The organism is Devosia rhodophyticola, assembly GCF_028816475.1.
GTDB lineage: Bacteria > Pseudomonadota > Alphaproteobacteria > Rhizobiales > Devosiaceae > Devosia > Devosia rhodophyticola.
On record NZ_CP118247.1, the window covers coordinates 2215344 to 2446029 of the forward strand.

Genomic DNA, 230686 nt, shown 5'->3' on the forward strand with positions numbered 1-230686 from the left:
AGATTGGCCGGATACAGCAATTTTTGAGCCATTACAGCGTTTTGACGGCATGAAGGTCCGTCAAAAAAGTGATCGATAGAGCGCCGATATCGCGTTTCCTGTTAATATAGTTTAGACGGCTGGGGCGCTAGTTATGGCTGACCGAGCGCGTGTCTTGCGCATGAGTCAGTCGGGATGGAGGAGCGCCCTATAGGCCAGTTGCGACAACGGATTGCTGCCAGTTTGCGCGCACGGGTGTTGCTGCTCGTGCTGCTGGGCTTTGCTGTTGTTGCCGCACCTGCCTATCTGGCATTTGACTGGATCGTTGGCAGCACCATCGTGCAACTGGGCACTTTGTTTGCCGAAAAGCAGATATTGTACGACCGTTATCGTGGCCTTGAAGCGCTCAACCGCGAGGTGTCGTTGGCTGAAACCTTGTCGGGCGCGCAGGCAGTTCGCGACTGGGCCGTGGACGAGAATGATCCGGAGCGGCGCCGTCGTGGCCTGGGTGAGCTTGAACACTTTCGGCAGTCGTTTGCCGACAAGAGTTATTTTTTCGTCGTGGCGAGCTCGGGCAATTACTACTTCAACAATGCATCAAACAGTTTTGCCGGCGAGCAGTATCGCTATACGATCTCGCCGGATAATCCGCGCGACAAATGGTACTATACAACCGCCGCGCTGGGCGATGGATGCCATCTCAATGTGGATAATGATCGCAATCTGGGTGTCACCAAGGTCTGGATGAACTGCGTCATTCGCGAAGGGCGCAAGGTGCTGGGAATTCTCGGCACGGGTATTGATCTGACCGCGTTCGTCAAGGAGGTCGTCAATGTACCCCAATATGGTGTGACGGCGATGTTTGCCGATCGCGGTGGGGCGATTCAGGCGCATCGTGACCGCAGCCTTGTGGCCTATCAGAGCCTTGGGCATGATGTGGATGCCAAGAAGAGCGTGTTCTCGTTATTTGAACGACCTGAGGACAAGGCCAGGGTCCAGCATTTGATGAATCAGGTTGTTGCGGGCGGATCGCTGGTGCGCTCGGCATTTGTGCGGATTGATGGGCGCGATATGTTGGTGGGTGTGGGATATCTGGACAAGCTTGGCTGGTTCAATGTCACACTGATGGATATCGACAAGATCATTGACCGGCGGCTGTTCTGGCCGATCGGGCTGTTGTTGGGACTGGCGGTGCTTGGCGTAGCGCTGGTGCTGTCGATCATATTCGGTCGGCAGGTTGTGGACCGGGTGCGTCGACTTGATCGGGCGGTGCGTGCCGTGCAGCGCGGTGACTTCGGCGCCGCGGAGACACAAAGTCAGAGCCCGGACGAAATCGGGCGGTTGTCGCGCCGATTTGCCGATATGGCAAAAAGCGTGGGTGCGCATACCCAGGAGCTGGAAGAGCGGGTGCGCGAGCGCACCGCTGAGCTTGAAGAACTGGCGTTTCGCGACGGGCAGACCGGGGTGCTGAACCGCCGTGGATTTGGGTCTGTTTATGGCAAGCGCACGCCGGACCGGCAGCATGGGATGCTGCTGATTGATATCGACCGGTTCAAGCAGGCCAACGACAGTTTTGGCCATGCTGCGGGTGATGCGGTGGTGATTGAGGTGGCGCTGCGGATCAGTGCTGCAATCGGGCCGGGCAATTTTTGCGGCCGGTGGGGTGGGGACGAATTCATTGTCCTTCTGGCCGACGGCGCGCCTAACCTGCTGCGGTCCGTTGCTTATGCCGTCATGGCGGCGGTGTGCGATAGTCCGATCATCTTGCCGGATGGCAAGGCAATCAATGTTACAATCAGTGTTGGGGCATGCCTGGCAGAACCCGATGAACCGCTGGAACACGCGACCGATTTGGCTGACACAGCGCTCTACATGGCCAAGGGCGAGGGACGAAATCGGGTGGTGGTTTTTGACCCCAAGGCGTTGTCTGAAGCTGCCCCGATAAGCCGGGCATAAGTGATCGACAGGTCAGGCGCGCAGGTCGGCCCATTCTGGATGGCGCTTGAACTGGACCGCGACATAGGGGCACTGCGGCACGATACGAAAGTTTTGACGGCGCGCGTCAGCAATGGCGGCTTCGACGAGTTGAGCGGCAATACCACGGCCCTCGAATTGAGGCGGCACGCCGGTATGATCAATGAGCATGACGTCGGGCGAGGTCATGGCATAGGTTAATTCGGCCTCAAATCCCTCGTCGAGATCAATGACATAGCGGCCACGATCTGACTGGTGCTGCCGCTCAATGGTGTAGGTCTGGCTCATGAATTGCTCTTGCGTCTAGCGATACTACTGTTTGCCAACGTCGGGTTTGCGCCAGCGATTTTCAATGGAGCGACCGAAGCCGCCGAGCCAGGGGGCAAGCGCCAGCAAGATGGTACGGTGATAGTGCACCAGAATAAATAGGGCGGTCAGCACCAGCGTGCCGACGACAATGACAAGTTCCATTGAGAGGCCGATGGATTTCAGCCACGCCGTCAGGAGCATGCCGGGCAGGATATGGGCGGCGGCCCAGACGAAGGCAGATGTGACGTTGATGATGGTGAAGCGTCGATACGACATGCCCATGATGCCGGCAACGCCGGGAATGACCGCTTTAACGCCAGGAATGAACCTGCCGATAAAGACGCTCTTGCCGCCGTGCAATGCAAAGAATTTTTCACCGCGGACAATCAGTTCGCGATGATATTTGAATGGCCAGATTTCCTTGATGGTATCGCTGAGCATATGGCCAATGCCATAGGACAGGGCGTCGCCGATAATGGCGCCGACCACTGCGGCAATATAGACCTCCCAAAACGGCAGGCGTCCCTCGGCAATAATGCCGCCCACCAGCAGCAGGACCGGCGTTGACGGGACAAAAAGCCCAACTACGAACAGCGCTTCGCCAATGGCAACAGCGAAAATGAAAAAAAACGTAAGCCAGAAATTTCCCGAGATCGCCGTTAGGAATGTCTCTAGATAGGCCGAAATCTCGTGGAAAATATCAATCATGAGTTCTGGGGATACTCCGCTAGCGCTGCACCTTTAACCTGCTGGGAGGTATCGGACAATTGACTTTTCCTAAACTTGGCGGAACCTTGGGCGCTAACGCGATTGGAGTCCAGTCTTGAGCTTACCCTTACACCATATGATTGCGACAGGCCCACGACCTGTAGCCCCCTTTTCCCACGCGGTGGAAGCCGACGGTTGGGTGTTTGTCACCGGGCAAATGCCGACCGATCCCGACGCGCCCGATGCGCCTTTGCCAGAAGGCATTGAGGCGCAGACCCGGCGGGTCATGGAAAATCTAAAGCTGGTGCTAAACGGTATCGGGCTGGGGCTGGAAAATGTGATGTTTGTCCGCATTTATCTGACGCAGTTCGAACGCGACTATGCCCAGATGAACCAGACTTACCAAGGCTATTTTGAAGCGGGCAAGTTACCAGGACGCACAACCATTGGGGTGACCGCGCTGGCTGTAGGGGCACTGGTAGAGATTGACCTAGTGGTCAAGCGCCCCGAATAGCGGCCCGCATACGCCGAAGCGCTGCGGGCCGTCGGATAATCAGGCCGAGTAGGCTTTGGTCATCTGGCGCTGTTCGCCAAGGCCTTCGATACCCAGATGCATGACGTTGCCGGGCTTAAGCCAGACGGGTTCGGGCTTGATGCCCATGCCAACGCCGGGAGGTGTGCCGGTGGTGATGATGTCGCCGGGCTGCAAGCTCATGAACTGGGAGATGTAGTGGACGAGATGGCGCACACCGAAGACCATCGTCTTGGTTGAGCCGTTCTGATAGCGATGTCCGTCGACCTCGAGGAACATCGAAAGGTTCTGTGGATCGGTGATTTCGTCGGCTGTCACCATCCATGGGCCGATGGGGCCGAAAGTGTCGGCGGACTTTCCCTTGACCCACTGGCCTGAACGCTCGGTCTGGAAGTGGCGTTCGGAAACATCATTGACGACGCAATAGCCGGCGACATGATCCAAGGCGTTGGCTTCATCAACGTAACGGGCTTCCTTACCGATGATGATGCCGAGTTCGACTTCCCAGTCGGGCTTGATGGCGTTCTTGGGAATGATCACATCGTCATTGGGACCAACGATGGCACTGGTGGCCTTCATGAACAATACGGGTTCGGTTGGCACGGCCATGCCGCTTTCGGCCGCATGGTCTGCATAATTGAGGCCAACGCATATGAACTTGCCGACATTACCGACGCAGGGGCCGATGCGGCTGTTGCCGTCAAGTTTGGGCAGCATGGCGATATCGGCGGCGCGGATGTTGGCCAGGCCTTCCGGGGTGAGGGCCGTGCCCGCGATGTCGCCGACGACGCCGGACAGGTCGCGATACGTGCCATCAGCATCAAGGATTGCGGGTTTTTCAGCGCCTTTAGCGCCAACGCGGAGCAGTTTCATGGGTTTGCCTTTGAGTGGTGGGAGAGGTTAAAGTGAAAAGATGTCAGGCGCTGTTGGGCGCGCGGGGCGGACTAGTTCGGGCGTATGATACCCTTTTTGAGAATGATGTTGCCGTAGAGGCGCGCTTCGCCGGTCTGGACGATTGCATAGGCGGTTTCGACACGTTCGTAAAAGGCGAAGCGTTCTAGCGAGCCAAGGGCCCTATCGGTCTCATGACGCACAACGATGGCTTCAAATTCGTCCATGATGGGTTCGCGTTGATCGGGATTGCCCACAACCTGCATGCAGATAGCCGATTCGTCAGCGTAACTGTCAAGCGGCATCAGTGAGAGAATGGCGTCGGTTACGTCGGTGGCGCTTTGGCCATCGAGGCGAACCACCTGGGGACCCGATGATTCAGCGGGGAAATTGGCGTCGACAATGGCGATCTCATCGCCATGGCCCATGGCGCGAAGAATATAAAGTAGTTCGGGGCCAAGAATTGGCGGGATCGACTTGAGCATCAATAAGCTTTCTGGAAGTTGGGATTGAGTTGGGGATCAGCCGAAGGGGAAACTGTCGAGTTCTCCGGCCTTGCTCAGGGTTTCGCCATCGGCAAACAGGTCAGGGTTTTGGCGCGCAAAGGCGAACAGTTCGATCATCACGGCGTCGATATGGGCGCGAATAGCCTGAGTGGCGCGGGCATTATCGTTAGCCAGTATGCCATCAAAGATCGCCTGATGTTCGGCGATCGTGAGGTTGAGGCGGCGTGGCGTGATGATCAAGCGGCGGGCGCGGTCAAGATTGGCGCGGGCACCGTCGATGATGTTCTTGATGCGGGTAAAGCGCATCGAACGAAAGATGATGTCATGAAACTCGATATCGATGGCGTGAAATGCTCCGGCATCATCTTCAAGCGCGGCTTCGCGCTGGGTTGCCATGTTGGCGTGCAGATCTTCTATCAGGCTGGTATCGTGTGAACCGATCAGAACGCGCAGGGCTTCGCTTTCGAGGCCTTTGCGGATCAGCATATATTCGCGCACATCGGCAATGCGAACCAGCGACACGGTGGAGCCCCGCTGGGGCGCGATATCGACAAGGCCATCGGCCCGAAGTCGCGCCAAGGCTTCGCTCACCGGAAAACGCGACACGCCCAACTGCTGGCAAACGGCGCCCTTGTCAATGGTTTCGCCAGGGGGCATGGCCAGTGTGACAATGGCGTGACGCAGCGCATTAGTGACGTCCACAGTGACGCTGCCGCGCAACAAAGTGGTGGGACGTTGTAGAAAATGATAGTGATCGACATCCGTTCTCATGCTAACATGTTAGTAACACCAATACCGCATTACAACCTGAATGATGGGGCAAGCCGCAATTAGAGCGGAATTACCCACAGTCTGAACGCTCGTACGCTTTTGCCCAGAGCCCGCACGGAAAGCAATATTAATGTCCGAAACCATGATTCGTCCCGATATCCGAACCCTTGTGCTGCACGCCGATGACAATATCGCAGTGGCGCTGGCCAATCTTGATGCGGGCACGCAAACGCCGCAGGGCACCATTGTGGCCAAGCGAGTGCCCAAGGGGCACAAATTTGCGATGCGGCTGATCAAGGTGGGCGATGCTGTGGTCAAGTTTGGCCAGATCATCGGATTTGCCACCAGTGATATTGCGGTGGGCGAATGGGTGCATGAGCACAATTGCGGGATGGGCGAAGAGCATGGGGCGTTTGAGCGCAATTATGATTTTTGCGCCGGTGTCATTCAGCCAGATATGATCCCGGTTGCAGAGCGCGCTAGTTTCCAAGGGTTTCGGCGTGCCAATGGCAAGGTGGGGACGCGCAATTACATTGGCATTCTGACCAGTGTGAACTGCTCGGCGACCGTTGCGAAGTTCATGGCAGAAGAGATCAACCGCTCGGGTATTCTGGATGATTATCCCGAGATCGACGGGGTCGTGCCGTTCGTGCATGGCACCGGTTGCGGCATGGAGAGCCGGGGCGAGGGTTTTGATATTTTGAAGCGTACGCAGTGGGGCTATGCCTCCAACCCCAATCTGGGTGCGGCGCTGCTGGTGGGGCTGGGATGCGAGGTATTCCAGATCGGCCGGATGAAAGACACCTACAATATTGCTGACAGCGACACTTTCCAGACCATGACCATCCAGGAAAGCGGTGGCACCAAGAAGATGGTGGAATGGGGCGTTGAAAAGATCAAGGAAATGCTGCCGGTAGCGGCTGCGGCGCGACGTGAAACGGTTGATGCATCGGAATTGACGCTGGCGCTGCAATGCGGTGGATCGGATGGCTATTCCGGGATTACGGCAAATCCGGCTCTGGGTTATGCAGTGGATTTGCTGGTGCGTAATGGCGGCACGGCGATCCTTTCGGAAACACCAGAAATCTACGGTGCCGAGCACCTTCTGACGCGTCGGGCGGTCAACAGGGACGTCGGCGAAAAACTAATTGAACGCATCCATTGGTGGGAAGATTATACGGCGCGCAATCATGGCGAAATGAACAATAATCCGTCGCCCGGCAACAAGTTGGGCGGGCTGACCACTATTTTGGAAAAGTCGCTGGGGGCGACAGCCAAGGGCGGCACGATGCCGCTGACGGCGGTTTATGAATATGCCGAATTGGTGCGCGAGAAGGGATTTGTCTTCATGGACACGCCTGGATTTGATCCGGTTTCGGCGACAGGTCAGGTTGCGGGTGGGGCCAATGTCTTGACCTTTACCACCGGGCGCGGATCTGCCTATGGCTGCAAGCCGGTACCCTCGATCAAGCTGGCGACCAATTCGGATATGTTTGCCCGCATGAGCGGCGACATGGACATCAATTGCGGCGATATCATTGAGGGCGTCTCAATTGAAGACAAGGGACGTGAAATTTTCGAAACTATCCTGCGGGTTGCCTCGGGCGAGCGCACCAAGTCTGAGGATTTGGGCTATGGCGACAATGAATTCGTGCCCTGGCAGGTCGGCGCGACCATGTAGGGCGGAGAGCATCGCTAGTTGGCAATTGGCGCATTGACGCTTACCCTCGAACTGTTGGGGGGAGCCGTTCATGTGGGTAATGATTGCGGGACTGGTCATCTTTTTTGCCATTCATAGCGTTCGTATGGTGGCGCCCGGATTTCGGACAGCGCAAATCGGGGCTCAGCCGGGACGGTGGAAAGGCCTCTATGCGCTCGTTTCGCTATTGGGTTTTGCCCTGATTATCTGGGGCTGGGTGCTGTTCCGCCCAGTGGCCGAGCCGGTCTATGATCCACCCATTTGGGGACGCCACGCCGCGATGGCCCTGGTTTGGGTGGCATTTATCATGGTTGTTGCATCCAATATCAACATGCCTGCAGGGCGGATCAAACATTGGGTCAAGCATCCGCTGCTTCTCGGCGTTGGCCTGTGGTCAATCGCGCATCTGCTGGCCAATGGCGATATGGCGTCAGTGATGCTGTTTGGCAGTTTTCTTGTTTATGGGACGGTCAATGGCGTGTCCGCGATGGGACGCGGGGACCCGGCGCCGGTAGTGACCGGACCGCGCGGAGATGTTGTGGCACTGGTCGCGGGAACGGTGCTTTATGCAATATTCGTGCTGTGGCTGCACGGCCTGCTGTTCGGCGTCAGCCCGCTGGGCTGATTGCGGCATCAATGTCATAGCGTTGCTGCCAGCCAGTGACGCGGTCGCGACCGGCGGCTTTGGCATCGTAGAGGGCCTCGTCTGCGCGGGTCAGAATTTCCGAAGCGCGGCGATGCATGGCCGATGGGTCGTAGGTGGCAAGGCCGATACTCACCGTCACTACACCCTTGGTGCTGCCCGAGTGAGGGATCGACAGCGAGCGCAGGGAAAGTCGGATTTTTTCGGCGCTCTGGTAGGCTTGATCTTCGTCTACGCCGGGCAGGATTACGGCGAATTCCTCGCCACCATAGCGCGCCGCAACGTCGGTCGTGCGTGTCAATGTTGAGCGCAGGCACTGGGCAACGACGCGCAAACATTCATCGCCAGCTGGGTGCCCGTAGGTATCGTTATAGGTTTTGAAGTGATCGATATCAATCATCAGGATGCTGATGCTGGTGCGGGTGCGGGCCACACGGCCCAGTTCGATATCGATGGTTTCGTCGAACGCGCGGCGATTAACGAGGTTTGTCAGGCCGTCTGTCGTGGCAAGCTGCTGAAGTTCAACATTTAGGTCAACGAGTTTTTGTTCGGCATTCTTGATCTCGGTATAATCGGAAACCACTACAAGGGCGCTGCCATCGGGCGTTGGACGGGTGCGAATATACAGCCAGCTTCCGTCGCTGAGCCGGACTTCCTCTACGCTCTCGGATTTGAGATTGGCGACGATCTGCTCCATCCACGCGGCGCTTGAATTTTTTGGGATATTGGTCTGCTCCCCCGTTGCAATTACGGCCTTAAGAATGTCTCGCAGATGGGTGCCAGGCACCCGAATATGGGAGGTGTGCGGAAATATCGAGCGATAGCGGTCGTTGGCAAATACCAATGTGCCGGTCTTGTCGAACATGGCCAGCCCGTCCGACATTTCGGCCAAGGCATAAGAGAGCAGATTGCGGCTGTCACGTAGTTCGGTTTCCAACTGCTTGCGTGCGGTAAAATCCTGGGTAACGCCCGCCAGGCCGATGATCTTACCGTCACGATTATGCAGCGGCACCTTGGTGGTGGAATACCAATGGGCAGTACCTTGGGCGTCCGGGAGCAGTTCTTCGCGCTCGGTAATGGGGACGCCGGTGCGCATGACGACCTGTTCCTGTTCCATCAACTCGCGAGCGCGTTCCTCGGGCACCAGGTCAAAGTCGGTCTTGCCTTCCATGTCAGCGGGGTCTGCAAAGCCGTTGACGTTGGCGGTACCCTGATTGACGGCGACGAATTGGCCTTTCTCGTTCTTGATATATTGAAAATTCGGCGCCTGGGCGAGCGCAGCGCGGACGAGATATTGTTCGTGGGCGGCAGTTCGCCCGTGCAGGATTGCAGCGCCGGCCAGTACGACGGCCACAAAAATCATGACCACGGCGGGGACGGCAAATTGCGCCCACATCAAGTTAGCCGATTTGGAAGGAAGGGCATTGATGGACAAGAGAGTGGCCGCGGCGACCATCAGCGCCAATGCGACCACGTCGGTGTGTCGAATATCGCGGCGTCGGATGGCGGCCAATAATCCCAAACCCATCCCCGAGGCCAGCGCGATGGACATTGTGCCAGCTATGGCGCCGTTACCGCCAATAATCAAACGGTAGGCAATGGCAATGGAGGCGGCAACCAGTGCCGACAAGGGCCCGCCAAACAGGGCAGCTACAGCCAGAATTGAAGTGCGCAGATCTATGAACACACCGGGCAGGAGTTCGACGGAAAGGACCATGGTTGCAACGGCGCCAGCCCCCATCAGGGTGCCAAACAGGATATTGCGGAGCAAAGGCGCGTGCCTTTCCAGCCAGTACTGGGCGTGCGTCCACACCGACAGTAGCAGCGCTACAACCGCCAGATTTGCATATAGATCATGCCACGCACTATTCATTACAGCCTACTCGAACGCCAAGGTTGATAAACCCATGGCGGCCATTTTAGGGGCTGGCGAACAATCAAGGATTAACGCGGGGGGCCGAAATATACCTTTCGCGCGTATTGTGATCACAATTCCTCATTGTCCAGCCGGTTCAAGGGGTTTGGAGGCCGATTGCTTTGATTTCCAACGCATAGACCATTTCGCTGGCGGTAATGAAAAGACGCTGTCGAGTGGGGCCACCAAAGGCAAGATTGGAGGTTTTCTTGCCGGTGATAATGCGGCCAAGAAGTGTGGCAGAGGGAGAATAGACGTTGATACCCTGGCCCGTGCTGGTCCAGACATTTCCCTCTCTATCAAGCCGGAACCCATCGGCAAGGCCAACGTCAATATCGGTGAACAGGGCAGGATTAGTCAGGGTATTGGCACCGGTTACGTCGAATTTTCGAATATGGCTTGGCCAGTCGGGATCATGGCTTCGACCAGTGTCTGAAATGTAAAGCGTTGTTTCGTCAGGCGAAAAAGCCAATCCATTGGGTTTGGCGAAATCATCGGCTACGACGGTTAGGGAGCCGTCAGCGGGATCAAGCCGGAAGACGTAGCAGGCATCCTGTTCGCTGTTGGCCTGGTAGCCTTCATGGTTTGACAATATTCCATATGGCGGGTCGGTGAACCAGATGGTGCCATCGGATTTGACGACGACGTCGTTGGGTGAATTGAGACGACCGCCGCGATAGCTGTCGGCGAGGGTGGTGATGGTGCCATCTGGCTCGGTACGCAGGAGCGCGCGGCCGCCGTGCGAGCAGGAGATCAGCCGACCGGACAGATCGCGGGTGTTGCCGTTGATGAAATTGGACGGGGCGCGAAAGATCGACACACCAAGGTCTGGCACATATTGCAACATGCGATTGTTGGGAATGTCGCTCCAGAGCAGATAATTGCCGTCAGCAAACCACACCGGTCCCTCGCTCCAGATGCATTGGTCAAAAAGCGGTTCAAGTTGGGCCTGAGGCTTGATCAGGTTGGCAAATGACGGATCGACAATTTCGAAATGTGCGGCGGTTTCGGCCATGGCATCCCCCAGAATTTTGAGTTGATCCAACAGGAAGGGGCACAATTGGGCAAGTGCTGAAATTGTCGGGTCGGATGCATTGACGACTAACATGTTAGTGGTTAGAGCATGGCTATCGTTTTTGCAGGGGACTCCCGCCATGGCCGCGCTCGACAAAATGCTCACCATCGCTGATCTCAAAGAACGCGCGCGGCGGCGGGTGCCCAAGATGTTTTTCGATTATGCGGATTCGGGCAGCTACACCGAAGGTACCTACAATGCGAATGAAAGCGATTTCCAAAAGATCAAGCTGCGCCAGCGTGTAGCGGTCAATCTGGAAGGGCGCAGCATTGCATCCACCATGTTGGGCAAACCCGTTGCCATGCCGACAGCCGTTGCGCCGGTGGGAACGCTGGGCATGCAAAATGCTGATGGGGAAATCAAGACCGCCAAGGCGTGCGAAAAATTTGGCATTCCCTTCACGCTCTCGACGATGAGCGTGTGCTCGATCGAGGATGTTGCCGAAAACACCACAACCCCGTTCTGGTTCCAGCTCTATGTGATGCGGGATCGGCCCTTTGTAGAGCGGCTGATTGATCGGGCGCGGGCGGCCAATTGCAGCACGCTGGTATTGACCATGGATCTGCAAATTCTGGGGCAGCGCCACAAGGATATTCATAACGGGTTATCAACCCCGCCAAAACTGAATGCCTATAGCGTATGGCAAATGATGTTGCGACCCGAATGGTGCATGGGCATGTTGGGCACCAAGCGATGGACGTTTCGGAATATCGCAGGCCATGTCAGTGGCGTGGTCGATCTGGGGTCGTTGTCTCACTGGACGGCATCGCAGTTTGATTTGACGCTCAATTGGAAAGACGTGGCCTGGATCAAGAAGCGGTTTGGCGGCAAGGTTATCGTCAAGGGTGTGCTTGATCCCGAAGATGCCAAGCTGGCGGTTGAGCATGGTGCCGACGCGGTGATCGTTTCCAACCATGGCGGCAGACAGCTTGATGGTGCACCCTCGAGTATTCAGGTCCTGCCCGAGATTGTCGACGCGGTGGGCAATGCCACCGAAGTCTTCATGGACGGGGGCATTCGCAGTGGTCAGGATATCATCAAGGCACTGGCGCTAGGGGCCAAGGGGACGTTTCTGGGCCGCTCGATTGTCTATGGTCTGGGCGCGGGCGGACAGGCCGGCGTCACCAGGGCGCTCGATATTATCGCCAAGGAAATGGATACAACCATGGCGCTGATGGGAGAACGCGATATTCTCAATATCGGGCCCAAGAATGTCTATTCCAACGATATGGTCCGCGACTAGCCCTGCCGTTCCGGTGGTTTATTTGCCTCCTCAAGCGCAGTGAGCTGCTGATAGACCGCGCGACCAATGGTTTTCATCTGCGCGTCGGGCAAGGTGCCGACGACTGTGCAAGTGATGAAGGGATTGGTCCAGAACAGGGCTTCGGTCTGATCGAACCGGGCATTTTCATAGACATCGCCCTGTCCGCGCACGGCGGCGGTAATATAGACAGTGACGCGCTCGGCAGCGGCGTTTTCATACATGATCTGGGCAGCGCGGCCAGTTTTGGGATCACCGGGCAATAGCCGTCCGCCGACAAGGAAAAATCCTTCGCCCGTCAGGTCAGGGGTGCCAATCGGGGTGGCGAGGCGGTTGGAGAGCCAACTCACCAAATGATCCTGCTCGGCGGCGACCACTTCGACGGCGTGGCGTTTTTCAGCAACAAAAATATTGTGAGCGTAAACGGCGCTGGCCATCAACTGGTCGTTGGCGCTAGGCGAGCGGTCAAGATAGGCACGGCCAAACCAGCCCGCACCCAATCCCAATCCGACAAGAATGATAGCGGCAGCGGCCCAACGGACCCGGACATTGTGATGGCGCGATTGTTCGGCGGCGAGGCGCTGGACCCGCAAGCGGGCCGGGACGGGTTCGGCGGCGGCTGGCGCGTAAAGCGTGGCGATGGCATCGCGCTGGCGCTGCAACAAGGCGACTTCGGCGGCTGCATCGGCGTGGGTTTCGAGATAGATCCTGACGGCCGCAGAATCAGCGGGGGACAGTTGGCCATCAGCAAAGGCCATCAGCATTTCACGCGTCATCGGGGCGCTCATTTGACGGTCCTCAAACGGGGCTCGGAACTGTTGCCGTTGCTGGCGCGCAGAGTGGTACGGGCGCGGCCAAGGCGGGACATCAATGTGCCCTGGGGAATGCCGAGAATTTTGGCGGCCTCATTATAGGAAAAGCCTTCCAATGCGATCAACAGCAATGCCTCCTTTTGCTCGGGCGGCAGGGATTGGATGGCGCGAGCCAATTCGGCCAGTTCCATATGACCATGCTGGGGTGCCGGCGTTGCTGGCTCTGTGGCCAGATCATCGAGCCCAACGGCCGTGCCGTGGCGGCGTTCAGAGCGCAAACTGTTTCGGAACAGATTGAGCAGGATTGTAAAAAGCCAGGGGCGCACCGGACCGCGCGGGCGAAACAGGCTGCGGCGAGAAATGGCGCGCTCAAGGCAATCCTGAACCAGATCATCGGCCAGATCGAGGTTACGTGTCAGCGCCCGCGCATAGCGGCGCAGGGCTGGCACGGCCTGTTCGATCTGGTCGAGAAAATCACTCAAAATTCTACGCGGTCCCGGTTCTATTCGATTGCAAGATGCCAGACACCGCCGACGCCGTCGCCGGAAATATCACCAGCGGCAACATCGTCCTTCCAGTAATAGAGCGGCCAACCCTTATAGGCCCACATTGCGTTGCCATCGGTACGCTCAACAATGGAGAAGTCGCCATCGGCCGTCGCGCTGGCGTCAGCCATCAAAGGCGGCCAGTTGACGGCGCAATTATCGTAGCAATTGGTGACGCCGGGTCCGTCCTTGTCAAAAATGTACAAGGTCATGCCATTGGCATCGGTCAGGACCATCTGGCCGCCGATATCGACAGATTTGACGGCGCCGCCAAGATAGTCCTCAGCAAGTGCGGGGGTAGCGAACAGGGCAAGACTGGCTGCTGTCAGCAGCATGGACTTTATCAGCATGGGTTATCCCTCCGGTTTGGAGACGGGTTTTCCGGCTCTCACAAGGGTCAACACCGGGGGGACGATTTTAATCCTGTCGGACAAAAATAATTATCATGAAACAAAATTCACTTGCCTCGACAGCAACATGGCTGGACATATTGACGCCTTACTGGTTGTCTGGCGGCCAGCGAAATGTGCCATAGGCCGATTTGGGCCCCCGGCGCTTTCGACGCTGCAGGCAACAGTCCTGCAATTTTCGGGAGGTATTTATGAAGAGACGTGAATTTTTTAAATCCGCATCGGTTGCCACTATTGGTGCAGCCGCAGCGACAACGCTTGCCGCACCGGCAATTGCGCAGGGCAATATTAACTGGCGCATGGTCACGACATGGCCCAAGAATTTTCCGGGTCTGGGCGTTGGTGCGCAACGGCTTGCCGATCGGATCACCAAGGCCTCGGGTGGTCGGTTGACCATCGAAGTGTTTGCCGCCAACGAGATGGTGCCGCCCTTGCAGGCACTGGACGCGGTGATCGACGGTTCGGCTGAAATGAGCCACGGCGCAGCCTATTACTGGCAGAACAAGAGCCAGGGCCTGAGTTTTTTCACTGGTGTGCCTTATGGCATGACCAGCCGCGAACTGGCGGCATGGGTGCGGTATCTGGGCGGCCAGGAAATCTGGGATGAAATCTACGATCAGTTCGGCGTTCAGGGCTTCCTGTCCGGCGATACCGGTACGCAGGCTGGTGGCTGGTTCAGAAATGAGCTGACCGGTATCAAGGACATTGAAGGGCTGCGCTTCCGCACGCCGGGCCTGGGCGGTCAGGTGTGGAGCAAGCTTGGTGCCACTGTGACCAATATGGCAGCGGGCGATATCTTTGCAGCGTTGCAGTCGGGTACACTTGATGCGGCTGAATTTGTCGGCCCCTATAATGATCTGGCGCTGGGCTTTTATCAGGTTGCCAAGAACTATTATTTCCCAAGCTTTGTTGAGCCTGGGTTGGCGACTGAGCTTGCAGTCAACAAATCCAAGTTGCTGGAATTGCCCGAAGACTTGCAGGAGTTGGTCAAGGTCTGCGCGCAGGCATCCTATGACGATGTGTCCTCGGACATGTACGCCAATGACCCTCGCGCGCTTCAGGCCCTTGTGAGTGAGCATGATGTCATGGTCAGGCGCTTCCCGGACGAAATTCTGGAAGCGGGCGCCAAGGCCGCGATGGAGTTGATCGGGGAAATTCGCGACAGCGGTGATGCGCTGACCAAGAAGACCGCCGAAAGCTTCGTGACGAATCTCAATCTGTTGCGTACACGCACAGAGGGCACGGACATGCCGTTCCTTGCGGCACGCGAGAAGTATATTTCCTACAAATAATATTTCCGCGAAACGATCACGAAAGCCCGGGCCATGTGCCCGGGCTTTTTGCTGCAAGTAACAATGTCATCGACGCTATTTGTAGAGCAGATGGGGCAGCCAGGTGATGAGTTGGGGGAAGATGAACAGGATCGCCAAACCTGTCATTTGCAGGAGCACGAAAGGAATGACGCCCTTATAGATGGTGCCCGTACCAATACTGGGGGGGCCACGCCACGCAGATAAAACAGCGCAAAGCCAAAGGGTGGCGTCAGGAAACTGGTCTGCAGGTTTACCCCAACCATGACGCCGAGCCAGATAGGGTCGATACCCAATGTCAAAAGCACCGGGGCGGTGATGGGGATCACGATAAAGATGATCTCGAAGGTGTCGAGAATGAATCCCAGCAAGAACATGATAAACATGACGATTATGGTGGCACCGATGGCACCGCCCGGCATGGATGACAGGAAGGCGTGGACCAGATTGTCACCGCCCATCATGCGGAACACCACCGAAAACACAGCTGCGCCAAACAGGATGATAAAGACCATCGAGGTGATGGTTGCGGTGGAAACGACGGCCTGTCGCATGATGGAAAAGCTGAGTCGACGTCGTGCGGCAGCCAGCACCATGGCGCCAACCGACCCTACCGATGCGGCTTCGGTAGGGGTAGCGACGCCGCCCAATATCGAGCCGAGCACCGCAACGATCAGCAGGAGCGGGGGCACCAGTGCGACCATGACTTCACGTAGCAAATCCTTTTTTCGTCCTCGGGAACCGGGGTCGCCGGGCAAGACTTTGGATCAGTGATGGCTTTGAAGATGACCCAGCTGGCGTAAAGGCCAACCAGCAGGACGCCGGGCAGAATAGCCCCGGCAAATAGTGCGCCGACGGAGACGGGTTCGGGAGCGAAATTGCCCTTCTCCATCTGTACCTGGGCATTGATTCCCGAGAGCATGTCGCCCATGAAAATGAGGACGGTCGAAGGCGGTATGATCTGGCCGAGCGTGCCCGAGGCGCAGATGACACCAGAAGCAAGTTTCGGATCGTATCCGGCGCGCAGCATGGCGGGCAACGAGATAAGGCCCATAGTGACCACCGTGGCGCCGACAACACCGGTGGAGGCCGCGAGCAAGGCGCCGACGATGATGACGGAAAGGCCCAGGCCGCCGCGCAAATTGCCGAAAAGCTTGCCCATGGTGAGCAACAATTGCTCGGCAATACCGGATCGTTCCAGCATGACCCCCATGAAGACAAAGAGCGGCACGGCGACCAGTACCTCATTGCTCATCAGTCCGATATAGCGTCCAACCAGGGAGCCGAAATTGGACGGGTCATAAACGCCAAGCATCCAGCCAAACAAGGCAAAAATCAGGGCAGTACCCGCCAGTGAAAAGGCGACGGGGAAGCCAAGAAGAAGAACTCCGATGACGCCGACGAACATCAAACCGGAGAGAATTTCGCCAATGAGCACGGGATCCATTAAACAGTTTCCTCGGCGACTTCGGTTTGATAGCGCAGGTTGGCGGGCAGGAGATCACCGCGATTGGCCAGAACCAGAATTGAGCGGCAGGCCATGGCGATGCCCTGCAGCCCAACCAGCACCGCAAAAACAATGATAAAGCTCTTGAGGACAAATAGTCCCGGCATGCCGCCGATATTGCCCGAGCCTTCCCAATAGCTCCAGGAACGCGCTACGGCGGGCCAGGCATAGGCCAGCACCACATAGATATAGGGCAGCAGGAAAAAGGCGACGCCGAACAGATCGGCTTTGGCCTTGGTCCGCACCGAGGCGGGACGATAGAATATGTCGACGCGCACATGATCGTCTCGCATGAGCGCAAAACCTGCGACCCCAGTAAACATGGCGCCAGCGAGCCAAACATAAAGGTCTTGCAACCACAGAAAACTGATGTGGAAGAAGTATCGTTGCACCACGACGGTGAAGCAGACCAATACAGTTGCCAATGCCAACCAGGACAATATTTGGCCGACAATCCAGTTGACGGCGCTGATGCCCTTTACGAGCATGGCGAGAGTTTGCACGAATATCCTCCCTGCTGGCAGTTGGTCGCCAAAGCATTTGTTGGTTTTGGTGGTGACGTAAAAAAGTACCGATTTCAAGCCAAAAGCGGTTTTTGCTACGCTCATTGGCATTTGGTGAGGCATTGGTGTCGTCTTGTGCCGACATCAGCGCCGGGAACTGGTGACAATCGGGCCAAAGATGATAATTGGCGGTAGAAATTTATTTTTTGGGTTGAGGAGTGGGCATGTTTGTTGTGGGCGGCGAAAGCCTGATTGATCTAGTTTCGGCACCACGGGGGGCAGATGGCAGCATACACATGCAGGCACATCAGGGCGGTTCGCCCTATAATTGCGCCATCGCGCTATCGCGGCTGGGCAATGATACCGGCTATTTGTGCCCGATCAGCAAGGACGGCTTTGGCAGTTATCTGCTGGAGCCGCTGGAAGCAGCGGGCGTGCGTCAGTTGCTCCGGGGTCGGGTGAATGTGCCGACAACGCTGGCGGTCGTGACGCTCGATGCACAGGGCAAGGCGCAGTATGAATTTTACCGGGGGGCGGACCGGGCGATTGAGAGCGGGTTGCTCACGGCGGCGCTGCCGGATGATCTTGAACTCTATCAGATTGGCGGATTTTGCCCGATCCTGCCAGATGACGCGGAAAAATGGCTTGTTGCGGTCGAGGCGGCCATTGCAAGGGGCGCCACAATTTCGATTGATCCGAATGTGCGACCATCACTGGTTGAGGATTTTGACGGTTACAAGGAACGGTTGGGGCGGTTTCTCGATCTGGCGCATGTTATCAAGGTTTCCGAGGAAGATCTGCAAGCGCTCGATCCGTCACAATCAATCGAAGCGCATGCGCAGGACTTGTTGGCGCGACCGAACTGCGAATTAGTGGTGGTAACGCTGGGTGAGCATGGATCGCGGGCGTTTACCTCTAATGGGTGGGCCACAGCGGGTGTGTACACGCCACCGCAATTTGGTGACACCGTCGGGGCAGGCGATAGTTTGATGGCCGGCGTATTGACCCAGTTGGGTGCGCTCAAGGCGCTCAAACCGGGGGCATTGAAGCAATTGGATGATGCAGCCCTCATGACGGTATTGCGATTTGGCGCGGTGGTTGCGGGTCTTAACTGCGGCCAAAAGGGCTGTAACCCGCCAACACGAGCCCAGGTCGAGGCTTTGTTGGGTGGCGCCGAGGGCCAGATCAGCGACACCTAATGATTTGGTTAGTTGTGTCCAAGGGCGATGGTTGGTTTTATGGTGCAAACAATTTAGGGATTGGGCATGGCGAGGCGATGGATTGGCGCGGCAGCGATTGCTGCTCTAATGGGCGTTGGCGTCGGCCTTTATATGTTCAAGGCCGTGGCCGGTCCGCCGCGTGATCTGACTCTGGTCGGTGATGTGGCGCGGGGCGAGTATCTGATCAGGCTGGGCGGGTGCGTTGCCTGCCACACCGACGCCAGCACTGGGCGGGCTCCCTTGTCGGGCGGCGCGCCGCTCCAATCCGACTTTGGCAGTTTTGTGCCACCCAATATCACCTCGGACAAGTCCGCTGGCATTGGCGGTTGGTCGCTGGCGATGTTTTCGGACGCGATGAGCAATGGCATGGGGCCGCAGGGGCATCTCTATCCCGCTTTTCCCTATGAGAGCTATACGCTGATGAGCGATCAGCAGATTGCTGATCTTTATGCTGCGCTGATGGTCAGTGAATCGGTGCCGACGCCAGCGGCGGCAAGTGAGGTCAATTTTCCGTTCAATATCCGCCTGTTGATGGCGGGTTGGCAAAACATGTTCTTTGAGCCAAAACGGTTTGAACCTGACCCGGAGCGGTCGGACGAGTACAATAGGGGCAAGTTTCTGGCCTTTGGTCCGGCGCACTGCGTTGCCTGTCACACGCCGCGCAACGTTCTGGGGGCGCTGGACTGGGGCAAGGCGTTTGCCGGTAGCCCGGGTGGCACTGGTGGCAAGGCACCAGCGCTGACGCGGGCGGCGCTGATCGAGGACGGTTATGATGCGGCAACGCTGGTACAGACACTCAAGGACGGGTTTACGCCGGGGTTTGATGTGCTGGGTGGGCCGATGGGCGAAGTGATCGCCGAGGGCACATCGAAGTGGCGCGACGAAGATTTGCAGGCGGTCGCCAACTACCTGTTGGCGCAATGATCAGGCTTCTGCGCGGATAGCCAAAGCCTCTTCTAACGTCATAGTGGTATGATGGAGCCATTCGGGATTGGTAACGGGGAAATCAGTGCGGAAATGGCCCCCCCGGCTTTCGGTGCGCTTGAGCGCGGCGGCGGTTACCAGCGTCGCTGAAGTGGTCATATTGAGATAGGCACGGGTGACCTGCTGGGCGTTGGCTTCGAGATCGGCAATATTGCGCAAGGCCTGACGCAGGCCTTCGGCGTCGCGTTCAACACCGACCAGATCTGTCATGGTGGCGCGCAGATCCTTGACGGCTTTGAGATTGCGCAGAACGAATTCGGCCTGTTCGCCCGCAGCATCATCCCACCCAAGGCCCTTGAACGGCGCCAAGGCTCGAACGGGTTCCAGTCCGCCGATATCTTCGGCAATGCGCGCACCATAAACGGTTGCTTCGAGCAGGGAGTTTGAGGCCAGACGGTTGGCGCCATGCAGGCCAGTGCAGGAGGCTTCGCCACAGACCCAAAGACCGGGCAGGCTTGAGCGCCCGCGCTCATCGACCTTGACGCCGCCCATATGGAAATGGGCGGCGGGCGTGACGGGTATCATGCCATTGACCGGATCGATCCCGGCGTCTCGGCAATAGGCGGCAACTGTTGGAAAGCGGGTCAGAATGTCGGCACCGAGCACTTTGCGGGTGTCGAGAAACACTTGATGACGGGCCTGGATCTGCCGGAAATTTGCCCGGGCCACGATATCGCGCGGCGCCAGTTCGGCATCGGGATGAATGGCGGTCATAAAGCGGTCGCCCATTTCATTGACCAGAATGGCGCCTTCACCGCGCAGCGCTTCGGTGGCAAGTGGGGCTGGATCGGCGCCGGTAGCAATCGCGGTGGGGTGGAACTGGACGAATTCGGCGTCGGCAATCAGTGCACCGGCGCGAGCCGCCATGCCCATGGCATGACCGCGTACGCCGGGTGGATTTGTGGTAACGGCGTAAAGACCACCCAGTCCACCAGCGGCTAGAATTGTAGCGCGGGCGCGAATGAATACCGGTTCGGTATAGCGGTCACCCAGCTTGCGGCAGATGACGCCGACAATGCGGCCGTCTTCGCGGGCGAGATCAACTGCGGTAATGCCTTCGACAACGCGGATCGAAGGAGTTCGGCGCACCTCGGCAATGATGGCCTGCATGATGGCCCAACCGGCGCGGTCGCCCTCGACCTTGACGATGCGGTTGGCCGAGTGGGCCGCTTCTTTTCCAAGGGCGTAATTGCCAAAATCATCGCGATCAAAAGGGGTGCCCCAATGGGCCAGATCCTCGATGCGGGCGGCTGCTTCGGCAGTGACGGATTCGGCGATGCCATGGTCGACAATGCCAGCACCGGCCATTTCAGTATCTACCGCGTGGGCATGGGAGCTGTCACCATGACCGACAGCGGCAGCAACACCACCTTGGGCCCAGGCCGACGATGCGCCAGTGCCCAAGGGTTTGGGCGACAGAACCGTAACGGGCCGCGGCGCCAGTTTGAGGGCGCAGAACAGACCGGCAAGACCCGCACCGACGATCAGGGCGCCATCGGCATCAAGGGTGTTGTCGAAAATGGTCATGTATGCTCCTTCGCCCCGGTTTACCGGGGTCGTTCAACCAGTGCCTTGCCCTTGGTGAATTTGGTTGCGAGCACATGATAGACGCCTTCAGGGCAAATCAGCTTGGAAACGGCTGATGCAATCAGAGCGCTTACCATGAGCGGAAAAATCAGGGCGTGGTCGCCAGTCATTTCCGATACGATAACAAACGACGTCAACGGGGCCTGCACGACGCCCGAAAGATAAGCGGCCATGCACAGAATGACCAGTGCGGAAATCGGAATATCGGGCAGGATCGGTGCCAAATTTTGTGCGATTCCGGCGCCAACTGCCAGCGAGGGCGAGAAAATGCCACCGGGGATGCCGCTAATCGCGGTCAGCCAGGTGGTGACCAATTTGAGAATACCGAACAGGGGATGGATGGCTTCGCCAGCGAGGATGGCTTTTGACTGTTCATACCCCGTGCCGAATATCGTGCCACCAGCAGCAAGCCCGCAAAGCGCAATCAAGAGGCCGCAAAGGGCGGCAAACCAAACCGGCCAACGCTTCATCCAGACACCGGGACGACCGGGTAATCCCATTGAGAAGACGATGACCAGGCGACTGAATAGGCCTCCAAGCAGGCCACCGGCAACGCCTGCCGCCAGCACGGCCAGCCATTGCCATCCCCAAACCAGTCCCTGAGATGAAACGCCGAAATAGGTGTAATTGCCGAGCGCGGCCAGCGAGGTCAGGCCGGCAATGATGACTGTCACGATGACCAAAATGCTGGAGCGGCTTTCAAATGAGCGGCTCATTTCCTCAATGCCGAACATGATGCCGGCCAATGGGGCATTAAAGGCGGCGGCAACACCGGCCGATGCGCCCGCGAGCAGCAGTCCAGGCTGGCGATGCGGCGCGAAACGGCCAAGCGCGAACATAAGGGCTGCGCCGACTTGTACGGTTGGTCCCTCGCGACCCGCCGACGCGCCAACACCGAGGCCGAGTACCATCAGCACAATTTTGCCGAACGCCATGCGCAATGTCACAAGGCGACCTCGTTCGTCCTGATCGGCAAGTTTGCGGGCAGCCATGACTTGGGGAATGCCGCTGCCCTCGGCGCCGTCGAAGTAGGTGCGGGTGACCCAGGCGATCATGGCAAAGCCGAGGGGTGTAACCAGGAGAGGTAAATAGGGGTAACGGGTTTCAAAGCTGAAAAAGATGACCTGCGCCCAATCCGCAAGCATGGCCATCAGAACGGCGCCCAGACCGATCATGATGCCGCCAAACACAAATAGGGTTCGGCGTTGCAAACGGGGCAACATGACGCGACGCGTCCTCAAATAGAACGCTCGGCGGAAAGTTCTCTTGGTCATTGGTGGGCAGTCCGGGTGGTCAGCGAGGCCTTGCTAGCAAGTTGAGGGGGCAGATGCCACCCTTGGCCTTGATTTTTGCACCGTGCAGGGGCGCCATGCGCTGACCGGGGGCAAGTCGCCACCATGTATTTTTCGTCGACCCAACCAAAATAGGTAGTATTATGGTTGGGATGATTACGTGCTACGGGGCGACGGGTTTGGACGCTGATGATGATGAAGAGACCTGGGGTGCGCAGGAGGCGGGTGCCTGGTTTGAACAGGCACCTGAGTTGGGAACGCATCTGGCAATCTATCAGCAGGTTCTGGTTGCCTATGGTTTTAGATGTGCGCTGACGGGGGCGGCGTTCGAGCCGATCTCACAGGGCGTGCATGGGGACCTGGCAGTGGTTGCCATTCGGCCGCGTGAATTGGGCGGTCCCTTGCATGTGAGCAATTTTCTCAGCCTTTCCAATGCTGCGGCTAGCGCTTTTGCGCGGGGGCACTGGCTGATTGGTGACGATTATTCAGTGGTTACCGACCGAGATGTGATGGCGCCCGCGTTCGCCGAAAAACTGGATGCAGATGGAAAGCTGTTCCTGCCCAAGGATCGGCTTTATCATCCGGATCGGGTGCAATTGGCTTGGCATCGCACCCGAATATTGGGTCGGCCCTAGTTGCCTTTTCGGCTCATTTCTATCATGCGTTCCACCGCGCGGCGCGCGTCGGGAATGATCGCGGGATCGACAATGACTTCCTCGGTATTGGTGTGGAGCGACCACAGGATATTCTCAAGATTGATACGCTTCATATGCGGGCAGATATTGCAGCCGCGCAGGAAATCGACGCCGGTTGTTTCAGAGGCGACATTGTCGGACATAGAGCATTCGGTGACCATGACAACGCGGGGCGGCCTTTCGGTCTTGACCCAATTGATCATGGCGGCGGTGGAGCCGGAAAAATCGACAACGTCGATGACCTCTGGCGGGCATTCGGGGTGGGCGATAATTTTTGCCGTGGGATAGGCGTGGCGCAGTTCGGAAATATCATCTGCGGTAAAGGTTTCGTGGACCTCGCAGGCCCCGGCCCAAGTAATGATTTTCTTGTCAGTTTTCTTGGCAGTGTTCTGAGCCAGAAACTGGTCGGGTATCATGATGACGGTATCGCCTTCGACGGCGTTGACGATGTCGAGCGCGTTCGAGGAAGTGCAGCACACATCGGTCACGGCTTTTACGGCAGCGGAGGTGTTGACGTAGGTGACGACAGGGACGCCGGGATACATTTCACGCATTGCGGTGACGTCGGCGGCGGTGATTGAGGACGCCAGTGAGCAACCGGCACGGCTATCGGGTATCAATACCGTCTTGTCGGGATTAAGCAGTTTGCTGGTTTCCGCCATGAAATGCACGCCACACTGGACGATCACCGACTGCTTGACCTTGGTGGCTTCGACTGCCAGCTGCAAACTATCGCCAACAATGTCGGCAACGCCGTGGTAGATTTGCGGCGTCTGGTAATTGTGCGCCAGAATCACCGCGTCCTTTTCCTTCTTGAGCGCATTGATCTGGAAAATCAGCGGCGCATAAAATGGCCACTCGATTTCAGGTATCTTGTCCTTGACGCGCTCAAACACTTTTTCAGTGGAGCGCTCGACCGCCTTGGAAAAGGTCAGGTCGTAATTCTGGGCAAGAATGGCGCGGGCATCCTGCAGGGGAGTGAGCGCGTTAATGGTCTGAACCATGGGCGTAGCCTCTCGTGAGCCATTAAGGCAGGGCGGAACCTAGGGATTTTTTTGTCGGATTTCAATGAACTGCATTGCAGGAATATTTCCAAGCCACTAACCGTTTACTATCGCCCACGCCACAAAGTGAGATTTCATGCCCCAAGACGCAGCCGCCATTCGCTCCATTCTGACCATGGCTCCGGTCGTTCCTGTTATCATTCTGGACGATGTGTCCAAGGCGCAGCCTTTGGCCGAAGCATTGGTGGCGGGTGGGTTGCCCATTCTGGAAGTGACGTTGCGCACACCAAATGCGCTCAGGGTGATGACCGAGATGGCCAAAGTGTCAGGTGCCATTGTTGGTTCGGGCACGGTTCGTAATGCCCAGCACATGCAGCAGTCGGTTGATGCCGGGTGCCGGTTCATGGTGTCGCCCGGCGCATCGCCTCGCCTGCTGGATGCAGCCGACGATGTCGCCATTCCTCTGTTGCCGGGCATTGGGACACCGACTGAAGCGATGGCAGCGGCGGAACGAGGCTATTCGTTTCTCAAATTCTTTCCGGCTGAGGCACTGGGTGGTGCGCCGGTGCTCAAGGCCTTTGCCTCGCCATTGCCTGACATTACCTTTTGCCCGACGGGTGGCATCAACCCTGAGAAGGCCAAGGTTTACCTCAGTTTGCCCAATGTGATTTGCGTTGGCGGCTCCTGGATTATGCCGGCAGATGCGATCGAGGCAGGGGATTATGCGCGCATCGAGCAATTGGCGCGCGAGGCTGCGGCGCTGCGCGGCTAGAATGGCGACAGTGCCCGAGGACGGGCTAACGCACTTGCGGGTAACGCTGAGCGAAACGGCCTATATCGGGCCGGGTCGAGCCGACCTTTTGGAGCAGATCGCCAAGAGCGGCTCGATTTCGGCCGCCGGCAAGACGATGGGTATGAGCTACAAGCGGGCATGGGGGCTGGTGCAGGCGCTTAATGCCGGTTTCGGGCAGGATCTGGTGCTGACCAGTCGCGGCGGCAGTGCGCAGGGCGGGGCCCAGCTCAGTGCGTTTGGCGAGGCGGTCCTGAACCACTACCGGGCGATGCAGGACAAGACCCGATTGGCGATTGCCGACGATGTTGCGGCTCTAAGGTTGGCTATTTCCGATATGTCTGGTCGGAAATAACGTTTGCTGATCCGTCAGCGACTTGCGATAAGGATATGTTTGTAAAAACATATCGGGTATTCGATGAAAGTGATGTTGGCGCTGGTGTCGGGACTGGTGTTTTGGGGGCTGGCGGGGGCTGCCAGTGCCGGGACAGTCACTGTTGCTGTTGCTGCAAATTTTACCGCGACAGCAGAACGGCTGGCGACAGCGTTTGCGGCGCGAACGGGGGATCGGTTGGTCCTGAGTTTTGGGTCAACCGGTGGGCTTTACGCCCAGATCAGTCAGGGCGCACCATTTGAGGTTTTTCTGGCGGCCGACGATGTGCTACCCGCCAAAGCGATTGCTGAAGGTTTGGCAGTGGGGGACGCTTTTACCTATGCGGTGGGCGCATTGGCTCTTTACAGCAAAACGCTGGATCTTAGCGCAGGCGCGGGCCTGCTCGATGCAAATTTTGAGCGGTTGGCAATTGCTGATCCGGCGACGGCGCCTTATGGGCGGGCGGCGGTGGAAACGCTTATGGCGCTAAGAAAATATGAGGCGATGGTGCCAAAATTGGTGACGGGAGAAAACATCAGCCAAACGCTGCAATTTGTTGAAAGCGGCAATGCCGAACTGGGTTTTGTGGCGATGAGTCAAATGGGGGCGCAGAAAAATTTCTGGCGCGTGCCCGCGGCATTACATCAGCCAATCAGGCAGGATGCGGTGTTGCTGGAGCGGGGTGAGAATGATCCCTTCGCTCGGGCATTCATGGATTTTTTGCGTGGGAGCGAAGCGCGGGCAATCATCGGTGCTGATGGCTATGGTCTGCCAGATCCGGTGGAGCGATAGGCTGTGGGCGAGTTTGAGGCGATCTGGCCGCCGGTCATGCTGACGCTGGCGTTGGCGGGTCTGACAACGATCATCTTGCTGATGGTGGGGACGCCGGTTGCCTGGTGGTTGGCGCGCAGCAATTGGCGCGGCAAGGAAGCGATTGCCGCCGTCGTGGCGCTGCCACTGGTGCTGCCGCCAACTGTTTTGGGATTCTACCTCCTAATAACACTGGGCCCATTTGGTCCGGGTGGCTGGCTTGCCGGTTTGTGGGGTGGGCGGACGCTGGCGTTTTCGTTTCCGGGCCTTGTTATGGGATCAGTGGTCTATTCCCTGCCGTTCATGGTGCAACCACTGCGCAACGGGTTTGCCGCGATTGCGCCTGAACTGGTTGAAGCGGCGACGACGCTTGGCGCGTCGCGATGGCAGATTTTTTGGGCACTGGCCGTACCAATGGCCCGGCCAGCCTATATCGCCGGGGTGGTATTGAGCTTTGCTCACACGGTGGGAGAGTTTGGATTGGTGTTGATGATTGGCGGCAATATTCCGGGACAAACCAAGGTTTTGTCGGTGGCCATTTATGATTCGGTCGAGCGGTTGGAGTGGGGGCGGGCGCACCTGCTGTCGCTGGGGCTGGTGGGGTTCGCCTTCGTCGTTATTCTGGTGGCGATGCTAGCGGATCGCCGTACTGCCCACGGAATGCCCGCTGGGTGATTGCGTCGGCGGCCCTGCGTCAATATTGTCTGCCAAAGCGTTCGCGGGAGAATCAGCATGGGACTACTGAGTGAATTGGGGCTGGATGGCTCAGGTGTGGCGCTGTTGGCGATTGGCGTATTGGCCATTCTGGTGCTGTTTTCGGGCGCCAAACAGGTGGCACAGGGTTATAATTATACGGTGGAGCGGTTCGGCAAATATACGCGTACGCTCAAGCCTGGTTTGAACCTGATCGTGCCGTTCATAGATACTGTCGGCAAGAAAATAAACGTCATGGAGCAGGTGCTCGACGTGCCGCATCAAGAGGTTATTACCAAGGATAATGCCTCGATCACTGCCAATGGCGTAACGTTTTACCAGATTCTGGACGCGGCAGCGGCGGCCTATGAAGTCTCGGACCTACAGAACGCTATCCTAAATTTGACGATGACCAATATTCGTACGGTGATGGGGTCGATGGATCTGGATGAGTTGTTGTCCAATCGCGATGAAATCAACAAGCGGCTGCTTCACGTTGTCGATGCGGCTGTGTCGCCGTGGGGCGTAAAAATCACCCGCATTGAAATCAAGGACATTGATCCGCCCAAGGATCTGGTTGATTCAATGGGCCGGCAGATGAAGGCCGAACGTGAAAAGCGCGCGGCGATTCTGGAAGCGGAAGGGCGCCGCCAGAGCGCGATTTTGCAGGCGGAAGGCGCCAAGCAGGCGCAGGTGCTGGAGGCGGAAGGGCGCAAGGAAGCCGCGTTCCGCGATGCTGAGGCTCGGGAACGTTCTGCGGAAGCTGAAGCCAAGGCCACGTCGGCAGTGTCAGACGCCATTGCCAGTGGCAGCGTGCAGGCAATCAATTATTTTGTCGCCAATAACTACATCAAGGCCCTCGAAGGCATTGCAACCTCACCAAACCAGAAAATCCTGATGCTGCCGCTTGAGGCGGCGAGCGTCATTGGTTCAATCGGCGGTATTGCTGAAATCGCCCGCGAGACATTCGGCGGTGGAGCACCAAGTGCGCCGCGTCCAACCGGGCGTCCGCCCACCACCGGCCAATAGGCGGGCAGACATGGGCATTGTGGATTTCATTGGTCAATATGGTGCCTGGTCGTGGATCGTTGCGGGGCTCGTACTGTTCGGGCTCGAATTGCTGGTGCCGGGCGGCTTCTTGCTGTGGTTGGGCATCGCGGGGATCGCGACAGGGTTGATCGTAATGGTCCAGCCCATTGCCTGGCCCTGGCAGTGGCTAATTTTCGGCGTCCTGAGCCTTGTCAGCATTGCGCTTTGGGTGCGCTTTAACCGCAATCGTCACCAGAATAGTGACCGTCCCTATCTTAACCGACGTGCCGACCGGTTTGTGGGGCACGAGAGCGTGCTCGAAGAGCCGGTGGTGGACGGTTACGGGCGATTATCGTTGGGTGACACTGTGTGGCGCGTTTCGGGGCCGAACCTGCCTGCGGGCACGCGGGTGCGCGTTGTGGGCAGCGAGGGGGCAGTGCTTAAAGTCGAGCGGATCTGAAGCGGGCGCTCCAAAAAACAGCCAAAACGGTTCATTTCGGTACGCGCTGGCAAGGTTTCATTAACCACAATCTGGCATCGTGGCCTTGATAAGGGACCGGCTGCGGCCTGTCCCATGACCACTTAGTGTCGCTCCTGATCGGTCGGCACGGCGCGCATTGGGCGGCCCATGGAGCAGACAGTGTCCCGGCGGCTAATTTTTTCTGGCAGGGCAGTTCTGCTTCCAGCCTCTATTCTGGTGTTGGCCGGTGCGGGAACGGCATGGGCTGATCCAGTTGCCGCAGAAGCACGCTTGCCGGCCAACCAATATCCGCTTGCCCCAGATCCATTGCCGAAAAGGGCACAGCTGCGGGAGCCCTTTACGCCATTTTTTGTGACCGATTGGACCCTGTCGCTTCGCGGCACTTATCGACGCGACGGGAATGGTGAGCGCTATGAGGCAATTCTTGCTCCTGAAGTTTCGCTCAAGCACCAGGGCAACCGGGCCAATCTCAATATTGATGCCAGTGGCGAGGTGCGGCAGCCAATCAAAGACCAGATCAGTGTGAGTGGGCTACGCCTGGGAATTGACGGCGACTATCAGCTTGATCAGGACACCAGCCTGACCGGAGCATTGGGCTTGACGATCGATCAACCCGAGGCGGGCGATCCGGGCCAGCCCAGCAGCGTGGCAAGTGCACCAACCAGTATTTCAGGCAGCGGCAGTCTCGGGGTCAGTCGGCAGTTGAGTCGGTTCAATGTCGGGATAACCGGCGCGATCAACCGTACAATTTATGGCCAGAGCACGCTGACGACGGGCGCGGTGGTCGATAATGGCGATCAGAATATCTGGGGCGTGGACGGCGAATTGCGCGTTGGCTATCGTGTAACGCCAATCATCGAGGTTTTTGCGCAGGCAGGCGTGGGCCGCGACATGTTCGATCACGCTTCCCCGACTCTCCTGGTCAAGACTGATGCCACATCCGTAAGCCTTGAAGCAGGAATCAAGGGGCAGTGGGGCAGTGTTCTGGAGGCGGAGGCAACGGCAGGCGTCGGGCTTCGCCGGTTCGACGAAGCTAGTCTCGGTGAAGTGCGCAGCACGCTTTATGACGCGAGCGTCAGCTATTTGCCCAATTCAACGCTCAGGCTGACCGGTGGCTTTACCACCACCGTGGAACCGCCGGGCCCCGATTCAAGCGGCACCACAAGAACCGAATATGCGGCGCGCGGCACGATCGACTATACGATCAACTCGTGGCTGGCCGTGAATGGTCTGGCTAATTGGCGCACGGCGAGCTTTTCGGGCACGGCCAATACCGAGCGTGGCTTTGGACTTGGGGCAGGGGCGCAATATAAGGTCAACAGGCAAACCTCGGTTACAGCGGACTATGCTTATGATCACAGTGAAAGCACCGCCGATGGCACCGAAGACAGCCATACGGTTAGCGTTGGTGTAACGCTCAAACGCTAGTATTATCCCCGATCTGCATGCTAATCTGATGACCGGTAACAGGGTGGGTTCTGCAATGAGTGGATCGACCGATAGTTCTGGCGCAGTGGTTCAGCCGCCAATCGGGTGGGGCGCCACCGTCCTTGTCGGATTGGCTTTGGGTTGGCTATATCCACTACCTTTCATGCCAGTTTCCCTGCCAAATGTCTGGATCGGGATCGCGGTTTTTGCCGTCAGTTTTGCGTTGGCGATATGGGCCATTACCACAATCCGCAAGGCGGGTAGCCGGATCGAGGTCAACAAGCCGACGACAACGATTGTAACAAGCGGTCCGTTTGGCTTCACCCGCAACCCGGTTTATGTCGGTATGCTGCTCGGCCAGGCCGCTTTTGCCATTGGGTTCAACGATCTTTGGCTGCTCGCCATGATGGTGCCGCTGTATTTCCTGCTGCGCTATGGCGTTATCGCGCGGGAAGAATCCTATCTGGAGCGGAAATTCGGCCAGACTTATCTTGATTACAAATCGACCGTTCGCCGCTGGATATGATGTTGCCGGCTAATGCGGCAAACATCTCGCTATTGGCTGAGATTGACGTTGAGCTTTTTCAGTTCGGCCACAAAGCCTTCGCGAATATCGTCGCGATCCAGCGCGAAAGCGACGTTGGCCGTCAAAAAACCGATCTTGGAGCCGCAGTCGAAGGCGCGGCCCTGATATTTTACGCCGGTGAAACGTTGGGATTGCAGGAGCGTCTGCATGGCATCGGTGATCTGGATTTCGCCACCGGCGCCGCGCGATTGATTGGCGAGTAGATCAAAAATGCCTGGCTGCAATATATAGCGTCCCGAGATGATCAGATTGGAGGGGGCGTCGGCGGGTTTGGGTTTTTCGACCATTTCGGTGATTGCGAAGCCGGAATCGTCGCCGGCACCGCGCCCAATGACGCCGTAGGAGGAAATTTCGCTGTGTGGGACTTCCTCGACAGCAATGACATTGCCGCCCACCGTTTCGTATGCCTCGATCATCTGTTTGAGAACGCCCGGTCGGGCCTTGAATATCATATCGGGCAGCAACAGGGCGAAAGGCTGGTCGCCGACCAGTTCGCGGGCGCACCATACGGCGTGGCCGAGCCCCAATGGCTCTTGTTGGCGGGTAAAGCTGGTACGGCCGGCCGAGGGCAGGTCCTGGCGCAGTTCTTCAAGAGCTTTTGTCTTACCGCGCGTTTCAAGCGTCGTTTCAAGTTCGAACTGACGGTCGAAATGATCTTCGATGACGCCCTTGTTGCGACCGGTAACGAACACAAAATGCTCGATACCAGCTTCGCGCGCTTCATCCACGGCATATTGAATGAGCGGACGGTCGACCACGGTCAACATTTCCTTGGGCATGGCTTTGGTCGCGGGCAAGAAACGCGTACCAAGGCCTGCGACGGGAAACACGGCGGTTCTGACACGTTTTTGCAATCGACTGCTCCGCATTGAATGGACGTGTAAAGTTATCTCAATACCTAGAGATTAGCATGACGTCAAAATTGGTTATATGTGACAGGGGTTAATCGAATGGCGGTTCTGGTGACAGGCGGCGCGGGCTATATCGGTAGCCATATGGTGCTGCGCTTGGCCGATGCGGGCGAGGACGTTGTCGTTCTGGACAATCTGGTCACCGGGTATGATTGGGCGATTGATGGGCGCGCTCGGTTTGTCCAGGGTTCGGCAAACGATCAGAGCTTGGTGGGTGATCTGATTTCAACCCACAAGATCAATGAAATCGTGCATTTTGCCGGTTCGATTGTTGTGCCTGAATCGGTGGTCGATCCGCTTAAATATTACGGCAACAACACCGCGACCTCGCGGGACCTGATCGCTGCAGCGGTCAAGGGTGGGGTCAAGCATTTCATCTTCTCGTCGACCGCAGCGGTTTATGGGATGACCGGGCTGGCGCCCGTGGTGGAACAGACACCGCTCAGCCCAATGTCGCCTTATGGACGCTCGAAACTGATGACAGAATGGATGCTGGCCGATGTGGCAGCGGCTCACCCCATGACCTACGGGGTTTTGCGCTATTTCAATGTGGCGGGAGCTGATCCGCAAAAGCGCAGCGGTCAGTCAACGCCTTTGGCAACCCATCTGATCAAGGTTGCGGCGCAGACAGCATTGGGGCAGCGCCCGAAGATGGATATTTTCGGAACCGATTATGAAACCCCGGACGGCACCTGCGTCCGCGACTATATCCATGTGACCGATCTGATTGAGGCACATGCGTTGCTCCTCAAGCATTTGCGGGGCGGCGGGGATAGTTCAACACTCAATTGCGCCTATGGACAGGGCTATTCGGTGCGTCAGGTGATCGACACGGTCAAGGCGGTGTCGGGCGTTGACTTCCGGGTCGATGAGGGTCCTCGTCGCGCCGGCGATCCTGCCTCTATTACGGCAACCGGGGAAAAGGTGCGATCCGTGCTGGGGTGGGTTCCCCAGCACGATGATTTGACCGAGATCGTGACATCAGCCTACGAATGGGAGCGTCACCTTTTGACGCGCAATCGTTAGGCAAGAATAACCTCAGGGAACGCCCGGCGTGTGCCGGGCCAAGGCCTTGATGACCTGCTTGGCTGTGACGCGCCCGACCTGCCTGCCGTCGCGATCCATGACGCCCACCCATTGTTGCTCGGCAAATAGTGGCAGCACATCTTCGCAACGCGCGTCCATGTCAACGCTTTGCTCGCAAGGTTCGTGATCGCCCTTTTCCATGATGGAACGCACGTGGATGGCACGGGCCTTGTTGACCTGGGCAACAAACTCTTCGATGTGCTCGTTGGCGGGGCGAAGAACGATGTCTTCGGGTTTGCCTTCCTGAACCAACGCACCATCTTTGAGAACGGCAATCCGGTCACCGATCTTGAGGGCTTCGTCAAAATCGTGGGTGATGAAGAGGATGGTCTTGTGCAGAGTTTTTTGCAGGGTGATCAATTCGTCCTGCATGCCGGCACGGATCAGTGGATCAAGCGCGGAAAAAGCCTCGTCCATCAGGATGATATCGGTGTCGAGCGAGAGTGCCCGCGCGAGGCCGACACGCTGTTGCTGACCACCGGAAAGCTGACGAATGCGCGAGTTTTCGTAACCCTTGAGACCAACAGTCTCGATCCATTTTTCAGCTGTTTCGAGACGCTGCTTGCGCCCGACACCGCGTACCTCTAGTCCGTAGGCGACGTTGTCGATCACTGAACGGTGGGGCAAAAGGCCGAACTTTTGAAAGACCATGGCCACTTTGGTTCGTCGGAAGGCGCGAAGCTCTTCAAGACTCATCTTGAGCACATCGACGCCGTCGACGATGATCTCGCCCGCTGTGGGGTCGATCAGGCGATTGACGTGTCGGATCAGGGTAGACTTGCCTGAACCCGAAAGCCCCATGACCACAAATATCTGGCTGCGGGCTACATCGAGCGAGACATTGTTGAGCCCGATGACGTGGCCTGTTTCTGCCTGTACATCGGTCTTGGAACGTCCCGACTCGAGCAGGGCCAAGGCGCTTTGGGGATCGTTGCCAAATATTTTGGTTAGTCCCCGCATTTCAATGGCGTTGGCGGGAGCGCTATCTGCCATCGTGTTCTTGTCAGTTATTGCGTTCATGTGCGCGCCTCGGTAATGCCGATTTTTGCCTGCAGTTGTTTGCCGAAGGCTTGGGTGGTGCGATCAAAGACAATGGCCAACACCACGATGCCAAGGCCCGCAAACAGACCGCGGCTGACTTCGAGGCGCCCGATGCCCTGAAGGACCTGATAGCCAAGGCCACCGGCACCGATCATTGAAGCGATCACCACCATGGCCAACGCCATCATGATGGTCTGGTTGACGCCCGCCAGAATAGTAGGCAGGGCCAACGGTATTTGTACACCAAACAGACGTTGGCTTGGGTTGGTGCCAAAGGCGCGCGAGGCTTCCATAACGGCCGGATCGACGGAGCGAAGACCGAGATCGGTCAAGCGCACCAGGGGCGGTGCGGCGTAAACGATCGTGGCGATAAGCGCTGGAATCTTGCCGGGGCCAAAAATCATCACGGCAGGGATAAGATAGACGAAGCTGGGCAGCGTCTGCATCAGATCAAGGAGCGGAGTCAGTATCTGGCGCACGCGTGTGGAGCGCGACATGAAAACGCCGACCGGGATTGCAATGACGATCGTGGTCAATGTGGCTGCGATCATGAGCGCCATTGTGATCATGGAATCTTCCCAAAGATCCATCAATCCAAGAAAGAACATGGCTCCTGCCACAAGAAGCGGGAACTTCCAGCTCCGCGTGGCTTGCCATGCAATGGCACACAAAATGGCAATAATGAGCCACCAGGGGGTGGCTAACAACAGGCCTTGTATGAGATTGAGAAGGACCAGTAGCGGGTGCGCGATGGCCTCAAACGTCTGGCTCCAATTGGTGACGACCCAGTTAAGGCCCTCATCAATGGACTTGCGCAACGGGCGCGTATCAATAATTTCTGGGAACATTTTTTGTCCTCGTGACGTACCAATTGCGGCCGGGTGAAAACCCGGCCGCTACGATTTTCTGCGATGGCCGTCTACGAAAGGCTGGCGATAACCTTTTCCGCGATCTCAGGGGATACCCACTTGGTCCAGGTATCCTGTTCGGTCTTGAGGAAGTTTTCAGCCGTTGCTTCGGCGTCGGCCTGATTTTCATCACCATAAACCAGCAGCTTGCTGATTTCGGCGTTGCTCAGGCCAGCCTTGGCAAGATAGGCGGCAACGTTGGGCGCTTCTTCAGGTATCCACGAAGCCGCACCGATGATGGCAGGCGAAGATGGATAGGCTGTCTTGACGGGTGGCTTGTCGCAATCTGCATTGGTGTTGCAGGCGTAGCCTTCCTTGTCGACCGCACCCATATCCAACTGGACCGCGTCATACTTGCCCAGAATAGCTGTTGGACCCCAATAGTAAAACAGGATCGGTTCGGTGCGCAGGAAAGCGCGCGAGATCGAGGCATCGAGCGAGCCGCCCGAACCGGGAGAAAACAGGTTCCAGGTGTCTTGCATGCCATAGGCTTTATATTCGGCCTCGGTCGCAATCTCGCAGGTCCAGCCGGGAGGGCAGGAATAGAGCCGACCCTTTGAGGTGTCCTCTGGATCAGGGAACAAATCAGGGCGGGCCACAACATCGTCGACGCTTTTCAACTCGGGATGTTCTGCAGCGACGTAGGCGGGGATAAACCAGCCTTCAACAGTGCCATCGGTGATGGCGTCGCCTAGCTTGACCACTTTGCCATCGGCAACGCCCTTGGCCCAGGGTTCTTCGATTGAACTGGTCCAGAGTTCAGGCGCAATCGCGGGCGTACCGCGCGACAACATCGACGAAGATGTCGGCACTGTGTCGCCACTGACGATTTCGACGTTGCAGCCAAAACCTTGTTCAAGAATGGTGGCGTGGATGCGGGCCAAAGCAGCGGCGGATGGCCATGTCATCTCAGCAATGTCGATCTTCCGATCGGTACCGCATGCATTATCCTGAGCCTGGACAGGCAGACTAAGGGGAATGGTCACGCAAAGCGCCGTGACAATAGCTGCTCGTTTCCAGCTGAATATCATAAGGTCGTTCCTGTGTATATTTGGAGAGTGGGGAACATAACCACACAATACCGATAAGTCAAAGGGCTGACCTTAACGTAAGTGAAAATAATAATCCTGTGCAAATATTTTGTATATTTGACAAGTTTAAGAATGATTTAGACAGTTTGCGCTGTAGGCATTTTCTGTGGAAATTTGTTTTAACAGTTTATCATTAATTTTGCACTTGGTGGTCAAGTTTAGTATCGAATATTACTGGCAACTTTAGCTGAGACTATCGAGAATCGGCGTGTTGCGGCAAATCGCTAAATGGGGCCTTCGAACGCTTTGGCGTGGTTTTTGTGGTGCGTGCGGCAGATTGGGCATGGAAATGCACCCACCAAGGGTGCTATGTCGGCCCACCGAAGGCGCTGACGCGTGAAAATGCGCGGTTGGCCGACATATTGGCAGGCCTGCGCAAATGCGTCATGCGGCTGAAACCCAGATAATCGACAAGGAAAAACTATATGACGAAGCCCGGAGACACCGGCTTTTCCGAACGCCGCCAGACAGCACTAGAAGCCAAACGGCGGCTTCTGGAAAAATTTAAGGCCGCGCCGAAGCCGGATGATCCCGAAATGATTGCCAAGCGAGCCGAGCGCGAGGCCCTTGCGGCGGCGCGGGCCGAGCGGCAAAAGCTGCGCGAGCAGGAAAAGCGCGAGAAGGCAGAGCGCCAGGATGCTGAGGCCAAGGCGGCAGCAGAAGCGGCGGCAGCGGCCGAGGCTGAGGCACGAGCCGAAGACGAAGCCAAACGCGCTCAGACCGAAGAAGAGAAAAAGGCCGAGCGTGATCGGCGCTATGCAGCGCGCAAAGCCCGCAAGCGCTAGGCTTTCTTTGCCATCCAGATAACATGACGCGCGCCACGCTTGCCGTTGGCGCGCGTTTTTATTTCCTCGACCTTGAACCCTGCCTGCCCCAGGCGTTGGGTAAATCCTGGATCTGGGGCCGACGACCAGACTGACAATATGCCGCCGGGACGCAAGGCCTTTTGGGCCGCGCGCAATCCAGCAGATGCATAAATGTCGTCATTGGCGCGCCGGGTTAGTCCTTCGGGGCCATTGTCCACATCGAGCAAAATTGCGTCGAACATCGCTTCGCTGTTGGCAATGAGGCTACCGACATCGCCTTGCCAGATAGTGGTGCGGGAATCTTCAAGGCAATCACCGAACACAGGTTTGATGGCACCGCGCGCCCAATCGATGACGGCGGGCACGAGTTCGGCAACGGTTATGCGCGCATCGGCCGGCAACACATTTTGCGCAGCGCGCAAGGTAAATCCCATACCCAGCCCGCCAATAAGAATGTGGGGGCGATTGTAGGGTTCGAGCCGCCGACAGGACAGAACCGCCAGCGCTTCCTCGGAGCCGCTGAGGCGGCTGTTCATCAACTCGGTGGTTCCCAGCATGATTGAATATTCAGCGGCCCTCTGCATCAGACGCAGATCGCCCCCATTGCCGGGCATTCTGGCGACGTCCAATTGCTGCCAAGGGTTCATGGAAAATCTTTCGCGTCAGGATATGATCGGTGCCTAATGCCCGGCGAGGTCGAGCGGGTCAAGCCATTCCGGACCACTCACGGCTGCCGCAATTGTCCAATGGGCAGCACTTGGATTAGAGATCAGTCGCGGTTAGCGGGTTTTCATCGAGGCGCTAATTTGGGAAGGTGGTTCGTCTCATTTGGGAGCCACTGATGCGGATTCGGTTTGTTCTGGCGTTCTTGACGCTGTCGTGCGGGCCGGTTCTGGCGCAGCCCGCCGAGAGCTTTGACACCTTTGTCGCCGGGTTCGCCGGTGTGGCAAAGGCTGCGGGAATTGGTGAGGCAACCTATCGTTCTGCGATGGTAGGGCTAACACCTGATCCGAAAACGCCGGCGCTCGTGAGTGGTCAACCCGAGTTCACCACCCCGATCTGGGACTATATGGATGCGCGGGTAAGTGCTGGACGAATTAGGCGTGGGCAGGCCGCCATGAGGGCCAATGCTGGCCTGTTCGAAGCGGTGGGCGCGCGTTACGGCGTTGATCCCTATATTCTTGGGGCGATCTGGGGCATGGAGACCGATTACGGCGCGGTGCTTGGCAATACGAGCCTTATCCGCCCGATTGTGCGGTCATTGGCCACATTGGTACATCAGCGACGCTCGCGGCTTAAGGAGGACACCGCCGATTTGATTGCCGCCCTGCAACTGGTGCAGCGTGGGCCGCTCGACAGTCGGCAGCTGGTGGGATCATGGGCGGGCGCCATAGGACACCTGCAAGTCAATCCATCAAGCGTTGTCGCCTATGGTACCGATGGCGACGGTGACGGCGGGATCGACTTGCACCATTCGCTGGCTGATGCGCTGGCGACCAGTGCGAAATTTCTGTTGGCGCTTGGGTATGAGCCGGGCCTTGATTGGGGCTTTGAGGTGCAGTTGCCCGATGGATTCGATTATCTGTTGGCCGAGCGTGAGCAGTTGCGGCCAGTGGCGTTTTATGCTGATCGGGGCGTTAGCCGGGTCAAGGGGCGGCAATTTTCCGATTTGTCAGTGCCGGTCTTTCTCTATGTTCCCGCTGGCAAGGATGGGCCCAAGTTTTTGATGACGCAGAATTATCTGGCGCTCAAAGGTTATAATTTTTCTGACAGTTACGCGCTGTCGGTGGCGCACATGACGGATCGACTCAAGGGAAGTGGCAGTTTTGTCCACGATTGGCCCCGCAGCACCAAATTTCCCAATCTTGGTCAACGTAAGGCCATTCAAGAGGCGCTGATTTCGCTAGGCCTTTATCAGGGGGCGGTCGATGGGCGGATTGGGCCGATCAGCCAACGCGCCTACGCCAGGTTTCAGGCCTCTCGCGGCGAAATGGCCGATGGTTTCATCACCCGGGCCAGTTACGCCGAGCTTGAGGCGGCCGTGCAGTAACTTTGGCGCAATGGCGTTGGCCAAGCCTTGTGGCATGCGATAAACTGACAGAAGTTTATTGCCAGAGATACCATGTTCCGAGTTCTGTTTATTGCCCTGTTGGCCGTATTTGTTGTTAACGACCTGGCGCCTGCATGGGCGCAGGAGCGGGTCGAATTGGCGCAGGCTGAAAAACGCCGGACGCTTTTTGACATGCTGTTTGGTGAGGAAGCCGCCCCCGCCCCTCCGCCACCGCCGGTGCGCCAGCAACAACGGACGCGCAAGGCCGCACCGGTGGCCAGTGCGCCAGCGAGCCAGCCTGCACCAACAATAGAAAAGACCCAAGGGGCGACACGGCTGGCAGTGTTTGGCGATTCATTGGCTGTGGACCTGTCGAAGGCGCTGGAGCGACGCTATGCGGGCGATCCCAATCTAGAAGTGATAAATGAAGGGGTGGGCTCGTCGGGATTTGTACGCGATGATTTTTTTGACTGGAACCGCGCGATTGGCGAGCAGGTTGCCGCTGACAGTTTTGATCTGGCCATTGTCATCATCGGTATCAATGATCGACAGGAAATTCGCGAGGGGGGCAAGGGCTATTCACCGCTGAGCGAAGGTTGGACGGCAATCTACAAGGAGCGTATCGCCAAATTTCTCAACCAGTTGCGGGTTGCGGGCAAACCGGTGATCTGGCTTGGGCTGCCGCCAATGTCCAAATCGGGCTATTCGGGTGCCATTGGAGAAATCAGCGCCGTGCAGCGGCTGGCCAGCGTTTCGGGCGGGGCTGAGTTCCTGGATATTTATGAACGGTTTTTGGGCGAGGATGGCAAATATTCGTCCTATGGACCCGATGTGAACGGGCAGAATGCGCGAATGCGCAAGAGTGACGGCATTCATTTTTCAAGCGCTGGCGCTGATAAACTGGCGTTCTATCTGAGCCAGCCAATTCGGAACTTTTACCGCGGTGGTGCGGTCACGGTTGCGGTGTCGGATTCGTTGCGGGGGACTGATGCCGGCGCCATGGTCCGGCTGCCTTATCAGGGGCTAGGGCAAACGCGGTTGCTTGAAGTTGCAGGGGCCGTGATCCCGCTGGGACGATCAGCGGCGCCCGCCGGGACACTTCTGACGTCCCATGACCTGGCGCGCACCGAGCCTTTTCCGCTGGAGCAGCTCATTGAGGCACCGATGGGGCGGGTGGATGCGTTTGGCGTTGGTTTGGTGCCGGATGAAGATGGCTCGACCGCCGTGCCTTGATGGTGGCGTATGGGGCGCCCGAAGGCACCCCAATGACATTCAGCGTGGCAGGTCCGTGCGCCCCATCAACTCAAGATCAATGGCCCGGGCGGCCTGGCGCCCTTCGCGGATGGCCCAGACCACCAGCGACTGGCCGCGACGCATGTCGCCAGCGGCAAAAACCTTGCCGACAGTTGTCTTATAGCTGAACGTATCGGCCAACAGATTGCCGCGTGGGTCAAGCTTGGCATCGAGCTGGGCAAGCATGCCTTCGTGGATCGGGTGGGCAAAGCCGATAGCCAAAAGCACCAGGTCTGCCTTGATAACAAATTCGGTTCCGGGAATGGGTTGACGCTTGCGATCAACGCGCGCGACTTCAACGCCGGTAACCTCACCCTTTGCATTGCCAATGATCTTCATGGTGCCGGCTGCAAATTCGCGAATGGCGCCTTCGGCCTGAGAGGATGAAGTGCGCATCTTGACCGCCCAATTGGGCCAGTTGGTCAGTTTGTCTTCCATATGGGGCGGTTGGGTGCGCACATCGAGTTGGGTCACTGCAATGGCGCCCTGACGGAAGGAGGTGCCGACACAGTCCGAGGCAGTATCGCCTCCGCCCACGACGACAACGTGTTTGCTGGCGGCGATCAATTGGGCCTCGCCAGAAATATCTTCGCCACCCAAACGGCGATTGGCCTGCACCAGAAAGGGCATGGCGAAATGCACGCCGTGAAGATCTACGCCCTCAGCGTCGACGTCGCGCGGATGCTCGGAGCCGCCGCACAGCAGCACGGCGTCGTGTTGATTTTGCAGGTCTGACAGGGGACGGGTTACGCCGATATTCTCGCCATAGTGAAAAGTGACGCCTTCGGCAGTCATTTGATCAATACGGAAATCGACATGTTCTTTTTCCATCTTGAAATCGGGAATGCCATAGCGCAGCAGGCCACCAGCCTTAGGTTCACGCTCATAGACGTGAACGTCGTGACCGGCCCGCGCCAATTGCTGGGCCGCAGCCATGCCCGCAGGGCCGGAGCCTACGATGGCAACCGATTTGCCGGTCTTGTTGGGGTTTATCTGTGGCTTGATCCAGCCATTCCGAATGGCACGGTCAGCGATAGCCTGCTCGACAGTCTTGATGGCGACAGGAACGTCCTCAAGATTGAGCGTGCAGGCTTCTTCGCACGGCGCAGGACAAATGCGGCCGGTGAATTCGGGAAAATTGTTGGTTGAGTGCAGATTGCGCGTCGCCTCTTTCCAATCGCCATTATAAACCAAATCGTTCCAGTCGGGGATCTGGTTGTTAACCGGGCAACCGGTATCGCCATGGCAATAGGGCACGCCGCAATCCATGCAGCGCGCCGCCTGATCAATGATCCGCCCCTCTGACATGGGGATGGTGAATTCGCCAAAATGACGCACGCGATCTGACGCTGGTTCGTAGCGTGGTTCTTCGCGATCAATCTCGAGAAAGCCTGTAACTTTACCCATTTGTGCTCTCTCCTATTCTGCTGCCGCTGCACCAAGACCGGCGCCGCGCTTCTTTTCCATTTCGCGGATGGCACGGCGATATTCGACGGGCATGACTTTGACGAATTTGGGCCGCATCTCAACCCAGTTATCCAGAATGTATTTTGCGCGGGTCGAACCGGTATAGTGCAGATGGTTCGAAATGAGCTGGTGCAGACGTTCATCGTCGTGCTTGGTCATGTCGCCCGAAATATCGACGCGGCCATGCCATTCGAGATCCCCGCCGTGATGGTGGATCTTTTGCATGAGGTTTTCTTCCTCGGGCACCGGCTCGAGATCGACCATGGCCAGATTGCAGCGCGAGCGGAAGGTCTCGTCCTCATCGAGCACATAGGCGACGCCACCGGACATGCCAGCAGCAAAATTGCGGCCGGTCTTGCCGATGACGACCACGGCACCGCCAGTCATATATTCGCAGCCGTGGTCGCCGGTGCCTTCGACAACCGCGATAGCGCCCGAATTGCGCACCGCAAATCGTTCACCGGCAACGCCCCGGAAATAGCACTCGCCGGCAATTGCGCCATAAAGCACGGTATTGCCCACGATGATCGATTCCTCGGGCTTGATGACGGCTTTGTCAGAGGGGCGCACCACAATGCGGCCGCCTGAAAGCCCCTTGCCGACATAGTCATTGGCATCGCCGATCATGTCGATGGAAATGCCCTGACTGAGGAACGCACCAAAACTCTGGCCGGCGGTGCCGGTCAGCTTGATGGCAATGGTATCGTCGGGCAAACCGTCGTGGCCATATTTGCGAGCCAGTTCGCCCGACAGCATCGCACCAGTCGAGCGGTCGCGCGAGCGGATTGGCAGATCGATTTGTACGGGCGTGCCGTTTGCGAGGGCCGGTTGGGCCAGTTCGATCAACTGGCGGTCCAGCACCGATTCCAGATGGTGGTTCTGGAGTTCGGAATGATAGAGCGTATCGTCGCCTTGTGGTTCTGGCTTGTAGAACAGCTTGGTAAAATCGATGCCCACGGCCTTTGAATGATCGGCCAACCGACGCTGGTCGAGCAGATCGGAGCGTCCGACCAGTTCATTGAGCGAGCGGGCGCCAAGCTGGGCCATCAGGCCGCGCAGTTCGTCGGCGATGAAGAAGAAATAGTTGATGACGTGCTCTGGCGTGCCCTTGAAGCGCTTGCGCAAGACGGGGTCTTGCGTGGCAACGCCAACGGGGCAGGTGTTGAGATGGCACTTGCGCATCATGATGCAGCCCGCCGCAATCAAGGGCGCCGTCGAGAAGCCGAATTCGTCGGCCCCAAGCAGGGCACCGATCAAGACGTCGCGGCCGGTTTTGAGACCGCCATCAACCTGCAGGATGACACGTGACCGCAAGCGGTTGAGTACCAGGGTCTGGTGGGTTTCGGCGAGGCCAATTTCCCATGGACCACCGGCGTGCTTGAGCGAAGTTAGTGGCGAAGCGCCGGTGCCGCCGTCATAACCGGAAACAGTGATGTGGTCGGCGCGCGCTTTGGCGACCCCGGCGGCAACCGTTCCGACACCAACTTCGGACACCAGTTTGACTGAGACATTGGCCTGCTCATTGACGTTCTTGAGATCGTAAATCAGCTGGGCCAAATCTTCGATCGAGTAGATGTCATGGTGCGGTGGAGGCGAAATCAGACCAACGCCGGGCGTCGAGTGGCGGGTCTTGGCAACGATCCAGTCGACCTTATGGCCGGGCAATTGCCCGCCTTCTCCGGGCTTGGCGCCCTGTGCGACCTTGATTTGCAGGGCGTCGGCGTTGACCAGATATTCGGTGGTGACGCCAAAACGCCCCGAAGCGATCTGCTTGATGGCCGAGCGGAGGGGATTAGAGGAGCCGTCGGACAGGGGCCTGTAGCGATCCGGCTCTTCGCCGCCTTCGCCAGTGTTTGACTTGCCGCCAATGCGGTTCATCGCCATGGCCAGCGTTGTGTGCGCTTCGCGTGAGATCGAGCCGAACGACATGGCGCCAGTCACGAAACGCTTGACGATATCAACGGCAGGTTCGACTTCCCCAAGGGCGACGGGCGCCCCCATTGGTCTGACATCGAACAGGTTGCGAATGGCAAGATAACCGTTCTCGCCCGAGTTCACCCGCTCGGCAAAACTGTTGTAGCGCGTCTGGGCGGTTTCGGGGCTTTGGTCATGGAAACGGACGGCGTGCTGGAGATCGGCAACTACGTCAGGCGACCATGCATGCTTTTCCCCGCGGATGCGATACATATATTCGCCACCGACATCGAGTGCCTTGCGCAGGACGGCGTCATTGCCGAACGCGCCTTTATGGCGATTGACGGTTTCAGAGGCGATTTCGGGCAGGCCAACACCCTCAATAGTGGTGGCGGTGCCAAAGAAATAGCGCTTGACGAATGGGGTCGACAGGCCAATTGCGTCGAAAATTTGAGCGCCGCAATAAGACTGATAGGTCGAAATTCCCATTTTGGACATGACCTTGAGCAAGCCCTTGCCCACCGACTTGATATAGCGGTGGATCACCTCATGGGCGTCCACCTCGGGCGGATATTCGCCTTCGGCGTGTAGCGCTGCCAAGGTTTCAAACGCCAAGTAGGGGTTGATGGCTTCAGCGCCATAGCCCGCCAGCATGGCGAAATGGTGCATTTCGCGCGCTTCCCCGGTTTCAACAACCAGACCTGAAGAGGTGCGCAGACCTTTGCGGATCAAATGGTGGTGCACCGCAGCGGTGGCCAGAAGTGCTGGAATGGCGATGCGATCAGCGGCGACCAAACGGTCCGAAAGGATGATGATGTTGTATTCGCCGCGAACGGCGGTTTCGGCCAGTTCGCAAATGGCGTTGATGGCCGCCTCCATCCCTGGCGCGCCTTCGTTGGCAGCATAGGTGATGTCGAGTGTCTTGGTCTTGAACTGGTTGTCGGCCATGTCACCGATAACGCGGATCTTTTCGAGATCCTCGTTGGTCAGGATGGGCTGACGCACTTCAAGGCGCTTTTGCTTGGCGACGCCTTCAAGGTCAAAAAGATTGGGCCGCGGGCCAATGAAGGAGACGAGGCTCATCACAGATTCTTCGCGGATCGGGTCAATCGGGGGATTAGTGACCTGCGCGAAATTCTGCTTGAAATAGGTGTAGAGCAGCTTTGACTTTTCACTGAGGGCAGAAATTGGCGTGTCTGTGCCCATCGAGCCGACCGCTTCCTGACCAGTGGTGGCCATGGGCGCGATCAGGATCTTGAGATCTTCCTGGGTGTAGCCAAAGGCCTGCATACGGTCGAGCAGGCTTTCGGAAGTCTTGGGGGCCTTCGGCTCTGCTTGGGGCAGGTCTTCGAGCACGATCTGGGTGCGAGCCAGCCATTCGGCATAAGGGTTCTTGGTGGCGAGCGCCTGCTTGATCTCGTCATCGGAAATGATGCGACCTTCTTCAAGGTCGATCAACAGCATGCGCCCCGGCTGCAGGCGCCAGCGCTCTACAATGTCTTCGTCGGGAATGGTCAGAACGCCAGATTCGGAGGCAAGAACCACATGACCTTCCTTGGTCACCAGATAGCGGGCAGGGCGCAATCCGTTGCGATCAAGGGTTGCAACAACGTAACGGCCATCGCTCAGGGACATGGCGGCCGGACCGTCCCATGGCTCCATCAGGGCTGCGTGATATTCATAAAAGGCGCGGCGGGTTTCATCCATGAGTGGATTGCCCGCCCAGGCCTCGGGGATCAGCATCATGGCGGCGTGGGGCAGCGAGTAGCCACCGCGCACCAGAAATTCGAGCGCATTGTCAAAACAGGCGGTGTCGGACTGGCCTTCGTAAGAAATGGGCCACAGCTTGGAGATGTCATCGCCAAACAGTTTTGAGGATACTGACGCCTGCCGCGCGGCCATCCAGTTGACGTTACCGCGAATGGTATTGATTTCACCGTTGTGGGTGGTCATCCGGTAGGGGTGGGCCAGACGCCAACTGGGGAAAGTGTTGGTTGAAAAGCGCTGATGCACCAGAGCGATGGCGCTCTGAAAATCTTCGTCGTGCAGGTCAGCATAAAAGGCGCCAAGCTGGAAGGCGAGGAACATGCCCTTATAAACTATGGTGCGAGCCGACATCGACACAACGTAAAAGCCGTTGTCGTCGTTGGATTCAGGGATGCTGGCGTAGACCGTGTTGGAGATCACCTTCCGCACGATCAAAAGCTTGCGCTCGAACTCGTCAAGGCTGAGGCCGTCGGGGCGCGCCAGGAACAGTTGTTCGATAATGGGTTGGGTGTCAGTTACGCCCTTGGGAAGGGTGGAGTTGTCAACCGGCACGATGCGGGTACCCAGGACGGTCAGCCCTTCGCGTTCAAAACAGCCAAGAATTGCCTCGGCGCAGCGGTCGCGCATGGCAACTTCGTTGGGATAGAACAGCATGGCCACGCCGTAGTAGTGCTTGGCGGGCAGGGCAAAGTCTACTGACTTTTCCAGAAACGCGTGTGGGATCTGGATCAGAATGCCGGCGCCATCGCCCATCAGGGGATCGGCACCGACAGCGCCGCGATGTTCAAGGTTTTCAAGAATTTCAAGGCCCTTCTGAACCACTTCGTGGCTGGGCCTGTTCTTGATATTGGCGATCATGCCGATGCCGCAGGCATCATGTTCATTGGCGGCGGTGTATAGTCCCTGATCGGCTGGACGGCCGCTGGTTTTGGCGATGGCAGTGTTGTCGGTGACGGGTTGCAGGGAGCCGGTCATTTCATGTGCCATGGCGCAATTCCTTGTCTCAATTACGGGGCCGCAATCTTTCGCTCTGAGAGCCTTACGGGCCAAAGTCCTGTTCGTTTACACCTTTGCCATTGTACCGCGTGCGGTAGGCAGGATGCTGACAATTGTCCTTTCACGGACGTGATATTGTCCCGGGTCGTACAAGGTACGGCTCGAAAGAGCAATTACGTCCATTCATTGGGGAGCGGCTCTGCATCCAAATGGCCGCTCGTTCGGGCGATATTAGCCCCGCCATTCTGTTTCCGCTACGATTGCGGTCCAGCCAGAACGGCGTGTGCCGCTTGCCGGGGAGACCGGGGCGTCACCTTTGATAAGGACAATAGTGTTGTCCTATCTTGGGCACACTCGCATAGTTTAGCGTGCCGGGCAAGCGTCATGGTGCATTTTTCCCTGTCTGGAATAGGGGAATGCCAATTCAAAATAGGAATTAATAGGCAAACCTTCACCGATTGAGGGAATTTCTTCGCCGTTCAGGTCGTTTTAACGCAAAAAAGGCGCGAAAAGTGCGCCTTTCCTATTCAATTTTGCTTTGCCTATTCCAGATGCGATTTGATAAACCACAGGTCCTTGTCGAGTTCGCGCGAATAGGCCGTGAATATGTCAGCGGTGTCGGCGTCGCCCGCTTCATCGGCAGTGCCGATGGCCTCGCGCACCGACTTGGCGGTTGCGGCATAACGTTCAGCCAGGGCCTGAAGGTGGTCAGTGACTTTGCGAATATCGGTAGGGTAAGGCTTGAGGCTCGTCGCCTTGACCACATCCTGAGTGGTACCCAGAGCAATGCCATCCAACTGGGCCACGCGTTCTGCTACGATATCCACGTGGGTATCGATTGCGGCGCGGAACTGGTCAAGTAGTTCGTGGACAGCGATAAACTGGGGGCCCTTGAGGTTCCAATGGGCCTGTTTGGTCAAAAGTGCCAGATCAATGGCGTCGGCCAAACGGGTGTTAAGCAAATCGACCATGGCGGATTTGGTATTGGATTTTATATCAATTGATGGCGTTTTCATTAGAACACTTTCCTAGATGCTGAGCCGAATGCGGCACCTGCTAAGGCAATGATCCAATGGCGTGGCCGGTTCCATCAATGGGTATACAAAAGGCGCGGACCTTGCGGACCGCGCCCCTGGATCACATCAAATCAGTCGTTAGTTGACCGACTGATCGTCGATACTCTTGGCACCGCCATTGATCGCAATCTGGCGCGGCTTTTTGCCTTCGGGCAATTCGCGCTTCAATTCGAGATGCAATAGCCCGTTCTCAAGGTTTGCCCCGGTTACTTCAACATAGTCGGCAAGCTGGAAACGCAGCTCAAAAGCGCGTTCGGCAATGCCGCGATGCAGGAACTCGCGGGACTTGTCACCTTCGTCGGCGGCCTTGGCGCCTTTGACGGTCAGGTTGTTTTCCTTGCTCTCAATGGCAATATCGCCGTTGGAGAAGCCGGCAACGGCGATCGAGATGCGGTAGGCGTCTTCACCGAGGCGCTCAATATTGTAGGGGGTAAGTCTTGGCTTCCTGTCCCGAAACACTGTCGAGCCGCGAAAACAGCCGGTCAAAGCCGACTGTGGAACGGTAAAAAGGCGTAAAATCAAGGGTCTGCATTTCACATTCTCCTGTGAGCAACGTGGATTTTGCGCGCTGCCATGGCATGCCCCCAATATTAGGCGAGCATTGTCCTGCGGCAGGCGATCCCCGGAACATCCGGCGGACAAGCAATATTTAGGCGACGAAAAAGTGGGTTCAAGAGGGTGAGGGTCTTCGATTTGATGAACGCTATCTGAATGGGACTTTCCGCTACGGTTCACAACAGGGCTGCTAGAAACCGATGATGTGTACCGGACCCAATGGCGAGGTGCACTCTTCCTGCGGCTCCGTCACCCGCCCCCCGCACGGGCCGCATTCTGGAAAACCAGCGTTCCGCAAGGAATGCTGGTTTTCTTTCATATGTGCATGGTCTAATGCGCGCAAAGCGCCAAAGGCACGAGTTGTTCATGACGATAATTGTTGATCCCGATGGGCCCAAACTGGCCAATGTTGCTTCAAATCCCATTCCCGACGGGGTGCGGCTGGGTTATTTCAAAACCAGCGATCAAGTGCGGCTGCGCTATGCGTTCTGGCCGCGAACCGGACCGGTTCACCGGGGCACGGTTTGCCTTGTGCAGGGACGCACCGAATTCATCGAGAAATATTTTGAGACCATCGCCGATTTGCGCTCACGCGGATTTGCCGTGGCCACGTTTGACTGGCGCGGGCAGGGCGGTTCGGACAGGCTGATCGGCAATCGAGGATTGGGTTATGTCGATCAGTTTTCCGATTATTGGTGTGACCTCAAAAGCTTTCATGCTGAAATTCTGCTGCCCGATTGCCCGCCGCCCTATTATCTCGTCGGCCATTCAATGGGAGGGTTGGTGTCGCTGTTTGCGGGCGTCCATGATCGGTTGATGTTTGAACGGATATTTGTGTCAGCGCCCATGGTGGCGCTCGATAAGCAACCGCTGAGCATGGGCGGTATGGCCAAAGTTGCCGAAGTGCTGAGTTTTTTGGGGCTGGGGCAACTGCCGGCCGGGCGCCAGGCTGACAAGCCGATGTCGGAAGGGACTTTCCCCAACAATCCGCTGACGTCTGACAAGGCACGCTATATGCGCTCGGTCGACGTGGTGCGCGCTGAACCCGGTCTGGGCGTGGGCAAACCGACCATTCGCTGGGTGGCTGCCGCAATGGCGGCCATGGCTGAGGCGGGGCGGGACAATTTTCCGGGCCGCATCAGGGTGCCGCTGTTGATGCTGGCGGCGGCGCGCGACGAGGTGGTTTCAAGTTCTGCTATCGAGCAATTGGGATTGCGGCTGCGCACCGGGCGTCATGCCGTCATCGCCGGGGCCAGGCACGAGATGTTCGTCGAAAATGACTTCATCCGCGGCCAGGTCTTTGCCGCATTTGACGCGTTCATCACCGAACAGAGCGGCTAGGTTCTCGCATCGCGCAAGACCTTGAGCGTTGATTCAAGCAATTCGGGGGTGGCAGCGGCGACGCAATTGCCGCCTTTTTCGGCGCGGCCGCCATCCCAAGTAGTGACGATGCCGCCGGCGTTTTCGATCAGCGGGATCAGGGGGCAGATATCGACGTCCTTGAGGCCAGCCTCAACCACGAGATCAATGTGACCAGCAGCCATTAGGCAATAGCCGTAGCAATCAAGCCCATAGCGGGTTTGCAAGACCTGTGGCCACAGGGCGTTCCATTGCGCTTCGGTATCATTTTTTCGAAACAGGTCTGGCGTGGTGGTGGTGAGCTTGGCCTGAGCCAACTCGGTAATTTTTGATGTCTTCAGCGGTTGGGTTTGACCTTGCCGTTGATATTGAGCGTCGCCGGGCATGGCGAGATAGGTTTCGCCGGTGAAGGGTTGTGCCATCAGTCCGGCGACGGCGCGCCCATCAATCATCAGGCCGATGAGCGTGCCCCAAACGGGCACGCCTGAAATATAAGCGCGGGTGCCGTCGATTGGATCAATGATCCATTGAAACCGGCCCTGGGTGGCCTTCTCGTCCCACTCTTCTCCGATGATGCCATGATCAGGAAAGCGATCGGCGATCAGTTCGCGCACGACTGTTTCGGCCTGTCGGTCGGCCTCGGTTACCGGATCAAAGCCTTCGGCCCATTTATTGTCGACGGCGAGGGCTGTGCGAAACCGGGGCATTGTGTGTGATGCCGCAGCGTCGGCTGCGTCGAGCAGGGTTTTGCGGACAAGATCCGGGTCAAGATCGGCCAGCGATTGAGGTCTCATGAAAGGCTGCCTTTGTTAAAGGTAGGGGCGTACCCGGCATCACTAAGGGGATGGCTACTCGGCGGCAGCGTTCAGCGCTGGGGCAGGACCGCAAAGGGCCACGAGATCAAGCCCGATCAGGGTAAAGATCAATCGCTCGACCAGTTGCCGGATGGCATTGAAATTGTCGTTCTTGGTCAGGGTTGTTTCGTTCATATAAAGATGACGGCTGACTTCGATCTGCAGGGCATGAACCCCATGAGAGGGGCGGCCGTAGGAGCGGGTGGCAAAACCACCGGCATAGGGGCGGTTGCGGGCGACGCGAAGCCCTGACGAGGAAAACACGGTTTCGACCAGATCAATGAGGCCTGGCGCGCAAGTCGTGCCATATCGATCACCCAAGACGATGTCTGGTGAAGGGCGGTCGCCGGAGCGCGTGAGTCGCGGCATTGAATGGCAATCAATCAGAATGGCCACGCCAAAGGCCGCCATGGCTTCGCTTAGCAGCTTTTGCAGCGCCGTATGATAGGGGTGATAAATGCCCTCGATGCGCATCTGGGCATCAGCGATGCACAAGCGTTCGCGGTAGATCGGTTTGTTTTCCGCCACAACCCGGGCCAGTGTGCCAAGTCCGGCGGCGACCCGTGGCGATGTGGTGTTGAACCGGTCCGAAAGTGGCTCGTTGAACATTGTAGGATCAAGCTCCCACGGTTCGCGGTTCACATCGAGATAAGCGCGAGGAAAATGGGCCTGCAACAGCGGGGCACCCAGATGAGGGGCGCGGGCAAACAATTCTTCGACCCAGGCATCTTCGGACTGTCTGATCGAGAGATGATCCAGCCGTGTCATGGCCAGGAACCGCTCAGGGTAGACGCGTCCGGAATGGCCTGAATTGAATACGACGGGCGCCACCAGACGGCGCGGTCGTATGGTTTCAAATGCGGGCTTATCCCAATAGTCGGACCGCACCTTGCCTCCCCGGAGTTACAATCGCGACGCGCGACATTCATGCTTTTCAGTGCCAAGTTTGCCCTTGTTCGCCCGCGATGTCCACAATAACGGGAAAATGCGTGTCTCAAGTGCAACGCGTGGTTGCGGATTTGGCCAGTTGGACTAAACATCCCTCATCCAGGCCGACTCAATGCCGATTTGCCGGAGGAAATTGATGAAACGCATTCTGCTTGCAGAAGACGACAACGATATGCGCCAGTTTCTGACGCGCGCACTCAAGAACGCGGGCTATGACGTGGTGTCGTTCGACAATGGGCTTTCGGCCTATGAGCGGCTGCGCGAGGAACCGTTCGCCCTGTTGCTCAGCGATATCGTGATGCCGGAAATGGACGGGATCGAACTGGCGCGGCGCGCGACGGAACTGGATCCTGATCTCAAGGTCATGTTCATTACCGGCTTTGCTGCCGTGGCGCTTAATCCAGACAGCGACGCGCCCAAGGATGCATCGGTGCTGTCCAAACCGTTCCATCTCAAGGATCTGGTCAACGAAGTGGAGCGGCTGCTGGCCGCATAATAATAAATTCGCGGAATGGCCTCTTGACCCATTGTGTGGTTTTATGGTCTATCCGCGCCACTGGTGAGGCCTAGCGCTGCGCCAGCCCGGAGAGATGGGCGTATAGCTCAGCGGGAGAGCACTACGTTGACATCGTAGGGGTCACAAGTTCGATCCTTGTTACGCCCACCATCTCTTTCCCTGCCTGACAGGGGCTTCGCGCAGCCGTTGCGGCATTGGTCCGGTTCATAGTCCGGGATTGCCCGCCACTCAAGTTGTGTTTGGGAGTATAGCTCAGCGGGAGAGCATTCGCTTCACACGCGAAGGGTCACAAGTTCAATCCTTGTTACTCCCACCATTTTTGCGGCGTTCGTGGATTTCAGCTCTTGGTGAGCGATGAACACATGCCTATGTTGGCACGTGAGAGGACGGCCTCCCCCATTTTGGGATCTGTTCGGGACGACCCGAGAACATAGGGGAGCCATATGCGCACCACCTGGGATCGTATTCGTCACGCCATCAGCTTTGAAATCCTTGGATTATTGTTAGTCACCCCGTTGGGTGCGTGGGTATTTGACAAGCCTTTGCACGAAATTGGTGTGATCAGCCTCGTCGGGGCAACGCTTGCCACGTTCTGGAATTATGCGTTCAATCTGGCGTTTGATCACGCCATGGCGCGGTTGCGCGGACGGGTGCAAAAAACACCGCTGATCCGGCTTGTCCATGTGGTGCTTTTCGAGCTCGGGCTCTTGGTACTGTTGATGCCGTTCATCGCCTGGTATCTGGGTATTTCGTTCATGGATGCCTTGTTGATGGATATCTCATTTGCGCTTTTCTACATGGTCTATGCCTTTTGCTTCAACTGGGCCTACGATCTGGTTTTTCCCATACCAGAGCTCAAAACACCGGTTGCGTCCAACGCTTAGTTTTTGCCCAACATTTGCCGCTCCGACATGCGTTTTTGCCCCGGTTCAGGTCACAAGAACTTGAGCTAGGCGGTGACGGGGTGTTGGTAGTCGGACGATGACCCTATATCATTGGTCCAGATCTCAAGAATGGAGAGCCCCATGGATGCCCAGAAATTTCCGGTGACGCGGACGGATGCTGAATGGCGCGAACGGCTGACGCCGGAGCAATATGCGGTCATGCGGGGGCATGGCACCGAGCGGCCTGGAAGCTGTGCGCTATTGCAGGAACACCGACAGGGTGTTTTCACCTGTGCCGGTTGCGACCAACCGCTGTTTGAAGCCAAACTCAAGTTTGAAAGCGGGACCGGGTGGCCAAGTTTTAATGATCCCTTGCCCGGCTCGACCGAAGATACGGTTGACCGCAGTCATGGCATGGTGCGCACAGAAACCCACTGCGCCAATTGCGGTAGCCATTTGGGACATGTTTTTCCAGACGGGCCGCCGCCGACGGGTCTGCGTTATTGTGTCAACGGGGTGGCGCTGAATTTTACGGCAAAAGAATAGGCTGCAATAAGAACTGAGAAATCGCGCCAATGGCGCGATTTTTTATGTGCCGCGCGGTTTGGCGCGGCTGGTGGCTGGTGTGTTGACTGGATCGTCGGGCCACAAATGGCGCGGATAACGGCCTTTCAGGTCCTTGGCGACATCTTTCCATGAGCCTCGCCAGAAGCCAGGCAAATCGCGGGTGGTCTGGATAGGCCGATGGGCCGGTGACAGCAATATTACTAGTAACGGCAGGCGCCCACCAGCAATGGTGGGGTGCTGGTTCAGCCCGAAAAGTTCCTGAACCCGCACTTCGATTGCCGGACCGTTTTCTGTAGCATAATCAATAGGCAAACGCGATCCGGAGGGGGCATCGAAATGGCTGGGCAGCAACCGGTCCATTTCCTGACGCTGGCTCCACGGCAGCAAGACGTCAAGGGCGTTACCCAGTTCGCTAGCGCTGATCTGGGCGCATTGGCTGAGGCCAAAAAGGTGAACCTTCATCCAGTCCCGATCCTTGCTCAACTGTTGATCGGACAGGTCTGGCCACTGGTCGCCCAAGGTTGCGTTCAAAAAAGTGGCACGGGCGCGAAGTGCCTTTTGCTCTTTGGTCCAACCCAGATTGGCAATGGTACAGTGGGCGGCGAGCAGATTGGCGGCTTCTTCTGCCTGTTCGATCGCGACGGGTTCGTCAGAAAGCTTGAGGGCGCCAAGGCGCTCGACGCGTCGGGCGCGAACACTTTGTGAGGCTGTGTCAAAGCCAAGGATGGTTTGCCTGACAATGGCCGGCGCAAATAATTCATCGATGGTGACGCGTTCGATTTTTGCAGCGGCGCGGATGCGACCTGTCGCCGCCGCGCCGGTAATATCGGTCACTACCAGAAAGGACGATGCAGCCAACCCGTCCGTTGGCTCAAGACTGGCGGCGCGACCGTTGGCAAGGCGGAAGCGGCCCGGCGCCCCAGCTTTTTGCGCTAACCGGTCTGGATAGGCACACGCCAAGTGTCGACCAATTTCGGTTGCGACAGCAACGCTAGCCGGTACACTATTCCCATCGGCCATTTCTGCCCAACGACGCGCGAGACGTCGCGCCTGATCAGCACGTTTAGAGCGGTCATTTCGGAAACGGTGATGGCGATGCACCAGGTCGGTGCCATCGCCGCCCAACCCTCGTTCTGTCAACAGAACTGCCAGTTCCGCAGCGAGCATGGTGGAGCCTTCAGCCGCTGCACTTTGAACCATATGGGCCATGCGCGGGTGCAGGGGCAGGCGAGCCAAAGCCTTTCCAATCGGTGTTATGCGGCCATTTTCATCAAGTGCATCAAGGCTTTTGAGCAGGACGACGGCCTCGTTCCACGCTGGTTTTGGTGGCGGATCAAGAAAGGTCAATTGGACGGGGTCGGCAACGCCCCAGTTGGCCAGATCAAGCGCCAACCCCGAAAGGTCCGCTCCCAGTATTTCGGGCAGATCATAGGGATCAAGCGCCGCCGTTTGTCCCTCCGCCCAAAGGCGATAACAGACGCCGGGGGCTGTCCGTCCGGCGCGACCACGGCGTTGATCGGCACCGGCGCGCGAGACTTTGCGGGTTTCCAGCGTCGTCAGCCCAGTGGCTGGCTCATAAGCTGGCACACGGCGCAAACCGCTGTCGATGACAATGGTGATGTCTTCAATGGTCAGCGATGTTTCGGCAATGGAGGTGGCCAAAACGATCTTGCGGCGACCTGCCGGGGCAGGCGAGATAGCGCGATCTTGATCGGCGGTTGTGAGTTGGCCGTAAAGTGGTGCAACGTCGATGTCGGACGGCAAGGCGGCTTGCAGTCGTTCGGCGGTTCGGCTGATTTCTGCCTGGCCGGGCAAAAAAACCAGGGCCGAGCCGGTGTGATCCCGCATGGCGGTGCGAATGGTTGATGCCAGTTGGTCTTCGAGCCGGGTAAGGGGATCGCGGTCGACGTGAATGGTCGAAACCGCAAAAGCGCGTCCCTGACTTTCGATAGTCGGGGCATCGCCCAGCAATGCTGCGATTCGAGAACCATCAATGGTTGCGGACATGATCAAAAGACGCAGGTCAGGTCGCAAGGCCGTGGCATCCAGCGCCAATGCAAGGCCAAGATCGGCATCCAGGCTTCGTTCATGAAATTCGTCAAACAGCACAGCAGAAACGCCGATCAGTTCGGGGTCGTCCAATATCATTCGGGTGAAGATACCCTCGGTGACCACTTCAATGCGCGTTTGCGTAGAGATTTTGGCGTCGAGCCGGACGCGATAGCCAACCGTCTGACCCACGGGTTCTCCAAACGACTGCGCCATGCGCTGGGCGGCCGCCCGGGCTGCCAGCCGACGCGGCTCCAGCACGATGATTTTGCCATCTCGTCGCCATGCTTCATCCAGCAAGGCCAGAGGCACCAAGGTGGTTTTGCCAGCGCCGGGCGGCGCGACCAACACCGCCCTGGGGCTCCGTGCCAACGCGGCGAGGAGTTCGGGCAGGGCTGCCTTTATGGGAAGATCGGGAAGGGTGGGCGACATGGCTCTGTCATGGCCAAAAAGCCGATGAAGAACAAGAGGGGCCTGTTTAATCGGGTCGGTTTGTGTTCAATAGCGGCGGACAAGGGGACAGGGCATGGAACAATCAGTTCAGCTGGATAATGGCCAGATCAGCATTGAAATCGCTGCCATGGGCGCGGAGATGCAGTCGATCACTGGCGCTGATGGCCGTTCGTGGCTTTGGCATGGTGACGAGAAATACTGGACGGGTCGCGCACCGGTACTGTTTCCCATTGTGGGCAAGACGCCCAATGACATGATCGGGATCGGCGGCAAGGATTACGCCATGGCCTCGCATGGCTTTGCCCGGCGCCGGTCATTTGAGCTGGTTGAGGCTGACGCTGATCACTGCATTTTCAAACTTGAAGCGTGCGATGAAACGCTGGCCAGCTATCCGTTTCAGTTCCGACTGCAAATTGAATATCGGTTGATTGGCGCTGGCGTTGCGGTGACCGGCACGGTCACTAATCTGGGCGCGAACGGCATGCCGTTTCAGTTTGGCTATCATCCTGCCTTTGTCTGGCCCCTGCCGGGTGCAGAGGGGAAAGTGCATGAAATCCGGCTTTCGGGCGATGCTGCCCCTGCGCTGCAACGCTTGCGCAATGGCTTGCTGACGACCCAGCGCCAACCGTCGCCTTTTCGGGCGGGACGGCTCAGGCTAGAGCCGGGATTGTTTGCCGAAGACGCGATGATCTTTTCGGAAGGGGCGGGGGAAAGTCTGGTTTACGGGGTGGCCGGTGGCCAATGCATCGAGTTCTCCTGGACAGGTTTGCCCAATCTGGCGCTTTGGACCAAGCGCGGCGCGCCGTTCCTTTGCATCGAGCCCTGGCACGGCACCGCTGCCAAGATCGGTGGCAGCAACGATATCATGCACCGACCCTATGCCTTGATGCTCAAGCCCGGCGTTGAGCGGGTCTTTGGCTATAAAGCCCTGTTCAAGCACTAATTATTGCGGGTTTCGTTTTGTCCGACCCTGGTGGCTATTCGGCGGCGGGGCGGTCTTCGGCCAGATCGTCGGGGCCATTGGGGTCACCCGGTGCTGTTTCGCAGTTTAAATCAGGCAGGGCGACGACGCGATTGTTGCGGAAATCAAGCCGAACGACGAGCAAGCCGCGTTCTTCGAAATAGGTCAGCAAACGACGGGCGCGGCTCGAAGAATGGCTGCCATAGATGCGCGCCAAGGTAAGGTCGGACGGGCAGGGGGCGTTGGTAACCGCGGCCTGCGCCAGAACCAGAAATACCCCTTGAATATCGTCCGTCAGAGATTCTGACAGTGTCAGTGCCTGCTGCCAGGTTTCGCTGGCCGCCGTGTCCTGATCCAGACCAACGCGGGCGACGGCGAGACGGCGCTTGAAGGCAGGCAGGGCGAGCGATTCACCGGGGACGCGCCGAATACGGCAACGAACCAGAAAATCCTGATAGAGCACCGCCACGGTGCGGAAGCTGGCGTCAGGGTCACTGAGCAGTTCGACCATGACCCCATTAATCAGGGCATCGCGCTCCGCCTCATCGATATCGGGAAACAAGGTTTGGGGCGGCGCTTCCACTTCAATACGTGGCTTGCTGAGTTGGGCCAGAATGTCGGCGGTTGGCGTTGGTGGCGGCGGCGCGGGCCGGCGCACGACCGGCCGGGCTTCTTCGGGACCGGGGGTAAAAATCAGGTCCTGAGCGTCGAGCGGCGCGTCGGGGAGCGGGGTCAGTTTGGGGCTGGTGGAGCGTGCCAAAGTTTCCACCGTGCCGATGGTGATCGGCAGGGGGCGGCGCGAAAGCGCCGGGCCAAGCGCAATGAAACAGCCACGCGCCAGATCCCGGAACTGCTCGGCCTGCCGCCGCTCCATGCCCAATAGATCGGCGGCGCGAGCCATATCGATATCAAGGAAGGTTCGACCCATGAGAAAATTGGAGGCCTCAGCGGCAACATTCTTGGCCAACTTGGCCAGTCGTTGAGTGGCAATGACACCGGCCAGACCGCGTTTGCGGCCACGACACATCAAGTTGGTCATGGCGCCCAGCGACAGTTTGCGCGCTTCGTCGCTGACTTCGCCGCCGACAGCGGGGGCGAACATCTGGGCTTCGTCCACAACCACAAGCACTGGATACCAAAAGTCTCGGTCGGCATCGAACATGCCGCCCAGAAAGGCTGCCGCTGCCCGCATCTGTTGCTCGACATCGAGTCCTTCAAGACTAAGGACAACCGAAACGCGATGTTGGCGGATGCGTCCGGCAATGCGGGTCAGTTCTGTCTCGGTGCGGGCAGCGTCGACCACCACGTGGCCGAATTTTTCGGCCAGCGTTACGAAATCACCTTCGGGATCAATTATAACCTGTTGCACCCAGGGCGCGCTTTGCTCGAGCAGGCGCCGCAGCAAGTGTGATTTGCCAGAACCAGAATTGCCCTGCACCAACAGGCGCGTGGCCAGCAACTCTTCGAGATCGAGCATGGCAGACGCGGCGCCTTTGGTTGCGCCCATGTCGATGTCGACTTTCATTGGTTCTCCGTCTGCGGCGATCAGGTCCCGCAGGGGAGACTCAATGCACGGCTTTGTTAATTTGACCCTAGCATTTGCTACCGGGCTTGAGGACCACCAAAAAGCCTCAACCCACAGCTGGCTGGGCCAATCTATTGCGCGCACCGGCCTGCGTGGTATCTGTCGAGTGTTGGGAGAGCAAGATGAGCGATTTATTGGTGCGGCTTTACGATCTGCCTGAATTTGAAGCTGAGGAGAAAGTGCGGGTGGCGGGCGTAGTGATCCGCCGGGCCCTGCCGCCTGAAGGGCACGTCGTGCTGGCCTGGATACGCGAGCATTTCAGCGAAATCTGGGCTTCGGAAGCGACCCACGGATTGGCGCAAATGCCTGTTACCTGCCTCGTCGCTGTTCGGGGCGGCCAGATTTTGGGATTTGCCTGCTATGACACGACGGCCAAGGGCTTTTTCGGACCAACAGGGGTTGCCGAGGATCAGCGCGGGCAGGGGATCGGTGAAGTGTTGTTGATTTCGACGCTGCGCGCGATGCGCGAGGCAGGTTATGGCTACGCAATCATTGGCGATCCAGGACCGGTGGCGTTTTACCAGAAGCGGCTCGATGCAATGATCATTCCCCATTCAACGCCAGGCGTTTATGCGGGTATGCTGGCTTCGGTCAATGATTGAGGCTGTCGACCTGCGGGGCGATCTGGGCTAATCCTCGAACTCATCTTGAATGGAAGGTTCGGCAGGTGCTGGATGAGCTCCCTGAAACCATGGCTAGTCGCATCGTTGCTTTGTTGCGGGACGACATTGTCACGATGGCGCTCAAGCCCGGTGACATCATTTCCGAGAGCGACATTGCGGGCCGACATGGTGTTTCGCGTCAGCCCGTGCGCGAGGCCTTTATCCGGCTTTCCCAACAGGGTCTTTTGATGATCCGCCCCAAGCGGGCGACAGTGATCAAGAAGATTTCTGCAGATGGGGTGCGCCAATCGCGCTTCATTCGGGAGTCGATCGAAGTCGAAATCGTGCGCCGCGTCGCGGGGAATCCTCATGCCGATACTGTTGCACTACTGACCGGGGTTATCGCCGCCCAGCAGGCAAAATCTGATGCCGGAGATATTCGAGGTTTTCATGGCCTCGATGAAGAATTTCATCATCAGTTGGCGCTTCTAGCGGGCGTCGAATATGCTTGGCAACTGGTGGCGGATCACAAGATTCAGCTGGATCGCGTGCGTTATTTGACGCTGGGGCGGGCCTCGTCCGAATATGCCATTGCCGAACACAAGGCGATCACTGCGGCGGTCGCGGCGGGCGATGTGGTGTCGGCGGAAAAAGAGATTCGCAAACATCTGGCGCGGGCCGAGGTGTTGCTCTCTCAAACAATTGCCGATTTTCCGGACTATTTCGAAACTGCCGATAGCGCCCATTGATGGGTTGCCTATCCCGACTTAGCGGGGGCGGCACTGGCAAAATGCCGCGTCCGTGCCTACCTCAAGTGACAATTCAAATAATATGAGCCTTTCATGTCCAATCATCCAGCATTTGAACTATTGCGCGACGAACAAATAACCGAGGTCAATTCGCAGGCCCTACTTTTTCGGCACAAGAAGACCGGGGCTGAGGTTTTATCGCTGGTCAATGATGACGAGAACAAGGTTTTTGGCATCACTTTCAAGACGCCACCTGAGGACTCAACTGGAATTGCTCATATTCTGGAGCATTCGGTGCTGTGTGGCAGTCGCAAATATCCGATCAAGAAGCCGTTTGTTGAGCTGATCAAGGGCTCGCTCAACACGTTTTTGAACGCGATGACTTTTCCGGACAAAACCGCCTATCCCGTCGCCAGCCAAAACTTGCAGGATTTTTATAATCTGGTCGATGTCTATCTGGATGCGGTATTTTTTCCGCTGATTTCAGAGGACACTTTTCGGCAGGAAGGTTGGCATTATGAGGCCGAGGCACCGGACGCACCGCTGATTTACAAAGGCGTGGTATTCAATGAAATGAAGGGGGTGTTTTCTTCGCCCGACGCAGTGATGCGCGATATTTCTCAGCGCTCACTGTATCCCGATGTGACCTATGGCAAATCCTCGGGCGGTGATCCCAAGGCCATTCCTGATCTGAGCTATCAGCAATTCAAATCCTTTCATGAAAAATACTATCATCCGTCCAACGCGCGTGCCTTCTTTTCGGGCGACGATGACGCCAATGAACGGCTCGACATTCTTGACGCCTACTTCTCTCAGTTCGAGCGTGCGCAGGTCGATGCCGAAGTGCAGTTGCAGCCACGGTTCAACTCGCCACGTCAGGTAATTGCGACCTATTCTGGGAGCAAGGATGAGGCCAAGCCGCGCGATGGCATGATAAGTGTCAACTGGATGATCGAGCCCCCGGCAGACCGGATGGAGGCACTCTCGAACGGCTTGTTGTCCTATATACTGATGGGCAATTCGGCTGCGCCGTTCCGCAAGGCCTTGACTGATTCAGGATTGGGCGAGAGCCTTATCGGTGGCGGCATCTCAGGCGGCCTGCGCCAGCCGATGGCCAGTTTCGGGCTCAAGGGTATTGATCCCGCCGACGCAGGCAAGGTCGAAGAACTAATCCTGAAAACGCTCAAGAAGTTGAGCGAAAACGGGGTCGACAAGCAGACCATCGAGGCGGCGATCAACACGTTCGAATTCTCGCTGCGTGAAAATAACACCGGATCGTTTCCGCGCGGCATTGCGATGATGTTTGCGACATTGAGCACCTGGCTGCATGATGATGACCCGCTGGCGCCGCTGGCGTTTGAAGACGCGCTCGGGACGATAAAGGCCAAGGCGGAAAAGGGGTATTTTGAACAGCTGATCAAAACGCGGTTCCTTGAAAATCCCCACCGCACAACGGTCATTCTGTCAGCCGATGAGCAGCAGGATGCGCGCGAAGCCCAAGCGGAAGCTGATCGGCTCAAGGCCGTTCAGGACAAGATGGGGCCAGCCGATATTGAAGCGGTCATTGCCGGTTCCCAAAGGCTCAAGGACCTTCAGGATGCCGTCGATGATCCGGATCTGGTCGCGCGAATTCCGACACTTACACGGGCCGATTTGCCGCGCGAAATACGCACCGTGCCGATCGAGCGCGACACGCTGGCGGGTGCGAGGCTTTTTTACCATGATCTGCCGACGCTGGGGGTTTTCTATCTGGATTTGGGGTTTGACCTGCATGCACTGGATCAAGACCTGCTTCCCTATCTGCCGCTGTTTGGCCGGGCCCTGTTGCAGATGGGTACGGCCAAGGAAGATTTTGTTTCGCTGACCCAGCGAATTGGTCGCTCGACGGGCGGGGTCGGCCAGCATCGAGGGCTTTCCTCGCGCCAGCACGGGCAGGATAGTGCCGCCTGGTTTTTCCTCTCTGGCAAGGCGGTGCCGGCAAAAATTCCAGAAATGCTGGATATAATGCAGGACATGATCCTGACAGCGCGTTTGGACAATCGCGAGCGGTTCAAGCAAATGGCGCTTGAAGAAAAGGCCGGATATGAAGCCCGGATTGTGCCTGCAGGCAATTCGATTGTTGATACGCGACTGAAATCCAGCCTGGCTGAAGCCAGCTTTGTCGCCGAATTGACCGGCGGGGTCAGCTACCTCGATTTTGTACGCGATCTGATCCAGCGGATCGATAGCGATTGGGCCTCGGTTGAGGCGGCGCTGGAGCGCATTCGAACCAGCCTGTTTAACCGCGCTCATATGGTGGCCAATGTTACCGCCGATGCTGGCATATGGTTGGATGCGCGCGCTGGCATGGGGGCGTTTATCGCGACCATTCCACGAACGGACGGAGAGCTTCAGCAATGGACAAACACGCGAGAGCGGTCATCAGAAGGGCTGATCATTCCGGCGCAGGTCAATTATGTCGGCAAGGGCGCCAACCTTAAGGCTCTCGGATTTGACTTGAGTGCTGCGTCCAGTGTTGTGTTGAAATTTCTCAATACGACTTGGCTCTGGGACAAGGTCCGCGTGCAGGGCGGCGCCTATGGCGGCTCGAGTCGGTTTGACATGATCTCGGGTAATTTTTCGTTCCTGAGCTACCGTGATCCAAACCTGATCAAGACGCTCGATGCCTATGATGGCTCGGCTAAGGCGCTGCGAGCGCCGGTCAGCGATGCAGATCTCACCCGCTCGATCATTGGTGTTGTTGGGGATATGGATGGATATGAATTCCCCGACGCCAAGGGGTATTCATCGATGTGGCGTGAATTGACCGGTACGACGGATGCACTCCGCCAGCAACGCCGCGAGGAGGTGCTTAACGCCAGCCGAGCCGATTTTGTGGCCATGGCCGAAGCGCTTGAGGCGATTGCCGAGCAGGGGCACGTCGTCGTGCTGGGCGGGGAAGCCGCTATTTCGAAGGCCAACGCGTTACGTCCTGGCCTTTTGAGCGTATCCAAGGTGATGTGAGCAGATGTCGACGGCCTCGATCCATCGCAAAATTGCTGCCTTGGAACAGCAGATGAGCGCTGCGGCTGAGGCGATGGATTTTGAGTTGGCGGCGCAATTGCGCGACGAGATTGCGCAATTGCGGGGCGAGCGCCCGGAACTGGAGGCCAAGGGCGAGGATGGTAGCTCGGTAACGGTGGTTGGTCAGCCGCCGCCCGGTGCCATGGGGCTGGGAACCAACCAGCCGGTTGTCCAGCCGCCAAAAGGTTGGAAGAAGCCGAAAAAACCCGATCCGCTCACAGCGCACCATCACGGTCGGGATAGGCGCAAATAGGTCTCAACTCGCCTTGGCGATCCGTTCTGAGGCAAGTTTGCGGATTTGCCTGAGCTCTTCGATAGTGGTTTGCAGATCAACCATTTGTCGCTCAAGTGAGCCCAGACGTTCATCAACCATATCCACCAGCAGATTGACCTGTTGATCGCGATTGGCGTCGTAAAGACTCAAATAATCTGAGATGTCGCGCAGCGAAAACCCCAACCGCTTGCCGCGCAGGATCAGGATCAATCGGGCGCGGTCGCGGCGGCGGAATACGCGTGTGGCGCCTAAGCGTTCCGGCGACAAGAGCCCTTTTGACTCATAAAACCGAATTGCGCGGGTCGAAATGCCAAATTCCTTTGCGAGATCAGCGATCGCGAACAGATCACGATTATCGTTTTCAGATCGGTTCATGATTTTTCAGCTTTCATTCGCGCATAATCTTCGCGCAGTTCTTTCTTTGACAGCTTGCCCACGAGGGTTTTGGGCAGGGCTTCCCTAAAGATGAACTCCTTTGGCATTTCGATCTTGTTGAGCTTTTCCTGCAGAAACTGCTTGAGCTGGGCAGGGGTGGCAGATTGACCCTCTTTGAGTTTGATATAGGCGACGGGGGCTTCGCCACGGTAATCGTCGGGCACGCCAATGACGTTGGTTTCATCGACAGCAGGATGAGTCATCAGGGCTTCTTCGATGGTGCGTGGATAGACATTGAAGCCCGAGCAAATAATCAGGTCCTTGATCCGGTCAACGAGAAACACATAGCCATCCTCGTCCATGTGGCCGACATCGCCGGTCCGCAACCATCCATCCATAAAGGCGCCGCTGTCTCCATCCTCGTCCTCAAAATAGCCTTTCATGACTTGGGGGCCTTTGACCTGCAGTTCTCCATCTTCGCCAATCCCGACGGGTTTTTGAGTGTCGACATCGACAAAGCGGATGTCCGTTGCTGGAATGGGCAGGCCAATGGACATTGGTTTGCTGGACACACGTAGCGCTGCGCAGCAGACCACTGGTGAGGCCTCGGTCAGTCCATACCCTTCGGCCAGCGTGGCCTTGGAAAGCCTGCCGAAATTGGCGCGGATCTCATTGGGTAAGGCCGCCCCGCCCGAGATCACTACTTCGAGACCCGCAAGCTGCTCGGTTGTGGTTGATTTGTCGCGGGCCAGCGCCGCCAGCAAGGTAGGCACAGCAGGCATGACATTGGCGCGGGTGCGGGTCAGGAGGTTAAGCAGCGATTTGAGTTCGAAACGCGGCAGCATGATGACCGGCGTGCCATTGCTCAACGGCACGTTCATGCAAACAGTCATGGCAAAGATGTGGAAGAAGGGCAGCACTGCCACGACCTTGGATGGGGGCGCAAAAACACCACATCCCCAATGGTCGATCTGGCTCATATTGGCCGCAATATTGGCGTGAGTGAGAAGTGCGCCCTTGGGCAGACCCGTGGTGCCGCCGGTATATTGCTGCACAGCGATATCGTTTTGAGGATCAATGACCACTGGGCTGGGCGGAGCACCGCGCGCCAGCATGTCCGAGAACTTGACCACTTTTCCCGCTACGCTCGATTTGGAAATCGAGGCCAGATCCTTGCGTTTGGCAACCGTATAGAGGACTTTTTTGACCAGCGGTAAAGCGTCGGGAAAATGGCAAACGATCAGCGATTGCACGTGACCGGCCCTGACCAGCGCCTCGGCTTTTTCATAAATCTGGGCCAGATCGAGCGTGACCAAGACATCGGCGCCAGCATGGCTGGTTATGTGCGACAATTCCTGGACGGTATAGAGCGGATTACAATTGACCACTATGCCGCCTGCGCGCAGCACCCCGTAATAGGCAATGGGGTAAAATGGCGTATTGGGTAGCATCAGGGCAACTCGGCTACCCTTCTTGATCCCGAACTGCTGCTGCAGTGCACCGGCGAAAGCGGTAATTTTTTTGGCCAGATCGCCGAAACTGGTGGTGCCGCCGAGGAAATCCAGTGCCAGTGCGGCGGGATTTTTAGCGCAGGCTGCGAGAACCTGCTCGTGAACTGGTCGGGTATCGATCTTTGCGTTCCAGGCGATGCCTTCTGGATAGCTGGCGATCCATGGCCGCAAGGCCTTTACGGCGGTGCTTTTCGTTCCCATCGCAGTCCTCCAGGGCATTTACCCATTTTTGGCTCACGAGAATTGAGCCTCTAAACTATTCCATGGCCTTACGTTAGCGTCAAATGGTTGCCGAAATCCTCAAAACTGTTCGCAATCAAATCAATTTCAACAACTTCCGCAACAGGCAATTAGTTGACGTAAGCGTAAATCTGAATAAACTGAGTTAAATCTTAAGCGGCACGCGCTAGAGTGCGCGAGACAAATGAGTGTTTCGCACGCAGACAAGAGGCGCAGTGGGATTGTCGAAGACTCCCGCCGGGCAGGAGCGCAAGCGGGGCCGGCGGGTCCAAGGAGACGAATATGGGTTTAGCATTGTTTCTGGTCGGGCTGGTCGGTTTCGCAGCGCTGGCCGTACGGCAGTCGCCGCTTTGGCAGTGGGGTGTGTTGACCCTGGTGTTGGGGCTGCTCAGCCGAATCAGTTTTCCTGCCGGGGGTTTGGAAGTCGCCACCGGTTTTGGCGGCCTGATTTTTGCCTTGCTGCCGGGCATTGTTTTGCTGGCGCTGTCGCTCAAGCCAGTGCGCATCGCGGTCGTTACTGGCCCCGCCTATGGCATGGTCAAGAAAATTCTGCCGAAGGTAAGCCGCACCGAACAGGAAGCGCTGGACGCGGGCACGGTGGGTTGGGATGCTGAATTGTTTTCAGGCCGTCCCGACTGGAAAAAGTTGACCTTGATCCGTCCCCTGACACTGAGCGAGGAGGAACGAGCGTTCCTTGACGGTCCGGTTGACCAGGTTTGCGCCATGATAGACGATTGGGACACGCGCAATAATCTCGCTGATCTGTCGCCTGAAGTTTGGCAATTTCTCAAGGACAACGGCTTCCTCGGTATGTTGATTGCCAAGGAATATGGCGGCCTTGGTTTTTCGGCGCAGGCGCAATCAATGATTGTGTCAAAAATTTCGAGCCGTTCGGTTGCGGCGGGTATTACCGTTATGGTGCCCAATTCACTCGGGCCGGGCGAGCTGTTGGAAAAATACGGCACGACCGCCCAAAAGGACAAATATCTTGCGCGGTTGGCGAAGGGACTTGAAGTCCCCTGTTTTGCGCTGACCGGGGTGCATTCAGGCTCTGACGCGGGCGGCATGCGCGATGTTGGCATTGTCACCAAGGGCACCTATCAGGGCAAGGAGACGCTGGGTGTCCGGCTGAGTTGGGATAAGCGCTATATCACGCTGGCGCCGATCGCCACTTTGGTCGGTCTGGCGTTCATCTTGCACGATCCCGATAATCTTTTGGGCAAGGGTGAGCGGGTCGGCATTACGCTGGCGCTGGTGCCGCACGATCATCCTGGCGTTGAAATTGGGCGACGCCATTACCCTTCCCGTCAGGCGTTCATGAATGGTCCAACCACGGGCGATGACGTTTTCATTCCGATGGAATTCCTGATCGGTGGAACCGACTATGTAGGCCAGGGCTGGCGCATGTTGATGGAGTGCCTGTCGACTGGTCGTGCCATTTCGCTTCCAGCCATCGGGTCAATATCGATCAAGCAATCGCTCCGGGTGACCTCTGCCTACGCTCGCATTCGGCGTCAATTCGGCATTCCCGTTGGCATCATGGAAGGGGTGGCTGAGCCCCTGGGACGCGTCCTCAAGAATTCCTATACCTATGAGGCGGCACGGCGACTCACGGCTTCCATGGTCGATGAGGGGCAGCGCCCGGCAGTGATCTCGGCACTTCTCAAATATCGCACCACCGAGGCAATGCGCGATAGCATGGATGATGCATTCGATATCCATGGCGGCCGCGCCATTCAGGACGGACCAAGCAATTATCTGTTCGGCGCCTATATGGCGTTGCCGGTGGCGATCACAGTTGAGGGCGCCAATATATTGACGCGCACGCTGATGACCTTTGCTCAGGGCGTGTTGCGAGCGCATCCGTTTTTGTATTCGGAAATTTCAGCAGCGCAGAACCCCGACAAGCGGGAAGGGGTTGAGCAATTTGACACTGCGTTTGCCGGGCATACCAGTTTCATGTTGCGCAACATTGCGGCCAGCTTTTTGCACGGTATAACCGGGGCCGCATTTGCCTCAACGCCCAACAATGGGCAGATGGCTCATTGGTATCGCCAATTGCACCGCTATGCTCAGGCATTTGCTTTGGTTGCGGACTGGACCACGGTATTTCTTGGCGGCGATCTCAAGCGCAAGCAGAAGATTTCCGGCCGCATGGCTGATCTCTTGGGCGACCTTTACATGATGTCGGCAACGCTTAAGCGTTTTGACGAGGAAGGCGCATTGGCCGAAGACAAGCCAGTGGTTGATGCCATCATGGCCGATCATATCGCCAAGATGGAAGTCAGCTTTGGCGAAGTCTTCGCCAACTTCCCAAATCGGTTCGTGGCCTATGCCATGGCATTCCTGTGCTTTCCGCTGGGGCGGCACGCGCGGCCCAGTTCGGATCGGCTCAACTACAAGTTGGTGCGCGCGGTATTGCGCCCCGGAGAATTCCGCAATCGTCTGACGACAGGCGTCTATGTTTCAATGGACCCAAAAGATGTCACCGGCGTTCTGGAAGATGGGCTTGTCAAAGTTACCGAGGCCGAAGAAATTGAATCGCGCTTTATCAAGGCGGCACGCAAGGGCACCATTGAACGACGCCTCGATCGCGATGCCATCGAGGATGCGGTGGCTGCGGGCGTATTGAACGAAAATGAGGCAGGGGTCATGCGGGCAGCCGATGAAGCGACAAATCGGGTGGTCCGGGTCGATGATTTTGAGCCCGGGCAACTGTCGGAACACCGCGCCAAATCTGCGGCGGAATAGGAGAGACCCATGGCCCCCCAACCGCAATTGACCGAAACCAAGAATTGGAACTTCCATACCGATGTGGAAGGGCTGGGATGGCTGACGATCAACACGCCCAATTCGCCGGTCAACACGCTCAGTCGTGAAGCGATCATGGAATTGGAAACGCTGGTAGCGCGGTTCGAGGATCTTGCCAATAGCCGCGAACTGGTTGGCGTCATTCTGCTATCTGGCAAGGACAGTGGCTTTATCGCGGGCGCTGATATTTCCGAGTTCGATGCCATGTCGGATTTCTCGGTGTTGCCCGAAGCGCTCAAGCGCACCCATGCTCTGTTTCAGCGCATCGAAAATCTCAAAATCCCGGTTGTGGCGGGGATTCACGGATTTGCGCTCGGCGGCGGATTGGAACTGGCGCTGGCCTGCCATTATCGCGTGGCGGTCAATGACGACAAGACGCGGATCGGGTTTCCCGAGGTCAATCTTGGCATTTTTCCGGGTTTTGGCGGCACCGGTCGTTCCATTCGGCAGGCGGGGCCGGTCGATGCGATGAGCATTATGTTGAGCGGGCGGCTATTGCGCGCGGGGGCTGCGCGTGGGTTGGGATTAGTCGACAAGTTGGTGCGCCACCGCGACATGCTGCGCTGGGAAGCGCGCAAAGCTGTGTTGCAACATCGAAAATCCAAACACGCAGGCTTGTTCAAACGCGTCATGGGCATGGGCCCGCTGCGGGGCTATGCCGTTTCCAAGATGCAGGAACAGGTCGCCAAGAAGGCACGCAAGGAACATTATCCAGCGCCCTATGCACTGATTGATCTGTTTGAAAAGCACGGCGACGACTGGCAGGCGATGATCGGTGGCGAGATCGACGCTTTTGCACCTCTGATGGGATCGGACACGGCATCCAATCTGCGGCGGGTATTCTTCTTGTCCGAAGGCTTGAAAAAACAAGGTACCAAAGGCGCCAAATTTGCACGGGTTCATGTGATCGGAGCAGGGGTCATGGGCGGCGATATTGCCGCCTGGTGCGCCTTGCGCGGTATGGCTGTGACGCTTCAGGATCTGGATATGGACCGGATCAAGCCAGCGCTTGATCGTGGCAAGAAGCTGTTCAGAAAACGGCTCAAGAAAAAATTTGAGGTCGATGCTGCAGTTGCCCGGCTTGAGGCAGATCCAGCTGGCAAAGGTGTTAGCCGCGCCGATGTTGTTATCGAGGCTGTGGTGGAAAATCTTGAGATTAAGCGCAAGATTTTTGCGGGGCTTGAGGACAAGCTGAAACCCGGTGCGATTCTGGCGACCAACACCTCTTCAATCGAACTGGAGCGGATTGCCGAGGGTCTCAAGGATCCGGCGCGGTTGATCGGGTTGCACTTCTTCAATCCCGTGGCGCAACTGCCGCTGGTCGAGATCATTCGTTCAACTTTCAATAACGACGCAGAAATCGGCAAGGGTGCGGCGTTTGCGCTGGCGATTGGCAAAAGTCCGGTCGTTGTCAAATCGGCACCTGGATTCTTGGTCAACCGGGTATTGATGCCCTACATGCTGGATGCCGTGCAGCGGGTGGAAGCGGGGGAAAGCAAAGAGTTGCTTGATGCCGCAGCCGTTGCGTTCGGCATGCCGATGGGGCCGATTGAGTTAATGGATACGGTGGGCCTCGATGTCGGGCTGTCGGTGGCAACCGAATTGGGACATGAGGTGCCCGAGCGATCGAAATTTTCCAAGCTGGTGACGGCCAAGAAGTTGGGCCGCAAGTCGGGCGAAGGCTTTTACAAGTGGGTTGATGGCAAGGCACAAAAGGGGCCGGTTCCCGACCACAAGGATCTCGCCGAACTTGGGCGCGCGTTGGTCAAGCCATTGGTCGACATGAGTAAAGTGGTGGTGAGCGAGGGCGTGGTGGCCAATGGGGACATGGCCGATATCGGGGTGATCATGGGAACCGGATTTGCGCCGTTCCTTGGCGGTCCGTTGCAGGCGCGCAAAGACGGGAAAGCGTAAGATGACTGAGCTGAGAAAAATCGCCATCGTTGGTTCAGCGCGTATCCCGTTTGCGCGCGGCCATACAGCCTATGTGGAGCAGACCAACCTGTCGTTGATGGCCACCGTCCTGCGCGGTTTGGCGGAAAAATATGATCTCAGGGGCACCAGGATCGACGAAGTGATGGGTGGCGCCGTTATTGGGCACAGCCGCGATTTTAACCTGACGCGCGAAGCCCTGCTTGATGCCGGTTTTTCCCCGCGTACGCCGGGCACAACCATGCAAATCGCCTGTGGCACCAGCCTGCAAGCGGCATTGACGCTGGGGGCCAAGATCGCGACGGGTGAGATCGAGAGTGGCATTGCGGTGGGCTCGGACACGGTTAGTGACAGTCCAGTTGTTTTCGGCAACAAATTTCAGCACCGCATGATAAATCTGTCGCGGGCACGAAACCTTGGTGAACGATTTAAGGCATTCAAGGGATTTTCTTTTGGCGAATTGACCCCGGTTGCCCCCTCAGTCAACGAACCACGCACTGGTCTATCGATGGGCCAGCATGCCGAATTGATGGCGCGGGAGTGGGGGATCACCCGGCAAGCCCAGGACGCGTTGGCACTGGCCAGCCATCAAAATGCGACCAAGGCCTATGATGAAGGATTTCACGACGACCTGTTGGTGCCTTGCGCGGGGCTGGTGCGTGACAACAATGTGCGCGCCGACACAACGCTGGACAAAATGGCAAGCATGAAGCCTGCCTTTGACAAATCTTCGGGCCACGGCACCCTGACGGCTGCCAATTCAACACCCCTGACCGATGGTGCTTCATCGGTCCTTCTGGCGAGCGAAGAGTGGGCGCGCGAACGCGGGCTGCCGGTTCTGGCCTATCTGAGCATGGGCGCGGTCGCCGCCAACGACTTTGCAGGCGGCGAGGGGCTGCTGATGGCGCCCACGATTGCCGTGTCTGACATGTTGACACGGGCCGGTCTTGGGTTTGATGATATTGATCTGTTCGAAATCCACGAAGCTTTTGCTGCGCAGGTGCTGTGCACGCTCAAGGCCTGGAATAGTCCTGCCTACTGCAAGGATGTGTTGGGGCGTAACGAGGTATTGGGCGAAATAGATCCGGCCAAGATCAATATCAAGGGCTCGAGCCTAGCCTATGGCCATCCATTTGCAGCGACTGGTGGCCGCATATTGGGGGTGACGGCAAAATTGCTCAACACCGAGGCCAAACAGCGCGCACTGATTTCTGTGTGCACTGCAGGTGGGCAAGGCGTTGCGGCGCTGGTCGAGCGGGCGTAAGGTTTTTTCATGAGCGACAATGTCATCAAGTTCAAACCGGTCAAGAAAAAGCCAGAGAAAAAGTCGGCCCAAAAGCCTTTCAAATTTCGCACGGTACCCAGTTGGGTGGCGTGGTTGGGATTGATTGGGCTTGGCTGCTTATTGAGCGCTGCCCAATATTCCGGATTTCTGGGCTGATCGTTCCCCCCAGGGTGGCTGAATTCAACTTCCCGGGGTGACATCCTTCTCCACATGAAGCAGCTGAGTTGACGCTTAGGTCAATCTTTTGCTTGTCAGTGGACGGAATTGCACGATACCGTCCAGTCAACCTGCCCGCACGTTCACAAATCTGGCGGCGGCAGGGTGCTGTTCACAGCACACAGAAATCAAAATCAAGAACAATATGCTTTTCAGGAGGCGGGACACGAATGAAATTCACTCAAACCCTTACAGCAGTCGCGACAGCAGGCGTTATGGCGCTGATGATGAGCACTGCCGCATCGGCGGTGACGCTACAGATGCACAATGGTGCCGATCCGGGCTCGCTTGATCCACACAAGGTTTCAGGCGACTGGGAAAACCGCATCGTCGGCGATTATATTGAAGGCCTGGTGACCGAGGACGCCAAGGCTGACGCTATTCCGGGTCAGGCCGAAAGCTGGGATATTTCCGAGGATGGTACAGTTTATACCTTCCACCTCCGGGACGGGATCAAGTGGACCGACGGAGAGCCAGTGACAGCGGAAGACTTTGTCTTCGCGTTCCAGCGCCTAATGAACCCGGCCACGGCGTCTGATTATGCCTATCTGCAATATCCGATCAAGAACGCAGCCAAGATCAATTCCGGCGAAATAACCGATTTCAGCGAATTGGGTGTGAAGGCGCTCGACGACAAGACCGTCGAAATCACGCTTGAAGCGCCAACGCCGTTCTTCCTGCAGGCTCTGACGCATTATACCGCCTATCCGGTGCCAAAGCATTTGGTTGATGAATATGGTGATGCATGGACCAACATGGATCACATCGTTGCCAATGGCCCTTACAAGATCACGGAATGGCTGCCTGGCTCTTATGTACATTCTGTCAAAAACGACGATTACTACGATGCCGCCAATGTCCAGATCGACGAGGTCTACTACCACGTCCTTGAAGATCAGGCTGCTGCGCTCAACCGCTACCGCGCGGGCGAGTTCGATATTCTAACCGATTTCCCGGCCGACCAATATCAGTGGATTCAGGACAATCTGCCCGGGCAGGCCCATGTCGAGCCATTCCTGGGGGTCTATTACTATGTTCTCAATCAGGAAAAGCCGCCGCTGAACGATCCGAATATTCGTGAAGCGCTGTCGATCTCGATCATGCGCGATGTGATTGGGCCTGATATTCTAGGAACCGGCGAATTGCCTGCCTATGGCTGGGTTCCCGAGGGTACTGCCAACTATCAGGGCGAAACCTATATGCCCGCATGGGCAAAAATGCCCTATGAAGACCGTGTGGCCAAGGCCAAGGGCATCATGGAAGCGGCTGGTTATACGCCAGACAATCCACTGACCCTGCAACTGCGCTATAATACGAACGACAACCATCAGCGCATCGCCGTGGCAATAGCAGCGATGTGGGAGCCGATTGGGGTCAAGGTTGAATTGTTCAATGCCGAAACCGCCGTGCATTACGATGCCCTGCGAGCCGGCGACTTCCAGGTGGGGCGTGCCGGTTGGCTGCTCGACTACTCAGATGCGTCCAATACGCTGGATCTGCTCAAGACAGGTACCATGCAGGGCGATACCATGAACTGGGGCAACAACTACGGTCGTTACTCAAACCCCGAGTTCGACAAACTACTGGCAGCTGCCTCCAGTGAACAGGATCTGACCAAGCGGGCTGGCGAATTGCATGCGGCCGAGACGCTTGCCATGGACCAGTTCGCGGCAATCCCCATCTATTGGTACGTGTCCAAAAATATCGTGTCGCCCAAGGTGACCGGCTTTGAAGACAATGCCAAGGATGTGCACCGCACCCGCTGGCTGACCAAGTCCGAATAGGCTCAGCATTGACGGATTGATCGTGGGAGCGTCGGCTCCCGCGATCAACCTTTCCGGCAGTGCGCCGCGATTGCGCCAGCCGGATCACAAAAGGTTTTTGCATCATGCTGGGTTACGCCCTGCGGCGTGTGCTATCGGCCATTCCGATTGCATTGATCGCTGTAACTGTCTGCTTTTTCGTGCTGCGACTGGCGCCCGGTGGCCCGTTTGATGGAGAGCGCGCCTTGCCGCCGACCGTCCTTGCCAATCTGCGCGCCCACTATAATCTCGATCAGCCGTTGGTCGTGCAGTATCTGATCTATATCTGGCGTCTGCTGCAGGGGGATCTCGGTCCCTCAATGGTGATTGACGGGTTCAATGTGAGCCAGCTGATCAGCATTGGATTTCCCTTTACCCTGACAGTGGCGATGTCGGCCTTTGTGATTGCCACGGTTATTGGTGTCATTGCTGGCATGATCGCGGCGGTGAACCAAAACAAATGGCCCGATTATGTGCTGGTGCTGGTCGTCATGCTCGGCGTGGTAATTCCGAACTTCCTGATGGCGGCTTTGCTGCAATTATGGTTCGGGGTTTATCTGGGCTGGTTGCCAGCGGGAGGTTGGGTCGCGGGGTCCATTCCGCATCTGGTGCTGCCCGTAACCGTGTTGGCATGGCCGCACGCTGCGCGAATATCGCGGCTGATGCGCGGCTCGATGATCGAGGTGCTGGGCACTAATTTTGTCCGTACGGCCCGTTCAAAAGGTCTGGGGCAGAGGCTGGTTCTGGCGCGACACGCGATCAAGCCTGCCCTATTGCCTGTTGTTTCCTATCTGGGGCCAGGGATGAGTTATCTGCTCACTGGTTCGCTGGCCGTCGAGCAGATTTTTGGGCTGCCGGGGATTGGCAAATATTTTGTCACCGCAGCGCTCAATCGCGACTATGGCGTCGTTCTGGGCACGACCATTTTGTACATGTTCATTATTCTGGCACTCAATCTGATTGTTGATCTGGTCTACGCCTGGCTTGATCCCAAGGTGAGGTACCGCTGATGGCCGGGATCACAGGCAAGGACGAAGTCCTTACGCAATATGCACGGCGTCTGGAAACGCTCGAGGCGCCCAAAGGGCGCTCGCTGACCCAGGACGCTTTGCGTCGCCTGGCGCGGAACAAGGCGGCGGTCATCTCCATCGCCATCGTTGTTTTCATCGTGCTGGCCGCCTTTGTCGGGCCCTATTTCGTGCCCTGGGGCTATTCAGAGGTCGACTGGACCTCGATCCGCAAGCCGCCCGATTTTGCCAAGGCACACTATTTCGGAACCGATCAGAACGGTCGCGATATGCTGGCCCGGGTGCTGCAAGGCACGCAGATGAGCCTGATCGTGGCGGGGGTCGCTACTATCGTTTCAGTGGTCATTGGCATCATTTATGGCGCGGTGGCGGGTTATCTCGGTGGGCGGGTTGATGCGTTGATGATGCGTATCGTCGATATCATGTATGCGCTGCCTTATATCCTGTTCGTCATCATTCTGGTGGTGATGTTCGGTCGTCATCCGGTGCTACTATTCGTGGGAATTGGTGCCATTGAATGGTTGACCATGGCGCGCATTGTTCGGGGTCAGACGCTTTCGATCAAGGAACGCGAGTTTGTCGAAGCAGCGCGGGCCGGCGGCGCCAAGCCCTGGACCATTATCAGTCGGCACATCGTGCCAAACCTGACCGGCCCTGTGGTAATATACGCAACGCTGACCATCCCCGAAATTATCATTGCCGAGAGTTTCTTATCCTATCTCGGCCTGGGCGTGCAGGAGCCACAAACTTCGTTGGGTACATTGATTTCATTCGGTGCACCGGTTGCCGAGGTGCTGCCCTGGATGCTGTTGTCGCCCGCCATTGTGTTGGTCACTCTGTTGCTTTGCCTCACCTATATCGGTGACGGCCTACGCGACGCCCTGGACCCCAAGGATCGATGAAATGAGTGAAGTCCTCAAAGTCGAAGACATGTCGGTTACGTTCGATTTGCACGATAGCGAAGTGCATGCGGTACGCGAGATGAATTTTACGCTCGCCGAAGGCGAAACGCTGGCGGTAGTCGGCGAATCCGGTTCAGGCAAGAGCCAGGCGTTCCTCTCGATCATGGGGTTGCTGGCCAAGAATGGCCGCGCTACCGGGCGCGCCGTCATGGGGGATGTCGATCTGATTGGCATGGCGCCAAAACAGCTTGATATCTATCGCGGCAAGGACATTGCGATGATCTTTCAGGACCCGATGACTTCCCTCAACCCGACCCTGCGGGTTAAGACCCAGCTGGCCGAGGTCTTGGTCACGCATCGCAACTTCGACAAGCAGGCAGCGATCAAGACGTCGATCGAAATGCTGGAGCGGGTCGGTATCCCCGAGCCGGTCAAACGCGCCAATGCCTATCCCCATGAACTGTCAGGGGGCATGCGGCAGCGCGTCATGATCGCCATGTCGCTCCTGTGCCAACCCAAAATCCTGATCGCGGACGAGCCCACAACGGCACTCGATGTAACGGTTCAGGCGCAAATGCTGGATCTGTTCAAAAAACTGACCGAGGATTTCGGCACCGCGCTGGTGCTCATTACCCATGATCTGGGAGTGGTCGCGGGCATCGCTGACCGGATGATGGTGATGTATGGTGGCCGTGCCGTTGAAACGGGAAAAACTGACGATCTGTTTTACGATCCTCGTCATCCCTATACCCTGGGCCTCTTGCATTCGACACCCCACATTGCCAAACGGACGGCGCGGCTCGATCCCATCCAGGGATTGCCGCCGAGCCTTGAGCATTTGCCTCAGGGATGTTCGTTCAATCCGCGTTGCGCATTCGCGTTCGACCGGTGTCATGCCGAACGCCCGCCCCTGACAGAAGCGGGCGAGGGCCGGCAAAAGGCCTGCTTTTATGAAGGCGCGATGAAATATGGAGAGGTCGCCTGATGAACCAGATGCCAGCCGACCTGCTCGAAATCAGGGACCTCAAGAAGACATTCTCGATTGCCCATGGCCTGTTTGCCCGACCACTGACGCTGACGGCACTTGAAGATATCAATTTTACTATTCATCAGGGCGAAACGCTGGGCATTGTGGGGGAAAGCGGCTGCGGGAAATCGACCCTCGGGCGTTGTATCCTGCAGTTGCTGGCACCCGATGAGGGGCAGGTTCTTTGGCTCGGCCAGGATTTGACGCGCCTTCCAGCCGAGGAGATGCGCAAGCGGCGGCAGGACCTGCAGATCATTTTCCAGGATCCACTAGCCTCGCTCAATCCCCGCATGACGGTGGGCGAAATAATCGCGGATCCGCTGCGCACTCTGCGCCCTGAACTAGATAAGACCGAACGCCGGGCGCGGGTTCTCAAGACGATGGAATCGGTGGGTCTGTTACCCGAAATGATCAACCGATATCCGCACGAATTTTCTGGCGGGCAGGCGCAGCGGATTGGCATTGCTCGGGCGCTGATCACCGAGCCGAAACTTATCGTTTGTGATGAACCAGTATCAGCGCTCGACGTTTCGATCCAGGCTCAGATTTTGAACCTGTTGGCCGAACTCAAGGATGAGTTGGGGCTTACACTGATCTTCATTTCGCACAATCTGAGTGTGGTACGCCACGTCTCGGATCGCATTCTGGTGCTTTATCTGGGCCGCATTGTCGAACTGGCAACGGGCGATGAAATCTATGAAGATCCACGGCACCCCTATACGCGGGCATTGCTGACGGCTGTCCCGATTCCAGATCCAAAACTTGCCCGACAACGCAATATTGATGCGCTCGATGGGGAAATTCCCTCGCCGATCAATCCGCCATCAGGTTGCACATTTCGGACCAGATGTCGGCATGCGCGCGATATTTGTGCCCAGCAACGACCGCCGCTCGAAACCATTGAAGACAATAGGCTGGTCGCGTGTCTCCGGTGGCAGGAGATCGAAGTAGAGGAGCAGGCAAACCAACCCGCCTGAGCACTGGAAGCGCCTGTAATTTCGTGGGTTTTCGGACCGTGTTGGAAATGGGCAAATGCCTGCGATTGGCGCGTTGACAGGGGCAAGCAATTTCCTTATGTTCCGGCCAAGTTTTCGGGCGCTCTGGCGCCCCTTTTATTTAACTGAGGTTTTACGATGAAAGTCCGCAACTCGCTAAAGGCGCTGATGACTCGCCACCGCGCGAACAAGCTCGTCCGCCGTCGCGGTCGGGTCTATATCATCAATAAGGTCGACAAGCGTTTCAAGGCACGCCAGGGCTAGGCCCGCTGCCAGACTAATGTTGAAAAAGCCCGCCATGCGCGGGCTTTTTTATTGCCCTTCGCATTGGCCAAATTCTTGGCGACAAGCAAAAAGCCCGGATGTAATTAGTACCCGGGCTCAAAATTTGGACTGTCGATGCGGCTGGTTTAGCTGGAACCGGCGCCATCCTGCCGTACGAAGGCAATGCGTAGCATGTTGGTTGCGCCCGGTGTGCCCAAGGGGACGCCAGCGGTGATTGCGATACGGTCGCCGGGGCGGGCAAAGCCTTCCTGATAAGCGATGACGCAGGCCCTGTCGACCATGTCCTCAAGGCTGATCGCATCTTCAGTCTGCACGCAATGGATACCCCACACTACCGATAGACGGCGGATGGTGCGCATATTGGGCGAAAGTGCGATAATAGGTTTTGCGGGCCGTTCGCGGGCGGCGCGAATGCCAGTTGAGCCCGAGGCCGTGTAAGTCACGATAGCGGCTAGATCGAGCGTTTCGGCGACTTGCCGGGTCGCAGCCGAAATGGCGTCGGCGGCTGTGGCTTCAGGTTCGGTTTGGGCGGCGCGAATGATGCCGCGATAGTTAGCGTCATCTTCAACAGCGATAGCCACCTTGTTCATGGTGGAGACGGCTTCAACCGGATATTGGCCCGAGGCCGACTCGGCTGAGAGCATGATGGCGTCAGCGCCTTCAAACACGGCAATCGACACGTCCGAAACTTCGGCGCGGGTTGGTACAGGCGCGGTGATCATCGATTCCAGCATCTGGGTGGCGACAACCACGGGCTTGCCGTAACGGCGCGCCATGCGGATCATGCGTTTTTGCAGGCCGGGAACGGTTTCCAGCGGCAATTCCACGCCCAGATCACCACGCGCGACCATGATGGAATCGCAAAGCTTGATGATTTCTTCGAGCCGTTCGATGGCCTGCGGCTTTTCAATCTTGGCCATGACACCGGCGCGACCCTGAACGATCTTGCGGACGTCAATGATATCTTCGGGACGCTGCACGAACGACAGAGCGATCCAGTCGGCATCGTTTTTGAGCGCTTCAACCAGATCGGCGTGATCCTTTTCGGTCAACGCGCCGGTGGGGAGCAACGTGTCGGGCAGGGAGACGCCCTTCTTGTCCGAAAGCTTGCCGCCGTAAACGACTTCAGTCTCGATGGCACCGTTGCCAACCTTGGTGGCTTTGAGCTGCAACTTGCCATCGTCGAGCAGCAGGCGGTCGCCTACCGAAACGCTTTCGATGATTTCGGGATGGGGCAGGAATACCCGATCAATGGTTCCAGGCGCATCCGAACTATCCAGGACAAATTTCTGGCCGGCAACCAGATGGATGGCGCCTTCAGCAAATTTCGATACGCGCAGTTTTGGGCCTTGAAGGTCAACCAATATGCCCAATGGATGATTGAGGCGCTTTTCGACGCTGCGAATTCGTTCGACCGTCTGGCGCAACACGTCGTGACTGGCGTGGCTCATGTTGATGCGGAACACATCCGCGCCGGCGCGGGCAAGTTCCTCGATCATCTTTTCGTCCTGGCTTGCCGGGCCCAGGGTCGCAAGGATCTTAACTCGTCTCATCCGTCTCATTGCGTGTCCGTGCTTTCGCTATCTTGCGTGGCGTTTGTGGATTGACCGGCAGGATCGACAGGTTGGTCGGGATTATCCAGCGGCGCATCGTCCTCTGGACCAACGATGCCGGGCTCACCCGTCTTGTCTGTCAGTTTCAAAGTCCAGTCGGTTCGCTTTTGGGTATCGATTTCAAAGAACCCGGTGCGCTCATAGCCGCGTGCGAGACAATCCTCAACCCCAAAGATTGTGAAGGTTTCGTCACGTGTGCACATGAAAACCGATCCATCCCACTCGCCGCCGCCAATATCGTCAACAGCGTAAATGTAATAATAGGAGCGATCGGCAAGACTACCCTGATAGAGAACTTGACAGTCGCCGGGCTGGGTTTGCCACCAGCCTTCCGATTGCCAACCCCGCTCGGCGCGATACCCCATGGCAACCGAAACCATGTTCCCGGTTTCATTGCACACGCGCAGGTCCGCCATGGCGGGCGCCGAAAAGAAAAACATGCCGGATAAGAACGCGCCGACAAGGGTTACGCCGTGACGGAAAAAATGCAATGGGCTGCCGGAAGTCATTGAAAAATCTGCCTTGGTTTGGGCCATTGAATGGTGCGGTGTCAACCGCTAAACGCCGGATTTGACCGAATTGAGGGGATCGGTGGCACGGGGATGTGGATTGGACAACAAAGGTCTTGAACCGCAGCCGCTGCTGATGTTGAAACATGGTCCCAACGAAGAGGAAATTTTTATGGCCGAAGAAAGTGTTGCCCAGGACCAGTTGCGGGCGTTCATCGAGCGCATTGAGCGCATGGAAGAAGAAAAAGCTGCCATCGCTGCCGACATCAAGGAAATCTATGCCGAGGCCAAGGGCAATGGCTTTGATACCAAAGTCATCCGGCAAATCGTGCGGATCCGCAAGCAGGATGCCAATGAGCGCATGGAGCAGGAAGCATTGCTCGAGCTTTACATGTCCGCACTGGGCATGGTCGCTGAACCGGCCAACGACGACTGATCAGATTGGCGCCAGCCCAACGGCTGGCGCGAAGGCGGAGCGATCAGTGCGACTTGCCCAAGGCGGCGAGCATTGATGCTTCGTCATAGCCGAGCGTTGAAAGCGCTGAGCTGACAATGCCAGCGCGATCCAGACCGGCATCGGCATACATGGTGGCCTGACTGCCATGTTCGACAAAAGTGTCGGGGATCATCAGCGGGCGGAAGCGCAGCTTGCCGTCGAGCAGGCCGTTGCTGGCCAAAAAGGTCGCCACATGGCTGCCGAAGCCACCAATCGAGCCTTCCTCGACGCTCAGGAGCACATCGTTATCCTGGGCCAGTTTGGCGATCATTTCTTCATCGAGCGGCTTCATGAACCGTGCATCGGCAATGGTCGGGTTCAGGCCCAAAGCGGCCAATCGTTCGGCGGCAGCTATCACCTCGGCCAAACGCGTGCCGTAGCTGAGAATGGCGATGGTTGAACCCTGCTGAATGATCCGACCCTTGCCGATTGGCAATATGGTGCCCCGCTGCGGTAGTTCGACGCCAGATCCTTCCCCACGCGGATAACGGAACGCGATGGGGCCGTTGTCGTAGGCGGTTGCCGTGGCGACCATGTGGCGCAGTTCGGCCTCGTCGGCAGCCGCCATATGGACCATGCCGGGGATGGCACCAAGGTAAGCAGCATCATAGTTGCCTGCATGGGTGGGGCCATCGGCGCCGACGTATCCGGCGCGGTCAATGGCAAAACGCACCGGCAAGTGCTGGATGGCTACATCATGGACCACCTGATCATAGGCGCGCTGAAGGAACGTTGAATAGATGGCGCAAAATGGGCGCATGCCTTCGGTAGCCATGCCAGCGGCAAAGGTGACGGCGTGCTGCTCGGCGATACCCACATCAAAAATGCGATCTGGAAAAATTTCGGCAAATTTATCGAGACCGGTTCCTGATGGCATGGCCGCGGTCACGGCAACAACACGGGGGTCATCCCTGGCCTCGTCAATCAGGCTCTGGGCGAAGACATTGGTATATGAAGGCGCGTTCGATGGCGCCTTGGCCTGTGCCCCGGTGATGACGTTGAATTTGGAGACGCCATGATATTTGTCGGCGGCATCTTCGGCGGGACCGTAGCCCTTGCCCTTTTTGGTCACCACATGGATGAGAATGGGCCCGGTATCAGCGTCGCGGACATTTTCGAGCACCGGCAAGAGATGATCGAGATTGTGCCCGTCGATGGGGCCGACGTAGTAAAAGCCCAGCTCCTCAAACAGCGTGCCACCAGTAAAAAAGCTACGGGCAAATTCCTCGGTGCGTCGGGCAGGCTCATATAGAAACTGCGGCAGTTTCTTGGTCATGGACTTGGCGGTTTCGCGCATGCCGCGATAGACCGGCCCCGAAACCAGTCGCGCCAGATAGGCGCTCAACGCGCCCGTGGGTGGGGCAATCGACATGTCGTTGTCGTTGAGAATGACAATGAGTTTGGCGTCCATGGCGCCGGCATTGTTCATGGCCTCATAGGCCATGCCAGCGGACATCGCGCCATCCCCGATAACGGCAACGACATGGCGGGGAATCGCCTTGAGATCGCTGGCCACTGCCATGCCCAGACCGGCGGAAATCGAGGTTGACGAATGGCCAGCGCCAAACGGGTCGTATTTGCTTTCAGCGCGACGGGTGAACCCAGACAGTCCATCCTTTTGGCGCAGGGTGCGGATGCGATCGCGTCGACCGGTCAGGATCTTGTGCGGGTAGGCCTGATGGCCGACATCCCAGATAATCCGGTCGTGCGGCGTATCAAAAATGGCGTGCAGCGCCACGGTCAATTCAACCACGCCAAGTCCGGCACCCAGATGCCCACCAGTTACCGAGACCGCGTCGATCATTTCGCTACGCAACTCGTCGGCCAGCTGGGCTAACTTGTCACGAGGCAAGGCGCGCAGTTTGTCGGGCGTGTCAGCAGTGTCGAGCAGCGGTGTTTGTGGCTTGTCGGCCAAGGCAATTGTCCTTTACGGGGGCGACGAAACGGGTGCGCCGAAACGCATTATCACCTGAGCGTCGACGCAATTAAGGCGCGGCGGGCTTAGACCAGCAATAGTGAGAGGGGACCGCCATTGCAACCACGATGCTGCAATCGCTCAAGGATTGATCAGCGAAACGCGACCGTCAGGGGGGCGTTGGTTACAAATTTTTCGTGGCTGAATGCGGGCGGCTCATCGCCAATGCCCATTTTGGTCACGTCGGCGCCCAGTTCCGTCTCGGGGCTGAAATCGGCTTCGTCGTGATCATAGATGACGGCGAAATGTTCTGACGTCATGACTACCGGGGTCAGGAAAACGTCGGCAATATGCTCGAGGTCGGGCGCAATCAGATCAACGGCGCGCGGTTGTCCGATGGTCCGCTTTGCCAGAGCGCGCGCGATCGGGGTTGCGGAAGTATCATCGGCAACAGCGCCCCAGGTCAGGTCAAACAGATTGGCCAAATCTCCCAATTGATTGCCGCCGCCCAGCGAGGCGGAACGAAGCCCACTTGCGCCGGTCAAGGTCAGCCGCGGCTTTGAGGCTTGCGTGGGGGCCGGTGCGAGGGAAGCTGTGTTGGTGCTGCGGTCGATGATCATTTCAACCGCACGTTGGGCGCCGGGTTCTGCTGGCGATGGTGCGTAAGCTGTCACGATGTTGGATGGATCGTTGGTCATCAGAACACGAGCTGCTGGAATTGGCGCGCCAATTTCGGCAAGCGCCGTCAATGCGGTTTGGCCGGTCTGGCCAGCGGGTAGTGCGGCGGCGGTTGCAACCAGCATGGCGTGGGATTTGATGGCCGGTTGCGGTGCGGATAGAGGCGCGCTTCCGACACTGGAGAAGGGGAAATCCGAGGGGTTTTGCACCGCTGCCACCTGCGTGATCTCGCCTAATCCCTGTGGCCGCATGAAGGGGGTCGGCGCTATGCGAGGCTGGTTTGTAGCGGCGGCAGTTTTGACGGGGGCGGCGTTTGGTGCGACATCAGCCTGATCCTCGGCCTCGTCGGCATTGTCACCAAAGAACAGATCCATCAGCGTGGTGCCCGAGTGTTTTGTCTCGGCGCTGGCAACAGCGGTCCGGCTGCTGCTTGAGCCGTTGCAGGGCACCATATGGCAGCGTTGCCACTGGGCCTGCGCATACTGGCGGCCGCTATTGGACAATGGCTTGCCGTCTGTTGGGACATGCAAAGTCTTGCCATCGGGGAAAACCTGCTTGAGCTGAGCGCGGGTCATCCGGGGCCATGCACGCACGTTGCCGGTATCCAGATGTACAAATGGGCTGCCCGAGGTTGGATAATAGCCGACACCGCCAACCTGCTTTTTCATGGCAACGGCGCGCAATTTGGTCAGAGAGATACCCGGAATAAAGAAATCCATGGCATTGCCCTTGGTGTGCTGGGAATCCTTGGCAACACCAGATCCAGATCTGGAGCGCAGCATTTCATTGGTTGCCGGGGCGCGATAAGCCGAAACCACGTTAACCGGTTGGGTGGCACCAACATCCTGATAGACTTCCCAGATCAGATCAAACAGCGCCGGATCCATCTTGGTTGGCTCATTGCGGCGCCAATCGCGCAGGAAATAATTGAGCTGGCTCAGGCCTGAGGACACATACCGCCCATTGCGCTTGAAGACTATGCGGGCGGTTTCCTTGGTGTGGGTGTAGTATAGGTAGAGTGCGCGTTCGCTGGCAGCCTGAGCTGGCACAATGAATGCACCTAGCGACAGGGTAAAGCTCATGACTGCTGCGACCAGCAATCGCGCAAAATGAAACTGCCTCAAAGGTGATGTCCCCGTCACGCCAACATTACTCGCACTACCAATTCAATACTGGATAGATGTTAGCGTAATTTCGATTAGAACTTATTAACGCTAAACAGTGATGTTTTGACCCATTTTGGCCCGATGGCAAGTTCATAGGGGCAAAAATGGACGGAACCAAGGCGAATTCGTTTAGATAAGGTAAACCAATCGGGTCGCAGGGCCGATGTTAGCGCTTCTATTTGTTAAGAGCGGCAATCAGCTTGGCATTGTGCCCATAAACATCGGCATAGGAAGTAACGGTGCCGTCAGGCTGCACGCGTAGCGTGAAGTAAGCGATGTGCACCGGGATGGTGTGTTCAGGATTGACCCAACGCTCGCTTGAGCCAAACATGGATGCAAGTGATGCGCCGCTGATGTTGGGTTCGTTTCTCATCAGGGCGTCGGCAAAATCCATTGGGTTCTGAACGCGAACGCATCCGTGGCTGTATGCGCGATAGCTACGCGAAAACAGTGACTTGGACGGGGTGTCATGCAGATAGACATCATGTTTGTTGGGGAACAGGAACTTGATCCGTCCCAAGGCGTTGCCGGCACCGGGGCGTTGGCGTACCCGGAAGGGGAAGCTGTTGCCCACCTCCGACCAATTGACCTGACTGGCGTTGATTACATTGCCCTTGTAAATCAGATCCATGTTCTGGCTGGCAATGTAGTTAGGATTGGCCAGCGTTTTGCCGGCGATTTCATTCTTGATGATCGAGGCGGGCACGTTCCAGTAGGGGTTAACCACCACGTGTTTGATGTTGTTGGAGAAAATTGGCGTCGGATGCGCCTTGCTACCGACAACGACGCGGGTCGAATAAATCGACTTGCCACTTTGGTTGATCGAAAGCCTATATTCAGGGACATTGACGAGCACGTTGAAATTACCGAGGTCGGTCGGCATCCAGCGCCAGCGTTCCATATTGGCAATGATATCGTCTCGTGTGACAGTCGGGCCGCCATTGAGGGCCGCAACTGTTGCCGGACCCGCGATGCCGTCGGAGGTCAGACCCTTGCTGGCCTGAAAATCCTTGACGGCTGAAACAACCACCTTGTCGTAAACGGATGGGTCTTCCGCCGTCTCGGTCATTTCGAGGCGCTGGCGCAGCAGGGCAACGCGTGTGTCGCTCATGCCCAAACGCAGCGATGGGCCGCTGGGAATGTCGATTTTCTGGTTGTCGGCGTCAGCGTCAAAATCTGCCAGGGCAGCCTTGAGCTGCAGAAATTCGCGATGCCTGGGCTCAAATTTGGCCAATACGGTCTTTGGGTTCTGCCCCTTGGCGATGTCGAGAAGGAGTTTGGTTGCGTCGAGCGGTTTAGGCGCCATGTCAAGGTCGGACGATATTGAACCAGGACGAATGCGACCATTGAGCAGATTGTCGGCATAGCGCACCAGGGCCGCCGAAAACGCGGTTTCAAGTGCCGCCATTTTGGCCGGATCACCGGTGGCCGCAACAACATCAAGATCAGGCGTCAGATAGTCCTTGGGACGCAGCCCCTCGTCGCCAGCGTCGGCAAATACCTTGATGATGGTTTCGGCGGTCGGCGAAAAGGAAAGGACGCCATCAGCGGACTGGGTCAGCCAGAGTGGCTCAAAGTGGCGTTCACCATAGAAAAAATAGAGCTTTTGGGCCTCATCATAAGCGGCGGTGTTGGACTTGGCGCCGTAATAGGCTGCAGATAGGCCGGATTTGATGGTGCGCGCCAGAGCGGTCTGAGGGGGTGCAATAACAATGCGTGTCAGGCTAGTGCTTGCAACTTTTATATCCTGAGCGGTGGCGGGAAAGGTTAGCCCCAGACAAACCGCACCAGCGAGCAGGCAGACCGAGAGCTTGTACATGAATTCTCCACCTCAAGCGGACCCTAGTCCGCGACACCCGGCTCAATGCACACCGATTCAGAGCATTTTACCTACTCTGGAAAGGTTAACAGGTGCAATCGCTCGCAACTTTGTGAGTGGCCTGTGTGGCCCTGTTGCAACGGTTGGAGGCGAAGCTGTGGATATCCTTGCTCTGCTTCAGGCGGCGTCGCTTTGCGCCGTATCGGCCAATCCATACTCATGGAGCTTGCGGTAAAGCGTTGATCGACCAATCTTGAGCGCCCTTGCGACCCGAGACATGCGTCCCCCATAGTGGGCTATGGCAAATACAATGGCCTCCCTTTCGATTTCAGCCAGCGCGGTTACTTCCCCGCTATTGTCGAGGAAGCGATCGGGCTGAGGCTGGGTATCGGGAGGGTGCTGGGTGCGTGTGCGGGCAGGCGCATTGTCAATGTGGGTCGGGGATGCTGGTACGTTGATATTGTCAAGCGATCGCATTGCGTGATCGCGGCCAGCTGTGTGGGCGATTATCTGAGGAAAATCAATAGTTTCGAGATAAGCGCCATCCGAAAGGACAGTTGCACGATAGATGGTATTTTCAAGCTGTCGAATATTGCCAGGCCAATCATAGGTCTGCAAAAGGGCCAGACCATCGGGTGAGACGCCCAAAATGCGCTTGCCGGTTTCGGCGGCAAATCGGGCGATGAAGTGAGCGACAAGTTCGGCAATGTCCTGCTTGCGCTCACGAAGGGGCGGCACATACACCGGGAATACATTGAGGCGGTAGTAGAGATCTTCGCGGAACTCGCCGCTTTTGGCCAAATTGAGCAGACGTCGATTTGTTGCCGAAATCAGGCGCACATTGACCCGCTCGGGTCGGGTCGCACCGATAGGCTCAACTTCCCCCTCCTGCAAGACGCGCAAGAGCTTGACCTGGATATCAAGCGGCAATTCGCCGATTTCGTCGAGAAACAGCGTGCCATTGTGGGCTTCGGCAAATTTGCCGCTCTGATCGGCGTGGGCACCGGTAAAGGAGCCCTTCTTGTGGCCGAACAGCACGGATTCCACCAGATTGGGAGGGATTGCGCCGCAGTTGACTGTGATAAAGGGTTTGCCGGCGCGGTCGCCTGTGCCCTGGATGATGCGGGCGACCAGTTCCTTGCCGACGCCAGTTTCGCCTTCAACCAAGACCGGGATGGTGCTCTTGGCCGCCTTGGCGCAAAGGCTCAAGACTCGCGCCATAGCCGGGGCCTGCGCAATCATGTCGGCGGGGGTGAAGGTACCGCTTCGCCTGGAGCGCTCTGAACGGACTGCGGCTTCAAGCGTGTCGAGTTTGATGGCATTGCGCAGCGAGATAATCAGGCGCTCGGGCGCCACAGGTTTGACGAAATAGTCAGTTGCGCCCTGTCGCATGGCGGTAACGACCGTTTCGAGGGAGGCGTGGGCGGTCTGGATGATGACTGGCGTTCGCAACCCTTCGCGCGCCATTGCTTCCATAACCGCCATACCATCAAGGTCGGGCATGACAAGATCGAGGATCAACGCACCGATGGTGCTGTCATCGCGCAGGATGGATAGCGCCTGTTCACCGCCCGTTGCGGTCAGGGGTTTGAAGCCGGCGCGGTTGGCCACTTCGGCGGTGAGGCGCAATTGCACCGGATCATCGTCGACAATTAGAACGCGCGTCATCGGACCCCTTGATAAATTCTGGTCGTGCACGAATCGTGCTGTGCCGTTTTGGGATGATGATGAACAAAGGGCCTTAAGAGGGGATTAATCATGCGAGACAATGGCGTAGAGGTGTGAGAATTTGCCAGCCTTGGCAGAGGCGCTGAGGCTGTCTATTGTCCGGCACAATTTCCAGCCGTCAAGGAGCGCCCTATGATCAATTTTGCTCAAGCCAGTCAATCTGCGATCCCCGAGGGGCAGGACACCATTGGCAAACTGCCGGTATGGGATCTAAGCGATCTCTATTCAGGCCGGGACAGTGCCCAGTTCAAGGCAGACCTTGAAAAAGCGGCGGCGGATGCGGCCGATTTTGAAGAGAAATATAAGGGCAAGCTTGTCGCGTTGACCAAATCGGGCAAGCTGATCGAGGCGATTGAAGCGACCGAAGCGCTGGGAGATTTGTCGGGCAAGATCGGCTCCTTTGCCTTTTTGCAATATGCCCAGAATGCAACGGATCAGGATCGTGCCAAATTCATGGGGGACGTCAATGAGGCGTTGACCAAGCTTTCCACCAGGGTTTTGTTTTTTGAGCTGGAGCTCAATCGTATCGAAGACGCCGTGCTTGAAGAGGCGTTCAAGAGTGATGCTGCGCTAGCGCGTTACCGGCCATGGTTTGACGAGTTGCGCAAGGCCAAACCGTATCAGCTTGAAGACCGGGTCGAGGAATTGTTCCACGACAAGTCGACCACCGGCTTTTCTGCCTGGAACCGGCTCTATGATGAAACATTGGCGGCGCTGGCGCTGGACGTCGACGGGGAAACGCTCAGCCTTGAGGCAACGCTGCATCGACTTTCGGATCGTGATGCCAAAAAACGCGAAACCGCGTTCAAGGCCGTCTCCAGAATATTGCAGGACAATGCACGACTATTGACCCACATCACCAATGTTCTGGCCAAGGACAAGGAGATTTCGGATCGCTGGCGCGGCTATGGCGATATCGCTGACAGCCGCCATTTGGCCAATTCGGTTGAGCGTGAAGTTGTTGATGCGCTCCAGAGCGCGGTACGCGAAGCCTACCCGCGTTTGTCGCACCGTTACTACAAGATGAAAGCCAAATGGTTTGGGCAGGACAAGCTCAATGCCTGGGATCGAAATGCACCGTTGCCGACAGCAGACGAGCGCGTTTTTGACTGGGAAACCGCCAAGTCGACAGTTTTGGATGCCTATGGGCAATTTTCGCCAAAACTGGCCGAACTGGCCCAGCCATTTTTTGATAGCGGCTGGATCGATGCGCCGACCGGCAAGGGTAAATTGTCGGGTGCCTTTGCTCATCCGACGGTCCCCAGCGCCCATCCTTATTTGATGCTCAACTACATGGGGCGGGCTCGTGATGTGATGACTTTGGCCCATGAGTTGGGCCATGGTGTGCACCAGCGTCTGGCAGCGGCGCAGGGGCCTTTGTTGGCCAACACGCCGCTCACGCTGGCGGAAACGGCGAGTGTTTTTGGCGAAATGCTGACGTTCCGGTCAATCCTGAACAAGACCACTGACAAGAAACAGCGGTTCGCCCTGCTGTCGTCCAAGGTTGAGGACATGCTCAATACCGTCGTGCGCCAGATCGCCTTTTATACCTTTGAGCGCAAGGTTCATCTGGCCCGACGCGATGGCGAACTGCGCACCGAAGAAATCAACGCCCTCTGGATGGAAGTGCAGCGGGAAAGTCTGGGTGATGCCATTGAGCTCAACGAGGGATATGACATTTTCTGGAGCTATATCCCCCATTTCATCCATTCCCCGTTTTATGTCTACGCCTATGCGTTTGGCGACTGCCTTGTGAACTCGCTCTATGCACAGTATGAAAAAGCAGCGGATGGCTTTGCCGAACGTTACTTTGATCTGCTAAAGGCGGGTGGGTCCAAGCATCACTCCGAACTGCTGGCACCGTTTGGTCTTGATGCAAAGGACCCGCAGTTCTGGTCGCTCGGCCTGTCGATGATCGAGGGATTGATCGATGAACTTGAAGCAACCAGCGATGCGTAAAACCCGCAGAACCAGCTTTGGGGCTGCCGGGTTAGACTAAAGACGAATATAAATTTGAGGACAAAATGGCCAACAACCACGAACCACTCCCCCCCATGGTTCACGAAAGCGCAATGGACTACAAGCAGCACGAACAGACCTACAATGGGTTTGTGACGCTGGTTAAGTATTCGATCATCACTACGGCTGTCGTCGTGGTGATCCTCTATTTCTGGGTTCAGCCCTAAGCGCTGAGACAGATAAAACCCAGGGCCTGCCGTCCGGCAGGCGGGCAGGAGACGTTCATGAACATCGCAATAGTGCGCGAACGCCTTGAAGGCGAAAATCGCGTCGCGGCCACGCCGGAAACGGTTGGCAAACTGGTCGGGCTCGGCGCCCAGGTCAGCGTTGAAAAAGGCGCAGGCCTTGGATCGCGCATTCTGGATGCCGAATATGAAGCGGCTGGCGCAAGAATTGCCCCCACCGCCGCTGCGGCTCTTAAGGGAGCAGAAGTCGTCTTGTGCGTTCGGCGACCGAATGCTGCCAGCCTTTCGGGCGTTGCCAAAGGCGCGCTGGTGATTGGCGCGCTTGACCCTTATGGCAATGACAAGGACGTTGCGGCTTTGGCAAAGGCCAATGTTACGGCGGTTTCAATGGAATTCATGCCCCGTATAACGCGCGCCCAGGTCATGGACATCCTGTCCTCGCAGGCCAATCTGGCCGGCTATCAGTCGGTTATCGATGCGGCGGCTGAGTTTGACCGGGCAATGCCGATGATGATGACGGCGGCGGGCACTGTTCGTCCGGCCAAGACGTTCGTGATGGGAGCCGGAGTTGCTGGCCTTCAGGCGATTGCCACGGCAAAACGCCTGGGTGCCGTTGTTTCAGCAACCGATGTTCGACCTGCCGCCAAGGAACAGGTCGAATCGCTGGGCGGCAAATTTGTTGCCGTTGAGGACGAAGAATTCAAACAGGCCGAAACCGCTGGCGGTTATGCCAAGCAAATGTCGGCGGAATATCAGGCCAAGCAGGCCGAATTGACCGCTTCTCACATTGCCAAGCAGGATATCGTTATCACCACCGCGCTGATTCCGGGGCGCCCTGCGCCGCGGCTGATTACCAAGGCGATGGTTGAATCGATGGCACCGGGATCTATTATTGTTGATCTGGCTGCAGAGCGCGGCGGCAATGTCGAATTGACCGTGCCGGGCAAGATCGTCGAGCACAAGGGAGTCAAGATCATTGGCTATACCAATGTGCAGGGGCGCATCCCGACCACCGCCAGCCAGCTTTATGCGCGCAATCTGTTGGCGTTCCTGACCACATTGATCGATGCCAAAACTGCTGCACTGGCAATTGATTGGGACGATGAACTGGTCAAGGCAACCGTTTTGACACGCGACGGTGCCGTGGTTCATCCCAATTTTGTAACTGCTGAAGCTGACAAGGGTGTTGGCGCGGCCAAGCCTGCTAGCACTGCAAAACCTGCTAGCACTGCAAAGGCGGCTCCTGCCAAAACAACGCCAGCCAAGACCACAACCCGCAAGGCCCCTGCCAAAAAGGCTACGTCTGGGGCTGGCGCAACCAAGACCAGCAAGCCACGGGCGACCAAAGCGGCTAAAACACCGTCGCAACATGCTGCTGTCCGCAAGGCAACGGCGGTCATGGACACGGCAGCGGCCGTTCCTGCCAAGACTGCGGCGCGCAAGACAACAGCGCGCAAGGCCAGCCCGACGCGCAAGTCGGCGGCACTGAAACCAGCTCCGAAGGACACCAAATAATGGAAACAACGGCAGAACAAACCGCCGATGTGCTTGCCGCAGCAGCCCATGCTGCCAGCGGTGGCGCAATCGATCCATTCACCTTTCGCCTGGCGATCTTCGTGTTGGCAATCTTTGTGGGCTACTTCGTTGTCTGGTCGGTTACCCCGGCGCTACATACGCCGCTGATGAGCGTGACCAATGCGATCTCGTCGGTGATCGTTGTGGGAGCACTTCTGGCCGTTGGCGTCCAATTGGCCGCTGACAGCAACTGGATATCCAAAGTGTTCGGGTTCATCGCGCTGATCTTCGCCAGCGTCAATATTTTTGGCGGGTTCCTCGTCACCCAGCGGATGCTGGCCATGTACAAGAAGAAGGGCTGAGCTGATGATCTCTGCAGATATTGCAGCCCTGCTTTACCTGGTTTCGGGCGTTCTTTTCATCCTGGCCTTACGTGGTCTTTCCAACCCTCGGTCCGCCCAGCAGGGCAACCGCTTCGGCATGATCGGTATGGGCATTGCCATTCTGACCACGCTGGCGCTGGCGGCCCCGTCGGATTTTATCAGCTGGCTGCTTATCCTCGGCGGTCTCGGCATCGGGGGAGCGATCGGTGCCTATATGGCTCGCACCGTCAAGATGACGGATATGCCTCAATTGGTTGCAGCTTTCCACTCGCTGGTCGGTCTGGCGGCGGTGTTCGTGGCGGCAGCGGCGCTCTATGCGCCTGAAGCTTTTGGCATCGGCGAAACCGGAGCCATTCATGCCCAGGCTTTGGTTGAAATGAGCCTTGGCGTTGCCATTGGCGCCTTTACCTTTACCGGTTCGGTCATCGCTTTTGCCAAGCTCAACGGCAATATGAGCGGCAAGCCGATCATTCTGCCCGCCCGGCACATGATCAGCATTGCTCTCGGGGTGCTTCTGGTCATTCTCATCATTGCGCTGACCATGACTGCCAACCCGGTTTACTTCTGGCTGATCACGATCCTTGCCCTTGTCCTGGGTGGATTGATGATCATCCCGATTGGCGGGGCAGATATGCCGGTGGTGGTGTCGATGCTCAATTCCTATTCGGGGTGGGCTGCGGCCGGTATCGGCTTTACGCTGGGCAATTCGGCACTGATCATCACCGGCGCGCTGGTGGGCTCGTCGGGCGCCATTCTGTCCTACATCATGTGCAAGGCAATGAACCGCAGTTTCATCTCGGTGATTCTAGGTGGCTTTGGTGGCGAGACGGCAGCGGCGTCAACTGGCGGCGAAGATGACCGTCCGGTCAAACAGGGCGCAGCGGACGACGCTGCATTCCTGATGAAAAACGCCAGCAAGGTCATCATCGTGCCGGGTTACGGCATGGCGGTGGCACAGGCTCAGCATGCGCTACGCGAAATGGCGGATATGCTCAAGAAAGAAGGCGTCACCGTCAAATACGCCATTCATCCGGTCGCGGGTCGGATGCCCGGCCATATGAACGTGCTGCTGGCTGAAGCCAATGTGCCTTATGATGAGGTGTTTGAGCTTGAGGACATCAACTCGGAGTTTGCCCAGACCGACGTCGCCTTTGTCATTGGCGCTAACGATGTGACCAATCCTTCGGCCAAAACCGACAAGACATCGCCGATTTATGGCATGCCAGTGCTCAATGTCGAGGACGCTGGAACGGTGTTGTTTATCAAACGCGGCATGTCCGCCGGATATGCAGGTGTGCAAAATGAACTGTTCTTCCGCGATAACACCATGATGCTGTTTGGCGACGCCAAGAAAATGACCGAGGACATCGTTAAAGCTCTCGATCACTAAATATGAAAGCCCGCTTCGGCGGGCTTTTTTATTCGCTATGGGAAAGAATATTGACGATGTTTCCGAAGGGATCACGCGCAAAGAAACGACGCACACCCCAAGGTTCGACCGTTAGCGGATAAACGATTTCGATCCCGGCGTCCTGGGCGCGCTGATACAATTGATCGAGGTCATCGACTTCAATGGAGATTGCGGGAACAGGCGTGTCAGACCCGCCCTGACTTGCAAAACTGACCTGCGGGGTCATTGCTGTGCCATCGGAAACATATGTCTTGATCCAGCCATGATCCATCGCCAATGCCAGCCCCAGGAAATCCCGGTAGAAGCACTTCGCTTGCTGGGGATCGCCGGCATATAGATTGGAAACGATACGACGTACAGTCACGAGAGAGCTTTCTAGTAGTGGGGAGGGGGCGGCTCGGCACGATTGTCACCGGCGCCGCCGCCCGTCAGCTTGGCTTGTTCTTCCAGCTGGGTCAACTTGCGGGTCAGCAAGTCTATGATGCGCCACTGCTCGGTGATGGTGGTATTGAGTTCATCGATCGTGTGGTCCTGGTAGGCAATCCGCATCTCCAGGGCATCGAGACGGTGAGCGATGGCATTCGGGTCGGTCATTATTGGCTCCAGCCGTGTGAAGGCTGTTTCTGGCGCGCCAGGTGACATTGGTCAAGCCGGGTGACTTGACGCTAAAGGCATTGCCCCGTTAGCTCGCTCGGTGTCTTGCATGCGTGGGTCGGGCGTCCCATGTGAGGGGCCGAACGAACCAAATTGCTGCGAGCATAAAGGATAGCCAGATGGGCAAGACTCTCAAAATTGATATTTTCACCGATGTGGTGTGCCCCTGGTGCCTCGTCGGCTCTGTTCGCCTTGACAAGGCTATTGCGACGTTGCCTGACGATATTGAAGTAATCGTCGACAATCATCCGTTTTATCTCGACCCCAACACGCCCAAAGAGGGCGTGAACAACGAAGAGGTTTTGCGCGCCAAATACGGCAAGGATCCGCGCGAAATGTGGGATCGAGTCGAGGCTGAAGCGAAAAAAGACGGCGTTGAGCTTGACCTGTCCAAGCAGCCGATGCGCTATCCAACTGCCAAGGCGCATACATTGACCCGGTTGGCCAAGCCCTTAGGCATCCAGCATGAGTTGGCCAATGCAATCGCGGAGGCCTATTTCCTCGAGCATCGGCAGATCAACGATGACAATGTGCTGGCGGACATCGCTGTAGAATTCGGGTTTGACCGGGGCGACGCGATGGATGCAATCAATGATGAGAACGAATTGGCGATCACCGAGCAAATGGCGACCCAGGCAGCCGAGCAGGGGATAACGGGGGTTCCGTTTGTTGTGCTTGGCCAGAAATATGCATTGTCCGGAGCTCAGCCGCAGCAGGTTTTTGAGCAGGCGATTGCCCAAACTTTGGCGGAGATGGGTTAGATGAAATGGGCGCGGCGCCTCGGCCTAGGGGTGATCGTTTTGGCGGCCCTCGCCTATAGCGGGGTTGTTTTGGGAATGTATGTCATGCAGCGCTCGCTGCAATATGACACCGAGGGGGCCATCACTGCCCTTGCAAGTACAACAATTGTCGGCGCCCAGAACGTGGCCATCGCGTCGGACGGAGGCACCCTGGCGGGGTGGTATGCGCCGCCCCGGCCGGGAAAGCCACTGATCGTATACTATAAGGGCAATTCGGGCAGTTTTAGCCATGAGCATGAGCGTTTCGAGCGCTGGTCGCAGGATGGCTATGGCTTCCTGGCCTTTGACTATCGCGGATTTCCTGCTTCACCGGGCAATGTTTCCCAAGCTGGCATTCTTGATGACGCCGTTGCCGCATTCAACTGGGCCAAGGCCAAGGGCTTTCCTATCGTTATCTGGGGGCGTTCCCTGGGGTCGGGACCTGCGACTTTTGTTGCCAGCGAACGCGAGGCCGACGCCCTATTGCTGGAGACGCCCTTTTTGTCGGCCGTCAACGTTGCGGCGGAGCGTTATCCATTCTTGCCTGTCTATTGGGTGATGCAGGATCAATTTCCGGTCAATGAGTGGATAGCCAAGGTCAGCGAACCGGTGCTGATAGCCCATGGGACCGCCGATACAACAATTGATGTTTCAAATGGAGAGCGGCTTTACGATCTTGTCCCCAACAAGGACGAATTATGGATCGTACCGGGGGAACGCACTCCAGCCTTTGGGATGCCGGTATCTGGTCCCACGCCGTCGGATTGTTCAATCGTGCCGAAGCGACAAACGGCGGCTAGTTATGCCCGGACGCGGCGAGCTTCCACAAGCGTGCGGGCAGCACAAAGGCGCCGCTCACGGGGAGCAGCGCCTTAAAATTCTTTAGTCGCGTTAGCTGACTAGGTACGCGGTGCTGGCGCTGGTGCGGCAGCAGCTGCCGGACGCGGTGCACTCGGGCGACCTGTCGATGGTGCAGGCAGACCGCTTTCACGCTGAGCGCGCTTACGAGCCAGTTTACGGGCGCGGCGGATAGCCTCAGCCTTCTGGCGAGCCTTCTTTTCAGATGGCTTTTCGTAATAGTTGCGCAGCTTCATTTCACGGAAGACACCTTCGCGCTGCAGCTTTTTCTTAAGCGCGCGCAGCGCCTGGTCAACGTTATTATCGCGAACGACTACTTGCAAAGGTCAACCGCCCTTTCGAAACTTGGACAATGTGTGAATGATAGCGCTAGGGCCAAAAAGCCTTATCGCCGACCAGCTGAGCTAGTCATCGTGGCGCGCTGTATAGCCCAAGCCTTGGCACTTGTCCACACTTGGGGCGCGAAAATCACATCGCGGCCGGGGAAAATTGTCGAATTGGCCCGGCATCACAGTAGCGTAGGGGTTTTGGGCGTAATCTTGTTGAAATGGCCCATCTTTCGGCCCGGGCGCGGTTCGGTTTTGCCATAAAGGTGCGGTTGGGCGCCGGCAGTCAACAAATCGCCAAGATCCAACGATTCGTCGCCGATGAGATTTTGCATGACGACATCAGCCATGCGTGACGGATCGCCCAACTGCCAGCCGAGGATAGCGCGTATGTGCTGTTCGAACTGGTCTGTCAGGCAGACCGCCTCCGTCCAGTGACCTGAATTATGCACGCGAGGGGCAATTTCATTGACGATGAGGCTGGGGCGATCCTTGCCGGGCACGACAAAGAATTCGACGCCCAGAACGCCAACATAGTTTAGCGCAATCACAATGGCCTTGGCGGCCATGCTGGCGTGTTTTTCCAGCGTCGACGAAATAGCGGCTGGCACGGTGCTGGTGTGCAGAATGTGGTGACGATGCACGTTCTCGGCAGCCTCGAAGGTTTTGACCTCGCCTTGCAGATTGCGCGCCACAACAACCGAGATTTCCTTTTCGAACGGGACAAAGGCCTCTAGCACCAATGGCTTGGGGCTGAGGGCGGCAAAGGCATCGGCGGCTTCATCAATCGACTTTATCAGGCGTTGCCCTTTGCCATCGTAGCCTAGCCGCGTGGTCTTGAGCACGGCAGGCTGGCCAAGTTCGGTCAGAGCGCTGCGTAGCTGGTCGATCGTCTCAACGGGTCGATAGGACGCGACGGCGATATTGCGGGCTGAAAGAAAGCTCTTTTCCGCCAGCCGGTCCTGTGAGATGGCCAGCGCATTGGCACCGGGACGGAGAGGCTTGCGTGCTGCCAAAAACTCGGCGGTTGCCGCGGGGACATTCTCAAACTCATAGGTCACAATATCGACGGTATCGGCAAAGGCGGCGAGCGCTATTTCATCGTCATAAGCCGCGACGGTTTTGTGGGGGGTTACCTCGAATGCTGGACTATCAGGATCGGGGCAAAAGATATGACTGCGCATACCCAGCTTGGCAGCGGCCAGCGCCAGCATGCGACCCAATTGGCCGCCGCCAAGAATGCCGATGGTGGTGCCTTGGGGCAGAGACTGGTCTTGGGACAAGAAATACTACTCGGTATCGGAGGGGAAAAAGGGAACTTTGGCCGTCTGGTTGGCGCGGAACAGATCGAGGCGGTCGGCCAGGTCTTCGTCTCCCAATGCCAGAACAGCGGCGGCCAACAGCGCGGCGTTGATGGCCCCTGGCTCGCCGATGGCGAGGGTGCCAACGGGGACGCCACCGGGCATTTGAACAATCGAGAGCAGGCTGTCCTGGCCAGACAATGCCTTTGATTTGACCGGCACACCAAGGACCGGCAGCGGGGTCAAGGCGGCCAGCATGCCAGGAAGGTGGGCGGCGCCGCCGGCGCCAGCGATTATGATACTGAAACCCTCGGATTTGGCACTGGTGGCGAATTCGTACAGGCGCTCGGGTGTGCGGTGGGCGGAAACGATGCGCGCCTCATATTCGATCTCGAGCGCTTCAAGCGTTTCAGCAGCATGGCGCATGGTTGGCCAGTCTGACTGGCTACCCATGATGATGGCGACATTTGGTTTGGTCAGCAAAGAGCCGTTCCCCCCAAGCTCCACAAAGCGCGCATTTAGCCCAGAATCGGCCACGATTCAAGCCAGATGGCCCGATCAGGCGATGATATCGGGAATTAGAATTGTTTCCAGTTCAACGATGCGATCCTTGAGGGCAAGTTTGCGTTTCTTGAGGCGCTGGATCAACATCTGGTCCGTGGCTCGCGATTGGGTGAGGGTCGCGATTGCGGCATCAAGATCGGCATGTTCCTGCCGTTTTGTCGCCAGTTCCAGGCCGAGGTTGGCTTCTTGTTCGCGGGTCAGCGGCAGCATATGAAAACGCACTCTTATTGTCGCGGAACGTTAGCATTGGTTAACCGATCGCGGCGCGTTTTGCACCCAATTTTCACTTTGCGTGGAAAGAGTGTCGACAAGACATGAAATATTTGTGACGATCACCTGTCCACGAAGAGCTAGAGGAGTTGTTATGACGACTGAAGGCCACATCGCTGCTTTGGAGCGGCGCCATCAAGAACTGGATCGGCAGATCCAGTCGGCAATGCAAAGCACCCAACAGGACGCCCTCATGCTGAGCGCGCTCAAACGCAAGAAGTTGGGTGTCAAAGACGAGTTGTCAAAGCTGACTGGTACAGCGCGACAATAAGTGATGACGAATATCTAGCTGACGAGGCCACGGCGATTGCCGCGGCCTTTTTTTTCGCCTCAGTTCAGGAGAACGTTGAGGCTGTCCCAAATCAATTTGAGTGCGAGGGCGAATACGAGCCAATAGGCGATGCGGTAAAAGTGCTTGGCAGATATGCGGCGCACGAGGAATACGCCGACCAGAACGCCCAACATGCCAACGGGCGCCAATGCTGCTGATAATTGGAGATTGTGCAGCGAAAGCTGGCCGAGGAAGAAGTAGGGAATGAGCTTTGCCGTGTTGACCATAGCGAAGAAATACGCCGATGTCCCTGCGTAGAGCGCCGGTGGCAGGCGCTGAGGCAGAACGTAAATCTGAAATGGAGGACCACCGGTATGGCTGACAAAGCTGGTGAAGCCTGCAAAAGCGCCCCAGAACCGTCCCCAGGGCGTTGATGGGGGTAGACCTTCGAGCTTTTTTCGAATCGGCAATATGGCGTCGAGCACAAAGAGCAGGGTGATAACGCCGACCATCAGCAGAACAACGGCGTCGCTAACAAAGGCCCAGATCGCCCAGCCAAAGAGCATGCCTACAGCCGCGCCGGGCAACATTATCTTGAGAATGTGCCAGTTAACCTGTTTGCGGTAGGCGTAGATGGCAATGGCATCCATGGCCAATAGCACCGGCAACATGATGCCGGCGGCCTCCCGGGCCGGCATGATCAGTGTCAGCAGCGGCACGCCGACAACGCCCAGACTGCCGAGCAGCCCTGATTTGGACAGGCCAACAATCAAGACTGCGGTCACGGCGACCGCGACAAACCATGGATCAAACATTATTTATTCCGGATGGACTGGATTAGTCGGTGGGCGGGACGTCAGGCTTATCAGCTTTGCGGGGCGTATCGGCGCTCATGGCATCACTCAGCAACCCCATGGATTTGCGTAGCAAACCGACATAGGCGCTCTCGTCGTTCCGAACGCTGAATGAATCGGCGAGCAAGTTATTATCGTGCAATTCGAACTCGCGGGCCAGTCTGAGTGCTTCTTCCTCGCTATAGCCCAGCGTTATCAACGATTTCGTGCCCAGACTAAGAGCGGACAGGAAGGTTTCCCGCTCAAATACTTCAACGCCGATATCCATCAGATCGTGGGCGTGACCGCGATCTATGGCGCGCGCTGCGATGCGTACTTCAGGGAAGTTTCGTCGCACCAAGCGGGCGATAGTCGATATTCGTTCGCCACCACCAACGGCGATGACCACCAACTTGGCTTTTGCCACGCCTGCGGCATGCAGCAATTCAAGTCGCGAAGCATCGCCGTAAAATACCTTGACCCCGAATCGTTTGACGAGTTCGATTTGGGCCGGATCATCATCGATCAGGGTCATGTCAAAGCCTTGCGAGCGCAGCATGCGGGTGACGATCTGACCGAATCGACCGTACCCGAGCACGACAATGTCCTGACTGGTGTCGATTTCGTCGCTTTGTCGACTTTGGTGACGCGCATCAAGGCGCGGCGCAATCAGTTTGTCGAATGCAAAGAGCAACAGGGGCGTCGTGGCCATTGATAGGGCAACAGCGACCGTCAGGATTGAGAAAGTATCGGCCTTGATCGCCCCTTCGTTCTGGGCAAATTGCAAAATGACAAAAGCGAATTCGCCTGCCTGACTCATCAGAAAAGCCAGCAGCAGACGGTCAGCAAGATGCATACGGAAGAGTGTGGCAAGAACGAAGACCACGACAATCTTGATGAGGACAAAACCGGCGACGAGCGCGACAACGCGGATAGGGTCCGACCAAAGCACCGAGAAGGCAATGGACATGCCGACCGAGATGAAGAACAGGCCCAGCAGCAGCCCTTGAAATGGTGCCAGAATGCTTTCAAGTTCATGGCGATATTCGCTGTCGGCCAGCAATACGCCGCCGATAAATGCGCCCAAGGCGGGGGATAGACCGAGAAGCTGGGTGATGAGCGCCGCGCCGATGACGAGCGCCAGACCAAACGCGGTAAATACTTCGCGCAGGCCGGTTTGGGCAACCAGATGCAGCATGGGCCGAACAACGTAGCGACCGGCCAAAATGGCCGCTGCAAAGGCGCTGATCAGCGCCAGTGGTGTCAACCAGTCGAGTGGATTTTGCATGGACTGCACTGCTTCGGTGACTTCGCTGCTGATCTGCAAGGGCCCACGGGCGTAAGCAAGCACCGGTATCGCCGCCAGGATGGGAATGACGGCAACATCCTGCACAAGCAGAATTGCCAGGCTGGCGCGGCCGGTATCGGTTTTGGTGATATCGCGTTGGCCTACCGATTGCATGGCAATGGCCGTTGAGGACATGGCTAGGGCCAGACCGAGGATGATTGCGGGGGCCCAGGCGATGCCAGACCAATAAAGCAACCCGGCAATCAGGGCGCTGGTGGCCGCCAACTGTGGCACGCCCAAGCCGAGCAGTTTGTGGCGCATGCGCCATATTTCAGAGGCCTGCAGCTCCAGACCAATCAGGAACAGCATCATGACGATGCCGAACTCGGCGACCGCGCGGATGGTTTCGCTGTCCGAGACCATCCGCAGACCATAGGGACCAATTACAACGCCGGCAGCAAGATAGCCCAGAATAGTGCCGAGACCGGCATATTTGGCCAATGGCACCAGCGCGACGCTGACCACCAACAGCAAGAAGATCGCGAGCAAGAAATTGTGTTCCAGAGTCGTCTCCTGCTCGCGATTTCAGTAAAAATCTACTCAGATTCCGGCTCTGGAGTGACCGACTTCAATTTGGCAAAAACATTGTCGGCATTGAATTCTTCCTGATGCTCGGGCGCATGGTGCCCCCCGATATCATCTTCGCCGTCCTCGGTGCCGTGGCCACGAGCACCGGACCGGGCGAGTGCCTCTTCAGCGGTCATCAGGGTAGTGCCGGAATCTGCTTCATCGGGGCCGGGGGCACCCTTGGAGGCGCGTTTGACTTCAAGATCAAGGTCGATCTGGCTGCACAGGCCGAGTGTCACCGGATCCATTGCCGTCAGGTTGGCTGCGTTCCAGTGAGTGCTTTCGCGGACCGAATCAATCGTTGACTTGGTGGTGCCAACCAAACGCATGATCTGTGCGTCCTTGAGTTCAGGATGGCTGCGAACCAGCCACTTGATGGCATTTGGCCGCTCGTTGCGCCGTGAAATGGGGGTGTAACGTGGACCTTTGCGCTTGGCTGCCGCGACTTGAACTTTTGGCTCGCTCAGGGCCAAACGATAGTTTGGATCGGCTTCGGCCTTTTCGATTTCCTCGCGGGTCAACTGCCCGTTCTGGATCGGGTTGGCGCCCATGATGCCGCCCGCGACATCACCATCGGCAATCCCTTGCACTTCCAAAGGATGCAAGGTGCAAAACGCGGCGATCTGTTCGAACGACAAAGCAGTGTTGTCGACCAGCCAGACGGCGGTTGCCTTGGGCATCAACAGGGGTGCGGCCATGATAAAATTCTCCTGCAGGCGCGGCCGGTTTTCCTCCGGTCCGCTCCGCCTCTTTGCTACATGCTGAGGGGAACAGAAACCAATATAGGACTTTTTAGGCGATTTCGCAATGAAATTGTCACTGCGCCAGCGTGTTTCCATAAGGCGTGACTAGCAGAATTTTACCGTAACTGGCCTGGTTTTCCAGCGCGTGATGAGCGCTGGGCGCACCATTGAGCGCAAATTTTTCAATTTTGGGGCGCGGCCAATCGGCGTGAGACAGGGCAGGCCAAAGGTGGGTTTTGATATGCTCTGCGATCTGGGCTTTGGTCTGGGCTGATTGCGGCCGCAAGGTCGAGCCCGAAAGGGTCAATTGTTTGGCCATCAAAGCCGCCAACGACACGGTCGCCTTGCCGCCGCCAAGCGTTGAAATCTGCACAATGTGGGCGAAGCGCGCTGCGGCGGCGATATTGACCGCCGTGGTAGCGCCGCCGACGATGTCGACGATCCGGTCAACGCCGGTGTCATTGGTAAGTGCCCTGGCACGTTCGGCTATGTCCTCTCCAATGCGATCTATTGTTGCGGTGGCCCCCAAAGACATAGCGTAGGCTGCCTTCTGGGTGCTTGAGACTACCGCAATTGGTTTGGCACCGAGGATGGTGCAAATCTGAATGGCAGCGCCACCGATCCCGCCAGCCGCGCCATGGATCAGGACGCTCATATCGGCCCCGAGTTGGGCCCGCATAACCAGCGACTGGGTGATGGTAAACCACGTCTCAGGGAGAGCGGCAGCGTCAATGACTGACCAGTTTTGCGGAAGGGGAAGCACCTGCCCGGAAGGGACGCTGACAAATTCGGCGTAGCCACCGCCATTGGTAAGCGCGACAACCGCGTCGCCGGCTTTGAACTGGCTGACGCTTTCGCCGACAGCTGCGATGTGGCCGGAAACCTCGAGGCCGGGTAGGGGCGATGCGCCGGCCGGGGGCGGATATAGACCGCGCCGCTGCGCCAGATCGGGACCGTTGAGACCCGCAGCTGCAATCTGGATGAGAACCTCGTGCTGGCCTATTTCGGGGACGGCAACTGTGGTTGCCTGAAGCACTTCGGGGGCGCCTGGCGTTGAAATGGCGATGGCTGTCATGGTTTTGTTCATGACACGAATTTGGGACGGCGCGGCTTGATCCGCAAGATACAGCGGCTAGACTATTTCTCCACCACAGGAGCCGGCTATGGACGACGATCAAATCAGCAAACCCAAGGGCCATGAGGTTGGCATGACGATTGAAGCAATGTCAGTGGAGGAACTGGAGGCGCGGATCGTATTGTTGAGCGATGAAATTGAACGATTGCGATCTGCCATTTCGGCGCGTCATCAGACGCGTAGTGCTGCGGATTCAGTTTTCAAGTTCTGATTGTCGGCGGATTTTTGACCGCTGCGCAGTTGGTTGTGGGCGCGGAAGGGCGTCGGCCAGTCAACACTATCGGGTTCGGCAGTCACGGCAGGACTTAAGGAGGTGGGTTCAGGCTCGGCGGCTGTGGTGGCCGCCAGAGACAGGCTGAGCATGAGCAGGGTTGCAAGGCTGGCGTCGGATTGGATTGGCATGGCACAACTCCGGGAACGTCGGTTATGGTTCGTTCCACTAAACAATCGAACACATGGATGTTTGCGGAACGGCTTGTTCATCGGTGATTCATCGACTTCGTTCGCCATTGACGATTTCTCAGGGTTAAGAAATCGACTCCTGTTAACAGACAATTAATCTTTGTTGGGTAAGGTTTGGTTATTCAGATCTTCTGGATTTTTCAGAGCGGTTTCTCCCTCTGTTTGACGCCTCCCTGTTAACTTCGAGAGCCGTTTCGACGGCTCTTTTTTCTGTCCTCATTTTTTGAGCGCAGACGGCGGCACAATTAAAACTCTCTTTAGTGTTTGGGTTCACCAAGGATGACGTAACGCCCTGAAAAGCGTAATCTTGGCTTGGGCAAATCAGGGATGAGCGCGTGACAGATTTTGGCGATGGCAATCAGGCAGTAGCAATCGGTCCGCGCATTGTCGCCTCCGGTGGGTTCGATCTGCTGTATCGTGAGGGCATGACGCTGATCGAAGAGGTTGCTGCCTATCTCGACGGCGATGGTCGGCAGGACAGTAAAGGGTTGCCGCGCGAAGCTTCGTTTCTTTATGCAACCGAATCCATGCGTTTAACAACGCGGCTGATGCAGCTTGCGTCGTGGCTGCTGCTGCAGCGGGCGGTCAATGAGGGAGAGATTACGGCGGAAAATGCCCGGTCGGAAAAATCCAAGGTCAAGTTTTCGGCGACGCCTTCGGAGCGTGGCGGCCCCGGCTTCAGCCATTTGCCCCCACCGCTGCTTGAGTTCATTACCAAGGGCGACCGGCTGTTTGACCGGGTGATGCAGTTTGATGTGCTTGAGCGCGGCAAGATGCCTGAGCTCGAAGCAGGCGTTGCCAATGGGATTGCTGACCAATTGTCACGGCTCAAGGCCGCGTTCGGCCGACCGGATTAGAGGGGGCGTAATTTCTTCGCGGTATCGGCAAAAATGATTACGCACAAAAAAGCCCGGTACGCGACCGGGCTTTGATTTGGTATCGATCTGGCCTTACGAGCCCAGGATGCCCTTAAAGCGCTCCTTGAAGCGCGATACGCGGCCACCACGGTCGAGCAGCTGACCCGAACCACCTGTCCAGGCGGGATGGGTCCGGCAGTCGATGTCAAGCTGGATGGTGTCGCCCTCTTTACCGTAGGTCGACTTGGTCTGGTATTTGGTGCCATCGGTCATGACAACATTGACCAAATGGTAATCGGGGTGGATGTCGTTCTTCATAGCCATCGCCTCAAATCAAACGGGCGCCGCAGCGCCCGGAGAGCATTCAAATTGGTATTGGGGCGCTTTCTAGCGAAAACGCGGCTTGTCCGCAAGTGGGAGCGTGGTGCCAATTTTGTCGGGGCAAAACCGGTTGCGAGCCATCAAGGGAGTGCCTATGTAGGAGCGGTCCCGGCAGATTGCAGATTTTCCGGGCGTTGTCGAGATGCGGGCGCCTGGCTGCCCGCGCAAACGCCAGAGGATGGCTGCACCCCAATGACTGAACCAGCCACCGCCGATGCCGCCAAGCAGCCGGAAAAGGAAGCCTTCATACCAATCGGCAAGGACGCCGCGCGCCAGGTTCGACCGCTTAAAAAGCTGTTGCCATTTGTGCTGCGCTACCCGGTTCGCTTGTCGTTTACATTATTTTTCCTGCTTCTGTCGGCAGCAGCTTCGCTGTCGATCCCTGTCGTCATGGGCGGTGCCGTCGATGAGGGATTTCTAGCGCAAAATCTTGACAAGGTGGCGAGTTATGGCTGGGCCATAGTTCTGATTGCCCTGTTGCTGGCGTTGGCGAGTGGGGCGCGGTTTTATTTCATATCGCTGATTGGCGAGCGGGTATTGGCTGATATTCGGGTGGCGCTGTTCGAGCATCTGCTGGGACTTGATGCCAAATATTTCGACACCCATCGGGTCGGCGAACTGACGTCGCGGCTCAACGGCGATGTCGTGACCATTCGCTCGGCGGTTGGCTCGAGTGCGTCGCTGGCTTTGCGGTCAATGGTCACCATTGTGGGTGCGTTGATCATGATGTTTCTGACCAGTCCATCATTGACGCTGGCGGTTATTATTGCCGCGCCTGCCATTGTCATACCGGTTGTGGCATTCAGCAAGCGGTTACGCGGCATGTCGCGGCGCACACAGGATGCGTTGGCGGACCTGTCGGCCATGGCGACCGAGATGTTGGGCGCGACGCGCACAGTCAAAGCTTTCACCCAGGAAAATGAGCAAACAAGGCTTTATGAGCAGCGCAGCGAATTGAGTTATGGCGCTGAGGCGAGCCGCCTGCTGGCCCGGTCCGTTCTCGTGGGCATGGTGATTTTTCTCGGCACGGCAGCGGTCGTGTTTCTGGTTTGGTGGGGCGCGCGGTCAGTGTTCGAGGGTACGGTTACAGCCGGTCAGCTGACCCAGTTCCTGATTTATGCGCTGATGGCGTCGGGAGCGTTGACCAACGTATCGGAGGTCTTGGGCATCTTGCAAACGGTTGCGGGGGCCACGGAGCGGATTGCCGAAATTTTGGAAACGGAACCTCAGATCAAGATTGCCGATCCTACCGTACCGCTGCCCGAACCACCTTTGGGCACAATGGCATTCGAGAAAGTTGATTTCAGCTACGACACCGGCAACGATACGGTGCTGCGCGACCTGAGCTTTGCCGTCAACAAGGGACAGACGGTGGCGCTGGTGGGCGCGTCGGGGTCAGGTAAATCAACGATTCTGTCGCTGTTGCAGCGCTTTTATGATGTCAGTGCTGGTATTATCCGCGTCGACGGCCTTGATGTGCGTGATGTTCATCCGACCCAGTTGCGGCAGCGCTTCGCCTATGTCGAGCAGGAACCAACGATTTTTGCCGGTTCGGTGAGCGACAATATCCGCTTCGGCAAGCCGGCAGCGAGCCAGGCCGATGTGGTGGCGGCTGCCAAGGCAGCGCTGGTGGATGATTTTGTTCGCGAATTGCCGGCAGGCTATGACACGGTGGTTGGTGAGCGTGGCGTGATGTTGTCGGGTGGGCAGAAGCAACGTTTGGCAATTGCCCGGGCCATATTGCGCGACGCGCCGATTCTATTGCTAGATGAAGCCACTTCGGCGCTTGACGCCCGCAGCGAGAAACTGGTGCAGGTGGCGCTCGAACATTTGATGCAGGGACGCACGACGCTGGTTATTGCCCATCGGTTGGCAACGATCCGCGATGCCGATGCCATTCTGGTGATGGATAAGGGGCGGATCATTGATCAGGGCACCCACGAGGAACTGGTGCTAAGGGACGGTCGTTACGCCGAACTGGCGAAGTTGCAATTCAGGCCCGACGAATTGGCCAGTTGACGGCGGTAGCTTGCGTGTCCGCCTGCCGACTATCCCTCGGTCAACTTGAATTCGATGCGGCGGTTGCGGCGATAGGCTTCCTCGGTGTCTGCCGGGTCAAGCGGGCTGAATTCGCCAAAACCGGCGGCAACCAGGCGATTGGGTGAAACGCCTTTGGTCACCAGATATTTGGCAACCGAAATGGCGCGGCTGGCTGAGAGCTCCCAGTTGGATGGGAACTGCGCATTGGAAATCGGCCGCTTGTCGGTATGTCCGTCAATGCGCAATACCCAATTTATGTCGGTTGGAATTTCGGTTTCGAGTTGCAAAATAGCATCGGCAAGTGCATCAAGATCGGGCGTTCCAGCATCGGAAATGCTAGCCTGACCGGGCGCAAACAGTACCTCGGACTGAAAGACGAAGCGGTCACCAACGACGCGGACGTCGGCGCGGCCTTCCAGAATCTGGCGCAGACGGCCAAAGAAATCTGAACGGTATCGCGTCAGATCCTGCACACGCTGTGCCAGCGCGACATTGAGGCGCTTGCCTAAATCAGCAATCTGAGTGCGACTTTCGGCATCGCGGTTCTCAGACGCTTCCAGCGCTGCCTCAAGGGCGCCGATCTGTTGGCGCAGCGCTGCAAGTTGCTGGTTGAGCAGGGCCACGGCGGCGTTTGCTTCGTCGGACATTTGCTGGGTATCGATCAGATCTCCCTGCAATTGGGCAATGGTGTCGTCCTTGCCCTCCAATCCCGTACCAATGCCGGCAAGTCGGGTGGAGAGGTTGGCTTTGTCGGCCTCGGCGCTTGAGAGCGTCGCCGTCAGATTGGCGATGGTGGATTCCAAATCGTCGGAATTGGCCCGCTCGAGCTGCAACTGATCAGTCAATTCGGCGATCTGGCTATTGAGCCGGGAGAGCGCATCGTCCTTGCCCAGAATTTCCTGCCCAAGGAAAAATTGGGTCAACATGAAAAGCGACAGCATGAAGATAATAACGAGCAGCAGGCTCGATAGCGCATCAACGAAACCGGGCCAATAATTGGCCTCGACGCGGCGACGGGAACGCGTGCCGGCCATGGGCTAGTTCCGCCGCTCGGTATCGTTCTCGGCCAACAGGGCCTCTATGAGATCGCGCAATTTCTTGTTGGTGTCGCCCTGCTCATGGATATGTTTTCGCAGGTCATCCTGTTCGGTTCGAATGTGCTTGACCAGCCCATCGATACCACGCGCCAGCTCGGCCATGGCACGAATGGCATTTTGGGACGAGTTGGAGTTTTGCATGGTGCTATCGAGACGTTCGAACATGGCCTGCATTTCGGGGCCCTGCACACCCAGGCCATTCGCCTGCATCGCCGTAACGGGATGATCGAGTTCGGTCATTGAAGTCATCCAGTCTTCAAGATCGGTATAGAAAGCGTTTTGCGACTGGCTGGTCTGAAGATCAAGGAAGCCAAGGATCAAAGAGCCTGAAAGGCCGAACAGAGAGGATGAGAAGGCGGTCCCCATGCCGGCAAGGGGGGCGGTAAGGCCTTCTTTCAAATTGGCAAACAGGGTGGCGCTATCACCCGAAGTCACATCGAGCGCATTGATCACGTTGCCCACTGACGTCACTGTCTGCAGCAGGCCAAAGAAGGTACCCAGCAGGCCAAGAAAGACCAGCAGTCCGGTCAGATAGCGCGAGGTATCCTTGGCTTCGTCAAGGCGATTGCCGACGCTGTCGAGGATGGAGCGCATCGAGGAGGGGGTGATGATGGCTTCCCCAATGCGCTCGCGCAAGATACCGGCAACGGGAGCGAGTAGCACGGGTTGGCGGGCGCTGGAATTGGTGCCATCCTGAAGCGAATTGACCCATTGCACTTCGGGAAACAGGCGAATGACCTGACGAAAACTGAGAAAAACGCCGACTGCCAATGTAAAGCCGATGAGGCCATTGATGAACGGGTTGGCCCAGAAAAATGTGATGATGGTGTTGTAGAGGATTGCGCCGACCAGCAGCACCAGAACCAAGAAAATAACGATCTTGATCAGGTAAACAGTGGGGCTGGCGAGATGATAAGGATCATAGTCTTGCGTCATATCGGCCTAAACTCTTCCCATACCAGTACCAAATCAGCTTTGAGATTAGTCAGACCATGATGGCCTGACAATGACAAAGGTCAAGACTGGGCACCAGGCGCAAACCCCAGCAGGGGCCGATGGATCGAATGATTAAGCTATTTGACCGCCTGCAACTGCTTGAGAAGCAGTAATTGCAGCGTTTCATTGCCCGCGACCACCTCGCCATTCCAGACGTAACCGGGTTTGCCCGAATAATCTGAAACAAAACCGCCTGCTTCCTTGACCATCAGGGCGCCCGGCGCAACGTCCCACGGTGACAAACCTGCTTCCCAAAGCGCATCAAACCGGCCTGAAGCGAGCCAGGCCATGTCGACAGAAATCGACCCGGTGCGGCGAATGCCAGCGACGGCTGGATTAAGGTGCGTGACTTGACGCAGGCCCAGGGCATCGTTGGGTGTTCCCTGGGTTTTGATGCCGGTGACCAAAACGCTGTCGGCCAGATGCCGACGCCCACCGACGCGCAGTCGCTTGCGGTCGTTCAACCAGACGCCATTGCCTTTTTCAGCGGTGTAAAGTTCGTCCATCACCGGGTTGTAAATGACTGACGCCACGATTTCGTCATTACGCTCAAGCGCGATAGCGACGGCAAACAGCGGGATGGAGTGCAGGAAATTGGTCGTGCCGTCGAGGGGGTCAACGATCCAGCGATGCGCGCCGTCGGTGCCGGTTACCTCGCCGCCTTCTTCCATCAGGAAGGCGTACGTGGGGCGTGCCTTGCGCAATTCGTCAAAGACGATCTGCTCGGCGCGTAAATCGGCCTTGGAGACAAAATCGGCAGGGCCCTTGCGGGAGACCTGCAGGCTTTCAACCTCGCCAAAGTCCTTGGTGAGCGATTTTCCGGCCTTGATGGCGGCCTGAACCATGACATTTAGAAGAGCTGAACGTGCCATAAATTAATCTGCCCGACGCAAGTAGGTGACTTCGGTGGTATCCACAACGATGCGTTCACCGGTGTTGACGAATTGGGGTACCATGACCTTGAGGCCGTTGGCCAGCTTGGCTGGTTTGAACGAATTGGCGGCGGTCTGTCCCTTGACGGCAGGATCGGCTTCCAAAACCTCAAGAATGACATTTGAGGGCAGGCGAATGCCAAGCGGCGTCTCTTCGTGCATTTCGACCGTGACTTTCATGCCGTCCTGCAAAAAGGCTGCGCGATCGCCGACAAAATCCCTGGCCAGTTCGATCTGCTCGTAGCTTTCCTGATCCATGAACACCAGGGCATCGCCTTGCTCATAAAGAAAGGTGAAATCGCGGAATTCGAGTTCAACCTGCTCAAGGGTTTCGGCCGACCGAAAGCGTTCGTTGAGCTTGGTGCCGCCAAGAATGGCCTTGAGTTCGACCTGGGCATAGGCACCGCCCTTACCGGGCTTGACGTGATCGACCTTGACCGCAACCCAGAGGCGATCCTGATGCTGAATGACGAAGCCGGGTCGGACTTCGTTGCCGTTGATTTTAGCCATTGGTGTGACTTCTTGTTGGTGCGTCAGGCAGTGGCTGCCGGCAATGGCAGCCAATAGGCGCTGGCACGAAATGGTCTGCCCGGAATGGGATGGCGCTTATTGCCCCAGAATGGGGCCTGGATCAAGGCTCTTGGGGGACTTCGGTTGGTTGGGGTAGCGACGGCGTTGGCCCAGGGCTGGAGCTTTCTTCCGCGCTTGGGGGATTGCTGGGCCAGAAGCGGGCACGTTCTTCGGCTTTGGCCAGTATTTCGGGCGGCACCGGCGCCAGCAAATCATCAAGGGTGGGATCGTTGAGGCCCTGACGGCGCGATAGGGCGCGCCACATGGCAGCGTCTTCGAGATTAGCAGTCACCCCTTCACCAACCGCCAACAGCTTTGCGTATCGATTTTGCGCCACTGCATTGCCTGCATTTGCAGCGGTTGCGTACCAGCGTACGGCACCATCAAGATCGCGCGGTATGCCCTGGCCAAGATAGAGCAAAGTTGCGTAGTCAATCTGGGCGCTGACCAGATCCTGTTCGGCCGCCAGTTCGATGTAATGGGCGCCTTCTGTGGCATTGGGGGCGACACCGGCGCCGTCAATCAGCATTGTGCCGTAGTCGTACTGGGCTTCAGGCAGCTCCGCGTCGGCTGCCTGCTTCATCATACTGGCCGCCTTAATGAGGTCGGGCGCCGCATAGCGTCCCTCGACATGGAGCAGGGCGACATTGTAAACTGCGGGGATATAGCCGGAATTGGCAGCGGTGGTGAACAGTTTGGCTGCCCGCTCGCGGTCGCGGGGGACGCCGGTGCCGTTTTCGTAAAGCAGGGCCAGTTCGAACGTGGCCAGAATGTCGCCATTATCGCTGGCCAATTGATACCATCCAGCGGCGCGTTCGGCATTTTGAGGCACGCCTTGGCCGTTTGCATAAATTTGGCCGATCAAGGTTTGTGCGGCGGGATCTTTTTTTCGGCTCGCGGCAGAGCGAGCGATAAGGCCGTCAGATAAAAACCGCGCTGATAGGCACCGTAGGCGTCGTCAACGCGGATACGTGGGCCAAAAACGGCAGAACTAATGGATTCCGCCTCGTTCGATTGTGCCATTGCTGTTGTGACAAATGCCAGAAGCGCGGCAACCACGATATAGAGGTGTGGGCGCATCAGGCCTCCTGCTGACTGAAGAAAGTCGTGAGAAACGCTGCCGGATCTTCCCGTTGCCAGAGGCTTTGGGACAGAGCCAGAAATTCGGCGCCCAGGGCATCAACCAGATCGGCCCCCGCGTCTGGAGCGCTCAGAACGGCTGGGATTTCGAAGGTCTGGGCCCACCATTGCGCGAGTTCGGCGCCATTAGCCTTGCCATTTTGTTCCAACGGACCAAACAGCAGGTAATCGATGTTCAACTCCCCGAGGATCATCGCATCGTGGCGGCTGTCGCAGGGGCCAACGCCGACAATCAGGGCGGGCTTTGCCGCGGCAATGGCAGCTTTGGCGGTCTTGATATCGGGGCCAACGTGCACGCCATCGGCGCCCAGCGAAATGGCAAGCGCAGAATCATCTTCGACCAGCAGAGCACAGGCCGATGATTGGGCGATGGGCAACAATGCCTTGACCAGCGTCTCATAGGCAGCCGGGCTCAGATCGTGCCGGCGCACCAACAGGGCGGAAACCGGATTTGCGGCCAAAACTGTCTGCAACAGTGCCGGGAAGCGGGTGGGTTCTGCATTGGGCGGCGTCAGCAGGTAAATTTGTGCGGCCATGGGCTTTCGGATCATTGAGTGGGGGTGCTATGCCCCCGCATTTGGGCAAGAAAAGGGAGACTAGTGCATAGAGCCAAAAGGGGTGTGAGTGCAATGATTGGAGCGACAAAACAAAACAGGCGCAACCCTTGCGAGTTGCGCCCTGTGTGACGTTTTGACGTCAATGGACTATATCAGGCGGCCTTGTCGATCTCGGGACGCCACTGGCCCAGCGCTGCCAGCGAGTTCATTTTGGCGCGGTGGCTGAAAGCTGCCTGTGCAGGCTCGAAATTTTCGCGGCGACCGGCCCAAGTGCGCAGGGCGACATTTTGCAAGGCGCGACCGTAAGAGAAAGTTAGCGGCCACGGCTTGTTTTCAATCTGGTTCATTGCTGAAAGATGGGCTGTGGCTTCTTCGTCGGTCTGGCCACCTGAAAGGAATGCGATACCCGGCACAGCGGCCGGGACGTGTTCGCGCAATACCTGCACAGTGCGGCGCGCAACGTCGTCCACGGTTGGCCGATCACGCGAATTTACGCCCGAAAGCACCATATTTGGCTTGAGCAACATGCCCGCCAGATCAACGCCCGAAAGGCGCAGTTCCTTGAATACGGCTTCAAGGACATCGCCAGTTACATTGGCACAACGCTCGAGCGAATGGTTGCCGGGTTCGCCATCGCCAACCACCTCGGGCTCAACGACAGGAACAATGCCGGCTTCCTGGCAAAGGATCGCGTAGCGGGCCAGGGCGTGGGCGTTGGCGCGGATATTGTTGCGGGTGGGGGCTATGTCGTTAATGGTGATTACCGCGCGCCATTTGGCAAAGCCGGCGCCAAGCAGGGCGTAGCGCTCCAGACGCTGCCGCAAGCCATCAAGGCCTTCGGTGATTTTTTCGCCGCTATCGCCGGGCATCGGAAATGCGCCGCGGTCAACCTTGATGCCGGGAATGACATCGGTGTCGTCCATGATAGAGCGGAATGCGGTGCCGTCAGCGGCATGCTGCTCAAGCGTCTCCTCGGTCAGGATGACGCCGGAGATATAGCTCGTCATGGCCTCGGTCGAACGAAAGAGCATTTCGCGGTAGTCGCGACGCAGATCGAGGGAATTGGGCAGGTTGATCTTGGCAAAGCGCTTGGCGATTGTGCCTTCAGACTCGTCAGCGGCCAAAATTCCCTTGCCGGGGGTCATCAGTTTTTGGGCAATCGCGTTCAACGACTTTGTCATCTAGTTCAAACCTCAATTAATGGGATGAGGCGAGATTAGACTTTAGTGGCGCAGAGTCGATTATACGAATGGCTATACGACTAAAGGCGAAGAAGATACCCGCCACTTGTAGGTGTCAAAAATATGTTTTAATTCAGTTGGTTAGCGTGTTTTCAAGGCTTCAACGCCTGGCAGCGGCTTGCCTTCCATCCACTCAAGGAATGCCCCTCCTGCGGTTGAGACATATGTCAGGTCCTTCTTGACCCCCGCGTGGGCCAATGCGCTAACCGTGTCGCCACCGCCGGCTACTGACACCAGTTTGCCATCATGGGTGCGTTTTGCGACGTGCCTGGCGATTTCAACGGTGCCAGCGTCAAACGGGTGCATTTCGAATGCGCCGATCGGGCCGTTCCACACAACTGTGTGCGCATCGTCGATGGCCCCCTTGATGCGCTCAATTGAAGAGGGGCCAATATCGAGGATCATCCCGTCTGGATCGATGGCATCGACGCCATATAGGCGCGTTGGTGTGTCTGCTTTGAAATGCCAAGCGACGACGCCGTCGATTGGCAGGATGATGGCGCACCCGCTGTCAATGGCTTTGTCCATGATGCGCAGGGCGGTTTCGGCGAGATCCTTTTCGCAAAGGGATTTTCCAACACCGAACCCTTGAGCGTGCAGGAATGTATTGGCCATGCCGCCGCCGATGACAAGTCCATCAACGCGGGTGACAAGATTTTCGAGTAGATCGATCTTTGAAGAAACCTTTGCGCCTCCCACGATGGCGACAACCGGCTTTTTGGGTTGCCCCAGCCCTTTTTCAAGCGCGCTCAGTTCTGCCTGCATGGCAAGGCCAGCCGCTGCGGGGAGAAGATGGGCCAGCGCTTCGGTCGAGGCGTGGGCGCGATGGGCTGCGGAAAAAGCGTCGTTGACATAGACGTCGCCAAGCGAGGCCATGCGCTCGGCCAGCGCCTTGTCATTGGTCTCTTCGCCGGGGTGAAAGCGCGTATTTTCGAGAACCAGAACGCTGCCGGCGGGGGCATCATCAATGGCCTTTCCCGCCGCTGAAACGTCGACCCAGTCGGTTGGCACGAAGCCAACCGGATGTCCGGTCAGATTAGCAACGCTGGGGGCAACGATCTCGAGCGAATAATCGGGGTCAACTTTGCCCTTGGGGCGGCCAAAATGGGAAAGCAAAATGGCTTTCCCGCCGTATTTGACGATTTCACGGATCGTTGGAACCAGCCGCTCGATCCGCGTCGCATCGGTGACTTTTCCATCGCCGACCGGGACATTGAGATCGGCGCGCAGGAGGACGCGCTTGCCCTTGAGATCAAGATCAGAAAGGGTTTTGAACGATGCGGACATGAAGCGCCTCCGGAATATGCAGGTGGTCGTGCCTAGCAGAGTGGGGGCGGAGGGGGAAGAGGGAACGCAGCGGGACAGGTTGGGCAAATTGAAACAGGCGGATCGCCGCCTTGGCGAGGTGCAATTATCGGCGTTGTCGCAGGGACGCAAAAAGGGCGCCCCGCCGGGGCACCCTTGCGAGATGGTCTGCCAAAAAACTAGAGAGTTTTTCCCAGAGCAACCGCTGTGTCGGCCATGCGGTTGGAGAAGCCCCATTCATTGTCGTACCAGCTCAGGACGGCCACGAAATTGCCGTCCATAACCTTGGTCTGGTCGAGCGCCACAGTCGAGGAATGCGGATCGTGGTTGAAGTCGATAGAGACATTCGGGTGGGTTGTGTAGCCGAGAATATTCTTGAGCTGGCCATCGGCGTATTTGCGTACAATCTGGTTGATCTCGTCTGCTGTTGTATTGCGGCTGGCGATGAACTTGAAATCGACCAATGAAACGTTTGGCGTCGGGACGCGGATCGATACGCCGTCGAGCTTGCCTTTGAGTTCTGGCATGACCAGACCGATGGCCTTGGCGGCGCCAGTTGAGGTGGGAATCTGCGACATGGCGGCAGCGCGACCGCGATAGAGATCCTTATGCATGGTGTCGAGTGTTGGCTGGTCGCCCGTATAGGAGTGGACTGTGGTCATCATGCCGCGTTCGATGCCAACGGTTTGGTTGAGCACATAGGCCAGCGGCGCAAGGCAATTGGTGGTGCACGAGGCATTAGACACCACAACGTGCTCTTTGGTGAGTTTGTCGTGATTGATGCCATAAACCACGGTCAGATCGGCGCCGTCGCCTGGTGCCGAGATCAGAACCTTCCTGGCCCCGGCCTTCAAGTGAGCCGAGGCCTTCTCCCTTGATGTAAAAATGCCGGTGCACTCAAGGGCAATATCCACGCCCATGGCCGCGTGGGGCAATTCGGCGGGGTCACGTACTGCCGTTACCTTTATAGGGCCCCGACCGACGTCGATAGTGTCGCCATCTACAATAACCGTGCCATTGAAGCGACCGTGGACGCTATCGAAACGGAACAGGTGGGCGTTAGTTTCGACCGGGCCGAGGTCGTTGATGGCCACGACTTCAATATCGGTCCGGCCACTTTCGATGATGGCTCGCAGGACATTGCGACCAATACGGCCAAAACCATTGATGGCGACACGAATTGCCATGGGAGACGCTCCTAGTAATTGAAATCGGGCAGAAGAGTTGGGCTCTCTTACAACTGTGCGGTGACAGCTTCAACAACGGCTTGAGGCGTAATACCAAAGAATTGATAGAGATCATCAATGGGACCTGAAGCGCCAAATGACTTCATGCCGACAAAACGCCCGTTGTCGCCGAGCAGCCTGTCCCAACTCATCGAGATGCCTGCCTCAACCGCAACGCGCGCTTTGGCCGCACCCAGAATTTCGGCGCGGTAGGCGTCGGACTGCTGATTGAACAGTTCGAGCGATGGTGCCGATACGACGCGGGCCGAGATGCCTTTTTCGCCCAGTGCCTTCATCCCTTCAAGCGCGATGGCGACTTCTGAGCCGGTGGCGAAAATAACCGCATCGGCGTCAAGGTCACCGGCGAGCGTGTAAGCGCCCTTGGCCGACTTGTTTTCCATGGTGTATTCGGTGCGCACGGTCGGCAGTCCCTGACGCGACAACGCCAGAATTGAGGGTGCCGTGGTGCTTTCAAGCGCCAACTGCCAGCATTCGGCGGTTTCAACGGCATCAGCAGGACGGAAGACCAACAGATTTGGAATGGCGCGGAGTGTTGATAGATGTTCGACCGGCTGGTGGGTTGGCCCATCTTCACCCAGCCCGATTGAATCGTGGGTCATGACGTAGATAACGCGCTGTCCCATGATTGCTGAAAGGCGGATTGCGGGGCGGGCGTAGTCGGTAAAGACCAGGAAGGTGCCGCCGTAAGGGATAAGGCCGCCATGCAAGGCAACGCCGTTCATGGCAGCCGCCATGCCGTGTTCGCGAATGCCATACATCATGTAGCGTCCGGTACGGTTTTCAACGGTGAAGGGCTTGGTTTCCTTAGTGTCAGTCAGGTTGGAGCCTGTGAGATCTGCTGAGCCCCCCAGTGTTTCGGGCAGGGCTGCGTTGATTACATCGAGCGCCATCTGGCTCGACTTGCGGGTTGCAACCTTGGGCCTGTCTTCACCCAATTGACGTTTGTAAGCGTCCATGGCTTCAAGAAAACCGGTTGGCAGCGTGCCGTTCTGGCGGCGTTCAAACTCGTCCTTATGGGGGCTGGCGGCAAGCCGGGACTGCCACTCGCCGCGAACATTCTGTGAGCGCATGCCGGCGGCACGCCATACCGAAAGTGTATCGGCGGGAATTTCGAAAGCCGGATAGCTAATGCCGAGCGCCTTTTTTGCCCCCGCCAGTTCCTCAGCCCCCAGTGGGGAGCCGTGGACCTTGTTGGTGCCGGCCTTTTTGGGAGCACCAAAACCGATGGTGGTCTTGGCAGCGATCAGGGTGGGCTTGGAGGATTTTTTCGATTTTAGGAGCGCCGCTTCGATCGCCTCCTGATCGTGACCGTCAATTTCAATGGTGTTCCAACCTGATGCCTTGAAGCGGGCGATCTGATCGGTTGAGTCCGAATTTGAAACGGCACCGTCGATGGTGATCGAATTATTGTCCCAGATCAAGGTCAACTTGTTGAGCTTGAGGTGACCGGCCAGCGCGATGGCTTCCTGGGAAATACCTTCCATCAGGCAACCGTCTCCGGCGAGGCACCACGTGTGATGATCCACAAGATCATCTCCAAATTCGGCAGCCAGCTTGGCTTCAGCGACGGCCATACCGACGGAATTGCCGACCCCCTGACCCAAGGGCCCGGTGGTGGTCTCAATGCCCTGGGCGAAGTGGTATTCAGGATGGCCCGCGGTCTTGGAGTTGAGTTGACGGAAATTCTTGATCTGCTCGATTGTCATGTCTTCGTAGCCGAGCAGGTACAGCGAGGAATAGAGCAACATGGAGCCGTGTCCGGCAGAGAGCACAAAACGGTCACGGTCGGCCCACTTGCTGTCTGCGGGATCAAATTTCATGACCTTGGTAAACAGAACCGTCGCGATGTCGGCGCAGCCCATGGGCAGGCCAGGATGGCCGGAATTGGCTTTTTCGACCGCATCCATGGACAAGGAACGGATTGCATTGGCCAAATCGTTTTGCTGGGCTGTGTTGGTCATGGGGAATTTGCTCTGTTTCTGGGCTTCAAAACCGGGGGAGAAGGTCATCCGACCTCCTTAAAATGGCATTGTGGTGGCATAACAGGCCGACATGTCGCTGTTCAAGCCAAACCGTTCGTCAATTAGGTGAATATAGCGCTGGATCGACCGCCAAGCGTATTTTTTGACGGCCACGAGCATGATATAATGTTTCGTACCAGAGTTTGTCGTTAGATGGCCATAGTTGCAATGCAATCCGGGCTGGGGCTTACTGGTTGAACGGTCGTCGGGCGGGCAGGGGATTTGAGACGATGAGCATGGACCAGCTTGAAGATGGGGTCGAGGCCGCCTCGGCACGATTCGATCGGGCATTGGCGCGGCTAGATACCAGCGTTAAAAAGTTCAACGCGCGTATTGGCGAGTTGCACCGCATGGAGGTCGACACCCAGCGGCTCGTATCAGAGCGAGCCAAGTTGGCCAGTGAACTCGACAAGGCTTCAGCCAGAGCCAAGCGTCTGGATGATAGTGCTCACGATGTTTCGCGCCGCTTGGTCGAGGCGATGGAAACCGTGCGCGATGTTCTGGCCAAATAGGGACAGAAAGTTGGAGGTAGGTGCCGATGCCAGAAGTTAATGTCGAGATCAATGGGCGCAAATATCGCATGGCCTGCGAAGAGGGCCAGCAAGAGCATCTGCTAGGGCTGGCACAGCGATTCGACGTGCAGGTCGAGGGTCTCAAGGAGGCCATCGGGGAGATCGGCGACAACCGCCTGACCGTGATGGCGGGCATTGCAGTGCTTGACGAGCTGGTGGAGGCGGAACACCAGATTTCGGCGCTCAAGGCGCAGGTGTCCGAACTGGGGCGTGACGGCCAAAAAATGCGCGACAAGACAACGGCACTTGAGCAGAAGCTGGCCAACAAATTGGGCGACGCGGCGCAAAAGCTGGAAGCGGTCGCTAATGCAATTGATGCCTCCGCGCCGGCGACCCAAAATTAGCAAGCGGCTGAAATATTGCAGCAGTTCGGGGTGCTTGCATGGCCAATAGTAGTGACGGTGTCCCCGACACAGGGTTCAAGCGGTTCCGCTCAACATTGCGGTTGCTTTATCATAGCCAATCACCGACAGCGCAGCGGTTTCAATTCTCGGTCCTTGTGGTCGATCTTGCGATCATCATCTTCTTTGTTGCCTCGCCTCTGTTGCGCGAGGATGCCTCGTTTTTGTGGATTGACTATTCGGTTGCGCTGATCCTGGGGTTGGATTTGGGTGCGCGTGCGCTGGCTTCAACTGATGTGCGCCGCTGGCTCAAGCAGCTGACTGTGGTCGTTGACATCTTCATTCTGATGACGTTGCTGGCACCGACGCTGTTCTTCAATCTGGGATTTTTGCGCATATTGCGGCTGTGGACCATGTCGCGGACCAGCATCATGTGGCGGCCGCTGCGTCGGCACGGGTTTGGCGAATATCGCGAAACCATTCAGGCGGTCATCAATCTGATGGTGTTCCTGTTTGTGGTGACCAGTTTCGTCTACACAGCGTTCGCTGATCGCAATGGCGGGATCGCTGGTTATGTCGATGCGCTGTATTTCACGGTGGCGACCGTGACCACCACTGGTTTTGGCGATGTGACACTGCCGGGCACGTTTGGCAAACTGGCCTCGATCATCATCATGATCATTGGTATTTCGCTGTTTGTGCGGCTGGCACAGGCGATTTTTCGACCAAACAAGGTGCATTTTCCGTGCCCGCAGTGCGGGCTTCAGCGGCACGATCCGGACGCTGTGCATTGCAAGGCTTGTGGGATTATTCTCAATATTCCCGATAGCGGTAATTACTGAGTTCGGATATCAACGGCCGTTCTTCTGAACGATGCAATTGCCGCCTGAACTCATGAGTCTGGCGCACAGTTCTTGGGCTTCGGCGCGCGTTTGTTTTCCTACCATGGCGGAATAGCGGGTGCGCCGACCAAAACTGGGATTGCGTACGGAGATCAACAACATGGGTTCGTTGCCGAGAACTTTGGCGTGGGCGCGCTTGGTGCGGGTAAAACGGTCTGATGCGAGTTTGCGGGAGAAGTTCTGTGCTAGGAGAACGCCCCATGGTTGCCAGCGGGCCGAGTCTGGGGATAGTTCGATCAGCGGCGCGGCCTTGGCCATTTCAATGCAGGATTGGTTGAACCGCTCGGTGGGATGCAGCGCAAAATTCACCGGTGCTGGCTGCTTATCAAACCAATAGTCGACTGATTGCCCGGTGATGATAAAGACATATTGGCGCGTCTCTGCGGGTACGTGGCCGACGGCGGTAACGGCGCGCGTGATGCGGTTTTCGCCGGCATTGTAGGCGGCAGCTGCGAGGCCAAGGTTCCCGAATTTTTGATTCAGTTCTGCCAGATATTGCGCTGAAATTGCCAATGATTCTGCGGGATCAAAAGTGTTGTGCAAGCGGCGGATACGCGCTGTTCCCGGCATGAACTGAGCGATTCCCTCTGCTCCGGCCGGGCTGACGGCACTGGGGTCAAAACGGCTCTCCTGCCAGATCAACCGTGCCAGAAAGGCGTTGGGCAATTGCCAGTGATCGGCAAGTGCAGCAATTAAGGCGCAGACATCGGCGGTGTAATTGGCTTGGCCAATACAAAGCTTGTCGCCGTTAACGTTCGAACAAAAGCTCCCTGGTGCCCCAATGGGTTCCGCGGCGATTAAGGGCGCCGATAGCAGGGCCAGAAAAAACGACGGAACAATCAGCCAAATGGAGAGGTGGCGCATCGAAAAAATCCATTGTGGGCGTCGTGAGCTTACGGGTCGTGTGGATTTGGAGCAAGCATCACGGTTTGCGATGTTTGGATGATTTACTCTGAATGTGGCTTTGCAGTGCGCTACAGACGCACTATATGGGGGGAGCTGCCCGGTGCGTGATGGATAACTATATCCTTGGGGCCTTATCGATCTTAAGGGAGCTGTCCCTGACCGAGCTCCTGGGCTTGGATATACGGCGCCCACCTACGTAAAGTAGGTTCCCAGGATCGCATATCCCACGGCCAGGGCGGCACCTTATCTGGAGCGAATGGACCAACGGCCGGCATGGTTGACGCAATGATCGAAGAAGCCAAGGCGGCACTGAGGCTTGAGGCGCACGCCAAGCGCGCTGCGCTTGGTGCCAATCGGCGGGCCGAAGCGGCCAAAGCTGTGTCCGATCATTTTTTTGAATCCATCAAATTGACCCCTGGCGATATCGTGGCGGGCTATTGGCGTATTCGCGACGAGTTGGACTGTCAGGCAATATTGATCCGACTGATGGACAGCTTTCAGCCAGTTGTGCTGCCGGTAGTGATGGGACCGGATGAGCCGCTGGAGCTCCGGGTCTGGGAGCAGGGCGCAGCGCTTTATCCAGCCGGATTTGGTACGTTGGCACCCGCCGAGTTGGCACCCAGGGCCGAGCCTGACATCGTTTTGGTGCCGCTATTGGGTTTTGACGCCAAAGGCACTCGCCTTGGCTATGGCGGCGGTTATTACGATCGCACTTTAGTGCAGCTCAAGAAGCGCCCACAGCTTGTTGGACTGGCCTTTTCTGCTCAGGAGGTGGATGAAATCCCCCGAGAAAATCATGATGTGCCGCTTGATGCGGTGGTAACGGAAGTCGGCGTTCGCCAGTTTGGCAACGGCGCATGAAGTTGTTGTTTCTGGGTGATGTGGTGGGCCGGAGCGGCCGCGATGCCGTTGCCGAAAAACTGCCATCAATCGTTGCCGAATATGGCTTTGATTTCGTTGTGGTCAATGGCGAGAATGCCAGCCACGGCAGGGGGTTGACCGAACCTCACTTCAATGGCATTCGCAATGCTGGCGCTGATGCTGTGACACTCGGCGATCATGCGTTCGATCAGCGTGAAACGGTCAGCTATATTGACCGCGAAACAACGCTCCTGCGACCAATCAATATGGCTTCGGGCACCCCGGGGCGCGGCGCAATGCTGGTTGAGGGGCGCAATGGTCACCGGGTTTTGGTGATCAATGCTCTGGGGCGGGTATTTTTGCAGCCGATCGACGATCCATTTCGGGCCGTGGAGGCGGCGATCGCTGCCTGTCCATTGGCGGAGCAGGCCGATGCGATCATAGTTGATTTTCATACCGAAGCGACCTCGGAAATTCAGGCTATGGGCGTGTTTCTCGATGGCCGGGCGAGTTTGGTGGTAGGTACCCACACTCACATTCCAACCGCTGATCATCGCATTCTGAAGGGCGGGACGGCGCTTATGGCGGATGCTGGCATGTGCGGCGATTTCGACTCAATCATCGGTGTCGATGCCGAAGAGCCACTGCACCGGTTTCTGACTGGTATGCAGAAGGGGCGGTTTACGCCAGCAGAAGGCGAAGCGAGCCTTTGCGGAGTTGCGGTTGAGACCGATCCGCGGAGCGGGCTGGCCACAAAAGTGCTGCCGGTACGCATCGGTGGCACCCTCGCTCAGGCACTGCCCACGTTCTAAGAACGCACCGGCATCTTTATTTTTTGGACTTTGGGCCCTATAAGCGGGCCAAATTTGTTGACCGACATCGGGGGATCGAATGGCTGGCCATTCACATGCCAAGAATATCATGCACCGCAAAGGCAAGAGCGATGCCGTGCGTTCCAAAGTATTTTCAAAGCTCGCCCGTGAAATCACCGTGGCCGCAAAAATGGGTATGCCCGATCCAGCGTTCAATTCGCGCCTGCGTCTTGCCATTACCAATGCGCGTGCTCAGTCCATGCCCAAGGATAATATTGATCGAGCCGTCAAAAAGGCCTCGGGTAGCGATGGCGAGAATTATGAAGAAATTCGCTATGAGGGTTACGGCCCCGGTGGCGTTGCCATCATTGTTGAGGCGCTGACTGACAATCGCAATCGTACGGCCTCCAACGTGCGCTCCTACTTTTCCAAGAACGGTGGCGCGATGGGGGAAACCAATTCGGTTGGTTTCATGTTCGACAAGATTGGTGAGATCGCCTATCCGGTGGGCGCGGGCAGCGCTGACGAAATTATGGAAGCCGCTATTGAAGCGGGCGCCGATGATGTCGAGAGCAATGAGGATGGCCATTGGATTTATACATCCTTTGAAGCCATGGTTGATGTTGCAGCGGCGCTTGAAAAAAGTCTCGGTGAAGCAGAATCTGTCAAGGCGATCTGGCGCCCGCAAAACGATACGCCCATTGACGCCGATAAAGGGGCGACGCTTCTAAAACTAATCGCCATGCTCGAAGAAGATGACGACGTGCAGAACGTCTATTCAAACTTCGACATGAGTGATGAGGACATGGCAAAGCTCGAAGCCTGATTTGCACGGCAGATTATTATATTGGTGCTGCCCAAAAGGGGTGGCGCTATTTTTTTTGCTCATACCGATGCGGTCAACCCAAGTGCGCGTCAATTGCATCTGGTGTTGTCTCGGTGTCGTCCGCCTGTATGAGATTGATGCAGTTGCGACCGTCGTTTTTTGCAGCATAAAGGTGATAGTCGGCGAGACTGAACAGGCGGGCAAAGTTGGTTGGCGTGTCGAAGGCCACCCCACCAATGCTGATCGAGAGCTGGTGCGGGACGGTGGTGGGGGTAAAAACTGCAAGATTGACGGCGCGCCGAATCCGTTCAGCCATAACGGCAGCATCGGCGAGAGCGGTTTCGGGAAGATAGACGGCGAACTCCTCTCCACCCATGCGCCCGATGATGTCTTGCCTGCGCAAGATGGTGCGGATTGAACGCACAATGATGCGTAGCGCCTGATCACCAGCCTCGTGGCCATATCGATCGTTGATGGTCTTGAAATTATCGGCGTCAATCATCAAAAATGAGCCGGTCGCCATCTCCATGCCAGTGCCAGCCAGAAGGTCCTCTACGCGGTCTGCGAAGGCGCCCCGGTTTAGGCATTCGGTCAGGCTGTCGGTGCGGGCTAAATCGCCCAACCGGGAATTGGCCAAGGCCAAACTGCGCCATCGCCAGCCGATGATGAAAAATAGCGGCGCGCCTATGAGTAGTGGTGCCACCAGAGCGCTGATCAAGGAGCGTTGCAGGGTTCGTTGTCCTAGATCACCGAAAGCCAGGGCGTTGAAGAGCAAGGAAACCAACAGGCTCGCGACAGTGGCCAAAATGGTCAAACGGATAACTGAGGACCAGGTTTTTGGGGATGCGAGCGCAATATTGATCACAGTTGGCTCCATGACGGTTTGGCTGCCAGTCGCAGCTGCAACCGGCATTGGAAGTGGACGATAATGACGTCGGTTCAGGCGGCCCGGGCGATAGCCACACAGTCGCGGCCGCGGTTTTTGGCGGCATAGAGCCGCTGATCCGCGAGGCGATACAGATTGTCGAAGTCGCCGGTTTGCATAAAACAGGCGCCGCCGATGCTAACCGAAAGCTGATATGGTTGTCCATTTGGTCTAAAGCTCAGGCCTGCAATTGCGCCTCGAATGCGCTCGGCTATTCTGTCGACGGTCGCGGGATTGGCGTTATCGAGATAAATGCAAAATTCTTCTCCACCAACCCGACCAACAAGGTCGCTACCGCGGACGGAAGCCCGGATTGTCTGGGCGAACAGGCGCAATGCCTCGTCGCCCTGATTATGACCGAAGCGATCGTTGATGGATTTGAAGCCGTCGGCGTCAAGGAGCAACAGCGCGCCGCCATCGGGCCCGACCAGAGATTTGGCGAGGCGATGAGTCGTTTGGGCTGTAAAGGTGCCGCGATTGAGGCAACCGGTCAGCCAGTCAGTGGTGGCAGCCAGATCCAGCAATTTGTTCAGGGCACGAAGCTGCTCGTTTTTCAGCGACATGAAAAACAACATCGGCGTGCCCAATATTAAAGGCATGATGATGGCGACCAAGGTGCCCTGCAAATTGATCCCTTGCGAGAATGTTTCCATCAACAGCTTCGTGGCGAGAACCGAAAACAGCACCGAAAATACGCTAATCAACGCGGTTATGCGCAAGACCCTGACCCAGGACTGGCGGGATAGCCGTTGCTTGTGTTGGTGCATGGAGTGCGTTCCCTGTTCGGTGGCATAACTTAGGAGCGCGGTCTAAACAAGTGATTGACGGGCAACTGACAATTGCTTCTTCAACCGGTTTTCCACCGGCATTGTTTCTGGTTTGTTCACATAGTATTTGTTAGGTTGGCCGCGGACGGTTAAAGGTGGGGCATGACGGACACAGTACGAATCATGGGGATTGATCCTGGTCTGCGCCGCTGCGGCTGGGGTGTGATCGAAACCAGGGGTAATCGGTTGAGCTTTGTTGCCTGTGGGACATTGACGCCGCCGACCGATATTGCGCTAGCCGATCGCCTGGTGCATCTGTTCAAAGAGATCACAGCGCTGGTGGATGAATATCAACCTGACGAGGCGGCTGTCGAGGAGACTTTTGTTAGCAAGGGCGCCCAGTCTGCGCTGTTGCTTGGGCAGGCGCGAGGCATTGCACTGATGACGCCCGCTGCGCGTGGCGTGCCAGTTTCTGAGTATGCGGCCAATCTGATCAAGAAATCGGTCGTGGGGACGGGCCATGCGGAAAAAGATCAGGTGGCCGCGATGATCCGGATATTATTGCCAACCGCGCGCTTCAAAGGAGCGGACGCTGCTGATGCTCTGGCCATTGGCATTTGTCATGCTCACCATCGGCTGGCAGCAATGCGACTCAGGGCCAGCGCATGATCGGCAAGCTCAAGGGTAATATCGACAGTTTTGATGATGATAGCGTTCTGATTGACGTGCAGGAGTCTGCTATCAGGCGTTTTGTTCTTCGCGAACGCTTCAGGGAATGCCTCGGGTCGGTGAGGCGGCGGTGCTGTTTATCGAGATGATGGTGCGCGAGGATATGATCCGGCTCTACGGATTCGGCAGCGCTGGCGAAAAGGCATGGTTTGAATTGCTGACGTCGGTGCAAGGCGTTGGCGCGCGCGTGGCACTGGCAATTCTGTCGGCATTGTCGCCGGCAGAAATTTCGAGTGCCATTGCTTTGCAGGACAAGGCCATGGTTGGCCGGGCCAATGGAGTGGGGTCCAAATTGGCTGTGCGCATCATTACCGAACTCAAGGGCAAGGTTCCCGCTGGCGGGGCGGTGGACGCCGGGGTGCTGGGTCTGCAAAGTGCGTTGGGCGAAGGGGTGGCAAATGGACCCGTTGCTGACGCGGTCTCGGCACTGACCAATCTGGGCTATTCGAGTGCACAGGCTTCGGCAGCCGTGGCGCGGGTGATGGCCAGAGAGGGCGCCGACACGCCGACCGAAAAAATGATCCGGTTAGGTCTGCGGGAGTTGAGTAGTTGACTGATTTGACCTCTGCGGAGGCGGGGCGCGATGAACCGCTCGATGTGGCACTGCGCCCTTCGGGTTTCTCCGAATTCATTGGCCAGGCGGCGGCTAGGGCCAATCTGGAAGTTTTTATCGAGGCGGCCAAGCGACGGGGTGCGGCGCTCGATCATGTTCTGTTTGTAGGCCCGCCGGGCCTCGGCAAGACGACGTTGGCGCAGATCATTTCGCGTGAACTGGGTGTCGGGTTTCGCGCAACCTCAGGGCCGGTTATTGCAAAGGCCGGTGATCTGGCGGCCTTGCTGACTAATCTTGAGGACCGCGATGTTCTGTTCATTGACGAGATTCATCGGCTGAACCCGGCGATTGAGGAAGTTCTCTACCCCGCGATGGAGGATTTTCAGCTTGATCTGATCATCGGGGAAGGGCCTTCGGCGCGGTCTGTGCGGATTGATCTGGCGCGATTTACTCTGGTTGGGGCGACGACGCGAGCCGGGTTGCTGACCACACCTTTGCGCGACCGGTTCGGGATTCCTGTCCGGCTCAATTTTTATACCCCGGAGGAATTGGTGCAGATCGTGACGCGCGGGGCGCGGTTGATGGGCACGACCATGGCCATGGATGGGGCGATGGAAATTGCCCGCCGGTCGCGCGGAACACCGCGTATTGCCGGACGACTATTGCGCAGGGTCACCGATTTCGCGCTGGTGGATGGGGTCAAGGAAATTACCCGTTCGGTGGCAGATAAGGCTTTGCTGCGGTTGGACGTCGATGAGCGCGGGCTTGATCAGCTTGATAGGCGTTATCTGACCACAATCGCAGAATTTTATGGTGGCGGTCCGGTCGGCATCGAAACTATTGCGGCGGCGCTGTCAGAGCCGCGCGATGCGCTGGAGGAAATTGTCGAACCCTATCTGATCCAACAAGGTTTTGTGCAGCGTACACCGCGGGGACGGATGCTGACCGGCGCGGCGTTCCAGCACATCGGGCTTATCGTCCCGCAGGGATTTGTCGGGTTGCAGGCCAACCTATTTGAAGAGCCAGAGGAATGAGGCGTCCGGGCATATTTCCATGGATGACGTTGGGCACGTTCGCCGCGACGGCAGTGTTTGCCGCGCTGCAATATGCGGTACCGGAACTCGCTCCTGCCTTTCAGCGCGAACCAAGCATGTTGAGCGAGGGCGAAATATGGCGGTTCATTACGGCCTTACTGGTACAGGTCGATGGATTGGGCCAGATCGCCTTGAACCTGGTCGCCCTGATGGTGGCCGGATTATACGTTGAGCGACACTATTCTCGGTTCTTGTGGGCGCTTGCCTATGTAGGTGGCGGGTTGATTGGGGAAACTGCCGGAATATTTTGGGAACCGGTCGGCGGCGGAAATTCAGTTGCTGTACTCGGACTGGTCGGCCTTGGTCTGGTTCATCTTTGGCGCGCAGCATCGCCAATGCCCGCGCGCCGGTTTTGGCCAATTATTGGATCGATGCTGGCGGTGTGGTTGACCGCCATTCACAATATTCACGGTCCGTCGTTGTTATTCGGCTTGATCCTGGGTGCAGGCCAGTACAGGCGCACCGCTCAGGACAAAGGTTCGAATGATAGATTTTCGTCGCGCCACGGAGGCTAAACGGCATGGCCGATTCGGCAACTTATAGTTTTCCGGTGCGCGTCTACTATGAAGACACCGACTTTTCGGGGAATGTTTATCACGCCGCCTATCTGAAGTTTTTTGAACGCGGGCGGACAGAGTTCTTGCGCGACGTTGGTATTCACCATTTTGAGTTGGCGGTACAAGGCCTGGCGTTTGCAGTGTGCTCCATGCAAATCGAATTTCTGCGCACCGCCCACATCGATGACTTGTTGACAGTAACTACTGAGGTGAACGCGATTACCGGCGCTCGTCTGGTGTTGAGGCAACAGATTTTGCGCGCGGATACAGTCCTGACTGAGGCAGAGGTTGTTGTTGCCTCGATCCGAATGAGCGGGGGCGTCGCTCGAATGCCCAAGCAACTGCTTGCTCTTCTAAGAAGCGACAAACCATAAAAAGGGACCACCAGGTGGCCCCTCATTGAAATGATATTTGACTGCGCTACATGGCGCTGGCTGGCTTGACCTGCCCACGAAGTTCACCGCCCTGGTTGGCTGCGGTGTGGATGTTGAAATACCATTTTCCGTCCTGAAGTTGGCTTACCTGATCTTCGGTCAGGGTTGCTTCGCCTTTGATTGGACTGGCAAGATCACCTTCGACCGGGACGACCGGGTCGGCATTTTCACCTTCAGCGGCCGGGCCGTGGAAGTGCGCGGCAGTCGCGTCCCCAGTCAGCCCCTCATAGCTCGCGGTCCATGTAAATTTCATCGTGTCGGTATCGTATGTGGCTTCAAGTTTGCCCGAGCCAGTGGCGTCGTTTGGCGGCACTTCGGCCTGGCCCGAAAGGTCGGCACTCATATTGAGCACCTCGGCAAAGGCAGGTGTTGCGGCAAACATCAAGCTGGCTGCGGTGACTGTGGCAATGGTTGCGGATCTGATTGTCATTTGGGTTTCTCCCGAGTTGCCAGCGAACTGGCTGGCAGGCAACAAACGAGGGGCGTCGGCAGGAGTTCCTTCACAAGTTGTTTGATCGACCCGGACGTGAGCCTTTGTTAACCAATCCTTGACCATAATTGCGGCAAAGGGACAAATGCTGGAGCTCTGCACCGCCAACAACCGGATTTCTGGGCAATTTCTCTTAAATTTGACAAATTTCGACCTCATCGCAACTGCGTAAGGGGTCGGTCACTATGGACCGGGCCAAAAAGGATCACTTCATGGAAGCCATGGATGCTGTAGGAGCTGTTGCTCCACACGTCGACTTTTCAATCTGGGGCTTGTTCTGGTCGGCAGACTGGGTGGTCAAGTGCGTCATGTTGGGGCTGCTGGGTGCCTCGATCTGGTGCTGGGCCATCATTATCGACAAGACGCTTCACTACCGACGTGCGGCCAGCGAGATGAACCGCTTTGAGAGGCAGTTCTGGTCTGGACAATCGCTGGAAGAGTTGTACCAGGCGCAGTCTGAGCGCGTCTCGGGTGGTCTGGGCGCCGTATTTGTTGCAGCGATGAAGGAATGGAAGCGCAGTCATGAACAAAACGCTTCGTCCTACGTGGGTATGCAGCAACGGCTCGATAAGGTGCTCGACGTCGCCATTGCGCGTGAGAGCGAAAACCTTGAGAAGCGCCTGACGTTTTTGGCGACCGTTGGTTCAGCTGGCCCATTCATCGGGCTGTTCGGCACCGTATGGGGGATCATGAATGCGTTTACGGCGATTGCTGCTTCATCAAGCACCAATCTTGCGGTTGTGGCCGCGCCTATCGCTGAAGCACTATTTGCTACAGCCATCGGGCTGGTTGCTGCTATTCCGGCGGTTATTGCCTACAATAAGCTATCATCTGATGCGGGCAAGATGATTGGACGGCTTGAAGGTTTTGCCGATGAATTTTCGACGATCTTAAGCCGCCAACTCGAAGCTCGGGGTAAATAATCATGGGCATGGGTGCAGCGGGAGGCCGTCGCGGGGGCGGAAGGCGCAGTAGGCGCGGTCGGCACGGCGGTGTGATGAGCGAGATCAACGTGACGCCGCTTGTGGACGTGATGCTGGTGCTGCTAATTGTTTTCATGGTGGCAGCGCCGATGATGACGGCGGGCGTCCCTATTGATCTGCCACAATCGGCGGCCAAGGACATCAATAGCGAAACTCAGCCCATCACAGTTTCAGTAACACCCGACGGTGCGATTTTTGTCGGCGAGAAACAAGTTGCGGAAGACGATCTGGTATCCACGTTGAACACGCAATCAGCGAACGGCACTGAATCGCGGATATTCCTGCGCGGCGATACCACAGCCAATTATGGCTCGGTGATGAAGGTCATGGGTCTGTTGTCGGCGGCCGGCTATTCCAAGATCGGGTTGATCACGGAACAGGCTTCGAGGTAGGCCGAGCATGCGCACCGGCCTGGCTGCATCGGCATTTGCCCATATCGCCTTGTTGACCATCGGCTTGATCAGCCTGGGGGCCAGCAAGCTTGACCCGGTGGTCGTTGATTCCATTTCGGTGGACCTTGTATCCATCTCTGATGTTTCCAACATCCGCGCCGGTTCACTTGAGAGCGAAATTGTTAACACCGACACCCCCTCGACAGTCACGGATGACAAACCGGCAGATCTAGCGCAGCCGACAGGGAATACGGAAAAAGATCAGGTTCAACCAACGCCCGCCGATACGCCGACTCCTGCACCCGTAACCAAGACGGCGCCAGCACCAGCGACGCGACCTGAACCGACTCCCGAGCCTGACCCCGAGCCTGCCCCGGCACCCGAACCGGCGCCTGCGCCAGAGCCAGGGCCCGTGCCTACGCTGCCAGAACCGGCGCCCACACCGGAGCCTACGCCAGAACCCGCGCCCGCACCGGAGCCAGCACCGGAACCTGAGCCGGTATTGGCGAGCGAGCAAAACGCACCGGCCGCCGTTGCGCCGGTGCCGGTTTCGCGTCCCATATCGCTTGATCAAAAGCGGGCTGACTATAAAAAGCAGCAGGCGGCGGCGGTTGCCGAGGCCAAGAAGCGAGCCGAAGAAGAGGCCAGGAAACTGGCGGAAGTCAAAGCTGCCGAAGAGAAAAAGGTGGCAGTGGCCGCCGCAGCGGAAAAAGCAAAACAGGAACGCGAGGCAACCACACAGTTGGATGCATCGTTGGCTGATGATATTTCGGCCATTATCAACAGGGATAATTCAACAGGCGCCACCACCGGGCAAGGTGGAGATCCTACGCTGGGCAAGCAATCTGGCCGGTCTGCGACATTGACACGATCTGAATTGGATGGATTGTCCGCTGCGATGAAACAATGCTTCTTCCCACCGGTCGGGGCCGCCGACGAAGGAGCGTCGGCAGTTGTCGAAGTAAAATTTACGCCCAATGGTATGGTACAGGGTCAACCGAGGATTATATCGGTGACCGGCCCCATCATGGGTGCCGCAACCGGGAGTGCTGCCGTGCGCGCTGTGCTTCGGTGCGGCGAAAATGGGTACACCATGCTGCCGCCCGAAAAGTACGAGGGCGATGCGGGCTGGAACACAGTACGCGTCAACTTTGACGCCAGAGAACAATCGTGATTGCCCGGCGCAATGACACCGAAAACCGATGGATGAAACGATGATGTTATTCAACCGCCGTACTGCATTGAAGCTTGGATTGGCAACCGGGGCGACGCTTGCCGCGAGCCGCGCTGCGTCGGCGCTGGTCGAGGTCAATGTGAGCGGTGGAAATTTTCAGCCGCTGCCCATCGCCATTCCCGATTTTGCTTCATCGGACCCGGCGTTCGGGCAGGAAATTGCTGGTATCGTGCGCAACAATCTGCAGCGGAGCGGGTTATTTTTGCCGCTCGATCCGGCCTCGCTCCCCATTCAAGTCGGTGACGTTGCGGCAACGCCGGACTTTAATAGCTGGCGCCAGATCAATGTTGACGCGCTGGTGATGGGACAGGTGGAGCGCGGCGGGCAGATCCAGTCCTCGGTGCGGGTCTGGGATACCCAACAGGCAGCCCAGGTTGTTGGCAAGCAATATAGTACTGACCCCAATAGTTCGCGTCGCGTCGCGCACATTATATCCGACGCGATTTATGAATCGTTGGCTGGCGGTTCGGGTTATTTTGATACGCGTGTGGTTTATGTGTCCGAGAGCGGCCCCAAGGCCAACCGGGTAAAACGGCTGGCGATCATGGATCAGGATGGGGCCAATTCCCAATATCTGACCGAAGGGCGTACGCTGGCTTTGACGCCGCGTTTTTCGCCGAACAATGATCTGGTCACCTATATGAATTTTGACGACGGCAATCCGCAGGTCTATCTGCTGCAATTGTCGACCGGGCAGCAACGGCGGCTGGGTTCGTTCGGTGCGATGACATTTGCGCCCCGGTTCTCGCCCGATGGGGGACGGATCGCGTTCTCGGTCGAGGCCAGTGGGGCGACCAATATCTATTCAATCGCGGTGGCCGGTGGCCAACCAACTCAGCTGACTAGCGGCGGGGCCATTGACACTGGACCAAGCTATTCGCCTGACGGCAGTCGCATCATCTTTGAAAGTGATCGCGGCGGCTCACCCCAACTGTACATGATGGCCGCAGGCGGCGGACAAGCGCAACGGATCAGTTTTGGTGAGGGGAGTTATTCAACGCCCGTTTGGGCGCCCAAGGGCGATCTAATCGCCTTTACCCGGCAATCAGGTGGGCAGTTCAGCATTGGAATCATGAACCCGGACGGATCTGGGGAGCGACTGCTTTACACCAGCTTTCATGCCGAGGGGCCGAGTTGGGCACCCAATGGGCGGGTAATCATGTTCTTCCAGGATCCGGGCGGCAATGATGGTCCGCGCCTCAAATCTGTGGATATCTGGGGCCGGAATGTACTCACGATCCCGACGGAAACCTTTGCCTCAGATCCTGCATGGTCAGGTTTGCGGGCGTAAAGGCTTGAGGTTCTTAACCTTATTGCATTGGCGCGGTAGGCGCGTGGCGGAATTGCAACAGTGGGGAAGTGCCTTGATTTCTGCCACATTCACGCCGGAATAGGTATTGATTAACCACGCTGAAAAACCCGCTCTTAATATTAGCACGGTAAATGTGGTGCTTAAGAAATTCGTCTTCAGGAGCTAAACCGGATGCCTACGCTAGCCCCCATCAATCTTGGCCTTCGCGCACTTGCGATGGTTGTCCTACTCGTCGCAGTCGCGGCGTGTTCGCGCACCCCGGCCACCGGTGTGGGCAATCTTGGTCCGGGCGGCGGCGCGCCCGGTAGTCAGCAGGAATTTCTGGTCTCCGTCGGCGACCGGGTATTTTTTGAAACTGATTCGTCTTCCTTGACCTCGACGGCAACGGCGACGCTGGACAAGCAGGCAGCATGGCTCAACCAGTATGGCAACTATCGCATTCTGATCGAGGGCCATGCCGACGAACGCGGTACGCGCGAATATAACATTGCCCTTGGCGCCCGCCGTGCTTCGGTTGTGGTCAATTATCTTGTGTCGCGTGGCGTCAGCGCCCAGCGCATCACCTCGAAATCGTTCGGCAAGGAACGACCCGTGGCTATCTGTAACGACATCTCCTGTTGGAGCCAGAACCGTCGTGCGGTGACCGTGGTACAATAACCTGGAAGGCCCAAGAGGCCAGACAGAGCGAACCAGTGCAAACTGGAGGCAAGAGCGCCGGGTACCCGAAAAGGTCCCGGCGCTTCTTTTTGACCAAAATTCGGCTGTAATGAGCGCGCAATAGCGGTAAAACCCACCTAGGTTCAGCCGCAGCACAATGGAGTTACAAGGTGAAATTATCCATGATCCGACCTAAGGGCCGAATCAGAGTCGCACTTTCGGCATTGCTCTTGCTGGGTGCGGCAAACTCGGCCTCGGCCACGACCCAGTCCAACCTGTTGCCCCCGGGTAATGTTGGCCAGCGGGTGCTCAGCGACGCGGTGCCGACCAGAATTCTTGTGGCCCAGACGCAGGAAGAAGCACAGCTGGCGTTGCGCATCCAGCAGCTTGAAGAGCAGTTGAGGACGCTTAATGGTCAAGTGGACGGGTTGACCTTCCAACTCACCCAGATGCAGACGCTGATTGATCGCATGCGGCAGGACAATGAAGGGCGATTTCAAGCGCTTGAAGGCGGTGCTGGGGGAAAAAATGATGCGGCGACCCAATCGGAGGGCGTGACGCCCGACGGGGTGTTGCCGCAGGACCCGAGCAATGTGCCGATGACTGATATTCCCGAGCAGGGCGTGGTTCCATTGCCAGGGGAGGCCGAGGTCGATCCCACGTTTACCGATGGCGCCGGCGCGCCAACGGATGACATCGGCGCCTCGGGCGATCCGCTTGTCGGAACAGGGGCGCCGCTTGATCTCAATTATACCCCTGGTCAAGTCAACACCGACAATGCTGACGCGGACGCCCAATATCAGGCGGGCTATGAGGCCATATTGCGCGGCGACTATCTGTTCGCCGAGGATCAGTTCTCTCAATATATCCAGCTTTATCCCGACAGCCCGCAATATTCGGATGCGGCAAACTGGCTGGGTGAGGCGCTTTTGCAGCGCGGGGCCTATGATGAGGCGGCTGATGTTCTTTTGACGGCGTTCCAGAAAAGGCCGGATTCGCCACGTGCGCCAGATTTGCTGTTGCGTCTGGGTATGTCCCTTTCGGGGGCGGGCGAACGCGATACGGCTTGCCGTACGCTGGCCGAGATTGACAAACGTTATACAGATTTGACTCCGGCGTTTGCAACGCGACTACAGCAGGAACAGGCCAAGGCCCAATGTCCCCCAGCCTGACGCTACTCGACAACCTGACTTTGCTCGACCGGCTATTTAGGCCGGTCGATGTTTACGACCGGGTCGGCCTGGCAGTGTCTGGCGGCGCCGATAGTCTGGCGTTGATGGTGCTTGCTCATCGCTGGGCGGTACGCGCGAGAGTTGAGCTTGTGGTCTATTCAGTCGACCACGGGTTACGCCCCGAAGCGCGCGATGAGGTGGCCGCAGTTCTTGCGGTTGCTGCCGAACTGGGGCTGAAGGCGCGGGCGCTGGTTTGGTCGTCACCTCATCCCACCAGTGGCATTCAGGAGGCTGCTCGCAACGCACGCTATGGCTTGATTGGTGCGGCGATGGCTGATGGCGGGGTTGGCATTTTGCTGACCGCCCATCACCGGCAGGATCAAGCCGAAACTGTCTTGATGCGTTTGGCGCACGGCAGCGGCGTTGCTGGACTGGCTGGCATGACGCCATTGTCCAATGTTGGTGGAGTGCCGATCTTCCGACCGTTGCTTGATATTGATCGAGAGGATTTGCGCGCAATTGTCGCTGCTGTTGGATTGGTGCCGTTTGAGGACCCATCGAATCAGGACACCCGTTACGAGCGGGTACGTTGGCGCAATCTGCTACCTCAATTGGACGAACTCGGACTGGACGCCCGTCGGTTGGGGGAATTTGCCCAACGAATGGGGCAGACGCGGGACGCGCTGGCGTCGGCCGCTGAGACTGCCGTTCAAGTGGTTGTGACGAGCCGAACAAGCGAAGAGGCCACCATTGACCGAATTGGGTTTGCACGATTGCCGCGAGCGGTCGCCGTGGTGATGCTGTCGCGGCTGTTGGCTGAAATTGGTTCGGGTAAAAAGTCGCGGGTGATTAGCAGTGTTGAAGCACTCTATCTGGCGTTAGTGTCCGATCAGAAATTTGGAGGGCAAACGCTTCATGGCTGCATGGTACGCCGACAGAAGCGAACGATTACTATTGGGCCCGAAGTGGGGCGGCGGGGGCAATTAGCATCACAATTGGTGGTGGAACCAAACAAATCGTGATGTGGTATTAACCCAATAGTGTCAAAGGCACTGGACGAAACGCGCAAAGGGCCGCAGGGCTTGCCCTTGTAACGCTCTTAGCGGGCACATACATTGCCCACAGACACCGGCCGAGGACGCGCCGGCCATCCGGGACAGGAATTGATGAACGGAAACTTCCGCAACTTTGCCATCTGGCTAGTCATACTCTTTATGCTGATGGGCCTGTTTCAGGTTTTCCAGTCTTCGACGCGCGCCGTTTCGGTGGCCGACAAGAGCTATAGCCAATTCATAAGCGATGTGGATGCGGGCCGGGTGTCCAGCGTGACCATCACCAATGACACCGTCACGGGATTGCTAAACGACAATTCTCGCTTCGAGACCATTATTCCGAATGGCGCTGATGTTATCAGCCGCCTTGAGAATAAGGATGTATCGATCACGGCCCGCGAGCCTGAATCCAGCCCATTCTGGACAATCCTCTTGTCTTCATGGTTGCCGTTCATCGTCATCATTGGGGTCTGGTTCTTTTTCATACGGCAAATGCAGGGCGGTGGCCGCGGTGGCGCGATGGGCTTTGGCAAGTCCCGAGCCAAGCTATTGACCGAAACCCACGGCAAGGTGACGTTCGAGGATGTTGCTGGTGTCGATGAGGCTAAGCAGGATCTTGAGGAGATTGTCGAGTTCCTGCGTGATCCGGGCAAGTTCCAGCGGCTGGGTGGTCGAATTCCGCGTGGTGTGCTGCTGGTAGGCCCTCCGGGTACCGGTAAGACGTTGCTGGCCCGTTCGGTTGCCGGCGAAGCCAATGTGCCGTTCTTCACGATCTCGGGTTCCGATTTTGTGGAAATGTTCGTTGGTGTTGGTGCATCGCGTGTGCGCGACATGTTCGAACAGGCCAAGAAGAATGCTCCCTGCATAATCTTTATCGACGAAATCGATGCGGTGGGCCGTCAGCGCGGTGCTGGCCTTGGCGGCGGCAATGACGAGCGCGAGCAGACGCTCAATCAGTTGCTGGTCGAAATGGATGGGTTTGAGGCCAATGAAGGCATAATTCTGATCGCTGCGACCAACCGTCCCGATGTTCTGGATCCAGCACTATTGCGCCCCGGTCGCTTCGATCGTCAGGTCGTGGTGCCGAACCCTGATGTTTCTGGTCGTGAAAAAGTGCTCAAGGTGCACGTACGCAAGGTGCCCTTGGCGCCAGATGTTGACCTTAAGACATTGGCGCGCGGTACGCCCGGGTTTTCGGGTGCTGACCTGATGAACCTGGTCAATGAGGCGGCGCTATTGGCCGCACGGCGCAATAAACGCTTTGTTACCCACGCTGAATTTGAAGACGCCAAGGACAAGATCATGATGGGCGCGGAGCGCCGCACCATGGCCATGTCTGAAGATGAAAAGAAGCTGACGGCCTATCACGAGGCTGGCCACGCCATCATCGCGCTCAAGGTCGCGGGAATAGATCCGATCCACAAGGCAACGATCATTCCGCGTGGTCGGGCTTTGGGTATGGTCATGACGCTACCTGAAAGCGACAGCTATTCGTTCAGCCACGAAAAGGCGGTTGCGCGTCTTGCCATGCTGTTTGGTGGTCGTGAAGCCGAGATCTACAAGTTCGGCCCGGAAAAGGTCACGAGCGGTGCCTCTGGCGATATCCAGATGGCCACAAGCCTTGCCCGCTCCATGGTTATGGAGTGGGGCATGTCTGAAAAGTTGGGCCGAGTGCGTTACAAGTCGAGTGAGCAAGAAGTGTTCATTGGCCATTCGATGACCCAGTCTAACAATATGTCGGATGACACGGCCAAGCTGATCGACCAGGAGGTGCGCCAACTGATTGAGGACGGCGAAAAGGCCGCCCGCGATATAATCAATGGCAATATCGAGCAATTCGAAGCGGTTGCGCAGGCGTTGCTTGAGTATGAAACGTTGACCGGAGACGAGTTGCGCGCCCTGATGGAAGGCAAACAGCCGATCCGTCCGGACGATAGCGACGGAGCCGCTCCCAAGCAGAGTGGGGTGCCGACTGCGGGCAAGGCGAGCAAGAAGCGTCCCGACAGCCCCCCTGAGGGGGGCATGGAGCCTCAGCCCGAAAGTTAATTGTCTTTATAGAATCAGAGGGGTCGCCATCAGGCGGCCCCTTTTTCATTGCTGTTGGTTCTGCTAGACCGCGCTGATATTATTCAGGCGGTCGCAAGTATTTTTTGCGATATTGCCTGACGAGGCAATTTTGGCGAGGGCGACATGGCACGGAAATATTTTGGCACCGATGGCATTCGCGGGCATGCGAACGGGACAATGCTCACGCCTGAGCTGGCGCTGAAGCTGGGAATGGCGGCGGGCCAAAAATTTGTGCGCGGTAGTCATAAGCATCGCGTCGTGATTGGCAAGGACACCCGCCGGTCGGGCTATATGATCGAAAATGCGCTGACAGCTGGATTTACCGCTGTGGGAATGGACGTCTATTTGCTGGGTCCGATGCCGACACCAGCCGTGGCCATGTTGACCCGCTCGCTGCGCGCCGATCTCGGCGTGATGATTTCAGCGTCGCATAATCCTTTCGACGATAATGGCATCAAGCTGTTTCGACCCGACGGATTCAAACTCAGCGACAAGGTAGAAGCCGAAATCGAACGTCTGGTCGATGGCGATATGGGCCATCTACTGGCGCAGGGGCGCGACATCGGGCGGGCGCATCGCGATGAAGAAGCGCGTACACGTTATATCGAATATGCCAAGCGCACTTTGCCACGCAGTATTGATCTGACGGGCCTGCGCGTCGTACTCGATTGTGCGAACGGTGCTGCCTACAAGGTTGCGCCCATTGCGCTCTGGGAGCTCGGGGCGGATGTCGTTACAATTGGCGCGGAGCCAGACGGTTTCAACATCAATTACAAGGTGGGCTCGACGGCTCCGGAGGCGGTCGCCGCCAAGGTCAAGGAAGTCCGCGCTGATATCGGCATTGCTCTGGACGGTGATGCGGATCGTGTCATCATCATCGATGAAAAGGGTGAAGTGATCGACGGCGATCAGTTCATGGCGGTAATCGCCCAAAGCTGGAAGCAGCGCGAAATGCTTTTAGGTGGGGGTATTGTTGCGACCGTCATGTCCAATCTGGGTCTGGAGCGATATCTGAGTTCGATCGGGCTGACGCTTGAACGCACCCAGGTCGGGGACCGCTATGTGCTCGAAGCGATGCGGGCCAAGGGCTATAATGTAGGTGGCGAACAATCTGGCCACATCATTTTGTCCGACTTTACCACGACGGGCGATGGTCTCGTCGCTGCCCTGCAATTGCTATCGGTACTCAAACAACTCGATCGCCCGGTTTCGGAAATATGCGCCCGCTTCGACAAGGTGCCGCAATTGCTTCGCAGCGTTAAGTTCAAGACCGGTAAGCCGCTGGAGAATAAGATCGTCAAGGAGGCCATAGCCGAAGGGCTGGCGCGGCTGGGAAGCGGCGGGCGACTGGTTATTCGCGAGTCTGGCACCGAGCCGGTAGTGCGGGTGATGGGAGAGGCCGACGACGCGGCGCTGATCACCGCTGTGGTGGGCGATATTGAAGCGGCCATAGTCCAAGTTGCCTGATTGAAGATTGCTCGCCTTGGTGTTCCCGCAGGCCCGGGTCTGCCAAAATACAGATCAAGTTTCCATTCATCTTCATTAATGAAGTGTAACAGTTACCGATAGTTACGGTTAAATGTTTAGGTTAAGTGAGATTTAAGAAAATTGCCGGATATTAGACGTCAATCGACTGGTGTCGTGGCAATTTTAAGGAATGTCTCATGCGTAAGCTCATCGCTGCGATGCTGGTGGCTGGGGCCGCCAATATCGCTCTCCCCGTACTCGCTGCCGATCTGCCCGTTTACTCTCCCATAATTGATATCCCCGATGTTGATTATGGCGTGCAGGGATCGTTCTATTTGCGCGGCAGTGCCGCAGCCAACGCCTTGTGGACCAGGGAAGTCAAAGCCGACGAGTGCGGATGTGGTGACGTGACCTATCCTGTCAATGACTGGGGTTATGGCTACAGCGTTGGCGCCGGTTTTGGTTATGAAACAGGCACTGGCCTTCGATTTGATGCGACTGTCGACTATCTCGCCAACGATGGCGTTTCGATCACCAAAACCGCGCCGGGTGTTGCTGGCAAATATTCGCTAAAGCTGCGCTCGACCATTGCGCTCGCCAATGCCTACTACGACTTCTCGTTTGCTAATTCGGGCATGGGCTCAGGCTATTCGGCTGCCGGTGGTGCCTTTGGTTATGTCGGCGCTGGTATCGGCGCGGCGTTCAATCAAGTCAGTGTGGACGCACCTGCTGGCAATCCAATTACGGGCGGTTCCAACACCAGTCTGGCTGCGGCTGGCATGGTCGGCGTTGGCTACGACTTTGGCGCCTTCACAGCGGACGTCGGTTATCGAGCCATCTATCTGGCCAAAATCGCCAATAACCAGCCATCGCCGATGGGCTTCTCGACTTCGAATAACTGGATCCACGAAGTTCGTTCGACTCTTCGTTACCGGATCAACTAGATCAATTTTCATGTTTTCGGAATGCGGCGCTCCTTGTGGGCGCCGTTTTTTATTGTGCGCTGGACGGGGGTTGGCGCTCAGGCCTAGTATGGAACAGGGCTGGAGGGACGCATGAAGATTCTGATTATTGGTGCCGGTGGGATGGTTGGGCGCAAGCTGACAGTAAAACTGCAAGGGGCCGGAGCGCTTAACGGGCAGCCGATCACCGCATTGACGCTGGCCGATATTTTTGCGCCAGAGGTGCCCCAGGGCGGGATTAAAACCACAAGCGTGGCAGCAGATTTAAGTCGGGATGGCGCGGCGGAGGAATTGCTCGCGGAACGGCCCGACGTCATTTTCCATCTAGCGGCCATTGTCTCGGGCGAAGCCGAGGCGAATTTTGAGAAGGGCTATCGGATCAATCTTGATGGCACCCGGTTGTTGTTTGAGGCGATACGGCAGGCGGGGCAGGTCGAACACTACTACCCCAAACTGGTTTTCACCTCATCAATCGCGGTATTTGGTGAGCCATTGCCTGCGGTCATTCCCGATACTCAGGTGCTGACGCCCCTGACCAGCTATGGGACGCAAAAGGCAATTGGTGAATTGCTGCTGGCCGACTATTCGCGCCGTGGCGTTTTCGATGGCATTGGCATCCGACTGCCGACAATCGCTGTGCGCCCGGGAGCGCCCAACAAGGCGGCGTCGGGCTTTTTCTCAGGCATTATTCGCGAACCTCTGGCCGGATTGGAAGCGATTTTACCAGTTGCGGAAACTGTGCGGCACTGGTTTGCCAGCCCACGGGCGGCGGTGGGCTTTCTTATTCACGCAGCGGAACTGAATACGGCAACGCTTGGCCAAAGGCGTTCCCTCAGCATGCCGGGGCTAAGCGCAACGGTTGGCGAGCAGATTGAGGCGCTGGAACGGGCAGCGGGTCTGGACGCGGTCGCCTTGATTCGGCGCGAACCCGACGCAAAAATTATCGAGATGGTCGCGGGGTGGCCCAAAGACTTCGATTCGCAGCGCGCAACCGATTTGGGATTTGTCGGCGATAGTGATATTGACGAAATCATCCGCATTCACATCGCAGACGAACTGAAGGGCAAAATCGGCAGGGGCGCCGCCTAGCCAGGACGCATTGCTGTCGGGCTGCGACAAATTCGATGACGATGATGGATTGACGGGCGGCTGGGTTCGGGCGTATTCACCTCCTCAGGACACCTTGCCCTAACGCAAGGCTATCGACCTGGGAGGGTCGCAATATGGCTGATATGCCCCATACCGCACCGGCGGTTAAACCGGCTAATCCTAATTTTTCGTCTGGTCCTTGTTCCAAACGCCCTGGTTGGACGGTTGAAGCACTTGCGCATGCGTTGGTTGGACGCTCGCACCGCTCCAAGCCCGGCAAGGTCCGCATTCAGCGTGCGATTGAGTTGACCCGCGAATTGCTCGAGGTACCAAAGGATTATCTGATCGGTATTGTGCCAGCTTCAGATACAGGCGCCGTCGAAATGGCGCTGTGGTCAATGCTGGGTGAGCGCGGCGTTGATATGCTGGCCTGGGAAAGTTTTGGGGCCGGTTGGGTCACCGACGTGGTCAAACAACTCAAGCTCGAGGATGCGCGGATCATCAAGGCACCCTATGGCGAGTTGCCGGATTTGGGCGAAGTCGATTGCGATCGTGATGTGGTCTTTACGTGGAACGGGACGACTTCGGGTGTGCGCGTACCCAATGCGGATTGGATTGCAGCTGACCGCAAGGGGCTGACTTTTTGCGATGCGACCTCTGCGGCGTTCGCGCAGAAGCTGGATTTCCCAAAACTCGATGTTGTGACATTTTCGTGGCAAAAGGCGCTGGGTGGCGAAGCTGCCCATGGCGTGTTGATCTTGAGCCCACGCGCTGTTGCGCGGCTTGAAAGCTATAAACCAGAACGTCCCTTGCCCAAAATTTTTCGCCTGACCAAAGGCGACAAGCTACTGGCCGAGGTGTTTGACGGCGCAACTATCAATACGCCTTCGATGCTATGCATCGAAGACGCGATTGATGCCATGGAATGGGGCTTGCAGCAAGGCGGTCTGACGGGGTTACAGGCCCGCGCCGATGCCAATTTCAAGGTGTTGGCAGACTGGGTCGCCAAGACCGAATGGGTTGAATTTTTGGCAAAAGACGAAGTCAACCGGTCCAACACTTCGGTTTGCTTTTCCATTGTTGATCCAGCAGTTGCCGCACTTCCGGACGATAAGCAGGCAGCCTTTGCCAAGGCCATGGTTGCCCGGCTCGACAAGGCAGGGGCCGCTTATGACATTGGCGCCTACAAGGACGCTCCGTCGGGCCTGCGCATCTGGGCAGGGTCAACTATTGAAGCGGACGATCTTTTGGTTTTGACGCCTTGGCTCGACTTTGCTTTTGCGGCTGAAAAGCTGGCACTGACCGCAGACGCGGCCTGATATCTTCTGACTTCCCGACTGCCGGCAGGCACGTAACCAGGGGTGTGAACCCTAGTGTTACGGCCACGCCACCGACTTTGGGACGTCACTTCCCCAATACATTTCAAGGAGGGCGTCATGCCCAAGGTTCTCGTTTCCGACAAACTCAGCCCGACTGCTGTTCAGATTTTCAAGGATAATGGTGTCGAGGTCGATTATTTGCCTGATCTGGGCAAGGACAAGGAAAAGCTGCTCGAAGTCATTGGCCAATATGATGGACTGGCTATTCGTTCGGCAACCAAAGTGACTGAAAAGGTGCTGGCTGCGGCAACCAACCTTAAGGTTATTGGCCGGGCGGGCATCGGTGTCGATAATGTCGACATTCCAGCAGCGACCAAAAAGGGTATCATTGTGATGAACACCCCTTTTGGCAATTCGATCACCACAGCTGAACACGCGATTTCCATGATGCTGTCGCTAGCCCGGCAGATCCCTGAAGCCGACGCCTCAACTCGTGCGGGGAAATGGGAAAAGAATCGCTTTATGGGCGTGGAAGTGACAAGCAAGGTGCTGGGTATTGTCGGTTGCGGCAATATCGGGGCGATTGTTGCTGACCGTGCGCAGGGACTGCGCATGAAAGTGATTGCCTTTGACCCATTCCTCACCCCCGAGCGGGCGCTTGAAATTGGCGTTGAAAAGGTTGAGCTGGACGATCTGTTGGCCCGGGCTGACTTTATCACTCTGCACACGCCACTGACTGAGCAGACTCGCAATGTCATTTCCGCCGAGGCTATTGCCAAGGCCAAGAAGGGCGTACGGATCATCAATTGTGCACGAGGCGGGTTGATCGATGAGGCCGCATTGGGCGAGGCGCTCAAATCGGGTCAGGTGGCTGGTGCTGCGCTCGATGTCTTCCTTGAAGAACCCGCATCGGCAAATCTATTGTTCGATCTACCCAATGTCATTGCGACGCCGCATCTGGGTGCTTCGACGTCCGAAGCACAGGAAAATGTTGCGCTGCAGGTGGCCGAACAAATTTCGGCTTATCTGATGAGCGGGGAGATCACCAATGCGCTCAACTTCCCCTCTATTTCGGCCGAAGAAGCGCCTCGCCTGACGCCTTTTATCAAGCTGGCAGAAGTTCTCGGCTCATTTGCCGGTCAGATGACAGAGACATCCATTCAGACAATCAAGATCGAGTTTGAGGGCAATGTTGCGGCCATGAATACCAAGCCAATGGTGGCCGCTGCGTTGCACGGCGTGCTCAAGCCCTTGCTTGAAGAGGTCAATATGGTCTCTGCACCTCAGGTGGCCAAGGATCGCGGAGTTGGCGTTGAAGTGGTTACACGTGAGCAGCAAGGGGCGTACGAAAATTATATCCGTCTGACCATTGGCACCGAACGTCAGGAACGTGCGATTGCCGGAACGGTTTTTGCCAGCGGCAAGCCACGCGTCATTCAGGTCAAGAACATCAATATGGAAGCTGAATTGACGCCTTCCATGCTGTACGTGACCAATGAAGACAAGCCCGGCCATATCGGTCGTCTGGGAACGCTTTTGGGAACGCTTGGCATCAATATCGCCAACTTTAACCTGGGCCGTGCCGAAGTCGGTTCCGACGCTATCGCGCTTGTGTCGATTGACGGAACACTGAACGAAAAGCAGTTGGCCGAAATTACTGCGCTGCCGGGCGTCAAACAGGCAAAAGCCCTCAAGTTCTAAGACGCTTCACCCGCTAACGAACCACCAGGCTGGCGCAGATGCGCCGGCCTTTTTTTGTAGCGGGGCTAGCCCAGAGGTGATTTGAGGGCGCGTCGTGCGCTGAACTCGGCAAGAAATATTCCCGCCATCACCAATGCGGCGGCAACCATGTGATAGGGCTGCAAAGTTTCGCCTAGCACCAAAATCGCCAATGATGCAGCGAAAATCGGGATCAGGTTTATGAAGAGACTGGCCCGGTTGGCGCCGATCAATTCGACTCCCCTCACATAAAACATCTGGGAGACAACTGACGGCAGCAGCATTGTGTAAGCGGCAACCAGCCAGCCTTGTGGGGAAATGGTTGGTAGGGCGGCGAAAAAGGCGCCTATTCCCCCGCCGAGTGCCAGTTGGTAAAAAATCGATGCGATAATGGCGCCCATAAAGGTGGCGACGAGATAGCTCAACCAACTGGTGACCGGGCGGAATCGCAGGGTGACCGAATAGGCCGCGTAGGCAGCGCATGCAAACAGAACCAAAAGATCGCCAAAGCCTATATCGAGCGACAAAAGCCGGGCCAGATCACCATGGGTGGCGGTAATGAGGACACCCAGGGCGGTCAGGGCAACGCCAAATAGCTGCAAGGCGCGGACCCGCAAGCCAAACAGGGCGAAATTGGCCAACATCACGAACATGTTGATGGTGACTTGTTCAAGACCAATGTTGATGCCCGAGGCATAGTGGGCCGCGATATAGATAAAAATGTTAAATGTTACGTAGCCAACGCCGCCATAAAACAGGAGCAGCCACCATTTTGACAGCAATGTTGGCATGTCGCGTTTCAGGGGGCGAATCGAAAAGGGCAGGACGATGAGCAGCGCCCCAGTCCATCGCAACAAGGTCAGCGTATAGGGGTCGATATGACCCACGGCGAGTTTACCCGCGACTACATTGCCTCCCCAGAACAAAGTGGTCAGGATCAACAGGACATAGGGGCGGTCAAGCAGTTGCGCGGAGATGCCGCGATTTGGTGGTGAAGGCGGCTTTGTCATTGTTGCTCTATTAATGTATTGAACTCGGACTTATCAGCAATTCGGTTGCCAACAAATCACAAATGGGCAGCCGGTGAACAAAGATTAATGGCCAGGTGACTTTCGTCGAACGACGCCGAAAGTTTATTGGCGTGCCTACCCTGAGGACAAACGAATGGCAAATGTGGTGGTCGTCGGCTCGCAATGGGGCGACGAAGGCAAAGGCAAGATTGTGGATTGGCTTTCGGAGCGCGCCGATGTTGTGGTGCGCTATCATGGCGGTCACAACGCCGGCCACACGCTGGTTATCGACGGGGTCAGCTATAAGCTGGCGCTGCTGCCTTCAGGGTTGGTTCAGGGCAAGCTTAGCGTTATTGGTAATGGCGTAGTTGTTGATCCACATCACTTTGTGCAGGAGATGGAAAAGCTGCGCGGCCAAGGCGTCAAGATCACGCCGGACGTGCTGCGGATTGCCGACAACGCGCCGCTGATTCTGTCGCTGCATCGTGAACTTGATGCGATTCGCGAAGATTCAAATTCGGGGCTCAAGATCGGCACGACCAAGCGCGGCATCGGTCCTGCTTATGAGGATAAGGTCGGTCGTCGTGCCATTCGGTTGATCGATCTTTCCGAGCCAGAGACGCTGATGCCAAAGATCGAGCGGCTGTTGGCGCATCACAATGCATTGCGGCGCGGCATGGGGCTGGCCGAGATCCAGGCTGATGGCATTTACGCTGAACTAACCTCCATTGCTGACCAGATCCTGCCGTTCATGGATCGCGTGTGGAATATTCTGGATGAAAAACGCCGCGCTGGCGCCCGCATTCTGTTCGAGGGCGCCCAAGGGGCATTGCTTGATAATGACCATGGCACTTACCCTTTTGTGACCTCGTCCAACACTGTGGCTGGTCAGGCTGCGGCAGGATCGGGATTGGGCCCAACCGCAATCGGCTATGTTTTGGGGATAACCAAGGCCTATACGACCCGTGTAGGGGAGGGACCATTTCCGTGCGAGTTGGACGATGAAATGGGCAAGCATTTGGCAACGGTTGGCCGCGAGGTTGGCGTCAATACCGGTCGGGCGCGGCGTTGCGGCTGGTTCGATGCTGTTCTGGTGCGGCAAACGGTCAAGACCTCGGGAATTTCGGGCATTGCGCTGACCAAGCTTGATGTTCTGGATGGTCTCAAAGAGATCAAGGTCTGTGTCGGGTACGAGTTGGACGGATCACGAATCGATTATTTGCCTGCCTCAATGGGGGCGCAAGCGCGCGTTAAACCTATTTATGAAACGCTGGAAGGCTGGTCTGGTACGACCGCCGGGGCGCGTAGCTGGGCAGAATTGCCCGCTCAGGCGGTCAAATATGTGCGCTATATCGAGGAGATGATTGGGGCGCCGGTAGCGATGCTTTCGACAAGTCCGGAGCGACTGGATACCATCTTGGTGCATGACCCGTTTCAAGATTGAATTTATTTGCTAAAAGACACCAGCAATTGTGAGTACCAAGTAGCGAATGGCGGACTACAAAGAGCTGTTGCGTAGGGCGATTTCCGCCCTGCCGGAAAATAATGGGGCTGCACGGCGTGCGGTTTATGAGAAGGCGCGATCGGCTCTGGTTGGTCAGCTGCGCGCTATTAATCCGCCCCTTCCTGCCCGCGATATCACGCAGCACCGCTTGCAGTTGGAAGACTGTATTCGTCAGGTCGAGCAGGAAGCCAGTGAGGCCGTGATCTCGCTGCGCCGAGATTTTACCGCAGCGCCGCCACCCGTACAGCCAGTCGTGCAGAACCCGCAACCTGCAGAATCGCCAGCGCCGCAGGAGGCAGCAACAGCGCCCGAGTCGGATTCAAAACCGACGCCAGCCAACGAAAAAAACTCAAAAGTTGATCAAAAGCCGGGCAAGCCAACACCCGATCCGAAAGTCGCTGAGGAGACTAGGGCCAAGTCAGGCGCTGCGGTTTCTCCAGAAAAGCCTACGAAACAAGACACCAAGAAGCAGGTCGAGCCGGTCGTATCGACGCCCGCCCAACCACAGTTTGAACCCGACGCATCGGAAAAATCTGAACCGAACGCTTCAATTGAGGATATTATCAGCGCGGCCGAGGCGGCCAATCCTGAGCCGAATGCATCTGAAGCCGAGCCCAGCGCGGCCGACGCAGAGGCAACAGCTATATCGCTTGATGCGGTAACCGCGCCAACACCAGAACCATCGCCGAAGGCGGATGCACCCCTAGTCGCCGAGCCTTCCGGTGATGTCCCGGCCGAGCCGTCGTTGTCCTCGGTTAAAGGCAATGTAGTGGCGCCAATGGCAGAGCCTCCGGTTTCTCCAGCCATGGAAGATCGTGCGGGAGAGCGCCCGTCGGCGGGAGCCGGTCTGTTTGGGCGCAAGAGCAATACTCAGGCGGCCAATATTGCGTCTGCCAAACGGGTTGAGCCTGCCATGGGTGCCATGGAGCGGGCGCGCGACGGGGTCAGCGAACCTGTCATCATCAATGATCCCAAGGCAGTTGAGAGTGCGTTATCGAGCGAACGCGAAGTCGACGTGGAACCGGGTGCTGACAAGTCCAATCCGCTGGAAGCTGAAGGCGTCATAGAGCGGGCAATCGAGACGTTGGATCGCGAAGCGCGGGGCGAAAAATCGGCGACTTTGCCCGACGCTCCCATTCGCGACAGTGAAAACAAGAAAGATGATTTTCATAGTGCACCGGTCGACGGCGGTGACGATCGGGGCGACGAGCGACGCGGCGCGGGCCTGACGATTTTCCTTTTGGTTTTTGCACTATTGCTGGTCGGCGTCGGGGGCGCCGGATTCTGGGCGTGGCGAGAAGGGTATGTTGATCTTGACCAGATGTTTGGCCGCTCCACTGTGGTAGCGACCGATGTCGGTGAAACCACAGCGCCGGTCGCTGGGGGGCAACAACGGCGCCAGCAACAACTCCAACGCTTGATGGGAGTGTTTCAGTTCCCGAGGTCGTGGGGCCGGGCAACACGGCATCGAGTTCAAATGGTGGCGAAGCGACAACGGCTCTGCAGGGACTGGAGCCCGAGCCGCGGTTGACCCCAGAGTCGAGCGCCGGGACTGACACACCGACCTCAGGAGACGGCACGACAACGGCTGAAGAGCGTCTGCCATCCGAAACAGTACCTGAGATTGCTGCCAATGATCCGGCTGCATCGGTTGATCCGGCGGTTCTAGCCGGCAGCCAATCGCTTCTGCTTGAGGCCTCGACTGATGGACAAACCGGTGCGGTTCCCTTCTCAGGAACGGTCGAATGGACCGAGGGCAAGGATGAGCTTGGTGTGCCCACAATCAAGGCGACAGCCAGCATTCCGGCGAGAAATCTCAGTGTCGATCTGACTATTCGCAAAAATGCTGACGCCACTTTGCCGGCCAGTCATCTGATGGAGATCAATTTCCAGGTGAGTGACAGCTTTATCGGCGGCACGATCGCCAGTCTGCCCGGTGTCTTGCTCAAGAACGAGGAATTGGTGCAAGGTACCCCATTGGTAGGCGCATCGGCGCGCGTTGTGGGCAGCTCGTTCCTGTTTGCCCTTAGCGCAGCCGAAAAGGACCTCCCGACAAATATCGAGCTCCTGACGTCACGCAAATGGATGGATTTCGCGGTGATTTACGGCACCGGAACACGTGCCATCATCACGCTTGAAAAAGACGATGCCGCCGACGCTTTGTTCAAGAAGGTCTTTGCCGAGTGGGAAAAATCCTGACCTGGCAGGCTGTGCGCTCGTTGAATTGAGCTAGACCAAGCTCAATTCGTGGTCATTAAGACGGTAGTGGCGGTTGGCCAGCGCTTTGATGTCGTCGAGGTGGTGGCTGACCAATACAGTGTGCCACTGGTGATGGCGGGTGAGGAATTGCACCAGGGAACGCGCACCGGTGCGCGTCTCATCGTCAAGTGCAGAAAAAGGTTCATCCAGTAGCAGAACCGGGCGGGCACGCAGGAGCGTCCGCGCCAGCGCGATGCGTTGTTTTTGCCCCCCGGACAAGTTTGCGGCGAGCCGGTCGCCAAACCCAGACAAACCAACCTCGTGCAGCGCAGCGTTAACCAGCGCCTGTTGTCGGGGACGGGATGTCCTGGCGGGCAGCCCCAGCGTGACGTTGCGGGCGGCGCTCAGGTGCTCAAAAAGGCTTTCGGTTTGCAGGAGCAATGAGAGGGGGCGGTCTTCGGGGGAAAGATCGGCGATGCTGGTGCCGTCAAGTTCAATGGTGCCGGAACTGGGTGATGAAAATCCTGCCAGCAGATCCAACAAGGTAGATTTTCCGGCGCCGCTTGGGCCGGAAATTGCAGTTATTTCGCCGGGCATGGCCTCAAACGAAAATTGGTAGGGCGGGGTCTGATGGGGATAGGAAAATTTCAATTCGTCAACGACGAGCATGAGAAAGGCTTTCGAATAGTCGTGGCAGGGCAATAAAGGCGGCGATGGTACCAAGCAGGAGAATTGCAGCAATGGCGGCGGCATCGTTGGAGCGATAGGCGCCCAGTGCGCGGAACATCAAGAGTGGCAATGTGGTGAAATCCTGAGTGCCGAACAGCGCAATAACGCCGAGATCGCCGAGCGAGAAGCAAAACGACAGTGCCAGCACGACGCCGATGTCCCGCCCAAGAAGTGGGTATTCGACAAGTCTGAATTGCTGCCAGCTGGACAGGCCGAGCGAGCGGATGAGTTTGCCTCGCGTGCGCACTATAGCGTCAAGCGGTGGGCCCACAGTAGCGACGGCAAACGGTAGCGCGAGCAGAGCATTGGCAAAAATCACGACGGGGGGAGCGGCGCTGCCGGGTGGAAAGCCTAAGGCGCGCACCAACAGGAAAAAACCTAGGGAAAGCACGACAGCGGGGACGGCCAGGTAAGCGTAAGCCGGTAGGCCGAAAGCGATGCGTAACCGGCGACTCGCCGTGGCGCTTCGGCCAAGCGATAGCGCCAGCGCCAGCGTCAGCGTCAGGACTGCGGAAAGTGTACCAACGATCAGGCTGGTGGCGGTTGCGCGCCAGAAACTGGCAGTGGATAGAAGGCCGAGGAAACCAGCCGCCAGCCCTTCCGCAAAGACTGAGACAAGGGGCAGAACGAACCCAAGCGTTGAAAAGGTCAGGATCAACCAGGCAAGAGTAAGCGCCAATGGACGGTCGCGCCAGTTTTTTGGACAGGATTGCCCGAGGCTGCTGGGCACGGGTGGAAGTGCCGAAGCGGCAAAAATTATGACTGAGCAGACACCAATCTGGGTTAGTGCCAGCAGAACAGCGCCGCGCAGGTCAAAGTCCTGGCGAACTGCTGCATAGATCGCAACCTCCAGGGTCTGGTTGGCCGGACCGCCACCGAGCAGTAAGACGATGGGGAAACTGGTGAAGGCCAAGAGGAATATGATGGCGGCAAGGCCGGGTATGGTTCCTCGCATGGCGTGCCAGTCAATAATGCGAAAACGGTTCCACGGTGACAGATTGAGGCTTTGGCCGGTCTTGAGGCGCGCTGCAGGGATTGCGTCGAGGCGCGCGAGCAAAATGCGGGCGGCGAAGGCACCGTCGAGAATGACATGGGCCAGCAATATTCCCGAGAGGCCGAATGCGGGGTTGCCGATTGAGGTGTTGAACAGAGCGAGGCTTGTCTGATTGATCCACCCGCTGCGCCCCCAAATCGACAGCATGCCAAAGGCAACGACCATGCCTGGCGTGACGATGGCAGCAGAAAAAACGCCCACCAGCAAACCGCGGCCGGGAAATCGCAGGCGGTCAAGGGCCCATGCAAGCGCTGTTCCCACAAGCAGGGACAATATGGTTGTCAGCCCGGCTTGAATGCTGGTCATGCGCAATAGATGGGGAATATCAATGTGGGTAGAGATGGTATTGGGGGTAGTTGTGGCGGCGGCAAAAATCGCCCAAAGCACAGCAGCGATTAGGCCAGCGATCAATACAGCCAGAGACAGGCTAGTCGCAATGCGAAAGCGGCGCTGGGGCAGGGTTTGCATATCGCTCCCTTGGGGTAAACGTTGCCGATCCTCAGGACCGGCAACACATTGCATTTGCAGGACCTACTGGATGGCGGCCAGGGCCTCATCGATCCATTGTCTGGCGTGATCGGCAATATCCTGATCACTGATGGACAGCGTCTTTTCCGGCTCCGGCAGCGCGGCGAAAACCGCGTTCATGTCCGTTCCGAGGTCAACCACGGGAAACATCCAATTTGTCATGGGGATGATTTTCTGCCCATCGACCGAGGTCAGGTAGGCAAGAAAATCGCGGGCTAGTTGTTGGTGCTGTGACGACTTCAATATGCCGGCCACCTCGATCTGGGCCAGATGCCCCTCCCCGAACATGGCGGCTTTTACCGTTTCATCCTTGTCCTCAATGATGTGATAGGCGGGCGAGGTGGTGTAAGAGAGCGTCAGGTCAGCTTCCCCTTTGAGAAAAAGATCATAACTCTCCGACCAGTCGCGGGTCATCGTCAGGATGTGTGGCTTGAGGCCAGCCCAGATTTCAGGCGCTCGGTCGCCATAGGCAGCCTTGATCCACAGCACGAGGCCAAGGCCAGGTGTGGACGAGCGTGGGTCCTGAATGGAAATCTTGATGTCGTCGGGCAGGGCGATCAAATCTTCAAACGATTTGGGCGGGTTCTTAATGGTGTCTGTGTCATACATGACAGCGAAATGGGAATAGTCGAACGGCACGAACTGCTTGTCTGTCCAGGTTTCGGGGAGCGTCAGATTGGAGAGGTCAAGGTCGTGATCGGCGAACAGGCCGGTTGCACGCGCTTCCCCGGCAATGGCGGTATCGAGGCCTACAATCAGATCGGCCGAAGTAGTATGGCCCTCAAGCTGAACCCGGCGCAACGTGCCGATAGAGCTGTCAGCGGCAACAAAATCGACGGTACAGGCGCATGACGCCTCGAAACCGGACTTGAGGGCGCTACCGGGACCCCACTCGGCAGCAAAGCCATCGTAGGTATAGATGGTGAGCGTTGGTTTGTCCTGGGCAATTGCCGGCGCGCCGGCAAGACTCAAGAGGACCGCAAGCGCCAGAAAGTGAGTTGGTTTGACCATTTTGGTCATTTCCTTCGGGTTGCGGCCATGTGAAGGGGAATGTGTCAAATGGTCCGGCCGAACGAGTGGCCTTGCCATCTCGAACTTCCTCCGCCAGCATGACCTGGTTCAGGTTCAATGGGTAACTCTCAGCTCCGCGATTTGCGGAACACCCCAGCGAGACGTCCCACACATAGTTAGGGCGAGCCAATCGTGCAAGACACTTTGCAAAAAACGCAGGACGTGCTGCCGATTGTTTTTTCCGGCACATTGGCCATCGTTGGTGGCGGGACGGTTGCACCAAGCATTTTGCGGGATCTTCACCTGCGTGGGGTGGCCCTTGTGGGTGCCGACGGCGGCGGAGATGTTATCGGGGCGGCAGGGCTTGTCCCTGCCGCGATCATCGGCGACTTGGATTCGCTTAAAGACCGACCGGGTTGGGAAAAGCGTACGCAAGTAGTGGAGATTGCCGAACAGATCACGACCGATTTTGAGAAGTCCGTCTACTCAACCCAGGCGCCGGTAACCTTGGCCGTCGGGATGACGGGAAAGCGGTTTGACCACACAATGGCGGCGTTGCATGTCGTGGCAAAATTTGCGACCCGGCGCCGCATCATCCTGATCGATGAGCATGATATCGCGATGGCAGTCAGCGGTCCGTTGCGGTTTGATGCGGCAGCGGGAGAGCGTGTTTCGATGCATCCGTTGGGCGCCGTCAGAATTTCGCGCTCAAAAGGACTGTTCTACGCGCTCGATGGGTTGACGTTGGCGCCCGGTGAACTGACGGGCGTCTCCAATGCCGCGCTGGGCGGGGAGATCATTGTTGAGCCGGTGGCAGGTGAGATGACGCCGTGGCTGCTCATTCTGGACAAGAAAAGGCTGTGGGACCTTGTCGCTCTTCCGGCACTTAACAAATAAAAGGCGAGCAAATGCCCGCCTTGTCTCCATCGCAATATTTCGCTGGTTTCAGGCGTCCGCGCCCGCCTGTTGGCCGGCGGCGTCCTTGACGGCATCCTGAACTTTCTCAAAGGCCCGGACTTCGATCTGACGAATGCGCTCGCGGCTGACTTCATACTGTTGAGCCAATTCCTCAAGCGTTGACGGATTTTCCTGTAGGCGGCGTGCCTGGAAGATTGCCTTCTCTCGCTCGTTGAGGACGTCCATGGCGTTGGTCAAAAGGCCCATACGTTCCTTGTATTCTTCGCTGTCTCCCAATGTGGTCTCAGCGCTCGGCGTATCATCGACCAGCCAATCCTGCCACTCCGAGGTGCCTTCATCAGCCCGCATCGGCGAATTAAGTGAGGCATCGCCCGACAGGCGAGCATTCATCGAAACCACGTCGTTTTCGGTAACCTTGAGCGTGGTCGCGATCTGTTTGATCTGGTCGGGATGCAAAGCGCCATCTTCGAGCGCAGCAATCTGGCCTTTGACCTTGCGCAGGTTGAAGAACAGGCGCTTTTGCGCTGCGGTCGTACCGATTTTTACCAGCGACCACGACCGTAGGACATATTCCTGAATTGCGGCGCGGATCCACCACATGGCGTAGGTGGCCAAGCGAAATCCCTTGTCCGGCTCAAAGCGTTTGACGGCATGCATCAAACCGACATTACCTTCCGAAATAACTTCGGAAATGGGTAAGCCATAACCGCGATAACCCATGGCGATCTTGGCTACGAGACGCAAATGCGAGGTAATAAGGCGCTGCGCCGCATCGGGATCGGCATGTTCCTTATAACGCTTGGCCAGCATGAACTCTTCATTTGGCTCAAGCATTGGAAACTTGCGGATTTCCTGCAGATAGCGGCTAAGTCCACCATCGGCGGACAGAATTGGTAAATTGGACACGGCCATTGTCGCACCCCTCATGGTTTCCCTCGCACAGTGCGAGCAGATTATCGGCCTGGCGCCCTTGCGGCGCGCCAGTTGATTTGGTCCCTAATATAGGGCGCTCTATGGCAATTGTAAGAGCCCGGCAATTAGAACAAACGTGAACGGACTGTTTCGGTTCCCTCGCTTATCCTGATTTTGCGAATGCCTTGTTGTAGGGCGCCAAAGCTTCGAGCAGTTGGGCCAGATCGGGCGGCAATGGGGCTTGAAAGAACATTTCCTCGCCGCTTTGAGGGTGTTCGATGCCAAGTTCTGCTGCATGGAGTGCCTGACGACCGAGCTTAGCAATGGCCGTGGCCGGTCCCTCCGGCAGGCGATTGACCTTGGTGGAAAAGCCTGGCGCGTAGACCGGATCGGCGATGAGAGGGTGTCCCACATAAGTCATGTGCACCCTGATCTGGTGGGTGCGACCGGTTTCAAGTTGGCATTCAAGCTGAGTTATGTCCCAGCCATCGCCACCAAAGCGGCGTTTGGTCAAATAGTGGGTGATCGCTTCGCGGCCATCGCGACGCACCGCCTGCTTGAGCCGATTATTCTGATCCCGTCCAAGAGGCGCTTCAACAGTACCACGAGCAGTCTCGGTGTGTCCCCAGACAAAGGCTGTATAGGCGCGGTGTAGTGGACCTGTGCGGCCATGGTCGGCAAATTGCACTGAAAGGTGCTTGTGCGCGCGCTCATTTTTTGCAGCGACCATGACCCCCGACGTGTCCCGATCCAGCCGGTGAACGATGCCGGGGCGCTTGACCCCGCCAATGCCTTTGAGCGTGTCACCACAATGATAGATCAATGCGTTGACCAATGTGCCGGTCAAGTTTCCCGGCGCTGGGTGCACGACCATGCCGACGGGCTTGTTGATGACGATCAGAAAATCATCCTCATAGAGGATGTCGAGCGGAATGTTTTCGGCCTGTGGCTCCGGATCTTCTGGGGGCGGGGCAACAAGAAAGATTGTTTCGCCGGCGCTGACGCGGTATTTGGGCAGACTTACGGGCGTGCCATTGACCGTCACCGCACCGGCCAGGATCAAATCCTTGAGGCGATTGCGGCTCAGGATGTCATGGGCCTTGGCGAGTACGGCATCGAGTCGCCCACCAGCCATAGCGTCGTCGACGACGAATTCGACTTCGCTGCCGTCGCCAATATCAATGTCCTGACTGGATGAGTCCTGCATGAGCGATCCTAATTCAAGCGAGCCAAACAAGCCCGACGCGCTCTCGCCCGAAGCGCTGGCGATCATGGCGAAGGCCCGCCGATCATTTCTGATTTCAATGGGCATACTGCTGTTGGGCTTTATGGCGATTGGCTTCGCACTTGTCTATCGTGTGATGCGCGATAGTCCGCCAATCGAGATGGTGGCGGGCGTAACCCTGCCGCAAGGGGCTGAAGTGGTGTCGGCCATGGTGGCCGACGGGGCAATCAATATCACGTTCCTCGCCGACGGCGTCATGCACCTAAGACTCTATGATCAATCAACTGGGGAAATTACCCGCGATCTAGTGCTGCAGAACGAACCCTAAGTCCAGTAAGCTTTTTGTGGTGCGGTATCGCGTTATCGTTTTAATGGCCGCGTATCTCGCGCCGTGCAGCGATCCGGTCAGTGCTGTTGGCCGGTTGCGGCAGGCGAGTTGCCTTGACCGGAAGCGTTTTGACGTTCAACCCGTCATCGGCAAAGCGCTGTACCCTGTCAAAAAGACTAACTTCTTCGCCGACCTCAGTCGGCTTTTCGGATTCATGGATCGCCGCCAGCTGACTGACGTTGATGGCAATGTCGGTCAGGTTCTGGCGCAAAGTGGCCTGATCGGCGCGCCCATCTACCCAGTCCTTTTCGATAGCGGATTGCACGGCCAGTACCTCGTTGCGAAGCTGGTTCAGCTGCGGGTTCATTTCGCGTGTTTCGGCAGGCGTATGTTCAACCGTCTGGGCACTCGTATCAATGACGTCTTCGGTTTCTGCCAATATGGCGTTGAGGCGGCTTTCGGCGCTGGCGATACGCGCCTCAGCTGATACCAAATTCTGCGTAGCCTTGAGTGCTTGATCATCCTGGCTGGCGAGGGCCGAACGCATTTCGGCAATTGCGGTGGTGGCCTCGCCGCTCTGCTGGTCGGCCGCTTCAAGTCTGGAGAGCAAGGACTGCGCCTGATCTTCGAGAAAGGCGGCGCGCTGACGCTCTTTATCGAGCGACATCAGAATGCGCTCGACGTCTTGTGCATAAATTCCGCTCAATGGCTCCGTCTCGCCCAAGGCAAGCAAGGCCTCGCTGGCCAATTGCGCATCGCCTGTCTGGCGGATTTGCAATTCGTCAGCCAAATGCGTGGCTTCCTGTTCCAGTTCTGCAATGTGGGTCTCTAGCGTAGTCTGGCTGGTTTGGTAACCGGACAATGTTGCGAGCAATTCGTCGCGTTCTTCGCGCAACGCGCCAACGTCTGAAAGGCTCTGGTTGGTGTCGCCCAACTGGGCGGCCAAACGGGCACGCAGCGTTTCGATGGTCATTTCAAGGCGCCGGGTGGCCAGAGCAAATTCAGCGCGAAGCTGATCTTTGTCTGCACGGAATTCGGCAAGCGTGATGGGCGTGGCGGCCTCAATACGACGTTTGGTAAGGCGGACTGCGCGCTTCCAGACCGCTGGCATGATAATCAATGCCACAAGGCCCGCAATGAGCAGGCCGAGCGCAAAGTACATGATGTTTTCGATGCCCATATACCAACTCCGACGCCGATCGGGACGATAACAGCCCCAAGGGCGGACACATAATTTGGCAGCAATAGGTGTTTTTCGCTATCATTGCCAGACATTATCCCTAATGGGTGTGTGTCCGTCCGTCACGAGGAAGTCAGTGTACACTTTTCCTGGGCAGATCGAACAGGCTGGCGATGTGGCTTAGAACGGGTTCCAAGTGGGTTCGGGCGTGAACTTGAGGTAGCCGACATTGATGCCGAGGCGAGCGCCTACGCCCGAGCGGATCGGCACCATGACGACGTTGCGATATTTGATCACCGTCATGCCCAATCCACCAACAATGTAGGCGGAACCATCAACACCTGCAAAGCGACCGAACATATCGCCGGTGGAATTGAGATTATAGACCAGCATCATGACCTTGGAGCCGTCGCCGCCGACGTCAAACCCAATGCTGGGGCCTTGCCAGTAGACCGGCACTTCGCCCGCATTGCGGGTAAAAAGGCGGCCTTCGCCGTAGCGGGCGCCAGCGAATAGCGCGCCGCCCGCGTCCTGACCCAGAATATAGCCATTTGGCAGGCCAAACTGGCTGACCGCGCGCTCGACGACAGAAGCCATTCCCTGGGCTACCGAACCAAAAAAGGCACCGCCGGTTGAAACTAGTTCCTCGCCCGAATATGTGTCCGATACCGACCCGGTCTGTGCCATTGCGGCCTGCGTGGGGACGAGTAAGGTACCCACAAGTGCGAAGATTAGGGCTAGGCGCTTGAACATCATGGGTTCTCCAATGCGGTCATTGCGGCGCAGGGCTTATGAAGCTTTAAGGTTATGGCGTTAGCCTTGAGGTCTTGCAGCGGGCCGGGCGTCAATCATTCACACAATGATGAAGCAAATCTATAAACAAATCTTAACCATCCTTGCCTTTGTTTTGCCGCTATTGAGCGGCGCCGGTGGGCTTGTGGTGGTGCCTGCAAACGGGCAGGGACTCAACAGTACAGTGATTACCAATCCCTTGACCGGCATCGCGCTGAATGGGTTCGATCCGGTTACCTATTTCAGCGAGGACGCGCCGATTGTGGGTAAGTCGCAATATGAGGTGGTCTGGAGCGGGGTGCCTTGGCATTTTGCCAGTGCCGCCAATCGTGACGTCTTTCAGCGCGCCCCCACTATCTACGCCCCCCAGTTTGGGGGCCATGGTTCCATGGGAATGGCGCGGGGGTTTTTGTCGGATGCGGATCCCAGTATTTACCTGGTGTTCAAGGCTCGGCTGTATCTGTTCTATTCGGCGGCTAATCGGGAAGCCTTTCGGCTGGCCCCTGACGCGGCTGCGAGCACGGGTGCCACGTATTGGCCTGAGTTATTGCTGCTTCTGACCACCAAATAGGGCGTTCGAGCAGATTTTTTGATCCAAATGGTCCATAGCCGCACTAAAGTTGACAAGTGATTCTTTGCAGGCATTGCGCCGCTTCTGACGGAGACAATTCATGGCCGACATCATCGAGCTCAATGCAACAGATTTGGCGGCCATGTTGTGCTCGCGAGTTTGTCACGATCTGATCAATCCAATCGGGGCGATCGGCAATGGGCTTGAGGTGTTGGCGGATCCTGCGCAGGCAGAGATGGCCGACGGAGCGCGCGATCTGATTGCAAGCGCTGCCAAGCAATCGCGCGCCAAGCTTGAATTTGCCCGGTTGGCCTACGGCGCCTCGTCAACTTCTGGCACGGACATTGATACGCGTGAGTGCGAGCGGGTGGCCCGCATTCTATTTGAAATCGAAAAAGCCAATCTCGAATGGAATGTGCCGCTGATCCTCTTGCCCAAGCACAAGGCCAAGTTGTTCATGAACCTGTTGCTAATTGCGGCAAACTCGGTCCCGCGCGGTGGTGAAGTTATCGCCACGATCAGCGGCGATGCCGGGGCGGAAAAATTTGAATTTACCACCCGGAGTGACCCCGAAAAGCGTCAGCGAACGCTCGTTCCTTCGGGGGTTGCAGGTCTTTTGGCAGGCACGCCCGACGAAGGGTCTGTTGATGCACGTGGTATTCAGCCATTTTATACGGGCCTGTTGGCCCGTCTGACTGGGATGGATCTCAATATTGGTCTCGAAAACGAGACGTTTTTCCTCACAGCGACCCCCAAAAGCGCCGACGCAAATGACACCGAGAATGCAAGCGACGTGGCCGAGGGCGGTGGTGAAAGTGGTGCTGACGGCGAATAAAGTTTGCGCTAACCATTTTGTAGTCAGTTGCGCGAATAATAGGCGAGCGTCAAAATATTCGTTCGAGGGCCATTATGAAATCCTGTCTCATTGTTGATGACTCAAGCGTGGTCCGAAAAGTTGCCCGCCGTATCCTTGAGGATATGGATTATGTTGTTGATGAGGCCGAGGATGGTCAGGAAGCAATAGACAAGTGCCAGCAGGAGATGCCTGACGCGATCCTGCTGGACTGGAACATGCCAATTATGAGCGGTCTGGAATTCATCAAGCTATTGCGCACCTACGAAGGTGGGGACAAGCCCAAAGTGGTTTACTGCACGGTAGAGAATGATATCGGCGCTATCGCCCTCGCCCTCAAAGCCGGCGCGAGCGACTATATGATGAAGCCATTTGACCAGGCGATTCTCGAATCCAAATTTCAGCTGCCTGACGCAGCCTGATCAGTTTTCTTAATCACCTTTCTCCGTACCAGATTTTTTGGAGGAGGCTGGAGGCGATGGCCGTTGGCAGCCCGAAACCCATAAAACAAACCCCGTGCCAATTGGCACGGGGTTTTTCAGTTTCGAGCAGGTTGAATGCGTCAGGCGACGCTCTCGGTATAGCCTTCGTTCTCATCTGGTTCGCGCAAGACGTAGCCGCGGCCCCATACGGTTTCGATGTAGTTCTTGCCACCAGTGGCGACCGAAAGCTTCTTGCGAAGCTTACAGATGAACACATCGATGATCTTGAGTTCTGGTTCGTCCATGCCGCCATAAAGGTGATTGAGGAACATTTCTTTCGTGAGCGTTGTGCCCTTACGGAGCGAGAGCAGTTCGAGCATCTGGTATTCCTTACCGGTCAGATGCACGCGCTGGGTCTGGACTTCGACAGTCTTGGTGTCGAGATTTACCGTCAATTCACCGGTGGTGATAACCGACTGGGCGTGACCCTTGGACCGGCGGACAATGGCGTGGATGCGGGCCACGAGCTCGTCCTTGTGGAAGGGCTTTGTCATGTAATCATCGGCACCAAAGCCGAGGCCGCGAACTTTGTCCTCTATGCCGGCAAGGCCGGAAAGGATCAGGATGGGTGTCTGCACTTTTGCGACACGCAGGGTGCGCAGCACCTCATAACCGCTCATGTCGGGAAGGTTCAGATCCAACAAAATAATATCGTAGTCGTAAAGCTTGCCGAGATCGACGCCTTCTTCACCCAAATCTGTGGTGTAGACGTTGAAACTCTCGGATTTGAGCATCAATTCGATGCTCTGCGCCGTGGCGCTATCATCCTCAATAAGGAGTACCCGCATTATATTCCCCTTGCCATTCGTTCCTGCTGGAACATGGAGGCCCGCATCGCTGAATGCGACCTCACTCCAACCCTACTGGATATGACCAAACCCTAGCCTCTAATAGTTAACAAAGTTTAATTCCCCACCGCAATACGCAAACGACGGTAAGATGAATTAATATTAAGCTATTGAAATATAACGGTTAATTGCCAGGAATTTTCTTAATAAAATGGTTTAAGTAATCGTTTCAACCGACTCTGTTGACTCATGCAATGACCATTGATGTGGGGGATATGGGACGGTGTGCCAGTCGGCGAAAAAAACAGCCCGATGAAACCTCTTAACGCTTTTTGCTTAACGTTTTGTTACTTTCCGATTCGCGGGCATCTCGATTCGAGTTGGTCCGTTAAGGTTGACGAATTGCCGATAGAGAAGGCGGGACATTGAAAGCGCTGACCTCAGCCATTGAGACCATCGACGATGTTGAGGTGTTCGGCCGCGTCAAGGCCGTTCAGGGGCTGTTGATCGAAATCGTCGGTCCGGTTCGCGAATTGCGTGTCGGTGGGCGCGTGATCATTGAAACATCAGGTTCCGCGCCATTGCCTTGTGAGATTATCGGCTTCAAGGATGGGCATGCTTTGTGTCTGCCGTTCGGCCAATTGGCCGGGGTAAGGCTGGGCTGCAAAGCGGTTTTTCAACGTCATGACGGAGCGGTCTTTCCATCAGAAGGATGGTTGGGCCGGGTCATAAATGCCAATGGCGAGGCGATTGACGGCAAAGGCCCGTTGCCGCGCGGCGGCGACGCCTATGCTTTACAGCAATCGCCATTGGCTGCCCATGACCGGGTGCGGGTCGGCGAACCGGTTGATCTGGGCGTGCGCGCCCTCAACACCTTTACCACAGTATGTGAAGGGCAGCGGTTGGGCATTTTTGCGGGCTCAGGTGTTGGCAAGTCGGTGCTGATGAGCATGCTGGCGCGCAATACCGATGTTGATGTCGCAGTTATCGGGCTTATCGGTGAACGCGGCCGCGAGGTTCATGAATTTATCCAGGAGTACCTGGGAGAGTCGGGGATAAAACGGGCCGTTGTCATTGTAGCGACCTCTGACGAGGCGGCGTTGATGCGGCGGCAGGCAGCATTTTTGACCTTGGCGGTGTCGGAATATTTTCGGGATCAGGGTAAGCGCGTTCTTTGTATGATGGACAGTCTAACCCGTTTTGCCATGGCACAGCGCGAGATCGGCCTGGCGATTGGAGAACCGCCAACTGCCAAGGGGTATCCACCGACTGTTTTCACCGAATTGCCACGACTGCTGGAAAGAGCGGGGCCTGGCACAGTTAATTCAGGGTCTGTTACCGGCTTATTTACCGTTTTGGTGGAAGGTGATGATCACAACGAGCCCATTGCCGATGCCGTGCGCGGTATTCTTGATGGGCACATTGTGATGGAGCGCGGCATTGCCGAGCGGGGACGATACCCGGCGGTCAACGTGCTCCGGTCCATATCGCGCACCATGCCAGGGTGTGTGCCGACCGATTTCCGGCCGGTTCTGGCAAAAGCGCGAGAACTCATGTCGATATTTTCCGACATGGAGGAACTGATCCGGCTGGGGGCTTACCGGAAAGGGTCAGATCCGAAAGTGGACCGCGCCATCGCGATCTACCCGGCGCTTGAGGCATTCTTGAGCCAACAACGGGAAGAAACGACGACGATTGCTGAGGGCTATGATCAGCTCAAGGCAATTGTGGATACCGCGGCGGCGTCGGACTGAAGGGGCGCTATCAGTAAGCGCACCGGAACTGACTTGGTGTGTAAGGAGTACAGGTCGTGAAATCGAGAAGCGAGAGCCTAATCCGGCTCAAGAAATTCCAGGTCGACGAGAAGCGCCGTCAGGTCAGCCAGATCGAAATGATGGTCAATGACTTTGTGCGCATGGCAACCGAGCTTGATCAGCAGATCGAGATAGAGCAGACCAAAACCGGCATTTCCGATGTCGCCCATTTTGCCTATTCAACCTTTGCCAAGGCTGCAATGGTGCGGCGCGACAATCTGCTGGCGTCAGCCAACGACATGCGCGAAAAGCTTGAAGCTGCGCAAGACGCTCTGGCCGAAGCGCTCGAAGATCTCAAGAAAGTTGAACTGCTCGATCAGCGCGAAAACCAGCGCGAAGCTGCAGAACAGCTCAAGGCCGAGCAGTCGGACTATGACGAAATCGGGCGGCTTCGGTTTCGTAACTCCAAATAACGCCCCTCAGGGCTCAATTACCATGCGTTGATTGATCCGGTCGGCTTCATAGCTTGCCGGATCATAGGCCTTTTGCGCTTCAAGTTGGGCCTTGGTGGTATTGAGAAACACATAGCGCGTGTCATTGACGTCCATTGAGACATTGATGTTGTCGGTGCCGACGGCAACGGGTTTGGCACCCAACCCCAAAAATCCCCCAACATCGACGACAATTGCATCAATTGTTCCATCGCGATTGCTGACGACGCTGTTGACTGTGCCGATCTGCTGGTCGATGCCGTAGACGGCAATGCCATAAAGTTGATCGGGATTTAAGGTGTTCACGTCCATTGGTGTCATCTGCACGCCATCGATGGATGTGCTGATATTTGCTTCGGACTGGGGCTGATCGGTTGTCGTTGTGGGATCAACCGCGAGGGTGTTGGGATCCCCATCGACCATCTGGGCGGCTTCCTGTTCTGGCGTCAGTGCGGGGCCGATAGCGGCCTCACTATCACCCCAAATAAAAGTTGGCGCTGCGGCCATGGCGTCGGTGCTTGTCGACATTACGTAGCGAAAACTGCCATCGCTGGCCTTGACGCGTTGCAGTTGGGAAAAATCGACCGCAACCAGTTTGCGGCCTTCGCCAACAATGCTGCCAACATCGATTACGGCAGCGGAGACGGCATTGGCGGCAGTCAGAACGAGGTCGGTGATGGGGCCGATTTCGGCGGCGTCCCTGCCGGCGGAGCCAAAGACCACTTGCCCTATAATGTTGGAAGTCAGTTGGTCATCTGAACTTGCTTCATATCCCTGTGACAGAACTGTTGGCGGGGTCAGGCCAACCTTTTCCAGTTCGGTAGACTGGACGAGGGGCACATCCTGGGCGGGGCTTTGTCCGACAAGTGTTGCCATCAGAACAGTTGCGCAAAGCATGGGGCGGATCATGGTTTTCTCCTCAAACGCGCGAGCAGGGCGCGGGAACATCAAATAAACGGTTCCAATCACAAGTTGTTCCGCTCAACGCGAGGGCCGCACCCATTGGCGCGGCCCTGTAATCTAGAATAACGCTCGATCAATCGGTTATTGGGCAATCATGCGCTGGTCATCGCGCGCAGTGGAATAGGTGTCAGCGTTGTACTCGGGCTGCTGTTCAAGCTGTTCCTTGGTGAAGTTGACATAAACGAAATACTGACCGCCATCATCGGTAGCGAACTGCAGATTGTCCATGCCAACGGCCACGCGTTTCTGACCCATGCCGAGAAAGCCGCCAAAGTCGATCAACATAGCATCAATCTTGCCGTCTTCGGTCAAAACGATGTCCCCGACTTCGGCGATATCCTCGCCATCCGAACCCACAACCTTGGCGCCGCTCAGATTATCGGCGGTCAGGTCCTCAACGGTCACTGCGACATAGCCTTCAGGCAGATTGCCCCTGTTGTTGACCATCGCGTTGCTGTCGGCCGGGGTCGCCGGCGCCATTGCGCCAGCGTTATCGGCTGGTGCGGCAGGAGTCATAGCGGCGTTATTGTCGGCCGCGGGCGCCATTGCATCATTGTTGAGATTGGCGGGTTCGTCGTCCTGCCAGACGAAGTCCGGCGCTGCGGTCAGCTGGTCGGCAGTCGTGGGCAAGACCCAGCGCTCGGAATTGTCGGCGGCTATGGTGAATTCAAGTGCGCCGAAATCAACAGCCACGGATTTTTCGCCAATGCCGAGGAAGCCGCCAACACCGATGACCACGGCGGTGATACGGCCGTCATCGGAGAAGACGAGGTCGGTGACGTTGCCGATTTCCTCGGCATCATCGCCAGTGGACGAGTAGACAGGCTGGTCGATCAGGCGAGTGGCCAGATTGTCTGTGTCGACGACCTGATAGCCTTGTGCCATATCAAAGCCCATTGCCATACCGTTGTTGGCAGGCGCCATACTTTCGGCAGGCGCTGTAGCATCAGCGGGTGTGGCGGTGTCAGCTGGCGTTTTGTCCTGGGCGATGGCGCCGGTGCCGAGCAATATTGTGAGAGCGGTAGTAGCCAAAAGGGTGCGGATCATAATATCCTCATTGGGTTCATTTTTACTTTTGAACTGGGCCGCATAATGCAAAACTTTGCCGGTGGAGCATTGTGCGGCCTGTTAGCGATGGGGGGACAACGCGACTATTCCGCAGTCGTTCCAAGTTGTTCGTTCTGAAGTGCCAACAATCAAAAAGGCCAACCCTTTTGGAGTTGGCCTTTTCCGCCTCCCATGGCGGTTATCTTTTGGGGGCGCGCCATTTATGCGCGCATGAATTCCCGTGTGCATCATAATAGCGCAGGTTTGAGGGCAGCGGTAACCCTGTCCGTCGGCGCGGTTAAGAAGATACTAAATGTTTAATGGTCGGCGTCCCAAGAGGGATGAAGCAGCCCGTGTATGAAAGCCAGTTTGGCCATAACGCTGGGGCCCAGAACAAATGGGTAGGCGTCGGGGTGACCCATGGCGCGATTGAGATTATTGAGCAGTGACGAGAGCGGCACCCAATTGTCCATCACGCGCGAAAAGTCGTACTCGCTGTAAGGATCGAGATGGCGTTGGGTCTGGTCCGAAATCAGGCCAAACTTGAGGCCAAAGGCGGCCGCTGTTTCGACAGTGTCGACGATATGGAGATAGTGTGCCCAGGATTCGGCGAAATCTTCCCAAGGGTGGGCGGTGGCGTAAGGGCTAATGTGACTTTCAGACCAGGCGGCGGGTGCGCCTTGGGCATAATATTGTTTGAGGGCATTTTGATAGTCTTCTGACTCGTCGCCGAATATGGTGCGGCTAGGGTTCAGTGCCGTGGTATTGGCGACCAGCAAATCCCAATAATGATGGCCTATCTCATGGCGAAAATGCCCTAACAGGGTGCGATAGGGTTCACCCATAGCGGTGCGGCGTTGTTCGCGTTCGGCGTCGTCGGCCTCGGCCAAGGCGATGGTTATGACGCCGCGATCATGGCCGGTCATAACGGGGTCGGGATCGCTGGTGCCTTCTGCCAAGAAGCGAAAACTCAGCCCGTGGGTAGGGTCCTCCTGCCGGGTCGCCAGAGGCAGGTTCAACCGCAAGAGGGAATAGAACAGGCGCTTCTTGGCATGCTCGATTGTCTGCCAACGCTTGAGATTGGCGGGATCATCAATGTTGGGGATGGTTTCGTTGTGACGGCAGGCGGCGCAGTAGATTTCGCCTTCGGGGGATGCGTCGATCAGCCAATTGCAGGCGGCATGCTTGGCATTGTCGCAATAAACGAAGGTTCGATCTTCATATTGGGGGCTGGACCATGTTTCACCCTCTTCGCCCAGCGAAAGCAGCACGTTGGCCGACGGATAATATCCCAGCCGATGGCCGCAGCGCTCGCATTGGATATTTTCAAAGTAAATGGTGTTGCCGCAGTGATAGCAGCTGAAGAGTTTCATTTTGTAGGCCCATGGGGTGACATGCACCAATGGTCCAAACCCCGAGTTGTTCCACCGCTGTTTTCCGGCTCGCCTATGCCGTTGTGATGAACGATCAGGGCCAAAGGATTAATTGGCAACATCGTGGCGTTGTGCAAACTTTGGCTCGGCATATGCCGCGTACGCGCAACCTGAAAATAACGGGAGAACGAGAATGGCCAATTACGTCCTCGCCTATCATGGTGGAAAAATGCCCGATACGCCTGAAGAGGGCGCCAAAGTCATGGAGCAGTGGAATATATGGATAAAGGGATTGGGAGATTCCATGGTTGATCCCGGCAATCCGGTGGGTAAATCCAAAACGGTCAGCGCCAACGGGATCTCCAACGATGGTGGCTCCAATCCGCTAAGCGGGTTCTCGATAGTCAAAGCCGAAAGCATTGATGAGGCCATCGAATTTGCCAAAGGCTGTCCTCAGTTGGATGGTGGGACGATTGAAGTGGCCGAAATTATTGAAATGTAACGCTTCGGAAGGCACTCCAGATGATAAGCCCGTCGTTCCGGCGGGCTTTTTTCGTTCAAATGCTTCCCACTGTCTTGAGCTTGATCCTGGGATGGACTTCATTCTGGCTCATTACGACGGTTTGGGGGCGAAAACGGTCAATGATGGAGCGAATATGGGGGCGCACCGATGGCGAGGTGATCAGCACCGGGATTTCTCCCATCTGGGCGGCCTTCTCGAAACCTTGCTGAATGGCGGCGATGAATTGTTGGAGCCGGGAAGGTGCCATTGCCAGATGTCGATTTTCGCCGTCGCCAACCATGGCTTCGGCAAAGTCACGCTCCCACTGAGGTGAGAGGGTCAGCAATGGCAAATTGCCATCCTGTCCCAAGTTGGCGGCGCAAATCTGGCGCGAAAGACGCGAGCGGATATGCTCTACAATGGTCTGGGTGGAGCGGCCGCCGCCGGCGACTTCAGCCAGTGCTTCAAGGATCGAGGAGAGGTCGCGGATTGAAATCCGCTCGTTGAGCAGTGACTGCAATACGCGTTGGATTCCCGAAACGCTGATTAGGCCGGGCACGATATCCTCGACCAGTTTTTGCTGTTCCTTGGGCAGACCGGCCAGGAGCGACTGCACATTGGTGTAGCTTAGTAGATCGGCAACATTGGCCTTGAGTACCTCGGTCAGATGAGTTGATATGACCGTGGAGGGGTCAATGATCGAGAGGCCCTGCAGTTCGGCTTCATCGCGCAGCGCTGGATCAATCCAGGTTGCAGGCAGACCAAAGGTTGGCTCGGTAGTGTGGTGGCCGGGCAAGTTGATCTGATTGCCCGATGGATCCATGACCATGAGCTGATTGGCGAATATCTGGCCAGCACCGGCCTCAACTTCCTTGATGCGGACCTTATAGTCATTGGGTTCGAGTTGCATGTTGTCCAGAATGCGAACCGGCGGCATGATAAAGCCAAGATCCACGGCCATCTGGCGGCGTAGGGCCTTGATCTGCTCGGTCAGGCGATCGGAACCATTTTCGTCTTCCTTGACCAGTGACAGCAGACCATAACCCAGTTCAAGTTTGAGTTCGTCGATTTTCAGGCTGTCGCTGATCGGCGCTTCGGTGGGCAGTGCCGCTTCGGCCTGCTGGGCTGCCGTATCGTCAGCGTTCGCCAAAAGTGCCGCAGTATCGCGGGCTTTCATAGAACGGAAAGCCATATACCCAACGCCCCCGGCGAGGGCAATAAAGGGGATGAAGGGCATCCCAGGCAGGAAGGCCAACAGCGTCATGACCGCCGAGGACATTCCCAATGCTTTTGGATAGCCAGTAAACTGGCGCGCCAACGCCTTGTCAGCGGAACCCGCAACGCCGGATTTTGACACAAGAATACCGGCAGCGGTCGAAACGATCAGAGCCGGAATTTGCGAAACGAGACCATCGCCAATTGTAAGCAATGTATAGACATTGCCCGCTTCAGAGAATGTCAGGCCCTCCTGCATGACGCCGATGACCATACCGGCGATGACATTGATGAAGGTGATGATCAGTCCGGCGATGGCATCGCCGCGCACGAATTTGGATGCACCATCCATATTGCCGAAGAAGGCGCTTTCGCCCTCGAGTTCGGCGCGACGGGATTTGGCACTATCTTCATCGATCAGCCCGGCGCTCAAATCGGCGTCAATGGCCATCTGTTTGCCGGGCATTGCATCAAGGCTAAAGCGGGCGGCGACTTCGGCGATGCGTCCCGAGCCCTTGGTGATGACGATGAAATTGACAACAACCAGAATGGCAAAAACCACGACGCCAATGATGAAATTGCCGCGCATGATGAAATTGCCAAAGGCCTGGATAACATTGCCGGCGGCGTCGGTGCCGGTGTGACCTTCTGACAGAATGAGGCGGGTGGTGGCCAGATTGAGCCCCAGCCTCAACATGGTTGCGATCAGCAAAACAGTCGGGAAAGAGGAGAATTCCAGTGGTTTTTGAATGAACAGTGCGGTCATCATGATCATGACCGAAAAAACAATAGAGATCGCCAGAAGACCGTCGAGCAGCATCGGTGGCATCGGCAGGATTAGAATGACGATAATCGCCATGACGCCGGTGGCGAGCGCAATGTCGCCTGAACGCAGCGTTTCTAAAACGGTCTGGAAAGAGGGAAGCTTGAACCCGCCTAATGGACCATTGCCGGTTGGGATGTCAGCCACTTACGGCTCCCTTATGCGACCGAGCGCTGTTCGCCGGGACCGGGCACGAACGTGCCCTCGTCGGCATATTGGTTAAGCTTGTTGCGCAGGGTGCGGATGGAGATACCCAGAATGTTGGCTGCGTGCGTGCGATTACCAAGGGTATGATCAAGCGTATCCAAAATCAGGTCCCGTTCGACATCGGCTACAGTGCGCCCGACCATGGCGCGTGACATGGTTTCGGCCGTTTGGGCCAATTGGGCGGATAGGGAATGGGCTTCTGCGGCCTCGCTAAGTCCGGTGCCGTCGGGCAGAGAAATCGCGTCAGGGCCAATTATGTCGGTCTGTGACAAAAGCACCGCGCGGTGCAACGTGTTTTCCAGTTCACGGACGTTACCGGGCCAGGGAGCACCAAGCAAAGCGACTTGTGCTTCGGGCGACAAAGTTCGGTGCGTAAGGCCGTTGGCCTTGGCATATTTGGCGACAAAGTGATCTGAAAGCGCAGCGATATCTCCGGGGCGGTCCCTAAGGGCCGGCAATTTCAGATTGACGACGTTGAGCCGGAACAGCAGATCCTCACGGAAGGAGCCTTCGCGAACGGCTTCGTTCAAATTGCGGTTCGACGTGGCGAGAATGCGGATGTCGACGGGAACGGGCTTGCTGCCGCCGACACGATCAATCAAGCGCTCCTGAATGGCCCGCAGAAGCTTTGACTGCAGGCGGAAATCCATTTCCGAGATTTCATCGAGCAGAAGCGTGCCAGCATTGGCTTCTTCAAACTTGCCGATCCGACGCCCGATGGCACCGGTGAACGCGCCTTTTTCATGCCCGAATAGTTCACTTTCCAGCAGTGCCTCCGGGATGGCAGCACAATTGATGGAGATGAAGGGTTTTGAGGCGCGTTTGGAGTGGGCGTGGAGATATTTGGCGACCACTTCCTTGCCTGTGCCGCTTTCCCCGGTGATCAGAACGCTGGCGTCGGAACCGGCAATCTGATCTGCCATTTTTACGACGCGTTCCATGGCAGGATCGCGGAACAGAAATTCGCTGGCGTCGCGAGCAACGGCGGCAATGACGGCCGCGATCAGATCAGCGTCTGGTGGCAACGGGATATATTCCTTGGCACCGGCACGGATAGCGTTCACGGCCGCTGCCGCATTGGTTTCAACGCCACAGGCGACCAATGGAATGGCGATCCGCTCGGCAGCAAGCCCGGCGATCAGAGCGGCAATGTCCATCATGACATCGACCAGCAAGAGATCTGCGCCGCGCCCGGCGCGCAGCGTGGCCAAAGCGATTTCAATGGATGGGGCGTGAGCAACCTTGGCCCCGCCCTGCATTGCAAGCTTGGTCGCTTCGCTCAATTGCCCTTCAAGTGCGCCAACAATCAATAGTCGCATAATGATGCCCTCCTAGGCGGCCTTGATGACTTCGGTCATGGTGACGCCCAGACGACCCTCGACCAGAACGATTTCCCCGCGCGCCACCAGTCGTTCATTGACATAAATTTCGACCGCCTCGCCGACTTGACGGTTCAGCTCAATGACAGTGCCAACATCCATTTTCAATAGATTTGAAACCGGCATTTTCGTGCGGCCCAGCACAACCGAAATGCGCACTGGAACGTCGAAAACCGCCTCGAGATCGGCGGCTGATTTTTCCTGAAAAGGTTCGGCGCCGGACTTTCGCGCGGAAGGGGCCATTTCTTCAAGATTCATGGCCTCATGTGCTGTCACGTCGTCGTCGAGCGTGTCGCCGGAGTTGCTCATTGCTCGGTCTCCTGGGGTGCGGTGCCGGTTCTGCCGGCGAGATAGGCTGAAATTTTTTCGTCGATTGAACTGGAGATGGCGTTGATGTCGCGCACCAGTCCTCCATCAACCCATTCGAGCCGACCATCGCCAAGTCGTTGGTCGGGATCGCCCATGACGACCAATCTTCCCGAATAGCCTGACGTCGCCATGTTGGCAGTTGCCGCTTCCCGCACTGCGTCCGCCACGTCGGGATGACAGCGAATGACCAGATGCGGCACGCCGTCAAGATTGGCCATACACTCGGCGATCAGGACCTCAAGTTCGGCGGTGGGCTGGCGCGCGAGGAGATTGGTGGCGAGTTTGCGGCCGATGCTGGCGGCAAGTTCGATCGCTTCGCGAAGATTGGTTTGTCCAGATTGGTCAAGGTTGGCGCTCATCGCAGCGGTTTGGGCGGCGATGGCGTTAGCTGCGTCAGCAATGGCTGTGGCCGCTGCAGCGCTGGCGCTTTTTTCGCCAGCTGCAATACCTTGGGCATAGGCTTCTTCGCGCGCCTGGGTGACGAGTTGGCTGACCAGATTTTCCGGCACACTTGGTTGGGTTGCAGACGTGTGTCCGCCGCCAAGGTCGAGATCGAATGTGAACCGTGCGGGTGCGGCCATGCTATGCCACCATCTGTTCGTCGGAATTGGACTTGACGATGATTATCTCGCCACGCGCGGCCATGTCCTTGGCATTGGACACCATACGGCTTTGTGCTTCGTCGACATCCTTGAGCCGGACTGGGCCCATTGCTTCCATGTCGTCCTTGAGCATTTTGGCGGCACGGGCCGACATGTTCTCGAAGAAGAAATCCTTGACCTGCTCATTGGCACCTTTGAGCGCCAAAGCGAGATCTTTCTTGTCCATTTTTTGAAGTAGGGTCTGAATGGCCGAGGCCTCCAAACGCGACAGGTCCTCGAAGGTGAACATCAGGGCCTTGATACGTTCTGCATCGTCGCGGCTGTTCTCCTCGAGCGTGGTTAGGAACCGGGCCTCGGTCTGGCGATCAAACGAGTTGAAAATCTCGGCCATCTGCTCGTGGCTGTCACGACGCTTCGCATGGCTCAATGTCGACATGAACTCGGTGCGCAGCGTGGTCTCGATTTTCTCAAGAATATCCTTTTGCACCGGGTCCAGCCCCAGCATCCGTTGAACGACATCCATCGCCAATTCCTCGGGCAGGGCGGCGAGAACCTTGCTGGCATGGTCGGTGGCGATCTTGGAGAGGACTACCGCGATAGTCTGGGGATATTCGTTCTTAAGGTAGGTCGCCAGAACGTCTTCCTGAACGTTCGAGAGTTTTTCCCACATGTTGCGACCGGCGGGGCCGCGAATTTCTTCCATGATTGAATCCACCCGCTCTGACGGGAGGAACGACAAGAGGAGGCGCTCCGTTGTGTCAGTGTTGCCCGCAAGCGTGCCGGTCGAGGAAACACTGGTGACAAATTCAATCATCAATTCGTCCAGCATCTGCTGGGTGATCGGCCCCAACCGAACCATGGCGCGAGAGAGGTTTTTGACCTCGAGTTCATCAAGCTCATCAAATATCGGTTTGCCATAATCCGGCCCAAGGGCCAGCAATAAGGCAGCGGCTTTTTCATCGCCCTTAAGGACGCGATAGCTGGCGTCCTTGCCCACAACCAAACTGGCGCCCGCGCCTGTGCCGGGGCGGGATTGGGTAGGGACTGCGTTAGATTGTGAAACCAATGCCATGATGATTACGCTGCGTTACCAATCCAGTCGCGCACGATAAGCGCAGCCTGCTTGGGGTTTTCTTCGACCAGAGTGCCGACGGTCTTGAGTGTCTGAAGCTGTGACTCGCCGGCCGATTTTGCGTTCGATACCCAGCTCTGAGCCGGATCGTTGGGAGCGGAGGGTTGATCAGGTACCAACTCGCCATCGGCGTTCATGACTGAATGGTTGCCCACCGTCGCGCCAGAGGGGAGCGACAGGGCCTCGGTTTCGGGGACCAGAACGCGTTTGAGCAGCGGCCGCATGACGAAGAACACCAGCGCCAGAGCGATCAGAAGAGTTACCGCCATCTCGGCGCCGTTCATAATGTCATCGCGGGTGAAATCAAACAGGCCGCTGGAACTGTCGCCGGGAAGGCTGAGGTCGGGACGGGAGGCGAACTGCAAATTGACCACGTCGACACTGTCGCCGCGTGCTTCGCTAAACCCTACTGCCGAGCGCACCAGTGTTGTCAGTTGTGCGATTTCGTCGGGTGAGCGAGGGGAGTAAACCTGATTTCCCTGACCGTCGTCGCTGTAGACGCCGTCGACCACAACGGCAACAGACAGACGTTTGATGCTGCCCGCTTCGGTAACGGCGGTCTGCGTGACCTTGGATATTTCGTAGTTAGTGACTTCCTGGCTGCTGCTGCCCTGTTCAGTGGCACCGCCCGTGCCATTGTTCTGACTGGCACCTGGCAATTCATTGGCGACAGTCACCTGTCCGTCAGCGCCGCCGGAGAGATTGTTGGACTCGCTGACCTGGGTCGAGCGAACTACTTGGCCATCGGGATCGAATTTTTCAGAAGTGGTAGTGGAGCGATTATAATCCAGCTCGGCGCTAACTTCGACACGGGCCCGGCCGGGGCCAACCACGTTGGTCAGCATTTCCTCGACGCGAGACCGCATCTGGTTTTCGTATCCACGGGTGCGTTCTGCCGCTTCTCCCGCTATGGCACCGCCAGCCCCTTCGTCGCCGCCAGAGGCCAGAAGGGTGCCCTTGTCATCAACAATCGAGATATTGGCCGGGGTTAACCCTTCAATGGCCGACGCCACCAGATGCTGGACGGCGCGGATTTCGCCCGCTGACATTTCGCCCTGAACACCAACGACGATCGAGGCAGAAGGCGACTGGGTCTGGCGGCTGAACAACTTGCGTTCGGGCAGGACAAGATGCACGCGTGCGCTCTTGATCCGGGCCAACGAAGTAATGGTGCGGGCCAGTTCGCCTTCAAGGGCGCGTACATTGTTGATGTTCTGGACAAAGCTGGTGGCGCCCAAGGTATTTTGCTGGTCGAAAATTTCATAGCCGACCTGACCGCGTGTCGGCAGGCCCGAACCGGCCAGGTTCATGCGCAGGGTGGTGATCTGGTCGCGCGGCACCAAAATAGTATCGCCTTCACCGCGCAACTCGAACGGCACGTTCTGACTTTGCAATTCGGTGACGATGGCGTTTGAGTCTTCGAGACTGAGGCCAGTGTAGAGCGGGGAAAGGGTCGGGGTTGATGCACGCATGACCAAAAAGGCGAAGAAGCCCAGCATCAGCACCGCCACGGTGGCCATAGCGGCAACGCGCGGCAGGCCTAAGCGGTTGAGAAATTGAGCTATATTATTCACGCCTGCACTCGATTCCTGGACTGGACTTGCGCCTGCGGATTCTGGTCGCATCGCCATAGGCAAAAATTACCTAGCTGATGGTAAAGATTGTCTTAACTGTTGGAAGCAGAATGCAAAATTGGGCAAAAAATGCCGGGCTGGTGAGCAAATGCTGAAGATAGACTGTCCAAAATACTCGGACACGAAACCCAAACGACGTCCCCAAGGCAACCTAAAGGAATAGCGGTTAGCAGTGTAATGGGCGCTAAAAACAGCAAAACCCGCCCGGGCATCCCTGGGCGGGTTTTGAAAAGTTCTGGGCGTAGGATTAATCCCTAGCCTTCGCGATAGTGCTGGATCCAGGTCGTGCGCAAACCGGCAAGCCCGTGCTTGTCGATGGCAGCCTGCCAGTTCAAAAATTCGTCGACGCTTAGTGTGTAGCGGGCACAGGCCTCTTCGAGGCTCAGCAGCCCGCCGCGCACGGCGGCAACAACTTCTGCTTTACGGCGGATGACCCACCTCCGAGTATTCGTCGGGGGCAAATCTGCAATCGTGAGCGGACTTCCGTCCGGTCCGATAACGTACTTAACGCGTGGTCGCATCTGTACGGTCATTTTACTCTCTACTCAACCTGACCATAGTAGCCAAAGAGTAGGGTAATGAACTTAAAATAGCCCTAAGGGGAAACTTACAACAGGTTAAGAATGCCCAGCGAATTCAAATCACTGCGGAAATCTATGTGCAGGGTGCTCAAGCCCCCGTTTCCGCACGAGTCACGACGCCGTCAGTTATGACTGACGGCGCAAGGACGTGAGAATTGACCTGTTTTGGAGCAGGTTTAGCTGTTGGGGTCTGCGGAGGTCGGGCTCGATGATGGAATTTTTACGCTGCTGACCGAAGATAGTTTGAGCTTGGACTGGCCCACCGTGAGGATGGGTTCGACGCCCGAAAAATCGACGCCCGAGACGATGCCGGTGGTTGAGGTACTGACAGCGACGTTCTGGCCCGCCAGATTTTTGCCGTCGATTGAAATGGTATAGGTGCCATCCGGCTTGACGCTGCCGTCTGAGCCTTTGCCGTCCCATAGGAAGTTCCCTGGCCCCTGAGCCAATGAGCCAGTTTCCGAGTAGACGACGTTACCCTGTGCATCCTTGATGGTGACAATGGCGGAAGAAGCTGTTGCCTGAGCATTGTAGGCCCAGGTGGCGCCGCCATCCTTGAGTTCTGCCTGTACACCTGACGCTGTTACCTCTTTGCCAATGTAGGAGACAGCATCGGTGTTGACCGAGCTTTGGCTCGATAGCATCAGTGATTCCAAGAACTTATTGGTCTTGAGCTGTTGCTCGACGCCGCTGAACTGCACCAACTGCTGGGTAAAGGCATTGGTGTCCATCGGGTCCAGCGGGTTCTGGTTCTTGAGCTGGGTAGTCAAGATATTGAGGAAGGTATCAAAATTGTCGGCCAGCCCCGTGCTCGATCCCGAAAGCGAGGAGGACGTTGTGGCGGTTGTATTGGATACGCCGCTGACTGCCATGGGTATCTCCTAAGCGATTATGTTGATGCCGCTGGCAGACAGGCTGCCACGGAAAAGTTTGACACTGGGGGCGGGCGGCTCGTCTGGCGTGTCGCCACCAAACACCTTGATAGAATTGCCCTGAGGCTGATTTTGCTGCTGGCCCGAATTGTTCTGGCGCAACGAGAACTCGAGTGTGGTTTTGCTCGAGTCCAGACCCGCCTGTTGCAGCGCCTGCTGCAGTGCACGCTGATCACGCTGCATCAGATCGAGCGTTTCGGCCTTGTCAACGATCAGGCGCGCATTGACGGTGCCACCCTTGTCAATATCAAGCCGCACATCGACGCGCCCCAGTTCGGCTGGATCGAGGCGAATCTGAAATCGGGAATTGCCATGTTGGACCTGCCGCACCATTTCAAAGGCAATCTGGGGCAGATTGATCTGCTGTTGATTGGTTTGATAGACCGTGGGCACCAATCGGGCTGTTGCTGGCGCATCAGGGCGGGCCGGCGGTTGGGCACCAATCTGGTTTGGCGTGCTATTTGCGTCAGGCTTGCTGTCCGGATGGGAATATCTGCTCGAGGCTCCGATCTGGTCGTCAGATTTTTTGTGACCCTTGCCGGTGCCGCCACCGTCAGTTTTGGCATCGGCGCTACTCGGGGTCGGCGTTGCAGGGGCAGTGCTGTTGGCAGCGGGCGTTGGAGCGTCAGCCGACTTTCCGGTCAACGCGGGCTGCGTCAGCTTGAGGCTTGGCGTGGCAAGAACGGTTGCCGGTGTGTCGCTGCCCGCATTGGGCTTAAGCAATCGGGTTAGAGCATCGGCAAGTGCCGGGTCTAACTTGGTGGTTATTTTTGTATCAAGTTCGGCCAACAGATTTGGCGCAGATTTTGCCTCGCTGAGGCTGCCAAGCAGTGCTGCCAGTTTGGCCCCGAGCGTTTGGGCGTCCGTTGTTGCCTTGCTATCCATTAGCGACTGGACCATTGAGGCCAATGTCTTGGAAAGCTGATCAGATAGGGTGGCGTCAGCGGAAAGCGGTTGGGTAGCCATGGCGGCCAATTGCGCGGCGCTCAATGGCGTGTCCAGCGACAAACCAAGTTTGTCCGCCAACTGTTCGAGTGCCTTTGCAACGGCATCGAGCTGTTCGGCGGTGGGTGTTTCGCCTTTGCCGAGCGTTGCACGCACGTCGGCCAGACCATCGACCAACCGGGTAAGGTCAGTGTCAGCGGGCGCGTCGTTATTTTCAATGGGTTTGGTTGCCTCGATCGGGGCAGCTACGGCGGTCTGATCGTCTGGCTTTTTGTCGATCGCGGGTTTCTGAGGTGCGGCCTGGGTATCTTTGGCCGCTGGCTTTTCCGGTGACGGCGGCAAGAGGGCTGCGAATTTGTCAACTATGTCCCCGGCAGCTGCAAGCGCCCGGTCAACCGCTTGGGTGGACTGCCTTGAAGTTGAGACGCTGAAACTGGAGTTGACTTGCGACACAGAGAGGCCTTTAGCTGACGAGATCCATGTCAATCGCGATGCAAGCCCCTTGCCAAGTGACAGGTGGATTTATTTGTCTTTATAAATCAATGGCATATGAAATTTGCAGTTCTCCTTGGCCCGATGATAGGGCGGCAGAATTGGCCTCGGATTGCCCAATTGCGGCAAAAACTGCCGGGTAATCGTGATACTTGCCCTTGATGGCTGGCTGGCGTAAAAGCGCGGCTCCGCTGGCCCTTGAACCCACTCGGAAGAGAGAAATGTTGAATTCGCTTGATATTGCCAAGCGCCCGGAAGACACGCGCGTTGTTGTCGCGATGTCCGGCGGCGTTGATTCCTCGGTTGTTGCCGGATTATTGGCCCGTCAGGGCTATGACGTGCTCGGCGTTACGCTGCAACTTTATGACCATGGCGAGGCCACCCATCGAAAGGGAGCCTGCTGTGCCGGTCAGGACATTCACGACGCGCGCCGGGTCGCCGCCGCGCTCGATATTCCTCATTATGTTCTTGATTATGAGCAACGCTTCAAGAACGCGGTGATCACCCCGTTTGCCAATGCCTATCAGCAGGGGGAGACCCCCGTGCCATGCATTGCCTGCAATCAATCGGTCAAATTCGTTGATCTGATGGCCGTGGCACAGGATCTGGGTGCCGATGCATTGGCAACTGGACATTATGTTCAGAGTCGATTGGGGGAGAATGGGCGGCGCCTGTTGTATCGTCCTGTCGACGCGGATCGCGATCAGACCTACTTCCTGTTTGCCACTACGCAGGAACAACTGGAATATTTGCGCTTTCCGCTGGGCGGTATGAGCAAGGCAGAGGTGCGCGAAATGGCGCGCGAAATGGACCTTGAAATTGCCGAAAAGCACGATAGTCAGGACATTTGCTTTGTGCCCCAGGGCAAGTATGCAGACATCATTCGCAAGATGCACCCCGAGGCAGTTCAGCAGGGCGAAATTGTTCATATGGATGGGCGCGTGTTGGGCACCCATGAGGGGATTGTCAATTATACGGTCGGTCAGCGTCGGGGGCTGGGTATTGCTGCCAGCGACCCTCTTTATGTGATCAAGCTCGAGCACAAGAGCGGTCGCGTGATCGTCGGGCCACGTGAGGCGCTCAAAACTCAGACCGTGCGTTTGCGCGATGTCAATTGGCTCGGTCCCCAGGCGCTTGAAGTGATGGCTTCAGGCAACGGTGCGCCGGTTGAAGTCAAGGTGCGCTCGACGCGGGGGCCACAGCCAGCCGTGATCCAGATGCGTGAGGGGGCGGTATATGTGACGCTGGTCGATGGCGAATATGGCGTTTCGCCGGGACAGGCTTGTGTGCTTTATGCTGATGACACGCCGACGTCGGCCGTCTGGGGTGGCGGTTTTATTGCTGAGGCGGTGCCGATGGCGCTGGCGGGTTAGTTTCCGCCGCGTTTTTGGCCGCAGTTTCTGCAGCATATTGATCATTATCCTGCCAGGTTCTGAAACTGGCAATAATGGTCGAGCCGATCATTATGAGCGCCAACAGGCCTAGAACAGACAGCAATATGCGGGCCTGAAGCTTGTTATTGGGCTGTTCGTCGGACATGGATTTGCTCCCCTGGCGCAATGGATGCGCCCGTCTGCTGCATCAGATGACGCCAATTGGGCGCTGGCGCAACCTGTCCCGATGCGACAAAATCAGCATTCGCGATATTTTTCTCCAAGGATATGTCTGCGGCGGGCGTCTTATTTGTGCGTTGTCGGTTTGCAAGCGCTGGTGTTCATGATCTGAGAAAATAGTGCCGACCATGTTGATGGCTTGGGGAACGAATTTGGACGAGGTCGGAGTGACAGAGCCAGAAGCGAGCTCAAGTGAGACGCCGATAGACCATTTGGTCCGGCGGGCCCAGGGCGGGGATGCCGACGCATTTGGTCAAATTCTAACGCGCCATTATGACCTGATCTATCGAACCGCGTACAAATGGTGTGGCGATCAGTCTGATGCCGAGGATGTGGCTCAGGAGGTGTGCGCAAAGCTTGGCAGCGCCATCGCCTCATATGATGGGCGGGCGCAGTTCTCCAGTTGGCTCTATCGGATCGTTCTTAACAGTGTGCGCGACATGCAAAGGGCCCGGTCCCGGCGGAACCGACACGTGGATGCGCTGGCCCATGTCAGTCCGCAGCAAACGGCGCCAGATCAGGAAGCATTCGTGACTGCCGGTCAACTTTGGGATGCGGTGCGCGGCCTGCCCGACAATCAACGCGATGCGGTGCTGCTGGTCTATGCCGAAGAACTCAGTCATGCCGCGGTTGCCAAAATTCTGGAATGCCGTGAGGCAACGGTCTCCTGGTATGTCCATGAGGCCCGCAAGAAGCTCAAGGGGCTGTTATGAGCCAGGACAATGACAAGGATAGACTGGACGCGTTGAACAAGGCAGCGATACCGGCTCCATCTACGGTGGCACGCGAGCGGGCGTTGGCGGCGGGTGCGGCAGCGTTTGCAGCGGCGCAAAACACAAAATCGGAAAAAAATGCGACCGCTTCCCAAGGAAACAGCGGGGGGCGGCGTCTTAGGTCCATCATCACTTCCTTGAAGGGAATTTCGATCATGGACATCCGTATTCCAGTTGGCGCCGCAGCCATCGCACTCATTGTGGTGCCGCTTGGCTATCAACTCTATTCGAGCACGGCTCTGACGCCACCGCAGCAACAGCTGACGGTTGATAGTGGCGTTCGCGAGGACCTTGCGCCGCCCTCTCCCGCCAAATCTCAATTGGAGGAAAAGGACGCAATTGCATCTGCCGAGCCGGCCCCACAGCCAGCGACTGCCCCGGCAGAATCCGTTGCCAGCGGAGTGGTTCAGTTGGAGCGCAAGAAAGCTGATGAGATGCTGGCCGACAGCGAAATGGTAGCACCCGCGCCACAAGTGGCCATGCAGTCGACAAACGAAAGCATGGGGTTCAGCGACGCGGTCGTTGCCACGAGATCTGCCCCGGCTGCACTGCTGGGGTCGGTGGCATCACCAACAGTTTCAAGTGGCGATAATTTTGCATCATTTGAAGAGTCACCAGTCAAATTGGTGAGCGCCGATCCTGTCTCGACATTTTCAATCGATGTGGACACAGCTTCCTATTCCTATGTTCGGCGCATGCTTGACGATGGCATAGTGCCGCCGCCCGATGCGGTACGAATTGAGGAAATGCTCAACTATTTCCCCTACGACTATGCTGTGCCCAAAAGCGCTGAGGTGCCGTTTACTCCAAGCGTTGGTGTCTATCCCACGCCCTGGAATGCCAAGACCCAGATCGTTCAAATCGGCATCAAGGGCTATGTGCCACCCGCTGAGTCAAAAAGTGCTGCCAATCTGGTTTTCCTGATCGATACCTCTGGTTCAATGGACGCGCCGGATAAGCTGGGCCTGCTCAAGCGGTCATTTGGGATGCTGCTCGACCAATTGTCTGGCGACGATACCGTGGCAATAGTAACCTACGCCGGCTCGGCCGGGGTTGCTCTGGCGCCCACACCCGCTAGCGAAAAAAGCACAATCCTGGCGTCGTTGGATCGGTTGTCGGCAGGCGGCGGGACGGCGGGGGCCGATGGCATTGAGTTGGCCTATCAACTGGCGGAGGAGCACAAGCTATCCACCGGCACCAACCGCGTCATTTTGGCAACCGACGGCGATTTCAATATAGGGATCAGCGATCCTGACGAACTTCAAGACTTCATCAAGACCAAGCGGCAAAGTGGCATTTCGCTGTCTGTCCTGGGCTTTGGCCGAGGTAATCTTGATGATGCAACCATGCAGGCGCTGGCCCAGAACGGAAATGGCAACGCCAGTTATATTTCGAACTTCAAGGAAGCGCGAAAAGTGCTGGTCAGTGAAGTGGGCGGGACGCTGCAGACTATTGCTCAGGATGTGAAGATTCAGGTTGAATTCAACCCCGCCGTTGTGTCCGAATATCGTTTGATTGGCTATGAAACCCGGGCGCTTGATCGTGAGGATTTCAATAATGATGCGGTCGATGCCGGCGATATTGGTGCCGGTCATACGGTGACAGCGCTTTATGAGATTACCCCCGCTGGCTCAGGTGGGCTGATTGATCCGCTTCGCTATGGCAATCAGACTACGCCCAAGGCGGATGCGAGCGATGAGATCGGATTTCTAAAGATGCGCTACAAACTGCCGGGCGAAAAGATCAGCCAACTCATTGAACAAAAGATTGCCCCCAATGTGGTCTATGAGACCATTGATGAGGCGCCAACGGATATGCAGTTCGCCGCGTCGGTAGCAGCGTTCGGGCAAAAGCTCAAAGATTCCAGTTATGGGGAAATGGATTGGGACGCGATCAAGTCTCTGGCGCAATCGGGTCGTGGCGCTGATCCCGACGGTTATCGTGCCGAATTCGTCAATTTGATCGGTACTGCGTCGGTGCTACGGCCGGACGTTGGACACGCTAAATAGCTGTTGCATCGGCCATCCCTGCTTTGACGCAGGGATGGCTTCGGACTTTTCGAAAAGTCGGGAATGACACAATTTCCGAGTCTATGGCAAACATCCTACCAGATGTGCCCCGTCGACTTCCTTGCAACCACCGCAATTTCGGATGAATTATCCATTCCGCATGTCCGGACGATTTTGCAGCGGGGCTCGTCTGGGCCGCCCGCCCATAGGTAACGGACGGATCGATGCCTTGCCAGACTTCAGGACCTCAAACCAGCGGTTTGAGGTTTGCTTCGATGCTGTCGCGATGTCCTTCGAGAAATGGCGGCAGCGACAGGGTTTCGCCTAGTTTTTCCAGCGGTTCGTCAGTTGCAAAACCTGGGCCGTCGGTTGCGATTTCAAACAGCACGCCGTTGGGTTCGCGGAAGTAGAGCGAGGTGAAATAGTAACGCTCCACTTCGCCACTCGAAGGGACACCCGCCTCGCGCACACGCTGTACCCACTGGCGTAAGCTGTCCTTATTTTCGGTGCGGAACGCCACGTGATGCACACCGCCTGCGCCGGGCTGCGTCATCGCCAGACTTGGCTCAACCATGACGTGCAACTCGGCTGATGGGCCGCCATCACCCATCTCAAATACATGAATTTCCCCGGTTGTGCTCGTTGCCGGGTGGGTACGAATTTTACGCATATTCATCAATTGTGTGAGCACGACCTCGGTGCGCTCCAGCCGGGGAACAGTAATGGTGATCGGGCCCAGTCCGATGATCTGGCGGTCGGCTGGCACGGGGCTTTTAGCCCAGGGTTTGGCCTTGTTAGCGGCATCAATGACCATACGAAACCGTTGCCCTTCGAAGTCCTCGAAATCGAGCGATAGGTTTCCCGCGCGCTCCTTGATGGCACTGGTGCCGACATTGTTCAATTGCAGGTGGTCCTTCCACCATTTCAATGTGTCTTCGCTGTCAACGCGTAGACCAGTGCGCGTTACAGCATTGTTGCCGCGCCGCTCGCGCGCCGTTTCGAAATCGAAAAAAGTCAGATCAGCGCCGGGCGAGGCGATGCCGTCACCATAGAACAGGTGATAGGCTGTGGTCTGGTCCTGATTGACGGTTTTTTTGATCAGCCGCATGCCCAGCGTTTTGGTGTAAAATTTCAGGTTCGAGACCGGCTGAGCGGTTACTGCGGTGAGATGATGAATTCCCTTGAGATTAAGTGACATGGCCTTACTCCGATTGGTGGCGCAATTGTCGACGCCATTGGTGCATGACGTTAAAATAGGTGGACGGCGCAGGAACGACGAGTGGGCAAAGGACGACAAACTGTTGCAATAAAGCGAACGGTGTATAGCATTCGTTCGCCGAATGGCGGCTACAATGACGTCCAAGGCTTACTGCTGGTGGTCGTTGCCAGTGAATTGCCTGCTAGGCCACCACATCGCGCCGAAGTTCGCGAGGCGTTGTGCCATAAGCCTTGCGAAAATGCTCGTAGAACTGGGTCAATGAGGTAAAGCCACACTGGTAGGCGATATTGGCGATGGACAGGTTCCCGTCCATCATTAGGCTACGAGCCCATATCAGGCGCATCCGAACCACGAACTTTTGTACAGAGATCTGCATGACCTTCGTAAACAGGTTGAGGGCGTAATTGGGATGCAGGCCGACCACAGCGGCGATGGATTTGGCGTCGAGCGGTTCACCGAGATTTTCCACGATGTGACGCACCATGGCGACGACATAGCGGACCGGGGCGGCGGTGCGATGCCGCTCGCCGGGCGTCTCAATCCACGCCGGCAGAAGTACGTCCCAGCCGGTCAGTGCTGCGCGTCTGAATGTGGTGGCGATTTCCAGCTTTGCGATGTCGGCGCGCAATGTCCTGCCGCTGCGATAGTCCTGGTGCCAGCGATTGAGCATATCCAGGCTTACGGCATCTGGCTCGAGGCAAATTAGACCGCCGCCCATCATGGTTTCAGGCAAACGACCCAATTGCGGCATTAGAAGGAAGGCATCCACCGGCAAATAAATATTGATCTGACGCCCTTGCAAGACTGCTGCTTCGTCCAGCCGTACAGTCTGGTGGGGCAGGCCTGCCCAAAAGGCAAGCAGGCGATTGGTGGGCACGCTGACGCGCTTGCCACCGAAGTCATATTCCATCTCGCCATTGGTCAGCCAATTCAGCTCGATGTGACCGTGGCGATGGGGGGTGGACATCAGCTGCGGGGTGAAAGAACGAATTCCGAAACGGCCAAATGCGCGATTGGCGCCATAGAACCGCCGATCAGCACGCGGGGTTGGTTTTGGCGCAGCACCGAATCGCAACTGGCTTTCGCGGCGAGACGTTATAACACCATCGGCCATGGCAAAACTTTCTTTAAAAGCCGGAATAAGTCTATAAATAACCGGATTGCGCTTTGGCGTGCAAGGCGTAACTTTTGTGCAGCACGGGTTAATCTGGCCGGGAGGAAGTGTCTCGATCAACAGAGCGCTTGCGGCCAGCCCGGAGCACAGGAGGAACCATGAGTAAACACGCCATTGCCCTTAGCGGGGCAAGTCTGTTGCTAAGCGTTTCGTTGATCGCGACCCAAGCCCAGACCGTTGCGCCAACCACGCCCCCCGATCCACCGACATTCGCCGCGCAAGGCACGCCGAATTTTGTTGGGATCAGCGACATCCAGGAATTCAAGGCACTGCCAGAGTATCACGAGCCTTCGTGGGTTACCGAGAAGTTTGTCGATACCGGCAAGCTGCCGCCGGTTGCTGAACGTCTCCCCAAGGAGCCTTTGGTCTATAAGGCATCCAACATGGCCGACGGTATTGGCGTCTACGGCGACGTGATGCGTCACGTTATTGGCGGGCGCCCAGAAGGCTGGAACTATTCCGCCGGCCAATCGCAAGGTTGGGGCGGTATTGATATCGGTCTTTCGGAATGTCTGACCCGAACCGGCCCGCTGTTCGAAGTCAAGGCTGACGAATTGGCACCGATGCCAAACCTAGCCATGAGCTGGGATTGGTCCGAGGATGGTCATGAGTTGACTATGCACCTGATCGAGGGGGCTAAATGGTCCGACGGCGAACCATTCACCTCTGACGATGTGATGTTTTATTGGAACGACGAAGTTCTGGACCCCAACGTCACCCCGCTGAACGGGGCAACGCCTGAAACCTTTGGTGAAGGCACCACGCTCGAAGCGCTTGACGACTACACTATCAAATGGACATTCAAGGACGTTCGGCCTGAACAATATCTGTATCAGATGGCCTATGGCACCTTTTGTCCTGGACCGGCTCACCTGCTCAGGCCTCAACATCCAAAATATTCCGATAATACCTATGAGCAGTTCAAGAACGCGTTCCCGCCCGAATATATGAGCATGCCGACGATGGGTGCCTGGGCGCCGGTAACATATCGGCCCGACGATATCATCGTCTTGCGCCGCAATCCCTATTACTGGAAAGTTGACGATCAGGGCAATCAATTGCCCTATCTTGACGAACTCGAATATCGTCTTTCGACTTGGGCAGACCGCGACGTACAGGCGGTTGCAGGTACGGGCGATTTCTCCAATCTTGAGCAGGCTGAAAGCTATGTCGAAGCGCTCAAGCGTTCGGCAGACCCTTCCGCGCCGGCTCGTCTGGCATTTGGTGCGCGCACCATCGGCTATACGCTTTATCCAAATCTCTCGGCCAATGGCTGGGGCGAGCCGGATGAGCGTGGTCAAGCCGTTCGTGAGTTGAACCGAAATCTTGACTTCCGTCAGGCCGTGACCTCCGCAGTTGATCGGCAGTCACTGGGTGAAGCACTGGTCAAAGGGCCATTTACCGCGATCTATCCGGGTGGGCTTTATGCCGGCACCACCTACTATGACAAGGATTCGACGGTCTATTATCCGTTTTCGTTGGAAACTGCCAAAGAGCACCTGAAGGCCGCTGGTCTTGAGGACACTGACGGCAATGGTTTCGTCAACTTCCCTGCGGGCACAGCCGGTGGTGGTGATGTCGAAATCACACTTCTTGCTAACTCGGACTATGCGACCGACAAGAACCTTGTCGAGGGCGTGGTGGCACAGATGGAACGACTGGGCCTTCGGGTCATTCCCAACACCTTGGCTGGTACGCAGCGTGATGCGACGGAACAGTCGGGCAAGTTTGACTGGACGATCCGACGCAATCAGTCCGAATTGATCACTGTGGTCAAGAACACGGTGGCACTGGCGCCGACGGGCCCGCGTATCAGCTGGCATCACCGTGCCGGTTCGGATGACACGCTCGACCTGCTGCCATGGGAGCAGGAGATGGTTGATGTGGTGAATAAGTTCATCGCGACCAATGATTCAGAAGAGCGGATCGGGTTGATGAAGCAGTATCAGAAGCTTTACACCGAGAACGTCAATGGCATCGGGCTCACCCAATATCCGGGCGCGTTGATCATCAACAAGCGCTTCGCCAATATTCCGGCGGGCACTCCGATCTTCATGTTCAATTGGGCCGAAGACAATATCATCCGCGAGCGGGTTTTTGTGCCTAAGGACAAGCAGTCCGATTTTGAACTGTTCCCACAGACACTCCCGGGTGTACCTGGTACTGGCAACGGACCGGTCAGCTAGCGCTGGTCGAATGATCATCGGCGGGGGCTTTGCCCCCGCCTTCAAAAATCGAAACAGGGCCTGACAGCAGATGGTACGATTTCTCATCTCGCGCATACTCTCAGCCATTCCGATATTGTTTGTTCTGAGCATTGTGACGTTTGCCGTGATCCAGGCACCGCCTGGCGATTATGGCGACTATATCCGCTCAATGCTGATGAACCAGGGCGGCGCCACCGCCGAACAGGCAGAAGCGCAGGCCGAGGCATATCGTGAGGCCAACGGTCTCAATGATCCGCTGCCTGTCCAATATGTGAACTGGATGGTGGGCATTGTAACCCGGTTCGATTTTGGACAATCGCTCTATTTCAACAAGCCGGTGGGCGATGTGGTGGCCGAGCGGTTGCCACGCACCATATATCTGGCACTAACCTGTCATCTCCTGGCATCAATCATTGGCATCACATTGGGTGTGGTTGCGGCGACGCGGCAATATTCCTGGGTCGATACCCTGTTTGGGTTCATCTCGTTTCTGGGCATGACCATCCCTCGATTTCTGCTGGCGATCATCATTTTGTATGTTCTGGTCTTCCGAATAGGGGTTCAGGAAATCGGCAGTTTCAATTCGGTGCGCTTTGGCGGACAGCCATGGTCCTGGGCAAAGTTTGTTGACCTGCTCCATCATATCTGGCCGGTGATCTTCATCGCCACTTTTGGCGGCCTAGCCTACAATATGCGGGTGATGCGTGCCAATCTACTCGATGTGCTCAACGCTCAATATGTCGAAACCGCGCGCGCCAAGGGTCTGCCCGAAAGCGCCGTCATTCTTAAGCACGCCGTGCCGAATGCCCTACATCCGCTGATCGCCTATCAGGGGGTGGTGCTTCCTTACATGCTCACCGGCGAAATCGAAGTGGCCATTGTCTTTGGTCTGGCCACTGTCGGTCCCGCGATCGTTGGTTCGATGGCGGTGGGTGACGTTTGGGTTACCGCGACCTTCGTTCTGGTTCTTGCCACGACGCTGATCATTGGCAACATCATTGCCGACCTGTTGTTGGCGGTCGTTGATCCGCGGGTCAGAATTGGGGGGAATGCTGCCCATGAGTAAAGATCATATTGGTTCCTCGATACCGCTGCCGTCGGATGTGGGGGGGCCTGCGCCAACCGCAGCCGAGGACGTCCATGAAACTGATGCAGTAGGCAGTTCCGGTCGATTTGCGCTCGGCAATGAAGGCTATATGACACTGGTCTGGCGGCGCTTTCGGCGTTCGGTCATGGGCATGATTGGCCTGGTTCTGGTCGGATCGTTACTGTTTATTTCGGTTTTTGCCGACTTCTTCGCGCCAATGGACCCAAAGCTGCCCGATATTGGATTTGCGCCACCCGATGAGATCAGTTTTTTCGCGCCAGACGGCGGTTTTTCGGTATTCCCGTATGTTTACCCCATTGTCGAGACAGGGGAATTTGATCCAATCACCTTCCAACCGCTGACGGGGCCGGATCTTACCAATCCGACCCAGCTGGGTTTATTCGTCAAGGGATTTCGCTATCACGCTCTTTGGTTCATTCCCTCCAATATTCACTTTTTCGGCGCGGTTGACGGTCGACCGTTCCATCTGTTGGGTACCGACAAGTTTGGACGGGACATACTGTCGCGTGGTATCATCGGATCACGCATTTCGTTGATGATTGCCCTGATTGTGGTGACGTTGACGACCACGGTGGGCACCATGGTAGGGATCACCTCAGGCTATCTGGGCGGGCGGATTGATGCATGGACGCAACGGTTTGTTGAACTGGTTCTGGCCTTTCCGCATTTGCCGCTTTATCTGGCGCTGACGACTTTGATACCGGTGACCGCGCCCTCCAATGTGTTCCTGGCTTTTGTCATCGGGGTGATGGCTGTATTGGGCTGGGCGCAGTTGAGCCGGGAGGTGCGCTCGAAAACCCTGTCGTTGGCGCGGATTGAATATGTGCGCGCAGCGATTGCCGTTGGGTCTAGCGACCTGCGTATCATTACCCGTCACATCCTGCCCAATGTGCTCAGCCATGTTATCGTTGCGGTAACATTGGCGGTGCCCTCGGTGGTGCTGCTAGAGAGTTTTCTCGGGTTCCTGGGTTTTGCGGTCAAGCCGCCGCTGATCTCATGGGGACTGATGCTTCAGGACACCGGGACATTCTCGGTAATCGGGTCCTATCCCTGGATATTGACGCCAGTCGTTTTCGTGCTGATCACCGTGTTTGCGTTCAACGCATTGGGCGACGGTCTGCGCGATGCCATTGACCCCTATTGAGCAGGAGTCCAAGCCATGTCATCAACCCCATTTGCCCCCGAAGAGCGCCTCGACCTTGGCGAACACGGTCGTGAACTGATCCTTGATGCGCGCCATGTGGCGGTGGATTTCAAGGTTGAGGGTGGAATTGTCCACGCTGTACGCGATGTCTCGTTTCAGCTGCACAAGGGAGAAACCATTGCGCTGGTAGGCGAGAGTGGTTCGGGAAAATCCGTAACGGCGCGCACGCTGATGAAATTGTTGACGAAGCGCGCAACGATTGCGCCTCAGACCAAGGTCACGCTCAGCGGCAAAGACATCGTGGCAATGAGCGACAAGGCCATGCGCAAGCTGCGTGGCAATGATCTGTCGATGATCTTTCAAGAGCCGATGAGCTCGCTCAATCCGGTATATACGATTGGTCAGCAGCTTTGCGAGATTTTGCATCTACACAACAAGATCAGCCGCAAGGAAGCCATGGAGCGAGCCGAGGCCCTGCTTGAGGAGGTACAGATTCCCGAGCCCGGCGCGCGGCTGCGGCAATATCCACACCAGATGTCGGGCGGGCAGCGTCAGCGTGTGATGATTGCCATGGCACTGGCCAATCGACCCGATGTGCTCATTGCCGACGAGCCAACGACGGCGCTCGATGTGACGGTTCAGGCGCAGATCCTCAATCTGATCAAGGATCTCAAATCCAAATACGGCATGGCAGTGATCCTGATTACCCATGATCTGACCATCGTCCGGCAGTTTTCCGACTATGTCTATGTCATGCAAAATGGGGCGGTGCAGGAGCACAATGCAACCGAAGCACTGTTTGAAAATCCGCAGCACTCCTATACACGGCACCTGTTGGCGTCCGAACCCAAGGGGGTCGCCAATCCTCTCGGTGATATGCGCGAGACGATGCTAGAGGGCAAGGACGTCAAGGTTTCCTTTACTCTCAAGCGCGGTGGATTCTTTAAGCCTGACTTTTTCGAACTTGTAGCCGTTGATAGACTGAGCCTCAAATTGCAGCGCCACGAAACGCTTGGCATTGTGGGCGAAAGCGGGTCGGGAAAGACCACGTTCGGGCAGGCGATGATCCGGCTGATTTCCAATCAGGGTGGCGAAATATATTTTGACGGGGAACCGATCCACAACAGGAACCGCCAAGGCATGCGACCGCTACGCAGCCGGATGCAGATCGTGTTTCAGGACCCGTTTGCGTCGCTCAATCCACGCATGTCGATCCGGCAGATCATCGAAGAGGGCCTGATCGTCAACAATATCGGTGCCAATGGGCGCGAGCGACTGGACCGGGTGCGACAAGCGCTTGAGGACTCAGGATTGCCGAGCACGATATTGCAGCGCTTTCCGCATGAATTTTCTGGCGGTCAACGCCAGCGCATCGCCATCGCCCGCGCCGTTGCGATGGAGCCGGAATTTATCCTGCTTGATGAACCTACTTCTGCACTCGATCTGTCGGTGCAGGCACAGATTATCGACCTGTTGCGCAAACTGCAGGACGAAAAAGGCCTCAGCTATCTGTTCATTTCGCATGACCTCAAGGTGGTGCGTGCACTGTGTCACCGGGTATTGGTGATGCAGAACGGCAAGATCGTCGAGCAGGGGCCGGTCAACGAGGTTCTGGTCAATCCCCAGACCGAATATACGGCGCGCCTGGTGCGCGCTGCGTTTGAAATTGCTGCATAGCATTTTGGAGAGTTTTCCATGTCACAGCCTAAACTAACCGTCATCGGCGCCGGCTCGGCCGTCTTCATGAAAAATATCGTTGGCGATATTTTGCAGCGCCCGGCGCTCAAGGGTACACATGTTTCCCTGATGGACATCAATCCGGTGCGGCTTGCCGAGAGTGAAACCATCGTGCGTAAGATGATTTCAACCCTTGATGTGCCGGCAACGGTTTCGACCCATTCCAATCAGCGCGAAGCACTAGATGGTGCCCATTTCGTTCTGGTCTGTTTCCAGATCGGTGGTTTCAAGCCCTCGACCATGGTCGATTTCGACGTGCCCAAAAAGTACAAGCTCAACCACACAATTGCAGATACGCTGGGCGTTGGCGGGATCATGCGTGGCCTGCGCACGGTGCCGCACTTGTGGAGTATCTGCGAGGACATGCTGCAAGTCTGCCCGGATGCCACCATGCTGCAATATGTCAATCCGATGGCTATCAACACCTGGGCGATTGCTGAAAAATACCCGACGATCAAACAGGTTGGCCTCTGCCACTCGGTGCAGGGGACGGCCATGGAACTGGCCCATGATCTGGACATACCCTATAGCGAAATCCGATACCGCTCGGCGGGTATCAACCATATGGCGTTTTACCTGAAATTCGAGCATCGCCAACCCGATGGGTCGTACCGTGATCTCTATCCGGATTTGCTCAGGGGTTATCGCGAAGGCCGGTTCCCCAAGGCTAGCTCGAATCCGCGCTGCCCTAACAAGGTGCGCTATGAGATGCTGACGCGTCTTGGCTATTTTGTCACCGAAAGTTCGGAACATTTTGCCGAGTACACGCCCTATTTCATCAAGGAAGGGCGCGAGGATATCATCGAGAAATTCGGCATTCCGATCGACGAATATCCGCGTCGATGCGTCGAACAGATTGCCAAATGGGAAAAATTGTATGGCGATTATTCCAAGGCCGAGCGGATCGAGGTTGAACAGTCCAAAGAGTATGCATCAGAGATCGCGAATTCTATCTGGACCGGCGAGCCTTCGGTGATTTATGGCAATGTCGTCAATCGCGGTGTGATCACGTCGCTCCCGAACAACGCTGCGGTTGAAGTGCCGTGCCTTGTTGATCAGAACGGGTTGCAGCCGACTTATATCGGCGAGCTTCCACCGCAATTGACCGCCCTGATGCGCACCAACATCAATGTGCAGGAACTGACAGTCAAAGCCATCATGGAGGAAAATCGCGAGCATATTTATCATGCCGCGATGATGGATCCGCATACGGCGGCAGAGCTAGATCTCGAACAGATATGGAACCTCGTCGATGATTTGATCGCGGCCCATGGAACTTGGTTGCCCGACTGGACACACGGCCCGAAAAAACAGCGTGTCGCCTGAATTAGACTAGCGAGCCTCCCTGCGAATGACCCCGGTGCCCTGTGCCGGGGTCATTTGCGTTTTCGGTCACTCCATCGCGTTTATCAATTCATAAAACTTGGCGTGCGGCAGGGCGACATTGGCTGCGGCGCGATATTCGCGGGTCAAACTATCGACAGTTTGACGCGCAAAGCTGCGTAGTTTTGGCGTTTGGGCCATTTCCTGACGTGCCAAGCCTGCATCCAACAGGCCCAACCCATCCAGGACGGGGTAATGGAGTTGGGATTCCACATGCGGTAGTCCGCCCAGAAATGCCGGGAAGTGTTCATGGCGCGGCATGGAGTGTTTCCAATACTCAAGTCTTTCTCGGGTTTCGCCATGGATGCGATTTTCGGTTACATCGCGCCAGAAGGGTGTGTCATCTCGCTCTGTCATGTAGTGAAGACTGACAAAGCTGCGGAAATCATCGACCTGGCGGGCGATGCGGGCATTGTAATCAGCGCGATGGTTTGAGGTCATCGCGCTGGGGTCGCGCAGGAAATGTTCTGCGAACAGCATCATTTGCACGATGGTGCCGTGAATCGAGGTGGATTCGAGCGGTTCCAGAAAGCTCGAGCTCAAACCTACTGCAACGCAGTTGCCGATCCATGCATTTTCAAGCCGTCCGGCATCAAGTTTTATGTCGTTACGCACGTCGATCTCATGGCCAAGGCTCTGTTCTATTTCTGCCTTTGCTTCGTCAGCACTGATGAACTGATCAGAAAAAACATAGCCACAGCCATAGCGCTCTTGCGTGGGAATTTTCCACATCCAGCCATTATTCTGCGCCCAGGCCAGCGTGTGATTGGGAATGGCCTCGCCTTCTGGAATTGGCAGCCAGAAGGGGAGCGCACGGTTGACCGGAAGTGCATCACCGAAACTAAGCCAATTGGCCTGCATTTCCTTTAAAATCAGGCGCTTGCGGAATCCGGTGGCGTCGATGAAAAAGTCACCCGCCAGACTTTGGCCATCTTCCATTTCAAGGGAAATGATGTCACCGGTTACGGGATCACGTGCGACTTCGGCAACAGTGGCATCGATGATCTCAATGCCTTTGGACTGGCGTTTCAGATATTGGCCGACGCGTGCCTGATCAAACTGATAGGCGTAGTGAAACGGCCCCAGCGCGATCAGGGAGCCGTCCGGCTTTTGCGCATAGGGGGCCTTGTTGGCTTGAAACAGATGTTCGAACAAATGCATGTCCTGCACCGGTCGACCAGCGGCAACGCTAAAGACATTGAGGTAGTCCGAGGGCGCGCCTTTGGGGGCAGCTATGACCTGATGCGGATCATCAATGGGGCCGAAATAGCTGTGGCCCTTTTGGCGCCAATCCTGATGCCGAATGCCCAGTTTGATCGTGGCGCGAGTTTCGCGCAGGAAGGCGAACTCATCCAGATCAAAATGTTTTAGGAAAATACGGAAAACAGCGGTGGTGGATTCACCGACACCGACGGTGGGAATCTTTGAGGATTCGACGACGGAAAAGCGCGCGTTGAGCTTTTGCCGTTTGGCGGTATCCTGCAGAATAAATGCGGCTAACCAGCCGGCAGTGCCGCCGCCGACGATAACGAAATGACTCGGTTTTTCCATGCCTTAGGATCTCCCGTGTTCAATTCTAGGAGTAAGTGGGGCGTCCCACAAGGGGCGCCCGCATGGAGATGGAAATCGACGAAAACTAGTGGTGGCCGCCGGTTACCTCGCGTAGTTCCTCAACGGAACGCACCCGCTTGCGGGCAGCACCCTGCCAATCGCTGGTCTTGACGGTTGACTTGGCCAGCCGTTGCTTGGCAGCGGGAACGGCGCTGGCATATTGGGGCAGCCATTGAGCCTGTGCGACCACCAATTCATCGACCATTTGCCAGACTTCGTCGGGTGTGCAGATGGCGCCGACAAGTGGGTCGTGCAGCACGGCAAGTTTGAGCATGTCGATATCCCCGGTCACTGCTGCTTCGACCGACATGCGCTGCACTGAAATTGAGGCGGAGCAGGTGGCGGCGCAGGCAAGCGGCAAGGTTATGCCTTCGACCATATTGAGGCCGAAACGGTCAACGAAGCCAGGACTTTCTATGATGGCATCGTCGGGCAAATTGGCAATGATACCGTTGTTGGGCACGTTGAAATGGCCCCGATAGGTGCGGCCGGTTTCCATGGCTTCGATGATATAGGAAGCGTGCTCGCTAGTGCGCTTGTGCTGGCTTAGGGGTTTGGCGGCCTGCTCGAGGAACACCGGAAAATCGGTTTCAAACCAGTTGCGGCGCTCGGTGGAATAGCGCAGGTAGCCACCGGTCTCGCCGTGGATCCAGTCGGACATATCGATCCACTTGCTGATTTCCTCGGGACGCTTGCGATACCACGGAAGATATTCGGAAAGGTGTCCGTTGCTTTCGGTTGAATAGACGCCAAAACGCTTGAGTACGTCGATGCGCACTTTTTCCTGCTTGGAGTAGGCTGGGTGGGCCTCAAAGGCGGCAATCAGTTCGTCTTTTTCAACCTTACGGCCCTTGGCCCGGATGTCGATGTACCAAGTCTGATGGTTGATGCCCGAGCAGATATAATCCAGTTCGTCATCTTCGACTCCCAGGACGCGCGCAATTTGCTCGGCGCCGTGTTGCACGCCATGGCAAAGGCCGATGGTTTGCACGCCACCGTAGGCATTGGCAGCCCAGGTGTTCATGGCCATAGGATTTGCGTAGTTGAGAAAAACCGCGCCCGGTTCGGCCACTTCCCGGATGTCCTTGCAGAAATCGAGGATCACCGGAATGTTGCGCTGGCCATAAAGGATGCCGCCGGCGCAAAGGGTGTCACCGACGCATTGGTCGACGCCATACTTGAGCGGCACCGAGATGTCAGTTGCGAAGGCTTCCAGCCCGCCAACGCGCACACAGCTCATGATGTAACGCGCGCCTGTTAGCGCCTGCCGCCTGTCGGTGGTTGTCGTTACCGTGGCGGGCAAATTGTTGACCGAGATGATTTTGCCGATGATCTGCCCAATCATATCCAAATTGTGCGGATTGGTATCGGTCAAGGCAAATTCGACGCTGCTGAATTCGGGTACTTTGAGCAGGTCAGATATCAGGGTTTTGGTAAAGCCAACTGATCCAGCGCCAATCACGGCAATCTTGAACGACATGGTAATCCTCCGATGTGCGGGCGTCGCCCGAATATTGCCTGTTCATCACTAGCCGAGGCGGCCGAACTAATGTAGAGAAAGGTCATGCGAAGAAGGGTAATATTGTGCTCAAGGACCTGATCGAATACGGCCACGCAGTCCGTGCGGTTGACGTCCCCATGGGCAGTCTGAACCTGCATTGCATGGTGCGCAGCGCCGGGTACGAACAGCGCATGAACGAGGTATATTCTTGGGATGGGCTGAAACGTGGCAATGATCCGTTCGTGGTTATTCAACATACATTGGCGGGCCGCGGGCATCTGGATTATTCGGGCACCCGCTATTTGGTGGAGCCTGGGCAAACCATGGCGCTAACATTTCCCCATGCCAACCGATATTGGTTGGAGCAGGGGGAGAGCTGGGACTATTTCTGGCTGGTGTTAAATGGGCGCGAGGCTTTGCGGGTGACCCACGGCGTGATTGAACGGGCAGGGCCTGTGTTCAATATGGGTGGGCAGGCGATTGACCGGCTAGCGTCGGCGTGCCTTGGGATAATCGGCGGTGGAATCGACCAATCGGGTGCGGCCTCTGCGGCGGCATACGCAGCGGTAATGGCGCTCCACGACGGCATGCTGGAGGGGCGACATGCGCCCATTGAAGAACTGCCAGCGGCAGTTGAGCGGGTAAAGGCTTATATCGATGCCAATCTGGGATCGGTACTAGATGTTGAAAGGCTGGCGCGGATCGCGGGCACGAGCCGGTGGCATTTTGTGCGGCAGTTCTCGGGCGCGGTCGGCGAGGCGCCATCGCACTATCTTTTTCGCGCCCGGATGGAGCGGGCCAGCCGGCTACTGTTGGCGACTGATATGAGCATTGGCGCAATAGCGGCGGCTTGTGGATTTTCTAATGGCAATTATCTGGCCAAGTCGTTCCGGCGCACCTACGGTATGGCACCGCTGGCGTTCCGAAACGCTAATCGTGACAGGGCGCTCGGCAATTAGAACGGGGCCGTTCATCAAGCGCCACCCCAATAGTCGTTATCAGTCTTCGCGATAGATGTTGAACGGACCGAACGCCTGCGTCGTTGCCATCATCTGCAAGCGGTTGACGTTGAAATGGCGCGGCAGAATGGTCGTCCAGAAGATCGATTCTGCGATATCGTCGGCGTTCATGGCGACGGTATTTACGTAGGGCTTTCCGGCCCGATCAGCGTCGCCCTTGAAACGCACCAGGGAAAATTCGGTTTCGGTCAGGCCGGGCTCGATATTGGTGACACGTACATTCTTGCCTTGCAGATCGGCCCGAAGATTGAGCGCGAACTGTTTGACGAAGGCTTTGGACGCGCCATAAACGCCACTGCCGGGATAGGCATAATCACCCGCCACCGAACCAATGGTGACGACATGGCCGCCGCCGCGTTCGATCATGCCGGGCAAGAGGGCCCGAACGGTGTAGAGAAGACCATTTATGTTTGTGGCCACCATGGTGTCCCAGTCGTCTTCGTCAGCTTCGTAGGCAGGCTGAAGCCCGAGGGCCAGACCCGCATTGGCCAGAACAACATTAATGTTGGCGAAGGGGGCGGGAATGGCGGCAATTGCCGCCTTGAGCGCGGCGCGATCCTGAACGTCGAGGGTAATGATATGGCATTTGTCGGCGCCCAGTTCGGCCTGCAAGGCCTCAAGTCGCTCGGTACGGCGACCGGTGGCGATGATCTTCGCTCCCTCTGCAACATAGCGGCGCGCTGCGGCTGCGCCAAAGCCGGATGTGGCGCCGGTGATGAAAACCGTTAGTTCGGCGGGATCGAGCATTTTGTACATGAGTGGGCTCCCAATAATATTTCAGTTGCCGGTTAGCATGGCGCACCGGTCGATGGCAAAAAAACTGTGCCGTGGGTTGACTCATGGACCTGTCAACATTGCGAAAAAGATAGGCAACCTTACCAAAATCTAACAAGACCCAGCGCGGTGGTACGGCTATATTTCCGTCTCACTCTAAGGGATTGGGCCTTGAAGACAGTTGCTCGAGTATTGGTATTGCTGGTGGTGGTTGGTGGAACAGGCGCGGCCTGGTGGTGGAGCTTTGAAAAACCACAGGCAGCTGTGGTGCCACAAACCGTGGAGGTCACGCGCGGCCGGATTGAAAGCACGGTGCTCGCCTCTGGTGTGCTGGAAGCTAATTCACTGGTCAGTGTCGGTGCTGAGGTTTCAGGGCGCATCGAAAGCCTTGACGTCAATTTGGGCCAGGAAATCGCCAAGGGGGATCTGATCGCCACCATCGACTCCCTTAATCAGGAAAATGCGGTCAAGGCGGCGGAGGCGGCGCTCAAACAGATCAATGCGCAAAAGCGCGTGCAGCAGGCGAACCTGTCACAGGCCGAAACCGCCCTGACGCGCGCGAATCAGATGTATGAAAAGAACCTGATTGCCCAAACCGAGTTAGAGACCGCCAAGGCAGCGGTAGAAACGGGCAAGGCGCAGATTGACGGGTTGGATGCCCAGATCACCCAGGCCACGCTGGCGGTCGAGTCGGCGCAACTCAATTTGAGCCGTGCAAAGATTGTGGCACCGGGCGCCGGTACGGTAGTGGCTGTGCTTGTGGAAGAGGGGCAGACGGTCAATGCATCGTCGGCAACGCCGACTATTGTCAAGATTGCCGATCTCGACACCATGGTGATAAAGGCAGAAATTTCGGAGGCCGATGTCACAAGGGTGCAGCCGGGACAGCTGGTCTATTTCACCATTTTGGGTGAGCCTGACAACAAGATTGATGCGACGCTGCGCGAAATCGAACCGGCGCCTACTTCAATCAAAACCGACGGTAGTGCCAGCGATACTGCGATTTATTATAACGGGTTGTTCGAAGTGCCCAATCCCGATCACAAGTTGCGCATTTCAATGACCGCGCAGGTCACGATCGTCTTGGCGGCCGCTGACAATGCGCTGCTGGTGCCCAGCTCGGTGCTGCGTCAGGGTGCTAAAGGTCGCCAGACCGTGATGATTTACGATCCGACGACCGAAGAGCGTCGCCCGGTCCCGGTAAAGGTTGGCATAAACAATAATATCCGAGCGGAAATTACCGAGGGGCTCTCGGAAGGCGAGCGAATTATCCAGAGTGGGCAGGGGGCGGCGCGAGGCACCGGCAGCAATTCGGCTGCTGGCAATGGGCGAGGCCTGGGTGGTCTTGGCGGCGGCCGGCCGCGATGAGTGACCCTGTCATTTCACTCAAGGGGCTGAACCGCTGGTTCGAGACCGGCGCGGAAACCGTCAACGTACTCAAGGACGTAGACCTTGACATTCGCGCCGGTGAAATGGTGGCGATCATTGGCCAGTCGGGCTCTGGCAAATCGACATTGATGAATATTCTGGGGTGTCTGGACCGGCCATCGGCCGGTACCTATAATTTTTCCGGACGAGAGGTCGCCCGGCTCGGGCCAGACCAGTTAGCGGAATTACGTCGTGAGCATTTCGGTTTTATTTTTCAACGCTATCAGTTGCTGGCTGATCTGGATGCGGTGGAAAATGTTGAAATGCCCGCGATTTATGCGGGCGTGGAACCGAGCGTACGGCGGCGGCGGGCGATCGAGCTACTGACCCGACTTGGACTGGGTGAGCGACTGGACCATCGTCCTGCTGCACTATCGGGTGGTCAACAGCAGCGCGTCAGCGTGGCGCGTGCCTTGATGAACGGTGGCGAGGTCATTCTGGCCGATGAACCGACCGGGGCACTGGACAGCCACTCTGGCAAGGAATTGATGGCCCTGTTGGATGAATTGCATGAGGATGGCCACACCATCATCATTGTGACGCATGATCCGCTAATCGCGGCTCAGTGCGACCGTGTAATAGAAATTGCCGACGGTGAAATCATTGGCGATAGCCGCGATGGCCAAACGCGAGAGTCGCACACGAACGCGAACGAGCCGATAGCGCGCAGTGCACGCTGGCGCGAGGGCCTGGACCGGGCAGGAGAGGCGTTGCGAATGGCCATGCGGGCCATGATCGCCCACAAATTGCGAACCTTTCTGACCATGTTGGGGATCATTATTGGGATCGCGTCGGTGGTTTCGGTGGTGGCGCTGGGACAGGGTAGCCAGCAGGACGTGCTGGAACGTATTTCATCGATTGGGACCAACACGATCAATGTTTATCCAGGCAGCGGTTTTGGCGATCGCAGCTCCAACCGTATTCGAACGCTTAAAACCAGCGATGCAGAGGCCATTGCCGAACAGGGTTTTACCGATAGCGTGTCGCCGCTGGTTAGCGCCAACACCACAGTACTTTATCGCAATACCGCCTCGAACGCCTCTGTCACGGGGGTGAGCGAGGGCTATTTCAGGGTCAATGGACGTGAACTTGTTGAAGGGGTGCTCTTGTCCGAGGCTTCGATCCGGCAACGCACCCAGGACGCGGTAATCGACGAAACGGCTCAGGCGGCGATATTTCCCAATGGGGAAGATCCGCTTGGTCAGGTTATCTTGCTCGACAGGGTGCCGATGCGCGTTATCGGTGTTGTAAAAACCGTCACAGGCTTTGGCCGCGGCGGCGACAGCGCCAATATCTACGTGCCCTACACAACAGCAATGGACCGAATTTTGGGGCGGAACTATCTCGATTCCATCTCGGTCCGGGTGCGCGATGACGTCGATATGGATCAAGCGGAAACCGAACTTCAGGCGTTGATGAGCCGCCTTCACGGCACCGACGACTTCTTCCTACAAAATACCGCTACTATTCGCGACACTATCGAGGGGACCAGCGCCACTTTGACGCTGCTGATATCCACCATTGCAATCATCTCGCTGGTGGTGGGCGGTATCGGGGTGATGAATATCATGCTGGTTTCAGTCAGTGAGCGAACCAAGGAAATCGGTATTCGCATGGCGGTCGGTGCGAGGCGAGGCGACATACTGCGCCAGTTTCTGATCGAGGCAGTATTGGTCTGTTTCATCGGGGGCGGTGCTGGCGTCGCCTTGTCGTTCGGGCTGGGTGCGGCGCTTACCCAGATGGTTGCTGGCGCACGACTGGCCTATTCCACAGAGTCCATTGTTCTGGCGATAGTGTCGTCAAGCCTGATTGGCGTGGTGTTCGGCTTCATGCCCGCCCGCTCGGCAGCACGGCTCGATCCGGTTGAGGCCTTGGCGCGGGAATGATCCCGGTGCGCAAGTGTCGCCGATTGGCAACGTGTGGTGATCACAATTGTGTCCAACGCCTCGTCATGGCTATATATTGCCATGGCTTAGCCCTATTGTGGCTACATAGAACTGCCGAACGGTAAATTGAGCGCCGACAGAAGGCTGTTCTGGCGACTTAACTGAATCTTTGCTACAAATGCCCAGAATGGGCACCGGCTGAAAAGCCAAGTCATCGGTGGGGACAGATAACTGCATATTGCGCGTTTTGTATTGAGTATCTGCGCCCGTGGTGTGTTTGTGGTTGCTGCCGGTATGGCGCTGACACAGCCGAGCCAGGCCTTGAACATATTTGGCCTAAAATTGTTCGAGGATCAGAGCGAAATTGACGCAGATGCTGTCATCGCCGATCCCCAACCCTATGTTCTTGACCTAAAAGTTGCGCCGGACGAAGGTCTTGATGACGTTGTGCGCGGTGCCTCAGGGCTTGTGTCAGGTGAAGGCACGCCAGCGTCGGGCGCGGCGGGGCTTTTGGCGCAGGCGCGCGGCGACTATCGCCGGATCACAGCGGCGCTCTATGCCGAAGGCCATTATGGCGGAGTGGTCAATATTCTCGTTGATGGTCGCGAAGCTGCCAATTTGCGCCCCGACATTGAATTGCCGGATCCCGTTTCGGTTCAGATACTTGTCAATCCCGGGCCGTTGTTTCGCTTCAATCGGGTGAGTGTACTCAATCAGGCACCGCCGACCGAGGATCCAGATGACTATGTCGAGCCGCCATTGGGTATTGGCTATGGCGCGGGTGAAACCGCCAAATCCGGGGTTATCCTCAAGGCAGAGCAGTTGGCGCTGCGTGCCTGGCGGCAGCAGGGCTATGCAAAGGCCGCCATTGCGAAACGCGACGTGGTCGCCGACCATTCAAACAATACTGTTGATGCGACCATCACGGTCAATCCGGGGCCCCGTGCGGCCTTTGGACCGGTGGCGGTCACCGGGACAGAACGGATGGATTCCGATTTCGTGCGGCGGCAGACCGGGTTGATCGAGTGGGAAGAATACGACCCCGACGCCTTGGCAAGGGCGCAAAAACGCCTTGACCGGCTTGAGGTCTTCCGGGCCGCGCGGCTGGAGGCGGCAGATGCCATCCAGACCAACGGCTTATTGCCCTACACATTGATCGTCCAGGAGTTGCCAGGGCGCCGGTTTGGGGCTGGGGCTACCTATTCGACTGTAGATGGGTTGGGGTTGGAGGGCTATCATCTCTGGCGCAATCTGTTTGGACAGGCGGAGAGACTGCGGCTGGACGCCAAAGTCGCCAGTATCGCCTTTCCAATTGATACCGCCCAGTTCGACTACGCCTTTGGCGGCACCTTCACTAAACCGGGTTTTTTGACGCCGGATACGGATCTGGTGGCGTCAATTTCGGCAGAACGTACCGTGGTGCCGAGATATACCGAAACCTCGATTGGCGGTCGTTTGGGGTTGACGCATTTCTATTCGGACCAACTCACGCTGAGTGGGGGCGCCAGTTTTGAGCGCAATCGGTTCGACGATAGTTTTGGCACGCGCGACTTTACCACGGCCGGGGTGTATGCTGGCGCGATTTATGATGGGCGCGACGACAAAGTAGATCCAGCGCATGGCATTTATCTGGCGGGCAATGTCGAGCCGTTTTACGAGTTCTTTTATGGCAAGCCCGCAGTCCAGGCGACGATTGAAGGACGCACCTATTTCGGCTTTGGTCAGGATGACAAATTTGTTCTGGCAGGTCGGGTCAAGGCTGGTGCCCTAGTCGGGCCGGCCCTTAATGAAATTGCGCCGGACAAGTTGTTTTTCGCTGGCGGCGGCGGTTCGGTTCGCGGCTATGGCTTCAAGAGCATTGGCGTGGATGATGGCACGGGCACCGTCACCGGCGGCCGATATCTGCTTGAAGCATCGCTTGAAGCGCGGGCCAAAATCAACGAGCAGTTCGGCGCGGTCGGCTTTATTGACGGCGGGTATGTTGCCGCTGACACCTTCCCGAGTCTTGATGAGTTACGGCTCGGCGCGGGGGTGGGCGTGCGCTATTACACCGGGCTTGGCCCGTTGCGTGCCGACATTGCCATTCCCTTGAACAAGCGTGCTGGCGATCCTGATTATGCGCTTTACATCGGCATTGGACAGGCGTTTTGAGGGGGCAATTTAACATAGTGCGGCGCTGGATTGTCGCGCTGACGCTGGCGGTGATGGCGTTGGTCATTGGTGTCCCGGTGTTGGTCGGCACGATGGCGCAGGATGTCGCCAGCATGAGTGAGGAGCAGCAGAAAGACTGGCTCACCAGTTTTGTGCAGGACAAGCTCTCGACGCCCGAGCGCAAAATTGAACTTTCCAACATCGATGGCGCGCTGGGCTCGGATGTCACCATCCGCGAAATCACCATTTCCGATGCCGAGGGGGTTTGGCTGCGGGTCAACAACGCTCGCCTGACGTGGAACCAGGCTGCCCTGTTTCTGGGTCGGCTAGAGATCAAATCGCTAACAGCTGACTCCATTGAATATCCGCGCAATGCTATTCCCAATGATCAGATGGATTTGCCGCCCGCCGAGGCAGGGACATTGGAAGTCCCCCAATTTCCGGTCGCCATCATTCTTGAACAGCTCAATATTCCCAAGGTGAGTTTTGGTCAGAGCGTCTTTGGGTTGGCAGCTGATGTGTCGCTCGGCGGGTCGTTGACCCTTGATGGCGGGAATTTGACGACCAAGCTGGACGTCGTGCGGCTTGATGGCCCCGGTGGGCAATTGAACCTTGATGTTGCCTATCAAAAGGAAGCCAACTCCATTGATCTGGGGTTGGCACTGTCTGAACCCAAGGACGGGGTGCTGTCCAACCTGCTCAATATTGAGGGACGTCCAGCAGTTGAACTGACAATCAATGGCTCGGGACCGGTTGCCAATCTTGCGACGCAGATCGAACTAAAGGCCGACGGGCAAACGGCTCTCTCAGGTACAACGGCGATCGTCCAGACCGGGAATGGCTATGAGGTAAAATCGGATTTGGGTGGCCCATTGTCCAGTCTGGTTGCGGAGCCTTATCGGCCGTTTTTTGGCAGCAACACCGCATTGCAAATCGATGCGATATTGCGCGATCAGGGTGGCGTATCCGTCCGGCGCTTGGCGATCAGCGGCGGCCAACTAGCATTAACGGCGAATGCTGAAACGACGCCGGATTTCTTCCTTTCCCAACTCACACTTGACGCTAGTATTGCGGACCCGGCCGGTGGTGCAGTGACGTTACCTGTTTCAGGCAGTGCCACGCTGTTGCAAAGCGCGCAGTTCAACATTGATTTTGGTAACACAGCGTCGGAAGACTGGAGCAGCACGCTTGACGTGGAGGGGTTTCAATCAGCGGGCTTTGCTGCGTCCACTATCGGGCTAAAGTTGGGCGGGATCGCCGCTAATCTGGCTGACGCCAGTACCCGGCGCGTGACGTTCAATGGCGATGGCAACGTTTCGGGCATCGTGGCCTCTGAGCCAGTTGAGGCGGCGCTCGGCGACACTATCGGCGTCGGGGTTGCCGGGCTGTGGAAGGCGGGTGAACCTTTGCAGTTGGCGCAGTTCCGCGTTGTCGGCAAGGCGCTGACGGCAGCGCTCAGTGGAGTGGTCGACGGCCTGGTATTCAAGGGCGATGTTAAACTGGACACCAGCAATATTGCCGCCTTTTCGGGGTTGGCGGGGCGCGACCTATCGGGCGCTCTTAATCTGGCGGCCAATGGCACCATAAGCCCGGCCTCGGGCGGATTTGATCTGACGCTGGATGGCACTGGCCAAAACCTGGCGATCAGCGACAAGATTGCCGATGGACTTTTGGCTGGTAATGTCGACCTGTCAGGGCGGGTGGCGCGGACCGAAGATGGGCTCTCGGCTGATGGTTTCCGGCTGGGTAACCGGCAGGTGCAATTGGCTGCCGATGGCAATTATTCCAATGCGATTGCCGATTTCAAATTCACTTTGGGCCTGTCGGACCTGGCGCTTCTGTCGGATGCAGCAAGCGGGGCGACCAGTGTGGTTGGCACTGCAAAGGGAGAGGGGGGCAATTGGCGCTCAACCTTGATGTCAGTGTGCCGCAGGGGCAGCTTTCGGGCAAAAATCTGCGTGATGCAATGCTGGGCTTTTCGGGCTCAACGCTCGACAATCGGTTGAACGGCGCAATCAGGGGCGAGGCATCGCTTGATGGCTTCCGCACCGATTTGCAGGCCAATGTCAGCGTTTCCAATGAACAACAGCGGTTGAGCGATCTTGATTTTCAGGCGGCGGGGACCCGGCTCACTGGCGATCTGACACGGGGGAGCGATGGCTTGACTAATGGCGCGCTAAAATTGACGGCCCCTGATGTTTCTGTCGCCGCGGCGCTGCTGCTGGCAGAAGCCAAAGGGGCGATCAATGCTGATATTGCTCTGGTCGGGGCTGACGGACAGCAGAATGCCAATGTCGCCGCCAACGCCAAGGGATTGGCATTCAACGACATTATAGTTGGTAGCGCCGATATTTCGGTCGAACTGAGCGATCTACTGGGTGTGCCGGTTATTAACGGAACGGCTGTCGCGCAGAGCGTTTCAGCGGCCGGGGTTGATATTGATCAACTCAGCGCAACTGCAGCCCAGACGGGCACTACTACGGATTTCAGCGCCAAAGCGCGTTTGCAAAATGGCAGCGATATTGATCTGGCGGGTACGCTGACGCCTGTCGATAACGGCTATCGGTTAGGGCTGGATCGGGCTGAATTGGCCCAAGGTCAATTGACCGCTCGACTGGCTGCTCCGACGGTACTGAGTGTTTCGGGTAGTACGGTTAGGTTGGATGCGGTGCAGCTCAACGTGGGTTCGGGTAGTTTGACGGCGAGGGGCACGGCGGGCGAAGCGCTCGATATTGCACTTGATATTCGTACACTGCCGCTGGCCATTGCCAATGCGGTGATGCCCGAACTTGGGCTGGCGGGCACGCTGAATGGCAGTGCGCAGATATCGGGCAGAAGCAGCGCGCCGCAGGTTAGTTTCACCGCTGATGCCAATGGGATCAGCGCCGCAGCGATCAGCGAATTTGGCATCGCGCCGCTCAGTGCAACGGTCAGTGGCAGCTACGCCAACAGCGTGGTGACCCTTGCGGGATTGCGCGCCGAAGGTGCGCGTGGGTTGCAGGTTTCGGGTTCGGGTATCGTGCCGCTCGATGGCGGTGGGCTCAATGTGTCGGTGACGGGTTCGGCTCCATTGGCGTTGGCCAATCGATTTGTGGCGGATCGGGGCGGGCAGGCAAACGGCACCGTTTCGCTTGACGCAAGGGTGACCGGAACCATAGCTGCGCCCGCCTTTAGCGGCTCTGTCTCAACCAACGGGGCGAGTTATGTCGACCCCGAGGCCAATGTTCGGATTCAGAATATTACGGGTTCAGCCAATCTTGAAGGCGATCGTGTCGTCATTCAATCCTTGTCGGCAGGGTTGGCGACCGGCGGTACGGTCAATGCAACGGGATCGATTTCATTGACCAATGGTTTTCCAGCCAATGTGCAAGTGGGGCTTAATTCGGCGCGCTATGCCGATGGCAATCTGTTCGTCGCAACGGTTTCAGGCAATCTGGCACTGACGGGTAATCTAACCGGCAACCCTTTGCTCGCGGGCAATATTGGGGTTGAAAAAGCAGATATCACTGTTCCAGAAAGCTTTGGTGATGGCTCGGCGCTGATTGACGTTACGCATGTCGATACGCCACGGGCGGTGACGCAGACGCTGGCACGGGCCAAGGCAGATGAACGTAGTTCAGCGCCAACGCCCTCCAACAGGCCGAGCGGTATGCTGCTCGATATCAATATTGATGCGCCAAACCAGATATTCATTCGTGGTCGCGGGCTTGACGCCGAAGTGGGTGGTTCCGTGCGCGTTACCGGGCCATTGAACAATATCCAGCCGGTGGGTGGCTTCTCGCTCAATCGCGGTCGATTGGCGATCCTGGGTCAACGCATAACCTTTGATAGCGGCACCGTAACGCTTGTGGGCGATCTCAATCCCTACTTGAATCTTGTGGCGCGAACACAGGGCGAGGGGATCACAGTTTTCGTGACCGTATCCGGTCGTGCGTCGGACATTTCGGTTGATTTTTCATCTTCTCCCGCTCTACCGCAAGATGAGGTTCTGTCGCGGCTGATCTTCAAGCGCTCTGTTGGCGAGCTCTCGCCATTGCAGCTGGCGAAGCTTGCCGGGGCAGTGGCGGAGTTGGCTGGCGGCGGCGGCAATAATGGCCTGCTTGACAGTTTGCGCGGCGCAGCCGGCCTGGCTGATCTGGATATTGTGACCGATGCCAATGGCAATGTTGCGGTGCAGGCCGGGGCCTATGTGCAAGACAATATCTATCTAGGCGTCCAGGCCGGTGCAGACGGGCAGAGCCGGGTTACAGTCAATCTCGATATAACCGACGATCTGACGGCCAAAGGGTCAACAGGCGCTGACGGCAATTCCAGTGTCGGTGTGTTCTACGAAAAAGATTACTAGGCAGGTTGGGGCTGCAATAATATCGGCAGCCCTTGTTTGCTCTAGCCGGCGTCCGTGACTTTGGCTTTGGCTTCGTCGTACCACCAGAGCGAGGGGAAGCCGATGCCGAACTCGGGCAGTTTGTCGGGATGGCTGAACCGGTTCCAACGGGCAGAGCGGGCCTTGCGCAGGGTGTAGGCGGGAATTACGTAGTCGTGTGCCAACAGGACCCGATCAAGCGCCTTGGTAGCGGCTTCAAGGGTTTCTCGGTCTTTTGAGAATATTAACTTATCGATGAGGGCATCAATGCCCGGATCGGCAATGCCGGCGTAATTGCGTGAACCCTGCTGTTCGGCAGACCCAGAGCCAAAGAAGTATCGCTGCTCATTGCCGGGCGAAAACGACTGGGTCCATGCCCCGTAAATCATGTCGTAGTCAAAACTGCGGGTGCGGTTGATATATTGTGGTCCGTCGACGGTGCGCAGGGTGGCATTGATGCCGATTTTGGCGAGATTGGTGACAAGATTGGAGGCCACCGGTTCGATGGTGGGGCCGTCGAGCAGGATCTCGAAACTGAGTTGCTGGCCATTGGCATCGACCAGACGGCGGCCGTCGAGTTTGTAGCCAGCCTCGGTCAAAAGGTTCAAGGCGATGCGCAGATTAGCGCGCAGTTTTTGCGGATCACCATTGACCGGATTGGTATAGGGGACGGTATAGACCGAGGCCGGGATCTTGTCTTTGACCGAGTTGAGGATTTCCAGTTCCTTGCCTTCGGGCAGACCGGAGGAGGCGAAGGGAAGGCCGTAGAAATAGCTGTTGATGCGTTCGTACTGGCCAAAGAAAATGGTCTTGTTCAGTTCTTCGAAATCAAAAGCATAGTTGAGTGCCTTGCGGACGCGTTCGTCCTGAAACTTTGGTTCACGCAAATTGGGGATGAAGCCGACCATCAGGCCCAAGGCGTTATAAGGCTCGGGGAACAGTTCCTGAATGACGCGACCGTCCTTGACGGCGGGGAAGTCATAGCCCGTGGCCCAGCGGCGGGCGCGATTTTCCAACCACCAGTCAAACTGGTCGCCCTTGAAGGCTTCGAACTGGACGTCGAGGTCGCGGAAGTACTCAACGGTGTATTCGTCAAAATTGTTCTGGCCGACCTGGGTGGGGTGATTGATGCCCCAATAGTCCTTGACGCGCCTGTAGGTGATGGTGCGGCCGGCTTCGAAAGAGCCGATTTCATAGGGGCCTGAACCCAGGGGCGGTTCGAGTGTTGATGCACCGATATCGCGTTTGTTGCCCTTGGCGTCAGAGCCTTCCCACCAGTGGCGGGGCAGGACCATCAGTTGGCCAAGGATTTTGGGTAGTTCCCGGTTGCCGGTCTGATCAAAAGTAAAGGTAACTTCGCTGGGAGCGGTTTGAGAGACACCGGTGACGTTGGCATAGTATTGGGCGATCAGCGGGTTAAGCTCTTTTTGCTTCTCATAGGACCAAATGACATCATCGACTGTAACGGGTTCGCCGTCATGCCATTTAGCGGCGGGGTCCATGCGGAATGTTACCGAGGAATAATCGTCAGGATATTTCATCGCCTCGGCAAGCAGGCCGTAGTCGGTCAATACTTCATCCTGAGACGGGGTCATCAGGGTTTCGTAGATCAGTCCGATATTTCCTTCCACCTCGCCCTTGGGCAGGATTGGATTGAACGTGTCGAAACCGCCCATGGCGCCGAGACGGACCTGACCGCCTTTGGGCGCGTTAACATTGACGTAATCGAAGTGGGAAAAGCCTTCGGGATATTTAGGCTCGCCGATGGCAGAATTGGCGTGATGCCATTGCCCGTCGTCGGCCAAGGAGGTCTGAACAAATCCGGTTAGCAGGGACAGAACCAGCCCGGTTGTGGCGGCAAATGTGGTGATTTTCATGGGTTCACTCCGGGCAAATTCTGGTTGTGGTGCAACAGTCTAGGCGGAATGCTGAACTTGTAGAAGGGGCTCACCATCAAGATTTCGCAGGCGGTGAGCCGATGGCCGTCTGATCGAAGGCCGCAGCGATCAGAGTTTTGGTGTAAGTCTCTTTGGGATTTGCGAAAATCTGCTCGGTCGGGCCCTGTTCGACGACCTTGCCATTGTGCATGACGATCATGGAACTGGCTAGGGCACGGACGACCTTGAGGTCGTGGGAAATGAAAAGGTAGGTCAGCCCGTGTCGGGATTGCAGGTCGCGCAGCAGGTCAACGACCTGAGCCTGAATGGAGACGTCGAGTGCCGAAGTCGGTTCATCCAGAACGACGAATTTCGGCTCCAGAACCATGGCGCGGGCGATGGCGATGCGTTGGCGCTGACCGCCGGAAAATTCGTGCGGATAGCGGTAACGCAGGTCGGGTGAAAGACCAACTTCTGTCAACACTTTGCTAACACGTGTGTCACGTTCAGCCGCATCTATATGTGAAAAATGAACCTTTAATCCTTCTCCAATGATGTCAGCCACCGACAGGCGTGGACTGAGTGATCCGAACGGGTCCTGAAAGACGATCTGCATTTTGGCGCGGTGGGGGCGCATGGCCTTCCAGGATTGGTTCTGGATATCCTCGCCGAGGAAGACAATTCGCCCGTTGGAAGAGAGAAGGCGCAAGAGGGCATAGCCGAGGGTGGATTTGCCTGAACCGCTTTCCCCCACCACACCCAATGTTTCGCCCTGGCGCACGGTGAGGTCGACGCCATCGACGGCCTTGATGTGGCCGACGGTGGTCTTAAAGATGCCGCGCCGAATGGGGAACCAGATGCGCAGGTTTTCGACTTCAAGAATTTTGATTGCTTTGGGACGCGGTGTTGGTGGCGTGCCGCGTGGGGCGGCGGCGAGCAGGTGCTTTGTGTAGCTATGTTGGGGAGCGTCGAATATGGCCTGGGTGTCATTGGCCTCCACGATCTCACCAGCGGTCATGACGCAGGTGCGGTCGGCAATGCGGCGCACAATGCCCAGATCGTGGGTGATGAACAGCATGGCCATGCCAAGGCGTTGCTGCAGGGATTTGAGAAGCTCAAGAATTTGCGCCTGCACCGTCACATCAAGGGCGGTGGTCGGCTCGTCTGCAACCAGAAGGTCAGGTTCATTGGCCAGTGCCATGGCGATCATGACGCGTTGGCGCTGGCCGCCGGAAAGCTGGTGCGGGAACGCGGCGAGACGGCTGGCAGGGTCGGGAATGCCGACCTGATCGAGCAGTTCGATGGTGCGGGCGCGGGCTGCGTTAGAGCGCAGGCCGGCATGGATGGCCAAAACTTCGCCGATCTGGCGCTCAACTGTGTGCACCGGATTGAGCGAGGTCATCGGCTCCTGAAAAATCATCGAAATGTCGTTGCCGCGCACTTTCCTGAGGGCCGGCGGGCTGGCGCTCAACAGGTCCTGGCCCTTGAAAAGGATTTGTCCCGACAGGCTGGCAGTCGGTGGCAGAAGTTGGAGGATCGAGAGGGCGGTGACGGATTTGCCCGAACCACTTTCCCCGACCAGCGCCAAGGTTTCGCCCGGGGCAATGTCGAAGCTGACATTTTTGGCAGCGTCAGCGTCGCCGAAACGCACGCCGAGGTCGCGAACCGATAGGAGGGGCGCGCTCATGCCAGGGTCTTTCTGGGATCAAATGCATCGCGCACGGCTTCGCCAATAAAGACCAGCAGGGTCATCATGATGGAAATGGTCAAAAAGCCGGTGAGGCCGAGCCAGGGGGCCTGAAGATTGTTTTTGCCTTGCGCAAGCAACTCGCCGAGCGAAGGAGAGCCGGAGGGGAGGCCGAAGCCGAGGAAATCAAGCGAGGTCAGGGTTGCAACCGATCCGGACAGGATGAAGGGCAGAAAGGTCAGGGTGGCGACCATGGCATTGGGCAGGAGGTGGCGCAGGATTATGGTGGGATTGGCAACGCCAAGGGCGCGGGCGGCGTTTACATATTCAAAATTGCGGGCGCGCAGGAATTCGGCCCGCACAATGCCCACCAACGACACCCACGAGAACAGCAACAGGATGCCGAGCAATACCCAAAAGCTGGGCGCGATGACGCTCGAGATGATTAGCAGCAGGTAGAGTGCGGGGACGGCGGTCCAAACCTCGATAAAGCGCTGGAACAGCAGATCGACCCAGCCGCCGAAATAACCCTGCACCGCACCGGCGGCGACGCCGATGATGGAGGAAATAACGGTGAGCACGAGGCCAAAAAGCACGGAAATGCGGAAGCCATAGATAAGGCGCGCCACAACATCGCGTCCACGATCATCGGTGCCGAGGAGATGATAGTTGGACCAGATGCAATTGGAATCATCGACGCCCATTGGATAGTTTTGGCAGATTTGATCGCGGCTCATCAGCCAGCTTGGTTCAACTGGGGCGGAATGGGGCAGGACGTCGTCGACAGTAGCAAAGTTGAAACGCACCGCGGGCCAGAGAGCCCAGCCGTTGGCGGCAATTTCGTCGGCAATGTATGGGTCGCGATAGGCTGTGGTGGCGAGAAATCCGCCGAATTTGGATTCAGGATAATTGACCAGTGCAGGATAGAGCAGTTCGCCCTTGTAGGAGACAAGAATGGGGCGATCATTGGCGATGAATTCGGCCCCGAGCGTCAAAATGAAAATGACGAGGAAAATCCAAAGCGACCAGTAACCGCGCTTGTTGGCGCGGAAATTGGCCCAGCGGCGACGGGCAATGGGGTTGCCGGGTTTGCGGGGGAGCAGATCAACCTTGTCCGGTGCCGCGCTCAACCCAGTCATACTTCGCGACTTTCAAAATCAATACGCGGATCGATCCACATATAGGCGAGGTCAGAAATCAGCGAAATGACGAGACCGAGCAGGGAGAAGATGTAGAGGGTGGCAAATACCACAGGATAGTCGCGATTGGCGACCGATTCAAAACCGAGCAGGCCCAGTCCATCGAGATTGAATATGGTTTCGATCAGGAGCGAGCCGCCAAAGAAGGCGCCGATGAAGGCACCCGGAAAGCTCGATATCACCAGCATCATGGCGTTGCGAAAAACGTGGCGATAGAGCACCTGATTTTCGGTCAGGCCCTTGGCGCGGGCAGTGGTGACATATTGCTTGTTGATTTCATCGAGAAAGGAATTCTTGGTCAGAAGCGTCGTGGTGGCAAAGGCACCAACGCCCATGGCAATGATGGGCAAGACGAGGTGCCAGAAATAATCAATTACCTTCTGGTACCATGGAAAGTCGGCAAAGCCGGTGGAGGTCAGACCGCGCAGCGGGAAAATGCTCCAGAAGCTGCCGCCGGCGAACAGAACGATCAGCGCAATGGCAATAAGAAAGCCGGGAACGGCATAGCCGATGACGACGACGGTTGAGGTCCAGATATCAAAACGTGAGCCATCTGAAATGGCCTTGCGGATGCCAAGCGGAATTGAAATGCCGTAGGAAAGCAGGGTCATCCAGAGGCCCAGCGAGATGGACACCGGCATCTTGTCCCTGATCAGATCAATGACTGAAATATCGCGATAGTAACTGTCGCCGAAATCAAAGCGCAGATAACTCCAGAGCATTTTCCCGAACCGCTCCAGCGGGGGCTTGTCAAAACCGAACTGTATTTCAAGTCTGGCGACAAGTTCGGGGGAGAGGCCACGCGAGCCGCGATAGAGCGAACCTGAGCCTTCGCCAGTCTGGGCGGTACCCTGACCAGCCAGATCGCCTTGGGCGTTGCCGGTGAAACGCTCGCTGAGGGACGAGTTTACCCCACTCATGCGGGCAATAGCCTGCTCGACCGGGCCGCCGGGCGCAAACTGTATCACCAGAAAGGAGATTGCCATTATGCCGAATATTGTCGGGATCATCAGCAGCAGGCGGCGAAGTATATAGGCGCCCATCATTACTCCACTTTGGGCTTTGACCTGAAGCTAAGCCTACGGCAACATGGCCGCGCAAATCACCTTGCGGTGAACCCAAGTGCAACACTTACATGACGGATTGGCAAGCGTGGTGTGATGGCACAGTTGGCAGAGTATTTGATTGGAGACGGGCCCTTGAGTGAAGTAAAATTGTTTGGCGAAGCCGATACGGTTGCATGGATGGATGTGGCGTCCGGCACCAAGCGCCGGGTGTTGCTGCATTTGCCCGAACTGATGCAGGTTGAATTCAAATTTGAAAAAGGTGCTGGCGGGCCCCTGCATGCGCATCCCCATATTCAGGTGAGTTACGTGGCTGAAGGACGGTTCGACGTGACCATTGATGGCAACACTCAGACGCTTGAACAGGGGGGTAGCTTTATCGTGCCCGGCGGGCTGATGCACGGGGCCAAGGCGCTGACGGCGGGTCGGTTGATTGAGGTCTTTACCCCGCAGCGCGACGAATTCGTTTAGGTTTTTGTTGATCGAAGTGAACGAAAAGGGCAGTCCGGTGGGACTGCCCTTTTTTGCTTGGGCCTTCGGATGTCAGGCCCTGTCGATTGCAGTTAGCAAAGCCTTGTAAGCAGGGGCATGACCCTTTGGGTGATTGGCCATGCCGGGGCGGGTGAGCCAGCCTCGGCGCGGCGGAATGTAGCTGTATATCTGCTGTATCGGGCGTTCGCGCCAGGTCAGATTGAAGGCTGCATAGCGGGGAAAGAACTGCATGCTATGGTAGGGCAGACTGTCGTGTACCCACCAGGCGAGCGCTTCCCAATCGCCGGTCTCGTCGAAATAGGGGATGGCGCGATTGATGATGATGCAGGCGCAGGCCCCCATATTGCCTTTTTCGTCGCGCCGATCCCAGATGTGGCCAGCATGATTGGCGTGATTGGCAGCGCAATTGAGCTTTTGAAGATTGCCGAAGTGGTTGAGGTCGGGCGCGCGGTAGGCTGAGCGGATTGAAATTCGGCCAAAGCGGGCTTGCAACGGCTCCAGCAGATTTTCGCAGAGTGCGGTACCGGCAGCGATAGCAAGGTCGGGATCGTCGGGAATATTGGAGAAGCCATTGATGGCGGCGATTTCGGAAAACAGAAAATCGCGCATGAAAAAACTCTGAGACAGGCGGGTTCGTCCGAAGGCTTCAAGGGCTTTGACGCTTTGTGGTTTTCGCATTGAAATGATCCGAGGGGATGGACGCAAAATACTGCTCCTGTACCCTAGTGCGAGCAACCCGATTTTCTCCCGCCTTGCAGGACCGTTTTATGCTCAGTTTCATATTCTATGTCGCCCTTGTGGTCGAGGCGATGACAGCGGCACTGGCCGCGGGGCGACGAAAAATGGACTGGTTCGGGGTGTGTGTTCTGGCGTGCGTTACAGCGCTAGGCGGCGGTTCAGCTCGCGACATCTTGCTGGGGCATTATCCGCTGACATGGGTCGGGAACCCCTATTTACTGCTGCTTGTTTGCGCTGCCGCGCTGTTCACCATTGCGATTGCGCGCGTGGTCGACAAATTGCATTGGCCGTTCTTGCTGCTTGATGCGCTGGGGCTGGTGGTTTTTACCATCATCGGCTGCAATGTGGCGCTGGAGATGGGGCATCCGCCGTTGATCGTTATTGTTGCTGGCATGATCACCGGGATCGTAGGTGGAATATTGCGCGATGTGCTGTGCAATGATGTGCCGCTGGTTTTTAGCGGCGAGTTATATGCGACCGTTTCGATTGTGACGGGGGCGATTTACTTTTTCGGGCTGCAGTTCGGGTTCAACAGCGAATTTGTTATCAGTGCGGCAATGGCGGTGGGATTTTCGCTGCGGGTTCTGGCGATAGTTCTCAAGTGGGAAATGCCCAAATTTGTCTATGACAAGGATTTGCGCTGAGGGGCGCGGCCCGAATATGCTTTATCGGCGGGCGCGATTGTGGCAATGATCTACCATACAAGATTAGGGGACAGACGTTGCGACAGACCTGGCGGTGGTTCGGGCCAAAGGATTTGGCCAGTATTGATGACGTAATCCAGACCGGGGCGGCGGGTATCGTCAGTGCCTTGCACCATTTACCCAACGGGGTGGTGTGGAGCGCGGAAGAGGTTGCCACGCGGCACGCCGAAATTGGTGCGCGCAAGGATGGTACCGCGTCGGGGCTGACATGGGATGTGGTCGAGAGCCTGCCGGTCAGCGAAGACATCAAGAAGCAAAAGGGCGACTGGCGCGCCCATATCGAAAACTACAAGATTTCGCTGCGCCATATCGCCGAGAGCGGGCTTGAGGTTGTTTGCTATAATTTCATGCCGGTGCTCGACTGGACGCGGACCAATCTGCGCTGGGACCTGCCCAACGGCGGTTCATGCATGCGGTTCGATATCAACGATTTCGCCGCGTTCGACATTCATGTGCTGGGACGGCACGGGGCAGGGGCCGACTATAGCAACGCCATTGCCGATGAAGCCGGACGCCGATTTTCCGCCATGGACGATGGACAGAAAAAGACGCTGACGCGCAATGTCACCATGGGTTTACCGGGTTCGAGCGACAGCATGTCGCTTGACGATGTGCGCGGGCATCTGGCTGAATATGACGGGATTTCACGGGATCGGCTGCGGGCCAATTTTGTTGATTTTCTTGAAGCGGTGGTGCCCACAGCGGAAGATCTGGGCGTGCGGCTGTGCTGTCACCCCGATGATCCCCCGTTCTCATTGTTGGGGTTGCCGCGGGTGATGTCGAGCGAAGATGATTATCGTTTCATTCTGCAAGCGGTGGACAGCGCGGCCAATGGGATGACGTTGTGCACGGGCTCATTGGGCGTGCGACCCGACAATGATTTGCCCGGGATGATGGAGCGGCTGGGCGACAAGGTGCATTTTCTGCACCTGCGCAATGTGCGGCGCGACAGTGGCGATATCATGGGATCGTTCTTCGAGAGCGAGCATTTGGGCGGCGATGTCGACATGGTCGCGGTGATTGCAGCAGTTGTGCGCGAGGAGCGCCGACGACGCAAGGCCGGGCGGGCCGATCACACCATTCCGATGCGGCCAGACCATGGGCAGGATATTCTGGATGATCTGGGTCGACGCTCCCAACCGGGCTATCCAACGATTGGCCGGATGAAGGGGCTGGCCGAGCTGCGCGGGGTGATCAACGTCCTTGAACATGCGCAATTGGGGTTGAATTAGGCGCAAACTCAATAAAATTCGACACTCTTAACCAAGCATTACGGGATTTACCGCCAAATAGATGCTGAATTCAGGCACGAGGCGGGCCCATGAGTGCATTGGCGTTATTTCAGCGGTTCATTACCTGGTTGACGCCAGCGGTGTTGCTGCATGATTTGCATACGCGCAAGCGGGTGCAGATGTTTATTGTCAGCCATGTGTTCGGGCCGTTCATTGCTGCACCGATCCCGATCTTTTTGTCGATCGCGGATCCCAATCCATCACCGCACGTTCAGATCCTGGCGCTGTCAATCTTTGGATTCTGGCCATTCCTTTTGTTGGTCAAGATGTTTCCGCGCGCCTACACCCCGCTTGCCATGGCGAGCGTGCTGAACCTGACCTTTGCTGTGTTGTGGGGGTCATTTCACTATGGTGGCACTTCCTCGCCATTCCTGATGTGGCTCGTGCTGACCCCGCTCCTGGCGTTCATGTATCTGGGGTCGACGTGGGCAGCCCGTATTTTCGTTTTTGTCCAGATTACGGCAGGTTTGGGCGCGTTTTACGGCTTTTACCTTGTGTCGAGCTTTCCCGAGAACATTCCGGTTGAGAAAATGGTGGTGGCAGGGATCCTGTCGGCGCTGGGCTCCAACATCTATGTGTTCATGATGGCGGCCTACTATTCGAGCGTGGTGGATAGCCAGTCCGAATTGATCAAGGAAGTCGAGCGGCATCAAGGGACACTCAAGATGCTAACAACCTCCAAGGAAGAGGCGGAACGGGCCAACGGCGCCAAGTCAGAATTTTTGGCCAAGATGAGCCACGAGTTGCGCACACCGCTCAATGCGGTTTTGGGATATTCGGAAATTCTACTTGAAGATGCCGAGTTGGACGGGCGGGGCGAGCAGATTGCCGATTTGCAAAAGATCAGCGCCGCCGGCAAACATCTGCTGGCCATGGTCAATGATATTCTCGATATATCCAAGATCGAAGCGGGCAAGATGGCACTTTATCTGGAGTCGGTTGATCTGGATACGTTGATCGACGAAATCGACGCGACGGCGCGGCCGCTGGCATTCAAGAATACCAATACATTCAGTGTTGAGCGGGGCGAAGATCTGGGCACGATCCGGGCCGATGCAACAAAGCTCAGGCAGGCGGTATTCAATCTTCTGTCCAACGCTGCAAAATTTACGCAGAACGGCCACATCACGCTTTCTGTGGAGCGACGGACTGAAATTGATGGCGACTGGGTCGAAATTGCGGTGCGCGATACCGGAATCGGCATTTCTGCCGAACAGCAAAAAGCACTGTTCAACAATTTCGCTCAGGCCAGCTCGCAGATATCGGCAGTCTATGGGGGCACTGGCCTGGGACTGTCGTTGAGCCAGAATTTGTGCCGTCTGATGGGCGGCGAAATTCACATTTCCAGCGAGTTGGGCAAAGGATCGCGTTTTGCCATCCGGCTGCCGACGAAGGTGGTTCAGACGGTGTCGCTGGCGCAGGACAATGCTCAATCTGGCGGCAACAGCGAAGCGGCCCAGGATGCCATGGTTGCCGAAGCGGAGGCAGATGAGCGCGAACGGCAGACAGCTGCCTCGGGACTGACCGGCCATTTGAGCAACCATGACAAGCGCAAGCGAGTTTTGCTGGTGGATGATGATCGCAATTTTCTGGAACTGGCCGAACGCCTGTTCATCAAGGCGGGCTACCAGCCGATTTGCACCGATGCGCCGCAATCAGCACTGCAGATTGCACGCGCAGTACATCCAGATGCGGTTTTTCTCGACATCCTGATGCCAGGGTTCGATGGATGGGACGTTTTGGCGGCGCTGCGCAGCGATCCGGCCACTGCGGACATCCCAGTATTCATGATTTCCATATTGTCCGAGCGCGCCAAGGCAATTTCGGCGGGAGCGGACGGTATTGTGATGAAGCCGCTTGATGCGGCGAAGGTCAAGGCGGCCATTGCCGGGATCAAGGCGGCGCGGCCTTCTGCTGCGCAGGGCGAGGCACATGCCTCCTAACATTTAGTCTGGAAAGGAGCGACAAATATGGCTCTGGTACTTATTGTCGAAGACAATCCGATCAATCGCGACGTCCTTGGACGGCGGCTCGAGCGGCGCGGCTTTTCCATTCGGTTTGCCGTTGACGGGCCTAGTGGCATTGCCGAAGCCAAGGCACTGATGCCTGACGTTATTCTGATGGATATCGGGCTGGGGGAAATGGATGGCTGTGAGGCGACGCGGCGGATTTGCGCGATTCCCGAAACTGCAGGCATCCCCATCATTGCCTTGACAGCGAGTGCTTTTGAATCGGACCGGGCCAAGGCATTGGCGGCGGGCTGTGTTGACTTCGACACCAAACCAGTCGATTTGCCGCGGCTGTTGGGTAAGCTGGAACTGGTGTTGAAAGACAGGATGCCAGCCTCGGCACAAGGCGCTGCCTGATCCCTTAGCCGACCTTCTTTCAAGGAAAACACAAAGCCCGCCCGGAATACCGGGCGGGCTTTTTTAGTCAGACCTCGTTGATCAACCGGCTTTTGCCAGCTTCAGATATTGCCCCAGGTTCTGGCGTAAAGCCTGGAAATTGAGGGGCTTCTGATGAATGTGGGGCCGGTTCAGCCCCAGGGCCTCGGCGGCGCGTTGTGCCGTTTGCAGGGTTGCTTCGTCCTGGCCTGAAACGATTATCAGTTGGCCGGGGTAATTGCGCTCAGCCAACAATCGGAACAGCTCGAATGCGTCGATATGGGGCATCGTCAAATCGACCGCCATAACGTCAGGTTTGAGCGCGGCGACGAGGTTGGTAACGCCGCGCGGGTCTGATGTTGCAAAGGCTTCATAGCCACACCGTTCGGCGACGCGCACGATCAGCTCTGCTGATGCTGCGTCATCGTCAACGGCAAGGAGTTTTGGCGCATTAGACACGTCCGGTTCCCCCTAAGCTGCGTGTGAGTCGGTGGTGCGGGCGCGCGCTTCGTTGTTCTCGCCCTCATGACCCAAACGGTATTCAAGATCGGCATCGCGCATCGCCTTGCTGAGGATTTCGACGACCTGATCAATGTCAGACCGGTTGTGCGACGCCATGACCTGGAAGCGGAACCGTGCCCCGCCCTGCGGAACGGCCGGATATTCGACCAGATTGGCAATGCCGCCGAGTGCTGCCAGATGACGCGAGGCAAAGCGGCCCATGGCTTCGGTGCCAATACGAACCGGCACGATTGGTGATGGATCACCCATGGTCTCGAGGCCTGCTGCGGCCATCTGGGCGCGCAGGTAAAGAATATTGTCCATGAGTTTGCGGCGAAGCGACTTGCCCTCGCTGGAGCGTACGATTTCAAGTGCCTTCAATACGGTTGCCGCCTGAACGGGGGAAAGCGCATTGGAAAAAGTGTGGGTGGCGCTGTAATATTTCAAATATTCAGCGGTGGCTTTTTCTTTTACGGCAATGAAACCGCCATTTGAGGCAAAAGTCTTTGAGAAGCTGCCGATAATGATGTCGGCTGCGCTGAGCATACCCTGCAATCCCAGATGTCCCCGACCATCATCGCCGATCGAGCCGAGGTCATGTGCGCAGTCAACGAGAAGGGTTGCATTGTACTGATCGCAAATGGCACGCATCGCGCCCAGGTTCGGTGTATCCGAATGCATCGAAAAGAGGCTTTCGGTAACAACGAGAATGCCGTTTTGAGTGTCGTTGGCCCGGATGCGTTCAAGCTTGCGGGTCAAGGCATCAAGATTGAGGTGCCCGTGATAATGGATATTCTGAGTGGCCGCTTTCGAGCCTTCCTGCAGGCAGGAATGGGCCAAAATGTCGAGCACCACATGGTCATTGGCGCGGACGAAGCCCTGCACCGAAGCGTAGCCGGCCGACCAGCCAGTGGGGTAAAGTACAATTTCACGCCCGCCCATGAAATCGGACAGGGCGTTTTCAAGACGCAAAGAATTTGAAGTATTGCCTAAAAGGGCACCGGATCCCGCGCTATGGACGCCAAACTCACCAATAGCATCGATTGCGGCCTGCTTGATTGCTGGGTGCGAGGACAGGCTCAAATAGTCCTGACTGGCGAAATTGATGCCGCTGAACTGTTCGCCGGAATCGCTCATCGCATCGCAACGCGCCTTCGGGGCGCTGGCTGTCGAGCGGGCGTATGGCCATAGACCATGGTCACGGCGGTCATTCTGCCAAGCATAAAACGGGGCAACGCGACCCAATAGATCTGCGCCTTCGGGGGCGCGGAAATCGCGCAGGCTACCAGTCAATACACTCTCAGGGACGGGACTAACATTCTTGTTCATGACGCTCTCCATTATGTGCGGCCTTTCTGGCCATCTGAAGAGCAATCTAGTTCTTGACTTTAAAAATCGACTTAAGCGCTGAGGTTTATTTTTGGTAACTTCGTATATTGGTCTGAATGCTTAACAATGCGCTATTGCTGGGCTAAACCATCTATTTACATTTGCTGATCGTAATCATGCATACATATTCTTAATCGCTGTCTGGCAATTTCGTCTCATGAGAGTCAATATACCCACCGCCATATCCCGGATTGGCATGACAATTGATAACTTGATCGACCGGGCAATTGGCGCGGAAGACCTTAAACCGCACGTGCGCGCTCGTCTCCTTGAAGAGCAGATGGCGTCGCTGTGGGTGATTCTACCGATCGTGGTTTGTGCCTCAACGTTGGTTTCAGCCATATTTGTGATCGTCTGCCGGGATTCGATGGCGTTTGCACCGATCCTGACCTGGGCTGCCATTATTTGGTTGTTCAATATTCCAATTCTGCATGTGTATCTGGCGCGGCGCGGCAATATTGACGAGTTGGATGCAGATTCAGCGCAACGAATATCGCGTGCCGTTGTTGTTGTGTCGGTCCTTTGCGGAGCCCTGTGGGGCATTGGCTTCCACATTCTGCCGATTGCCGAGTATGTTCAGATACGCCAGATCGCAACTGTGGGAATTGGTGGAATCTTGTTCGTGGGGCTTGTCGCCCTGATCAACTATCCCCAAGCGCTCATCGGATTTGTCACGATGATCCTGGCCGGTGCTCTTTTTGCGCGCCCGCAACTCGAGGCAATAGATGACTTCTGGCTGCGGGGCATCCTGCTCTTGAGTCTTGTGGGCTGCACCATCCTCATCTGCCTTCGTCATGCGCGCCATTTCGTCGAGCATCGCGGTTCGCTCAATCAGGTTCAGGAAAAAGGCGAAATCATCGGCCTGTTGTTGCGCGAATTTGAATCGACTGCTTCGAACTGGATCTGGGGATTTGACAAGGATGGCGGCATTGATCGGCTGTCGGTAGGTTTTTCGGCCGCAACCGGGGTAAGCGAGAGCGATCTGCTGGGCGCTGATTTCCTGCATTTCCTGCGCTGCATTACGCCAGAAAATGATCCATTCATGGCCCAGATCGAAATGGACTGCAAAGAACGCGCAACCTTTCAGGATGTCGAATTGCAGGTCCTGGCCAGTGGGCACGAATGCTGGTGGAGCCTGACAGGCAAGCCGGTATTTGATCACGCCCAAAATTATCTGGGCTATATCGGGACTGTCGCGGACATTTCGGCGCGCAAAGCTGCCGAACAGCGCATTACAAGGCTAGCCCATCATGATGTGATGACCGGGCTGCTCAACCGTACCAGGTTCACCGAACATCTCAATAATTGTGTGGCGCGGCTCGAGCGCTATGGCGCGCCGTTCTCGGTGCTGTTTCTTGATCTGGACCAATTCAAGTCGGTCAATGACAGTCGCGGCCACATGGTAGGCGATAAACTATTGGCGGCGGTGGCCCATCGCATTACCGCCGCTGCGCGGGACACCGATATTGTTGCGCGTTTGGGGGGCGATGAGTTCGCCATCATATTGCCTAATGATTGCAGCCCCGAGGGCAATGCTTCGCTGGCACAGCGGCTAATCAACTCGATCAATCAGACGTTCCAGATTGAGGATGAAGAGGTCAATATCGGGATCAGTGTCGGCATTGCCATGGCGCCGATCAATGGGACGCGTCCGGACCAGATTTTGCGTAATGCCGATCTGGCGCTTTATCGGGCCAAGGCGGACGGGCGTTCGGTGTTCCGATTTTTTGAAAGCCAGATGGATTCCGATGCGCGCGAGCGGCGGATGCTGGAAGTTGAATTGCGCGATGCGCTCAAGAACAAGGAGCTTGAGCTTTACTATCAGCCGCTGATTTCGGCTGTTGATCGGCGGCCCATGGGCTTTGAGGCGCTAATTCGGTGGAACCATCCGATCCGGGGTCTTGTGCCGCCGGCAGAATTCATTCCCCTGGCGGAGCGGTCCAGCCTGATTGTTGAGATTGGCGACTGGACCATAGAGCAGGCGTGCCGTGCAGCGGCAAGTTGGCCGACCGGCATGACGGTTGCGGTTAATATGTCGGCCAAGCATTTTCGGCTTTCCGATATTGCTCAAGTGGTCAAAAAGGCACTGGCCAACAGCGGGCTTGAATCAAACCGGCTGGAAATCGAGATTACCGAAGGTCTGTTGATGGAAAATCCCGAAGAGGTGACCATCAAGCTGGCCGAAATTCGCGATCTAGGGGTGACCCTGGCCATGGACGATTTTGGCACCGGCTATTCCAGCCTCAGCTATCTGCTAAAATTTCCGTTCGACAAGATCAAGATCGACAAGTCGTTTATCGATGCCTCGTCCCAGGATCCGGCAGCCCGCGACATTCTCAAGGCTATCGCTTCGCTGGGCAAAACGCTCAATCTGCGGATTACTGCTGAAGGTGTGGAGACAGCCGAGCAGGCCGATTTCCTGTCCACCATTGCCTGTCATCAGTTACAGGGTTTCCATTTCTCGCCGCCGCTCGACAGCATCGATATGCCTCGCTATCTGCTGGCCAACGTGCCGACGAGGGAAGCCGAAGTGCGCGCTGAAGTTGAGTCAGTCCTGATGGCAAGGCGCGCCGGATAGCAGTTGGCGCTTACGCCTCAAACTGGTCGGGCGGGACGACCAGTCGATAACTGACCAGATCGCTGTTGATTTCATATTGTGAACGGCCGCCGACCGAGAGCGGGACGATACGCTCGACCACAGCAGTGCCGAAGCGAGGCGCTGAAACGGGCAGATTACGCATGCCGCCGGTTTCCTGCCACTGCACAATGAGGGCGCCGGGATCGCTGTCGCTATAGGGATCGCAGATCCTGGCATCGATCCAGATCTGGCCGCGACCCTCTTCGGCAAGGGCGCCATAAAGGATTGCGTTGACGCCCAACTCGTGCAGGGCCAGCCCGATATGAAGCGCGGCGTTTGGCGAGAGCAGGGGATTATCGCCAGTGATGCGGATGACGGTGGGATCAGCGATCCCGAGCCGGGCAATCTGGGTGCTGGCAAGGGACTGAAACAGGGTGCCGCGCCAGTTGCTGTCGGTGACCATGTCCTGGGTGCTGGCGAGCGATTGCAGACGTCCGCGAAAACGATTGAGAAAATCGTCGATGTTGCCGGTGTGCTGAGCAGTTTGGGCGGCAACACTTTGAACGATGGCCAGCAGATTTTTTGAACGGTGGCTGACCTCGCGCATCAGTCCGGCCACGGCAAGATCGCGGGCGCGTTGTTCGGTAACATCGGTAAGGACGATGGTAATGCCGGCAAATTTTTGCTCGTCATTGTCGATGGTGAACTGGGCTTCAAAAAAACGACGTTGGCCCGTGCCGGTCGGGAGTTCAAATTCGACGATTTGGGATTCCCGGGTTTGCAGCGCTAATTCACGCGCGTCGCCAAAGCGGGCGGCGATGGATGAAGGTAAAATATCGTGATCGGCTTTGCCGATCAAATCCTTGCTTGGCCACTGTGGGGGAAGATTGTCGGCAAAATCGTATCGCCCGTCGATGCCCAGATGTAACGTAGCAACACCAACCTGCGCCAAGCCGGTCTTTAACGTGCGCAATACCAAATGATCGGCAAGGTTGGCGGAAAGCGAAGCCATGGCATTCCCTTAAGACTGGACCGAACGAAATAATGGCTTCGGCACGGGTTCATTTCGCCTTCGCACCGGCGGTAAAAACCAATTTGGGTATGCCAGATGTCGAGGCCGTGACCAGAAATGCGAGAGCAAAATCGGGCATAGAAGTTCTCCCGTTCTAACTGCAGATATAACGAATTGGGTGTTGTCGGGTTCCCGAAATGGATAAAAAAGGCCCGGTCGCCCGGGCCAAATCCGATCACAATTTTCTATAGGCTCACGCTGCGGCGCGAGAGCCCTCTTCAAAGAACAGGGCCTGGCTGATCAACGCTTTGACCATGTCCGGATTGAACGGCTTGGTCACAAGAAAAGTCGGCTCGGGGCGCTCGCCGGTCAAAAGACGCTCAGGGAATGCGGTGATGAAGATGACGGGTACCGAATGTTCGTTGAGAATATCGTTGACCGCGTCGATGCCCGAACTGCCGTCAGCAAGCTGGATATCGGCAAGAATCATTTTGGGTTGGCTCTGTGCGAAAAGCGCCACCGCTTCCTTATGGGTACGGGCAACGCTGACGACCTTGTGGCCAAGGCTTTCAACCAGCTGTTCGATATCCATGGCGATCAGCGGTTCGTCCTCGATGATCATGATTTCGGTGGCGACCTGTCGCGAAATTTCCATCGAGGCGTCGTCGAGAAGTTTTGAAAATTCCGGGTTCGACACGCTCAATATCTCGGCGGCCTGGGAGTGACTGAACCCTTCGACAGCCACGAGCAGAAAGGCCTGTCGGGCGCGCGGAGAAAGGGTTGCAAGATTGGTTGCAGCGCGTTGCTCCCAGGCAAAATTTGAAGCAGGCTCGGGAACGCGAATGCTGGAGGACGAAAAAATGGTCGAAAACAGCTTGTAGAGCGAGATGCGATCATTGGACGCTTCGGGGAACAGGGAAACATCGGCGATTAACGCTTCGAGAACCGCTGCAACATAGGCGTCGCCCGAGGTTTGCGAGCCTGTGCTGGCGCGGGAAAACCGGCGCAAATATGGCAGGTGCGGTGCGATCCGCGTAGATAAAGTCATCAACAATACTCCCCAGGTGACGCTATGGTACAATGCTGCAAACGCGGGATTGGCAATTCCGTTCCGTTAGGATGGAACTTTTTTGTCGGCAGATCATTGATTGAAGCGATCTTAGGCAAATTGGCGAACTTTGTATGATGATAAAGGACAGCGTAGTGGGTGACCAGCGGACACGGATAGGCGAGGGGCAAACCGACGACGGTCTTGGACCAAACTCGGACATCGGGGCACGGCTGCGTGCGTTGTATGGTGCTGTTCAGGACGAGGGTGTGCCGGACCAGCTGCTGGACCTACTCGAGAAACTTGATAGCGCTGAAAAAACCCAGCGCGGCAAAGATGAGGCCTATGATGAGTAAAGGGGCCAATGACGAGCAGGCGCCTTCATTCAAGCGAGAAATGTTAGCGACCCTGCCGAGCCTGCGTGCATTTGCTGTCTCTTTGACTGGCAAGCACGACAAGGCCGACGATCTGGTGCAAGACACGGTAATGAAAGCATGGGCCAAGCAGTCCAGTTTTGAAATGGGCACCAATATAAAAGCCTGGCTTTTCACCATCCTGCGCAATGAGTTTTACAGCCAGATGCGCAAGCGCGGCCGCGAAATTCAGGATAGCGATGGCGCATTTACTGAACGGCTTTCCGTGCACCCAGCCCAGTATGGTGCCATGGACATGCAGGATTTCAAGAATGCCCTGAGCCAGTTACCCGATGACCAGCGCGAAGCGATCATCCTTATCGGCGCATCGGGGTTTTCCTATGAGGATTCTGCGGCGATCTGCGAATGTGCGGTGGGCACGATGAAAAGTCGGGTCAGCCGGGCGCGTATCCGTCTACAGGAGATATTGCAGGTCGGCGGTCAGGCTGACTATGGACCTGATGCGGTCTCAACCCAGGTGACGACGACTACGCTTTCGCTTGGCAATCGCTAAAAATATCCGCCAATCAAGCATCTGGCACTGGAAAGCCCGCCCAAAAGCGGTCACTACTTGGTGCTAGCTGCCTGTAGTAATGCGGCACGAACAGTATCTATGGGGCCTAGATTAGCGCTATGACTGAGGCCTCCGGCCCTACCGAAACAAAAATGGTTGCCGACCGGCTGCTGATGCGGCGGATTGCCATTCTGGCAAGTCTGGCGCTGGTATTTGTTGCGGGCTGTGCAGCGCTGCTGTTGGCGCAAGGCGTCGACCGACAGCTCAAGGATGTGCAGCACACATTCGACATGCGCACAGCGGCGCGCGACATTTCCATTGCACTGGTGGACGCGGAAAGCGGCCAGTTGGGGTACGTGCTGACGCAGGACGAATCCTATTTGCTGCCATACGAAAAGACCGTTCACACCATTGATGAGCGATTGCTGGCGTTGCGGGAGATGGCAACGGGTGACGCGGAACAGAGCGCCCGCGTGGATAGGGTTGCCAAGGCGGTTCAGGGCAAAATAGCCGAAATGGCCTCAACGGTGGCTTTGGTGGCCAATAGTCATGAGGCGCTGGCCACATCGATCGTCAAGGGTGGCGGCGGTGCGCGGCTGATGGAGGATTTGCGCAATACGCTCAATGCCTTCATTGCTGAGGAGGACAAGAATCTTCTGATGCGTAACAGTGCGATAGCGGGGACGCGCCTATGGATCACGGTTGCGATTCTGGCGGCATTGGTGGGGGCGGTGGCGCTGACCTACGTGTTGTTCAACCGGACCGAGCGACAGGTTTCGGCGCTGACGCGCAGCCAGAACGAACTCAACAGCCAACGTGAAGCGCTCGCTCTGCGGGTGTTGGAGCGCACCGCTGAACTTGAAGAATCCCAGGCCCATGCGCAACGTGAGCGCGAACGGGTGGAAACTCTTTTGAAGGACACCAACCACCGGATCGGCAATTCGTTGGCCACTGTTTCCTCGCTTTTGGGCCTGCAGATGATGCGAAGCACATCCGACGAGGTCAAGAATGCACTGGAGGCGGCGCGATTGCGCGTGCATGCCATTGCCTCGTCGCACCGCCGGTTGCGGCTGGGCGACGATCTGGAGACGACCCGGGCGGACGAGTTCTTGCATGCGGTCCTGGACGATCTGGAATCCACGCATGAGGGGACGGACCCAGTCAGGTTCGTGCAAGATTTTGAAGATATTTCGATCAGTTCGCGCGACGCCACAACGCTGGGCATCATATTAGGCGAATTGGTGACCAATGCGCTTAAGCATGCCTTTCCCGAGGGTCGCAAGGGCACGATCAGCGTGAGGCTATTTCGAGACGAGGCAAAAATTGCCACGCTCGAGGTGAGTGACGACGGGATGGGGCCCAGCGAAAAGACCAATCTGGATGATGGCGGCCTCGGCTCGGTCATTGTTCGTCAATTGACCCAACAATTTGGCGGCAAGCCGGCATATGAGAAAAACGAGTTGGGCGGATTGCGGGTCAGGGTGCCACTTCCCAAAATTGCGGCCGAGGCACCCACAGTTTAGAACTGTTTGGCCGCTGGCGCGTTCATTCATTCGATAGTGAGGTTATGAACCGCTAACCGACGGGGTGAGCTTTTGCGCTATGCGGCTATTCTGAACCGCGATGGTGGCACGTTGCGCACCATGGATCTGGACGCTTTCTGTACGAGGGCCGCGGCAATATTTGCTGGGCACGGCCACGAATTTTCCTGTCGTATTGTCGCGGGCCCCGAAATCGCCGATGCATTGGAGGCGGTGGTCAAGGATGACAATGTCGACGTTTTTTTGGCAGGTGGTGGGGATGGCACCATCTCAGCGGCAGCGGCAATCGCTTTTTCGAGCGGCAAGCCCTTGGCAGTGCTGCCTGCTGGCACCATGAATATGTTCGCGCGGGCACTTGGCTTGCCGCTGGACCTTGAAATGGCGCTTGAAGCGCTGGCGGGTGGGGCGGTCGGGCAGGTCGATATTGCAACGGCCAATGAACGCCCCTTTGTCTACCAGTTCGGTGTCGGTCTACATGCGCGGCTGGTGCGCATTCGAGAGACCATGACCTACAGTAGCCGGATCGGCAAAATTTTTGCCAGTGTTCGCGCCGTTGGTTCAACTGTCGCGCGACCACCGAACTTTGCGGTAGAAATTCACTGCGGTGGGTCGATTGATAAACGACGTGCTTCGGGGATTGCGGTATCCAACAATTTGCTGGCTGAAGGCCATCTGCCGCACGCAGACGGGCTGAAGGACGGCGTGCTGGGCGTATATGTTGCTGCTGCAATGAATACCTGGGCGTTAGTTAAACTGGCGTTTGATGTGTTGCGGGGACACTGGCGGGCAAGCCCAATGGTTTCGGAGAAAGTGTCGAACGAAGTGCGACTGTTGTTTCCGCGCCAACGCGGTTCGGCAAAGGCGGTCATCGACGGTGAGCTGATGAAGTTGCCACCCGAAGTGATATTGAAGCTGCACCACAAGGCACTGCGCGTGATCCTGCCCAAGCCCGAAACCGCTGCTGGCCCAGGCCGAGTTGCGAAATTTTAACGGGAATCTGCAACCATATCGGACCAGAAACGTTGGCGCGAATAGAATGCAACCCGAGTTTGCTTCGGGATCTATTTGATTTGACTGGATATTGAGTGAGAGAGCCTGACATTCCACTGCCTCACACAGTTCTCGACGCGGTGGCAGACATTGAACGGCTGGACGTTCTTAACGCCCTCGAAGTCCTTCCGTCCCGAGCTGATCCAGATTTTGATCGCCTGACGCGATTGGCCGCGCACATACTGGACTGCGAGTTCGGTCTGGTGACGCTGGTAGACAAAGACACGCAATTTTTTAAATCCTGTTTTGGCGTCGACAACCTTGAGCAAAGCCCGGTCGATGCCTCGTTCTGCGCCCACACGATTGCGGCGACGGGGCAGGACTATATGCTGGTTCCCGACCTGAGCGCTGATGAACGGTTTGCCAAAAACCCGTATGTGGTCAACGCACCGCATGTACGGTTTTACGTTGGCGCGCCGATCATTGTGCACGGGCAAAGGCTTGGGTCGCTGTGTGTTCTGGCAACGACGCCGCGGCATGACATCAAACCCTCCCAGATTGACCAGCTGATTGACCTGGCTAACGTTGCTTCGACTTTGTTTTTGCTCAAAGACGAGGCGCGTGTGCGTGCCAAGACGTCCGCAGCGCTGATCCGGGAGGAATGGAGACATGCGCTGACGCTGGAGGCGGGCAAGGTTGGGAGTTGGGTCTGGGACGTGCCGAGCGGCGCGGTGACCTGCAACGAGACATTTCGGCATATGCACGGGCTGCCCGACAAAGGTGAGATCACCAACGAGCAGATAATCGAGGCGATCCATCCGCGTGATCGCGAAACGATGAGGCAGGCGCTAGCAGCGGCATTTTCGGAGGGTGTGGACTATGAGACCGAAGCGCGGGCGCTGGAGACGGGCCGCTGGTTGATCATGCGCGGCCGCGTTTATCAGCGCGATGCACAGGGCACCCCGTTGACGCTGATGGGGGTCAGTCTTGACGTTACCGAAAACAAGAAAACCGCCCAACAAACACATCTGCTACTGCGCGAGCTCAACCACCGGGTCAAGAATACGCTGGCAATGATCCAATCCGTTGCGCGGCAGACCATTCGGCAAAACCCTGATCCGAAGGGGTTCATCAATGCGTTTTCGGGACGGTTGCGCACGATTTCAGAAGTGCATGTGCTGCTGGCGGATCGCGATTGGAGCGGGGTGCAGCTTTATGAAGTGATCGGGGGGCAGTTCGGGCCGGATTTCCTGATCAATCCGCGTCAGGCGCGGGTTGAAGGCGAAGACATTTTTCTGCCGGCCGACCATGCGTTGGGGCTGGGGCTGATCCTGCACGAGTTGACCACGAACGCCGGTAAATACGGGGCGTGGTCCGATGGAAGAGGGCAGGTAGAACTGACGTGGAGCGTGATTGAAGGCGCTGACCGCGGCATTGATATGATCTGGACTGAACGCAACGGGCCCAAGGTCTCTACGCCCGAGGACAGCGGACTGGGGGTCAAGTTGATCGAGCGCAGCCTCGCCAAGATCTTGGATAGTCAGGTGACGCTGAAATTTGACCCCTCCGGGGTTTCGGCGCGGATATGGCTTCCGCTACCACCGGTTTAGTCGTCGTCATCGTTCCTGTCGCCGAGGATGAACATGGCGGCGACGGCGGCGAGGGGGAAGCCGATTTTTCGAGCGAGAGATGATCTAAGAAGCAAGGGCAGAGCCGAAATGGCAGCGCTGGTGATCAGGGCGCTTGATTCAGACGAGCGGCGGCGCTCGGCTTCCTGACGCTTGCGAGAACCTTGCCCGATGAGACTGCCAAGATAGACAGCCATTGCCAGAATAAGCGCGCCGCCCGAGATGGTGAGCGCCGCTGTCAGGGGGCTGAATTTATCAGCCAAAGCAATGTAGCCGGCTGCCAGCGCAAAGCCCAAGGCGATGGCGACAAACAGGCCAATCAGCACGCCCACGATCAGCGTGCGTTTTACATTGTCGGTCAGGGTTTCTAGCTGGATGCCCAAGAGGCCAGCCAGCGGGGCCAGGATTTGCATAGATTATGACCGAGATAGCAGCGCCAGAATGAAGCCGATGCCAATAGCGCTGGCCACGGCCGTCAGGGGCTTGTCCCGGATAGTATCCTTAAGCTGCTTTTCGATGTTGGTGGCCTGGTCCTGCACTTCTTCAACAACGTGCTGGCCCTGACGACGCAGTTGGGAATATTCGGCCTTGGCGGTATGGCGGGCCTCGGAAACCTTGTCGCCACTGATGCGGGTGAGTGAGGTGGCGATTTCTTTTAGATCGGTCTGCAACTGGGTGATCTGATCTTCAAGATGCTGCTCGCGTTCGGTTGCATCAGTGCGAGCGCCCTTGGCTTTGGCTCGGCTGGTGGCGGGATCGGAGGTGGTGGCCATCGGGGTCTCCCATTTTTTGAGGTTGGTGGCGAATAATCGAGTGGCGGCGGCTAGGCGCATCGCACAATCGAGATAAGAAACTCACCCCGGCGCGCAGTGCACAGGCCGGGGTGAAAAGTGCGGGTTCAAAGTGGGGCGACCGTGAACCCGCGAGGCACTCAACCGTCTTGGCGGTTTATCGGCTCGCCGCCGAGCGTGCCTGTTTGTTGGACCTATAGGCGGCCAAGCAGCATCAGGATCAACACGATAACCAAAATGGTGCCGAGGATGCCTGAGGGGAAATAGCCAAAGCCCCGCGAATAGCCCCAGGTTGGCAGGGCACCGATCAACAGGAGGATCAGGATAATGATGATGATTGTCGTCATGACGCTATTCCTTATTATTGTTCGTTGAATTTTCGCTTTTAACCAATGACAAGCAGCATGGCAGTTGCGGCGCTCAGCAAAGCCAATGCGGGCACCAATCCCATCAGCAGATAGCCGTAGTGAATCTGGCCGTCATAACCCTGGATCATCGAGGTCATTGATGGGCGGTTTGAAAGGGCAATCGAAGCGATGCGAGACTGGGTCATCATTCTCTCCGCTGGCGCTTTTCCAGTTAAACCAAGCGTTGGTTGTTCATCAGGCCGCGCGTTGTTGCGCTTGCCAAATGAACGGCGAAGATATGATTTTGGTTCCCGACAAGTTTTATCAGATTATTGGGAAAACACTATTCAAGCCGCAAAACATCGACCGACTGGCTGGCTTCCTGGCTGCCGCTGGTCTTGAGAACGCCAACGATTGGGGCGATGTCGGCATAGTCGCGTCCGTGCCCGATGGTAATATGATCGGGGCCAGCGAGCATGGCATTGGTTGGATCAAACTCGATCCAGCCAGCGGTGCGGCCGCACCAGACGCGCACCCAGGCGTGCATAGCGTCGGCCCCTTCGAGGCGCGGTTTGCCCGGCGGAGGATTGGTGCGCAGGAAGCCTGACACATAGCCAGCGGGAATGCCGAGGCTGCGCAGGCCCGAAATCATGACCTGTGAAAAGTCCTGGCAGACCCCCTTTTTCAGGGCAAAGGCTTCTGCTGGCGAGGTCTCAACGTCAGTGGCCTCGCTGTCATACGCGAAATCGGCGTTGATGGCATTGCACAGCGTCATGGCTTTGGCAAACACCGAGGATGCTGGTGCCATGATCTGGCGGGCGTAGGTGGCGATTTCAGGATCGGACGGAATGCGGCGCGAGACCGCCAGAAAATGGTGCGGGCTGTCTGGGGCAACTGACCAGATCTCGGCCATTTCGGTGCGGAGTTCGATGAGCGTCGGCGACAGATCGGCAGGAGGCATGGTCTGTTCGACCATGACGCGGGCGGTCAGTTTGACGTCGAGGTACTCATGGGCGCCGGAATAGGCAATGGTGGTGACGCCATTGCCGAAAAAATCGGTGAAGGCGCTGGATTGCGTGGGTGGTGGATCACAGGTGAGGGACGCTGCAATGACGCGTTGCACGCCGGGGATGGAGCCGGGGCGGACGCGAATGAGGTGGCGGCCGCCCTGAACCGGGGAATCATATTCATAGTTCAGCTGCAGGCGAATATCGTAGAGCATGGCGGTCATGCGAAGTAGGCCGAGGCAATCAACCCGGCGACTGCACCGATGTCATTGGCAAGGGTTTCCAGACGCTCGGGCGGCATGTCCTGAGGTTCGGCGATGACCAGTTCAGTGCGCAGTTGCAAGGCCGCCTTGGCGGCGGGTGACAATTGGCCATTGTCATTGCCGCCGGGCAGCATTTCAATCTGGTTGCCGAGTTCGGCCAATTGGAACAGAACCGAGCGCGGATTGAGCGGATCGAGCACCAGCAGGTCAACGGCGCTTTGGGCGCCAGCGCTGACTGAATAGCGGCGGCGATGGGTCATGACGCTGTCGCCGATTTCAAGCAGCATTTCCAGCGAACCATCGGGTGCATCGGGGTCGGTCAGCCAACCCGTTATGCGGGCAATCTGGATGCCGCGTTCAAGCCGTCGGCCCAATTCCAGAAACCGCCAGCCGACAAAGCGATACATGTTTTCGTGCACGAGGCCGGAAAAGCCGGCGAGTTTACGCAGGATAACCGTCATGGCGCGGGTGGCGTCGTCGCCGGCGCGAACGCGTTCGGCGAGTCGTCGGGTGCTCTTTTGCAAGTCGTTAAGAGCCAGCCATCCGTCTGGCGAAAAGCGGTCGCGGATCTGGCTGGCGCTATGAACGGCGCTGTCGATGGTGGCTAAAAGGCCTGCGGGTAGAGGTTCGTCGGCGTCGACGTCGATGGAAGCCAGATAATCGCGACAATGCTGAAGGATCGGCAGGTCAGGATTTGAGAGTTCGGCTAACCGGGCGTTGTAAGCGCGCAGGATGCGCACAATAGCTTCGCAACGTTCGGCGTAGCGCCCGAGCCAAATGAGATTGTCGGCGGCGCGGCTAGGCAGGCTGCCGGGCGAATTGCGCTCCAGCTTGTCGCCATCCTTGGGTAACAGCGAAATCGGATCGACCGGCTTTGAGCTGACCACCCAGACGTCGGCGGCCTGACCACCGCGCTGCA

The 230686-nt window shown here is 57.0% G+C and carries 215 protein-coding genes, 2 tRNA genes, 1 other RNA gene, 3 pseudogenes and 1 riboswitch (2 of these 222 only partly in view); of the genes and pseudogenes, 116 read left to right on the forward strand and 105 right to left on the reverse strand.

Annotation, left to right across the window (positions count from 1 at the left end):
- Both PSQ90_RS10875 and PSQ90_RS10880 read left to right on the forward strand, forming a co-directional pair.
- Positions 1-53: the 3' portion of an alpha/beta hydrolase gene (locus PSQ90_RS10875; protein WP_282210336.1), read on the forward strand. Its footprint begins 568 nt before the window's first position; the window shows 53 of its 621 coding nt (coding positions 569-621); the start codon falls outside the window, past its left edge; its stop codon occupies positions 51-53.
- Positions 54-198: 145 nt separating this feature from the next.
- Positions 199-1935 carry a GGDEF domain-containing protein gene (locus tag PSQ90_RS10880; RefSeq protein ID WP_282210337.1) on the forward strand — a complete coding sequence of 579 codons (1737 nt, stop codon included), beginning with the start codon at positions 199-201 and terminating at the stop codon, positions 1933-1935.
- Between the two features lie 12 nt (positions 1936-1947).
- Here PSQ90_RS10880 and PSQ90_RS10885 read toward each other — a convergent pair whose 3' ends face one another.
- Together PSQ90_RS10885 and PSQ90_RS10890 are read right to left on the reverse strand one after the other, a co-directional pair.
- On the reverse strand, positions 1948-2241 hold the full coding sequence (locus tag PSQ90_RS10885; RefSeq protein ID WP_282210338.1) for a GNAT family N-acetyltransferase: 294 nt from the start codon (positions 2239-2241) through the stop codon (positions 1948-1950).
- A 24-nt stretch (positions 2242-2265) separates the two neighbouring features.
- The gene (locus tag PSQ90_RS10890; protein WP_282210339.1) at positions 2266-2970 is read right to left on the reverse strand and encodes a DedA family protein; all 705 of its coding nucleotides are present in this window, start codon (positions 2968-2970) and stop codon (positions 2266-2268) included.
- Between the two features lie 136 nt (positions 2971-3106).
- Here PSQ90_RS10890 and PSQ90_RS10895 point away from each other — a divergent pair, with 136 nt between their 5' ends.
- Complete coding sequence (locus PSQ90_RS10895) at positions 3107-3484, forward strand: RidA family protein (protein WP_282213036.1); 378 nt, start codon at positions 3107-3109, stop codon at positions 3482-3484.
- Positions 3485-3523: 39 nt separating this feature from the next.
- On the opposite strand, the gene PSQ90_RS10900 is transcribed toward PSQ90_RS10895, so the two are convergent.
- From PSQ90_RS10900 to PSQ90_RS10910, 3 genes are all read right to left on the reverse strand, one after another.
- A complete protein-coding gene (locus PSQ90_RS10900; RefSeq protein ID WP_282210340.1) occupies positions 3524-4375 on the reverse strand; it encodes a fumarylacetoacetate hydrolase family protein in 852 nt (283 codons plus the stop codon).
- Between the two features lie 71 nt (positions 4376-4446).
- The gene (locus PSQ90_RS10905; RefSeq protein ID WP_282210341.1) at positions 4447-4878 is read right to left on the reverse strand and encodes an RbsD/FucU family protein; all 432 of its coding nucleotides are present in this window, start codon (positions 4876-4878) and stop codon (positions 4447-4449) included.
- Between the two features lie 36 nt (positions 4879-4914).
- Entirely contained in the window at positions 4915-5670 is a 756-nt protein-coding gene (locus PSQ90_RS10910; RefSeq protein ID WP_282210342.1) for a GntR family transcriptional regulator, read from the reverse strand.
- A gap of 130 nt (positions 5671-5800) precedes the next feature.
- Here PSQ90_RS10910 and PSQ90_RS10915 point away from each other — a divergent pair, with 130 nt between their 5' ends.
- Both PSQ90_RS10915 and PSQ90_RS10920 read left to right on the forward strand, forming a co-directional pair.
- The gene (locus tag PSQ90_RS10915; RefSeq protein WP_407648111.1) at positions 5801-7351 is read left to right on the forward strand and encodes a UxaA family hydrolase; all 1551 of its coding nucleotides are present in this window, start codon (positions 5801-5803) and stop codon (positions 7349-7351) included.
- Between the two features lie 70 nt (positions 7352-7421).
- On the forward strand, positions 7422-7994 hold the full coding sequence (locus tag PSQ90_RS10920; RefSeq protein ID WP_282210343.1) for an NnrU family protein: 573 nt from the start codon (positions 7422-7424) through the stop codon (positions 7992-7994).
- Here PSQ90_RS10920 and PSQ90_RS10925 read toward each other — a convergent pair.
- The gene (locus tag PSQ90_RS10925) at positions 7978-9885 is read right to left on the reverse strand and encodes a diguanylate cyclase (RefSeq protein WP_282210344.1); all 1908 of its coding nucleotides are present in this window, start codon (positions 9883-9885) and stop codon (positions 7978-7980) included. The two genes, PSQ90_RS10920 and PSQ90_RS10925, sit on opposite strands and share 17 nt — an antisense overlap.
- A 139-nt stretch (positions 9886-10024) precedes the next feature.
- Positions 10025-10942, reverse strand: coding sequence for an SMP-30/gluconolactonase/LRE family protein (locus tag PSQ90_RS10930; protein ID WP_282213038.1), 918 nt, complete (start codon positions 10940-10942; stop codon positions 10025-10027).
- A 139-nt stretch (positions 10943-11081) separates the two neighbouring features.
- Here PSQ90_RS10930 and PSQ90_RS10935 point away from each other — a divergent pair, with 139 nt between their 5' ends.
- Positions 11082-12245, forward strand: a complete 1164-nt coding sequence (locus PSQ90_RS10935; protein WP_282210345.1) for an alpha-hydroxy acid oxidase — start codon at positions 11082-11084, stop codon at positions 12243-12245.
- Here PSQ90_RS10935 and PSQ90_RS10940 read toward each other — a convergent pair.
- From PSQ90_RS10940 to PSQ90_RS10950, 3 genes are read right to left on the reverse strand one after another with little or no spacing between them, the layout of a single operon-like run.
- Complete coding sequence (locus PSQ90_RS10940; RefSeq protein WP_282210346.1) at positions 12242-13051, reverse strand: anti-sigma factor family protein; 810 nt, start codon at positions 13049-13051, stop codon at positions 12242-12244. The genes PSQ90_RS10935 and PSQ90_RS10940 overlap by 4 nt on opposite strands.
- Entirely contained in the window at positions 13048-13557 is a 510-nt protein-coding gene (locus PSQ90_RS10945; RefSeq protein ID WP_282210347.1) for a sigma-70 family RNA polymerase sigma factor, read from the reverse strand. The genes PSQ90_RS10940 and PSQ90_RS10945 overlap by 4 nt, the downstream gene beginning before the upstream one ends.
- Before the next feature lie 20 nt (positions 13558-13577).
- Entirely contained in the window at positions 13578-13970 is a 393-nt protein-coding gene (locus PSQ90_RS10950; RefSeq protein ID WP_282210348.1) for a COG4315 family predicted lipoprotein, read from the reverse strand.
- A gap of 251 nt (positions 13971-14221) precedes the next feature.
- On the opposite strand from PSQ90_RS10950, the gene PSQ90_RS10955 reads away from it, so the two are divergent.
- Positions 14222-15322 (forward strand): TRAP transporter substrate-binding protein, encoded by a 1101-nt coding sequence (locus PSQ90_RS10955; protein ID WP_282210349.1) that lies wholly within the window; start codon positions 14222-14224, stop codon positions 15320-15322.
- Between the two features lie 75 nt (positions 15323-15397).
- On the opposite strand, the pseudogene PSQ90_RS10960 reads toward PSQ90_RS10955, so the two are convergent.
- Both PSQ90_RS10960 and PSQ90_RS10965 read right to left on the reverse strand, forming a co-directional pair.
- Positions 15398-16787: pseudogene (locus PSQ90_RS10960) on the reverse strand (TRAP transporter large permease).
- Positions 16787-17455 (reverse strand): TRAP transporter small permease subunit, encoded by a 669-nt coding sequence (locus PSQ90_RS10965; RefSeq protein WP_282210350.1) that lies wholly within the window; start codon positions 17453-17455, stop codon positions 16787-16789. Before PSQ90_RS10965 ends, PSQ90_RS10960 begins: the two are co-directional and overlap by 1 nt.
- Before the next feature lie 119 nt (positions 17456-17574).
- Between PSQ90_RS10965 and PSQ90_RS10970 the strand changes: the two genes are divergently transcribed.
- On the forward strand, positions 17575-18549 hold the full coding sequence (locus PSQ90_RS10970) for a carbohydrate kinase family protein (protein WP_282210351.1): 975 nt from the start codon (positions 17575-17577) through the stop codon (positions 18547-18549).
- A gap of 66 nt (positions 18550-18615) precedes the next feature.
- Complete coding sequence (locus PSQ90_RS10975) at positions 18616-19494, forward strand: c-type cytochrome (RefSeq protein WP_282210352.1); 879 nt, start codon at positions 18616-18618, stop codon at positions 19492-19494.
- On the opposite strand, the gene PSQ90_RS10980 is transcribed toward PSQ90_RS10975, so the two are convergent.
- Together PSQ90_RS10980 and PSQ90_RS10985 are read right to left on the reverse strand one after the other, a co-directional pair.
- Complete coding sequence (locus PSQ90_RS10980; RefSeq protein ID WP_282210353.1) at positions 19495-21081, reverse strand: L-aspartate oxidase; 1587 nt, start codon at positions 21079-21081, stop codon at positions 19495-19497. It lies immediately after the preceding gene.
- 20 nt (positions 21082-21101) lie between these two features.
- Positions 21102-22415: a chloride channel protein gene (locus PSQ90_RS10985; RefSeq protein ID WP_282210354.1), complete on the reverse strand. Its 1314-nt coding sequence runs from the start codon at positions 22413-22415 to the stop codon at positions 21102-21104.
- Positions 22416-22612: 197 nt separating this feature from the next.
- Between PSQ90_RS10985 and PSQ90_RS10990 the strand changes: the two genes are divergently transcribed.
- Positions 22613-23068, forward strand: coding sequence for a hypothetical protein (locus PSQ90_RS10990; RefSeq protein ID WP_282210355.1), 456 nt, complete (start codon positions 22613-22615; stop codon positions 23066-23068).
- Here the strand turns inward: PSQ90_RS10990 and nadA are convergent.
- The gene (nadA, locus tag PSQ90_RS10995) at positions 23065-24132 is read right to left on the reverse strand and encodes a quinolinate synthase NadA (RefSeq protein ID WP_282210356.1); all 1068 of its coding nucleotides are present in this window, start codon (positions 24130-24132) and stop codon (positions 23065-23067) included. The genes PSQ90_RS10990 and nadA overlap by 4 nt on opposite strands.
- A 136-nt stretch (positions 24133-24268) precedes the next feature.
- Here nadA and eda point away from each other — a divergent pair, with 136 nt between their 5' ends.
- The 8 genes from eda (at position 24269) to PSQ90_RS11035 (ending at position 30262) form a co-directional block, all read left to right on the forward strand.
- The gene (gene eda, locus PSQ90_RS11000) at positions 24269-24904 is read left to right on the forward strand and encodes a bifunctional 4-hydroxy-2-oxoglutarate aldolase/2-dehydro-3-deoxy-phosphogluconate aldolase (protein ID WP_282210357.1); all 636 of its coding nucleotides are present in this window, start codon (positions 24269-24271) and stop codon (positions 24902-24904) included.
- A 1-nt stretch (position 24905) separates the two neighbouring features.
- Positions 24906-25277 carry a winged helix-turn-helix domain-containing protein gene (locus tag PSQ90_RS11005; protein WP_282210358.1) on the forward strand — a complete coding sequence of 124 codons (372 nt, stop codon included), beginning with the start codon at positions 24906-24908 and terminating at the stop codon, positions 25275-25277.
- Between the two features lie 63 nt (positions 25278-25340).
- Positions 25341-26087, forward strand: coding sequence for a molybdate ABC transporter substrate-binding protein (modA, locus tag PSQ90_RS11010; protein ID WP_282210359.1), 747 nt, complete (start codon positions 25341-25343; stop codon positions 26085-26087).
- 36 nt (positions 26088-26123) lie between these two features.
- Positions 26124-26780: a molybdate ABC transporter permease subunit gene (gene modB, locus PSQ90_RS11015; protein ID WP_282213039.1), complete on the forward strand. Its 657-nt coding sequence runs from the start codon at positions 26124-26126 to the stop codon at positions 26778-26780.
- Positions 26781-26861: 81 nt separating this feature from the next.
- On the forward strand, positions 26862-27827 hold the full coding sequence (locus PSQ90_RS11020; RefSeq protein ID WP_282213040.1) for an SPFH domain-containing protein: 966 nt from the start codon (positions 26862-26864) through the stop codon (positions 27825-27827).
- A gap of 10 nt (positions 27828-27837) precedes the next feature.
- Positions 27838-28287: an NfeD family protein gene (locus tag PSQ90_RS11025; protein WP_282210360.1), complete on the forward strand. Its 450-nt coding sequence runs from the start codon at positions 27838-27840 to the stop codon at positions 28285-28287.
- A 180-nt stretch (positions 28288-28467) separates the two neighbouring features.
- The gene (locus PSQ90_RS11030) at positions 28468-29736 is read left to right on the forward strand and encodes a DUF5777 family beta-barrel protein (protein WP_282210361.1); all 1269 of its coding nucleotides are present in this window, start codon (positions 28468-28470) and stop codon (positions 29734-29736) included.
- Between the two features lie 55 nt (positions 29737-29791).
- The gene (locus tag PSQ90_RS11035) at positions 29792-30262 is read left to right on the forward strand and encodes a methyltransferase family protein (RefSeq protein WP_282210362.1); all 471 of its coding nucleotides are present in this window, start codon (positions 29792-29794) and stop codon (positions 30260-30262) included.
- 29 nt (positions 30263-30291) lie between these two features.
- Here PSQ90_RS11035 and galU read toward each other — a convergent pair whose 3' ends face one another.
- Positions 30292-31191 (reverse strand): UTP--glucose-1-phosphate uridylyltransferase GalU, encoded by a 900-nt coding sequence (galU, locus tag PSQ90_RS11040; RefSeq protein ID WP_407648112.1) that lies wholly within the window; start codon positions 31189-31191, stop codon positions 30292-30294.
- Between the two features lie 81 nt (positions 31192-31272).
- Here galU and galE point away from each other — a divergent pair, with 81 nt between their 5' ends.
- Positions 31273-32259, forward strand: coding sequence for a UDP-glucose 4-epimerase GalE (gene galE / locus PSQ90_RS11045; RefSeq protein ID WP_282210364.1), 987 nt, complete (start codon positions 31273-31275; stop codon positions 32257-32259).
- A gap of 12 nt (positions 32260-32271) precedes the next feature.
- Here the strand turns inward: galE and PSQ90_RS11050 are convergent, their stop codons facing one another.
- The 3 genes from PSQ90_RS11050 to PSQ90_RS11060 form a co-directional block, all read right to left on the reverse strand.
- Complete coding sequence (locus PSQ90_RS11050) at positions 32272-33339, reverse strand: quaternary amine ABC transporter ATP-binding protein (RefSeq protein ID WP_282210365.1); 1068 nt, start codon at positions 33337-33339, stop codon at positions 32272-32274.
- Positions 33336-34208 (reverse strand): ABC transporter permease, encoded by an 873-nt coding sequence (locus PSQ90_RS11055; protein ID WP_282210366.1) that lies wholly within the window; start codon positions 34206-34208, stop codon positions 33336-33338. The genes PSQ90_RS11050 and PSQ90_RS11055 overlap by 4 nt, the downstream gene beginning before the upstream one ends.
- Before the next feature lie 71 nt (positions 34209-34279).
- Entirely contained in the window at positions 34280-35254 is a 975-nt protein-coding gene (locus PSQ90_RS11060; RefSeq protein ID WP_282210367.1) for an ABC transporter substrate-binding protein, read from the reverse strand.
- A 530-nt stretch (positions 35255-35784) separates the two neighbouring features.
- Here PSQ90_RS11060 and PSQ90_RS11065 point away from each other — a divergent pair.
- The gene (locus PSQ90_RS11065) at positions 35785-36144 is read left to right on the forward strand and encodes a DUF6481 family protein (RefSeq protein ID WP_282210368.1); all 360 of its coding nucleotides are present in this window, start codon (positions 35785-35787) and stop codon (positions 36142-36144) included.
- Here PSQ90_RS11065 and PSQ90_RS11070 read toward each other — a convergent pair.
- Positions 36141-36812 carry a spermidine synthase gene (locus PSQ90_RS11070; RefSeq protein ID WP_282210369.1) on the reverse strand — a complete coding sequence of 224 codons (672 nt, stop codon included), beginning with the start codon at positions 36810-36812 and terminating at the stop codon, positions 36141-36143. The two genes, PSQ90_RS11065 and PSQ90_RS11070, sit on opposite strands and share 4 nt — an antisense overlap.
- Positions 36813-37006: 194 nt before the next feature.
- Between PSQ90_RS11070 and PSQ90_RS11075 the strand changes: the two genes are divergently transcribed.
- Together PSQ90_RS11075 and PSQ90_RS11080 are read left to right on the forward strand one after the other, a co-directional pair.
- Positions 37007-38215: a lytic murein transglycosylase gene (locus PSQ90_RS11075; protein WP_282210370.1), complete on the forward strand. Its 1209-nt coding sequence runs from the start codon at positions 37007-37009 to the stop codon at positions 38213-38215.
- 72 nt (positions 38216-38287) lie between these two features.
- Complete coding sequence (locus tag PSQ90_RS11080) at positions 38288-39448, forward strand: SGNH/GDSL hydrolase family protein (protein WP_282210371.1); 1161 nt, start codon at positions 38288-38290, stop codon at positions 39446-39448.
- A 39-nt stretch (positions 39449-39487) separates the two neighbouring features.
- Here the strand turns inward: PSQ90_RS11080 and PSQ90_RS11085 are convergent, their stop codons facing one another.
- The 4 genes and pseudogenes from PSQ90_RS11085 to PSQ90_RS11100 form a co-directional block, all read right to left on the reverse strand.
- Positions 39488-40915: a glutamate synthase subunit beta gene (locus tag PSQ90_RS11085; RefSeq protein ID WP_282210372.1), complete on the reverse strand. Its 1428-nt coding sequence runs from the start codon at positions 40913-40915 to the stop codon at positions 39488-39490.
- 12 nt (positions 40916-40927) lie between these two features.
- Positions 40928-45643: a glutamate synthase large subunit gene (gltB, locus tag PSQ90_RS11090; RefSeq protein WP_282210373.1), complete on the reverse strand. Its 4716-nt coding sequence runs from the start codon at positions 45641-45643 to the stop codon at positions 40928-40930.
- 551 nt (positions 45644-46194) lie between these two features.
- The gene (gene dps / locus PSQ90_RS11095; protein WP_282210374.1) at positions 46195-46668 is read right to left on the reverse strand and encodes a DNA starvation/stationary phase protection protein Dps; all 474 of its coding nucleotides are present in this window, start codon (positions 46666-46668) and stop codon (positions 46195-46197) included.
- A 138-nt stretch (positions 46669-46806) separates the two neighbouring features.
- Positions 46807-47260, reverse strand: a pseudogene (locus PSQ90_RS11100) (Hsp20 family protein).
- Positions 47261-47649: 389 nt separating this feature from the next.
- Here PSQ90_RS11100 and PSQ90_RS11105 point away from each other — a divergent pair.
- Entirely contained in the window at positions 47650-48624 is a 975-nt protein-coding gene (locus PSQ90_RS11105) for an alpha/beta hydrolase (protein ID WP_282210375.1), read from the forward strand.
- On the opposite strand, the gene hisN is transcribed toward PSQ90_RS11105, so the two are convergent.
- Together hisN and PSQ90_RS11115 are read right to left on the reverse strand one after the other, a co-directional pair.
- Positions 48621-49436 (reverse strand): histidinol-phosphatase, encoded by an 816-nt coding sequence (gene hisN / locus PSQ90_RS11110; RefSeq protein ID WP_282210376.1) that lies wholly within the window; start codon positions 49434-49436, stop codon positions 48621-48623. The two genes, PSQ90_RS11105 and hisN, sit on opposite strands and share 4 nt — an antisense overlap.
- Positions 49437-49490: 54 nt before the next feature.
- Positions 49491-50384 carry an N-formylglutamate amidohydrolase gene (locus tag PSQ90_RS11115; RefSeq protein ID WP_282210377.1) on the reverse strand — a complete coding sequence of 298 codons (894 nt, stop codon included), beginning with the start codon at positions 50382-50384 and terminating at the stop codon, positions 49491-49493.
- Between the two features lie 196 nt (positions 50385-50580).
- Between PSQ90_RS11115 and cpdR the strand changes: the two genes are divergently transcribed.
- The 5 genes from cpdR (at position 50581) to msrB (ending at position 52391) form a co-directional block, all read left to right on the forward strand.
- A complete protein-coding gene (cpdR, locus tag PSQ90_RS11120) occupies positions 50581-50940 on the forward strand; it encodes a cell cycle two-component system response regulator CpdR (RefSeq protein ID WP_035103227.1) in 360 nt (119 codons plus the stop codon).
- Between the two features lie 96 nt (positions 50941-51036).
- Positions 51037-51111 (forward strand) — tRNA-Val (locus PSQ90_RS11125).
- Between the two features lie 91 nt (positions 51112-51202).
- Positions 51203-51277 (forward strand) — tRNA-Val (locus PSQ90_RS11130).
- Positions 51278-51404: 127 nt separating this feature from the next.
- Complete coding sequence (locus PSQ90_RS11135; RefSeq protein ID WP_282210378.1) at positions 51405-51845, forward strand: PACE efflux transporter; 441 nt, start codon at positions 51405-51407, stop codon at positions 51843-51845.
- Positions 51846-51986: 141 nt separating this feature from the next.
- The gene (msrB, locus tag PSQ90_RS11140; RefSeq protein ID WP_282210379.1) at positions 51987-52391 is read left to right on the forward strand and encodes a peptide-methionine (R)-S-oxide reductase MsrB; all 405 of its coding nucleotides are present in this window, start codon (positions 51987-51989) and stop codon (positions 52389-52391) included.
- A 42-nt stretch (positions 52392-52433) separates the two neighbouring features.
- Here msrB and hrpB read toward each other — a convergent pair whose 3' ends face one another.
- Positions 52434-54893 (reverse strand): ATP-dependent helicase HrpB, encoded by a 2460-nt coding sequence (gene hrpB / locus PSQ90_RS11145; protein ID WP_282210380.1) that lies wholly within the window; start codon positions 54891-54893, stop codon positions 52434-52436.
- A 94-nt stretch (positions 54894-54987) separates the two neighbouring features.
- On the opposite strand from hrpB, the gene PSQ90_RS11150 reads away from it, so the two are divergent.
- Entirely contained in the window at positions 54988-55857 is an 870-nt protein-coding gene (locus PSQ90_RS11150; RefSeq protein WP_282210381.1) for an aldose 1-epimerase family protein, read from the forward strand.
- A gap of 34 nt (positions 55858-55891) precedes the next feature.
- On the opposite strand, the gene PSQ90_RS11155 is transcribed toward PSQ90_RS11150, so the two are convergent.
- Positions 55892-57400 (reverse strand): ATP-binding protein, encoded by a 1509-nt coding sequence (locus tag PSQ90_RS11155; RefSeq protein WP_282210382.1) that lies wholly within the window; start codon positions 57398-57400, stop codon positions 55892-55894.
- A 182-nt stretch (positions 57401-57582) separates the two neighbouring features.
- Here PSQ90_RS11155 and PSQ90_RS11160 point away from each other — a divergent pair, with 182 nt between their 5' ends.
- The 4 genes from PSQ90_RS11160 (at position 57583) to PSQ90_RS11175 (ending at position 62127) form a co-directional block, all read left to right on the forward strand.
- Entirely contained in the window at positions 57583-58062 is a 480-nt protein-coding gene (locus PSQ90_RS11160) for a GNAT family N-acetyltransferase (protein WP_282210383.1), read from the forward strand.
- An 89-nt stretch (positions 58063-58151) separates the two neighbouring features.
- Positions 58152-58811 carry a GntR family transcriptional regulator gene (locus tag PSQ90_RS11165; protein WP_282210384.1) on the forward strand — a complete coding sequence of 220 codons (660 nt, stop codon included), beginning with the start codon at positions 58152-58154 and terminating at the stop codon, positions 58809-58811.
- A gap of 93 nt (positions 58812-58904) precedes the next feature.
- Positions 58905-61814, forward strand: coding sequence for an insulinase family protein (locus tag PSQ90_RS11170; protein ID WP_282210385.1), 2910 nt, complete (start codon positions 58905-58907; stop codon positions 61812-61814).
- A 4-nt stretch (positions 61815-61818) separates the two neighbouring features.
- Positions 61819-62127: a UvrB/UvrC motif-containing protein gene (locus PSQ90_RS11175; protein WP_282210386.1), complete on the forward strand. Its 309-nt coding sequence runs from the start codon at positions 61819-61821 to the stop codon at positions 62125-62127.
- Positions 62128-62130: 3 nt separating this feature from the next.
- On the opposite strand, the gene PSQ90_RS11180 is transcribed toward PSQ90_RS11175, so the two are convergent.
- Together PSQ90_RS11180 and PSQ90_RS11185 are read right to left on the reverse strand one after the other, a co-directional pair.
- Entirely contained in the window at positions 62131-62523 is a 393-nt protein-coding gene (locus PSQ90_RS11180) for a MerR family DNA-binding protein (protein WP_282210387.1), read from the reverse strand.
- A complete protein-coding gene (locus PSQ90_RS11185) occupies positions 62520-64235 on the reverse strand; it encodes a long-chain-fatty-acid--CoA ligase (protein WP_282210388.1) in 1716 nt (571 codons plus the stop codon). Before PSQ90_RS11185 ends, PSQ90_RS11180 begins: the two co-directional genes overlap by 4 nt.
- A gap of 321 nt (positions 64236-64556) precedes the next feature.
- On the opposite strand from PSQ90_RS11185, the gene PSQ90_RS11190 reads away from it, so the two are divergent.
- From PSQ90_RS11190 to ykgO, 10 genes are all read left to right on the forward strand, one after another.
- Positions 64557-67025 carry an acyl-CoA dehydrogenase gene (locus PSQ90_RS11190; RefSeq protein ID WP_282210389.1) on the forward strand — a complete coding sequence of 823 codons (2469 nt, stop codon included), beginning with the start codon at positions 64557-64559 and terminating at the stop codon, positions 67023-67025.
- A gap of 9 nt (positions 67026-67034) precedes the next feature.
- On the forward strand, positions 67035-68999 hold the full coding sequence (locus PSQ90_RS11195; RefSeq protein ID WP_282210390.1) for a 3-hydroxyacyl-CoA dehydrogenase NAD-binding domain-containing protein: 1965 nt from the start codon (positions 67035-67037) through the stop codon (positions 68997-68999).
- A gap of 1 nt (position 69000) precedes the next feature.
- A complete protein-coding gene (locus PSQ90_RS11200; RefSeq protein WP_282210391.1) occupies positions 69001-70281 on the forward strand; it encodes an acetyl-CoA C-acetyltransferase in 1281 nt (426 codons plus the stop codon).
- 9 nt (positions 70282-70290) lie between these two features.
- Positions 70291-70458, forward strand: coding sequence for a hypothetical protein (locus PSQ90_RS11205; RefSeq protein ID WP_282210392.1), 168 nt, complete (start codon positions 70291-70293; stop codon positions 70456-70458).
- A 230-nt stretch (positions 70459-70688) separates the two neighbouring features.
- Positions 70689-72302, forward strand: a complete 1614-nt coding sequence (locus PSQ90_RS11210) for a peptide ABC transporter substrate-binding protein (protein ID WP_282210393.1) — start codon at positions 70689-70691, stop codon at positions 72300-72302.
- Positions 72303-72406: 104 nt separating this feature from the next.
- A complete protein-coding gene (locus PSQ90_RS11215; RefSeq protein ID WP_282210394.1) occupies positions 72407-73330 on the forward strand; it encodes an ABC transporter permease subunit in 924 nt (307 codons plus the stop codon).
- A complete protein-coding gene (locus PSQ90_RS11220) occupies positions 73330-74250 on the forward strand; it encodes an ABC transporter permease (RefSeq protein WP_282210395.1) in 921 nt (306 codons plus the stop codon). Before PSQ90_RS11215 ends, PSQ90_RS11220 begins: the two co-directional genes overlap by 1 nt.
- Position 74251: 1 nt before the next feature.
- Positions 74252-75235, forward strand: coding sequence for an ABC transporter ATP-binding protein (locus tag PSQ90_RS11225; RefSeq protein ID WP_282210396.1), 984 nt, complete (start codon positions 74252-74254; stop codon positions 75233-75235).
- An 8-nt stretch (positions 75236-75243) separates the two neighbouring features.
- Positions 75244-76254 carry an ABC transporter ATP-binding protein gene (locus PSQ90_RS11230; protein ID WP_282213041.1) on the forward strand — a complete coding sequence of 337 codons (1011 nt, stop codon included), beginning with the start codon at positions 75244-75246 and terminating at the stop codon, positions 76252-76254.
- Between the two features lie 156 nt (positions 76255-76410).
- The gene (gene ykgO, locus PSQ90_RS11235) at positions 76411-76536 is read left to right on the forward strand and encodes a type B 50S ribosomal protein L36 (RefSeq protein WP_046139985.1); all 126 of its coding nucleotides are present in this window, start codon (positions 76411-76413) and stop codon (positions 76534-76536) included.
- A gap of 146 nt (positions 76537-76682) precedes the next feature.
- Here ykgO and pyk read toward each other — a convergent pair whose 3' ends face one another.
- A complete protein-coding gene (pyk, locus tag PSQ90_RS11240; RefSeq protein WP_282210397.1) occupies positions 76683-78119 on the reverse strand; it encodes a pyruvate kinase in 1437 nt (478 codons plus the stop codon).
- The gene (locus PSQ90_RS11245; protein ID WP_282210398.1) at positions 78116-78706 is read right to left on the reverse strand and encodes a DUF1036 domain-containing protein; all 591 of its coding nucleotides are present in this window, start codon (positions 78704-78706) and stop codon (positions 78116-78118) included. The genes pyk and PSQ90_RS11245 overlap by 4 nt, the downstream gene beginning before the upstream one ends.
- A gap of 145 nt (positions 78707-78851) precedes the next feature.
- On the opposite strand from PSQ90_RS11245, the gene PSQ90_RS11250 reads away from it, so the two are divergent.
- Positions 78852-79115, forward strand: coding sequence for a DUF2312 domain-containing protein (locus PSQ90_RS11250; RefSeq protein ID WP_282210399.1), 264 nt, complete (start codon positions 78852-78854; stop codon positions 79113-79115).
- A 43-nt stretch (positions 79116-79158) separates the two neighbouring features.
- Here PSQ90_RS11250 and dxs read toward each other — a convergent pair whose 3' ends face one another.
- The 4 genes from dxs to PSQ90_RS11270 form a co-directional block, all read right to left on the reverse strand.
- Positions 79159-81090, reverse strand: coding sequence for a 1-deoxy-D-xylulose-5-phosphate synthase (gene dxs / locus PSQ90_RS11255; protein ID WP_282210400.1), 1932 nt, complete (start codon positions 81088-81090; stop codon positions 79159-79161).
- A 152-nt stretch (positions 81091-81242) separates the two neighbouring features.
- Complete coding sequence (locus tag PSQ90_RS11260) at positions 81243-82892, reverse strand: DUF882 domain-containing protein (protein WP_282210401.1); 1650 nt, start codon at positions 82890-82892, stop codon at positions 81243-81245.
- Between the two features lie 217 nt (positions 82893-83109).
- Positions 83110-84753, reverse strand: a complete 1644-nt coding sequence (locus PSQ90_RS11265) for a L,D-transpeptidase family protein (protein WP_282210402.1) — start codon at positions 84751-84753, stop codon at positions 83110-83112.
- 177 nt (positions 84754-84930) lie between these two features.
- A complete protein-coding gene (locus PSQ90_RS11270; protein ID WP_282210403.1) occupies positions 84931-86421 on the reverse strand; it encodes a sigma-54-dependent transcriptional regulator in 1491 nt (496 codons plus the stop codon).
- 192 nt (positions 86422-86613) lie between these two features.
- On the opposite strand from PSQ90_RS11270, the gene PSQ90_RS11275 reads away from it, so the two are divergent.
- The 5 genes from PSQ90_RS11275 (at position 86614) to PSQ90_RS11295 (ending at position 91973) form a co-directional block, all read left to right on the forward strand.
- Entirely contained in the window at positions 86614-88440 is a 1827-nt protein-coding gene (locus PSQ90_RS11275) for a M3 family oligoendopeptidase (protein ID WP_282210404.1), read from the forward strand.
- A 65-nt stretch (positions 88441-88505) separates the two neighbouring features.
- On the forward strand, positions 88506-88667 hold the full coding sequence (locus PSQ90_RS11280) for an aa3-type cytochrome c oxidase subunit IV (protein WP_282210405.1): 162 nt from the start codon (positions 88506-88508) through the stop codon (positions 88665-88667).
- Positions 88668-88724: 57 nt separating this feature from the next.
- Complete coding sequence (locus PSQ90_RS11285; RefSeq protein ID WP_282210406.1) at positions 88725-90200, forward strand: Re/Si-specific NAD(P)(+) transhydrogenase subunit alpha; 1476 nt, start codon at positions 88725-88727, stop codon at positions 90198-90200.
- The gene (locus PSQ90_RS11290; protein WP_282210407.1) at positions 90200-90562 is read left to right on the forward strand and encodes a proton-translocating transhydrogenase family protein; all 363 of its coding nucleotides are present in this window, start codon (positions 90200-90202) and stop codon (positions 90560-90562) included. The genes PSQ90_RS11285 and PSQ90_RS11290 overlap by 1 nt, the downstream gene beginning before the upstream one ends.
- Before the next feature lie 7 nt (positions 90563-90569).
- The gene (locus tag PSQ90_RS11295) at positions 90570-91973 is read left to right on the forward strand and encodes an NAD(P)(+) transhydrogenase (Re/Si-specific) subunit beta (protein ID WP_282213042.1); all 1404 of its coding nucleotides are present in this window, start codon (positions 90570-90572) and stop codon (positions 91971-91973) included.
- Positions 91974-92001: 28 nt separating this feature from the next.
- Here the strand turns inward: PSQ90_RS11295 and PSQ90_RS11300 are convergent, their stop codons facing one another.
- On the reverse strand, positions 92002-92358 hold the full coding sequence (locus PSQ90_RS11300; RefSeq protein ID WP_282210408.1) for a VOC family protein: 357 nt from the start codon (positions 92356-92358) through the stop codon (positions 92002-92004).
- Between the two features lie 11 nt (positions 92359-92369).
- Positions 92370-92588, reverse strand: a complete 219-nt coding sequence (locus PSQ90_RS11305) for a SlyX family protein (RefSeq protein ID WP_282210409.1) — start codon at positions 92586-92588, stop codon at positions 92370-92372.
- Positions 92589-92767: 179 nt separating this feature from the next.
- On the opposite strand from PSQ90_RS11305, the gene PSQ90_RS11310 reads away from it, so the two are divergent.
- Both PSQ90_RS11310 and PSQ90_RS11315 read left to right on the forward strand, forming a co-directional pair.
- Complete coding sequence (locus tag PSQ90_RS11310) at positions 92768-93409, forward strand: DsbA family oxidoreductase (protein ID WP_282210410.1); 642 nt, start codon at positions 92768-92770, stop codon at positions 93407-93409.
- Positions 93410-94303: an alpha/beta hydrolase gene (locus PSQ90_RS11315; RefSeq protein WP_282210411.1), complete on the forward strand. Its 894-nt coding sequence runs from the start codon at positions 93410-93412 to the stop codon at positions 94301-94303.
- Between the two features lie 23 nt (positions 94304-94326).
- Here the strand turns inward: PSQ90_RS11315 and rpsU are convergent, their stop codons facing one another.
- The 4 genes from rpsU to PSQ90_RS11335 all read right to left on the reverse strand — a co-directional run bounded on the left by rpsU (position 94327) and on the right by PSQ90_RS11335 (position 96677).
- Positions 94327-94608, reverse strand: a complete 282-nt coding sequence (gene rpsU / locus PSQ90_RS11320; protein WP_282210412.1) for a 30S ribosomal protein S21 — start codon at positions 94606-94608, stop codon at positions 94327-94329.
- Between the two features lie 185 nt (positions 94609-94793).
- Positions 94794-95894 (reverse strand): 5-(carboxyamino)imidazole ribonucleotide synthase, encoded by a 1101-nt coding sequence (locus PSQ90_RS11325; protein ID WP_282210413.1) that lies wholly within the window; start codon positions 95892-95894, stop codon positions 94794-94796.
- Between the two features lie 6 nt (positions 95895-95900).
- The gene (gene purE / locus PSQ90_RS11330; protein WP_282213043.1) at positions 95901-96365 is read right to left on the reverse strand and encodes a 5-(carboxyamino)imidazole ribonucleotide mutase; all 465 of its coding nucleotides are present in this window, start codon (positions 96363-96365) and stop codon (positions 95901-95903) included.
- 105 nt (positions 96366-96470) lie between these two features.
- A complete protein-coding gene (locus tag PSQ90_RS11335) occupies positions 96471-96677 on the reverse strand; it encodes a YdcH family protein (RefSeq protein ID WP_282213044.1) in 207 nt (68 codons plus the stop codon).
- Between the two features lie 163 nt (positions 96678-96840).
- Between PSQ90_RS11335 and PSQ90_RS11340 the strand changes: the two genes are divergently transcribed.
- Positions 96841-97017 (forward strand): YdcH family protein, encoded by a 177-nt coding sequence (locus tag PSQ90_RS11340; RefSeq protein WP_282210414.1) that lies wholly within the window; start codon positions 96841-96843, stop codon positions 97015-97017.
- A gap of 59 nt (positions 97018-97076) precedes the next feature.
- Here PSQ90_RS11340 and PSQ90_RS11345 read toward each other — a convergent pair whose 3' ends face one another.
- From PSQ90_RS11345 to PSQ90_RS11360, 4 genes are all read right to left on the reverse strand, one after another.
- A complete protein-coding gene (locus PSQ90_RS11345) occupies positions 97077-97832 on the reverse strand; it encodes a sulfite exporter TauE/SafE family protein (protein ID WP_282210415.1) in 756 nt (251 codons plus the stop codon).
- A 22-nt stretch (positions 97833-97854) separates the two neighbouring features.
- Entirely contained in the window at positions 97855-99687 is a 1833-nt protein-coding gene (locus PSQ90_RS11350) for a monovalent cation:proton antiporter-2 (CPA2) family protein (protein ID WP_282210416.1), read from the reverse strand.
- Between the two features lie 47 nt (positions 99688-99734).
- The gene (locus PSQ90_RS11355) at positions 99735-100463 is read right to left on the reverse strand and encodes a DUF1013 domain-containing protein (RefSeq protein ID WP_282210417.1); all 729 of its coding nucleotides are present in this window, start codon (positions 100461-100463) and stop codon (positions 99735-99737) included.
- A 118-nt stretch (positions 100464-100581) separates the two neighbouring features.
- Positions 100582-101583 carry an NAD(P)H-quinone oxidoreductase gene (locus tag PSQ90_RS11360; protein ID WP_282210418.1) on the reverse strand — a complete coding sequence of 334 codons (1002 nt, stop codon included), beginning with the start codon at positions 101581-101583 and terminating at the stop codon, positions 100582-100584.
- Between the two features lie 88 nt (positions 101584-101671).
- Between PSQ90_RS11360 and PSQ90_RS11365 the strand changes: the two genes are divergently transcribed.
- Positions 101672-101854 carry a DUF1192 domain-containing protein gene (locus PSQ90_RS11365; RefSeq protein WP_282210419.1) on the forward strand — a complete coding sequence of 61 codons (183 nt, stop codon included), beginning with the start codon at positions 101672-101674 and terminating at the stop codon, positions 101852-101854.
- Here the strand turns inward: PSQ90_RS11365 and PSQ90_RS11370 are convergent.
- A complete protein-coding gene (locus PSQ90_RS11370) occupies positions 101815-102045 on the reverse strand; it encodes a hypothetical protein (RefSeq protein WP_282210420.1) in 231 nt (76 codons plus the stop codon). The two genes, PSQ90_RS11365 and PSQ90_RS11370, sit on opposite strands and share 40 nt — an antisense overlap.
- 395 nt (positions 102046-102440) lie before the next feature.
- Between PSQ90_RS11370 and rcdA the strand changes: the two genes are divergently transcribed.
- Positions 102441-102962, forward strand: a complete 522-nt coding sequence (gene rcdA / locus PSQ90_RS11375; protein ID WP_282210421.1) for a protease adaptor protein RcdA — start codon at positions 102441-102443, stop codon at positions 102960-102962.
- Positions 102963-103055: 93 nt separating this feature from the next.
- On the opposite strand, the gene rpmE is transcribed toward rcdA, so the two are convergent.
- Positions 103056-103280, reverse strand: coding sequence for a 50S ribosomal protein L31 (gene rpmE, locus PSQ90_RS11380; protein WP_282210422.1), 225 nt, complete (start codon positions 103278-103280; stop codon positions 103056-103058).
- A 255-nt stretch (positions 103281-103535) separates the two neighbouring features.
- Here rpmE and PSQ90_RS11385 point away from each other — a divergent pair, with 255 nt between their 5' ends.
- Positions 103536-105362: an ABC transporter transmembrane domain-containing protein gene (locus PSQ90_RS11385; protein WP_282210423.1), complete on the forward strand. Its 1827-nt coding sequence runs from the start codon at positions 103536-103538 to the stop codon at positions 105360-105362.
- Positions 105363-105391: 29 nt separating this feature from the next.
- Here PSQ90_RS11385 and PSQ90_RS11390 read toward each other — a convergent pair whose 3' ends face one another.
- From PSQ90_RS11390 to tkt, 11 genes are all read right to left on the reverse strand, one after another.
- Positions 105392-106417 carry a peptidoglycan -binding protein gene (locus PSQ90_RS11390; RefSeq protein ID WP_282210424.1) on the reverse strand — a complete coding sequence of 342 codons (1026 nt, stop codon included), beginning with the start codon at positions 106415-106417 and terminating at the stop codon, positions 105392-105394.
- 3 nt (positions 106418-106420) lie between these two features.
- Positions 106421-107416, reverse strand: a complete 996-nt coding sequence (locus tag PSQ90_RS11395; protein ID WP_282210425.1) for a flagellar motor protein MotA — start codon at positions 107414-107416, stop codon at positions 106421-106423.
- 137 nt (positions 107417-107553) lie between these two features.
- The gene (locus PSQ90_RS11400) at positions 107554-108348 is read right to left on the reverse strand and encodes an inositol monophosphatase family protein (RefSeq protein WP_282210426.1); all 795 of its coding nucleotides are present in this window, start codon (positions 108346-108348) and stop codon (positions 107554-107556) included.
- Between the two features lie 3 nt (positions 108349-108351).
- Entirely contained in the window at positions 108352-108918 is a 567-nt protein-coding gene (gene efp, locus PSQ90_RS11405) for an elongation factor P (protein ID WP_282210427.1), read from the reverse strand.
- A 121-nt stretch (positions 108919-109039) separates the two neighbouring features.
- Positions 109040-109810, reverse strand: coding sequence for a tetratricopeptide repeat protein (locus PSQ90_RS11410; protein ID WP_282210428.1), 771 nt, complete (start codon positions 109808-109810; stop codon positions 109040-109042).
- 29 nt (positions 109811-109839) lie between these two features.
- Complete coding sequence (locus tag PSQ90_RS11415) at positions 109840-110058, reverse strand: hypothetical protein (RefSeq protein ID WP_282210429.1); 219 nt, start codon at positions 110056-110058, stop codon at positions 109840-109842.
- Positions 110058-110654 (reverse strand): thiamine phosphate synthase, encoded by a 597-nt coding sequence (locus PSQ90_RS11420; RefSeq protein ID WP_282210430.1) that lies wholly within the window; start codon positions 110652-110654, stop codon positions 110058-110060. The genes PSQ90_RS11415 and PSQ90_RS11420 overlap by 1 nt, the downstream gene beginning before the upstream one ends.
- A gap of 173 nt (positions 110655-110827) precedes the next feature.
- A complete protein-coding gene (locus tag PSQ90_RS11425; protein ID WP_282210431.1) occupies positions 110828-111856 on the reverse strand; it encodes a class I fructose-bisphosphate aldolase in 1029 nt (342 codons plus the stop codon).
- 141 nt (positions 111857-111997) lie between these two features.
- A complete protein-coding gene (locus PSQ90_RS11430; RefSeq protein WP_282210432.1) occupies positions 111998-113203 on the reverse strand; it encodes a phosphoglycerate kinase in 1206 nt (401 codons plus the stop codon).
- Positions 113204-113400: 197 nt separating this feature from the next.
- On the reverse strand, positions 113401-114408 hold the full coding sequence (gene gap, locus PSQ90_RS11435) for a type I glyceraldehyde-3-phosphate dehydrogenase (RefSeq protein WP_282210433.1): 1008 nt from the start codon (positions 114406-114408) through the stop codon (positions 113401-113403).
- 47 nt (positions 114409-114455) lie between these two features.
- Positions 114456-116429 carry a transketolase gene (gene tkt, locus PSQ90_RS11440; RefSeq protein ID WP_282213045.1) on the reverse strand — a complete coding sequence of 658 codons (1974 nt, stop codon included), beginning with the start codon at positions 116427-116429 and terminating at the stop codon, positions 114456-114458.
- 290 nt (positions 116430-116719) lie between these two features.
- On the opposite strand from tkt, the gene PSQ90_RS11445 reads away from it, so the two are divergent.
- The 3 genes from PSQ90_RS11445 to PSQ90_RS11455 are packed head-to-tail and all read left to right on the forward strand — an operon-like array spanning position 116720 to position 118244.
- Positions 116720-117001: a DUF4164 family protein gene (locus PSQ90_RS11445; protein WP_282210434.1), complete on the forward strand. Its 282-nt coding sequence runs from the start codon at positions 116720-116722 to the stop codon at positions 116999-117001.
- 26 nt (positions 117002-117027) lie between these two features.
- A complete protein-coding gene (locus PSQ90_RS11450; RefSeq protein ID WP_282210435.1) occupies positions 117028-117405 on the forward strand; it encodes a cell division protein ZapA in 378 nt (125 codons plus the stop codon).
- A gap of 38 nt (positions 117406-117443) precedes the next feature.
- On the forward strand, positions 117444-118244 hold the full coding sequence (locus PSQ90_RS11455) for an ion channel (protein WP_282210436.1): 801 nt from the start codon (positions 117444-117446) through the stop codon (positions 118242-118244).
- A 9-nt stretch (positions 118245-118253) separates the two neighbouring features.
- On the opposite strand, the gene PSQ90_RS11460 is transcribed toward PSQ90_RS11455, so the two are convergent.
- Positions 118254-119168: a lytic transglycosylase domain-containing protein gene (locus PSQ90_RS11460; protein WP_282210437.1), complete on the reverse strand. Its 915-nt coding sequence runs from the start codon at positions 119166-119168 to the stop codon at positions 118254-118256.
- Positions 119169-119297: 129 nt separating this feature from the next.
- On the opposite strand from PSQ90_RS11460, the gene ssrS reads away from it, so the two are divergent.
- The 4 genes from ssrS (at position 119298) to PSQ90_RS11480 (ending at position 121709) form a co-directional block, all read left to right on the forward strand.
- Positions 119298-119456, forward strand: a non-coding RNA gene (gene ssrS / locus PSQ90_RS11465) — 6S RNA.
- A 27-nt stretch (positions 119457-119483) separates the two neighbouring features.
- Positions 119484-120071 carry a 5-formyltetrahydrofolate cyclo-ligase gene (locus PSQ90_RS11470; protein WP_282210438.1) on the forward strand — a complete coding sequence of 196 codons (588 nt, stop codon included), beginning with the start codon at positions 119484-119486 and terminating at the stop codon, positions 120069-120071.
- Positions 120068-120883 (forward strand): TIGR00282 family metallophosphoesterase, encoded by an 816-nt coding sequence (locus tag PSQ90_RS11475; protein WP_282210439.1) that lies wholly within the window; start codon positions 120068-120070, stop codon positions 120881-120883. The genes PSQ90_RS11470 and PSQ90_RS11475 overlap by 4 nt, the downstream gene beginning before the upstream one ends.
- 79 nt (positions 120884-120962) lie before the next feature.
- The gene (locus PSQ90_RS11480; RefSeq protein ID WP_282210440.1) at positions 120963-121709 is read left to right on the forward strand and encodes a YebC/PmpR family DNA-binding transcriptional regulator; all 747 of its coding nucleotides are present in this window, start codon (positions 120963-120965) and stop codon (positions 121707-121709) included.
- Between the two features lie 73 nt (positions 121710-121782).
- Here PSQ90_RS11480 and PSQ90_RS11485 read toward each other — a convergent pair whose 3' ends face one another.
- Positions 121783-122574, reverse strand: a complete 792-nt coding sequence (locus PSQ90_RS11485) for a GGDEF domain-containing protein (protein ID WP_282210441.1) — start codon at positions 122572-122574, stop codon at positions 121783-121785.
- Positions 122575-122648: 74 nt separating this feature from the next.
- Positions 122649-123401: a GGDEF domain-containing protein gene (locus PSQ90_RS11490; protein ID WP_282210442.1), complete on the reverse strand. Its 753-nt coding sequence runs from the start codon at positions 123399-123401 to the stop codon at positions 122649-122651.
- 162 nt (positions 123402-123563) lie between these two features.
- Here PSQ90_RS11490 and ruvC point away from each other — a divergent pair, with 162 nt between their 5' ends.
- From ruvC to PSQ90_RS11515, 5 genes and pseudogenes are all read left to right on the forward strand, one after another.
- Positions 123564-124070, forward strand: coding sequence for a crossover junction endodeoxyribonuclease RuvC (ruvC, locus tag PSQ90_RS11495; protein WP_282210443.1), 507 nt, complete (start codon positions 123564-123566; stop codon positions 124068-124070).
- Positions 124067-124683 (forward strand): annotated as a pseudogene (gene ruvA, locus PSQ90_RS11500) (Holliday junction branch migration protein RuvA). The gene ruvC and the pseudogene ruvA overlap by 4 nt, the downstream one beginning before the upstream one ends.
- Positions 124680-125717, forward strand: coding sequence for a Holliday junction branch migration DNA helicase RuvB (ruvB, locus tag PSQ90_RS11505; RefSeq protein ID WP_282210444.1), 1038 nt, complete (start codon positions 124680-124682; stop codon positions 125715-125717). Before ruvA ends, ruvB begins: the two are co-directional and overlap by 4 nt.
- Complete coding sequence (locus PSQ90_RS11510) at positions 125714-126292, forward strand: rhomboid family intramembrane serine protease (RefSeq protein ID WP_282210445.1); 579 nt, start codon at positions 125714-125716, stop codon at positions 126290-126292. Before ruvB ends, PSQ90_RS11510 begins: the two co-directional genes overlap by 4 nt.
- Before the next feature lie 5 nt (positions 126293-126297).
- Positions 126298-126708, forward strand: a complete 411-nt coding sequence (locus tag PSQ90_RS11515; protein ID WP_282210446.1) for a YbgC/FadM family acyl-CoA thioesterase — start codon at positions 126298-126300, stop codon at positions 126706-126708.
- 46 nt (positions 126709-126754) lie between these two features.
- Here PSQ90_RS11515 and PSQ90_RS11520 read toward each other — a convergent pair whose 3' ends face one another.
- Positions 126755-127198: a CHRD domain-containing protein gene (locus PSQ90_RS11520; protein WP_282210447.1), complete on the reverse strand. Its 444-nt coding sequence runs from the start codon at positions 127196-127198 to the stop codon at positions 126755-126757.
- A gap of 281 nt (positions 127199-127479) precedes the next feature.
- Between PSQ90_RS11520 and tolQ the strand changes: the two genes are divergently transcribed.
- From tolQ to serA, 13 genes are all read left to right on the forward strand, one after another.
- Complete coding sequence (gene tolQ / locus PSQ90_RS11525; protein WP_282213046.1) at positions 127480-128181, forward strand: protein TolQ; 702 nt, start codon at positions 127480-127482, stop codon at positions 128179-128181.
- A 2-nt stretch (positions 128182-128183) separates the two neighbouring features.
- Positions 128184-128633, forward strand: coding sequence for a protein TolR (gene tolR, locus PSQ90_RS11530; RefSeq protein WP_282210448.1), 450 nt, complete (start codon positions 128184-128186; stop codon positions 128631-128633).
- A 7-nt stretch (positions 128634-128640) separates the two neighbouring features.
- Positions 128641-129807, forward strand: coding sequence for a hypothetical protein (locus PSQ90_RS11535; RefSeq protein WP_282210449.1), 1167 nt, complete (start codon positions 128641-128643; stop codon positions 129805-129807).
- A gap of 43 nt (positions 129808-129850) precedes the next feature.
- Entirely contained in the window at positions 129851-131158 is a 1308-nt protein-coding gene (gene tolB / locus PSQ90_RS11540; RefSeq protein ID WP_407648215.1) for a Tol-Pal system beta propeller repeat protein TolB, read from the forward strand.
- A gap of 192 nt (positions 131159-131350) precedes the next feature.
- Positions 131351-131836, forward strand: coding sequence for a peptidoglycan-associated lipoprotein Pal (pal, locus tag PSQ90_RS11545; protein ID WP_282210451.1), 486 nt, complete (start codon positions 131351-131353; stop codon positions 131834-131836).
- A gap of 182 nt (positions 131837-132018) precedes the next feature.
- Positions 132019-133008 carry a tol-pal system protein YbgF gene (gene ybgF, locus PSQ90_RS11550; RefSeq protein ID WP_282210452.1) on the forward strand — a complete coding sequence of 330 codons (990 nt, stop codon included), beginning with the start codon at positions 132019-132021 and terminating at the stop codon, positions 133006-133008.
- On the forward strand, positions 132993-134030 hold the full coding sequence (tilS, locus tag PSQ90_RS11555; protein ID WP_282210453.1) for a tRNA lysidine(34) synthetase TilS: 1038 nt from the start codon (positions 132993-132995) through the stop codon (positions 134028-134030). Before ybgF ends, tilS begins: the two co-directional genes overlap by 16 nt.
- Positions 134031-134174: 144 nt before the next feature.
- Positions 134175-136106 (forward strand): ATP-dependent zinc metalloprotease FtsH, encoded by a 1932-nt coding sequence (gene ftsH, locus PSQ90_RS11560; RefSeq protein ID WP_282210454.1) that lies wholly within the window; start codon positions 134175-134177, stop codon positions 136104-136106.
- 144 nt (positions 136107-136250) lie between these two features.
- Positions 136251-137594: a phosphoglucosamine mutase gene (glmM, locus tag PSQ90_RS11565; protein ID WP_282210455.1), complete on the forward strand. Its 1344-nt coding sequence runs from the start codon at positions 136251-136253 to the stop codon at positions 137592-137594.
- A gap of 197 nt (positions 137595-137791) precedes the next feature.
- A complete protein-coding gene (locus PSQ90_RS11570; RefSeq protein ID WP_282210456.1) occupies positions 137792-138538 on the forward strand; it encodes an outer membrane protein in 747 nt (248 codons plus the stop codon).
- 111 nt (positions 138539-138649) lie between these two features.
- Positions 138650-139645 (forward strand): D-erythronate dehydrogenase, encoded by a 996-nt coding sequence (gene denD / locus PSQ90_RS11575; protein ID WP_282210457.1) that lies wholly within the window; start codon positions 138650-138652, stop codon positions 139643-139645.
- Between the two features lie 143 nt (positions 139646-139788).
- Positions 139789-140964, forward strand: a complete 1176-nt coding sequence (locus PSQ90_RS11580; RefSeq protein WP_282213047.1) for a phosphoserine transaminase — start codon at positions 139789-139791, stop codon at positions 140962-140964.
- A 117-nt stretch (positions 140965-141081) separates the two neighbouring features.
- Complete coding sequence (serA, locus tag PSQ90_RS11585) at positions 141082-142665, forward strand: phosphoglycerate dehydrogenase (RefSeq protein WP_282210458.1); 1584 nt, start codon at positions 141082-141084, stop codon at positions 142663-142665.
- A gap of 65 nt (positions 142666-142730) precedes the next feature.
- Here the strand turns inward: serA and PSQ90_RS11590 are convergent, their stop codons facing one another.
- The gene (locus tag PSQ90_RS11590; RefSeq protein WP_282210459.1) at positions 142731-143693 is read right to left on the reverse strand and encodes a DMT family transporter; all 963 of its coding nucleotides are present in this window, start codon (positions 143691-143693) and stop codon (positions 142731-142733) included.
- Between the two features lie 154 nt (positions 143694-143847).
- Here PSQ90_RS11590 and PSQ90_RS11595 point away from each other — a divergent pair, with 154 nt between their 5' ends.
- The 3 genes from PSQ90_RS11595 to PSQ90_RS11605 are packed head-to-tail and all read left to right on the forward strand — an operon-like array spanning position 143848 to position 147396.
- Entirely contained in the window at positions 143848-145137 is a 1290-nt protein-coding gene (locus PSQ90_RS11595) for an adenylosuccinate synthase (RefSeq protein WP_282210460.1), read from the forward strand.
- Positions 145138-145183: 46 nt separating this feature from the next.
- On the forward strand, positions 145184-146728 hold the full coding sequence (locus PSQ90_RS11600) for a hypothetical protein (RefSeq protein WP_282210461.1): 1545 nt from the start codon (positions 145184-145186) through the stop codon (positions 146726-146728).
- The gene (locus PSQ90_RS11605; protein WP_282210462.1) at positions 146725-147396 is read left to right on the forward strand and encodes a hypothetical protein; all 672 of its coding nucleotides are present in this window, start codon (positions 146725-146727) and stop codon (positions 147394-147396) included. The genes PSQ90_RS11600 and PSQ90_RS11605 overlap by 4 nt, the downstream gene beginning before the upstream one ends.
- A gap of 30 nt (positions 147397-147426) precedes the next feature.
- Here the strand turns inward: PSQ90_RS11605 and PSQ90_RS11610 are convergent, their stop codons facing one another.
- The 3 genes from PSQ90_RS11610 to thiB all read right to left on the reverse strand — a co-directional run bounded on the left by PSQ90_RS11610 (position 147427) and on the right by thiB (position 150718).
- The gene (locus PSQ90_RS11610) at positions 147427-148149 is read right to left on the reverse strand and encodes an ATP-binding cassette domain-containing protein (RefSeq protein WP_328517501.1); all 723 of its coding nucleotides are present in this window, start codon (positions 148147-148149) and stop codon (positions 147427-147429) included.
- Positions 148052-149647, reverse strand: coding sequence for an ABC transporter permease family protein (locus tag PSQ90_RS11615; RefSeq protein ID WP_282210464.1), 1596 nt, complete (start codon positions 149645-149647; stop codon positions 148052-148054). Before PSQ90_RS11615 ends, PSQ90_RS11610 begins: the two co-directional genes overlap by 98 nt.
- Before the next feature lie 63 nt (positions 149648-149710).
- The gene (gene thiB, locus PSQ90_RS11620) at positions 149711-150718 is read right to left on the reverse strand and encodes a thiamine ABC transporter substrate binding subunit (protein ID WP_282210465.1); all 1008 of its coding nucleotides are present in this window, start codon (positions 150716-150718) and stop codon (positions 149711-149713) included.
- A gap of 66 nt (positions 150719-150784) precedes the next feature.
- Positions 150785-150884: riboswitch (TPP riboswitch) on the reverse strand.
- A 26-nt stretch (positions 150885-150910) separates the two neighbouring features.
- On the opposite strand from thiB, the gene PSQ90_RS11625 reads away from it, so the two are divergent.
- Positions 150911-151615, forward strand: a complete 705-nt coding sequence (locus PSQ90_RS11625; RefSeq protein ID WP_282210466.1) for a thiamine diphosphokinase — start codon at positions 150911-150913, stop codon at positions 151613-151615.
- A 48-nt stretch (positions 151616-151663) separates the two neighbouring features.
- Here the strand turns inward: PSQ90_RS11625 and rpoH are convergent, their stop codons facing one another.
- Both rpoH and PSQ90_RS11635 read right to left on the reverse strand, forming a co-directional pair.
- Complete coding sequence (rpoH, locus tag PSQ90_RS11630) at positions 151664-152548, reverse strand: RNA polymerase sigma factor RpoH (RefSeq protein ID WP_282210467.1); 885 nt, start codon at positions 152546-152548, stop codon at positions 151664-151666.
- Between the two features lie 163 nt (positions 152549-152711).
- Positions 152712-153755 carry an RluA family pseudouridine synthase gene (locus tag PSQ90_RS11635; RefSeq protein WP_407648113.1) on the reverse strand — a complete coding sequence of 348 codons (1044 nt, stop codon included), beginning with the start codon at positions 153753-153755 and terminating at the stop codon, positions 152712-152714.
- On the opposite strand from PSQ90_RS11635, the gene PSQ90_RS11640 reads away from it, so the two are divergent.
- Positions 153754-154101, forward strand: coding sequence for a hypothetical protein (locus PSQ90_RS11640; protein ID WP_282210468.1), 348 nt, complete (start codon positions 153754-153756; stop codon positions 154099-154101). The two genes, PSQ90_RS11635 and PSQ90_RS11640, sit on opposite strands and share 2 nt — an antisense overlap.
- A 40-nt stretch (positions 154102-154141) precedes the next feature.
- Here the strand turns inward: PSQ90_RS11640 and PSQ90_RS11645 are convergent, their stop codons facing one another.
- Together PSQ90_RS11645 and PSQ90_RS11650 are read right to left on the reverse strand one after the other, a co-directional pair.
- Complete coding sequence (locus tag PSQ90_RS11645) at positions 154142-155281, reverse strand: coiled-coil domain-containing protein (RefSeq protein ID WP_282210469.1); 1140 nt, start codon at positions 155279-155281, stop codon at positions 154142-154144.
- A 180-nt stretch (positions 155282-155461) separates the two neighbouring features.
- Positions 155462-156037: a DUF1134 domain-containing protein gene (locus tag PSQ90_RS11650; RefSeq protein WP_282210470.1), complete on the reverse strand. Its 576-nt coding sequence runs from the start codon at positions 156035-156037 to the stop codon at positions 155462-155464.
- Positions 156038-156140: 103 nt separating this feature from the next.
- Here PSQ90_RS11650 and PSQ90_RS11655 point away from each other — a divergent pair, with 103 nt between their 5' ends.
- From PSQ90_RS11655 to PSQ90_RS11665, 3 genes are all read left to right on the forward strand, one after another.
- Entirely contained in the window at positions 156141-156644 is a 504-nt protein-coding gene (locus PSQ90_RS11655) for a YHS domain-containing (seleno)protein (protein ID WP_282210471.1), read from the forward strand.
- A gap of 100 nt (positions 156645-156744) precedes the next feature.
- Positions 156745-157479 carry a histidine phosphotransferase ChpT gene (gene chpT / locus PSQ90_RS11660; protein ID WP_282210472.1) on the forward strand — a complete coding sequence of 245 codons (735 nt, stop codon included), beginning with the start codon at positions 156745-156747 and terminating at the stop codon, positions 157477-157479.
- Positions 157480-157553: 74 nt separating this feature from the next.
- On the forward strand, positions 157554-157919 hold the full coding sequence (locus PSQ90_RS11665; protein WP_282210473.1) for a response regulator: 366 nt from the start codon (positions 157554-157556) through the stop codon (positions 157917-157919).
- A gap of 140 nt (positions 157920-158059) precedes the next feature.
- Here the strand turns inward: PSQ90_RS11665 and ctrA are convergent, their stop codons facing one another.
- Positions 158060-158767: a response regulator transcription factor CtrA gene (gene ctrA / locus PSQ90_RS11670; RefSeq protein WP_282210474.1), complete on the reverse strand. Its 708-nt coding sequence runs from the start codon at positions 158765-158767 to the stop codon at positions 158060-158062.
- 425 nt (positions 158768-159192) lie between these two features.
- On the opposite strand from ctrA, the gene fliI reads away from it, so the two are divergent.
- Both fliI and fliJ read left to right on the forward strand, forming a co-directional pair.
- Positions 159193-160521, forward strand: coding sequence for a flagellar protein export ATPase FliI (fliI, locus tag PSQ90_RS11675; protein WP_282210475.1), 1329 nt, complete (start codon positions 159193-159195; stop codon positions 160519-160521).
- A gap of 56 nt (positions 160522-160577) precedes the next feature.
- Positions 160578-160994, forward strand: a complete 417-nt coding sequence (gene fliJ, locus PSQ90_RS11680; RefSeq protein WP_282210476.1) for a flagellar export protein FliJ — start codon at positions 160578-160580, stop codon at positions 160992-160994.
- A 6-nt stretch (positions 160995-161000) separates the two neighbouring features.
- Here the strand turns inward: fliJ and PSQ90_RS11685 are convergent, their stop codons facing one another.
- The 3 genes from PSQ90_RS11685 to PSQ90_RS11695 all read right to left on the reverse strand — a co-directional run bounded on the left by PSQ90_RS11685 (position 161001) and on the right by PSQ90_RS11695 (position 164395).
- Positions 161001-161921: a PRC-barrel domain-containing protein gene (locus PSQ90_RS11685; RefSeq protein ID WP_282210477.1), complete on the reverse strand. Its 921-nt coding sequence runs from the start codon at positions 161919-161921 to the stop codon at positions 161001-161003.
- Between the two features lie 135 nt (positions 161922-162056).
- Positions 162057-163022, reverse strand: coding sequence for a PRC-barrel domain-containing protein (locus tag PSQ90_RS11690; protein WP_282210478.1), 966 nt, complete (start codon positions 163020-163022; stop codon positions 162057-162059).
- A gap of 317 nt (positions 163023-163339) precedes the next feature.
- Positions 163340-164395, reverse strand: coding sequence for a zinc-binding metallopeptidase family protein (locus PSQ90_RS11695; RefSeq protein WP_282210479.1), 1056 nt, complete (start codon positions 164393-164395; stop codon positions 163340-163342).
- A 193-nt stretch (positions 164396-164588) separates the two neighbouring features.
- On the opposite strand from PSQ90_RS11695, the gene PSQ90_RS11700 reads away from it, so the two are divergent.
- Positions 164589-164897, forward strand: a complete 309-nt coding sequence (locus PSQ90_RS11700) for a YciI family protein (RefSeq protein WP_282210480.1) — start codon at positions 164589-164591, stop codon at positions 164895-164897.
- A 55-nt stretch (positions 164898-164952) separates the two neighbouring features.
- Here the strand turns inward: PSQ90_RS11700 and flhA are convergent, their stop codons facing one another.
- From flhA to PSQ90_RS11745, 9 genes are all read right to left on the reverse strand, one after another.
- On the reverse strand, positions 164953-167082 hold the full coding sequence (gene flhA, locus PSQ90_RS11705; RefSeq protein ID WP_407648114.1) for a flagellar biosynthesis protein FlhA: 2130 nt from the start codon (positions 167080-167082) through the stop codon (positions 164953-164955).
- A gap of 11 nt (positions 167083-167093) precedes the next feature.
- Entirely contained in the window at positions 167094-168461 is a 1368-nt protein-coding gene (gene flbD, locus PSQ90_RS11710) for a sigma-54-dependent transcriptional regulator FlbD (RefSeq protein ID WP_282210481.1), read from the reverse strand.
- A gap of 12 nt (positions 168462-168473) precedes the next feature.
- Positions 168474-168764 (reverse strand): flagellar motor switch protein FliN, encoded by a 291-nt coding sequence (gene fliN / locus PSQ90_RS11715; protein WP_282213050.1) that lies wholly within the window; start codon positions 168762-168764, stop codon positions 168474-168476.
- A gap of 62 nt (positions 168765-168826) precedes the next feature.
- Positions 168827-169471 (reverse strand): FliH/SctL family protein, encoded by a 645-nt coding sequence (locus tag PSQ90_RS11720; protein ID WP_282210482.1) that lies wholly within the window; start codon positions 169469-169471, stop codon positions 168827-168829.
- Position 169472: 1 nt separating this feature from the next.
- Positions 169473-170564 carry a flagellar motor switch protein FliG gene (gene fliG, locus PSQ90_RS11725; RefSeq protein WP_282210483.1) on the reverse strand — a complete coding sequence of 364 codons (1092 nt, stop codon included), beginning with the start codon at positions 170562-170564 and terminating at the stop codon, positions 169473-169475.
- A 5-nt stretch (positions 170565-170569) separates the two neighbouring features.
- Positions 170570-172198 (reverse strand): flagellar basal-body MS-ring/collar protein FliF, encoded by a 1629-nt coding sequence (gene fliF, locus PSQ90_RS11730; RefSeq protein ID WP_282210484.1) that lies wholly within the window; start codon positions 172196-172198, stop codon positions 170570-170572.
- Positions 172199-172512: 314 nt separating this feature from the next.
- Complete coding sequence (gene sciP, locus PSQ90_RS11735) at positions 172513-172791, reverse strand: CtrA inhibitor SciP (protein ID WP_282210485.1); 279 nt, start codon at positions 172789-172791, stop codon at positions 172513-172515.
- Positions 172792-173015: 224 nt separating this feature from the next.
- A complete protein-coding gene (locus tag PSQ90_RS11740; RefSeq protein WP_282210486.1) occupies positions 173016-173711 on the reverse strand; it encodes a flagellar hook assembly protein FlgD in 696 nt (231 codons plus the stop codon).
- A gap of 9 nt (positions 173712-173720) precedes the next feature.
- Positions 173721-175058 (reverse strand): flagellar hook-length control protein FliK, encoded by a 1338-nt coding sequence (locus PSQ90_RS11745; RefSeq protein ID WP_282210487.1) that lies wholly within the window; start codon positions 175056-175058, stop codon positions 173721-173723.
- Positions 175059-175432: 374 nt separating this feature from the next.
- Between PSQ90_RS11745 and mnmA the strand changes: the two genes are divergently transcribed.
- Complete coding sequence (gene mnmA, locus PSQ90_RS11750; protein ID WP_328517548.1) at positions 175433-176581, forward strand: tRNA 2-thiouridine(34) synthase MnmA; 1149 nt, start codon at positions 175433-175435, stop codon at positions 176579-176581.
- Here mnmA and PSQ90_RS11755 read toward each other — a convergent pair.
- The gene (locus PSQ90_RS11755; protein WP_282210488.1) at positions 176544-176747 is read right to left on the reverse strand and encodes a hypothetical protein; all 204 of its coding nucleotides are present in this window, start codon (positions 176745-176747) and stop codon (positions 176544-176546) included. The two genes, mnmA and PSQ90_RS11755, sit on opposite strands and share 38 nt — an antisense overlap.
- Positions 176748-176988: 241 nt before the next feature.
- Between PSQ90_RS11755 and PSQ90_RS11760 the strand changes: the two genes are divergently transcribed.
- Both PSQ90_RS11760 and PSQ90_RS11765 read left to right on the forward strand, forming a co-directional pair.
- Positions 176989-177534: an RNA polymerase sigma factor gene (locus PSQ90_RS11760; protein WP_407648115.1), complete on the forward strand. Its 546-nt coding sequence runs from the start codon at positions 176989-176991 to the stop codon at positions 177532-177534.
- A complete protein-coding gene (locus PSQ90_RS11765) occupies positions 177531-179603 on the forward strand; it encodes a vWA domain-containing protein (protein WP_282210489.1) in 2073 nt (690 codons plus the stop codon). Before PSQ90_RS11760 ends, PSQ90_RS11765 begins: the two co-directional genes overlap by 4 nt.
- A gap of 247 nt (positions 179604-179850) precedes the next feature.
- On the opposite strand, the gene PSQ90_RS11770 is transcribed toward PSQ90_RS11765, so the two are convergent.
- Both PSQ90_RS11770 and PSQ90_RS11775 read right to left on the reverse strand, forming a co-directional pair.
- On the reverse strand, positions 179851-180801 hold the full coding sequence (locus PSQ90_RS11770) for a ring-cleaving dioxygenase (protein ID WP_282210490.1): 951 nt from the start codon (positions 180799-180801) through the stop codon (positions 179851-179853).
- A gap of 202 nt (positions 180802-181003) precedes the next feature.
- The gene (locus tag PSQ90_RS11775) at positions 181004-181936 is read right to left on the reverse strand and encodes a helix-turn-helix domain-containing protein (RefSeq protein ID WP_282210491.1); all 933 of its coding nucleotides are present in this window, start codon (positions 181934-181936) and stop codon (positions 181004-181006) included.
- Between the two features lie 158 nt (positions 181937-182094).
- Between PSQ90_RS11775 and PSQ90_RS11780 the strand changes: the two genes are divergently transcribed.
- The 5 genes from PSQ90_RS11780 to melA (PSQ90_RS11800) all read left to right on the forward strand — a co-directional run bounded on the left by PSQ90_RS11780 (position 182095) and on the right by melA (PSQ90_RS11800) (position 189518).
- Positions 182095-184182 carry an ABC transporter substrate-binding protein gene (locus PSQ90_RS11780; RefSeq protein ID WP_282210492.1) on the forward strand — a complete coding sequence of 696 codons (2088 nt, stop codon included), beginning with the start codon at positions 182095-182097 and terminating at the stop codon, positions 184180-184182.
- A gap of 70 nt (positions 184183-184252) precedes the next feature.
- A complete protein-coding gene (locus PSQ90_RS11785; protein ID WP_282210493.1) occupies positions 184253-185269 on the forward strand; it encodes an ABC transporter permease in 1017 nt (338 codons plus the stop codon).
- Complete coding sequence (locus PSQ90_RS11790) at positions 185262-186455, forward strand: ABC transporter permease (protein ID WP_282210494.1); 1194 nt, start codon at positions 185262-185264, stop codon at positions 186453-186455. Before PSQ90_RS11785 ends, PSQ90_RS11790 begins: the two co-directional genes overlap by 8 nt.
- Before the next feature lie 15 nt (positions 186456-186470).
- The gene (locus tag PSQ90_RS11795) at positions 186471-188132 is read left to right on the forward strand and encodes an ABC transporter ATP-binding protein (protein ID WP_282210495.1); all 1662 of its coding nucleotides are present in this window, start codon (positions 186471-186473) and stop codon (positions 188130-188132) included.
- An 18-nt stretch (positions 188133-188150) separates the two neighbouring features.
- Entirely contained in the window at positions 188151-189518 is a 1368-nt protein-coding gene (gene melA, locus PSQ90_RS11800) for an alpha-glucosidase/alpha-galactosidase (protein ID WP_282210496.1), read from the forward strand.
- Between the two features lie 66 nt (positions 189519-189584).
- On the opposite strand, the gene PSQ90_RS11805 is transcribed toward melA (PSQ90_RS11800), so the two are convergent.
- On the reverse strand, positions 189585-191126 hold the full coding sequence (locus tag PSQ90_RS11805; RefSeq protein WP_282210497.1) for a tryptophan halogenase family protein: 1542 nt from the start codon (positions 191124-191126) through the stop codon (positions 189585-189587).
- 85 nt (positions 191127-191211) lie between these two features.
- The gene (gene melA, locus PSQ90_RS11810; RefSeq protein ID WP_282210498.1) at positions 191212-192666 is read right to left on the reverse strand and encodes an alpha-glucosidase/alpha-galactosidase; all 1455 of its coding nucleotides are present in this window, start codon (positions 192664-192666) and stop codon (positions 191212-191214) included.
- A gap of 104 nt (positions 192667-192770) precedes the next feature.
- Between melA (PSQ90_RS11810) and PSQ90_RS11815 the strand changes: the two genes are divergently transcribed.
- Entirely contained in the window at positions 192771-193646 is an 876-nt protein-coding gene (locus tag PSQ90_RS11815; RefSeq protein WP_282210499.1) for a helix-turn-helix domain-containing protein, read from the forward strand.
- 39 nt (positions 193647-193685) lie between these two features.
- Here PSQ90_RS11815 and PSQ90_RS11820 read toward each other — a convergent pair whose 3' ends face one another.
- The gene (locus PSQ90_RS11820; protein WP_282210500.1) at positions 193686-194462 is read right to left on the reverse strand and encodes an SDR family NAD(P)-dependent oxidoreductase; all 777 of its coding nucleotides are present in this window, start codon (positions 194460-194462) and stop codon (positions 193686-193688) included.
- Positions 194463-194651: 189 nt separating this feature from the next.
- On the opposite strand from PSQ90_RS11820, the gene PSQ90_RS11825 reads away from it, so the two are divergent.
- From PSQ90_RS11825 to PSQ90_RS17155, 5 genes are all read left to right on the forward strand, one after another.
- Complete coding sequence (locus tag PSQ90_RS11825; protein ID WP_282210501.1) at positions 194652-195848, forward strand: efflux RND transporter periplasmic adaptor subunit; 1197 nt, start codon at positions 194652-194654, stop codon at positions 195846-195848.
- Positions 195845-197794: a MacB family efflux pump subunit gene (locus PSQ90_RS11830; protein WP_282210502.1), complete on the forward strand. Its 1950-nt coding sequence runs from the start codon at positions 195845-195847 to the stop codon at positions 197792-197794. Before PSQ90_RS11825 ends, PSQ90_RS11830 begins: the two co-directional genes overlap by 4 nt.
- 252 nt (positions 197795-198046) lie before the next feature.
- A complete protein-coding gene (locus PSQ90_RS11835) occupies positions 198047-199945 on the forward strand; it encodes an autotransporter assembly complex protein TamA (protein WP_456077140.1) in 1899 nt (632 codons plus the stop codon).
- Complete coding sequence (locus PSQ90_RS11840) at positions 199942-201951, forward strand: translocation/assembly module TamB domain-containing protein (protein WP_282210503.1); 2010 nt, start codon at positions 199942-199944, stop codon at positions 201949-201951. The genes PSQ90_RS11835 and PSQ90_RS11840 overlap by 4 nt, the downstream gene beginning before the upstream one ends.
- A gap of 773 nt (positions 201952-202724) precedes the next feature.
- Positions 202725-204290 carry a translocation/assembly module TamB domain-containing protein gene (locus PSQ90_RS17155; RefSeq protein ID WP_407648216.1) on the forward strand — a complete coding sequence of 522 codons (1566 nt, stop codon included), beginning with the start codon at positions 202725-202727 and terminating at the stop codon, positions 204288-204290.
- Positions 204291-204331: 41 nt separating this feature from the next.
- On the opposite strand, the gene PSQ90_RS11850 is transcribed toward PSQ90_RS17155, so the two are convergent.
- The 4 genes from PSQ90_RS11850 to PSQ90_RS11865 all read right to left on the reverse strand — a co-directional run bounded on the left by PSQ90_RS11850 (position 204332) and on the right by PSQ90_RS11865 (position 210114).
- Positions 204332-206185 carry an extracellular solute-binding protein gene (locus tag PSQ90_RS11850; RefSeq protein WP_282210505.1) on the reverse strand — a complete coding sequence of 618 codons (1854 nt, stop codon included), beginning with the start codon at positions 206183-206185 and terminating at the stop codon, positions 204332-204334.
- Positions 206186-206261: 76 nt separating this feature from the next.
- Positions 206262-207872 (reverse strand): ABC transporter ATP-binding protein, encoded by a 1611-nt coding sequence (locus PSQ90_RS11855; protein WP_282210506.1) that lies wholly within the window; start codon positions 207870-207872, stop codon positions 206262-206264.
- Positions 207869-209011 carry an ABC transporter permease gene (locus PSQ90_RS11860; protein WP_282210507.1) on the reverse strand — a complete coding sequence of 381 codons (1143 nt, stop codon included), beginning with the start codon at positions 209009-209011 and terminating at the stop codon, positions 207869-207871. Before PSQ90_RS11860 ends, PSQ90_RS11855 begins: the two co-directional genes overlap by 4 nt.
- A complete protein-coding gene (locus PSQ90_RS11865; protein ID WP_282213053.1) occupies positions 209008-210114 on the reverse strand; it encodes a microcin C ABC transporter permease YejB in 1107 nt (368 codons plus the stop codon). The genes PSQ90_RS11860 and PSQ90_RS11865 overlap by 4 nt, the downstream gene beginning before the upstream one ends.
- Before the next feature lie 156 nt (positions 210115-210270).
- On the opposite strand from PSQ90_RS11865, the gene PSQ90_RS11870 reads away from it, so the two are divergent.
- Positions 210271-210606 (forward strand): cupin domain-containing protein, encoded by a 336-nt coding sequence (locus PSQ90_RS11870; RefSeq protein ID WP_407648116.1) that lies wholly within the window; start codon positions 210271-210273, stop codon positions 210604-210606.
- A gap of 72 nt (positions 210607-210678) precedes the next feature.
- Here the strand turns inward: PSQ90_RS11870 and PSQ90_RS11875 are convergent, their stop codons facing one another.
- On the reverse strand, positions 210679-211305 hold the full coding sequence (locus tag PSQ90_RS11875) for a hypothetical protein (RefSeq protein ID WP_282210508.1): 627 nt from the start codon (positions 211303-211305) through the stop codon (positions 210679-210681).
- Positions 211306-211394: 89 nt separating this feature from the next.
- Between PSQ90_RS11875 and PSQ90_RS11880 the strand changes: the two genes are divergently transcribed.
- From PSQ90_RS11880 to PSQ90_RS11895, 4 genes are all read left to right on the forward strand, one after another.
- The gene (locus PSQ90_RS11880) at positions 211395-212009 is read left to right on the forward strand and encodes a trimeric intracellular cation channel family protein (RefSeq protein ID WP_282210509.1); all 615 of its coding nucleotides are present in this window, start codon (positions 211395-211397) and stop codon (positions 212007-212009) included.
- A 77-nt stretch (positions 212010-212086) separates the two neighbouring features.
- A complete protein-coding gene (gene uxuA, locus PSQ90_RS11885; protein WP_282210510.1) occupies positions 212087-213301 on the forward strand; it encodes a mannonate dehydratase in 1215 nt (404 codons plus the stop codon).
- Between the two features lie 89 nt (positions 213302-213390).
- A complete protein-coding gene (locus PSQ90_RS11890) occupies positions 213391-215304 on the forward strand; it encodes an ATP-binding response regulator (RefSeq protein WP_282210511.1) in 1914 nt (637 codons plus the stop codon).
- A gap of 27 nt (positions 215305-215331) precedes the next feature.
- The gene (locus PSQ90_RS11895) at positions 215332-215727 is read left to right on the forward strand and encodes a response regulator (RefSeq protein ID WP_282210512.1); all 396 of its coding nucleotides are present in this window, start codon (positions 215332-215334) and stop codon (positions 215725-215727) included.
- Between the two features lie 81 nt (positions 215728-215808).
- On the opposite strand, the gene PSQ90_RS11900 is transcribed toward PSQ90_RS11895, so the two are convergent.
- Both PSQ90_RS11900 and PSQ90_RS11905 read right to left on the reverse strand, forming a co-directional pair.
- A complete protein-coding gene (locus tag PSQ90_RS11900) occupies positions 215809-216204 on the reverse strand; it encodes a response regulator (protein WP_282210513.1) in 396 nt (131 codons plus the stop codon).
- A 12-nt stretch (positions 216205-216216) separates the two neighbouring features.
- Positions 216217-217575 carry an aminotransferase class I/II-fold pyridoxal phosphate-dependent enzyme gene (locus tag PSQ90_RS11905; protein ID WP_282210514.1) on the reverse strand — a complete coding sequence of 453 codons (1359 nt, stop codon included), beginning with the start codon at positions 217573-217575 and terminating at the stop codon, positions 216217-216219.
- Positions 217576-217831: 256 nt separating this feature from the next.
- Between PSQ90_RS11905 and PSQ90_RS11910 the strand changes: the two genes are divergently transcribed.
- The gene (locus PSQ90_RS11910; protein ID WP_282210515.1) at positions 217832-220213 is read left to right on the forward strand and encodes a putative bifunctional diguanylate cyclase/phosphodiesterase; all 2382 of its coding nucleotides are present in this window, start codon (positions 217832-217834) and stop codon (positions 220211-220213) included.
- Positions 220214-220223: 10 nt separating this feature from the next.
- Here PSQ90_RS11910 and PSQ90_RS11915 read toward each other — a convergent pair whose 3' ends face one another.
- Together PSQ90_RS11915 and PSQ90_RS11920 are read right to left on the reverse strand one after the other, a co-directional pair.
- On the reverse strand, positions 220224-221225 hold the full coding sequence (locus PSQ90_RS11915) for a sensor histidine kinase (RefSeq protein WP_282210516.1): 1002 nt from the start codon (positions 221223-221225) through the stop codon (positions 220224-220226).
- Between the two features lie 253 nt (positions 221226-221478).
- On the reverse strand, positions 221479-222273 hold the full coding sequence (locus PSQ90_RS11920) for a response regulator (protein ID WP_282210517.1): 795 nt from the start codon (positions 222271-222273) through the stop codon (positions 221479-221481).
- A 134-nt stretch (positions 222274-222407) separates the two neighbouring features.
- On the opposite strand from PSQ90_RS11920, the gene PSQ90_RS11925 reads away from it, so the two are divergent.
- The 5 genes from PSQ90_RS11925 (at position 222408) to PSQ90_RS11945 (ending at position 227341) form a co-directional block, all read left to right on the forward strand.
- Entirely contained in the window at positions 222408-222629 is a 222-nt protein-coding gene (locus PSQ90_RS11925) for a NepR family anti-sigma factor (protein ID WP_407648117.1), read from the forward strand.
- Positions 222619-223200 carry an RNA polymerase sigma factor gene (locus PSQ90_RS11930; protein WP_282210518.1) on the forward strand — a complete coding sequence of 194 codons (582 nt, stop codon included), beginning with the start codon at positions 222619-222621 and terminating at the stop codon, positions 223198-223200. The genes PSQ90_RS11925 and PSQ90_RS11930 overlap by 11 nt, the downstream gene beginning before the upstream one ends.
- 119 nt (positions 223201-223319) lie before the next feature.
- Positions 223320-224723, forward strand: coding sequence for a sensor histidine kinase (locus PSQ90_RS11935; RefSeq protein ID WP_282210519.1), 1404 nt, complete (start codon positions 223320-223322; stop codon positions 224721-224723).
- A gap of 72 nt (positions 224724-224795) precedes the next feature.
- Positions 224796-225731, forward strand: coding sequence for a diacylglycerol/lipid kinase family protein (locus PSQ90_RS11940; protein WP_282210520.1), 936 nt, complete (start codon positions 224796-224798; stop codon positions 225729-225731).
- A gap of 95 nt (positions 225732-225826) precedes the next feature.
- Entirely contained in the window at positions 225827-227341 is a 1515-nt protein-coding gene (locus PSQ90_RS11945; RefSeq protein ID WP_282210521.1) for an HWE histidine kinase domain-containing protein, read from the forward strand.
- On the opposite strand, the gene PSQ90_RS11950 is transcribed toward PSQ90_RS11945, so the two are convergent.
- The 6 genes from PSQ90_RS11950 to PSQ90_RS11975 all read right to left on the reverse strand — a co-directional run.
- On the reverse strand, positions 227338-227772 hold the full coding sequence (locus tag PSQ90_RS11950) for a hypothetical protein (RefSeq protein ID WP_282210522.1): 435 nt from the start codon (positions 227770-227772) through the stop codon (positions 227338-227340). The genes PSQ90_RS11945 and PSQ90_RS11950 overlap by 4 nt on opposite strands.
- Positions 227773-227775: 3 nt before the next feature.
- The gene (locus tag PSQ90_RS11955; protein WP_282210523.1) at positions 227776-228132 is read right to left on the reverse strand and encodes a DUF883 family protein; all 357 of its coding nucleotides are present in this window, start codon (positions 228130-228132) and stop codon (positions 227776-227778) included.
- A gap of 212 nt (positions 228133-228344) precedes the next feature.
- The gene (locus PSQ90_RS11960) at positions 228345-228497 is read right to left on the reverse strand and encodes a DUF3309 family protein (RefSeq protein WP_282210524.1); all 153 of its coding nucleotides are present in this window, start codon (positions 228495-228497) and stop codon (positions 228345-228347) included.
- Positions 228498-228535: 38 nt separating this feature from the next.
- Positions 228536-228706, reverse strand: coding sequence for a hypothetical protein (locus tag PSQ90_RS11965; protein WP_282210525.1), 171 nt, complete (start codon positions 228704-228706; stop codon positions 228536-228538).
- A 134-nt stretch (positions 228707-228840) separates the two neighbouring features.
- Positions 228841-229719 (reverse strand): transglutaminase family protein, encoded by an 879-nt coding sequence (locus PSQ90_RS11970; RefSeq protein WP_282213056.1) that lies wholly within the window; start codon positions 229717-229719, stop codon positions 228841-228843.
- Between the two features lie 5 nt (positions 229720-229724).
- Positions 229725-230686: the end of a circularly permuted type 2 ATP-grasp protein gene (locus tag PSQ90_RS11975; RefSeq protein WP_282210526.1), read on the reverse strand. The gene runs 1450 nt beyond the window's last position; the window shows 962 of its 2412 coding nt (coding positions 1451-2412); its start codon lies off the right edge, out of view; the stop codon is at positions 229725-229727.

Excerpts from the sequence above, each read along its gene's own strand:
- PSQ90_RS10885 (WP_282210338.1), bottom strand. The coding sequence starts at position 2,241 with ATGAGCCAGACCTACACCATTGAGCGGCAGCACCAGTCAGATCGTGGC.
- PSQ90_RS10890 (WP_282210339.1), bottom strand. The coding sequence starts at position 2,970 with ATGATTGATATTTTCCACGAGATTTCGGCCTATCTAGAGACATTCCTA.
- PSQ90_RS10895 (WP_282213036.1), top strand. The coding sequence starts at position 3,107 with ATGATTGCGACAGGCCCACGACCTGTAGCCCCCTTTTCCCACGCGGTG.
- PSQ90_RS10900 (WP_282210340.1), bottom strand. The coding sequence starts at position 4,375 with ATGAAACTGCTCCGCGTTGGCGCTAAAGGCGCTGAAAAACCCGCAATC.
- PSQ90_RS10905 (WP_282210341.1), bottom strand. The coding sequence starts at position 4,878 with ATGCTCAAGTCGATCCCGCCAATTCTTGGCCCCGAACTACTTTATATT.
- PSQ90_RS10910 (WP_282210342.1), bottom strand. The coding sequence starts at position 5,670 with ATGAGAACGGATGTCGATCACTATCATTTTCTACAACGTCCCACCACT.
- PSQ90_RS10915 (WP_407648111.1), top strand. The coding sequence starts at position 5,801 with ATGTCCGAAACCATGATTCGTCCCGATATCCGAACCCTTGTGCTGCAC.
- PSQ90_RS10920 (WP_282210343.1), top strand. The coding sequence starts at position 7,422 with ATGTGGGTAATGATTGCGGGACTGGTCATCTTTTTTGCCATTCATAGC.
- PSQ90_RS10925 (WP_282210344.1), bottom strand. The coding sequence starts at position 9,885 with ATGAATAGTGCGTGGCATGATCTATATGCAAATCTGGCGGTTGTAGCG.
- PSQ90_RS10930 (WP_282213038.1), bottom strand. The coding sequence starts at position 10,942 with ATGGCCGAAACCGCCGCACATTTCGAAATTGTCGATCCGTCATTTGCC.
- PSQ90_RS10935 (WP_282210345.1), top strand. The coding sequence starts at position 11,082 with ATGGCCGCGCTCGACAAAATGCTCACCATCGCTGATCTCAAAGAACGC.
- PSQ90_RS10940 (WP_282210346.1), bottom strand. The coding sequence starts at position 13,051 with ATGAGCGCCCCGATGACGCGTGAAATGCTGATGGCCTTTGCTGATGGC.
- PSQ90_RS10950 (WP_282210348.1), bottom strand. The coding sequence starts at position 13,970 with ATGCTGATAAAGTCCATGCTGCTGACAGCAGCCAGTCTTGCCCTGTTC.
- PSQ90_RS10955 (WP_282210349.1), top strand. The coding sequence starts at position 14,222 with ATGAAGAGACGTGAATTTTTTAAATCCGCATCGGTTGCCACTATTGGT.
- PSQ90_RS10965 (WP_282210350.1), bottom strand. The coding sequence starts at position 17,455 with ATGAGCGTAGCAAAAACCGCTTTTGGCTTGAAATCGGTACTTTTTTAC.
- PSQ90_RS10970 (WP_282210351.1), top strand. The coding sequence starts at position 17,575 with ATGTTTGTTGTGGGCGGCGAAAGCCTGATTGATCTAGTTTCGGCACCA.
- PSQ90_RS10975 (WP_282210352.1), top strand. The coding sequence starts at position 18,616 with ATGGCGAGGCGATGGATTGGCGCGGCAGCGATTGCTGCTCTAATGGGC.
- PSQ90_RS10980 (WP_282210353.1), bottom strand. The coding sequence starts at position 21,081 with ATGACCATTTTCGACAACACCCTTGATGCCGATGGCGCCCTGATCGTC.
- PSQ90_RS10985 (WP_282210354.1), bottom strand. The coding sequence starts at position 22,415 with ATGACCAAGAGAACTTTCCGCCGAGCGTTCTATTTGAGGACGCGTCGC.
- nadA (WP_282210356.1), bottom strand. The coding sequence starts at position 24,132 with ATGGTTCAGACCATTAACGCGCTCACTCCCCTGCAGGATGCCCGCGCC.
- eda (WP_282210357.1), top strand. The coding sequence starts at position 24,269 with ATGCCCCAAGACGCAGCCGCCATTCGCTCCATTCTGACCATGGCTCCG.
- PSQ90_RS11005 (WP_282210358.1), top strand. The coding sequence starts at position 24,906 with ATGGCGACAGTGCCCGAGGACGGGCTAACGCACTTGCGGGTAACGCTG.
- modA (WP_282210359.1), top strand. The coding sequence starts at position 25,341 with ATGAAAGTGATGTTGGCGCTGGTGTCGGGACTGGTGTTTTGGGGGCTG.
- modB (WP_282213039.1), top strand. The coding sequence starts at position 26,124 with ATGCTGACGCTGGCGTTGGCGGGTCTGACAACGATCATCTTGCTGATG.
- PSQ90_RS11025 (WP_282210360.1), top strand. The coding sequence starts at position 27,838 with ATGGGCATTGTGGATTTCATTGGTCAATATGGTGCCTGGTCGTGGATC.
- PSQ90_RS11035 (WP_282210362.1), top strand. The coding sequence starts at position 29,792 with ATGAGTGGATCGACCGATAGTTCTGGCGCAGTGGTTCAGCCGCCAATC.
- galU (WP_407648112.1), bottom strand. The coding sequence starts at position 31,191 with ATGCGGAGCAGTCGATTGCAAAAACGTGTCAGAACCGCCGTGTTTCCC.
- galE (WP_282210364.1), top strand. The coding sequence starts at position 31,273 with ATGGCGGTTCTGGTGACAGGCGGCGCGGGCTATATCGGTAGCCATATG.
- PSQ90_RS11050 (WP_282210365.1), bottom strand. The coding sequence starts at position 33,339 with ATGAACGCAATAACTGACAAGAACACGATGGCAGATAGCGCTCCCGCC.
- PSQ90_RS11055 (WP_282210366.1), bottom strand. The coding sequence starts at position 34,208 with ATGTTCCCAGAAATTATTGATACGCGCCCGTTGCGCAAGTCCATTGAT.
- PSQ90_RS11065 (WP_282210368.1), top strand. The coding sequence starts at position 35,785 with ATGACGAAGCCCGGAGACACCGGCTTTTCCGAACGCCGCCAGACAGCA.
- PSQ90_RS11070 (WP_282210369.1), bottom strand. The coding sequence starts at position 36,812 with ATGAACCCTTGGCAGCAATTGGACGTCGCCAGAATGCCCGGCAATGGG.
- PSQ90_RS11075 (WP_282210370.1), top strand. The coding sequence starts at position 37,007 with ATGCGGATTCGGTTTGTTCTGGCGTTCTTGACGCTGTCGTGCGGGCCG.
- PSQ90_RS11080 (WP_282210371.1), top strand. The coding sequence starts at position 38,288 with ATGTTCCGAGTTCTGTTTATTGCCCTGTTGGCCGTATTTGTTGTTAAC.
- PSQ90_RS11085 (WP_282210372.1), bottom strand. The coding sequence starts at position 40,915 with ATGGGTAAAGTTACAGGCTTTCTCGAGATTGATCGCGAAGAACCACGC.
- gltB (WP_282210373.1), bottom strand. The coding sequence starts at position 45,643 with ATGGCACATGAAATGACCGGCTCCCTGCAACCCGTCACCGACAACACT.
- dps (WP_282210374.1), bottom strand. The coding sequence starts at position 46,668 with ATGAAAACGCCATCAATTGATATAAAATCCAATACCAAATCCGCCATG.
- PSQ90_RS11105 (WP_282210375.1), top strand. The coding sequence starts at position 47,650 with ATGACGATAATTGTTGATCCCGATGGGCCCAAACTGGCCAATGTTGCT.
- hisN (WP_282210376.1), bottom strand. The coding sequence starts at position 49,436 with ATGAGACCTCAATCGCTGGCCGATCTTGACCCGGATCTTGTCCGCAAA.
- cpdR (WP_035103227.1), top strand. The coding sequence starts at position 50,581 with ATGAAACGCATTCTGCTTGCAGAAGACGACAACGATATGCGCCAGTTT.
- PSQ90_RS11135 (WP_282210378.1), top strand. The coding sequence starts at position 51,405 with ATGCGCACCACCTGGGATCGTATTCGTCACGCCATCAGCTTTGAAATC.
- msrB (WP_282210379.1), top strand. The coding sequence starts at position 51,987 with ATGGATGCCCAGAAATTTCCGGTGACGCGGACGGATGCTGAATGGCGC.
- hrpB (WP_282210380.1), bottom strand. The coding sequence starts at position 54,893 with ATGTCGCCCACCCTTCCCGATCTTCCCATAAAGGCAGCCCTGCCCGAA.
- PSQ90_RS11150 (WP_282210381.1), top strand. The coding sequence starts at position 54,988 with ATGGAACAATCAGTTCAGCTGGATAATGGCCAGATCAGCATTGAAATC.
- PSQ90_RS11155 (WP_282210382.1), bottom strand. The coding sequence starts at position 57,400 with ATGAAAGTCGACATCGACATGGGCGCAACCAAAGGCGCCGCGTCTGCC.
- PSQ90_RS11160 (WP_282210383.1), top strand. The coding sequence starts at position 57,583 with ATGAGCGATTTATTGGTGCGGCTTTACGATCTGCCTGAATTTGAAGCT.
- PSQ90_RS11165 (WP_282210384.1), top strand. The coding sequence starts at position 58,152 with ATGGCTAGTCGCATCGTTGCTTTGTTGCGGGACGACATTGTCACGATG.
- PSQ90_RS11170 (WP_282210385.1), top strand. The coding sequence starts at position 58,905 with ATGTCCAATCATCCAGCATTTGAACTATTGCGCGACGAACAAATAACC.
- PSQ90_RS11175 (WP_282210386.1), top strand. The coding sequence starts at position 61,819 with ATGTCGACGGCCTCGATCCATCGCAAAATTGCTGCCTTGGAACAGCAG.
- PSQ90_RS11180 (WP_282210387.1), bottom strand. The coding sequence starts at position 62,523 with ATGAACCGATCTGAAAACGATAATCGTGATCTGTTCGCGATCGCTGAT.
- PSQ90_RS11185 (WP_282210388.1), bottom strand. The coding sequence starts at position 64,235 with ATGGGAACGAAAAGCACCGCCGTAAAGGCCTTGCGGCCATGGATCGCC.
- PSQ90_RS11190 (WP_282210389.1), top strand. The coding sequence starts at position 64,557 with ATGGGTTTAGCATTGTTTCTGGTCGGGCTGGTCGGTTTCGCAGCGCTG.
- PSQ90_RS11195 (WP_282210390.1), top strand. The coding sequence starts at position 67,035 with ATGGCCCCCCAACCGCAATTGACCGAAACCAAGAATTGGAACTTCCAT.
- PSQ90_RS11200 (WP_282210391.1), top strand. The coding sequence starts at position 69,001 with ATGACTGAGCTGAGAAAAATCGCCATCGTTGGTTCAGCGCGTATCCCG.
- PSQ90_RS11205 (WP_282210392.1), top strand. The coding sequence starts at position 70,291 with ATGAGCGACAATGTCATCAAGTTCAAACCGGTCAAGAAAAAGCCAGAG.
- PSQ90_RS11210 (WP_282210393.1), top strand. The coding sequence starts at position 70,689 with ATGAAATTCACTCAAACCCTTACAGCAGTCGCGACAGCAGGCGTTATG.
- PSQ90_RS11215 (WP_282210394.1), top strand. The coding sequence starts at position 72,407 with ATGCTGGGTTACGCCCTGCGGCGTGTGCTATCGGCCATTCCGATTGCA.
- PSQ90_RS11220 (WP_282210395.1), top strand. The coding sequence starts at position 73,330 with ATGGCCGGGATCACAGGCAAGGACGAAGTCCTTACGCAATATGCACGG.
- PSQ90_RS11225 (WP_282210396.1), top strand. The coding sequence starts at position 74,252 with ATGAGTGAAGTCCTCAAAGTCGAAGACATGTCGGTTACGTTCGATTTG.
- PSQ90_RS11230 (WP_282213041.1), top strand. The coding sequence starts at position 75,244 with ATGCCAGCCGACCTGCTCGAAATCAGGGACCTCAAGAAGACATTCTCG.
- ykgO (WP_046139985.1), top strand. The coding sequence starts at position 76,411 with ATGAAAGTCCGCAACTCGCTAAAGGCGCTGATGACTCGCCACCGCGCG.
- pyk (WP_282210397.1), bottom strand. The coding sequence starts at position 78,119 with ATGAGACGGATGAGACGAGTTAAGATCCTTGCGACCCTGGGCCCGGCA.
- PSQ90_RS11245 (WP_282210398.1), bottom strand. The coding sequence starts at position 78,706 with ATGGCCCAAACCAAGGCAGATTTTTCAATGACTTCCGGCAGCCCATTG.
- PSQ90_RS11250 (WP_282210399.1), top strand. The coding sequence starts at position 78,852 with ATGGCCGAAGAAAGTGTTGCCCAGGACCAGTTGCGGGCGTTCATCGAG.
- PSQ90_RS11265 (WP_282210402.1), bottom strand. The coding sequence starts at position 84,753 with ATGTACAAGCTCTCGGTCTGCCTGCTCGCTGGTGCGGTTTGTCTGGGG.
- PSQ90_RS11270 (WP_282210403.1), bottom strand. The coding sequence starts at position 86,421 with ATGACGCGCGTTCTAATTGTCGACGATGATCCGGTGCAATTGCGCCTC.
- PSQ90_RS11275 (WP_282210404.1), top strand. The coding sequence starts at position 86,614 with ATGATCAATTTTGCTCAAGCCAGTCAATCTGCGATCCCCGAGGGGCAG.
- PSQ90_RS11280 (WP_282210405.1), top strand. The coding sequence starts at position 88,506 with ATGGCCAACAACCACGAACCACTCCCCCCCATGGTTCACGAAAGCGCA.
- PSQ90_RS11285 (WP_282210406.1), top strand. The coding sequence starts at position 88,725 with ATGAACATCGCAATAGTGCGCGAACGCCTTGAAGGCGAAAATCGCGTC.
- PSQ90_RS11290 (WP_282210407.1), top strand. The coding sequence starts at position 90,200 with ATGGAAACAACGGCAGAACAAACCGCCGATGTGCTTGCCGCAGCAGCC.
- PSQ90_RS11305 (WP_282210409.1), bottom strand. The coding sequence starts at position 92,588 with ATGACCGACCCGAATGCCATCGCTCACCGTCTCGATGCCCTGGAGATG.
- PSQ90_RS11310 (WP_282210410.1), top strand. The coding sequence starts at position 92,768 with ATGGGCAAGACTCTCAAAATTGATATTTTCACCGATGTGGTGTGCCCC.
- PSQ90_RS11315 (WP_282210411.1), top strand. The coding sequence starts at position 93,410 with ATGAAATGGGCGCGGCGCCTCGGCCTAGGGGTGATCGTTTTGGCGGCC.
- purE (WP_282213043.1), bottom strand. The coding sequence starts at position 96,365 with ATGGGTAGCCAGTCAGACTGGCCAACCATGCGCCATGCTGCTGAAACG.
- PSQ90_RS11340 (WP_282210414.1), top strand. The coding sequence starts at position 96,841 with ATGACGACTGAAGGCCACATCGCTGCTTTGGAGCGGCGCCATCAAGAA.
- PSQ90_RS11345 (WP_282210415.1), bottom strand. The coding sequence starts at position 97,832 with ATGTTTGATCCATGGTTTGTCGCGGTCGCCGTGACCGCAGTCTTGATT.
- PSQ90_RS11355 (WP_282210417.1), bottom strand. The coding sequence starts at position 100,463 with ATGGCCGCACCCCTGTTGATGCCCAAGGCAACCGCCGTCTGGCTGGTC.
- PSQ90_RS11360 (WP_282210418.1), bottom strand. The coding sequence starts at position 101,583 with ATGACAGCCATCGCCATTTCAACGCCAGGCGCCCCCGAAGTGCTTCAG.
- PSQ90_RS11365 (WP_282210419.1), top strand. The coding sequence starts at position 101,672 with ATGGACGACGATCAAATCAGCAAACCCAAGGGCCATGAGGTTGGCATG.
- PSQ90_RS11370 (WP_282210420.1), bottom strand. The coding sequence starts at position 102,045 with ATGCCAATCCAATCCGACGCCAGCCTTGCAACCCTGCTCATGCTCAGC.
- rpmE (WP_282210422.1), bottom strand. The coding sequence starts at position 103,280 with ATGAAGAACGACATCCACCCCGATTACCATTTGGTCAATGTTGTCATG.
- PSQ90_RS11385 (WP_282210423.1), top strand. The coding sequence starts at position 103,536 with ATGACTGAACCAGCCACCGCCGATGCCGCCAAGCAGCCGGAAAAGGAA.
- PSQ90_RS11390 (WP_282210424.1), bottom strand. The coding sequence starts at position 106,417 with ATGGCCGGCACGCGTTCCCGTCGCCGCGTCGAGGCCAATTATTGGCCC.
- PSQ90_RS11395 (WP_282210425.1), bottom strand. The coding sequence starts at position 107,416 with ATGACGCAAGACTATGATCCTTATCATCTCGCCAGCCCCACTGTTTAC.
- PSQ90_RS11400 (WP_282210426.1), bottom strand. The coding sequence starts at position 108,348 with ATGGCACGTTCAGCTCTTCTAAATGTCATGGTTCAGGCCGCCATCAAG.
- efp (WP_282210427.1), bottom strand. The coding sequence starts at position 108,918 with ATGGCTAAAATCAACGGCAACGAAGTCCGACCCGGCTTCGTCATTCAG.
- PSQ90_RS11415 (WP_282210429.1), bottom strand. The coding sequence starts at position 110,058 with ATGCGCCCACACCTCTATATCGTGGTTGCCGCGCTTCTGGCATTTGTC.
- PSQ90_RS11420 (WP_282210430.1), bottom strand. The coding sequence starts at position 110,654 with ATGGCCGCACAAATTTACCTGCTGACGCCGCCCAATGCAGAACCCACC.
- PSQ90_RS11425 (WP_282210431.1), bottom strand. The coding sequence starts at position 111,856 with ATGACAAAGTCGTTGAACGCGATTGCCCAAAAACTGATGACCCCCGGC.
- PSQ90_RS11430 (WP_282210432.1), bottom strand. The coding sequence starts at position 113,203 with ATGTCCGCATCGTTCAAAACCCTTTCTGATCTTGATCTCAAGGGCAAG.
- gap (WP_282210433.1), bottom strand. The coding sequence starts at position 114,408 with ATGGCAATTCGTGTCGCCATCAATGGTTTTGGCCGTATTGGTCGCAAT.
- tkt (WP_282213045.1), bottom strand. The coding sequence starts at position 116,429 with ATGACCAACACAGCCCAGCAAAACGATTTGGCCAATGCAATCCGTTCC.
- PSQ90_RS11445 (WP_282210434.1), top strand. The coding sequence starts at position 116,720 with ATGAGCATGGACCAGCTTGAAGATGGGGTCGAGGCCGCCTCGGCACGA.
- PSQ90_RS11450 (WP_282210435.1), top strand. The coding sequence starts at position 117,028 with ATGCCAGAAGTTAATGTCGAGATCAATGGGCGCAAATATCGCATGGCC.
- PSQ90_RS11455 (WP_282210436.1), top strand. The coding sequence starts at position 117,444 with ATGGCCAATAGTAGTGACGGTGTCCCCGACACAGGGTTCAAGCGGTTC.
- PSQ90_RS11460 (WP_282210437.1), bottom strand. The coding sequence starts at position 119,168 with ATGCGCCACCTCTCCATTTGGCTGATTGTTCCGTCGTTTTTTCTGGCC.
- PSQ90_RS11470 (WP_282210438.1), top strand. The coding sequence starts at position 119,484 with ATGGTTGACGCAATGATCGAAGAAGCCAAGGCGGCACTGAGGCTTGAG.
- PSQ90_RS11475 (WP_282210439.1), top strand. The coding sequence starts at position 120,068 with ATGAAGTTGTTGTTTCTGGGTGATGTGGTGGGCCGGAGCGGCCGCGAT.
- PSQ90_RS11480 (WP_282210440.1), top strand. The coding sequence starts at position 120,963 with ATGGCTGGCCATTCACATGCCAAGAATATCATGCACCGCAAAGGCAAG.
- PSQ90_RS11490 (WP_282210442.1), bottom strand. The coding sequence starts at position 123,401 with ATGCACCAACACAAGCAACGGCTATCCCGCCAGTCCTGGGTCAGGGTC.
- ruvC (WP_282210443.1), top strand. The coding sequence starts at position 123,564 with ATGACGGACACAGTACGAATCATGGGGATTGATCCTGGTCTGCGCCGC.
- PSQ90_RS11510 (WP_282210445.1), top strand. The coding sequence starts at position 125,714 with ATGAGGCGTCCGGGCATATTTCCATGGATGACGTTGGGCACGTTCGCC.
- PSQ90_RS11515 (WP_282210446.1), top strand. The coding sequence starts at position 126,298 with ATGGCCGATTCGGCAACTTATAGTTTTCCGGTGCGCGTCTACTATGAA.
- PSQ90_RS11520 (WP_282210447.1), bottom strand. The coding sequence starts at position 127,198 with ATGACAATCAGATCCGCAACCATTGCCACAGTCACCGCAGCCAGCTTG.
- tolQ (WP_282213046.1), top strand. The coding sequence starts at position 127,480 with ATGGATGCTGTAGGAGCTGTTGCTCCACACGTCGACTTTTCAATCTGG.
- tolR (WP_282210448.1), top strand. The coding sequence starts at position 128,184 with ATGGGCATGGGTGCAGCGGGAGGCCGTCGCGGGGGCGGAAGGCGCAGT.
- PSQ90_RS11535 (WP_282210449.1), top strand. The coding sequence starts at position 128,641 with ATGCGCACCGGCCTGGCTGCATCGGCATTTGCCCATATCGCCTTGTTG.
- tolB (WP_407648215.1), top strand. The coding sequence starts at position 129,851 with ATGTTATTCAACCGCCGTACTGCATTGAAGCTTGGATTGGCAACCGGG.
- pal (WP_282210451.1), top strand. The coding sequence starts at position 131,351 with ATGCCTACGCTAGCCCCCATCAATCTTGGCCTTCGCGCACTTGCGATG.
- ybgF (WP_282210452.1), top strand. The coding sequence starts at position 132,019 with ATGATCCGACCTAAGGGCCGAATCAGAGTCGCACTTTCGGCATTGCTC.
- tilS (WP_282210453.1), top strand. The coding sequence starts at position 132,993 with ATGTCCCCCAGCCTGACGCTACTCGACAACCTGACTTTGCTCGACCGG.
- ftsH (WP_282210454.1), top strand. The coding sequence starts at position 134,175 with ATGAACGGAAACTTCCGCAACTTTGCCATCTGGCTAGTCATACTCTTT.
- glmM (WP_282210455.1), top strand. The coding sequence starts at position 136,251 with ATGGCACGGAAATATTTTGGCACCGATGGCATTCGCGGGCATGCGAAC.
- PSQ90_RS11570 (WP_282210456.1), top strand. The coding sequence starts at position 137,792 with ATGCGTAAGCTCATCGCTGCGATGCTGGTGGCTGGGGCCGCCAATATC.
- denD (WP_282210457.1), top strand. The coding sequence starts at position 138,650 with ATGAAGATTCTGATTATTGGTGCCGGTGGGATGGTTGGGCGCAAGCTG.
- PSQ90_RS11580 (WP_282213047.1), top strand. The coding sequence starts at position 139,789 with ATGCCCCATACCGCACCGGCGGTTAAACCGGCTAATCCTAATTTTTCG.
- serA (WP_282210458.1), top strand. The coding sequence starts at position 141,082 with ATGCCCAAGGTTCTCGTTTCCGACAAACTCAGCCCGACTGCTGTTCAG.
- PSQ90_RS11590 (WP_282210459.1), bottom strand. The coding sequence starts at position 143,693 with ATGACAAAGCCGCCTTCACCACCAAATCGCGGCATCTCCGCGCAACTG.
- PSQ90_RS11595 (WP_282210460.1), top strand. The coding sequence starts at position 143,848 with ATGGCAAATGTGGTGGTCGTCGGCTCGCAATGGGGCGACGAAGGCAAA.
- PSQ90_RS11600 (WP_282210461.1), top strand. The coding sequence starts at position 145,184 with ATGGCGGACTACAAAGAGCTGTTGCGTAGGGCGATTTCCGCCCTGCCG.
- PSQ90_RS11610 (WP_328517501.1), bottom strand. The coding sequence starts at position 148,149 with ATGCCGCCGCCATTGCTGCAATTCTCCTGCTTGGTACCATCGCCGCCT.
- PSQ90_RS11615 (WP_282210464.1), bottom strand. The coding sequence starts at position 149,647 with ATGCAAACCCTGCCCCAGCGCCGCTTTCGCATTGCGACTAGCCTGTCT.
- thiB (WP_282210465.1), bottom strand. The coding sequence starts at position 150,718 with ATGGTCAAACCAACTCACTTTCTGGCGCTTGCGGTCCTCTTGAGTCTT.
- rpoH (WP_282210467.1), bottom strand. The coding sequence starts at position 152,548 with ATGGCCGTGTCCAATTTACCAATTCTGTCCGCCGATGGTGGACTTAGC.
- PSQ90_RS11640 (WP_282210468.1), top strand. The coding sequence starts at position 153,754 with ATGAGCGATCCTAATTCAAGCGAGCCAAACAAGCCCGACGCGCTCTCG.
- PSQ90_RS11635 (WP_407648113.1), bottom strand. The coding sequence starts at position 153,755 with ATGCAGGACTCATCCAGTCAGGACATTGATATTGGCGACGGCAGCGAA.
- PSQ90_RS11645 (WP_282210469.1), bottom strand. The coding sequence starts at position 155,281 with ATGGGCATCGAAAACATCATGTACTTTGCGCTCGGCCTGCTCATTGCG.
- PSQ90_RS11650 (WP_282210470.1), bottom strand. The coding sequence starts at position 156,037 with ATGATGTTCAAGCGCCTAGCCCTAATCTTCGCACTTGTGGGTACCTTA.
- PSQ90_RS11655 (WP_282210471.1), top strand. The coding sequence starts at position 156,141 with ATGATGAAGCAAATCTATAAACAAATCTTAACCATCCTTGCCTTTGTT.
- chpT (WP_282210472.1), top strand. The coding sequence starts at position 156,745 with ATGGCCGACATCATCGAGCTCAATGCAACAGATTTGGCGGCCATGTTG.
- PSQ90_RS11665 (WP_282210473.1), top strand. The coding sequence starts at position 157,554 with ATGAAATCCTGTCTCATTGTTGATGACTCAAGCGTGGTCCGAAAAGTT.
- ctrA (WP_282210474.1), bottom strand. The coding sequence starts at position 158,767 with ATGCGGGTACTCCTTATTGAGGATGATAGCGCCACGGCGCAGAGCATC.
- PSQ90_RS11685 (WP_282210477.1), bottom strand. The coding sequence starts at position 161,921 with ATGATCCGCCCCATGCTTTGCGCAACTGTTCTGATGGCAACACTTGTC.
- PSQ90_RS11690 (WP_282210478.1), bottom strand. The coding sequence starts at position 163,022 with ATGATCCGCACCCTTTTGGCTACTACCGCTCTCACAATATTGCTCGGC.
- PSQ90_RS11695 (WP_282210479.1), bottom strand. The coding sequence starts at position 164,395 with ATGAAACTCTTCAGCTGCTATCACTGCGGCAACACCATTTACTTTGAA.
- PSQ90_RS11700 (WP_282210480.1), top strand. The coding sequence starts at position 164,589 with ATGGCCAATTACGTCCTCGCCTATCATGGTGGAAAAATGCCCGATACG.
- flbD (WP_282210481.1), bottom strand. The coding sequence starts at position 168,461 with ATGCGACTATTGATTGTTGGCGCACTTGAAGGGCAATTGAGCGAAGCG.
- fliN (WP_282213050.1), bottom strand. The coding sequence starts at position 168,764 with ATGGCCCCTTCCGCGCGAAAGTCCGGCGCCGAACCTTTTCAGGAAAAA.
- PSQ90_RS11720 (WP_282210482.1), bottom strand. The coding sequence starts at position 169,471 with ATGGCCGCACCCGCACGGTTCACATTCGATCTCGACCTTGGCGGCGGA.
- fliG (WP_282210483.1), bottom strand. The coding sequence starts at position 170,564 with ATGGCATTGGTTTCACAATCTAACGCAGTCCCTACCCAATCCCGCCCC.
- sciP (WP_282210485.1), bottom strand. The coding sequence starts at position 172,791 with ATGACCGTACAGATGCGACCACGCGTTAAGTACGTTATCGGACCGGAC.
- PSQ90_RS11740 (WP_282210486.1), bottom strand. The coding sequence starts at position 173,711 with ATGGCAGTCAGCGGCGTATCCAATACAACCGCCACAACGTCCTCCTCG.
- PSQ90_RS11755 (WP_282210488.1), bottom strand. The coding sequence starts at position 176,747 with ATGTCCGACGAACAGCCCAATAACAAGCTTCAGGCCCGCATATTGCTG.
- PSQ90_RS11765 (WP_282210489.1), top strand. The coding sequence starts at position 177,531 with ATGAGCCAGGACAATGACAAGGATAGACTGGACGCGTTGAACAAGGCA.
- PSQ90_RS11770 (WP_282210490.1), bottom strand. The coding sequence starts at position 180,801 with ATGTCACTTAATCTCAAGGGAATTCATCATCTCACCGCAGTAACCGCT.
- PSQ90_RS11775 (WP_282210491.1), bottom strand. The coding sequence starts at position 181,936 with ATGGCCGATGGTGTTATAACGTCTCGCCGCGAAAGCCAGTTGCGATTC.
- PSQ90_RS11780 (WP_282210492.1), top strand. The coding sequence starts at position 182,095 with ATGAGTAAACACGCCATTGCCCTTAGCGGGGCAAGTCTGTTGCTAAGC.
- PSQ90_RS11785 (WP_282210493.1), top strand. The coding sequence starts at position 184,253 with ATGGTACGATTTCTCATCTCGCGCATACTCTCAGCCATTCCGATATTG.
- PSQ90_RS11790 (WP_282210494.1), top strand. The coding sequence starts at position 185,262 with ATGAGTAAAGATCATATTGGTTCCTCGATACCGCTGCCGTCGGATGTG.
- PSQ90_RS11795 (WP_282210495.1), top strand. The coding sequence starts at position 186,471 with ATGTCATCAACCCCATTTGCCCCCGAAGAGCGCCTCGACCTTGGCGAA.
- melA (WP_282210496.1), top strand. The coding sequence starts at position 188,151 with ATGTCACAGCCTAAACTAACCGTCATCGGCGCCGGCTCGGCCGTCTTC.
- PSQ90_RS11805 (WP_282210497.1), bottom strand. The coding sequence starts at position 191,126 with ATGGAAAAACCGAGTCATTTCGTTATCGTCGGCGGCGGCACTGCCGGC.
- melA (WP_282210498.1), bottom strand. The coding sequence starts at position 192,666 with ATGTCGTTCAAGATTGCCGTGATTGGCGCTGGATCAGTTGGCTTTACC.
- PSQ90_RS11820 (WP_282210500.1), bottom strand. The coding sequence starts at position 194,462 with ATGTACAAAATGCTCGATCCCGCCGAACTAACGGTTTTCATCACCGGC.
- PSQ90_RS11830 (WP_282210502.1), top strand. The coding sequence starts at position 195,845 with ATGAGTGACCCTGTCATTTCACTCAAGGGGCTGAACCGCTGGTTCGAG.
- PSQ90_RS17155 (WP_407648216.1), top strand. The coding sequence starts at position 202,725 with ATGCCCGAACTTGGGCTGGCGGGCACGCTGAATGGCAGTGCGCAGATA.
- PSQ90_RS11850 (WP_282210505.1), bottom strand. The coding sequence starts at position 206,185 with ATGAAAATCACCACATTTGCCGCCACAACCGGGCTGGTTCTGTCCCTG.
- PSQ90_RS11855 (WP_282210506.1), bottom strand. The coding sequence starts at position 207,872 with ATGAGCGCGCCCCTCCTATCGGTTCGCGACCTCGGCGTGCGTTTCGGC.
- PSQ90_RS11860 (WP_282210507.1), bottom strand. The coding sequence starts at position 209,011 with ATGACTGGGTTGAGCGCGGCACCGGACAAGGTTGATCTGCTCCCCCGC.
- PSQ90_RS11865 (WP_282213053.1), bottom strand. The coding sequence starts at position 210,114 with ATGGGCGCCTATATACTTCGCCGCCTGCTGCTGATGATCCCGACAATA.
- PSQ90_RS11875 (WP_282210508.1), bottom strand. The coding sequence starts at position 211,305 with ATGCGAAAACCACAAAGCGTCAAAGCCCTTGAAGCCTTCGGACGAACC.
- PSQ90_RS11880 (WP_282210509.1), top strand. The coding sequence starts at position 211,395 with ATGCTCAGTTTCATATTCTATGTCGCCCTTGTGGTCGAGGCGATGACA.
- PSQ90_RS11890 (WP_282210511.1), top strand. The coding sequence starts at position 213,391 with ATGAGTGCATTGGCGTTATTTCAGCGGTTCATTACCTGGTTGACGCCA.
- PSQ90_RS11895 (WP_282210512.1), top strand. The coding sequence starts at position 215,332 with ATGGCTCTGGTACTTATTGTCGAAGACAATCCGATCAATCGCGACGTC.
- PSQ90_RS11905 (WP_282210514.1), bottom strand. The coding sequence starts at position 217,575 with ATGAACAAGAATGTTAGTCCCGTCCCTGAGAGTGTATTGACTGGTAGC.
- PSQ90_RS11910 (WP_282210515.1), top strand. The coding sequence starts at position 217,832 with ATGACAATTGATAACTTGATCGACCGGGCAATTGGCGCGGAAGACCTT.
- PSQ90_RS11915 (WP_282210516.1), bottom strand. The coding sequence starts at position 221,225 with ATGGCTTCGCTTTCCGCCAACCTTGCCGATCATTTGGTATTGCGCACG.
- PSQ90_RS11920 (WP_282210517.1), bottom strand. The coding sequence starts at position 222,273 with ATGACTTTATCTACGCGGATCGCACCGCACCTGCCATATTTGCGCCGG.
- PSQ90_RS11925 (WP_407648117.1), top strand. The coding sequence starts at position 222,408 with ATGATGATAAAGGACAGCGTAGTGGGTGACCAGCGGACACGGATAGGC.
- PSQ90_RS11930 (WP_282210518.1), top strand. The coding sequence starts at position 222,619 with ATGATGAGTAAAGGGGCCAATGACGAGCAGGCGCCTTCATTCAAGCGA.
- PSQ90_RS11935 (WP_282210519.1), top strand. The coding sequence starts at position 223,320 with ATGACTGAGGCCTCCGGCCCTACCGAAACAAAAATGGTTGCCGACCGG.
- PSQ90_RS11950 (WP_282210522.1), bottom strand. The coding sequence starts at position 227,772 with ATGCAAATCCTGGCCCCGCTGGCTGGCCTCTTGGGCATCCAGCTAGAA.
- PSQ90_RS11955 (WP_282210523.1), bottom strand. The coding sequence starts at position 228,132 with ATGGCCACCACCTCCGATCCCGCCACCAGCCGAGCCAAAGCCAAGGGC.
- PSQ90_RS11960 (WP_282210524.1), bottom strand. The coding sequence starts at position 228,497 with ATGACGACAATCATCATCATTATCCTGATCCTCCTGTTGATCGGTGCC.
- PSQ90_RS11965 (WP_282210525.1), bottom strand. The coding sequence starts at position 228,706 with ATGATGACCCAGTCTCGCATCGCTTCGATTGCCCTTTCAAACCGCCCA.
- PSQ90_RS11970 (WP_282213056.1), bottom strand. The coding sequence starts at position 229,719 with ATGCTCTACGATATTCGCCTGCAGCTGAACTATGAATATGATTCCCCG.